This window comes from Ereboglobus luteus, from assembly GCF_003096195.1.
Taxonomy (GTDB): domain Bacteria; phylum Verrucomicrobiota; class Verrucomicrobiia; order Opitutales; family Opitutaceae; genus Ereboglobus; species Ereboglobus luteus.
The window spans coordinates 1,296,887-1,527,572 of sequence record NZ_CP023004.1; the positions used below are offsets into that span (position 1 = coordinate 1,296,887).

The 230,686-nt window shown below is 59.1% G+C and carries 170 protein-coding genes, 1 tRNA gene and 3 pseudogenes (2 of these 174 cut by a window edge); 116 read left to right on the forward strand and 58 right to left on the reverse strand.

Annotated elements, in window-relative coordinates:
- Together scpB and hisA are read right to left on the reverse strand one after the other, a co-directional pair.
- Positions 1-405 carry the 5' end (the start) of an SMC-Scp complex subunit ScpB gene (gene scpB / locus CKA38_RS04670; RefSeq protein ID WP_108824454.1) on the reverse strand. It extends 735 nt beyond the left edge of the window, so 405 of the gene's 1,140 nt are visible here — the first part of the coding sequence; its start codon is at positions 403-405; the stop codon falls past the left edge of the window.
- A gap of 107 nt (positions 406-512) precedes the next feature.
- Positions 513-1,241 carry a 1-(5-phosphoribosyl)-5-[(5-phosphoribosylamino)methylideneamino]imidazole-4-carboxamide isomerase gene (hisA, locus tag CKA38_RS04675; protein ID WP_108826415.1) on the reverse strand — a complete coding sequence of 243 codons (729 nt, stop codon included), beginning with the start codon at positions 1,239-1,241 and terminating at the stop codon, positions 513-515.
- A 161-nt stretch (positions 1,242-1,402) separates the two neighbouring features.
- Between hisA and CKA38_RS04680 the strand changes: the two genes are divergently transcribed.
- Both CKA38_RS04680 and CKA38_RS04685 read left to right on the forward strand, forming a co-directional pair.
- Positions 1,403-2,245, forward strand: a complete 843-nt coding sequence (locus CKA38_RS04680) for a helix-turn-helix domain-containing protein (protein WP_108824455.1) — start codon at positions 1,403-1,405, stop codon at positions 2,243-2,245.
- Positions 2,246-2,406: 161 nt separating this feature from the next.
- A complete protein-coding gene (locus CKA38_RS04685; RefSeq protein ID WP_108826416.1) occupies positions 2,407-3,111 on the forward strand; it encodes a glycosyltransferase family 2 protein in 705 nt (234 codons plus the stop codon).
- 45 nt (positions 3,112-3,156) lie between these two features.
- On the opposite strand, the gene CKA38_RS04690 is transcribed toward CKA38_RS04685, so the two are convergent.
- Positions 3,157-3,624, reverse strand: coding sequence for a GNAT family N-acetyltransferase (locus tag CKA38_RS04690; protein WP_108824456.1), 468 nt, complete (start codon positions 3,622-3,624; stop codon positions 3,157-3,159).
- 1 nt (position 3,625) lies between these two features.
- A complete protein-coding gene (locus CKA38_RS04695) occupies positions 3,626-4,309 on the reverse strand; it encodes a 3'-5' exonuclease (protein WP_236919256.1) in 684 nt (227 codons plus the stop codon).
- A 137-nt stretch (positions 4,310-4,446) separates the two neighbouring features.
- On the opposite strand from CKA38_RS04695, the gene ychF reads away from it, so the two are divergent.
- The 3 genes from ychF (at position 4,447) to CKA38_RS04710 (ending at position 8,095) form a co-directional block, all read left to right on the forward strand.
- Positions 4,447-5,553, forward strand: coding sequence for a redox-regulated ATPase YchF (gene ychF, locus CKA38_RS04700; RefSeq protein ID WP_108824457.1), 1,107 nt, complete (start codon positions 4,447-4,449; stop codon positions 5,551-5,553).
- 146 nt (positions 5,554-5,699) lie between these two features.
- Positions 5,700-6,449 (forward strand): DUF1638 domain-containing protein, encoded by a 750-nt coding sequence (locus CKA38_RS04705; protein WP_161554728.1) that lies wholly within the window; start codon positions 5,700-5,702, stop codon positions 6,447-6,449.
- Entirely contained in the window at positions 6,446-8,095 is a 1,650-nt protein-coding gene (locus tag CKA38_RS04710; protein ID WP_108824459.1) for an ASKHA domain-containing protein, read from the forward strand. Before CKA38_RS04705 ends, CKA38_RS04710 begins: the two co-directional genes overlap by 4 nt.
- Positions 8,096-8,180: 85 nt before the next feature.
- Here CKA38_RS04710 and prfA read toward each other — a convergent pair whose 3' ends face one another.
- Positions 8,181-9,311 carry a peptide chain release factor 1 gene (gene prfA / locus CKA38_RS04715; protein WP_108824460.1) on the reverse strand — a complete coding sequence of 377 codons (1,131 nt, stop codon included), beginning with the start codon at positions 9,309-9,311 and terminating at the stop codon, positions 8,181-8,183.
- Between the two features lie 199 nt (positions 9,312-9,510).
- Between prfA and CKA38_RS15940 the strand changes: the two genes are divergently transcribed.
- The 6 genes and pseudogenes from CKA38_RS15940 (at position 9,511) to CKA38_RS04745 (ending at position 17,765) form a co-directional block, all read left to right on the forward strand.
- Positions 9,511-10,476 (forward strand): radical SAM protein, encoded by a 966-nt coding sequence (locus CKA38_RS15940; protein ID WP_202863960.1) that lies wholly within the window; start codon positions 9,511-9,513, stop codon positions 10,474-10,476.
- A complete protein-coding gene (locus CKA38_RS15945) occupies positions 10,374-10,796 on the forward strand; it encodes an SPASM domain-containing protein (protein ID WP_202863961.1) in 423 nt (140 codons plus the stop codon). Before CKA38_RS15940 ends, CKA38_RS15945 begins: the two co-directional genes overlap by 103 nt.
- A 210-nt stretch (positions 10,797-11,006) precedes the next feature.
- Positions 11,007-14,917: pseudogene (gene metH / locus CKA38_RS04730) on the forward strand (methionine synthase).
- Between the two features lie 107 nt (positions 14,918-15,024).
- A complete protein-coding gene (locus CKA38_RS04735) occupies positions 15,025-15,354 on the forward strand; it encodes a phasin family protein (RefSeq protein WP_108824463.1) in 330 nt (109 codons plus the stop codon).
- Positions 15,355-15,426: 72 nt separating this feature from the next.
- The gene (locus CKA38_RS04740) at positions 15,427-17,091 is read left to right on the forward strand and encodes an ABC1 kinase family protein (protein ID WP_108824464.1); all 1,665 of its coding nucleotides are present in this window, start codon (positions 15,427-15,429) and stop codon (positions 17,089-17,091) included.
- Positions 17,092-17,183: 92 nt separating this feature from the next.
- Positions 17,184-17,765, forward strand: a complete 582-nt coding sequence (locus tag CKA38_RS04745; protein ID WP_108824465.1) for a flavin reductase family protein — start codon at positions 17,184-17,186, stop codon at positions 17,763-17,765.
- A 76-nt stretch (positions 17,766-17,841) separates the two neighbouring features.
- Here the strand turns inward: CKA38_RS04745 and CKA38_RS04750 are convergent, their stop codons facing one another.
- On the reverse strand, positions 17,842-19,017 hold the full coding sequence (locus CKA38_RS04750) for an L-rhamnose/proton symporter RhaT (RefSeq protein ID WP_108824466.1): 1,176 nt from the start codon (positions 19,015-19,017) through the stop codon (positions 17,842-17,844).
- Between the two features lie 324 nt (positions 19,018-19,341).
- Between CKA38_RS04750 and CKA38_RS04755 the strand changes: the two genes are divergently transcribed.
- The 5 genes from CKA38_RS04755 (at position 19,342) to CKA38_RS04775 (ending at position 25,888) form a co-directional block, all read left to right on the forward strand.
- The gene (locus tag CKA38_RS04755; RefSeq protein WP_108824467.1) at positions 19,342-20,859 is read left to right on the forward strand and encodes a putative Na+/H+ antiporter; all 1,518 of its coding nucleotides are present in this window, start codon (positions 19,342-19,344) and stop codon (positions 20,857-20,859) included.
- 120 nt (positions 20,860-20,979) lie between these two features.
- Positions 20,980-21,672 (forward strand): toxin-antitoxin system YwqK family antitoxin, encoded by a 693-nt coding sequence (locus tag CKA38_RS04760; protein WP_152032679.1) that lies wholly within the window; start codon positions 20,980-20,982, stop codon positions 21,670-21,672.
- Positions 21,673-21,801: 129 nt separating this feature from the next.
- Positions 21,802-22,173 carry an FtsB family cell division protein gene (locus tag CKA38_RS04765; RefSeq protein WP_152032680.1) on the forward strand — a complete coding sequence of 124 codons (372 nt, stop codon included), beginning with the start codon at positions 21,802-21,804 and terminating at the stop codon, positions 22,171-22,173.
- 177 nt (positions 22,174-22,350) lie between these two features.
- The gene (locus CKA38_RS04770) at positions 22,351-23,787 is read left to right on the forward strand and encodes a UTP--glucose-1-phosphate uridylyltransferase (protein ID WP_108826418.1); all 1,437 of its coding nucleotides are present in this window, start codon (positions 22,351-22,353) and stop codon (positions 23,785-23,787) included.
- 121 nt (positions 23,788-23,908) lie between these two features.
- Positions 23,909-25,888, forward strand: coding sequence for a phospho-sugar mutase (locus CKA38_RS04775; RefSeq protein ID WP_108824470.1), 1,980 nt, complete (start codon positions 23,909-23,911; stop codon positions 25,886-25,888).
- Between the two features lie 116 nt (positions 25,889-26,004).
- Here CKA38_RS04775 and CKA38_RS04780 read toward each other — a convergent pair whose 3' ends face one another.
- The 3 genes from CKA38_RS04780 to CKA38_RS04790 form a co-directional block, all read right to left on the reverse strand.
- A complete protein-coding gene (locus CKA38_RS04780) occupies positions 26,005-27,510 on the reverse strand; it encodes an RCC1 domain-containing protein (RefSeq protein ID WP_108824471.1) in 1,506 nt (501 codons plus the stop codon).
- A gap of 260 nt (positions 27,511-27,770) precedes the next feature.
- Positions 27,771-30,410 (reverse strand): RCC1 domain-containing protein, encoded by a 2,640-nt coding sequence (locus CKA38_RS04785; RefSeq protein ID WP_108824472.1) that lies wholly within the window; start codon positions 30,408-30,410, stop codon positions 27,771-27,773.
- 159 nt (positions 30,411-30,569) lie between these two features.
- On the reverse strand, positions 30,570-31,574 hold the full coding sequence (locus tag CKA38_RS04790) for a tetratricopeptide repeat protein (protein ID WP_161554729.1): 1,005 nt from the start codon (positions 31,572-31,574) through the stop codon (positions 30,570-30,572).
- A 406-nt stretch (positions 31,575-31,980) separates the two neighbouring features.
- Here CKA38_RS04790 and CKA38_RS04795 point away from each other — a divergent pair, with 406 nt between their 5' ends.
- The 7 genes from CKA38_RS04795 (at position 31,981) to CKA38_RS04825 (ending at position 39,901) form a co-directional block, all read left to right on the forward strand.
- Complete coding sequence (locus CKA38_RS04795) at positions 31,981-32,997, forward strand: ABC transporter ATP-binding protein (protein WP_108824474.1); 1,017 nt, start codon at positions 31,981-31,983, stop codon at positions 32,995-32,997.
- A 62-nt stretch (positions 32,998-33,059) separates the two neighbouring features.
- The gene (locus CKA38_RS04800; RefSeq protein ID WP_108824475.1) at positions 33,060-33,818 is read left to right on the forward strand and encodes an ABC transporter permease; all 759 of its coding nucleotides are present in this window, start codon (positions 33,060-33,062) and stop codon (positions 33,816-33,818) included.
- A 3-nt stretch (positions 33,819-33,821) separates the two neighbouring features.
- Positions 33,822-35,321 (forward strand): GldG family protein, encoded by a 1,500-nt coding sequence (locus tag CKA38_RS04805; RefSeq protein WP_108824476.1) that lies wholly within the window; start codon positions 33,822-33,824, stop codon positions 35,319-35,321.
- A 33-nt stretch (positions 35,322-35,354) separates the two neighbouring features.
- A complete protein-coding gene (locus CKA38_RS04810; RefSeq protein WP_108824477.1) occupies positions 35,355-37,322 on the forward strand; it encodes a DUF4340 domain-containing protein in 1,968 nt (655 codons plus the stop codon).
- Positions 37,323-37,392: 70 nt separating this feature from the next.
- Entirely contained in the window at positions 37,393-38,223 is an 831-nt protein-coding gene (locus CKA38_RS04815) for a hypothetical protein (RefSeq protein WP_236919159.1), read from the forward strand.
- Between the two features lie 39 nt (positions 38,224-38,262).
- The gene (locus tag CKA38_RS04820; RefSeq protein WP_202863962.1) at positions 38,263-38,679 is read left to right on the forward strand and encodes a hypothetical protein; all 417 of its coding nucleotides are present in this window, start codon (positions 38,263-38,265) and stop codon (positions 38,677-38,679) included.
- A 250-nt stretch (positions 38,680-38,929) separates the two neighbouring features.
- Entirely contained in the window at positions 38,930-39,901 is a 972-nt protein-coding gene (locus tag CKA38_RS04825; protein WP_108826420.1) for a metallophosphoesterase, read from the forward strand.
- A gap of 129 nt (positions 39,902-40,030) precedes the next feature.
- On the opposite strand, the gene CKA38_RS04830 is transcribed toward CKA38_RS04825, so the two are convergent.
- Together CKA38_RS04830 and CKA38_RS04835 are read right to left on the reverse strand one after the other, a co-directional pair.
- Entirely contained in the window at positions 40,031-41,485 is a 1,455-nt protein-coding gene (locus CKA38_RS04830; protein ID WP_108824479.1) for a hypothetical protein, read from the reverse strand.
- A gap of 62 nt (positions 41,486-41,547) precedes the next feature.
- A complete protein-coding gene (locus CKA38_RS04835) occupies positions 41,548-42,912 on the reverse strand; it encodes a Gfo/Idh/MocA family protein (protein ID WP_108824480.1) in 1,365 nt (454 codons plus the stop codon).
- A 188-nt stretch (positions 42,913-43,100) separates the two neighbouring features.
- Here CKA38_RS04835 and CKA38_RS04840 point away from each other — a divergent pair, with 188 nt between their 5' ends.
- The 6 genes from CKA38_RS04840 (at position 43,101) to CKA38_RS04865 (ending at position 49,075) form a co-directional block, all read left to right on the forward strand.
- Positions 43,101-43,562 carry a DUF5069 domain-containing protein gene (locus tag CKA38_RS04840; RefSeq protein WP_108824481.1) on the forward strand — a complete coding sequence of 154 codons (462 nt, stop codon included), beginning with the start codon at positions 43,101-43,103 and terminating at the stop codon, positions 43,560-43,562.
- Between the two features lie 214 nt (positions 43,563-43,776).
- A complete protein-coding gene (locus tag CKA38_RS04845; RefSeq protein ID WP_108824482.1) occupies positions 43,777-44,775 on the forward strand; it encodes a DUF362 domain-containing protein in 999 nt (332 codons plus the stop codon).
- 357 nt (positions 44,776-45,132) lie between these two features.
- Positions 45,133-47,232 carry a TonB-dependent receptor family protein gene (locus CKA38_RS04850; protein ID WP_161554731.1) on the forward strand — a complete coding sequence of 700 codons (2,100 nt, stop codon included), beginning with the start codon at positions 45,133-45,135 and terminating at the stop codon, positions 47,230-47,232.
- Positions 47,233-47,278: 46 nt separating this feature from the next.
- On the forward strand, positions 47,279-47,509 hold the full coding sequence (locus CKA38_RS04855; RefSeq protein ID WP_152032681.1) for a DUF3185 family protein: 231 nt from the start codon (positions 47,279-47,281) through the stop codon (positions 47,507-47,509).
- A 142-nt stretch (positions 47,510-47,651) separates the two neighbouring features.
- The gene (locus tag CKA38_RS04860; RefSeq protein ID WP_108824485.1) at positions 47,652-47,879 is read left to right on the forward strand and encodes a hypothetical protein; all 228 of its coding nucleotides are present in this window, start codon (positions 47,652-47,654) and stop codon (positions 47,877-47,879) included.
- Between the two features lie 107 nt (positions 47,880-47,986).
- Positions 47,987-49,075 carry a hypothetical protein gene (locus tag CKA38_RS04865; RefSeq protein ID WP_108824486.1) on the forward strand — a complete coding sequence of 363 codons (1,089 nt, stop codon included), beginning with the start codon at positions 47,987-47,989 and terminating at the stop codon, positions 49,073-49,075.
- A 326-nt stretch (positions 49,076-49,401) separates the two neighbouring features.
- Here the strand turns inward: CKA38_RS04865 and CKA38_RS04870 are convergent, their stop codons facing one another.
- Entirely contained in the window at positions 49,402-49,740 is a 339-nt protein-coding gene (locus CKA38_RS04870) for an ArsR/SmtB family transcription factor (RefSeq protein WP_202863964.1), read from the reverse strand.
- A 67-nt stretch (positions 49,741-49,807) separates the two neighbouring features.
- On the opposite strand from CKA38_RS04870, the gene CKA38_RS04875 reads away from it, so the two are divergent.
- From CKA38_RS04875 to rfaD, 5 genes are all read left to right on the forward strand, one after another.
- Positions 49,808-52,300: an FAD-dependent oxidoreductase gene (locus CKA38_RS04875; RefSeq protein WP_108824487.1), complete on the forward strand. Its 2,493-nt coding sequence runs from the start codon at positions 49,808-49,810 to the stop codon at positions 52,298-52,300.
- A gap of 245 nt (positions 52,301-52,545) precedes the next feature.
- Positions 52,546-53,508 (forward strand): DUF4886 domain-containing protein, encoded by a 963-nt coding sequence (locus CKA38_RS04880; RefSeq protein ID WP_108826422.1) that lies wholly within the window; start codon positions 52,546-52,548, stop codon positions 53,506-53,508.
- Positions 53,509-54,194: 686 nt separating this feature from the next.
- Complete coding sequence (gene purL, locus CKA38_RS04885) at positions 54,195-58,196, forward strand: phosphoribosylformylglycinamidine synthase (RefSeq protein WP_108824488.1); 4,002 nt, start codon at positions 54,195-54,197, stop codon at positions 58,194-58,196.
- Positions 58,197-58,350: 154 nt separating this feature from the next.
- On the forward strand, positions 58,351-60,432 hold the full coding sequence (locus CKA38_RS04890; protein WP_108826423.1) for a carbon starvation CstA family protein: 2,082 nt from the start codon (positions 58,351-58,353) through the stop codon (positions 60,430-60,432).
- A gap of 187 nt (positions 60,433-60,619) precedes the next feature.
- On the forward strand, positions 60,620-61,618 hold the full coding sequence (gene rfaD / locus CKA38_RS04895; RefSeq protein ID WP_108824489.1) for an ADP-glyceromanno-heptose 6-epimerase: 999 nt from the start codon (positions 60,620-60,622) through the stop codon (positions 61,616-61,618).
- A 199-nt stretch (positions 61,619-61,817) separates the two neighbouring features.
- On the opposite strand, the gene CKA38_RS04900 is transcribed toward rfaD, so the two are convergent.
- Together CKA38_RS04900 and CKA38_RS04905 are read right to left on the reverse strand one after the other, a co-directional pair.
- Positions 61,818-62,240, reverse strand: coding sequence for a hypothetical protein (locus tag CKA38_RS04900; RefSeq protein WP_108824490.1), 423 nt, complete (start codon positions 62,238-62,240; stop codon positions 61,818-61,820).
- 309 nt (positions 62,241-62,549) lie between these two features.
- The gene (locus CKA38_RS04905; RefSeq protein ID WP_161554732.1) at positions 62,550-62,888 is read right to left on the reverse strand and encodes an RDD family protein; all 339 of its coding nucleotides are present in this window, start codon (positions 62,886-62,888) and stop codon (positions 62,550-62,552) included.
- Positions 62,889-63,177: 289 nt separating this feature from the next.
- On the opposite strand from CKA38_RS04905, the gene CKA38_RS04910 reads away from it, so the two are divergent.
- Entirely contained in the window at positions 63,178-64,698 is a 1,521-nt protein-coding gene (locus CKA38_RS04910) for an alpha-N-arabinofuranosidase (RefSeq protein ID WP_202863986.1), read from the forward strand.
- A gap of 498 nt (positions 64,699-65,196) precedes the next feature.
- On the opposite strand, the gene CKA38_RS04915 is transcribed toward CKA38_RS04910, so the two are convergent.
- Positions 65,197-67,050: a DNA topoisomerase IV subunit B gene (locus CKA38_RS04915; protein WP_108826424.1), complete on the reverse strand. Its 1,854-nt coding sequence runs from the start codon at positions 67,048-67,050 to the stop codon at positions 65,197-65,199.
- A gap of 239 nt (positions 67,051-67,289) precedes the next feature.
- Between CKA38_RS04915 and CKA38_RS04920 the strand changes: the two genes are divergently transcribed.
- The 11 genes from CKA38_RS04920 to CKA38_RS04970 all read left to right on the forward strand — a co-directional run bounded on the left by CKA38_RS04920 (position 67,290) and on the right by CKA38_RS04970 (position 80,022).
- Positions 67,290-67,661 (forward strand): UPF0758 domain-containing protein, encoded by a 372-nt coding sequence (locus tag CKA38_RS04920; RefSeq protein WP_152032682.1) that lies wholly within the window; start codon positions 67,290-67,292, stop codon positions 67,659-67,661.
- The gene (locus CKA38_RS04925; protein WP_108824494.1) at positions 67,658-68,017 is read left to right on the forward strand and encodes a JAB domain-containing protein; all 360 of its coding nucleotides are present in this window, start codon (positions 67,658-67,660) and stop codon (positions 68,015-68,017) included. Before CKA38_RS04920 ends, CKA38_RS04925 begins: the two co-directional genes overlap by 4 nt.
- 308 nt (positions 68,018-68,325) lie before the next feature.
- Positions 68,326-69,375: a tetratricopeptide repeat protein gene (locus CKA38_RS04930; RefSeq protein ID WP_108824495.1), complete on the forward strand. Its 1,050-nt coding sequence runs from the start codon at positions 68,326-68,328 to the stop codon at positions 69,373-69,375.
- A 320-nt stretch (positions 69,376-69,695) separates the two neighbouring features.
- Positions 69,696-70,457, forward strand: a complete 762-nt coding sequence (locus CKA38_RS04935; protein WP_108824496.1) for a 4Fe-4S binding protein — start codon at positions 69,696-69,698, stop codon at positions 70,455-70,457.
- Positions 70,454-70,705, forward strand: a complete 252-nt coding sequence (locus CKA38_RS04940) for a LamG domain-containing protein (protein ID WP_152032683.1) — start codon at positions 70,454-70,456, stop codon at positions 70,703-70,705. Before CKA38_RS04935 ends, CKA38_RS04940 begins: the two co-directional genes overlap by 4 nt.
- A 117-nt stretch (positions 70,706-70,822) precedes the next feature.
- Positions 70,823-72,250 (forward strand): tRNA uridine-5-carboxymethylaminomethyl(34) synthesis GTPase MnmE, encoded by a 1,428-nt coding sequence (mnmE, locus tag CKA38_RS04945; RefSeq protein WP_108824498.1) that lies wholly within the window; start codon positions 70,823-70,825, stop codon positions 72,248-72,250.
- Between the two features lie 109 nt (positions 72,251-72,359).
- A complete protein-coding gene (locus tag CKA38_RS04950; RefSeq protein ID WP_108824499.1) occupies positions 72,360-74,513 on the forward strand; it encodes a tRNA uridine-5-carboxymethylaminomethyl modification enzyme MnmG/GidA in 2,154 nt (717 codons plus the stop codon).
- A 360-nt stretch (positions 74,514-74,873) separates the two neighbouring features.
- Positions 74,874-77,174, forward strand: coding sequence for a cation:proton antiporter domain-containing protein (locus CKA38_RS04955; RefSeq protein WP_108824500.1), 2,301 nt, complete (start codon positions 74,874-74,876; stop codon positions 77,172-77,174).
- 190 nt (positions 77,175-77,364) lie between these two features.
- Complete coding sequence (gene purE / locus CKA38_RS04960; RefSeq protein WP_108824501.1) at positions 77,365-77,862, forward strand: 5-(carboxyamino)imidazole ribonucleotide mutase; 498 nt, start codon at positions 77,365-77,367, stop codon at positions 77,860-77,862.
- 92 nt (positions 77,863-77,954) lie between these two features.
- Entirely contained in the window at positions 77,955-79,352 is a 1,398-nt protein-coding gene (locus CKA38_RS04965) for an MFS transporter (protein ID WP_108824502.1), read from the forward strand.
- A 1-nt stretch (position 79,353) separates the two neighbouring features.
- Entirely contained in the window at positions 79,354-80,022 is a 669-nt protein-coding gene (locus CKA38_RS04970; protein ID WP_108824503.1) for a ribulose-phosphate 3-epimerase, read from the forward strand.
- Between the two features lie 84 nt (positions 80,023-80,106).
- Here the strand turns inward: CKA38_RS04970 and CKA38_RS04975 are convergent, their stop codons facing one another.
- The 4 genes from CKA38_RS04975 to CKA38_RS04995 all read right to left on the reverse strand — a co-directional run bounded on the left by CKA38_RS04975 (position 80,107) and on the right by CKA38_RS04995 (position 83,816).
- Positions 80,107-80,991: a hypothetical protein gene (locus CKA38_RS04975; RefSeq protein ID WP_108824504.1), complete on the reverse strand. Its 885-nt coding sequence runs from the start codon at positions 80,989-80,991 to the stop codon at positions 80,107-80,109.
- Positions 80,992-81,135: 144 nt separating this feature from the next.
- Positions 81,136-82,260, reverse strand: coding sequence for a DNA polymerase III subunit beta (gene dnaN / locus CKA38_RS04985; RefSeq protein ID WP_108824506.1), 1,125 nt, complete (start codon positions 82,258-82,260; stop codon positions 81,136-81,138).
- Between the two features lie 239 nt (positions 82,261-82,499).
- Positions 82,500-83,420 (reverse strand): CDP-diacylglycerol--serine O-phosphatidyltransferase, encoded by a 921-nt coding sequence (gene pssA / locus CKA38_RS04990; protein WP_108824507.1) that lies wholly within the window; start codon positions 83,418-83,420, stop codon positions 82,500-82,502.
- Between the two features lie 42 nt (positions 83,421-83,462).
- Positions 83,463-83,816 carry a type II toxin-antitoxin system RelE family toxin gene (locus CKA38_RS04995; RefSeq protein ID WP_108824508.1) on the reverse strand — a complete coding sequence of 118 codons (354 nt, stop codon included), beginning with the start codon at positions 83,814-83,816 and terminating at the stop codon, positions 83,463-83,465.
- A 229-nt stretch (positions 83,817-84,045) separates the two neighbouring features.
- Here CKA38_RS04995 and CKA38_RS05000 point away from each other — a divergent pair, with 229 nt between their 5' ends.
- The 5 genes from CKA38_RS05000 (at position 84,046) to CKA38_RS15305 (ending at position 88,259) form a co-directional block, all read left to right on the forward strand.
- A complete protein-coding gene (locus tag CKA38_RS05000) occupies positions 84,046-84,327 on the forward strand; it encodes a hypothetical protein (RefSeq protein ID WP_152032684.1) in 282 nt (93 codons plus the stop codon).
- Positions 84,328-84,385: 58 nt separating this feature from the next.
- Positions 84,386-85,051 carry a ribulose-phosphate 3-epimerase gene (rpe, locus tag CKA38_RS05005; RefSeq protein ID WP_108824510.1) on the forward strand — a complete coding sequence of 222 codons (666 nt, stop codon included), beginning with the start codon at positions 84,386-84,388 and terminating at the stop codon, positions 85,049-85,051.
- Positions 85,052-85,075: 24 nt separating this feature from the next.
- Entirely contained in the window at positions 85,076-86,023 is a 948-nt protein-coding gene (locus tag CKA38_RS05010; protein WP_108824511.1) for a tetratricopeptide repeat protein, read from the forward strand.
- A 317-nt stretch (positions 86,024-86,340) separates the two neighbouring features.
- Positions 86,341-87,681, forward strand: coding sequence for a 3-deoxy-D-manno-octulosonic acid transferase (locus tag CKA38_RS05015; RefSeq protein ID WP_108824512.1), 1,341 nt, complete (start codon positions 86,341-86,343; stop codon positions 87,679-87,681).
- A 17-nt stretch (positions 87,682-87,698) separates the two neighbouring features.
- Complete coding sequence (locus CKA38_RS15305) at positions 87,699-88,259, forward strand: hypothetical protein (RefSeq protein WP_152032685.1); 561 nt, start codon at positions 87,699-87,701, stop codon at positions 88,257-88,259.
- Positions 88,260-88,459: 200 nt separating this feature from the next.
- On the opposite strand, the gene CKA38_RS05020 is transcribed toward CKA38_RS15305, so the two are convergent.
- Positions 88,460-89,500, reverse strand: a complete 1,041-nt coding sequence (locus CKA38_RS05020) for an Mrp/NBP35 family ATP-binding protein (protein WP_108826425.1) — start codon at positions 89,498-89,500, stop codon at positions 88,460-88,462.
- A 117-nt stretch (positions 89,501-89,617) separates the two neighbouring features.
- Between CKA38_RS05020 and CKA38_RS05025 the strand changes: the two genes are divergently transcribed.
- On the forward strand, positions 89,618-90,865 hold the full coding sequence (locus tag CKA38_RS05025; RefSeq protein ID WP_108824513.1) for a PD40 domain-containing protein: 1,248 nt from the start codon (positions 89,618-89,620) through the stop codon (positions 90,863-90,865).
- A gap of 165 nt (positions 90,866-91,030) precedes the next feature.
- On the forward strand, positions 91,031-91,900 hold the full coding sequence (gene prmC / locus CKA38_RS05030) for a peptide chain release factor N(5)-glutamine methyltransferase (RefSeq protein WP_108824514.1): 870 nt from the start codon (positions 91,031-91,033) through the stop codon (positions 91,898-91,900).
- Positions 91,901-91,915: 15 nt separating this feature from the next.
- Here the strand turns inward: prmC and CKA38_RS05035 are convergent, their stop codons facing one another.
- The 4 genes from CKA38_RS05035 to CKA38_RS05050 form a co-directional block, all read right to left on the reverse strand.
- Positions 91,916-94,489 (reverse strand): AsmA-like C-terminal region-containing protein, encoded by a 2,574-nt coding sequence (locus CKA38_RS05035; protein WP_108824515.1) that lies wholly within the window; start codon positions 94,487-94,489, stop codon positions 91,916-91,918.
- A gap of 50 nt (positions 94,490-94,539) precedes the next feature.
- Positions 94,540-94,800 (reverse strand): hypothetical protein, encoded by a 261-nt coding sequence (locus CKA38_RS05040; RefSeq protein ID WP_108824516.1) that lies wholly within the window; start codon positions 94,798-94,800, stop codon positions 94,540-94,542.
- A 213-nt stretch (positions 94,801-95,013) separates the two neighbouring features.
- On the reverse strand, positions 95,014-95,925 hold the full coding sequence (locus CKA38_RS05045; protein WP_108824517.1) for a PocR ligand-binding domain-containing protein: 912 nt from the start codon (positions 95,923-95,925) through the stop codon (positions 95,014-95,016).
- Between the two features lie 220 nt (positions 95,926-96,145).
- The gene (locus CKA38_RS05050) at positions 96,146-96,451 is read right to left on the reverse strand and encodes an RNA recognition motif domain-containing protein (protein WP_108824518.1); all 306 of its coding nucleotides are present in this window, start codon (positions 96,449-96,451) and stop codon (positions 96,146-96,148) included.
- 336 nt (positions 96,452-96,787) lie between these two features.
- Between CKA38_RS05050 and lysS the strand changes: the two genes are divergently transcribed.
- From lysS to CKA38_RS05070, 4 genes are all read left to right on the forward strand, one after another.
- Positions 96,788-98,296, forward strand: a complete 1,509-nt coding sequence (gene lysS / locus CKA38_RS05055) for a lysine--tRNA ligase (protein WP_108824519.1) — start codon at positions 96,788-96,790, stop codon at positions 98,294-98,296.
- 127 nt (positions 98,297-98,423) lie between these two features.
- A complete protein-coding gene (locus tag CKA38_RS05060) occupies positions 98,424-99,656 on the forward strand; it encodes an ABC transporter permease (RefSeq protein ID WP_108824520.1) in 1,233 nt (410 codons plus the stop codon).
- 40 nt (positions 99,657-99,696) lie between these two features.
- On the forward strand, positions 99,697-100,362 hold the full coding sequence (locus CKA38_RS05065; RefSeq protein ID WP_108824521.1) for an ABC transporter ATP-binding protein: 666 nt from the start codon (positions 99,697-99,699) through the stop codon (positions 100,360-100,362).
- Positions 100,363-100,379: 17 nt separating this feature from the next.
- A complete protein-coding gene (locus CKA38_RS05070) occupies positions 100,380-101,387 on the forward strand; it encodes a Gfo/Idh/MocA family protein (protein WP_108824522.1) in 1,008 nt (335 codons plus the stop codon).
- 237 nt (positions 101,388-101,624) lie between these two features.
- Here the strand turns inward: CKA38_RS05070 and CKA38_RS15950 are convergent, their stop codons facing one another.
- A complete protein-coding gene (locus tag CKA38_RS15950; protein ID WP_338031105.1) occupies positions 101,625-103,070 on the reverse strand; it encodes a S41 family peptidase in 1,446 nt (481 codons plus the stop codon).
- Complete coding sequence (locus tag CKA38_RS16295) at positions 102,998-105,016, reverse strand: S41 family peptidase (RefSeq protein ID WP_236919160.1); 2,019 nt, start codon at positions 105,014-105,016, stop codon at positions 102,998-103,000. The genes CKA38_RS15950 and CKA38_RS16295 overlap by 73 nt, the downstream gene beginning before the upstream one ends.
- Positions 105,017-105,327: 311 nt before the next feature.
- On the opposite strand from CKA38_RS16295, the gene CKA38_RS05080 reads away from it, so the two are divergent.
- From CKA38_RS05080 to purD, 3 genes are all read left to right on the forward strand, one after another.
- Positions 105,328-107,907 carry a hypothetical protein gene (locus tag CKA38_RS05080; RefSeq protein WP_236919161.1) on the forward strand — a complete coding sequence of 860 codons (2,580 nt, stop codon included), beginning with the start codon at positions 105,328-105,330 and terminating at the stop codon, positions 107,905-107,907.
- 129 nt (positions 107,908-108,036) lie between these two features.
- Complete coding sequence (locus CKA38_RS05085) at positions 108,037-109,974, forward strand: LOG family protein (protein ID WP_236919162.1); 1,938 nt, start codon at positions 108,037-108,039, stop codon at positions 109,972-109,974.
- Positions 109,975-110,064: 90 nt separating this feature from the next.
- Positions 110,065-111,366: a phosphoribosylamine--glycine ligase gene (gene purD / locus CKA38_RS05090; RefSeq protein WP_236919163.1), complete on the forward strand. Its 1,302-nt coding sequence runs from the start codon at positions 110,065-110,067 to the stop codon at positions 111,364-111,366.
- Between the two features lie 87 nt (positions 111,367-111,453).
- Here the strand turns inward: purD and CKA38_RS05095 are convergent, their stop codons facing one another.
- From CKA38_RS05095 to CKA38_RS05125, 7 genes are all read right to left on the reverse strand, one after another.
- Positions 111,454-111,888 carry a nuclear transport factor 2 family protein gene (locus CKA38_RS05095; protein WP_108824525.1) on the reverse strand — a complete coding sequence of 145 codons (435 nt, stop codon included), beginning with the start codon at positions 111,886-111,888 and terminating at the stop codon, positions 111,454-111,456.
- A 48-nt stretch (positions 111,889-111,936) separates the two neighbouring features.
- A complete protein-coding gene (locus CKA38_RS05100; RefSeq protein WP_108824526.1) occupies positions 111,937-112,917 on the reverse strand; it encodes an NHL repeat-containing protein in 981 nt (326 codons plus the stop codon).
- Positions 112,918-113,098: 181 nt separating this feature from the next.
- Entirely contained in the window at positions 113,099-113,842 is a 744-nt protein-coding gene (locus CKA38_RS05105; RefSeq protein ID WP_108824527.1) for a GDSL-type esterase/lipase family protein, read from the reverse strand.
- A 91-nt stretch (positions 113,843-113,933) separates the two neighbouring features.
- Positions 113,934-115,277: a (Fe-S)-binding protein gene (locus CKA38_RS05110; RefSeq protein WP_108824528.1), complete on the reverse strand. Its 1,344-nt coding sequence runs from the start codon at positions 115,275-115,277 to the stop codon at positions 113,934-113,936.
- A gap of 66 nt (positions 115,278-115,343) precedes the next feature.
- Positions 115,344-116,729: an FAD-binding oxidoreductase gene (locus tag CKA38_RS05115; protein ID WP_108824529.1), complete on the reverse strand. Its 1,386-nt coding sequence runs from the start codon at positions 116,727-116,729 to the stop codon at positions 115,344-115,346.
- Between the two features lie 205 nt (positions 116,730-116,934).
- Positions 116,935-118,749 (reverse strand): PAS domain-containing sensor histidine kinase, encoded by a 1,815-nt coding sequence (locus CKA38_RS05120; protein WP_152032686.1) that lies wholly within the window; start codon positions 118,747-118,749, stop codon positions 116,935-116,937.
- Positions 118,750-118,864: 115 nt separating this feature from the next.
- Positions 118,865-119,269, reverse strand: a complete 405-nt coding sequence (locus CKA38_RS05125; protein WP_202863966.1) for a DUF3788 family protein — start codon at positions 119,267-119,269, stop codon at positions 118,865-118,867.
- A 137-nt stretch (positions 119,270-119,406) separates the two neighbouring features.
- Between CKA38_RS05125 and CKA38_RS05130 the strand changes: the two genes are divergently transcribed.
- Positions 119,407-120,435, forward strand: coding sequence for a haloacid dehalogenase-like hydrolase (locus tag CKA38_RS05130; protein ID WP_108826427.1), 1,029 nt, complete (start codon positions 119,407-119,409; stop codon positions 120,433-120,435).
- Positions 120,436-120,457: 22 nt separating this feature from the next.
- Positions 120,458-121,222, forward strand: a complete 765-nt coding sequence (locus CKA38_RS05135; RefSeq protein ID WP_108824532.1) for an exodeoxyribonuclease III — start codon at positions 120,458-120,460, stop codon at positions 121,220-121,222.
- Between the two features lie 84 nt (positions 121,223-121,306).
- Here CKA38_RS05135 and CKA38_RS05140 read toward each other — a convergent pair whose 3' ends face one another.
- Together CKA38_RS05140 and argB are read right to left on the reverse strand one after the other, a co-directional pair.
- The gene (locus CKA38_RS05140; RefSeq protein ID WP_108824533.1) at positions 121,307-122,512 is read right to left on the reverse strand and encodes an aspartate aminotransferase family protein; all 1,206 of its coding nucleotides are present in this window, start codon (positions 122,510-122,512) and stop codon (positions 121,307-121,309) included.
- Positions 122,513-122,626: 114 nt separating this feature from the next.
- Positions 122,627-123,507 (reverse strand): annotated as a pseudogene (gene argB / locus CKA38_RS16945) (acetylglutamate kinase).
- A gap of 479 nt (positions 123,508-123,986) precedes the next feature.
- On the opposite strand from argB, the gene CKA38_RS05160 reads away from it, so the two are divergent.
- Positions 123,987-124,550: a hypothetical protein gene (locus CKA38_RS05160; RefSeq protein WP_108824536.1), complete on the forward strand. Its 564-nt coding sequence runs from the start codon at positions 123,987-123,989 to the stop codon at positions 124,548-124,550.
- On the opposite strand, the gene CKA38_RS15310 is transcribed toward CKA38_RS05160, so the two are convergent.
- Entirely contained in the window at positions 124,520-124,801 is a 282-nt protein-coding gene (locus CKA38_RS15310) for a hypothetical protein (protein WP_152032687.1), read from the reverse strand. The two genes, CKA38_RS05160 and CKA38_RS15310, sit on opposite strands and share 31 nt — an antisense overlap.
- A gap of 155 nt (positions 124,802-124,956) precedes the next feature.
- Here CKA38_RS15310 and CKA38_RS05165 point away from each other — a divergent pair, with 155 nt between their 5' ends.
- On the forward strand, positions 124,957-125,580 hold the full coding sequence (locus tag CKA38_RS05165) for a hypothetical protein (RefSeq protein ID WP_152032688.1): 624 nt from the start codon (positions 124,957-124,959) through the stop codon (positions 125,578-125,580).
- Between the two features lie 42 nt (positions 125,581-125,622).
- Here CKA38_RS05165 and CKA38_RS05170 read toward each other — a convergent pair whose 3' ends face one another.
- From CKA38_RS05170 to CKA38_RS05185, 4 genes are all read right to left on the reverse strand, one after another.
- Complete coding sequence (locus tag CKA38_RS05170; RefSeq protein ID WP_161554735.1) at positions 125,623-127,353, reverse strand: PAS domain-containing sensor histidine kinase; 1,731 nt, start codon at positions 127,351-127,353, stop codon at positions 125,623-125,625.
- Positions 127,350-127,823 carry a DNA-binding transcriptional response regulator gene (locus CKA38_RS15665; protein WP_161554736.1) on the reverse strand — a complete coding sequence of 158 codons (474 nt, stop codon included), beginning with the start codon at positions 127,821-127,823 and terminating at the stop codon, positions 127,350-127,352. Before CKA38_RS15665 ends, CKA38_RS05170 begins: the two co-directional genes overlap by 4 nt.
- Positions 127,778-129,556 (reverse strand): PAS domain-containing sensor histidine kinase, encoded by a 1,779-nt coding sequence (locus CKA38_RS05180; protein WP_161554737.1) that lies wholly within the window; start codon positions 129,554-129,556, stop codon positions 127,778-127,780. Before CKA38_RS05180 ends, CKA38_RS15665 begins: the two co-directional genes overlap by 46 nt.
- A 243-nt stretch (positions 129,557-129,799) precedes the next feature.
- Positions 129,800-129,874 (reverse strand) — tRNA-Met (locus CKA38_RS05185).
- Positions 129,875-129,956: 82 nt separating this feature from the next.
- Between CKA38_RS05185 and CKA38_RS05190 the strand changes: the two genes are divergently transcribed.
- From CKA38_RS05190 to CKA38_RS05230, 10 genes are all read left to right on the forward strand, one after another.
- Entirely contained in the window at positions 129,957-131,126 is a 1,170-nt protein-coding gene (locus tag CKA38_RS05190; protein WP_108824541.1) for a tyrosine-type recombinase/integrase, read from the forward strand.
- A 91-nt stretch (positions 131,127-131,217) separates the two neighbouring features.
- Complete coding sequence (locus CKA38_RS05195; RefSeq protein ID WP_108824542.1) at positions 131,218-132,285, forward strand: helix-turn-helix domain-containing protein; 1,068 nt, start codon at positions 131,218-131,220, stop codon at positions 132,283-132,285.
- Positions 132,286-132,464: 179 nt separating this feature from the next.
- A complete protein-coding gene (locus tag CKA38_RS15675) occupies positions 132,465-133,343 on the forward strand; it encodes a hypothetical protein (protein WP_108824543.1) in 879 nt (292 codons plus the stop codon).
- The gene (locus tag CKA38_RS05205; RefSeq protein ID WP_108824544.1) at positions 133,327-133,680 is read left to right on the forward strand and encodes a hypothetical protein; all 354 of its coding nucleotides are present in this window, start codon (positions 133,327-133,329) and stop codon (positions 133,678-133,680) included. The genes CKA38_RS15675 and CKA38_RS05205 overlap by 17 nt, the downstream gene beginning before the upstream one ends.
- Positions 133,677-134,792: a MobA/MobL family protein gene (locus tag CKA38_RS05210; protein ID WP_108824545.1), complete on the forward strand. Its 1,116-nt coding sequence runs from the start codon at positions 133,677-133,679 to the stop codon at positions 134,790-134,792. Before CKA38_RS05205 ends, CKA38_RS05210 begins: the two co-directional genes overlap by 4 nt.
- Complete coding sequence (locus tag CKA38_RS15325; protein ID WP_152032691.1) at positions 134,789-135,232, forward strand: helix-turn-helix transcriptional regulator; 444 nt, start codon at positions 134,789-134,791, stop codon at positions 135,230-135,232. Before CKA38_RS05210 ends, CKA38_RS15325 begins: the two co-directional genes overlap by 4 nt.
- A 313-nt stretch (positions 135,233-135,545) precedes the next feature.
- Positions 135,546-137,153, forward strand: coding sequence for a transposase (locus CKA38_RS05215; protein WP_108824546.1), 1,608 nt, complete (start codon positions 135,546-135,548; stop codon positions 137,151-137,153).
- Positions 137,154-137,813: 660 nt separating this feature from the next.
- Positions 137,814-138,968, forward strand: coding sequence for a hypothetical protein (locus CKA38_RS05220; RefSeq protein WP_108824547.1), 1,155 nt, complete (start codon positions 137,814-137,816; stop codon positions 138,966-138,968).
- A 140-nt stretch (positions 138,969-139,108) separates the two neighbouring features.
- Positions 139,109-139,558 carry a hypothetical protein gene (locus tag CKA38_RS05225; protein WP_236919165.1) on the forward strand — a complete coding sequence of 150 codons (450 nt, stop codon included), beginning with the start codon at positions 139,109-139,111 and terminating at the stop codon, positions 139,556-139,558.
- Positions 139,559-139,782: 224 nt separating this feature from the next.
- On the forward strand, positions 139,783-140,712 hold the full coding sequence (locus CKA38_RS05230; RefSeq protein ID WP_108824549.1) for a P-loop NTPase family protein: 930 nt from the start codon (positions 139,783-139,785) through the stop codon (positions 140,710-140,712).
- 45 nt (positions 140,713-140,757) lie between these two features.
- On the opposite strand, the gene CKA38_RS05235 is transcribed toward CKA38_RS05230, so the two are convergent.
- Entirely contained in the window at positions 140,758-141,018 is a 261-nt protein-coding gene (locus tag CKA38_RS05235) for a helix-turn-helix domain-containing protein (protein ID WP_161554740.1), read from the reverse strand.
- 86 nt (positions 141,019-141,104) lie between these two features.
- Here CKA38_RS05235 and CKA38_RS05240 point away from each other — a divergent pair, with 86 nt between their 5' ends.
- The 6 genes and pseudogenes from CKA38_RS05240 to CKA38_RS05275 all read left to right on the forward strand — a co-directional run bounded on the left by CKA38_RS05240 (position 141,105) and on the right by CKA38_RS05275 (position 144,641).
- Entirely contained in the window at positions 141,105-141,389 is a 285-nt protein-coding gene (locus tag CKA38_RS05240) for a hypothetical protein (protein WP_152032692.1), read from the forward strand.
- Positions 141,390-141,512: 123 nt separating this feature from the next.
- Complete coding sequence (locus CKA38_RS05245; RefSeq protein WP_152032693.1) at positions 141,513-142,373, forward strand: immunoglobulin domain-containing protein; 861 nt, start codon at positions 141,513-141,515, stop codon at positions 142,371-142,373.
- Positions 142,374-142,500: 127 nt separating this feature from the next.
- Positions 142,501-142,722 carry a DUF433 domain-containing protein gene (locus CKA38_RS16720; RefSeq protein ID WP_108826428.1) on the forward strand — a complete coding sequence of 74 codons (222 nt, stop codon included), beginning with the start codon at positions 142,501-142,503 and terminating at the stop codon, positions 142,720-142,722.
- Positions 142,723-143,108: 386 nt separating this feature from the next.
- Complete coding sequence (locus CKA38_RS05260; RefSeq protein ID WP_236919167.1) at positions 143,109-143,525, forward strand: helix-turn-helix domain-containing protein; 417 nt, start codon at positions 143,109-143,111, stop codon at positions 143,523-143,525.
- Between the two features lie 232 nt (positions 143,526-143,757).
- Positions 143,758-143,907, forward strand: a pseudogene (locus CKA38_RS05265) (M12 family metallo-peptidase); the annotation flags it as partial.
- Positions 143,908-144,074: 167 nt separating this feature from the next.
- On the forward strand, positions 144,075-144,641 hold the full coding sequence (locus CKA38_RS05275; RefSeq protein ID WP_161554741.1) for an RHS repeat domain-containing protein: 567 nt from the start codon (positions 144,075-144,077) through the stop codon (positions 144,639-144,641).
- Between the two features lie 221 nt (positions 144,642-144,862).
- On the opposite strand, the gene CKA38_RS05280 is transcribed toward CKA38_RS05275, so the two are convergent.
- Positions 144,863-146,149, reverse strand: a complete 1,287-nt coding sequence (locus tag CKA38_RS05280; RefSeq protein ID WP_236919168.1) for a glycoside hydrolase family 28 protein — start codon at positions 146,147-146,149, stop codon at positions 144,863-144,865.
- Positions 146,150-146,315: 166 nt separating this feature from the next.
- On the opposite strand from CKA38_RS05280, the gene CKA38_RS05285 reads away from it, so the two are divergent.
- The 14 genes from CKA38_RS05285 (at position 146,316) to CKA38_RS05350 (ending at position 182,827) form a co-directional block, all read left to right on the forward strand.
- Positions 146,316-147,704 carry a glycoside hydrolase family 88/105 protein gene (locus tag CKA38_RS05285; protein ID WP_161554743.1) on the forward strand — a complete coding sequence of 463 codons (1,389 nt, stop codon included), beginning with the start codon at positions 146,316-146,318 and terminating at the stop codon, positions 147,702-147,704.
- A gap of 58 nt (positions 147,705-147,762) precedes the next feature.
- Entirely contained in the window at positions 147,763-150,708 is a 2,946-nt protein-coding gene (locus CKA38_RS05290) for a glycosyl hydrolase family 95 catalytic domain-containing protein (RefSeq protein ID WP_108824557.1), read from the forward strand.
- A gap of 81 nt (positions 150,709-150,789) precedes the next feature.
- Positions 150,790-152,454: a pectinesterase family protein gene (locus tag CKA38_RS05295; RefSeq protein ID WP_161554744.1), complete on the forward strand. Its 1,665-nt coding sequence runs from the start codon at positions 150,790-150,792 to the stop codon at positions 152,452-152,454.
- A gap of 217 nt (positions 152,455-152,671) precedes the next feature.
- Positions 152,672-156,082: a TonB-dependent receptor gene (locus CKA38_RS05300; RefSeq protein WP_108824559.1), complete on the forward strand. Its 3,411-nt coding sequence runs from the start codon at positions 152,672-152,674 to the stop codon at positions 156,080-156,082.
- Between the two features lie 68 nt (positions 156,083-156,150).
- Positions 156,151-161,322, forward strand: a complete 5,172-nt coding sequence (locus CKA38_RS05305) for an immunoglobulin domain-containing protein (RefSeq protein WP_161554745.1) — start codon at positions 156,151-156,153, stop codon at positions 161,320-161,322.
- On the forward strand, positions 161,232-170,345 hold the full coding sequence (locus CKA38_RS05310; RefSeq protein ID WP_161554746.1) for a pectinesterase family protein: 9,114 nt from the start codon (positions 161,232-161,234) through the stop codon (positions 170,343-170,345). The genes CKA38_RS05305 and CKA38_RS05310 overlap by 91 nt, the downstream gene beginning before the upstream one ends.
- A gap of 134 nt (positions 170,346-170,479) precedes the next feature.
- Positions 170,480-171,883 (forward strand): glycoside hydrolase family 28 protein, encoded by a 1,404-nt coding sequence (locus CKA38_RS05315; RefSeq protein ID WP_108824562.1) that lies wholly within the window; start codon positions 170,480-170,482, stop codon positions 171,881-171,883.
- 30 nt (positions 171,884-171,913) lie between these two features.
- Positions 171,914-174,565 carry a glycoside hydrolase family 3 N-terminal domain-containing protein gene (locus tag CKA38_RS05320; protein WP_108824563.1) on the forward strand — a complete coding sequence of 884 codons (2,652 nt, stop codon included), beginning with the start codon at positions 171,914-171,916 and terminating at the stop codon, positions 174,563-174,565.
- A gap of 4 nt (positions 174,566-174,569) precedes the next feature.
- On the forward strand, positions 174,570-175,838 hold the full coding sequence (gene pelA / locus CKA38_RS05325; RefSeq protein ID WP_161554747.1) for a pectate lyase: 1,269 nt from the start codon (positions 174,570-174,572) through the stop codon (positions 175,836-175,838).
- Between the two features lie 47 nt (positions 175,839-175,885).
- Positions 175,886-177,568, forward strand: a complete 1,683-nt coding sequence (locus tag CKA38_RS05330; RefSeq protein WP_108824565.1) for a sodium:solute symporter — start codon at positions 175,886-175,888, stop codon at positions 177,566-177,568.
- Between the two features lie 35 nt (positions 177,569-177,603).
- Complete coding sequence (locus CKA38_RS05335) at positions 177,604-178,686, forward strand: family 43 glycosylhydrolase (RefSeq protein WP_108824566.1); 1,083 nt, start codon at positions 177,604-177,606, stop codon at positions 178,684-178,686.
- Positions 178,683-180,044 carry an MFS transporter gene (locus tag CKA38_RS05340; RefSeq protein WP_108824567.1) on the forward strand — a complete coding sequence of 454 codons (1,362 nt, stop codon included), beginning with the start codon at positions 178,683-178,685 and terminating at the stop codon, positions 180,042-180,044. Before CKA38_RS05335 ends, CKA38_RS05340 begins: the two co-directional genes overlap by 4 nt.
- A 47-nt stretch (positions 180,045-180,091) precedes the next feature.
- Positions 180,092-181,669 carry a glycoside hydrolase family 43 protein gene (locus CKA38_RS05345; RefSeq protein WP_108824568.1) on the forward strand — a complete coding sequence of 526 codons (1,578 nt, stop codon included), beginning with the start codon at positions 180,092-180,094 and terminating at the stop codon, positions 181,667-181,669.
- Between the two features lie 114 nt (positions 181,670-181,783).
- On the forward strand, positions 181,784-182,827 hold the full coding sequence (locus CKA38_RS05350; protein ID WP_108826431.1) for a LacI family DNA-binding transcriptional regulator: 1,044 nt from the start codon (positions 181,784-181,786) through the stop codon (positions 182,825-182,827).
- A 42-nt stretch (positions 182,828-182,869) separates the two neighbouring features.
- Here CKA38_RS05350 and CKA38_RS05355 read toward each other — a convergent pair whose 3' ends face one another.
- The 6 genes from CKA38_RS05355 to CKA38_RS05380 form a co-directional block, all read right to left on the reverse strand.
- Positions 182,870-184,297: a glycoside hydrolase family 28 protein gene (locus CKA38_RS05355; protein WP_161554748.1), complete on the reverse strand. Its 1,428-nt coding sequence runs from the start codon at positions 184,295-184,297 to the stop codon at positions 182,870-182,872.
- Positions 184,298-184,445: 148 nt separating this feature from the next.
- Positions 184,446-185,777: a xylose isomerase gene (xylA, locus tag CKA38_RS05360; RefSeq protein ID WP_108824570.1), complete on the reverse strand. Its 1,332-nt coding sequence runs from the start codon at positions 185,775-185,777 to the stop codon at positions 184,446-184,448.
- Positions 185,778-185,806: 29 nt separating this feature from the next.
- Positions 185,807-187,339, reverse strand: a complete 1,533-nt coding sequence (xylB, locus tag CKA38_RS05365) for a xylulokinase (RefSeq protein ID WP_108824571.1) — start codon at positions 187,337-187,339, stop codon at positions 185,807-185,809.
- A gap of 398 nt (positions 187,340-187,737) precedes the next feature.
- Positions 187,738-198,264: an autotransporter-associated beta strand repeat-containing protein gene (locus CKA38_RS05370; RefSeq protein ID WP_152032695.1), complete on the reverse strand. Its 10,527-nt coding sequence runs from the start codon at positions 198,262-198,264 to the stop codon at positions 187,738-187,740.
- 35 nt (positions 198,265-198,299) lie between these two features.
- Complete coding sequence (locus CKA38_RS05375) at positions 198,300-199,805, reverse strand: hypothetical protein (protein WP_108824573.1); 1,506 nt, start codon at positions 199,803-199,805, stop codon at positions 198,300-198,302.
- A 35-nt stretch (positions 199,806-199,840) separates the two neighbouring features.
- A complete protein-coding gene (locus CKA38_RS05380) occupies positions 199,841-201,346 on the reverse strand; it encodes an autotransporter-associated beta strand repeat-containing protein (protein ID WP_236919169.1) in 1,506 nt (501 codons plus the stop codon).
- An 816-nt stretch (positions 201,347-202,162) separates the two neighbouring features.
- Between CKA38_RS05380 and CKA38_RS05385 the strand changes: the two genes are divergently transcribed.
- The gene (locus tag CKA38_RS05385; RefSeq protein ID WP_236919170.1) at positions 202,163-202,930 is read left to right on the forward strand and encodes a TlyA family RNA methyltransferase; all 768 of its coding nucleotides are present in this window, start codon (positions 202,163-202,165) and stop codon (positions 202,928-202,930) included.
- Positions 202,931-202,973: 43 nt separating this feature from the next.
- Positions 202,974-203,693, forward strand: coding sequence for a hypothetical protein (locus CKA38_RS05390; RefSeq protein ID WP_108824575.1), 720 nt, complete (start codon positions 202,974-202,976; stop codon positions 203,691-203,693).
- Between the two features lie 57 nt (positions 203,694-203,750).
- Here the strand turns inward: CKA38_RS05390 and CKA38_RS05395 are convergent, their stop codons facing one another.
- The 5 genes from CKA38_RS05395 to pyrH all read right to left on the reverse strand — a co-directional run bounded on the left by CKA38_RS05395 (position 203,751) and on the right by pyrH (position 208,409).
- Complete coding sequence (locus CKA38_RS05395; protein ID WP_108824576.1) at positions 203,751-204,152, reverse strand: acyl-CoA thioesterase; 402 nt, start codon at positions 204,150-204,152, stop codon at positions 203,751-203,753.
- A 28-nt stretch (positions 204,153-204,180) separates the two neighbouring features.
- The gene (locus tag CKA38_RS05400) at positions 204,181-205,431 is read right to left on the reverse strand and encodes a glycosyltransferase family 4 protein (RefSeq protein WP_108824577.1); all 1,251 of its coding nucleotides are present in this window, start codon (positions 205,429-205,431) and stop codon (positions 204,181-204,183) included.
- A gap of 168 nt (positions 205,432-205,599) precedes the next feature.
- Positions 205,600-206,157: a ribosome recycling factor gene (frr, locus tag CKA38_RS05405; protein WP_108824578.1), complete on the reverse strand. Its 558-nt coding sequence runs from the start codon at positions 206,155-206,157 to the stop codon at positions 205,600-205,602.
- A gap of 123 nt (positions 206,158-206,280) precedes the next feature.
- Positions 206,281-207,492 (reverse strand): serine hydrolase domain-containing protein, encoded by a 1,212-nt coding sequence (locus CKA38_RS05410; protein ID WP_108824579.1) that lies wholly within the window; start codon positions 207,490-207,492, stop codon positions 206,281-206,283.
- 173 nt (positions 207,493-207,665) lie between these two features.
- Positions 207,666-208,409 carry a UMP kinase gene (gene pyrH, locus CKA38_RS05415; RefSeq protein WP_108824580.1) on the reverse strand — a complete coding sequence of 248 codons (744 nt, stop codon included), beginning with the start codon at positions 208,407-208,409 and terminating at the stop codon, positions 207,666-207,668.
- 63 nt (positions 208,410-208,472) lie between these two features.
- Here pyrH and CKA38_RS05420 point away from each other — a divergent pair, with 63 nt between their 5' ends.
- The 4 genes from CKA38_RS05420 (at position 208,473) to upp (ending at position 211,259) form a co-directional block, all read left to right on the forward strand.
- Entirely contained in the window at positions 208,473-208,754 is a 282-nt protein-coding gene (locus tag CKA38_RS05420; protein WP_236919172.1) for a hypothetical protein, read from the forward strand.
- Positions 208,738-209,196, forward strand: a complete 459-nt coding sequence (locus tag CKA38_RS05425; RefSeq protein WP_236919173.1) for a nucleotidyltransferase — start codon at positions 208,738-208,740, stop codon at positions 209,194-209,196. The genes CKA38_RS05420 and CKA38_RS05425 overlap by 17 nt, the downstream gene beginning before the upstream one ends.
- Positions 209,197-209,300: 104 nt before the next feature.
- Positions 209,301-210,563, forward strand: a complete 1,263-nt coding sequence (locus CKA38_RS05430; RefSeq protein ID WP_108824582.1) for a S41 family peptidase — start codon at positions 209,301-209,303, stop codon at positions 210,561-210,563.
- Positions 210,564-210,644: 81 nt separating this feature from the next.
- Complete coding sequence (upp, locus tag CKA38_RS05435) at positions 210,645-211,259, forward strand: uracil phosphoribosyltransferase (protein ID WP_108824583.1); 615 nt, start codon at positions 210,645-210,647, stop codon at positions 211,257-211,259.
- 61 nt (positions 211,260-211,320) lie between these two features.
- Here upp and CKA38_RS05440 read toward each other — a convergent pair whose 3' ends face one another.
- Positions 211,321-212,382 carry a DUF481 domain-containing protein gene (locus CKA38_RS05440; RefSeq protein ID WP_108824584.1) on the reverse strand — a complete coding sequence of 354 codons (1,062 nt, stop codon included), beginning with the start codon at positions 212,380-212,382 and terminating at the stop codon, positions 211,321-211,323.
- Positions 212,383-212,503: 121 nt separating this feature from the next.
- Between CKA38_RS05440 and CKA38_RS05445 the strand changes: the two genes are divergently transcribed.
- Positions 212,504-213,439 (forward strand): class I SAM-dependent methyltransferase, encoded by a 936-nt coding sequence (locus CKA38_RS05445; RefSeq protein ID WP_108824585.1) that lies wholly within the window; start codon positions 212,504-212,506, stop codon positions 213,437-213,439.
- 64 nt (positions 213,440-213,503) lie between these two features.
- Here CKA38_RS05445 and CKA38_RS05450 read toward each other — a convergent pair whose 3' ends face one another.
- The gene (locus tag CKA38_RS05450; protein ID WP_161554751.1) at positions 213,504-214,409 is read right to left on the reverse strand and encodes a helix-turn-helix domain-containing protein; all 906 of its coding nucleotides are present in this window, start codon (positions 214,407-214,409) and stop codon (positions 213,504-213,506) included.
- A 417-nt stretch (positions 214,410-214,826) separates the two neighbouring features.
- Between CKA38_RS05450 and CKA38_RS16725 the strand changes: the two genes are divergently transcribed.
- The 15 genes from CKA38_RS16725 (at position 214,827) to CKA38_RS05520 (ending at position 228,161) form a co-directional block, all read left to right on the forward strand.
- Positions 214,827-214,955: a hypothetical protein gene (locus CKA38_RS16725; protein WP_257791570.1), complete on the forward strand. Its 129-nt coding sequence runs from the start codon at positions 214,827-214,829 to the stop codon at positions 214,953-214,955.
- A 38-nt stretch (positions 214,956-214,993) separates the two neighbouring features.
- A complete protein-coding gene (locus CKA38_RS05455; protein ID WP_161554752.1) occupies positions 214,994-216,334 on the forward strand; it encodes an O-antigen ligase family protein in 1,341 nt (446 codons plus the stop codon).
- A gap of 528 nt (positions 216,335-216,862) precedes the next feature.
- On the forward strand, positions 216,863-217,750 hold the full coding sequence (locus CKA38_RS05460) for a fructose bisphosphate aldolase (protein WP_108824588.1): 888 nt from the start codon (positions 216,863-216,865) through the stop codon (positions 217,748-217,750).
- A 297-nt stretch (positions 217,751-218,047) separates the two neighbouring features.
- The gene (locus CKA38_RS15680) at positions 218,048-218,230 is read left to right on the forward strand and encodes a hypothetical protein (RefSeq protein WP_161554753.1); all 183 of its coding nucleotides are present in this window, start codon (positions 218,048-218,050) and stop codon (positions 218,228-218,230) included.
- Positions 218,227-219,879 carry a sulfatase family protein gene (locus CKA38_RS05470; RefSeq protein ID WP_202863967.1) on the forward strand — a complete coding sequence of 551 codons (1,653 nt, stop codon included), beginning with the start codon at positions 218,227-218,229 and terminating at the stop codon, positions 219,877-219,879. The genes CKA38_RS15680 and CKA38_RS05470 overlap by 4 nt, the downstream gene beginning before the upstream one ends.
- A gap of 72 nt (positions 219,880-219,951) precedes the next feature.
- Positions 219,952-220,251, forward strand: a complete 300-nt coding sequence (locus tag CKA38_RS15330) for a hypothetical protein (protein WP_152032696.1) — start codon at positions 219,952-219,954, stop codon at positions 220,249-220,251.
- Between the two features lie 12 nt (positions 220,252-220,263).
- A complete protein-coding gene (locus CKA38_RS05475) occupies positions 220,264-220,566 on the forward strand; it encodes a hypothetical protein (protein WP_108824590.1) in 303 nt (100 codons plus the stop codon).
- 314 nt (positions 220,567-220,880) lie between these two features.
- On the forward strand, positions 220,881-221,078 hold the full coding sequence (locus CKA38_RS15335; protein ID WP_152032697.1) for a hypothetical protein: 198 nt from the start codon (positions 220,881-220,883) through the stop codon (positions 221,076-221,078).
- A 215-nt stretch (positions 221,079-221,293) separates the two neighbouring features.
- Positions 221,294-221,668 (forward strand): ArsR/SmtB family transcription factor, encoded by a 375-nt coding sequence (locus CKA38_RS05485; protein WP_108824592.1) that lies wholly within the window; start codon positions 221,294-221,296, stop codon positions 221,666-221,668.
- A gap of 139 nt (positions 221,669-221,807) precedes the next feature.
- Positions 221,808-223,076 carry a permease gene (locus CKA38_RS05490; protein WP_108824593.1) on the forward strand — a complete coding sequence of 423 codons (1,269 nt, stop codon included), beginning with the start codon at positions 221,808-221,810 and terminating at the stop codon, positions 223,074-223,076.
- Positions 223,077-223,120: 44 nt separating this feature from the next.
- Entirely contained in the window at positions 223,121-223,354 is a 234-nt protein-coding gene (locus CKA38_RS05495; protein ID WP_108826435.1) for a thioredoxin family protein, read from the forward strand.
- A 13-nt stretch (positions 223,355-223,367) separates the two neighbouring features.
- Complete coding sequence (locus tag CKA38_RS05500; protein ID WP_108824594.1) at positions 223,368-223,790, forward strand: thioredoxin family protein; 423 nt, start codon at positions 223,368-223,370, stop codon at positions 223,788-223,790.
- Positions 223,791-223,809: 19 nt separating this feature from the next.
- A complete protein-coding gene (locus CKA38_RS05505; protein WP_108824595.1) occupies positions 223,810-224,508 on the forward strand; it encodes a cytochrome c biogenesis CcdA family protein in 699 nt (232 codons plus the stop codon).
- A 389-nt stretch (positions 224,509-224,897) separates the two neighbouring features.
- Entirely contained in the window at positions 224,898-226,148 is a 1,251-nt protein-coding gene (locus tag CKA38_RS05515; RefSeq protein ID WP_202863968.1) for an FtsW/RodA/SpoVE family cell cycle protein, read from the forward strand.
- 228 nt (positions 226,149-226,376) lie between these two features.
- Positions 226,377-228,161: an Rne/Rng family ribonuclease gene (locus tag CKA38_RS05520; RefSeq protein WP_108824597.1), complete on the forward strand. Its 1,785-nt coding sequence runs from the start codon at positions 226,377-226,379 to the stop codon at positions 228,159-228,161.
- A gap of 153 nt (positions 228,162-228,314) precedes the next feature.
- On the opposite strand, the gene CKA38_RS05525 is transcribed toward CKA38_RS05520, so the two are convergent.
- From CKA38_RS05525 to CKA38_RS05535, 3 genes are all read right to left on the reverse strand, one after another.
- Entirely contained in the window at positions 228,315-229,109 is a 795-nt protein-coding gene (locus CKA38_RS05525; RefSeq protein WP_108824598.1) for a glycerophosphodiester phosphodiesterase, read from the reverse strand.
- Positions 229,110-229,270: 161 nt separating this feature from the next.
- A complete protein-coding gene (locus CKA38_RS05530; RefSeq protein WP_108824599.1) occupies positions 229,271-230,071 on the reverse strand; it encodes a glycerophosphodiester phosphodiesterase in 801 nt (266 codons plus the stop codon).
- Between the two features lie 88 nt (positions 230,072-230,159).
- On the reverse strand, positions 230,160-230,686 hold the 3' portion of the coding sequence (locus CKA38_RS05535; protein ID WP_108824600.1) for an L-ribulose-5-phosphate 4-epimerase. 169 nt of this gene lie beyond the right edge of the window; only the last 527 of its 696 coding nucleotides appear in the window; its start codon lies off the right edge, out of view; it ends in the stop codon at positions 230,160-230,162.

Here is a 230,686-nt window from a genome sequence, read left to right on the forward strand (position 1 = left end):
CTCCGCGGTGTCCTCGGATGAACCGCTCTCCGCAGCCGTTGAGGACGCGGGATCATCGGCGAGCGGTTGCGCGTCGCCATCCTGCGCCGCCTCATCGGTTGTTTGTTCAGACCGCAGCTCGGCAGGTTTCAACGAAGGCGCCTCGGGATCGGGGTCCGGCTCCGGTTCACGCTCGACAGGCGTGTCGGCGGACGCATCGGCATTTTCAACAATATCATCGGCGGACGCGTCCGTTGCGACGGCATCCGACGGCACGGTAAGCGGCGGTGCCTCCTCGTCATTTTCGACAGCGACGGGAGCTTGTTCGTGAAAACGCGCAAAAATGTCCTGCACGTCCTTGATGGAAAGTGCCTGGCTGGAGGAAAACAGGAGTGCGCGAAGCACCTTTTGCAGATTGAAAGCCATTGATAAAAATGAGCCAAAAATGAATGAGCCGCCCCGCCCCGAAGCAATAACGAAAAAAACAGACCGCCCCGACGCCGGCCTCGTTTCAAAACTGAATGAACTTCGGACTACGCTCGCGCGTCCGCAATTGCCTGCGCGAGATCAACGCGTTTTTCGTAAATCGCCTTGCCTATGATCACGCCGTCGAGGTTGGCGTGGCGCTTCGCGAGCGCGCCGAGCGCACCGACATCGCCTTGTTGCGACACGCCGCCGGAGGCGATCACGCCGCATTTCACGGTTTTCAACATCGCCTCCTGCGCGGCGAGATTCGGCCCGGTCAGCATGCCGTCGGTGCCGATGTCCGTGTAGATGAGCGTGGACACGCCGAGTGCGTCCATGCGTTGCGCAAGCGCCAGCGCGCTCGTGCCGGTCGTGGAAACCCAGCCCTTGACCGCGACCATGCCGTCTTTCGCGTCGATGCCGACGGCGACTTTCGGGCCAAACGCGCCAACCAGCTCGCGCACAAACTCCTCGCTTTCCGCCGCGCGCGTGCCAACCACGACACGCGACACGCCGAGTGCCAGCGCGCGCTCCACCGCCCCGCGCGAGCGCATGCCGCCGCCCAGTTGCACCCTCATTCCCGCGGCGACGATTTCGCGCACCACGGCCAGGTTTTGCGACTCCCCGGAAAACGCGCCGTCGAGATCGACCACATGCACCCAGCCCGAACCGGCTGCCTTGAATTGCGCCGCGATCTCGGCGGGGTTTTCCGAGTAGATTGTCTGCTGGTCCGCGCGGCCCTGTGTGAGGCGCACGCAGCGCCCGCCCTTGATGTCGATGGCTGGATAAATTGTCATGGTCGAAAGCGCGTAAAACGCCCCCAAACCCTCCCTGTTGCAAAGATAAACTGCGGGGAAGGTCAAAAAAATGCGCTGCGCGCTCCAGACTCTTGCGAATACGCGCATTATGTTGCACTTCGCACTTCCCTTGGAGTCCGCTTTTCCTTAACTCTCCCAACATGCAAACAATCGGCGAACGACTTGAAGAGGCCCGCAAGCGCAAGGGCGTTTCCATCCGCGAAGCCGCGGAAGCCACGAAGATTCGCGGCGAGTATCTGCACAAATTTGAATCCAACCAATACGACATCCGCCTGCCCGAGATTTATGTGCGCGGCTTTCTTCGATCGTATGCCAATTTCCTGAAACTGCCCGCCGACAAAATCATCGCCGACTACAACGCCCTACATCACGGCGAGGCCAAGTCCAGCCGCTCGATGAGCCGCGAAGTTTACGGGCGCATGGACATCTCGACCAGCAAGGACAAGGAAGCCAAGGATTCGCTTACCGGGGGAACCACACCGCCCATATCAGGCGCCTCCGGAGCCCCCGGCGAACCCGCCGCGGTCACGCGCAATCCGGCCACGTTTGTGCCCCCGCATTCGCCGGGCTCCTCGCTCGACAAAAAACTCCTCATCAAGCTCGGCGCGATCATTGGCGTGATCGCGGGCATAATCATCCTGATTGTTGTTCTTCTCAGCAACGGCGGCTCGTCGTCGTCCGCACCCAAGGAAACATGGGTGCAAGCGCAGGCGGGCGAAGCCACAATCACAATCGCCGCGAAGGACCTCCCGGTTGAGGTGAAAGTCACCGCAAAGGATCCCCAGCCGGACGGAAGCACCATCACCTATTACCTGGGCACGATTCCCGTTGGTGAGACGCGCGCCATTCCGCGCCGCACGGATATCATTATCGAGTGCGCGCATCCGGAAAATCTGGTTTTGACCGTCGGCAACTGGACAGGCCAGCTCACCGATCCCACAACAGGCCGGCTGATGACACGCGGACAAATCAACAAACAATAAGTCCGCCACACTTCGCTTCCGGGGGAACAATCCCCTCATTAAAAAAAACGCGCCGCTCAATCCGGCGCGTTTTTTAATGGCACGACATGTTTTGAAAAAGGAGCATTATTAGTCATGACAAACACGTTCGCATATATTTCATTTGCGTGAAATTTTTAAAAATGACGCGGACACTTTCTGTTATTATTCCTTGCTACAATGAGCGCGCGACCATTCGCACGCTTGTCGACGCCGTGCTCAACTGTGGTGTGAATCCAATCGAGATCGTCGTCGTTGACGACGGCTCGACCGATGGCACCCGCGATGTGCTCGGAAGCGAAATTGCCCCGCTCGTCTCCAAGATTGTTTACCACGAGAAAAATCAGGGCAAGGGCGCCGCGCTGCGCACGGGCTTCAAACACGCCACGGGCGATTACGTGATCGTGCAGGACGCCGACCTCGAATACGATCCGCGCGAACTTCCACTCCTCATGCAACCGCTCATCGACGGCAAGGCTGATGTTGTTTTCGGTTCGCGTTTTATGGGAGGCGCGCCCCACCGTGTGCTTTATTACTGGCACAGCCTCGGCAACCAGTTCCTCACGACACTCTCAAACATGTTCACCAACCTCAACCTCACGGACATGGAGTGCTGCTACAAAATGTTTCGTCGCGAGGTTATCCAGGAAATCGCCCTCGAGGAAAACCGTTTCGGCTTTGAACCCGAAGTCACCGCCAAGATCGCGCGCCGCCAGTTGCGCATTTACGAAGTCGGGGTCTCCTATTCGGGCCGCACTTACGCGGAGGGGAAAAAGATCGGCTGGCGCGACGGCTTTCGCGCCATCTACGCCATCTTAAAATACAACATCTGGCACCGGCGCGGCTGAGCGGCACAGTGTATTCAGTTTTCAAATACAGACCACGCGGTTTGATCAAAGCATGAGGGTGAGAATGTCGCGCTTGTCATCCTTAAAGCCGGCCTTCAGGTAAATTTCCATGGCCCTCTTGTTGTGATGGTTCACCTCGAGCCGGACGGCAACCGCGCCCTCCCGACGCGCCCAATCGCCCACCATGTCCAGCGTTCGCGGCGCCAAACCCCGCCCGCGCGCGGCGGGTGCCAGATAAAGCTCGTCAAGAAGCGCCACGCGCCCGCCAAATTCAAGGCTGTGCCAAAACACAACCACCACATAACCACCGGGCGCGCTCCCGGGTGCGGATGAGTTTTTCAGCAAAAACACGCGCCCAAGCTGCGGCTCGCGTAACAACGCGCGCAACGCCGTCCGCACCGGCCCGGGGCGAAGCTCGATTTGGTCTTCCATGTAAAACGCCTCGATCAGCTCAAACAGCGCGCCCTCGTCGTCGGCGCCGGCCTCGGTCCATTTCCATTCAATCGTATTCATTTTAAAACAATTCCTCCTGCCGCATGGCGTCGCGTTTTTCGGGATTTGCCGTGCTTGTTTGCAAAAGCCACGGCACCGTCATGTTGGCAAACTCCGGCCGCCGTCCGAGCGAAACCAGCAACAACGCCGCCGCGAGCGCGTCGTAGAGCGCGGCATGGTAGCGCCGCCGTCCCTCGGGACAATGCTCCGCCGCCATCAAGTCGAGCTCCGCCTTCAAGCCAAACGCTGCGACGAGTGTTTCCAGTTGGCCGGACTTGAGCTGCGGGAAAACCTCCGCATACAAGCGCCCCGTGTCAATCCACGGCCCCCACTCAGCGGTTGCATGCGAGCCGCCGCGCGCAAAATCGGGCGACTGCCGCGAATAGGGCCACGCGGATTTGATGAGCGAGTTTTCCGCGTGCGCAAAATGCGCCCCGAGCGGCCCCGCCTCGCGCAATCCCGCAAAATACGCGAACTCCCCGTCCGTCGCAAACGGCTCGGAATGCGCGACCAGTCCCGCCGTGAGGCCGTGGATCGCCGCGTCCTCATTGCGCACGCGGCCGGTCGCCCGGCAAAACCGCGTGCGTGTTTTTTCAACACGACCGCCCCGCAGGGTAACCACACCGTATTCAAGAATTCCGGACGCAATACTCCCCTCGAAATCAATGAAGTGAATGGGAATCTCGGTCCAGCGCATGGTGATCACAGACAAAAATGAAAATCCCAGGATAATTCAACAACAGCAATCGAAGCCGCAAACACGCGCCCTGCTTTTAAAAATCATTCATTTGCTTGACCCTTCCCGTCCGTGCGCGAGACGCTTTGCGTTTTTCCTAAAACATCATGCTCAAAGCAGGCATCGTCGGCCTTCCCAACGTAGGCAAATCCACTCTCTTCAACGCCCTCACACGCTCCCGCAAGGCGGAGGCCGCGAACTACCCGTTTTGCACCATCGACCCGAATGTCGGCGTCGTCACCGTGCCCGACGAGCGCGCCTACGTGCTGCAAAGAATCGCCAAGACGCAGGTCGTGATTCCCGCGGCGGTTGAGTTTGTTGACATCGCCGGACTCGTTGCGGGCGCAAGCAAGGGTGAGGGCCTCGGCAACCAGTTTCTTGCCAACATCCGCGAGGTGGACGCCATCGTGGAAGTCGTGCGTTGCTTCGAGGATTCCGACGTCGTGCACACAATGGGCGTGGTCGACCCCGTGCGCGACATCGAGGTGATCAACACCGAGCTCGTGCTCGCCGATCTCGAATCCGTGACGAAGCGCATCGAGAAAACGCAGAAAAAAGCGAAGTCCGGCGACAAGGAGGCCATCACGGAAATGGCGCTTCTCGAAAGACTCGTGCCGCATCTCAACGAGGGCAAAACCGCCAACGTGCTTCCCGGCGCAACCGAGGACGACCGGGCGATGATGAAACTCTTCCAACTGCTCACCGCCAAGCCCGTGCTCTTCGCATGCAACGTCGCAGAGGGCGATCTTGCCACGGCAAATGAAAACCCGTTCGTGCAAAAAGTCGCCGAGTATGTGCGCACGCACCACGACGCGGCCTATGTGCCGATCTCCGCGAAGATTGAGGCCGAGCTCATTGAGTTGCCGCCCGAGGAGGCGAAGGCGTTTTTGAAGGATCTCGGCGTGGACGACTCCGGTGTTTCAATGCTGATCCGCGAATCCTATTCGCTTCTCGGCCTGCAAACCTACTTCACCGCCGGTGAAAAGGAAGTGCGCGCGTGGACGATCAAAAAAGGCTGGAAGGCGCCGCAAGCCGCCGGCGTCATTCATACCGATTTCGAAAAAGGTTTCATCAAGGCCGAGGTTGTCAGCTTCGAGGACCTCTCGAGACTGGGCAGCGTGCTCGCCGCGCGCGAGGCCGGCAAATACCGCCTCGAAGGCAAGGATTACGTCTTTCAGGACGGCGATGTCGCGCTGTTCCGGTTTAATAATTAAGCGGCGCGTTTTTTGCGAGAAGCGGGAAATCCCCGCACATTGCCAATGACTATGACCGCGCCGCGATCGCTTGCGGCGGCGGGGTTTTGTTTGCATGAAACCCTTGCGATGAGGCCGCCGGTCATGGCATGGTCGGGCTTCTTACCATGCCGCAAAACTCGCCGCGCATTGCCGTGATCGCCTGCTCCGTCCTTGAAGACGAGGTGGATCATTTTGCGCGAGGGTTGCCGCATGTGAAGGTGATCGAGTATTTGCCGCAGTTGTTGCACAACGAGCCGGTGCGTTTGCGCGCTGAATTGCAAGCCGCGGTGGAGCGTTGCGAGGCGAACCCGGCGGTGGACGCAATCGTGCTGGCCTACGGTTTGTGCAGTCGCGGCGTGGAAGGGTTGAGGCATGCGCGGTGTCCGCTCGTGATCGCGCGCGCACACGATTGCGTGACGCTTTATCTGGGCTCGAAGGAGCGTTACTCGGAATATCTTAAAAATTACCCGGGCACCTATTGGTATAGCCCCGGCTGGATCAAGGCGCACGCTCCACCCGGCCCGGATCGCGACGCGTATTTGCGGGAGGAATACGCGAAACAGTTCGAGCCGGAGGACGTGGAATATTTGGTCGAGCAGGAACGGCTCTGGACCGCGCATTACGATCGCGCCGCCTACATCGGGCTCGGCGCGGGCGAAAAACCGGAGCAGGTGGAATACACGAAGCAATGCGCCGCGTGCCTTGGCTGGGTGTTCGATCACGTGAGGGGCGACGAGTCGCTGATGCGCGATTTGTTTGCCGGGCCGGACAAGTGGGACGCGGAGCGTTTTCTGATCGTGCCGCCGAATCACGGCATTCAGTTGACCGCCGATGACTCCGTGATCAAAGCCGTGCCGCTGGAGGAGTCGAAATGAGCGCGGCCGATTCATTGCATGTGCGCGCGGCCGATGAGACGCGCGAACTGCCGCTTGCTCCGGCTGATCTTGCCGCCGCGAACACAAGCATGTTGACGGATTTTCTGGCAAAACGCGGACTGGCGTTGAACACGCGTTGCGGCGGGCGCGGATTGTGCAGCGGATGCCTGGTCGAAATCGAGCGCGCCGGAGGGAAACACGAACAGGCGCGCGCGTGCCGGATGCCGCTTGCGGAAGCGGTGGGCGCGGCGGCGGAAAACGCCGTCATCTCGATTCCGTCGAGATCGTTGTTAAAACAGCAGCCGTCGGTCGTGGATGATTTTCGCGTCAACATTCCGATGGCGCGAGATCCGCTGGTCGCGGGTGCGCGTTACGGCGCGGCGGTGGATGTGGGAACGACGACGGTGGCGGTGATCGTGTGCGATTTTGAAAACGGAAAAGTGCTTGCGCGCGCATCGGCATTTAATGCGCAAATCAGGTTCGGCGAGGACGTGCTCACGCGGATTCAACATTGTTGCACGAACGGCGCGCCGGCGGTGCGCGAATTGCAGCATGCGTTGATGGCGGAAACCATTCAGCCGTTGATCGAAAAAGCCTGCGCCAGGGCGGGCATCGCAAAAGGGGATGTGGGCGCGATCGCGATCGCGGGCAACACGACGATGCAACATCTCGCGGCGGACGTCGATCCGGCGCCGTTGGGCGCGCATCCGTTCACGCCGGCGTTTCTGGAGCATCGCGTGTATTCGGCGGAGGCGCTGGGTTTGGCGTGGCGCGGGCTGCCCGTGCATTTACTGCCCGGACTTTCCTCCTACGTTGGCGCGGATTTGACGGCGGGGCTGATCGCGACGGGATTGATTTACGAGGACGGTCCGTCACTGCTCGTCGACGTGGGGACGAATGGTGAAATCATCGCAAAAACGGGCGACCGCATCGTGGGCTGCGCAACGGCGGCGGGGCCGGCGTTCGAGGGCGCGGGATTGTCGTGCGGCATGCGCGCGGCGCGCGGCGCGATCGAACGCGTGCGCATGAGCGTGAATGCCGATGGCGTTTTTGAGATGCGACTCGACGTGATTGGATCCGGTGAAAGCAGCGCTCCCCTGAAGCCAATCGGCATGTGCGGCTCGGCTTACATCGATTTTCTATGGGAAGCGCGGCGCGCGGGGTTGCTCATGCCAAACGGCCGTTTTGCGCCGCGGGAAAAGCTGCCCGCGGGCGTGTGCGTGGAGGTTGATGAGCACGGAAAAAAGTTTCGCATCCACGAACACGGCGCGTCGGGACCACTGTGGATTTCCGAAATGGATGTCGTGAAATTGCTGCAGGCGAAAGCGGCGATTGGCGCGGGCATTTGCACGTTGCTGGACGTGCTCGGTATCAAAGCGCGTGATATAAAACGGCTTTATCTTGCGGGCGGTTTCGGCATGCATCTGTCACTCGAACATGCTATCGGCTGCGGCCTGCTGCCCGGCTTCGCGCCGGAGCAGATCGAGGTGGTCGGCAACACATCACTCGGCGGCGCGTATCTGGCGATAAACGACAAATCGCTGCTTGATGAAATGGAAGCCGCGCGAAAACGCTTCGAGGCCGTCGAGCTAAACCTGCACCCGAATTTCGAGGACGCGTATATTGACAACCTGTCCCTGGAGTAACCTTGCCCCCGCAAAAACACCCTTTCGCCGGGGCCCAAAACCGAGTGCATCCCAATAGGTTACACCGGTCGGCAAATATGCCCGTTCAGTCCTCGTCGTCCGCGCCGCCGCGGGTGGCGCTGGGGCCGGTGTATTCCTTGCCGGTGAGGCGGGCAAACTTCTCCTCGAAATCAACCCGTTGGAGCGCGGTGATGATTTCGTCGATGTCTCCCTCCATGACTTGCGGGAGGCTGTAAAGCGTGAGGCCGATGCGGTGGTCGGTGAGGCGGTTTTGCGGAAAATTGTAGGTGCGGATGCGTTCGCTGCGCCCGCCGGTGCCGATCTGGCTGCGGCGGTGCTCGGCATATTTTTCACGCTCCTCGTCCTCCTTGAGCTTGAGGAGGCGCGAACGGAGGACGGTCATGGCGCGCGCCTTGTTTTTGAGCTGCGAGCGTTCGTCGGCGCATTGCACAATGAGTCCGGTGGGCTTGTGCAGGATTTGCACGGCGGAGTCGGTTGTGTTGACACCCTGCCCGCCGGGACCGCTAGCGCGGCTGACGGTGATTTCGAGCTCCTGCGGGTCGATGTGGATGTCGACCTCCTCGGCCTCGGGAAGGACTGCGACGGTGACGGTGGAGGTGTGGATGCGGCCGTTGGCCTCGGTGACGGGGATGCGTTGCACGCGATGCACACCGCTTTCAAACTTGAGCTGCCGGTAAACATCCTGGCCGGTGATGAGGAAAATGACTTCCTTGTAGCCGCCGCGCTCGGTGCCGCTGCTGCTCATGGGCTGGACTCTCCAACCGCGGTTTTCGGCATAGCGGGTATACATCCGGAAGAGATCGCCGGCGAAAAGGCTGGCCTCGTCTCCGCCGGTGCCGGCGCGGATTTCCATGACGGTGTTGCGCGAATCGCTGGGGTCGGGCGGAATCATGGACTCAAGGACGGTTTCGCGAAGCTGTGTGCGTTTGCGCTCAAGCTCGGGGAGTTCGGCGGCGGCGAGTTCCTTGAGGTCGGGATCGGCGGCGGGGTCCTTGACGAGAGTTTGGGCCTCGGTGATTTCAAGCCCGGTTTTTTCGAAGGCGATGTGGTCGTCGATGAGGGCTTTCAGCTTTTGCTGTTCGCGGGAAACATCGGCGGCCTTGCGGGGATTTTGATAAAAATCGGGCGCGGACATCTGCGCATCGAGTTCATCGAGGCGGAGTTTGAAGGGAGCGATGTCGGGAAGCTGTTCCATGCCGAAAATACCGCACGAAACAGAAACTCCCGCGCAGTGCCAAGTCTGCAATGATCGCGGCCGGCGGGATTTGGCCCTCATCAGTTGTCGCGTCTTAATTTCGCGATTAGTTCTTCACTCCATTTCAATTTGCAGGCACGTTTTTGGCCCGTCACCATAATTGCAAAACAGCCCGGCGTCTCACACAACCCGCTTGCCGATGTCCGCACCGCTCACAAATCCTCTCAAGTCCGCGCGTTTCCCGTTTCACCTCATGACCAAGCCCGTCGGCTCGGTCTGCAATCTCGATTGCACGTATTGTTTCTATCTCGAAAAGGCGCGCCTCTACGAAGGCCAGGGCGGGCATCGCATGAAACGCGAAGTCCTCGCCACCTACATCCGCAGCTACATCGCCGCGCAACCGGGTCGCGAGGTCAGCTTCGCCTGGCAGGGCGGCGAGCCCACGCTTTGCGGTGTCGATTTTTTTCGCGAGGCAATGGAGCTGCAGCAACGCTACGGCGCCGGCCGCAACATCACCAACGCCTTCCAGACCAACGGCACGCTGCTCGACGACGAATGGGGCGAGTTTCTCGCCAAGCACAATTTCCTCGTCGGCATCAGCATCGACGGTCCGCGCCGCGTGCACGACGGCTACCGCGTGGACAAGGGCCAGAATCCCACGTTCGACCGCGTGATGAACGGCATCGACGTCCTCAAGCGTCACAAGGTCGAGTTTAACACCCTCACCACCGTCCATCGCAAAAACTCGCATCTTCCTCTCGATGTTTACCGTTTCCTGCGCGAAATCGGCTCCGGCTACATCCAGTTCATCCCCATCGTTGAGCGCGCCGCCGAGGCCACCGCCGCCGCCGCGTCCGGCCTTTGGCTCGCCCCGCCCCCAACCACCCCGACGCCGACGAGCTCGACTCGGTCGTCACCCAATGGAGCGTGCGCCCCTCCGATTACGGCAATTTTCTCTGCACTGTTTTTGACGAATGGATCAAAACCGATGTCGGCCGCATCTTCGTGCAACAATTCGACTGCGCCCTTGCCAACTGGGCCGGCGAACCCGCCGGTGTCTGCGTGTTTTCGGAAAAATGCGGACGCGCCCTCGCCATTGAGCACAACGGCGACGTTTACACCTGCGACCATTACGTTTATCCGCACTACAAGCTCGGCAATGTGATGACCGACGCGCTCGCCGACATGGTCGACTCGCCCATGCAAACCGCCTTCGGAGATTCAAAGGCCGACTCGCTCCCGCGCTACTGCCGGAAGTGCCCCGTGCATTTCGCCTGCCACGGCGAATGCCCCAAGCACCGCTTTCTCACCACGCCCGATGGCGAGGACGGCCTCGCGTATTTGTGCGGTGGATACAAAAAATTCTACGCGCATATCGACTCGCCCATGCGAACCATGACCGCGCTTTTGCGACAAGGGCGCGCGCCCGCCGAAATCATGCAAATCCCCCGCGCCCAATGGATGCGCGGACCAAAACTGCGATAAATGTTCTTTCGGGTGAAAATCCGGAATTTGATATAAATTGCAGCGTCAGATTGAGTTAACTCACACAACATCAGTGTAAATCGAATTAAGCTGAAGTATGTTGATACAATAAAATCAACATATTTTGATTCAATGATATGTTCATTGCAATTATCCCAACTTTGCCTTTTTGTAAGCGGTTTCACTTTCCTCGCAACAGACACCATCCACATGCCAGCCGCCGTAGCCAAACCCATCAAAGAATCGCGCTCGTTCGCCGGGCTGCGCGAGCTGTTTGCCGCGCGCATCGCAGTGCTCGACGGCGCGATGGGTTCGATGGTGCAAACGCACAAACTCACCGAGGCTGATTTCCGCGGCGGCGAGGGAGGCCGGCTCGCGAGCCACCCGCACGACTTGCGCGGAAACAACGACCTGCTCTGCCTCACGCGCCCCGACCTCATCGAAAAAATCCACGCCGACTACTTCGCGGCGGGCGCGGATTTGGTCGAGACAAACACCTTTAACGCCACCTCGATCTCGCAGGCCGATTATCACACCGAAAGCCTCGTCGCCGAAATCAACACCGCCGCCGCCGCAATCGCCCGCCGCGCCGCGCGCGCGGCCGAGGCCGCGTCACGCGAAAAAGGCGAGTCGCGCCGCCGCTTTGTCGTCGGAGCCATCGGTCCGCTTAACCGCACGCTCTCGATGTCGCCCGACGTGAACCGCCCCGAATACCGCGCCGTCACCTGGGCGCAAGTCGTCGACGCCTACGCCGGGCAGATTCGCGCGCTCATCTCCCCCGCACCCGACACCGACGGCGAGCCCGGCGTGGACGCGCTTCTCATCGAAACCATTTTCGACACGCTCAACGCCAAGGCCGCGCTCTTCGCAGCCGAAAGCGTTTTCGCGGAAACCGGCGTGCGCGTTCCCGTCATGGTCAGCGTCACAATCACCGACGCCTCCGGCCGCACACTTTCCGGCCAGACGGTCGAAGCCTTCTACAACAGTATCCGCCACGCGCGTCCCTTCAGCGTCGGCATCAACTGCGCGCTCGGCGGCGCCGCGATGCGCCCCCACGTCGAGGAACTCGCGCGCATCGCCGAGTGCCCCGTGACGTGCCACCCAAACGCCGGCCTGCCAAACGCCTTCGGCGGCTACGACGAAACCCCCGCCGACATGGCGCGCATACTCGGCGAGTTCGCTCGCAACGGACTCGTCAACATGGTTGGTGGCTGCTGCGGCTCCACACCCGCGCACATCCGCGCCATCGCCGGCGCCGTGAGCAAACTCAAGCCGCGCGCCATCCCAACCCGCCACCACGACCTTCGCCTCAGCGGACTGGAACCGCTCAACATACAATGACAAACGCCGCATCCACCCTCCTCGTCGTCGGCGAACGCACCAACATCACCGGCTCGCCGAAATTCGCCAAGGCGATCCGCAACGCCGACTGGCGCGCCGCGATCGAAATCGCCCGCCAGCAAGTCGAGAACGGCGCCAACATCATCGACATCAACGTGGACGAAGCCCTCATCGACGGCGAGGCCACCATGGTGCATTTCCTCAACCTCATCGCCGCCGAACCCGACATCGCGCGCGTGCCCGTCATGCTCGACTCCTCCAAATGGAGCGTGCTCGAAGCCGGCCTCCAATGCCTTCAGGGCAAAGGCATCGTCAACTCCATCTCGCTCAAGGACGGCGAGGCCGAATTCCTGCGCCGCGCCGAGCTCCTGCGCCGCTACGGAGCCGCCGCCGTCGTCATGGCCTTCGACGAACAAGGCCAGGCCGCCTCACGCGACGACAAAGTGCGCATCTGCACCCGCGCCTACCGCCTCCTCACCGAGCGCGCCGCGTTTCCGCCGGAGGACATTATCTTCGACCCCAACGTCCTCACCGTCGCCACCGGCATCGACGAGCACAACAACTACGCCGTCGATTTCTTCGAGGCCGCGCGCATCATCAAACAAACGCTCCCCGGCGCAAAAGTCTCCGGCGGCATCTCGAACGTCTCCTTCGCCTTCCGCGGCAACAACCCCGTGCGCGAGGCGATCCACACCGTCTTCCTCTACCACGCCATCCGCGCCGGCCTCGACATGGCAATCGTCAACGCCGGCATGCTCGGCAACTACGACGAAATCGACCCCGCTCTCCGCGCCCGCGTCGAGGACGTGATCCTAAACCGCCACCCCGAAGCGACGGACAACCTCATCGCCCTCGCCGAAAAAATCAAAACCACCGCCGCGCCGGTCTCAAATTTGAAATCTGAAATTTCAAATTCCACTGTCGCGCCCGCAACAGTGGAGGAGCGCCTCTCCCGCGCCATCGTCGCCGGGCTCGATGCCAACATCGAAACCGACACCGAACTCGCGCGCCAAAAATTCGCGCGCCCGCTCGACATCATCGAAGGCCCGCTCATGGACGGCATGCGCATCGTCGGCGAACGCTTCGGCGCCGGAAAAATGTTTCTCCCCCAAGTCGTGAAAAGCGCGCGCGTCATGAAACGCGCCGTCGCCTACCTCACGCCCTTCATGGAAGAGGAGAAGCGGCGCCTTGCGGCGCAGGAGTCAGGAGTCAGGAGTCAGGAGTCAGGAGAAAAACAATCAGGCCGCGCTCCCCGCGTCGTCCTTGCCACCGTCAAAGGCGACGTCCACGACATTGGCAAAAACATCGTCGGCGTCGTCCTCGCGTGCAACAACTACGAAGTCCACGACCTCGGCGTGATGGTGCCCTGCGAAAAAATCATCGCCGAGGCCAGGCGCCTCAACGCCGACCTCGTCGGCCTCTCCGGACTCATCACACCCTCGCTCGACGAAATGACCCACGTCGCCGCCGAGATGTCCCGCGCCGGCCTCGACATCCCGCTGCTCATCGGCGGCGCGACCACCAGCGCCGCGCACACCGCCGTCAAAATCGCCCCCGCCTACCCGCCCGGCGTCGTGCACGTCCTCGACGCCTCGCGCGTCGTTAACGTCGCCAGCGCCCTGCTCTCCCCTACGCAAAAACCCGCGTTCCTCGCCGACATCTTTTCGCGCCAGCAAAAACTCCGCGACGACTTCGCTGCGCGCCGCGCGCAAAAACAGCTCCTTCCCATCGCCGCCGCCCGCGCCAACCGCCAGCCCGTCGACTGGAGCGCCACCGACATTCCCCGCCCCGAATTTCTCGGCACGCGCACCCACGCCGACATCCCCGTCGAGGACATCATCCCCTACATCGACTGGTCGCCCTTTTTCAGCGCGTGGGAGCTCACCGGACGCTATCCGCAAATTTTCGACGACCCGAAAATCGGCAACGAAGCCAGAAAACTCCACACCGACGCGCAACAACTCCTCGCCAAAATCGCGCGTGAAAAACTTTTCACCCCCCGCGCCGTCGTCGGTTTCTGGCCATGCAATTCCACCGGCGACGACATCGAGGTTTATGATCATGAAGGTAGGGCGAACCCTCCGGGTGAGCCGAACACACTTTCGAGCAACACAACGGGCACGGCTCAGCAGGAGGTTTCGCCCCACCCCGGAAAAACTCCCCTCGCCCGCCTGCACCATCTGCGCCAGCAAATGGAAAAACCCGCCGGCCAGCACAACCACTGCCTTGCCGACTACATCGCGCCGCGCGAAAGCGACCGCACCGACTACATCGGCGGCTTCGTCGTGACGGCCGGTGACGGCGTCGAAAAACTCGCCGCCGAATACAAGCGCGCCGGCGACGATTACCGCGCCATCATGACGCAGGCGCTTGGCGACCGCATCGCCGAGGCGCTCGCGGAAAAAATGCACAAGCACGCCCGCGACCTCTGCGGCTTCGGTAAAACCGAAAACCTCACGCCCGAGGATTTGATCCGCGAAAAATACCGCGGCATCCGCCCCACGCCCGGTTATCCCGCGTGCCCCGACCACACCGAAAAACAAACCCTCTTCCGCCTCCTCAACGCAACCGAAGCCACCGGCGTTTCCCTCACGGAATCCTGCGCCATGACACCCGGCTCGTCCGTCAGCGGCTGGTATTTCAACCACCCCGACTCAAAATATTTCGGCGTTGGAAAACTGGGCCGCGACCAAGTCGAGGACTACGCCCGCCGCAAAACCATGCCCCAGGCCGAAGCCGAAAAATGGCTCGGCCCCTGGCTGGATTACGAGGTGGGATGATTCCATTGGCACCCGGGCCGATTTACATCGGTTTTAAACCGGCCTACGCCGCCAAATTCAAAAACCTGGTTGCACACTTCACGTAATCGGGCGATAGTGAGGGCACTATGATCGACGTAATCAAACGCACCATGCTCGCCGGTGTCGGCGCAGCCGTCATCACCAAGGAAAAAGCCGAGGCCGCCTTCGCCGAGTGGGTAAAGAAAGGCAAGATCTCCGCCGACGAAGCCAAGGCCATGGCCTCCAAGCTCGCCGACGACGGCAAAGCCGAATACGAACGCAGCTCCGCCGAAGTCAAACAAACCGTGCGCGAACTGCTGGACAAGGCCGGTGTCGGCCAGAAGGACCGCATCGACGCACTCGAGAAACGCCTTCTCGCGCTCGAGATCGAAGTCGCCAACCTCGCCACACACAAGGACGCGCCTCCGCAGGCGTGATTGTGCCCGCACCACAAATCATCAGGCTGACCGGCCCGATCTGATCGATCAGGCCGATTTTTTCATCCCTCCATGAAACCCTTCGGCTGGCTCACCAACGCCGCTCGGATGCGCGAAATCATTGCCGTTCTCTGGCGCAATGGTTTCGACGGCTTTCTGCAAAAAATCCGGCCGCCGTCGGGGCTGCTCCGCCGCCTCACGCCGAAGCCCCGCTCGCGTCACAGCCTTTGGGAACGCATCCGCATCACGCTCGAGGAGCTCGGCCCGACCTTTGTTAAATTCGGCCAAATCCTCAGCATGCGGCCCGATGCGTTTCCCGAGCCGCTGATTGTCGAGCTGCAAAAACTCCAGGCCAGCGTAACACCGCAGCCCTTTTCGGAAATGGAACCCGTGCTTCGCACCGGACTCAACGGCGAGGAGCTTGAGGCTGTTTTTTCCGACTTTGACCGCACTCCCGTCGCCGCGGCCTCCGTCGCGCAAGTTTACCACGCCACGCTCCGCCAAAACGGCCAGCGCGTCGCCGTCAAAATCCAGCGTCCCGGAGTTCAGAAAAAAATCGGCGCCGACTTTGAAATCCTGCGCTGGTTCGCGCACCAGGCGCACCAGCGCATTGAGGCGCTGCAAGCTTACAACCTGCCCGAGATTGTTGACGAACTGGGACGCGGCCTTGAGGAGGAGCTCGATTTCCGTGTCGAGGCGCACAACGTCTCCTATTTTCTAGAACGCAACAAAGACAGCGAGCACGTCACCGCTCCGCGCGCTTATATTGCGTATTCAAGCGCCACGGTTCTCGTCATGGATTTTGCCGAAGGCACCAAAATCCGCGACATCGAACCCGGTTCGCCCCTCGCAAAGGCCGCCGCCAGCAACGGCGCGTCATCCCTTTTCCATCAAATTCTCGTCGACGGTTTTTTCCACGCCGACCCGCACGCGGGCAATGTCCTTGTGCAGCCGGGCGGTCGCATCTGTTTTCTCGACTGGGGGCTCGTCGGGCAGCTCACGCGCCAGATGCGCTACACGCTCGTCGATCTCTTCGAGGCGTTCCTGAGCGGCGACTCCGCGCAAGTCGTGCGCGTGGCGATGGACCTTGAGCGAAGCAGTTCCATTTATCCCAACACCCGCCGCATGGAGCGCGAAATCCTCTACGCCCTCCGCGAGACGTTTGATCCCGCGACCGGCAAGGGTGAAATCGGACGCGCCATGCTGCGCCTCCTCCATATCTTTGGTGAAAACGGAATCGAGATCGCGCAGGATTACGCGCTCGTGGCGAAGGCCGTTTACACAATCGAGGAAACCGGCACGCGGCTCGACCCGGAGTTTTCGCTTAGCGCAAGCTTCATGCCCGCGGTGAAAAAACTCATCGCCCAGCGGCGCAACCCCAAGGCATTGCTGCAAAACTTCCGGCGCACCTTTGCCAGCGGATTCAGCCGCATTCAGGAACTGCCCGCCGAAATGCACCGCGTGTTGCGCCTCCTCGAATCGGGCCGCACCACGATTAATTTTCAACATCGCGGCCTCGAGGACATGGACGACGTGCTCAATTCCGCGAGCAACAAACTCACCATCGGCTTGATCATCGCCGCAATGATCATCGGCTCCTCAATCATCATCGCGACAAAAATACCGCCGCTGGTCGGTGAAAACATGTCGTTGCTCGGCCTCGTCGGCTACCTGCTCTCAGCCATGCTCGGGCTCTGGATCGTTTATAATATTTTGCGGCACGGGCCGCATAAATAGCGGGGTGATCGGCGTCGCGCGCGAATCAAACGCGCGCAACAAAACCGCGACGGTGTTGACATGCCGTTTTGCCGCGGAAAACTGCGCGAATCATGTCTTCCACGATTGAATCTGTTCCGCTCCCCGAATCAATTCGCCTCATCAATCACGGCCCGACTGTGATGGTCACCGCCGCCCACGGCGGGCGCGGCAATGTGATGACCGCCGCATGGACGCTGCCGCTCGATTTTGACCCGCCGAAAGTCCTGGCGATCATCGGCGCGAACAGTTTCACGCGGGAATTGATTAACGCCTCGGGTGAGTTTGCGCTCAACGTCCCGCCGCAAGCGCTCGTGAAAGCGGCGCTTGGAGTCGGCTCCGAGAGCGGACGCGACGTGCCTGACAAATTTGCGCGCCACGGGCTCAAGACATTTGCCGCGCAAAAAATAGCCGCGCCACTGGTCGAGGGCTGCGTGGCCTGGCTCGAATGCCGCGTGATCCGCGACGCAAACACCGCGCAAAACGAGAAAGACTACGATCTTCTCTTCGCGGAAGTGGTGGGCGCGCAAGCCGACACGCGTGTTTTCTCGCAAGGCCACTGGCATTTCGAAACCGCGCCCGACGAATTGCGCACGATTCACCATGCCGGCAGCAGCCAGTTCTACGCGATCGGCGAGGCGGTGAAAACAGCGTAACGCTTTTGCGGGCGAACTTTAAACCTCGGCGCTCTCGTCGAGCGCGCCGAGATTTGTCGAACGGCGCTGCCGTTCATCATGTGTCAAGCCAGGTGCCGAGACCGATGACAACCGTGGAAATAATCAGCGTCGCGATGCCGGCCGTGATCAAGCGGCGGGCCTTGGCGCTCACGCCGCTCCACTCCTTGAAATACACGCCCCAGAGCGTGCTGAAAATGATGATGCTCGCCATGTGGAGCGTCCAGCTCGCGAAACCATATTCGCCCATCTGCGACTCACCCATGTTGTAGAAGAAGAACTGGAAATACCAAGTGGCGCCGGCGAGGGCGGAAAAAAAGAAGTTGCTCGCGCGCGGGATGCGAAGCGCGTCAGCGGAGGGCGCGCGGCCGGCGGCGGGTTGCGCGAGGTTTTGCGGGGCGAGGTTGGCGTGCCCGCTGCGCAGGTGGCTGGCGAGATATTGGTAACCGGTCTTGTTTTTGATGTTGAGATACACGCACCAGATAAAGTTGGTCGTGAACCCGCCGAGGAGAATAACGACGAGGCGCGGAATGCCGGCCCAGAGCTTGTCCGTCCCGCCGGCCTCGATTGCTTGCGCGATGGGATTTCCCGCCGTGATGGCAAAGGCCATGCCCGCGCTCATGACACCGGAGAAGGTCGCGACGAGAATGCCCTTCTTGAAATCAAATTCCGCGATCGCCTTTTTCTTTTCCGCCTCGGGCATCTCGCGCTCCTTGGTGAGCCCGGCTTTCGCGGCAATAAAAATGCCAAGCACGGTCACCGCGATTCCGACCATGGTGACGATGCCGCCTCGGGTCTGGACGATGTCAACAAGGCTCTTGGGAACCGCGGGGCCGAGATCGACAAAAATCTTGAGCAACGGCGGCAGCAGCGTGCCGAAAACCGTGCAATATCCAAGCGCCACACCCATGCCGAGCGACATGCCCAGGTAACGCATCGTCAGCCCGAACGTGAGCCCGCCGCAGCCCCACATCATGCCAAAAACATATGGCCACACGAACGGCGCGATGCCCTCGTTTTGCCAGATCTCTCGGAGAATGCCGAAGGCGTTGTGATCCTTCGTAATCAGCCACGCAAAAAACGCGGGACAGACAATCCACGAGAAAACGCCGCCAACCAACCAGTAAACCTCCCACGCCCACTTTTTAACCCCCTTGTAAGGGACATAAAAGCTGCCTGATGCCAGGCCGCCTAGCCAATGGAAAACAACGCCGAGAATAGGATTGGAGTGCATGGGTTTTTATGAGCTGAAAATGACCGGATGAAACGCGCCGGACACGACGATCCCCAGCGTCGCGCGGCAACCTTCGCAAGCCGGTGGGATTTGTCGGGATGGCATAAACGGGGAAATGAATGGTTAAAAAAGCGAAGCACACATTGCGAGTCTTCACACTGTGTGCAGACCGCATCTGAAGCAAAATAGCCCCGCCTGTAAACAGCTTTGTGAGCCGATCGTTAATCTGGAAGTGCGCCGGGCCACAGTCCGGCGTTTTCGGTTTTTTTGAATAAAAATACGCCTTCGCTTGCCAGCGAGTGCCCGTGCTTTTTTAATGCGAGCATGCAGCTTCCCGCAGTATTGGCCTCGCTGGCGTCCAGCGCCCCGGTCGTGGATTTCCCACGGTCGCTTTCCTCGTATGCGGATTCCGGCGCCGCGGAAAATGTCGGACTGATTGAAGCGCTCGCGGCACGGATACAGGCCGAGCCGTTCAACCTCGTCGCCACAGTCATCTTTTTGCTCGCGATCATCCACACGTTCCTGACGCCGCGATTCCGGCATTGGGCGCACGAGGTCGAGGAAGCGCACCGCAAAAAACTCGAGGCGTGCAAACAACGCCGGGAACACCCCGACACCTTCGACGGATCGCCCCACAAGGAAACCGATTGCAACCCCGACGAGGTTAGTTTCAAGGGGCAGGTGCTGCACTTCTTCGGCGAGGTCGAGGCCGTGTTTGGCATCTGGGCCGCCGTGCTTGTTGCCGCGATGACCATTTCGAAGGGATGGGGCACGGTGGTGCATTACCTCGGGAATCACGTTAATTTCACCGAGCCTGTTTTTGTCGTCGCCATCATGGCGCTGGCATCCACCCGACCAATCCTGCAACTCGCGGAGCGCTTCCTGCGCATGATCGCCGCGCTTGGGAAAAACACCGTGGCGGCGTGGTGGATCACCATCCTCGTCATGGCGCCGTTGCTCGGGTCGCTTATCACGGAACCCGCCGCCATGACAATCGCCGCGCTTCTGCTCGCGCGGCAGTTCTACGCGTTAAAACCGCGGACCGTCTTTGCCTATGCGACGATCGGCCTGCTCTTCGTCAATGTCTCCGTCGGCGGCACGCTCACAAACTTTGCGGCGCCGCCAATCCTCATGGTCGCCGGGCCGTGGGATTGGAGCATCGCGCACATGTTCACGAATTTCGGCTGGCGCGCGATCATCGGCATCGTTGTCGCCACCGGCGTCTATTATGTTGTTTTCAGAAAACAGTTCGCCGCGCTCCAGCGCGCGCGCGACAACACGAGCCAGGCCGCGTCCGCGCCCAAGGAGGAGCGCGTGCCGCTCTGGATCACCCTTGTGCAAATCGGCTTCATGGCGTGGATGGTCGCCGTCGCCCACTACCCGCCGATGATCGTCGGCGGCTTCCTGTTCTTCTTGGCGTTCGCCCAGGCGACCGCGCACCACCAGGGAAAGTTCGACCTGAAATCGCCCATGCTCGTCGGCTTTTTTATCGCCGGCCTCGTCATCCACGGCGGACTGCAAGGCTGGTGGATCGAGCCGGTGATCGCACGCCTCGACGCCGTGCCGCTTTTCTTCAGTGCGATCACACTCGGCGCCTTCAACGACAACGCCTCCATCACCTACCTCGCCACGCTCGTGCCCGACCTTCAGGACAATTTAAAATACGCCATCGTCGCGGGCGCGGTGACGGGCGGCGGCCTCACCGTGATCGCCAACGCGCCCAATCCCGCGGGCCAGTCAATCCTCGCGCGCTTTTTCCCCGACGGCGTTTCGCCGCTCGGCCTGTGCCTCGGCGCGCTCATTCCCACGGCCGTGCTCTCGGCGGCGTTTTTGCTGCTGTGAGTCCGCGCCGCCGTTTTGCCCGCGGGAAAATTCGCCGGAAATTCCACCGCCCCTGTGGTTGACCGTGTTCCACGCGGCGGCATGCTGGCCGGCTTAAATAAATTCAAAAACTCCGCGCTCATGATTACAAAAAAACTCGCCATCGTTTTGCTCGCCATCCTCACACTGGGAACAGGCCACCTGTTCGCACAAAAGAAAAACGGCCCCGTCGTTGAAAAGATGACCGGCAACAACGGCAATTTTATCCGCACCGCCAATTACACTAACAACGTGTTGAACGGACCCTACTCGGAAGTTTTTGAGAAGGGCGGAAAAACCAAAAGCTCCGGCCAATACACGCTCGGCAAAAAGACGGGGCGCTGGGATTACGGCAAAAGCGACGGCGCCAAAACGCTGACCGAGGTTTACAACGCAACCGGCGGCCTCACCCAAAAGATCACCTATTACAGCAACGGTAAACCGAACGCCGAAACCGAATACAAAAACGGCAAACTCCACGGCGTGACCAAAAAATACGACCAGGACGGCTCGTTAAAAAGCGAGACAACCTACGCCAACGGCAAGGAGCACGGAAAACAAACGCAGCACATCACAAGCACTTCGGGAAACTACGTTTGCGTTTCCCATTATCAAAACGGCCGGAAGCACGGCGAATATTCGGAGCAATACCAAAAAACCGGCAACCTCAAGGCCAAGGGCCAATACAAGCAGGATAAAAAGGACGGCGTCTGGATTTACGGCGAAGCCGGCGGAAAAAAGACCCGAGAAGAAACCTACACCGAAGGCAAGCTGGTTGACACCAAGAAGCTCTAAGCGCTCGCGCGGCGCGCAAAGGCGTCGGCGCCGACTTCGCGTTGAGCCGCAATTGTGTGAATAAGTCTTTCCGCAAACAGCTTTACACAAAAACGCGGCGGGTGTTTGCTTTGCGCTCATTCATCAATTGTGAAGTTTCCACGTATCAACGCCTTTTTTCTCGCGATCATAGCGACGGTAATGCTTGTCGCGGCGGGTTATTTTGGCTGGCGGTATGTCGAGCTGCGCCGCCAGAACGCGGAGCTCCAACGCAACAAGGACCGGCTTTCCACGCTCTTTGACGAGCAAAGCGAAAAGCTTCGCGAAAGCCAGCGCATCCTCGATCGCCTAAGCAAGGATCCCGAGTTCGTCGAGATGATCATCCGTCGCCGCCTTGGCTACGCCAAGCCCGGCGAGGTGATTTATAACTTCGAGGAACCCGCGCCCGGAGACCCCCTGCTCGTGCCCGCGCCGGTCGAAAACATTCCCGCCCCGCCGCCACCGCAACAACCGCAGCGTTGAGGACTGGCGCGTTTTTTTAACGCGCGCGTGTTTGCCGGCTGATTTGCGCGAGTGAATTTTTGAGGGAAACCACTGGTGGCCGGTTCGGGCTTCGCGTGCGTCATATAAGCATTGCACCCGCGCATGTGTTTTTTTGAATACACCCTCACGCTAAACATCGGACAACAACGACCGCCAATGGCCACACCAGAAATCATCGAAGCCTTTCAACGCGCCGGGCAAGGACACGTCTTTGCCTTCTACAACGAACTCGCCCCCGCCGAACGCGAACGCCTCCTCGCCGACGCCGCCGAGATCGACCTCGCCGAAATCGCGCGCCTCCACAAGACGCTTGTCGCCGACGGAGCCTCCGCCGCGCTGAACCTCGAAGGCCTCGCCCCCGCGCCCTACGAGCCGCTTCCCGAAAACGGCGGCGACACCGACGCTTGGGCCGCCGCCAAAACCGCCGGCGAGGAGGCGCTCCGCGCCGGACGCGTCGCCGCCTTCGTCGTTGCCGGCGGACAGGGCACGCGCCTCGGCTACAACGGCCCGAAAGGCTCCTTCCCCGTCACCCCGCTCAAAAACAAAACACTCTTCCAAGTCTTCGCCGAAAAAATCCGCGCCGCGGGCCTTCGCTACGGAAAACCCATCCACTGGTTCATCATGACCAGCCACGCGAACCACACCGCCACCGAGGCCTTCTTCAAGCAGCACGACTACTTCGGCCTCGCGCCCGCCCGCGTGCATCTTTTCCGCCAGGGCCGCATGCCCGCGATTTCGCCCGACGGCAAAATCCTCCTCGAAACCAAGTCCGCCATCGCCATGTCCCCCGACGGACACGGCGGCTCGCTCCGCGCCCTCCAGCGCAGCGGCGCGCTCGACATCATGCAGCGCGAAGGCATCGACATTCTCAGCTATTTCCAAGTCGACAATCCGCTCATCCGCATCATCGACCCCGCCTTCATCGGCTGGCACCTCGCCCGCCGCTCCGAAATGTCCTCGAAAATGATTCCCAAGGCCTACGCCGAGGAAAAAGTCGGTCACTTCTGCACGCAAAACGACCGCACCGTCGTCATCGAATACTCCGACCTCCCGATGGAAATGCAGCGCGAAACCGATCCCGCCACCGGCAAGCTCCGCTACATCGCCGGCAGCATCGCCATCCATGTTTTGGACACGCAATTCATCCGCCGCATGGCGGGGGGAGCCGCCGGCGGCCACGAAGTCGCGCTTCCCTTCCACCGCGCCGACAAAAAAATCCCCACGATCGACGCCGACGGCAACCCGGTGAAACCCGACAAGCCCAACGGCATAAAATTCGAAATGTTCGTCTTCGACGCCGTCCCGCACGCCAAGAACGCCGTCATCATCGAAACCCGCCGCGCCGACGATTTCAGCCCGGTGAAAAACGCCGAGGGCCTGGACTCGCCCAAAACCTGCCGCGACGACCAGCTCCGCCAATTCGCCCGTTGGTTAAAGCAAGTCGGCGCGCCCGTTGAAACCGACGCCACCGGCCTGCCCGGCATTACCGTGGAAGTGTCACCACTTTTTGGATACGACGAGGAAACCTTCGCCCAATCCTGGGACCGCTTCCCCTCCAAGCCCGCCATCACCGACGGATTGTATCTCGAGTAATTTTTTAATTAACCACGGAGAGCACGGAGAAACACAGAGAAACCAATTCTGACTCCGTGCCCCTCCGTGCTCTCCGTGGTTAAAACAATTCCGCATTCCGAAATCCGCATTCCGCATTCCCATGAGCACTCTCAAAAAAATCCAAGCCGCCGCCAAGTCCGGCGCGCTCCTCCCCTCCACCGCCACCAATCTCGCCGACTGGCTCGCCGCATCACTCCCCGAATGGGCCGTCGCCAGCATCGGTGAGCTCGTTGAAAAACAAGCCTGGCCCGAACTCAACGACCGCTTTTACCGCTACCTCGAATTCGGCACCGGCGGCATGCGCGGACGCACCATCGGCGCCGTTCCCGCCGCCGCCGAAACCGGCAAGCTCTCGCCGCTCGGCACACCCGAGCACGCCGCCATCGGCAGCAACGTCCTCAACGACTTCACGCTCATCCGCGCCGTCATCGGCCTCTACCGCTACACGGCGAAGTTTCTCGCCACGCAAAACCGCGCCGATTCGCCCAAACTCGTCATCGCGCACGACGTGCGCCACTTCTCGCGCCACTTCTGCGAACTCGCCGCCTCCACTTGGACGCGCCTCGGCGGCACCGCCTGCATCTTCGACGGCCCGCGCTCCACGCCGCAACTCAGCTTCAGCGTCCGCTATCTCAAGGCCCACGCCGGCGTCGTCATCACCGCCAGCCACAACCCCCCGCACGACAACGGCTTCAAGGCCTACTTCGAGGACGGCGCGCAAGTCATCGCCCCGCACGACAAAGGCATCGTCGCCGAAGTCAACGCCGTCCCCCTCTCCGAACTCGGCGCCTACCTCGACAAAGATCTGGCGCGTGTCATCACGCTCACGCCCGCCGCCGATGCCGCCTACCACGCCGTCGCCGCCGAATCCATCATCGACAAAACCGTTTTCAAAAAAGCGAAACTCAAAGTCGCCTTCACCAACATCCACGGCACCGGCGCCATCGCCTCGGTTCCCCTCCTCAAAGCCGCCGGCGCGCTCGTTACCCACGTCCCGCAACAAGCCGCGCAAGACCCGCGCTTCCCCACCGTCAAATCGCCCAACCCCGAAAACGCCGAGGCGCTCTCCATTGCCGTCGCTCTTGCCGAAAAAAACAAACTCGACGTCGTCCTTGCCACCGACCCCGACTGCGACCGCATGGGTGTCGCCGTGCGCAACAAAGCCGGCAAAATGGAACTCCTCACCGGCAACCAAGTCGGCGCGCTCTTTGCCGACTACCGCATCACGAAACTCAAGCAACTCGGCCGCATTCCGAAAAAAGGCGGTAAAAACATCGCCCTCATCAAAACCTTCGTGACGACCCCGCTTCAGGACGCCATTGGCGCGGCCCACGGCGTAAAAGTCATCAACACCCTCACCGGCTTCAAATGGATCGCCGCAAAAATCCGCCGCTACGAGGAACAACTCAAGGCGAGCCTCCTCGCCAAGGAAGGCATCGCGCTCGACTACGACCGCACCCCGCACGCCACCCGCGCCAAACTCCTCCAAAAACACAGCACCTATTTCATCTTCGGAAACGAGGAAAGCTACGGCTATCTCGACGGCGACGACGTGCGCGACAAGGACGGCAACACCGCCTGCCTCATGTTCGCCGAACTCTGCGCCTACGTGAAATCGCGCAAACTCACCGTGCCCGAATACCTTGATGAAATCTACCGCAAGCACGGTTACTTCATGGAAGGCGTGATCAACATCTACTATGAAGGCGCGACCGGCGCGGCGAAAATCAAGCGCATCCTGGAAACCTACCGCGCGCGCCCCCCGAAAAAATTCGGCGACATCGCGGTGAAGAAATTCCAGGACTTCGGACGCGCGAAAATCCTCGACGCCGACGGCGAGCGCATCCCCGCGCAAGACCTCTATTTTGTGACCCTCGCCAACGGCTACACCTTCGCCGCCCGCGGCAGCGGCACCGAGCCAAAAATCAAGTTCTACATCTTCGCCAACGCAAAGAATCAGAAGCCGGCAAAAGGCAAAAAGAAACCCACCCTCGCCGAAACAAAAGCCGCCGTAAAAGCCGAGCTGGAACGCGTAAAAACCCTAATCGAAACCGACGCAAGAAACCGCGCGGAATCGTAAAGCTTTTGTAGGGACGCACCTCGCGTGCACCCTCGTTTACGCAGACGTTGCGACCACGCACGCAAAGAGTTTTCGCATACAAGGGCGCGCTGCAAGGCGCGCCCCTTCATGCGCCTTCAAAATAACGCCTGAAATTTCCTGACGCTGCGAAGCGCGAACATCACGCCAACAGCGCCGAGCCAGAGCAAGCTGGGCGCGCCACCACCACCGCCGCCGGAGCTGTTATTACCATTGTTGCCACCGGTGTTGACAGTGAGCACGGCAACCTTGCTGGTAACGGAACCCAACATATTGCCCACAATAACCGTATAGCTGCCTGCATCCGATTGTTGCACCGTCGAAATCGTATAGGTAGAGTTTGTGGCACCGGGAATATCCACATTGTTTTTCTGCCACTGATAAGTCGGATTCGGACCTGCGGCGACAACTCCAAATGTCACCAATCCGCCGACAGTAACAGGCTGACTGACAGGATGGGTGATGATTATGGGCACAGTGTCACCGGCAATATACACTGGAATGGAATTTTGGTTCAAGAGAGCGCTTGCACCCAATTGGCCGAGTATGTTGCTTCCCATGCCCCAGAGCGAACCGTCACTTTTTAGAAACAGGCTATGATACCATCCAGCGGCCACAGCACTGACATCGGTGGTTACTTTAACGGGTGTGTTATGACTTGTAGTGGTGCCATCACCCAAACGGCCGTCGTCGTTGTTTCCCATCGCCCAAAGTGTGTTATCATTTTTCACAAACAAACTGTGATTCCAGTTAGCAGCAATTACAGGGCTTACATTGGTAGTTATTTGCGTGGCAGTGCTTTGGGTTGCATTAGTGCCATTCCCCAACTGACCAGAAGCGTTCCATCCCATAGTCCAAAGTGTGCCGTCGTTTTTTACGAACAGGCTATGATTCCATCCAGCAGCAATGGCAATGACGTCGGTGGCTATTTGCACGGGGGTAAACGGATCATCAATGGAGGCTAGCCCCAACTGGCCCGCATCATTGCTTCCCATGCCCCAAAGCGTGCCGTTGCTTTTAAGAAATAGGCTGTGATCACGCCCGGCAGCCACGGCGATAACGTCAGTGGCCACTTGCACGGGAGTGCTTTGGGTCGAGACGATTGAGGCATCGCCCAATTGCCCGTATTTGTTGCGCCCCATGGCCCAAAGCGACTTGTCAGCCTTTATGAACAGGCTGTGCTCATACCCAGCAGCCGCGGCAGAAACGCCTTCGGCCACCTTTACAGGAGAGCTTCGGTTCACAGTAGTATCATCCCCCAGCTGGCTGTAATCGTTGAGCCCCATAGCCCAAAGCGTGCCGTCATCTTTTATGAACAAGCTATGCTTACCTCCAGTTGCCACAGTAAGAACACCGACCGCCACTTGATCGGGAGTGGTTCGCTTTGTGGTTGTGCCATCACCCAGCTCGCCACTGTCGTTATTTCCCGTGGCCCAAAGCGTGCCGTCATCAGTTATATACAAACTATGACAATAACCGGCGGCTATTTTGACGACGCTGACGGCGTTTGCTTGCGGAGCGGCGACTGCCAAAAGACAGACCGTAAGGATCAGAGGGCGGAGGATGGAGGACATCGATGTTTTGGTGGATATGGAGAGCTTCATGAGCGGGTGAAAGTATGGGGTGCTTCCGATTGGTGGGAGTGAGTTGATGGGTTGCTAACGAATTTGTCCTCAACAATTGACCGGCAGGGCTTGTTTTTCAAGCAGGTAATAGCTCGAGCGGGGTTCTTCCCCGCGCCGGTTACTCAAAATGATGCCAGCGTGAATTGAGAAGCGGACTTAAATGTTTGCGCAGAAAACGGATGCGGCTTGGGAGCGCGGTCTTTCCCGGGCGATGCAAGCAACACCCCTATATGGTGCGTCTATCTTTTCATCGCGCGGCGCAACACAATCATCACGCCAACAGCGCCGAGCCAGAGCAAGCTGGGCGCGCCACCGCCACCTCCACCACCGGAACTTCCGTCGTTGTTGTTATTTCCACCATTGCCACCGGAGCCGTCGCCGACGGTGAGTGTGGCGGCAAAGCTGGTGGCACTGCCTTTTGGATTGGTGGCGACACAGCGATATTGCATACCGCTTAGTTTGGTGGTGGCCGCGGTGATGACGAGCGTGTCGGTGGCGGCGCCACTGTAGAGAGCGGAGTCCGAAATATCCGCCCAAGACCTGCCGTTGGTCGAGGATTGCCAGCGCAATGACGGCGCAGGATCGCCCGAGGCGGCAACGGTGAATGTGACGTTCCATCCGGGCGAAACGGTTTGCGTGGCGGGCGGCGTTTTGATTGCAGGGCCGTCCCCGACAATATGAAAGGGGATGTTTGAATCCGCGCTCACGCCATCCCCCAACTGCCCGTAGAAATTGTATCCCGTTACCCAAAGCGTGCCGTCGTTTTTCACAAACAGGCTGTGATTGTATCCAGCGGCGATGTCTTTGATGTCGGTGGCGACTTGCACGGGGCGGGATCGGGAGTGAACCACACGCGTTCCATCACCCAACTGCCCGTAAAAATTATTTCCCATAGCCCAAAGCGTGCCGTCGATTTTTACAAACAGGCTGTGATACTTTCCGGCAGCCATGGCACTGACGTTGGCGGCTATTTGAGTGGCGGGCTCGTCGTTCTCAGTGTAATTAATCCAAGCACGACCATTGCCCAATTGGCCGTATTCATTGTGCCCAACAGTCCAAAGTGTGCCGCTGCTTTCTAAAAACATACTATGTAGTGATCCAGCAACCACAGTAGAAAAGGAGACATCAGGGGGACCCACTTGCCCCGAAGTATTTGGAACAATGTTCCATCTGCCCAACTGGTTATAAAAATTATATCCCATGGCCCAAATCGTGCCATCGGTTTTTCTAAACAAGCTGTGAAATTCTCCAGCGGCCACAGTGGAAACATTGCTGCCCACTTGCACGGGTGTGATTCTATCCTCTTGTGTGCCATCCCCCAACTCGCCGTGGCGATTGTTCCCCATGGCCCAAAGCGAACCGTCGTTTTTCACAAACAGGCTGTGATATCCTCCGCCCGCGATGGCGATAACGCCTGTGGCCACTCGCACCGGTGTTTTTCGATCTGTAGTCGTGCCATCTCCTAACTGGCCGTAAATGTTAAGACCCGTAACCCAAAGCGACCCGTCATTTTTCACATACAAACTATGATATTTCCCCGCGGCCGCGGCAACAACCCCAGTGGCTATTCGCACGGGCGTTTTTCGATCCGTGGTCGTGCCATCTCCCAACTGACCATAAACATTGAGCCCCATAGCCCAAAGCGACCCGTTATCCTTCAGAAACAGACTGTGATGATCACCGGCAGTTGCCGCAATGACGTTGGTGGCCACTTGTGCGGGAATGCTCCGGCCTGTGTTGGCACCATCGCCTAATTGGCCCGCGTAGTTATATCCCATGCCCCAAAGTGAACCGTCATTCCTCACAAACAGGCTGTGGCGGCTGCCGGCTGCCACAGCAGTGACTCCAGTTGTCACTTGCACAGGCGTGCCGCGAATTTCGCCGAGGCCATCTATATTCCCCAGACGACCCGAGGTGTTGTCTCCCATGGCCCAGAGAGAGCCGTCGTTTTTCACAAACAGGCTGTGGTTGTATCCGGCGGCCACGGCAACGACACCAGTGGCTATCTGCATATTGGCAATGGAAACATCATCCATTGGTCTGCTGTATAACGAGTTGTCTTTGTAATATCCCATGCCCCAAAGCGAACCGTCGCTTTTCAGATATAGGCCGTGATATTTTCCCACAGCCACGGCAACGACACCAGAGGCCACTTGTTTGGGGGCGAAAGAGAAAGACTCCTCCTCATCCAATCGAATACTAGTGCCGTCAAGCAATTCAAACCAATGCTCGTAGACAACGCTGTATCCCATGGTCCAAAGCGTGCCATCGGTTTTCACAAACAAGGTGTGATATTCCCCGGTGGCCACAGCCACAACGTCCGTGGCCACTTGTGATGGCAATCTATAATCCGAAGTTGGGGCATCCCCCAATTGGCCGTAGTAGTAGTCCCACGTCGAACGACCTCCCATGCCCCAAAGCGTGCCGTCGTTTTTCAGAAACAGACTGTGGTGGTTTCCGGCTGTCACAGAAGAGACATTCGTGTCCACCTGCACGGGTGTTCTTTGTGTCGTGGTCGTGCCGTCGCCCAACTGGCCGGAACTATTACCTCCCATGGCCCAAAGCGTGCCGTCACTCTTCACAAACAAGCTATGCCCATATCCGGCAGCCGCATCAATGACACCGGTGGCTATTTGCACGGGCGTGCTTCGATTTTCTTTCGTGCCATCGCCCAGCTGGCCGTTGTAGTTGTATCCCATTCCCCAAAGCACGCCGTCATCGGTTATATACAGCGTGTGATTGTAGCCAGTGGCGACCTTGATAATTTTGGCGGCGTTCACCTGTGGCGCGGTGGCGGCCAAGGCCAGAAGGCAGAAGCCGGAAGCCAGAACGTGAAGAATGGAGCGCGGGGACATTTTTGTGAATGCGGGGAGTTTCATGCGCGGGCGAGGTATGGGTTTTGCTTTCAACAGCTGGTTCGGCGCCGAACCAGCACGAAATGATTCATGCGCGGGGTGTGTTTTTGCAATCAGGAAATCCTGACGGTAGCCGGTAGCCCGTCCGCGATTGCGCGCGACGGCATTACCGAATGCGCCCCGTCAGCGCGGGTTGTTCTTGAAGAACTCGGCGACGGGCGTGCCTTCGGGAGCCCATTTTTGGGCGTTTTTGAACCATGTGGCGGCTTTTTTTGGTTTGCCGCTTTGGTTGTATGCTTGCGCGAGATTGAAGGCGACTTCGCTCTTTTGAGCCAGATCGGTTTCCGGACACAGTTTCAGGCAGCGGTGATATTGCTCGATGGCCTTGTCGTAGCGTTTTGATTGAAGGAGCAGGTAGGCGTATTCGCGGTTCACAAAAAAATCGTCGGGCAAATCCTTGACCGCGCGAACAAGCACGCGCTCGGCGGCGTCCGCGCGCCGCAGTGCGTTGTAGGAGTAGCTCAATTCGAAAAGCAGTTTACCATTCGTGGGCTCAAGCAAATACGCAGGCTCCAGAAAAGTAAGCGCCTTCTCGTATGCGCCAATGTGGTTGTATGCCCAGCCCCATCGCACTTTGTGATAAATGCTGTCCGAGTCGGTTTTGTAGTATTGCAGCCAGTCGGGAGTGACCGATTTGCCAAGCGCCTTGATATCCTCGGGCGATAAACGCGCCACGAGATAATCACGCTGGATGCGGCTTTTCAACATGGGCTGGGACATCGCGCTGTCGTCATGCGGTTGGATCGCTCCGTTTTTCGTCACGCTGAAACTCCCGCCCATGTGGAAGGTGAAACCCGCCTCCGAATCAATGTAGATGAATCCATACATGAAGGTATTTTCACCCGGTTTGGTTGGCGGCAACGCCACCCAGCGATCCTCATTTTCGGTGACACTGGTTGTGAATTGAAGCCGTTGCTTGAGCGTGTCGAGAACGACAGGGAGTTTGCCATCGCCGTCGGAGTTGATGTTGCTCGCGGCCAGATCGACGACGATGCGCTTGAAGCCAAACTGCCGCAAGTGCACTTCGAGTTCATCGACCAAGGGTTTGTAGGACGTTTCGCCGCTTGTGTGCGCGCGCTTGTCCAATGTCACTCGCACAAAATCGCGCTCGAATGGGAACGCGCGCATGAAATTAAAAAACACATCCTTTGAAACCTTCGGCGGCAGACGCACAGTGCCTGAGTGTTGCGGGACAGACGCGCTCCAATCGTCCCAGCTCCGAAAGTTGAAATGCACGCTTTCTTTTGCATCCACCGTTTTCGAATCGGCAAACGCAACACCGGACAAAAACAAAAAACTCAAAAGCAGGGCGGCGGGGTGTTTCATTTCACAGAATAGCAAGCACAACCCCTTGTTTTTCTCCATCCAATATTTCTGCCGAGTGCCGTCCCTGCGGTTTGGATTTCGCGCATGGTTTTTCACCGTGTTGCGCGGCATATTCAACTCACCTTGTGCATTTTCATGTTTTCCAAGCTTTGCAAGTGGCACGGAAAGCGTGCATTGATGTCTGTCTATCGCATTTGCCATATAACACATGTCCGCCGACGCCACGCAGCCAGATTCCCTTTCACCTGCCATTGAGGTGCAAAACCTCGTCAAATCTTACGCGGGGTTTCTTGCCGTCAACAATGTCAGCTTCACGGTGCGGCGCGGCGAAATCCTCGGGTTTCTCGGGCCCAATGGCGCGGGCAAATCCACCACCATGCGCATCCTCACCGGCTACCTGCCGGCGACTTCCGGCGTGGCGCGGGTTTGCGGCGTTCCGGTCGCCACGCGCCCGGAGGAGGTCAAGCGGCTCATCGGTTACATGCCCGAAAACAATCCGCTGCCCGAGGACATGCGTGTTTCCGAGTATCTTTATTACCGCGGTCGACTCAAGGAGCTCGGCCGGCGCAAACTCTCGTCCCGTATCAACGAGGTCATGGAACTTTGCGACCTCGGGCGCGAACGGCACCGGATTATCGGCAAACTTTCCAAGGGGTTTCGCCAGCGCGTGGGCATTGCCGAGGCGATTCTGGCGGAGCCGCCCGTGATCATCATGGACGAGCCGACCATCGGACTCGATCCGCATCAGATCCAGCTCGTCCGCGATCTCATCGACAGTTTGCGCGGAAACATGTCGGTCATCATTTCGTCGCACATTCTTCCCGAGATCGAAGTCACCTGTGACCGCGTGCTCATCATCAACCAGGGCCGCATCGTCACGATGGGCACGCCCGCCGAGTTGCGACGCGACATCATCGGCCATTCCGTTTACAAACTCGAAATCGCCTGCGACGTCGAACAACTCGGCCCCGCGCTCACGGTTTTCGAACCCAGCATAAAAATCAGCGAAACCTCCGCGCCCGACGCGGACGGCTTCCGCATAATCTACATCACCACCGGTCGCGACGAACCCATTGGAGAATCGCTTCTGCAACTGCTCAGGTCCGACGACCGTTTTCGGTTGCGCGGCCTCTCCCGCGAGAACCCGACGCTTGAGGACGTTTTCCTTGTCGCCACCCGGCGCAGCCGCGACATCATTGACGCGCCGAAAAAACCAAGAAGGTAAGTCCGTTTCCGTTTCACATTTTTCCATTCCGCATTCCGAACTCCACATTCCGCATTTCACACATGCGCCACTTCTTCACCATTCTCAGTCACGAAATCCGCATGCTGTTGGTCAATCCCGGCACCTACATTGCGGCGGTGTTTTTTCTGGGAGTCATGGGTTCCATCTTCATCGACCTGCTCAACCTTTACAGCGCCGTTCCACAAGAGACATCACCGGCGACGGTGTTTTTCCGGCTTTTCTGGGTGCCCGTTCTTTTCATGGTGCCGCTCCTCACGATGAAAAGCATCTCCGAGGAACGGCGGCACGGAACGCTTGAGACGCTGCTCACCTCGCCCGTCTCCACCACCGAGGTCGTGCTCGGCAAATATGGCGCGGCGTATTTTCTCTACATTCTCCTTTGGGGATCGACGGCGGTCTTTTTCTACATCCTGCAAAAATTTGCCGGCGACTCGCGCTTTCTGGACGCGGGCCCGCTCATTGGCGGATACCTTTTCATCGCGGTTTCCGGGCTTTTCTTTGTCGCCATCGGCATCCTTGCCAGCTCGCTTTCGCGCAACCAGGCCGTTTCCGGATTTCTCTGCTTCACGCTCCTCGCGCTCATCCTCGGGCTGAACTTTGTTTCCAACGCCGATATTTTCAGCAATGAAACACTTTCGCCCTTCAAGTCCATCGTGCAGCGCGCGCAGATATTCCAACACCTCGACGATTTCAGCCGCGGCATCATCGACACGCGCCAGCTTCTTTTCTACGTCAGCGGCGCCACGCTCACCCTCATCCTCAGCATCCTCGGCCTTGAGGCTAAAATATTGCATAGCTAACCGATGAAATTCTTTGAAAGTTTTCGCGCCACGCGCTGGTTGCGCAGCACAAACCTGGTTCTTCAGGCGTTGCTGTTCGTGGCGTTTTTCGGCGGGCTGAACTACCTTGCGCTTCAATACTCGTGGCGCTTCGACATCACGCAGCTTCGCAAGCACACGCTTTCCGCCGAGACGCGCGCCTACCTTACGCAACTCGACCAGCCGATTCGCGTTGTTGTCACCCTGCCGAAAAGCGCCTCACCCGACGACCACGAGGCGCCCGCCGATCTCGACCAGATCAACAACGATGTCGCCGGCCTTCTGCGCGAATACACTTACGCCCTCGAAACCAACGCCAAGGTGGATTTCCGCGTCGATTACATCGACGTTTACCAGCGCCCGCGCGAGGCCGAGCAACTCGGGCTCGAACCAAACGCCATTTACTTTTTCTCCGGCCAGCGGCCCAGAAAGGTCGGCGTCGACGCGCTCTATCGTTACAAAAACAACCAGCGCGTCGCCTTTCTCGGCGAGCAGGCGTTCACCGCCGCCATCCTCGGCGTTTCCAATCCCGAGCAGAAAAAAATCTACTTCCTGACCGGCCATGGCGAAATGGACCCCCACAGCGTGGACAACCAGCGCGGCCTTTCAGAGATCCGCAACGCGCTCACCGCGCGCAACTACGCGCTCGACGCGCTCGACCTTTCACGCGCGCGCGCCATCCCCGACGATGCCGCGCTCATTATTTCCGTCGGCGCGCAATATTCATACGAAGCCCGCGAGCAGGAAATGCTCCGCCAATACATGGGCACCCGCGCCGGCCGCCTCATGCTTTTTACCGCGCCTGGCACCGATCCGACCGGCCTTGAGGACTTGCTCCGCGAGTGGGGCATCGTCGCCGACAACAACTGGATCTACGACCGCTCCACCTCCAGCCAGTCCGACATGAGCGGCGACCTCATCCTGACCACCGACACCCAGCATCCGATCACCCAGGCGCTCGCGGACAACAACCTCGCGCTTAAATTCGGCGCAACCCGATCGGTGCGGCCCGCGCCCTCGCGCGCGACCGATCCCAGCCTCTCCATCTCGCCGCTCGTCCTCACCGCGCCCACGGCCTGGGGAGAGGTTTCCTACCGCACCATGCGCCGCGGTTATGCGCCGCGTTATGATGTCGGCGCGGACCTGCCCGGCCCGCTCGCGGTCGTGACCGTTGCCGAACGCGTCACCGCCAAGAGCGATTTGCCATTCAGCATTCCCGTCGGCCGGCTCGCCGTTTTCGGATGCTCCGATTTTATCGCCAACGGCCGCCTTGGCACCCGCGCCAATAGCACCGTCTTTTTCTCAACGCTCAATTGGATCACCGACAGCGACACGCAATTCAACATCCCCGCCCGGCCCATAGAAAGATTCCAGCTCGCCCTCAGCCGGGACCGGCTCTCACGCCTCCGCTACATCCTTCTCTTTGGCGCGCCCGGGGCCTTCGCCATCCTCGGCTTCATCGTTTATTGGGCGCGTCGGCGCTAACGCTGAATGCATAATGAACAATAAATTTTCTCCATGAGAACAAAGATCACCATAGTGCTGCTTTTGCTCAACGCCGCGCTTTTCTATTATATTTTTTATGTGCGCCAGCACGATATCGGCGACCGCGAAAACACCACCATTCTCGGCTCCGAGGCCTCGAACATCCAGGCCATCACGATAGAAGACCCCGACCAGCCCGGTTCCTCCATTCATCTTGTCCGGCAGGGTGACAACTGGACCATTTCCTCCCCCGTCGAATGGCCCGCCAACCCCTTCGCCGTTCGTCCCATCATCGCCGATCTGCAACGTCTTTATTCCATAACCAGCTTCACTGTTCAGGACCTCATCAAAAGCGGCCAAACTCTCGACGAATACGGCCTCGAAAAACCCAGGCGCATCCTCACCTTCACCCCGGCCTCGCTTCCCGGGCTTCCCGTAAATCCCGTCACACTAAAAATCGGCGCGCCCACGCAGGCCGGCAACCGCCTCTACATCCTCTCGCCCGACGGCCAGCGCGTTCACATCGTCATGCGCTCCCTTGCCGAAAGCCTCAACGTCAGGCTCGACACCCTGCGCGCCGACACGCTCTTCACAATCGATGTCTTCGAGGCGCGCTCCCTCAATATCGAGCCCGCCGCCGGCTCGCGCGTCCGCTTCCGTCGCGACAATGAGCGCTGGGCCCTCGAGGCGCCCATTCAGGCCCGCGCCAGCAAGACCGGCACCGAGATCACCATCAACGACCTGCGCGGGCTCCGCGTTGACCGCTTTCTCGACACGGCCGACACCGCCGCGCCCGCCCGCGACAGCCTCGCGCTTCCCGCCCTTCGCGTCACTGTCGAGGGCAACAACCGCTCCGAAACCCTGCTCATTGGCGACCGCCTTGAAAAGGCTCCGGCCGCCGCCTCAGGCGGGGAAAACACGGAACCCGCCGCCGAATACTACGCCCAACTCGACGGACGCAAAGCCTACTTCATCGTTCGCATTCCCGACATCCTCGTCAAAACCCTGCGCGACGCGCAGCAAGACCTTCGCGACCGCCACATCCTCGACTTCAACCGCGCCAACGTCAGCTCCATCACAATCACCGCCGCGCAACAAACCGAGGTTGTCCTCCAGCGGCTTGAGGCCACCGGCAACCCCGAAAGCGCTCCCTGGCAAATCATCCGCCGCACCGATCACGGTCCTCAAATCACGCCGGCGGATCATGACGCCGTTGTCAGGCTCCTCGACTCGCTCGCCAGCCTGAGGGTTCTTCAAGACGGCACCGAGGGAAAAGGTTTTGTTAACGACGCCCCCTCCGACGCCGAGAAGGAAAACTACGGCTTCACCATGCGCCCCGCCCGCGAGGTCACGCTCAACTTTGCCGCCGAACCCGCGCCCGCCGGCGCAACTGCCGCGCCCGTGCCCGCCCTCACCCTCCAGATTGGCTCCGGCGCGAGCACGGTCGCCGAGACGGCCGGCAACACTTACGCCCGCGTCACCAACCAAAACTACATCTACCGCGTTTCACCCGACATCCTCGACGAGCTGCCCGCCAACCCGCTCGCCTATCGCGACCGCGTCATCCGCGAGCTGCCCGCCGGCGCGCAAATCACCGCCCTCAGGCTCACTGATCTCGCCAAGCGCGTCATCGTCATGGACGCCACGTTCCCCCTCGAGCCCGACGCCGTCAGCCACGCCGCCATCGAATCGCTTGCCGCGCAACTCCGCACCCTCCGTGCCAGGCAATTTGTGGCCGATGATTTTGCGAACACCATTTATGTTGCGGGCGAGGAGCGCTCATGGGCCTACCAACTCGAAATGACCATCACCCTGAGCGGCGGCGCGGCGGCGCGCACCGACACGGACAGCCTGTTTATCGCGGCCCGTTCCGGCGGCACGACCCAATACATCGGCTCGCCGCAATACCGTGTGATTTTTGAGGCCGAGCAATCCTTGATCGACGTCCTGCACGCCATCACCTACGGCCCCCGCGACCCCGGCCCGCCGCCGGAATCGTAAGGAAACACCTTGCGTGCGCCTTTGTGTTCGCCCGATTCATGGATCGGGCTCGGTTTGAGTTTATATAATCATGGAACACATTTATATGATTATATGTCGCAATTATGTTCCTATTATCGACATGATTGCCAAAACTCCCGCTGCACGAATTATATTTATATTATTGTTATCCGCCGCATTGTTCGGCTGCTCCTCATACATACCGCCAGGGAAAAGGGCTGACTTCCAGCAATTACAACCGATTCCGGGCTTTCCCGGCTCGGAAACCGCGGCCCGGCCAGCTGCGGAGCAGTTACCCGCGGCACAACCAACAAACCCATTCCCAACCGGCATTATAATGGTCCGCCTGCAAGCGCCGGAATACACAAGTTTTTATATAGACCGCAATGGAGGAAAATATGGCACCGGGAAATATTGTGTCATCCTTGCCAAAGAACTTGGTGAAAACGAGCAATATGAACGCATGGCCAAGCTCCCCGAGGTCGCGGATGTGATTGGGCTGAACCGCATGTTGCTGCCGCAGCGCATAGATGATTTCCGATCCATACGCGAAGCCGCGGCGCAACTTTCGGCGGGGGTGGTGTTTGTATATACAGTTGATACGACCTTTCGCGATGCAAATTCCTCAAAAACACTCACCGCCATTTCCCTCGGCATATCGCCAAGTAAAAAAATAACGGCGCTCACAACCATCTCGGCGCTGCTCATGGACACAAAGACCGGCTATATATATTCGGCCTACGAGACGACGGAGAAAGAGGAAGTTTCCTCGTCGTCATGGAACACCAGGGATAATGCCGACAAGGCGCGCCAGAAAACCGAAACGCGCGCGTTTGCCAAATTGATTGATGATTTCATCGAATCATGGCCGAGACTGTTGGAACGATATCCCGCAAAATAAAGTGGAAGCGCCAGCCCGCGCCGCTTTTATTTTGTAATCATGCCATCGAAACCCATTCCCGAATCAACCGGCGAAATGCTCACCCGCACGCCGCCGCCCCACCTTCCTCCGCCCGCTCCCGCCCCGGCCAGCCGCCAGTCGCATTCCGGCTTGGGTATTGCGTCGTTCGTTCTCTCCATCATCAGCGGCATGGCGTTGTTTTGCGTGGTGCTCGCCGCCGGGGTCATTGAAAGCAGCACGCCCGGAGGCATGGATGAATCATCACCGCAGGCCATGGTTGTGGGCCTGTTTCTTTTTGCGTTCATGGGGCTGGCATTGCTGGCGGCGGGGCTTGGCGTTGGCGGATTGTGCCAGAAAAATCGCCAGAAAATCTTCGCGATTCTCGGTGTGGTTTTTTCCGCCGTCGCGGTTGTGCTTGTGACGGGATTGATGATTTTCGGACTGATGGTTGGATGACCCGGGGCGGATTGTTCCGCCCTGTTTTTTTGATCTTCACAATTTCGCCGGTTTTCCGAATAAACAAAACCGTGCCCAGTCCCCGCAATCCCCGCGCCATGAACATAATGAAAAAACATCGAAAGTCATATTCGCCAAATCCTTCGCGTTTGCCGCCGGCATTGCGCTCGCCCTGCTTTGCGCCGTCGCGCCGCTTCACGCGCAAAAACATGCCGACCCGCAAAAACTCGCGAACCCGGATTCGTTTTCAATGATCCTCCTCGGCGATCCGCAGGGTTATACAAAATACGACATCAACCAGCCCATTTTTGAGCTCTGCACGGCGTGGATCAGCGACAACATCAGCCGCCTCAATATAAAAGCCGTGCTGTGCACCGGCGACCTTGTTGAGCAGAACGAGAACATCATCCTCAACCGGAAAATGCTCAACCAAACCAGCCGCGAAATGTGGCAGTCCGCCTCGCGCTCCCTCGCGCGCCTCGACAACAAGGTTCCCTACATCGTCTCCTGCGGCAACCACGACTACGGCTACAGGGCCTCCGAGAACGGCATGACGCGCTTCCCCGAGTATTTTCCCATCGAGCGCAATTCCACATGGCGCGACACCTGTGTCTCCGCCCTTCCGAATCGCAACGGCATCCCCTCGCTTGAAAACGCGGCCTTTGAGTTTTCCGATGAAAAGTGGGGCAAGCTGCTGGTCATCACCTCCGAGTTTCACCCGCGAAATGAGGTGCTCGACTGGGCGAAAAAACTCGCCTCGTCCAAAAAATACGAAAACCACACGGTCATATTCATAACGCACAGTTTTCTCACCAGCGGAAAAGACTGCCGGCGCATTGAAAAGGAGAAATACAAGCTCCTCGACAACAATGGCGCCGACATTTGGGAAAAACTCATTCGCTCCACGCCCAACATCCGCCTCGTCATTTGCGGCCACACCGCCAATGGCAAGGGCAAGTTCGAGGACAACGTCTCCTATCGCGCCGACGCCAATGACGCCGGAAAAACCGTGCACCAAATGATGTTTAACGTGCAAACCCTCGGCGGCGGCTGGGAGGGCAACGGCGGCGACGGCTGGCTGCGCATTCTCGAGTTTCTCCCCGACGGCAAAACCATCGCCGTGCGCACTTATTCGCCTCTGTTTGGAATCTCGCCGTCCACAAAACACCTCGCCCACCGCACCGAGCCTTTCGACCAGTTTGAAATGACAATCGAGCGCTAATCGGCGCGTGTTCGATGCGTTCAGTCGCTTGGTAGGGCGAAGCCTCCGGGTGAGCCGGGATTTTTTCGGCTCACCCGGAGGGTTCGCCCTACCAAAACAGCCATGTCATCATGGCCGCTGTTTTTCGGCTTACTTCTTTTTCGGTTTTGCGTCGGCAAGCCGTTGGGTCGCGGCTTTCACATCGTCGTTGGCGGCGTTTTTGCGAAGGTAATCCAGCGCCGGGGACTTCGCGCCGACGCGTTCCATCAATGTGATGAGCGTTGTTTGCGCGAGCAGCCGCTCGTGGTCGTCGGCAGCCTCCTTTGAAATCGAGACAAGTGCGTCAACCGCAAGAGAGCTTTTCCAAGCCCCCAGCGTTTTGATGGCGTCGCTTTTCAAATTCTCCGCATGGGCGCGTTTGCACAGCGCGATGGCGTTTTCACTGTCATGCAAGGGGGCGAAGCGCAGCCAGAAGGCTTTTGCGGGCGCGGCGGTTTGCGCGTAGGCGTTTTCCACCGCGGCGAACATCGCCGGCGTGAACACGGCTTGCGATATGCGCATGAGAGAGCGCTGCATCGCGGTGCGCAGCGGTGCGTTCGTTTCGACGGGAAGGCGGCGGGCGATTTCGCAGAAAACATATTCGTCGGCGAGGGATTCGCAGACTTTCAGCATGGCGCGTTTTTCGTCCGCGTTTGCCGAGTCGTAACCGGCGAGAAACTTGCGCCCGAAATGCGACAAATCCATCAGCGCGAGCGCGGATGCCGCCAGCTTTGACACGGACGAATCCTGCGATCCGAGCGCGCCGGCCAGCACATCCGCGCGCGAGGGCAAGGGGGCTTGCGCCAGGTAAATCGCCATCTGCGCCGCCTGTTCCTTGTCGAGCATGGGGGCGAATGACAGGAGGCGCGTGAGCGTTTGCGCGTCCTTCGTTTCTTTTGAAAAGGCGCATCCCAGCGCAAGCGCGAGTTCCGGCGTCGCGGGGTCTAGCGCCCACAAATTCATTTCATTTTTGCCGCGCGCCAGCAGCGCGTAAACCAGCCTCGGCTTTGTCTGGTCATTGAGGTTTTCAAACGCCAGGTAGGCGGGCAGCGGTATTTCCGGGTGGTTGGCCAAGTAATCAATCAGCAGCGCCTGGTCTTGCGCGGATGCCGGCAGCGCGGACGGGATGGAAAGCTGCTTTTCCGCGATGATCGAGGTGCCGCGTTTTGTGTGCGCGAGGGCTTCCGCCAGGCGCGAGCGCACCGATTCGTCCTTTTCGGCGGCGATGATTTTTTCGAACCGCTTCGCGCCGGCTTTTTGCACGCCGACGGCCTGGACTAGTTGCGCGAGCATCATCCGGTAGCGCGGAGTGCCCTTCCCTCCCGCAAGCTCGTCGAGCAGCGCCTTCTCCATGCGCGCGCAAAAATCCTTGTCGTTGTTGTGATAATACACGGCAAAAACCAAATCGTTGATGGCCTTTGTTTCGGTTTCGCCGGAGCCAAAATCGCATTGCTGGAGCTGCCGCACTTGCGCCATGTCGGGGGCGGGATACAGCGGTTGCGACTGCGCATGGCAAACGCATGTGACCGCCAGCAATAGTATCAAGGGTGTGATGATTTTTTTCATAAAATATTATTACATTTAATTGTATTACAATTTCGGGTGCGCGGGATCGGAAGCCGGGCTCCTTAGATCTTCGCCCATTCGCCCCTGTTTTCACGCCACAGGAAACGATTCGCCACCTCGTCGCCGACAAAACTCCGCGTGCGCCAGTCCCATTCGAGGCTGCGTCCGAGCTGGTGCGCGATGTTGCCGATGAGGCACATGTTGCAACTCGACTGGCCGACCTCCGGCGGGCAGATCGTCGGGCGGCCCGTGAGCACCGCGTCGATGAAGTTACGCCGGTGGTCGTTGGACACTTGCACGGGATTGTTTCCGTCGCCGAAACGCACATTGCGAAGCGACGGTTTATTCACCCAAAACCGGCCGCCGCGCGCGCAGGACGCCGTGGCCTCGGTGCCCACGAACGTGACCATGGTCGCCCTGCCGGAATCGCGCTTCACTTCGTCGGGACATCCGTAACGAACCTTCGTGCCGTTGGCGAATGTGTAGGAAATGTGCTTTGTGTCCGCCGGCATTTTCGGGTTCGGGCTTGGGAAAACCTCGACGTATTTCGGCCCCTTGCCATCGAGCCCGAGCCCCCAGAGCGCGATGTCGAAATGGTGCGCGCCCCAGTCGGCCTGCAAACCGTTGCCATACTCAATGTGCCAGCGCCATTCGCCCCAGGGATAACCGTAGGGTTTCGGTGGCGTGCCACCCATCAACGGCGGCAAAAAGCGCGATGTGTAGGGCCGCATGACCGCCGGCCCGACCCACATTTCCCAGTCCATGCCCGCGGGCAGTTTCTCCTCCGGCCAGTTGTAATCCGTCGGATACCAGCGTCCGAAATCGCACCACACCTCCTTGATGTCGCCGAGCATTCCCGTGCGGGCAAGCTGCACCGCCCGGCGGAATCCCGACTCGCTCCGCTGTTGCGAGCCTGTTTGGAAAACAACGCCGTTTGCGCGCACCGCGTCCACGACGCGCTGGCCTTCCTCGATCGTGAAGGTCATCGGCTTTTCGCAATAGATCGCCTTGCCCGCGCGCGCCGCGAGGATCGACATGATCGCGTGCCAGTGGTCGGGTGTCGCGATAATCACCGCGTCGATCGAGGGGTTCGCGAGGAGCGCCCGGAAGTCCTTGTAACCCGCCACGCTGATTTTTTCCCCGTATGTCTGCTCATATTTCGAGGCGATGTTTTTCTTTTCGTAGGCAATGCGCTCGTCGTCGACATCGCAAACGGCGGTGATCCGGCAGCGCTCGTCATTGATAAAGGACCTTATGTGCGAGGACGCCATCCGCCCCAGTCCGATGACGCCCACGTTGACCAGCGAATTGCGCGAGGATGCCCGTGCTAACACGGCCCGCGGGAGCAACAGAGCCCCGCCCGCGGCCACCGCCGCTTGTTTTAGGAAATCACGGCGTGTCGCCAGTGTGTGTCGAGGTGTTTTCATAAGATAATTGGGTTTTGAGTTAAAAATTGCGCGCGCAGTCCGGGCATTTGGGGCAATTCATTGATGGCATTATTTTCATGCATGGAGTCAATTATGAAGACTCGCCGGAGTGAAACGCGTTCGCCTTTCAACGCCGCCCCGCAAAATAAAAGTGGAAGCATTCGCCCCGGGGGCTTTTATTTCGCGCCATGCCATCGAAACCCATTCCCGGATCGACCGGCGAAGTGCTCACCTGCCTGCCTTCGCCCTACATTCCCCATGCCGCAACCGGGCTGCTTTACCTGCCGCGCTTCATCGCCAAGTGCAAATACGTGAAAACCCACGGCGCCCTGCCCGCCAGCTACGCTAAAAACTACAAGCGCGGGCTCGACCGTTTTCTCTGCCTCCATCTCGGCGTGGATCCGTCCGCGGTCGAGGAAATCGTGCACACCTCGACCGACGACGCCGAAATCGACAGCCGCTTGCTCGAACTTTTCCCAAAGGACACACGCACCGCAAAATGGAACCGCGACCTTGTGCAAAAAGGCATGACTGACGCCGGGCGGGATTTTTTGCGCGACGCGCTCACCGCAATGGGCTGCGCCGACCGTGCCGGCGAAATCAAAAGCGTGCCCGACCTGATCGATTTCGACGAAGGCCGGATCGAATAAGCCGCCGTCACTCGCAGGGGTGCTGTTTGCGGCGGGTCATTTGAATTCCGCCGACTCTCCAAAAAATTCGAGCAAGATTGCGACATTCGCAGCAAGATCGCGGGCGAAATAATCACGCGGCGTGATATTATTCGGCGTTCGTGAACATGCAGGCGCGCCAGTGCTCCGCGCGCGCGCGGCAATGTCGCGCCTCAAAATATAAACCGATAATATAATGAAAAAGGATAAATTGATTTTAATGGCTGCCTTGGTTTCCGCTTCGCTTCTTTTCTCCGCCTGCTCCGAAAACTCCGGCACCGGCACGGTTAACAAGACCGCCGCCAAAACCGCCGGGAAAAGCGAGAAGGCGAGGGTTTATTATACATCGGAAATCAGCTCGCAAAGTTTGATAGCGATATACAAGGAGCTCGGCCGCGAGGCCAGGGGCAATGTGGCGGTCAAGCTGAGCATGGGCGAACCCGGGGGAAACAATTACCTCAAGCCCGCGCTTGTCGGGGATTTTGTCCGGCTAGTGAACGGCACGTTTATCGACGCGAACACCGCTTACGGGGGACGCCGCTCCACCACGGAGCAACACTTGCAAACCGCCCGGGATCACGGTTTCGCGGCAATCGCCCCGGTGGATATTCTCGACGCCGAGGGCGAAATCGACCTGCCCGTGGTCGGCGGCAAACACTTGAAGCGCGATGTCGTGGGTTCGCATTTTACGAAATATGATTTTGTCGTGAACCTGTCGCACTTCAAGGGCCACGCGATGGGCGGGTTCGGCGGCGCACTCAAAAACATGTCGATCGGCATTGCTTCCGTGTCGGGCAAGTGCCTCATCCACACGGCGGGCGCGAGCAGCACGAACGCGTTTGAGAAGGTCGAGCAAAACCATTTTCTCGAATCGATGGCCGAGGCGGCCAAGGCCATCGCCGACCATTGCGGCGAAAATATTATTTATATAAGCGTGGTGAACAATCTCTCCGTCGATTGCGACTGTGACGCCAGTCCGGAGGACCCCAAGATGGGCGACATCGGCATCCTCGCCTCGCTCGATCCGGTGGCGCTCGACAAGGCGTGTGTCGACCTCGTGTATGCGTCCAAGGATCACGGGAAAATACACCTGATCGAGCGCATGGAGTCGCGCAACGGCATCCGCATTGTCGAGCACGCCGAGCAGATCGGCATGGGCACGACCAATTACGAACTCGTAAACTTGAACCGGTAAGGATTCGCCGAAACGAATTACGCCTGCGCCCGGGAGCGCGGGCATCTTGCCCGCCGGTTTGAAGGTCTGTGCGGCGCGGCGCGGCGTCTTGCGGGCAGGATGCCCGCGTTCCCGGGTGCAAGGTGCGCCCCTGCAAGATGAAACGCGTTGACAAGCATGCTGAACTCCCGAAACAGGAGCGCGATTTTTTCCTTGGCGCCAATCTATGCCGGCAATCCCGGCCCGGATTTCGCGTCCCATTTGTTTTTATATTAATATTTAATAACATTCTTCATGATTAATTATATTGTGACAACCCGGTGTCGTTCCTTTCAGTGCTCCCGCAGAATTATTATTATATTTTCCGCAATAACATTAATGGCGGGCGCCGGTTTTGCGCAGCAGCGGGCGGATGATATTGTCACATTGCCCGGGGTTTCGGTTGACGCGGCGCGGCTGCCGGTGGCGCAGGCGTTGCGGGAAACGAGACAGGTTCCCGGCGGCGCGGGCGTGGTGGACGCGGCGGCGTTGCGCGGCGGGCGGCTCAATAGCCCCGCCGACCTTTTCTCGCTTCAACCGGGCGTGCTCGTGATGACGGCGTTTGGCGGGATCGATCATCCGCGCCTGAGCATTCGCGGCGCGAGCATCCAGCGTGGCGGCGATCCGAGCGCGGGGCGCGGCATTTTGTTTTTGCAGGACGGGTTTCCGGTGAACTTCAGCGACGGTAGCTACGATTTTGTCGAGTTTCTCGATCCGGCGGGCATTGATCACGCCACGATTTTGCGCGGTGGAAACGCGCTCACGCTCGGCGCGACCGCGCTCGGCGGCGCCGTCGATCTGGTGTCGCCCGCGGGACGCGATGCGTCGGGCGGCTTGGTGCGCAGCGAGGCCGGCGGGCATGGTTATGCGCGCGGGCAGCTCTCGCTTTCTGGCGGCGCAAAGGGGAGGGATTTTCATTTCGACGCCACGGGGTTCGCGCTCGACGGCTGGCGCGAATACAGCAGGCAGGAGGCGTCGCGCGCGCGGCTCAATTTCGGCATCGACCTCGGGCGCGGCTGGAGCAATCGCGTTTTTCTTTCCGCGATGCACAGTCGCGTGGAGGTGACCGGTGTGCAGACGCTCGCGCAGATCGACGCGGGCGACACCGCGGCGCTGCCCATCGCCATCATGGCGCAGATCGGGCGCGATTCGTCGCAATACCGTTTCGGCGACCGCGTCACCGGGCCGCTCGCCGGCGGCACGCTTTCGGCGGGCGCGGGCGTCGCGTATGTGGATTTCACTTTTGCGCAGGGCGGCAATGTCACGCGTTCGCGCAACACCGACGCCAGCCTCGACGCGAAGTGGACGCGGCGCGGCGAGGTTTTCGGCGGGCTCGCAAACACGCTCACACTCGGCGCGCGCGCGCAAATCGGCCGCCGCGACCAGCAGGTGTTTCTCAACGGCAGCGGTGTCGCCCCGAACCTCGGCGGCGTGCGCGGCCTCATGCATTCCGACAACCGACTGACCGCGGAAAACGGCACGCTCTGGATCGACAACCACCTCGGGCTCGGACGCGGTTTCACGCTCGTCGCCACGGCGGCGGTCACACGCGCCAACCGCATCAACGAGGACCGCTTCACGGCGATTCGCGCCGCGCGGCCCGACAGCTCCGGCAGCGTTGGCACGGCGGCGTTTTTGCCGCGCCTCGCGCTGGTTTACGAGCGCAAGGATGTGCAGTTTTTCGCCAACATCACGCGCGGATTCGAGCCGCTCACATGGGACGCGTTGCTGACGACCCGTGGCGGCACGGGCTCGGGCGAGGCGCTCATCAACGGCTCCGATCCTCGCCGCGCCGTCGCCACATCCCACTCGCCGCAACGCGCGATCACGGTCGAGGCGGGCATGCGCGCGCGCACGCGCCGCGTCGCGTGGGAGCTCACGGCGTATCGCTCGTGGATGAGCAAGGAACTGCTCCTGCTCGCGACCGACGCATCCGGCGCGGCGACCCGTTTTGGCAATGCCGACCGCACCATCCACCAGGGCGTGGAGGCCGCCGCGGGCGTTGACCTGTTGCAAACTGCGGCGCATTCGCTCATCGCGCGCGCCAGCTACACATGGAGCGATTTTTATTTCGACGGCGATCCGGTCTGGCGCGACAACGCCCTGCCCGTGATTCCGCCGCACTTCGCGCAATTCGCGCTGCGCTACCATCACGCGCGCGGCTGGTATGGCGGCGCGACGCTCACCTGGCAGCCGCGCGGGGGCTGGGCCGATTACGCGAACACATTGCGCGCCCCCGGTTACGCGACCCTCGACTTGCGCGCGGGCTACGCGCCGTCCAAGGGTCTCGGATTTTTCCTCGATCTGCGCAATGTGCTCGACCGCCGTCACGTCACCGGCATCAACGCCGGCGCGGGCAATCTCGGCGGCATGGACGCCGCGCGCTTTTTCCCCGGCGAACCGCGCACCCTCTACGGCGGGGCGGAATTCCGCTGGTAAAAGCGGCGTTGTGTGCTTTATTGCGGGCACACAACCCGAAGAATCCATGAAATACATCATCGCAATCGTTCTCATCGCAATCGGCGGCTGGCTTATTTACACCGGCTATCAAAAACAGGAATCGCTCAGCGGCTCGTGGAATTCCGTGAGCAGCAAAGTCGCAAGCAGCGTGGACGGCAAAACGCGCGTCACCAATTACACCTGGTATTACATCGGCGGCGGCGCACTGGTCGTCGTGGGACTGGGCTCGTTCGCGCTTGGGCGGAAGAAGGGGTGAAAGCATTTACGTTGTAGTCCAAGCTCCGCCGTTGACATCCAACGCAGGAGCGTAAACATACCTTGCCTGACCCCAAAAGGATCATTTTGATCTAACAACACTGTTCTACAAAAGAGAGAGTATTAATCCGATATATAATCCTATGAAAAAGATAGCATTGATAGAAGTCATGCTAGATGACGATGTTCCCGAGTATATGGACGGCATTTTACGCATTGGTTCTGTTATCTCGAAAAATGAGAATGATGATGAGATTAAAGACCACCAAGAACTTGTTAATAATAATGAGTTTCATTCCAAAGATGAAATCATTCGTTACATAGCAAAGAAACTGAAGGTCGAAGAAACTATTGTTCAAATCATAGAATAAGAAAAAAGACCTCGAACTCGGTGCCAAAGCTGACACGAATGGACGTATGGTCAGCTATTTGACCCCGTAGCCCGCGTGCCCCAGATCCATCTTAAACATTTAACTCTATGAGTGAAGACATTACTGAAAAACCAGCGTCCAAAGTTAGGGTAGAAAAAAAAAGCTCCAAGCCCGCGAAAAAGAGAATTCAGAAGGAATCTTCCGGCAACGCCGCCTATCCACGCCATAGTCTTGCTAAAGTTTTGCGCGTTCCTGAGGCTATGCTTGCTCAAAATGCGGGCAAGAACTGCACCGAGAAGGAAGCAGCTAAATTTGTCGGCGTTGGTTACGGAGGTCCATTCCGACTTGAGATTAGTTCCTGCTTGAAATTTGGCCTACTCGACAGGCCTTCATCGGGCACTCTCGCGATTACCGATTTGGCTCGGCGTGCTCTGCGGCCACAAAACCCCAGCGACGATATAAAAGCTTTACAGGAGGCTGTTTTGAAAGCACCTCAAATATCGGAGGTATACGAGCATTATCGAGGTGAAAATCTCCCAGATAAAAAATTCTTTGAAAACGCGCTTATAGACAAGTTCAAAGTCCCTCTCGATAAAATAGCCGATTTTATCAACATTTTTGAACAATCTCTTGAAAAAGCGAAGCTTATTCAGAAGATTGATGATCGAACTAGGGTAATTGACGTCACCGAATCTATTCCAGGACAGCAAGAAGAGGTGCGTCTCAAAAAAATCGGGAAAGATGTCAAAGTCGCATCCGATGACTCTTGCTTTGTGATGATGCCATTTGCTGATCCAATCGGTTCATATTACGAGAAAATCTACGAACCGGCTATACTCAAGGCAGGATTAAATCCTGTTCGCGCAGATAATGAAATTTTTGGCACTGGGAAGATTATGGATCAAATTTGGAGTGGCATTTATGCCGCCCGCATATTGGTGGCTGAATTGACAAGCAGAAATCCCAACGTTTTCTATGAGCTTGGACTCGCTCACGCACTACGCAAACCCGTTGTTCTTGTATCGGCAACTGAGGCTGATGTGCCTTTTGACCTCAAACACATTCGTGTAATCTATTATGAAATGACCGATCCATTTTGGGGACAAAAATTAATGGATAAAGTGTCGGAAAACATTCTTTCCGCTCTCAAAAATCCAGAGGAGGCAATTCTTCCTAGGGTTCTTGAGAATAAATAACGCTAACAAGATGCGTTCGCTCCCTTTTTTGTCGCCGGAATAAGGAGTCCATTCAAATTAGATTCTCACTTTACAGGGACAATTAAGCCGTGTCCATAATATCGAAGTAGACTCAGGTTGAAGTTCGGTGATTTCTCCCCGTTGCCGAAACGCGACTGGTGCCGCGCAAGAGGACAATCAAGGCGCAGTTGACTTCCGCGCTGAAATTCAGACATGGGCAGGATGCCCATGCTACTCAATCCCACGGGCGAGTCGCCCGTGCCACCCAAACCTGCGGGCAGGATGCCCGCGCTCCCAGGCACAAGCGCGTTCCGGCCCGCCGCGGCTCATCCGTTGAGCGCGCGGGCTTCCTCGGCAAGGTCGCGCTCCATTTTGGCGCAGACGAGGCCGCATAGCTGGTCCACCACTGAATCTGCCAGCTCGTAATTCACAAATACCCCGGCGCGCGATTTTTTGACCAGGCGCGCCCCGTGCAACACCGTCAGGTGCTTCGACACGTTCGCCTGGCTCAGGCCCGTCGCCTCGACGAGCTCGCCCACCGACAGGGATCCCTCCTGCAACGCCTGCAGGAGCCGCAGCCGGGACGGCTCGGACAGGGTCGCAAACAACATCGACGCCCTCTGGAGCTGGGGCTCGGAGAGTTTCTTATTTGACTTTTTTTTCACGGACATGGCTCTTGACGTATTACTGATTAGTTATATGGTTATAAGTGAAATTGTTTTTTAATCAACCATGAACTCCAGTCAAACACAACCATCATCACGTCTCCGCGTTCTCATCGTCGGCGGTGTCGCGGCGGGCGCTTCCGCGGCGGCCCGCGCGCGCCGTCTTTCCGAGGGCGCGCACATTACCATCATCGAGCGCGGTCCCGATGTTTCCTTTGCCAATTGCGGCCTGCCATATCACATCGGCGGCGAAATCGCCGATCGCTCGCGGCTCGCCCTTCACACGCCCGAAAGTCTCGCGGAGCTTCTTAATGTGGAGGTGCGCACTAGGACGGAGGCCGTCGCCATCGACGCCCGGGGCAGGACGCTTGCCTTGCGCAATCTCGATACGGGCGCGGAGGAGACGCTTTCCTATGACAAGCTGGTGCTGGCGCCCGGCGCCGCCCCGTTGCGTCCGCCGCTGCCCGGCATAGATAATCCGGCAATCCATACGCTGCGTTCCTTGCAGGACATGGACCGCATCAAGGCGGCGGCGGCCTCCGCCCGGTCGGTCCTGATTGTGGGGGGCGGTTTTATCGGACTGGAAATGGTGGAGCAGTTGCGTCACCTCGAAAAACAGGTGACGCTCGTCGAGACCAACGATCAGGTGCTCCCCCAGGTCGATGCCGAAATCGCCGGGCCGATCGCCTCCACGCTTCGCACGCATGATGTCGAGCTGGTTCTTGGCGATGCCGCCGAGTCGTTTGCTCCGGGTAAATCACCGGCGGGCGACGCGGTTGTCACGCGGCTGAAATCGGGCCGGGAAATCACGGCGGACATGGTGATCCTTTCCATCGGGGTGAAACCCGAAAACGCCCTTGCCTCCGCGGCCGGTCTCGAGCTCGGGGCGCGCGGGGCGATAAAGGTCAACCAGTGGATGCAAACCAGCGATCCGGACATCTATGCGGCAGGCGACGTGGTCGAGGGCGCAGATCGCATTTTTGGCGGGGCGATGCACCTCGCGCTCGGCGGGCCCGCGAATCGCCAGGGGCGAGTCATTGCCGACCATATTTTCCTCGGGCCTGAGAAGGCGCATCCTTATCCCGGGCACATCGGAACCGCCATTGTGCGCGTTTTTGACATGGCCGCCGGGGTCACTGGTTGGACGGAAAAACGTCTGCGCCAAGCGGGCACGGCCTTTGAGTCCACGATTGTCACGGATCATCAACACGCCGGCTACTATCCCGGCGCCACGCCGCTCACGATCAAGCTCCTCTGGTCGCCAGCGGACGGGCGGCTTCTCGGCGCGCAGGCATTCGGCGCGGATGGCGTGGACAAACGCCTTGATGTTCTCGCCACGGCCCTGGCCGGGCGCATGTCCATCGACGAGCTCGCCCAGCTGGAGCTGGCCTACGCGCCGCCCTTTGGCAGCGCCCGCGATGTTGTGAACACGGCCGCGTTCACCGCGCAAAACCAGCGTGACGGCCTTGTTAAAATTGTCCCGAAAATCACCGCCGACCGGCATTTGATCGACGTGCGGCCGCAAGCCGTCGCATCAATCGATCCGCTGCCCGACTCGACCAACATCCCTTTTTCGGACCTGCGCTCCCGGCTCGGCGAATTGGATGCGGGGAAAAAATACGCCGTCACTTGCAGCTTGGGAAAAACCAGCTACTTCGCCGCACGAATCCTCATGCAGCACGGTTTTGACGTGGTCAGCGTGGCCGGCGGCCTGAAGATGTCCCGGCCCGTCGAATCCGAAAAAACGCAGCCGCAACCCGCAACCGCAGCGCCGGTTTCGAAGGACGGGTCGCTTCCCGAGGATGCGCGGATTGTCGAATCGCTTGATTGCACGGGCATGAGTTGTCCCGGACCGTTGCTGCAACTCAAGTCCCGGATGGAAACGCTCGCCTCCGGCGCGGAGTTGCATGTGACGGCTTCCGATCCGGGATTCGCGCACGATGTCCGCGCGTTTTGCCGTTCCGCCAATCACGAGCTGCTCGGGGTGAGCAGCGGGAAGGGCATCATTTCCGCGCGCATTCGCAAAACCGCCGGCGCCTCCATTTCCGCGCCCGCGACATCCTCGCCACAAGCGACCGCGCGCCGCAAGGGAGCCACGGTCGTTGTGTTTTCCGGGGAAATGGACAAGGTCATGGCCTCGCTGGTCATCGCAAACGGCGCCGCGGCGCTCGGCGGCAAAGTCACGATGTTTTTCACCTTTTGGGGACTGAACGCATTGCGTCGCGAACGCCCCGTGCAAGTCCCGGGGAAAAAGTCGCTGCTCGACCGGATGTTTTCATGGATGCTGCCGAGGGGCCTGTCGCGACTGCCCCTGTCCAAAATGAACTTCGGCGGCGCGGGCCGGGCCATGATGAAACACCAGATGGCCACCAAAAACCTGCCAAATCTCGCCGGTTTGCTGGGCTCGGCCAAAATGTCGGGCGTGCGATTTGTGGCCTGCACCATGTCGATGGAGGCGATGGGAATACAACCCGAGGAGTTGATTGACGGAGTCGAGTTTGGCGGAGTCGCCGACTATCTCGATTCCGCCGAACTCTCCGGCACAAACCTCTTCGCGTAAAAGCACCGTAGGGGCGCACTTGGCGTGCGCCCTGATGCGCGCCCGCTTTGTGCACTAAAAAGATTGAGGTGCCCTGAAAAAACAAACAACAGTCCAAGGTGAAAATCGGCACCCATAGCCTCCAAAATACCATTCCCGTGAAACGTTTCATAAACCCTGTCCATCGAGCCTCATTATTTGTCTTTGCGTTTTTTGTTGCTGGAATTTGTTGTCCCGCACAAACGCGCTCGTCCGCCCGTGCCGCCATGCCGCGCGATGCCGCCAAAGTGCTCACCATCGGAAACAGCTTTGCGAACGACGCCACCTCGTTTCTGCCGCAAATCGTGGAATCCACAGGACGGCAGCTCGTGCTCTTTCGCGCCAACCTAGGCGGTTGTTCGCTTGAGCGCCATGCGCGCCATCTCAAGGCCGCGCTTGCCAATCCCGACGCTCCCGAGGGCAGCCCGTATACCAACAACGCCAAGGTGCTCGGCATTGCCGGCAAGAAAAAAGTCAGCCTTCCCGAGGCGCTTGCCGCCGTGGAATGGGATTTTGTCACGATCCAAGAGTGGAGCCAGCGGAGCTTCAAGCCGGAGTATCAGGAGCCCCACGCGAAGCAGCTCATCGACGCGATTCGCAAGTATGCGCCAAAGGCCGAAATCGTCATTCACCAGACTTGGGCATACCGGGAAGACCACCCCTGGTATCAGAAGGGCGACGGCCTCACCCAGCGGAAAATGTATGACGGCCTGCGCGCCGCCTACAAGGAGCTCTCCGCGCGCTACGGACTGCGCATACTGCCATCCGGCGATGCGATGCAGGCCGCGCGCGCCACGCCGCGCTGGACCTACGAACCCGACAAGAATTTCGACTTCAAAAATCCGCCGGAGGGAAAATTGCCCGAGCAAAAAGGCAGCCTCAACATCGGCTGGCGCTGGCGCGTCAAGAATGGCAAACAAGAGTTCGGCTTGGATGCGATTCACGCCAATACCGCCGGAAAATATCTCACGGGCTGCGTTTTCTTCGAGGGCTTTTTTGGCGTGGATTGCTCGCAAGTGAAGTTTGTGCCCGAGGATTTGCCGGCGGATGCCGCCGAGGATTTGCGCCGCATCGCGCACTCCGTTTCGCTTGGGAAAAAGACGCAGGATTGCCGCCCCTCCAACGACGGAAAGCGCATGCCGCCAAGTTCGAATAAAAATCTGAAAATAGAGACGCCGGCGAAGCGCTAGTTTCGCCGGACACTGCGGGGTTTTATTTTACATAAACATTATTCTGAAAAACATTTCGGAGCCGCAGATGAACCCAGCGCGGCACAGCCGCAGCCGAAGGGAATGGCCGCAAAGAGACGCCCTACGAGTCTGCGAGTGGCCTGACAAGGGACCGGAAATTTTTAGCCACAAAAAGGCACAAAAATAATCCCCACCCTGGTTGAAATTTTACGCGCGCCTATAGGCGCCTCGAAGCGTTGAATAGCCGGACAGAAACTTTGTGCCTTTTTGTGGCTAAATGGATTGTGGTTTGAATGCCTTTTCTCATAGGAGAATCATGCGTTTCAGCGGTGATTCTTTGGGGATTGTTTGCAGATAAACAAATGCACACGGCAAATTAATGACGCGCGCCGCCTTTGCCCAAGCCTTCTGCCTTATCTTGTTTGTATCTGCGTTTATCTGTGTCCATCTGTGGTTGGTTTTTTTCGGAATCACTGCGTTCGGAATTCATCACGATCAAACACTGTTCGGATTTTGAAAAATCCAACAAAACTCATCAGTCATTCTTTTAATGAAATGAAGAAATTGATGGTAAATTCTTCAACAGGTTGAGGAAAACGCCGATCGAATCTTGCGGCATCTATTTTTCCCTATCGACAAAGACCGGTCCTGCGTGTTTTAGGAATCCCTTCCCTTCTTTCCACACCATGCTCATCCATCACGGCTCCTCCGCTCTCTCTGAATTTCGCCTCGCCAAACTCCGGCAGGACCTAGCCGACGCCGGCGTGCCGGTCGCCCGCATCTCCGCGCAATTCATCCACATCGCCGAACTTGCCGACCCCGCCGCAAAATCCCTCTCCGCCGACGAGCAAGCCGTTTTCGAAAAAATCCTCACCTACGGACCCGCGGACTCCGGCAATTCCGCAACCCGCAATTCCCAATCCGCATTCTACATCGTCACACCGCGCCCCGGCACCATTTCGCCGTGGTCCTCCAAGGCCACAGGCATCGCGCACATTTGCGGACTCGCCGCCATCAAGCGCATCGAGCGCGTCATCGCCTACACCTTCGAATTCGCACCCGGCACGCCGGACACATTCCGCATTCCGCAATCCGCGTTCCGCATTTTCTCGGATCGCATGACGCAGGCCGTCTTTGAAAAACTCGGCGACCTCACCGCGCTTTTCTCGCATGAAGCCCCCCGTCCGCTCACGACCATTCCCGTCCTTGCGCAAGGCCGCGCCGCGCTCGTCGAGGCCAACCAAACCCTCGGCCTCGCGCTCGCCGAGGACGAAATCGACTACCTCGTAAACGCCTTCACCGGCCTCAAGCGCGACCCCAACGACATCGAGCTCATGATGTTTGCGCAGGCCAACTCCGAGCACTGCCGCCACAAAATCTTCAACGCCACCTGGGACATCGACGGCCAGCCGCAAGACCGCTCGCTGTTCCAGATGATCAAGAACACCTACCAGCTCCACAGCGACGGCATCCTCTCCGCCTACAAGGACAACTCCGCGGTCATCGAGGGCACCCGCGCCGCCCGTTTCTTCCGCGACCCCGCCACCGGCGAATACATCACGCGCGAGGAGGACATCCACATCATGTGCAAGGCCGAGACGCACAACCATCCCACGGCCATCTCGCCGTTCCCCGGCGCGTCGACCGCCGCCGGCGGCGAAATCCGTGACGAAGGCGCCACGGGCCGCGGCGCCCGCCCCAAGGCCGGACTCACCGGCATCAGCGTATCCAATCTTCAAATACCCGGCGCGCTCCAGCCCTGGGAAAAGGACAACGGCAAACCCGGCCGCATCGTCAGCGCGCTCGACGTCACAATCGACGGCCCGCTCGGCGCCGCCGCCTTCAACAACGAATTCGGCCGCCCAAGCATCAACGGCTACTTCCGCACATTCGAGCAAGCCGTCCCCGCCGCCAAACCCTCCTCTCCTGACTCCTCTCTCCTGACTCCTGACTCCTCCACCGCAGCGGAGCTGCGCGGCTATCACAAACCCATCATGCTCGGCGGCGGCCTCGGCAACATCCGTCCGGCGCACATCAAGAAAGGCGTGATCAACCCCGGCGACCACATCGTCGTCATCGGCGGCCCCGCAATGCTCATCGGTCTCGGCGGCGGCGCGGCCAGCTCGATGGCCGGCGGAAGCGGCAGCGATGATCTCGATTTCGCCAGCGTCCAGCGCGACAACGCCGAAATGCAATGCCGCTGCCAGGAAGTCATCGACCACTGCTGGGCACTCGGCGACGATAACCCGATCGCCTTCATCCACGACGTCGGCGCGGGCGGCGTGAGCAACGCCATCCCCGAGCTCGTCAACGACGGCGGACGCGGCGGACGCGTCAACCTGCGCGCCCTCCCCAACGACGAGCCGGGCATGTCGCCCCTCGAAATCTGGTGCAACGAATCGCAGGAACGCTACGTGCTCGCCATCCCCGCCTCGCGCATCGAAACCTTCAAGGCCCTCTGCGCCCGCGAACGCTGCCCCTACGCCATCGTCGGCGCCGTCACCGAGGAAAAACAACTCGTCATCGAGGATCCGTATTTCAAAAACACACCCATCGACCTGCCCCTCGAAGTCCTCCTCGGCAAACCCCCGCGCATGCACCGCAGCGAAAAAACGCTCATCCGCCCGCAGCGCCCGCTCGACCTCGGCGGCACCACGCTCGCCGAAGCCGCGCGCCGCATCCTCGCGCACCCCGCCGTCGCCGACAAAACCTTCCTCATCACCATCGGCGACCGCAGCGTCACCGGCCTCATCTCGCGCGACCAGTTGGTCGGCCCCTGGCAGGTGCCCGTCGCCGATTGCGGCGTGACCGCCACCGCATTCGACACCTTCGCCGGCGAAGCCATGGCCATGGGCGAGCGCACACCCGTCGCCGTCAACAACGCCCCCGCCTCCGCGCGCCTCGCCGTCGGCGAAGCGCTCACCAACCTCGCCGCCGCCAGCATCCCCGACCTCGGCCGCGTCAACCTCTCCGCAAACTGGATGGCCGCGCCCGCGCATTCCGGCGACGCCGCCGACCTCTACGCCGCCGTGCGCGCCGTCGGCATGGAACTCTGCCCCGCGCTCGGCATCACCATCCCCGTCGGCAAGGACTCCCTGAGCATGGCCACCGCGTGGACGGAAAAAGACGCCGCCACCGGCAAGGAAACACGCAAGAGCGTCATCTCCCCCATCTCGCTCATCGTCTCCGCCTTCGCGCCCGTTGCCGACATCCGCAAAACGCTCACTCCGCAACTCATCACCGACACCGAGGCCGGCGGCGAAACCGTGCTGCTCCTCATCGACCTCGGTCGCGGCAAAAACCGACTCGGCGGCAGCATCCTCGCGCAAACCCTCTCGCAAATGGGCGAGGCCACGCCCGACGTGGACAACCCCGCCGACCTGAAAAACTTCTGGAACGCGATCCAGCAACTCAACGCACAGGACAAAATCCTCGCCTACCACGACCGCAGCGACGGCGGCCTCTTCGCCACCGTCACCGAAATGGCCTTCGCCGGAAACACCGGCGCGGACATAGCGATCCCCGGCGGCGCGACGACGCAACCCGACCTGTTCGCGCAATATTTCTCCGAGGAACTCGGCGCCGTCCTGCAAATCCGCGCCGCCGATTTTGAGGATATTCACGCCATCCTTCTCGAGCACGGCCTCGAAGACTGCGCCCGCACAATCGGACGGCTCAACAACGACAAAACGCTCCGCATCCTCGACGATGTTGGCGGCAAGGAAATCTACGCGGAAAAAATCCACGCCCTCCGCGCCATCTGGAGCGACACCACCCGCCAGATCTCCGCCCTCCGCGACAACCCCGCCTGCGCCGAGTCGGAATACCAACTCAAACTCGACCCCGCCAACCCCGGCATCACACCGAAAGTCACATTTGAATACACGACCGTCCGCGCCACCAAAACCAAACCCCGCATCGCCATCCTCCGCGAGCAAGGTGTGAACGGCCATGTCGAAACCGCCGCCGCCTTCACCCGCGCGGGCTTTTCGGCAATCGACGTCCACATGACCGACATCCTCAGCGGACGCGTCAGCCTGCGCGATTTCCGCGGCCTCGCGGCATGCGGCGGCTTCAGCTTTGGCGACGTGCTCGGCGCCGGCGAAGGCTGGGCCAAGAGCATCCTCTTCAACGCCCGCGCCCGCGATGAGTTCTCCGCCTTCTTCGCGCGCCCCGACACCTTTGCCTTTGGCGTGTGCAACGGCTGCCAGATGATGAGCAACCTCCACAGCATCATCCCCGGCGCGGAAAACTGGCCGCGTTTTGTGAAAAACAAATCCGAAAGCTACGAAGCGCGCCTCGTGTCCCTCCTCATTGAAAAATCCCCGAGCATCCTGCTCGCCGGCATGGAAGGCTCGGTCCTCCCGGTCGCCGTTTCGCACGGCGAAGGCTACGCCGAGTTCCCGAGCGCGGCCGCGGCCGACGCGTTCAGCGCAAGCGGCCTCGTCGCCGCGCGCTATGTGGACAACCACCACCGCGCGACGGAGCAATACCCGCTCAACCCGAACGGCAGCCCGCACGGCATCAACGCGCTCACGACGCGCGACGGCCGCGTCACCATCCTCATGCCGCACCCCGAGCGCGTGCACCGCACCGTGCAAATGAGCTGGCACCCGAAATCCTGGCTCAAGCACGACGACTCCCCCTGGATGCGCCTCTTCCGCAACGCCCGCGCCTGGGTGGATTGATTCGTGATCGCCCGGCTTAAATCGACCTGAACCGATTCAGGTCGATTTGGGCCGAACCGCGACGTGACACGTCTCGCCCGCAAATGCTTCGGTGCGAGACATTATTGTTGACCATCCGGTTTCGATGGCGGTTGTTTTTGCGCTGTTTTTCCCCATGAACAATACACCCGAGCAATCGAAGACAAAGACTGGTCGTCCCCGTTTATCACCGCTGGCAATCCTGGCATGGGCCGTTGTGGCCGTGCTGCTGGGAATCTCGGCAAGCATCATCGCGCTGGCGCGCGGCGAACCGATCAACGCCATTTGGATTGTGATCGCGTCGGTGTGCGTGTTCGCGCTGGCATATCGTTTTCACTCGTCGTGGCTGATGGCAAAGGTGCTGACCCTTGACGACATGCGCGCCACTCCCGCGGTCGCAAAGAGCGACGGGCACGATTTTGTGCGCACGCACAAGTGGGTGGTGTTCGGTCACCACTTCGCGGCGATTGCCGGGCCCGGGCCGCTGGTGGGACCGGTGCTCGCGGCGCAATTCGGTTATTTGCCGGGACTGTTGTGGATATTGGTCGGCGCGACGCTCGGCGGCGCGGTGCACGATTCGCTTATTTTATTTTGCTCGATTCGGCGCGGCGGAAAATCGCTCGGACAAATGGTGCGCGACGAGGTCGGCACGTTCGCGGGCGTGGTGGCGTTGATCAGCACGGTGGCGATTTTGATCATAATCATCGCGGTGCTTTCGCTCGTCGTGGTGAAGGCGCTCGCGGAAAGTCCGTGGGGCTTGTTCACGATTCTGGCGACGATTCCGATCGCGATGGTCATGGGCGTGGGACTGAAATCCGGCAAGGTGCACGTGGGCGCGGTGAGCGTGTTCGGCGTGGTGATGCTGATCCTGTCGGTGTTTGCCGGAAAATGGATTCAAGGCACGGCGCTCGAAGGCTGGCTGACGCTTGGCGGCGTGCCGCTGGCGTGGGGAATCATGGGCTACGGTTTGCTGGCGAGCGTGCTGCCGGTGTGGCTGCTGCTGGCGCCGCGCGATTACCTGAGCACGTTCATGAAAATCGGCGCGGTGGCGATGCTGGGCGTGGCAATTGTGTTTCTCGCGCCAACGCTGCACATGCCCGCGCTGACCAAGTTCACCGACGGCACGGGGCCGGTGTTCGCGGGCAAGGTGTTTCCGTTTTGTTTTATCACGATCGCGTGCGCGGCGATCTCGGGTTTTCACGCGCTGATATCGTCGGGCACGACGCCCAAGCTGCTCGCGCGCGAAAGGGACATCCGCGTGGTGGGCTACGGCGCGATGATCACCGAAATGCTCGTCGGCGTGATGGCGCTGGTCGCGGCATGCGCGATGCAACCGGGCGAATATTTTTCCATTAACATGACCGGCACCGCCGCCGAGGTGACGTCCAAGGTGACCGAGCTCGGCTTCCCCGTGAGCGAGGAGCAGATGGCGAAACTCGCGTCGGATGTCGGCGAAAAAACAATGATCGGACGCGCGGGCGGCGCGCCGACGTTTGCCGTGGGCATGGCGCGGATTTTCTCGAACGTGTTCAAGGATCCCACGGCGATGTCGCTGTGGTATCACTTCGCGATCATGTTCGAGGCGCTGTTTATATTGACGACGATCGACGCGGGCACGCGTGTGGGGCGGTTTCTTGTGCAGGATCTGCTCGGCTCGGTGTGGAAGCCGCTCGGCAACACAAAATCCTCCGCGGCGAACTGGGCCGCGAGCGTGTTGTTCGTGGCGGCTTGGGGATGGTTTTTGTATCAGGGCGTGGTCGATCCGCACGGCGGCATCAACTCGCTCTGGCCGATCTTCGGCGTGGCCAACCAGTTGCTCGCCGTGATCTCGCTTTCGCTTGGCGCGACGGTGCTCATCAAGATGGGGCGCGCGCGTTACGTGTGGGTGGCGTTCCTGCCGCTGGCGTGGTTGTTGTCGGTGACGATGACGGCGGGCTGGCAAAAGATTTTCGCCGCCGATCCGCGCCTGGGCTTCTTGAGCGCGGCGCGCGGGTTGAATGAAAAAATCGCCGCGGGCATCGGTTCGCCCGAGCAAGTCGCGATTTGGAAGCATCTCATTTTTAACAACTACGTGAACACGGGCGTGACGGCGATTTTCATGGTGCTCGTGCTGCTCATCGTCGGCGCCAGCGCGCGCTGCTGGTGGCTCATGCTGGTGAAAGGGCAAAAGCTGCCGCTGCATGAGGACTCGCGAGTCGAAGTGGCGGCGGAAGGCTGAGGCGCTTTCGCCGGAGTGTTTGTTTGCGCATGAGACGCTGATTGCGAAAGAGCATCTCATGCCAAAAGCGAATTGGGCTGGGCGGGCGCTTTGATCACCGGCTTGAAATTCGGCGGGGCAAAGTCTCCGTGCGTGTTTTTCAAAAAAAACGTGCAGCCGGTGCGGCAACCGCTATGTTGCCGGCATCATGGCAAATAGCAACGGACGCATTCTTGTCACCGGCGGCGCCGGATTCATCGGCAGCGCGCTCATCTGGGCGCTCAACAAACGCGGCTTCACCGACATCATCGTCACCGATATTCTCGGGCAGGAGGAGAAGTGGCGGAATCTCGTTCCGTTGAAATTCAGCGACTACATTGAGGCGGATGCATTCAGAAAAAAGATACACGAGACGCCCGCCGTGCTTGGAAAATTCGCCACCGTGTTTCACCTCGGCGCATGCTCGGCCACGACCGAGAAAAACGCCTCCTACCTCGTGGACAACAATTACGAGACGACCAAGGAGCTCGCCGGCTGGGCGCTGGCGCAGCAGGCGCGTTTCATCTACGCGTCGTCCGCGGCCACCTACGGCGACGGCGCGCAGGGCATGGATGACAAAAATGACAACATTTCCGAACTGCGCCCGCTCAACATGTATGGTTATTCGAAACACATGTTCGATCTCTACGCGCAACGGCACGGTCTGCTCGATCGCATCGTGGGCGTGAAGTATTTTAACGTTTTCGGCCCCAACGAAGACCATAAGGGCGAGATGCGCAGCCTCGTGAACAAGGCCTACCAGCAAATCCTCTCGACCGGCCGGGTGCAGCTCTTCAAGAGCCACAAACCCGAATACAAGGACGGCGAGCAGATGCGCGATTTCCTCTATGTGAAAGACGCCGTCGAAATGACGATTCACTTCGCCGAGACTGCGACCACCGGCGGCGGTCTTTACAACCTCGGTTCCGGCGAGGCAAACACATGGCTCACGCTTACGAACGCGATTTTCTCCGCGCTCGGAAAGGATCCAAAGATTGACTTTATCGACATGCCGGAAGTCCTGCGCGGCAAATACCAGTATTACACCTGCGCCGACATTTCGAAACTGCGCGCCAGCGGTTATGAAAAACCGCTCACACCGCTTTCAGAGAGCGTGCGCGACTACGTGCAAAACTATCTGGTAACCGGCAAAAAGCTGGGAGAATAAGAATCCTCGGGGCAAGCAGCGGAGCATTGGGGGACGGGCGTCCTGTCTGTGAATAATCGGAGTCCGTTCGTTTTTTAAACCGGACGACACAGAGGTCGTCCCTCCATCACGAAACATGCTTCGAGGTATTGAACTTGTTTTGAATAAAAAAAGGGGCGTCGTTTGCGACGCCCCTGCTTTTGCGCATGAAACTTACGCCTTAGATAAAGTGGAGGACGATATAGATGATACCGGTGATGATCGCCGCGATGCCGAGCTTGCCTTGGTAAGGAGCGACTTTTGCCAGCATTTCCTGACCTTTGGCCTGGGCCTCAGGGCTCTTGGAAATTGCGTGTTTGGCGACCAAGTTGTATCCCATGATAAAACCAAGACCGATTTCAACGATGGATATGGCAAGGAAAATAACCCACGTTATAATTCCCCAAGTGCCACCGCTAAGCAGACTTAGCGATCGAATTACGCGGTAAAGTGTCCAAATGCCCCAAATGAGGGCGACAACGCCGATCCAGCCCATATAGGGGGCGACTTTGTCAAAGAGTTCCTTGGCGTTTGGCTTTTTGGCCAACACGAGCGAAGGGATTGCCAGCAGACCAAGTATGATAATTACGATTCCGTATAGCATGATTATGTTGTAGTTGTAGTTTACGTTGAGGGTTGTGGAAAACGATTGATGACTTATTGAAACGCAAATGCAGTTTCATCTGCCGGATCACTCGCACTTCTGAGAAGAAGATGGTCAAAAATGTGTTAAACCATTTACACTAAGCCAACCCAAAATTCATGGAAACGGCGGCAATATTTCCACATCCGCCAGTGGCAAATGGAAGGGTTTTTAATAATTTTGGAGATGTTTGTCTCTCGGATATTGACCCAGCGGGCATAAAAAAACCGCCTGTTCCCAGGCGGTTTTGATTCAAAATGCTGTTGTGTGTTATTCGACTGACACGACCTTGGTCTTGGCCCACTCGTCACCGAGGCGCAGGCCGGTTTCCTTGTTCTTGATAAGAACGCAGTAGAGCTCAACCAAGCCGAAGAACGGGATGAGCAACACAACCTGACGGATGGCGCAAGGGCCCCATTGACCGGCCATCGACTGACCGTCTGCCGTAACACACTTGATTTTCATAAGTTTACGGCCCACGCTCTGGCCGCCGAGAAACGGAAGCGCGTCCTTCGTGAAAAAGTAAATCAGACCGACGATCGGTATGCAGATAATAACGCCATCGATAATGTAAGCTATGAGTCGGTTAACAAATGTTGCAGGTTTCATATAGTAGGTGTGGTGGATAAAGTCCGCATATAAATGCAACATGACCCTTTGATGGCAAGGATGTTTATTTGCGTTTAGTAACAATTGCCCGGCAACGCCGCATGCTAACAGTCCCTGAATCGCCTTAAAAAGGCATCACGCACGGAGCCCGCAAAATCAATTTTTACCGTCAACTGTGCGTCTGGTTGCGGATGCGCGCCGCCGCAGGGATAACCTTTGCGAAACGCTTGGCCCAAACTCCTCCTTTCCCATGAAAATACAAACCCGCATCGCACTCGCATGTTTGCTGATGGCATCCGCGCTCGCCGCCCAGACGCCTTCGCAAACCGCCACTGTCATCATTCGTGCCGACCAGCCCGGCCCGGTTATCAACCGCAACATCTACGGTCACTTCGCCGAACACTTGGGACGTTGCATTTACGAGGGCATTTGGGTCGGCGAGGATTCATCCATCCCAAACACGCGCGGTATTCGCAACGACGTCGCCGCCGCGCTGCGCGAACTCAACATCCCGGTGCTGCGCTGGCCGGGCGGATGTTTTGCCGACGAATATCACTGGAAGGACGGCATAGGCCCGCGCGAAAAACGCCCCGCGATGATCAACACGCACTGGGGCGGGGTTGTGGAAAACAACCACTTCGGCACGCACGAATTCATGGACCTGTGCGAGCAAATCGGCGCCGATCCCTATGTGTGCGGCAATGTCGGCAGCGGCACCGTGCAGGAAATGATGGAGTGGGTCGAATACATGACTTCCGACGCCGATTCACCAATGGCAAACCTCCGTCGCGCCAACGGCCGCGACAAACCGTGGCAACTCCCCTACTTCGGCGTGGGCAACGAAAGCTGGGGGTGCGGTGGCAACATGACGCCGGAGTTTTATGCCGACCAATACAAACGCTACAACACATTCGTCAAAAACTACCCCGGCAGTAAAATCTATCGCATCGCCTGCGGCGCGAACGGCGGCGATTTCAACTGGACGGAAGTGCTCATGAAAAACGCAAGCCGCCGCATGAACGGCCTCTCGCTGCACTACTACACGCTCCCCACCGGCAATTGGAAAACGAAAGGCTCCGCCACCGATTTCGACGAGGCCGGCTACATCGCCACGCTCGTTAACACGCTCAAAATGGACAGTCTCATAGCGAAGCACGCCGCGATCATGGACAAATATGATCCGCAAAAACGCATCGGCATGATCATCGACGAATGGGGCATCTGGACGGATGTCGAGCCGGGCACCGAGCCGGGTTTCCTTTACCAGCAAAACTCGATGCGCGATGCGATCATCGCCGCGCTCAACTTCAATATTTTCCACGCCTACGCGGATCGCGTTGCGATGACGAACATCGCTCAAACAATCAACGTGCTCCAGGCCATGATTCTCACGGACAAGGGAAAAATGGTCCTCACGCCGACCTACCACGTCTTCAATATGTATAAAGCGCACCAAGGAGCGACCTCGCTGCCCCTCGCGCTTTCGACTCCGAATTACGAGCACGGAGGCAAAACAATCCCCGCGGTCAGCGCCACCGCCTCGCGCACCAAAGACGGCCAAATCCACATCAGCCTCGTGAACACAAATCCGAGTGCCCCCGCAACCGTGCGCTGTGAAATCGCAGGCCTCGAAAAACAGCCAAAAGTCACATCGGGGCAATTGCTGACCGCGCCTGCCATCAATAGCGTGAACACCTTCGACTTGCCGCGAGTTGTGGAGCCGAAAACGTTTTCCGATGCGAAAATCGCAGACGGAACATTGACAATCACCCTGCCCGCAAAAGCCATCGTGACGCTGGTTTTGGAGTAAAGGCCGGTTTTACCAAGGACAGCTCAATGCCCCGCGACAACAGCTTTGTCGCGGGGTGTTTTTTGTAAAAATCATGTCGAATGCATTTTTTTACAAAAAAGGTATTGACGAAATGTGCACGAGGGCTTTTTTTCCTAATCAAGATTTTTCATTTCTCCCGCATAGCGGGAGTTTTGGGGTAACTAAGAAAGCAAATGGCCGGTCGCTTAGGGGTAGGCGACCGGCCAACTTTTTTTCAAGTTTTGTTTCCCTCGGGAAAAATCCCAAGCGCGCTTCGTGCTCAAAACCAAATGCGCGAAAGTCGTTTACTGGCACTTTATTGCGCTTATTTTTATCCCGCTTGTGAATGGGATTTTTTACCTCTTAGGTGTCGCCAATGGTAGGGCGAACCGTCCCGGTGAGCCGCAACATCCCCGGCCCATCGGGACGGTTCGCCCTACCAAAAGGCGTTTCATAAACCGAAACAGCTCTAAAGGCCAAAATGGCGCACAAACGCTATCACACCTCGATGAGGTCTTTTTCGGTGCGGAGGTTTTTGATGATGAACTCCTGGCGTTCGGGAGTGTTTTTGCCCATGAAAAAGCTCAAAAGCTGATCGCTGTTGTGAACGTGCTCGAGCGTGACTTTTTCGAGGCGGATGTCCTCGCCAATGAAATCCTTAAACTCACCGGCTGAGATTTCACCGAGACCTTTGAAGCGTGTGGTTTCGGCGGACTGGCCGAGTTTTTTCAGGGCGCTTTGTTTTTCGGCTTCGTTGTAACAGTAAATGGTTTCCTTTTTGTTGCGCACGCGGAAGAGCGGGGTTTCAAGGAAGAAGACGTGGCCGTTGGTGATCAACTCCGGGAAAAATTGGAGGAAAAAGCTGAGGATGAGCAGGCGGATGTGCATGCCGTCCACGTCGGCATCGGTCGCGACGATGATTTTGTTGTAGCGAAGGTTGTCGATGCCGTCCTCGACGTTGAGGGCGCTTTGGAGGAGGTGAAACTCCTCGTTTTCGTAGATAATCTTTTTGGTGAGGCCGTAGGTGTTGAGGGGTTTGCCGCGGAGGGCGAAGACGGCCTGCGTCTGCACGTTGCGGCAGGAGGTGAGGGAGCCGGCGGCGGAATCGCCCTCGACGATAAAGAGGGAGCTGTCCTCGGCGCGCTTGTCCTTGCTGTCGAGGTGCACGCGGCAGTCGCGGAGTTTTTTGTTGTGAAGGGAGGCTTTTTTGGCGCGTTCGCGGGCGATGTTGCGGATGCCGGCGAGTTCCTTGCGCTCGCGTTCGCTGTCCTCGATTTTGCGCTTGATGGCGTCGGCCGCCTCGGGGTTGCGGTGCAGGTAGTTGTCGAGGTGTTGCTGGAGAAAACTGGTGACAAAATTCCGGATCGTGGGGGCGTTTTTCTCGGGGGAGGTGGTGACCGAGCCGAGCTTAGTCTTGGTTTGCGACTCGAAGATGGGTTCCATCACGCGAACAGAAACGGCGGCGACGATGGACTGGCGGATGTCGGCGGCCTCGTAGTCCTTCTTGAAGAAGTTGCGGACAGTGGTGACGACGCCCTCCTTGAAGGCGGTGAGGTGCGTGCCGCCCATGGTGGTTTGCTGGCCGTTGACGAAGGAGTAATATTCCTCGCCGTAGTGGGCACCGTGGGTCATGGCGATTTCGATGTCCTCGCCTTCGAGGTGAATCATGGGGTAAAGCGGCTCGCCGGTGAGCTTTTTGGCAAGCAAGTCCTTGAGGCCGTTTTCGGAGCGGAAATTTTTACCGTTAAAACTGAGGGTGAGGCCACGGTTGAGGTAGGCGTAGTTCCAGAGCATTTCCTCTATGAACTCGGAGCGGAAGCGGAAGTCCTTGCCGAAAAGAGCCTCGTCGGGCGTGAACTCGACAAGCGTGCCGTTGCGTTCGCCGGGCGGGGTGTTGACGATCTTGCCGTCCTTTTTGAGTTTGCCCTGGTAGAATTCGACGAGGCGCGACTTGCCGTCGCGGATGGCCTGGGCGCGGTATTCGAGGGAGAGGGCGTTGACGGCTTTTTGGCCAACACCATTGAGGCCGATGGCCTTCTTGAAGGTTTCGGAGTCGTATTTCGCGCCGGTGTTGATGATGGAGACGCACTCGACGAGTTTGCCGAGGGGAATGCCGCGTCCGTAATCGCGCACGTAGATGGAGCGGTCGGCGAGGTGAATTTCGACGCGCTTGCCGAAGCCCATCGTGAATTCGTCGATGGCGTTGTCGATGGTTTCCTTGATGAGCACGTAGATGCCGTCGTCGGGATGGGAGCCGTTGCCGAGGCGCCCGATATACATGCCGGGGCGCAGGCGGATGTGCTCGAGGGCGGAGAGTGTCTTGATGGATTTTTCGTCGTAAGTGGCGGACATGTGCGAAAGAAGTAAAGTGTGAGTGGTGAAGTGTGAAAAATAGCGCGTTTGGCGTCGGGCGGGTTGCCGTCCGGACGGAAAAACGAAAACAAATAATCGTTCGGCTGAGAGCCCGCGGGGCAAGATGTTTTGCACAAATCCACCAGAATTGCCTTTGCGAACCGCGGCGGCGCGCCGCTTGTTTTCGGTTGCCACGACGCAGGTTGGGCGTGATTTGTTCTGCGAACCCCGTTTTACCCTTGGACAATGCAAAACCAGCCATGAATGCGCCGAGCCGTTTGAAGGAATTGGCAGCGACTGAGCGGCCGCAGGAGCGGTTGCAACGGCTGGGAGCGGGGGCGTTATGCGATGTGGAGTTGCTGGCGATGTTGTTGCGGAGCGGAACGCGCGGGCATGATGTGCCGACACTCGCCGGGGCGTTGTTGCGCGAGGCGGGATCGCTGGGAGCGTTGATTGGCTGGAAAGAAAACGATTTTCGGAAACTGAAGGGAATCGGGCGCGTGAAGGCGTTGCAGTTGCTGACGGTGATGGAAGTGGCGCGACGGGTGCTAGTGCAGCAGAACAGCACGGCTCCGGTGTTTAGCGGGGACAGGAAGTGGCGGCGTATATGAGGCCGTTTTGCGCGGGAGCGGAGGTGGAGAAGTTTTGGGTTTTGTGCCTGAACCGAAAAAACCGGCTGCTGAAACTGGTGGAGCTTTCATCGGGGACGGCGACGCAGGCGCTGGCGGGAACGCGCGAGATTTTTCGCGAGGCGCTGCGCGAGGGCGCGGTGGGGATTATTTGCGCGCACAACCATCCCAGTGGCGACCCGATGCCGAGCGCGCAGGACATCCAGACGACGCGGCGGATTCGCGAGGGGGCGAAGGTGGTCGGCATTGATTTAATCGACCACGTGATCGTGGGCGAGGCGGCAAACGACCCCGCCGGCGCGGGATGGTATTCGTTCAAGATGGCGGGGCTGCTGTGACTGCGTGAAAGCTCGTTGCAATCAATGCTGCAATTGGCGCCGGTCCGCGGCGCATCCCGCCCTGTTGCGTCCGGTCATGGTTATAGTGTGTGATTAAAAGTGTGACTGTGATGAAGGAAGGGCGGTTTCGCCGTTCCGCGCGTCAGCGAGATTCCGCCAACCGCCGCGCTTTGCTGTTTTTCTGGCCACTCTTTTAATCACGCCCCATCACATTCATTCGCACTTCGCATGCTTGCGCGGGTCTCAAGCTTTCCCAACTCTTCAAGCCGGTTTCGGTTCTCAACTTTTTTCCAACAGTTTTTCAACGAATGACTTTGCCGCGTTTTTTTTCCACATTCGCACTCACCTTTTTGCTCGCGGGTGTTTTTTCGGGATGCGTCACCCGCGCCGAGCTGCCGCCCGCGATTGCCGCGCCCAAGGAAGCGGATGCGCCACCGCCCGCGCAATTTGTTCCCGTGCCGGTCAAACCCAAGCAACACCCGCAACTCGACACCGAAAAAGCCGATCGTGAATTGCGCGAAATCGTAGCCGCGCAAAATACCATTTTCGCCGAGGCCGAGGCGGCGGGCGCCAGTTTTGACCGCGACAGCTTTCGCTCAAAACTGCAGCAGCTCACTCATCGTTACGACCAGTTGCTCCGCCTGAATCCCAATTACGTGCCGGGCTGCGTCGCCTACGGGCTCCTTCTGGACAAAATCGGCATGAGCCGCGAAGGAGCCGCGTTCATGTATAAGGCCAACGAACTCGACGACAAAATCCCCGTCGTGAAAAACCAGCTCGGCAATTTCTGCGCCGAGGAGGGCCGCCCGCTCGAAGCCTACATATTCTACAACGCCGCCATCGCGCTCAACGCCCAAGAGCCGCTTTATTATTATCAACTCGGCACGCTGCTCGCCGAGGCGCGCGATATTTTTCTGAAGGAGCAACCCGAAATGTGGTCGCGCTCGACAATCGACCGGTCCATGCAAGCCGCCTTCCTGCAAGCCACCGAGCTCGCCCCCGGCGACTGGCGCTACGCCTACCGTTACGGCCTTTCGTTTTACGACCTCCAAACCGGCGAGTGGGAGGCCGCGTTGCAATTCTGGGAAGTCTTCGAAACAAAACTCAAGCCCGGCATCGAGCAACAAGTCTGCCGCATCCACCAGGCAAAAGTCCTCGGCCAGCTCCGCCGCCTCAAGGACGCGCAAACCAAACTCGACACCGTGACCGCCAATGAGCTTTTAACGCAAAAAATGTCAGCCGTGCTGGAAATCGACGCCTTGCGCAAAAAAGGTGTCGCCGACCAAAGCGAACCAGCAAAGGAAGAGCCTAAAAAAGACGAAGTGCAAACTGACGCGTCCGCCAATGCGAAAGAGTAACGTTCCCGAAGTAAAACACGGATAACCAAAACCGTGGGGCGCTCCTGGCGCGCGCCCTTTTCGCGCTTCTGGTTCTCGGCTCGCCCAGCGTGCGCCACCTGCCGGGGAAAATTTAAAATTACCGGCGATTGGTATTATATATGATGCGCGTGCCGCCGATTTTTCGGACATGGGGGCGCGCACCAAGCGCGTTTCCATCACGCACAAGGCCGGACAATCACACCATATATTTTCCCGACTTAATAATATCTAAAGGTTCGGTTGTGTAATCTTCATGCGCATTCAACGCGACTCATGTGAAACCTATACGAATATATGATATGAAAAATCTTTCCTTCCGCTTTAATATTCAGATTTTAAGGACAATTTCGCAGGTCTTGTTTTTTGCGCTGTCATTGCTCCTTGTTGGAAGCAACCGAACAGTCGGAACCGTTTTGTTTGCCTTGGTTTTTTTCATCGGGGTATTTTTCTGCGGTTGGGTCTGCCCGTTTGGTTCGCTTCAGGAGTGGATTGGAAAACTCGGGGACATGTTGAAAATAAAAAAACGCCGCTTGCCGCAAAAGTTTCAGCGAATTTTTCAGATCACGCGTTATGTGATTTTTGCACTTTTTATATATAAAATATTTTATGCCCCACTAAGGGCTCGCGCGACATTCGGGGAAATACTTACGGAGGGATTTTCCAACGTCACGGTGGCGGCTCTTGTCATCCTAATGGTGATTCTGGTGCTCTCGCTGTTTATTCATCGCCCGTTTTGCAATTATTTTTGTGAAAAAGGCGCCTCTTACGGACTTTTTAGTGTTCTCCGAATTTTTTCACTGAAAAAAGATGCGTCCAAATGCGTCAACTGCCGCAAGTGCGACAAAAATTGCCCCATGAATGTGGAGATATCCCGGACGAATTTCGTTAGGCATCCGAATTGTATCAATTGTTTCCAATGCATGGGCAATTGTTCCCGAAAAGCTATAAGCTACGGAATTTTTAAACTTTCAAAAAGTAATACAACCTCTCAAACAAAAATATATAAATGCGCCTGCGCTGGAAGGCGAAGCTTCGCGATGCCGCCCTCCGGCACATCATGATCTTTTGCGCGAGGCCGCCGGTGTTGCCGGTCAAAACCGGCGAAGAGTCTGAATTGCTCGCAACGATCACACCGGAGTGGAATTCCGTGCATCTGATTATTCGCGGCAACACGCTTGTTCACATGGTCAATGGACGCGTGATGAGCATCACCATTGATGATGACGCCGACGGCCGCATAGACATGCGAGTGCACACAGGCCCGCCTATGAAGGTCGAATACTGGAGCATCCGGTTGAAACGGTGGTGATTTCAGGCGCGGGGGCGCCGCCCGGGCCGCTCAATCCATTTTCGGCGCGGGTGTGGAAATAATTTGAAGTCATTTCGGATTTCACTCTTGGCCGCGCAGTGTCCACATTGCACGGATATGATTTCCAACCGCGACACCATTGCCGCACTCGCCACGCCGCTCGGCACATCGGCAATCGCCATCGTGCGCGCGAGCGGGCCGGATTGTGCCGCCATCGCCCGCGACGCGCTCGAACTCCCCCACCCTCCCCTGCCCCGCGTCGCCACCCATGCGGATTATCGCGACCGTTCCGGCGCGTTGCTGGATGATGTCGTCGCCATCTATTACGCCGCGCCCAACTCTTATACAGGCGATGATATTCTCGAAATCTCCTGTCACGGAAACCCCTTCATCGCCCAAAAAATCTTAGAAGATCTTCTCGCTCGCGGTTGTCGCCCCGCTGAGGCGGGCGAGTTCACGCGCCGCGCTTTCGCCAATGGTCGCATCGATTTGAGCCAGGCCGAGGCAGTCATGGACCTTATTCACGCTCGCAGCGAAAGAGCATTAACAGCTGCCAACCAACAACTTCGTGGTTCACTTGAACGCCATCTCGACACGCTCACCGAGAACCTCCTCTCCGCCCTCGCCCGCATCGAGGCGTATATCGACTTTCCCGACGAAGACCTTCCGGCGGAAGATCGCGCGATTGTCAGGCGTGGCATTGAGGAGCTCTCGAAAGGCACGGCGCGCCTCCTCGCCACGCAACACTACGGCGAACTTTTGCGCGAAGGCATCCGCACAGTCATCATTGGCGAACCCAACGCCGGCAAAAGCTCCCTGCTCAATCGACTCGTCGGCCAGGAACGCGCACTTGTAAGTGCCGAACCCGGAACGACTCGCGATTTTATCGAAGAACGCCTTCACATCGGCCCGCACTGCCTGCGACTCATTGACACCGCCGGCTTGAACCCCTCCCCTGCCCCGCTCGAAAAACTCGGCATGCAAAAAACACTCGAACGCGCAGCCGAGGCGGATTTGTTCCTGCTCGTGCTCGATGCCACCCGCCCGCATCCAAACTTGCCGCCGGAAATTCTGGAAAAACTATCACAGGAAAACGCCCTGATTGTCTTGAACAAGATTGACCTCGTGCCCGTTGCCGGGGCGGCAACGGGAAATTCCAAATCTCTAAATTCCAAATCCCAAACAAATCTCAAATTCCAAATTTCAAATTCCAAAAACAATAACATAACTCATTTTTGTGAAACAAGTTGCGTGACAGGAGAAGGATTGGATGCGCTTGAAAAAGCCATTATTGATCGCGCCGAGACGTTTCGCCGTGACCAAGGCGATGAGATTATCGCGATCAACGCCCGTCATGCCGACGCCCTTTCGCGCGCCCAAACCAGCCTTGTCTCCGCCCTCGCCCACCTCGATGCCAACGGACCCGTCGAGTTGCTCGCCGCCGATCTTCGCGCCGCGCTTGATGCCTATGGTGAAATCGGAGGCCGCATTGACAACGAGCGCATGCTCGACCACCTCTTCGCAACTTTCTGCATAGGAAAATAAAACCGTAGGGGCGCACCTTGCGTGCGCCCTGCTTCGCAAACGACACTCAAATTCTCACCCATAAATTCAACCAAAAAGGGCGCACGCAAGGTGCGCCCCTACCCTTCCATTGATCTACAATCCATCCAATCCATTTGATGTCATCGTCTGCGGGGCCGGTCATGCCGGCTGCGAAGCGGCGCTGGCCGCCGCCCGCATGGGGGCGCGCACCCTGCTTGTCACCGGCAATCTCGACACTGTTGCCCAGATGTCGTGCAACCCCGCCATCGGCGGACAAGCCAAGGGGCAAATCGTGCGCGAAATCGACGCGCTCGGCGGCGAAATGGCTGTCAATACCGATGTTACGGGAATTCAATTTCGCCTGCTCAATGAATCGAAAGGCCCGGCGGTTCAATCTCCCCGCGCCCAATGCGACAAAAAAGCCTACCAGTTTCGCATGAAGCAAACGCTGGAACTCCAGCCCAATCTGCAACTCTTCCAAGCCACTGTCACCGCCCTCACCTATGCCCTGCCCTCCCGCGACCGCGTCACCGGCGTGCAGACCAATCTCGATATCGAGTTTCTCGGCCATACGGTGATCGTCACCACCGGCACGTTTCTGCGCGGACTCATGCATATCGGCTCAAACAAAAACGAAGGCGGTCGGCTCGGCGATTTCAGCGCCCTCACCCTTTCCGCCAGCCTGCTTGAAGGCGGCATCGAGCTTGATCGCTTCAAAACCGGCACACCCTGCCGCGTGCTCGGGCGAAGCCTGGATTTCAGCAAGATGCAGCCGCAATACGGTGACGCCTCCCCGACCCTTTTCGGATTTTACGACACACGTGACCCTGAGGACTTGTTCCACGTGGAACAAGGGAATGCGGAATGCGGAATGCGGAGTGCGGAATGCTTGACTTCGCCATTTCACGGTGAATTAGGCAGGGCGAACCCTCCGGGTGAGCCGATAACTGACGGCTCACCCGGAGGGTTCGCCCTACCCAGTGAAAACGAGGGCGCGCGCGGAGCGCCGTTCCACGTGGAACAGCAGAAACTTTGGCCATTCAAGCGTCCCGGCTGGAAACCCGGCGGTGAGCAGCTTGCGTGCTGGATGACTTACACGAATGAGCGCACAGCCTCGGTTGTGCGCGCCAATTTGCATCGCTCGGCCATGTATTCCGGGCAAATCGAGGGAATCGGACCGCGTTACTGTCCGAGTTTTGAGGATAAGATCGTTAAGTTCGCCGAAAAGCCGCGACATCTGCTTTTTCTCGAACCCGAGGGCCGCACGACCGACGAGTATTACATTAACGGGCTTTCCACGTCGCTGCCGTTCGATGTGCAGCTCGAAATGGTGCATAGCGTGCCGGGACTCGAAAACGCCGTCATCCTTCGTCCGGCCTATGCGGTCGAATACGATTACGCGCCGCCAACCCAGCTTTATCCGTCGCTTGAATCGAAGAAGGTCGAAAATCTTTTCTTTGCGGGCCAGATCAACGGCACTTCGGGTTACGAGGAGGCGGCAGGGCAGGGGCTTGTCGCCGGAGTGAACGCCGTGCGCAAACTCCGCCAGCAAATCCCGCTCGTGATCAGCCGTCACGAGGCCTACATCGGAGTGCTCATCGATGACCTCGTGACCAAGGGCACGAACGAACCTTACCGCATGTTCACGAGTCGCGCCGAGCATCGCCTGCTCTTTAACCACGGCAGTGCCGAGTTGCGACTTATTCATCACGCCCGCGAACACGGCTTGCTCAGCGCCAGCCGGATTGCGCGCATCGACGAGAAATGCCGCCTGGTCAAACATTGGATCGAGCAGTTGGAAAAAACACGTCCACCCGCGGGCAGCGGGGTGGGGCAGGGGACTTGGGGCGATATTATCCGGCGAGGCGGAACGGGTAGGGCGAAGCCTCCGGCTGAGCCGCAATCCGATGCGGACAAGTTAAATGGCGATTTGAAAAACGGCTCAGCCGGAGGCTTCGCCCTACCATCGGAATTGCTTGAACAATCCCAACCCATTCGTGATGAAGTTTTGTATCGCATTGCGTATCAAGGATATTTGTCACGCGAGCAACGCCAGATCGAAAAATACGCACACATTGAAAAGATCAAGATTCCGCCCGAAATGGACTTCTTGAAAGTGCGCGGCTTGCGCAAGGAATGTGCCCAGAAACTCCAGCAATTCAAGCCCTACACCTTGGGCCAGGCGAGCCGGATCAGCGGCATCACACCGGCCGATATCAATATTTTGATGGCGCTGATTGAGTCCGGGCGGCTGGAGGCGTGAGTGTGAATGGGGACTACAACCAGCCGCATTAACGGTTTACCGGTTAACTCCCTCATCCTTTTCATTTGATAGTCAACTGTCCGACGGGGTGTAACGTGCCGTCAGGATCCGCATACTCCAAATGATAAACGCCTGATGATAGCTTCGGAAGGCGCAGTTGATAGCCACTTCCGTCGTTTGGCGCTGGCAATTTTGCACGGTCTTTTCGCAGAGAGTGGTTGTTTTCAGACACCGCTTGCGACGCCCCGCGCACACAACACAGCTGACAGAAGGTCGACTTGGCAGTCCGCGCTACGTCGCTACGGTGCTTGACGATTTCGGCGGGGTGGGGTCGAGTCGTTGCTACTCAATCTAACCATCATGGACCAAGGGATTTTTTTAATACAGGACCTCGCCTTGGTGCTCGTTGTCGCCGCAATCGCCGGGTGGGTTTGCCAGCGCATCGGGTTGTCCGTCGTTGTCGGCTACCTGATGGCGGGCATGCTCATTTCGCTGCATCCGTTCACCGAGCCGATGCTGCGGGACCCGGCTCGTATTGAACGGCTTGCGCAAATGGGCCTGGTTTATTTGATGTTCGGGATCGGGTTGCGATTGAGTTTGCGACGATTGCGACGGCTCGGGCTTTCGGTGATGCTGGCGGTGTTTGTCAGTGCGAGCACAATTTATTACATCACGCGCATGGTGGCGACGGGGGTGTTTGCCATGCCGCCGATGCAGGGGCTTTTTCTTGCGGGCATGCTGATGGTGTCGTCATCGGCAATCATCAGCAAGGTGCTCGAGGAAACGGGCGGCGCCCACGAACGCGCGGGACAAACGGCGATGGGCGTGGTGGTGCTTGAGGACGTCGTCGCGGTGATTCTCGTGGCGATGCTCAACTCGGTCGCGAAATTCGGCGGCACGCAGGAGGCGCACATCGGCAGCACGCTGGGCACGTTTGCGATGTTTGTCCTGATGGCGAGCGTGGCGGGGTTGCTTTTTGTGCCGTGGCTGTTGCGCAAGCTAAGCATTTCGGCGAGCGGCGAATTGCAGACCGTGGCGGTGGCCGGCATTTTGCTCGGGCTGGCGCTGGTGGCAAACGAGGCGGGATATTCGCTCGCACTGGGCGCGTTTTTGCTCGGCATGATCGTGGCGGAAACACCGCAGCGCATTCAGGTGGAGCGCACGTTCGAGGGAATGACTGATGTGTTTTCGTCGGTGTTTTTTGTGGCGATCGGACTGCAAATCGAACCGGGACTGTTAATTTCCTCGTGGAAAATGATCGTGGCGGTCGCGGCGCTTACGATTGTGGTGCGCACGTTTGCGGTTTCGTTCGGACTGTCGTTGATCGGCACGCCGATGCGCAATGCGCTCCGGGCCGGCTTGATGGTGACGCCCATCGGCGAGTTTTCCTTCATAATTGCGCAAGTCGGTGTCACGGCAATGCTTGTGCCAAAGGAATTTTATCCAATCGCCGTGGGTGTTTCGCTGCTGACGACCGTGTGCGCGCCTTCGCTGACTCGCAATGCCGGAAAAATCAGCAAGTGGATTGTCGACCGCCTGCCCGGGTGGATGCGCACGTGGCACTCGTATTACAACACGCAGCTCGACCGCATGAAAATGCGTCGCAAGAAAAACGTGCTCTGGCAGTTGAGCCGCAAGCGCATCATTCAGGTCGCCGTGGAGGTGCTCATGGTCACGGGCGTGATGGTTTTTTCGCGTCCGCTGCTCGGGTTGCTGACGGACTGGCTCGGCGAAGACTGGCTGTTTCCAAACGGGCCGTTCGTGCTGTTCTGGCTGCTCATGATGGTCGTGGTGCTGGCGCCACTCGTGGCGTTGTGGCGAAATCTTTCCGCGTTGAGCCTGCTTTACGCGCAAGTGCTCGTGCCGCGGCGCACAACCGGATCGCATCGTTTGCGGCCCGTGATGGAGGCAATGTTCAAGATTCTCGCGGCCACGATCATGTTTGTGTGGTTTATCACACTGTTGCCGTCGATACCCGGCACGCGCTGGTTCCTGCTCACGAGCGTGCTCGCGGCGGCCGTGCTGCTGTTCATGCTTCGTCGCAGGTTGATTTACTGGCACAGCGAAATGGAGTCCGAACTGCACTCGATGCTCAACCATCCCGCGCAGCTGGGTGTGGAAACCGCGGCGCCCTGGCTTGCCATGCGCGACGATTGGGGCATCCGCGCGACGAGCTGCACGTTGCCGGATCTTGTTGATTGCCAAGGAAAACGAATCAACGAATTGGATTTGCGCGCACGCTATGGCTGCGTGATCACCGGCATTGAGCGCCAGGGTGTGATGATTCCCCACCCGAGCCCCGATGAGGTGCTTTATCCGCGCGACAAGGTTTTGTTGATTGGCACCGAGGAACAAGTGAGCGAAGGCAAAAAAATGCTCACCGCCGTTTCCGGCCGCGCCTACACGGCTGAATTTGACGATGTGCGCATAGACACATTGCTGGTGCCGCCGGCCAGTCGCGCGGCGGGAAAGGACTTGCGTTCGCTCGCGCTTGCGCAGACGCACCGCGTGCAAATCCTGGGCATACGCCGTGAGAACCGCCGCATACTCAATCCCGACGGGAACGAAGTGCTCATGGCCGGGGACGAACTGCTCGTGATAAGCACGCCCGACGAGTTGCGCGCGTTCAACGTCTGGCTTGCCGAGCCGGGCGAAGGGTAGGGTGTTCCGAGCAAAGCGACCGTTTGACACCGTTCCGTTGAGCCGCAATCGCCACCGCCCACTTCCCGCTATTTCGGCGCGCCCGGCGAGCGCTTCCCACCAGCGAAAACCAATCGCGTGTTGCTATTTTTCCGCGGGACGCTACGCATTTTCGGCTTCACCCACGTTTTAGCCTGAGATTTTTCCCAAAATGAAATCCGAATCCGCCGCTCCTCTTGTCGCAATTATCATGGGTAGCCAGTCCGACTGGCCCGTGCTCGAAAATGCCGCCAAGACCCTCGCCGATTTCGGCGTCGCCCACGAAGCGCGGGTCATCAGCGCGCACCGCACGCCGCACGCCGCATTCGAGTATGCGACATCGGCGCAAAAACGCGGCTTGAAATGCATCATCGCCGGCGCGGGCATGGCGGCGCATCTCGCGGGTGTCATGGCCGGTCTCACGCAACTTCCCGTGCTCGGCGTGCCGATGGAGTCGCCGCAGTTGAAGGGCATCGACTCTCTTCTTTCCACCGTGCAAATGCCGGGCGGCGTGCCCGTGGCGACATTCGCGATCGGCAAGGCCGGCGCGGTAAACGCGGCGCTGTTTGCCGTGTCGATGCTCGCGCTGAACGATGAGAGCCTTTCAAAGTCGCTCAGCGATTTCCGCGCCGCGCAGACGAAAAAAGTGCTGGATATCAAACTCGACTAAACGCCTTTCCCCGCCGTTGTCCTGAAACGTGCACCTCCGCGCCGCCTGCCGCCGGCGCGATCCCATTTAATTAATCCCCAAACAAAAAACACATGACCCCCGAACAGGCCAAGCGATTCAAATACTGGCAGACACGCACGATCATCGGCACGATGGTCGGTTACGCGCTCTATTATTTCGTGAGGAAAAACTTCAGCCTCGCGATGCCGGGACTGGAGGCGGACATGGGCATCACAAAAGTGCAGCTGGGATTTTTCCTGACATTGCACGGCGTCATTTACGGATGCTCGCGCTTCGTCAACGGCTTCATCGCCGACCGTGTGAGCGGGCGCAAGTTCATGACGCTCGGGCTCGTGCTTTGCTCGCTGGCCAATTACGCGTTCGGATTCAGCGACACGTTCGCGCGGTTGACGACCGGCATGTCGAGCGGCGCGCAATTTCTTGCCGCCACCGTCGTGTTCATGGGCGTCATTTGGGTGATAAACGGCTTTGTCCAGGGCATGGGCGTCCCTCCCGTCAACCGCCTGCTGACCCACTGGATTCCGGCCAGGGAGCTGGCCACAAAAATGTCCGTCTGGAACACGTCGCACTCAATCGGCGCCGGGCTCGTGGTCATTCTTTGCGGTTACCTGATGACGCATTTCGGTGTCGGCGCGTGGCGGCTGTGCTTCTTTGTCCCGGCAACGATTTCGCTTTGCGGCGCCGTCTGGCTGTGGTTCACGTTGCGCGACACGCCCTCCTCGCTGGGGCTTCCCGAGCTGACGAACACCACCACCGCGGGAAAAGTCGAAAAAACGGACACCAAATCGCCCGCATACAGGGCCTTCGTCCGCAAGCAGGTTTTCGGCAACCGCATCATCTGGACGATCGCGTTCGTCAACTTCCTCGTTTACATCGTCCGCTTCACCATTCTCGACTGGGGTCCGACGCTCCTCAAGGAAACCAAGGGCGTATCGCTCGCCTCGGCGGGCTGGATGGTCGCCCTCTTTGAAATCGCGGGCATCGTGGGAATGCTCGTCGCCGGCTGGGCAACGGACCGGTTCCTGAAAAGCCGCGCCCATCGCACCTGCGTGTTTTGCATGATCGGCGCCGCCGTCTCGATGCTCCTGTTCTGGAAAATCCCGGCGGACGCGCATCCCATCGCCACCTTTGTCGCGCTCTGCATGGCGGGCTTCTTCATCTACGGTCCGCAAGCCCTGCTCGGCATCGCCACCTCCAACCACGCGACCAAAAAAGCCTCCGCCACCGGCAACGGCCTTGTGGGACTCTTCGGCTACGCCAGCACGGTGATCTCGGGATTGGGCATCGGCTACATGGCTAAAAATTACGGCTGGGATCACACGTTTGTGGCGCTGCTCGGCGTCGCCGTCGTCACAATCCTCGTTCTGCTGACCATCTGGAACATCAAGGCCGACAGCTATGAGGAGGCCGAAAAACTTGAAGCCGAAATCGCCGCCAAATACAAAGACGGAAATCCCTTAACGAACTAAAATGGAACGAAAAATCTCCGTGTCATTAATGTGCGCCGACCTGTTGAACCTGGAGTCGGAAATCAAGCTGTTGGAAAAATCCGGCGTGGATTACCTCCACATGGACATTACCGACGGGCATCTGGTCCCGAACCTGACATTCGGCCCCGATTTCGTGACGGCGATGCACCGCGTCAGCAACACGCCGACCGACACCCACCTCATGGTGAAGGACCCCGCGCTAATCCTCTCCAAGCTAAAAATCCGCAAAGGCGACATCCTCTCCGTGCATGTGGAGCTCGACTGCAATTTCGCGGCCATGAGCAAAACCGTGCGCGACGCCGGCGGAAAATTCGGCCTCGCAATCAATCCCGAAACTCCGATCGAGGCGCTCGAACCCTGGCTCGCCATCACCGATGTCGTCATCCTGATGCTTGTGCGTCCGGGCTTTGCCGGCGGCAAACTGATCGACGGCATCCTGGACAAAGTGCCCCAAACGCGCGCCTATCTCGATGCGCGCGGCCACGCGAACACACTCATCAGCGTCGATGGAAGCGTGAGCACCGAACGCGCGCGCCTGATGGCCGGCATGGGCGCGAACATATTCGTCGGCGGCACCACGGCGGTGTATCGCCCCGGCCAGCCACTCGAGCAATCCATGCGGGAATTTCGCGCGGCGATATCCGAATAGGCGCAACGCAGCGCGGGCATTACAGACTTGGCAGTCCGCGCTACGATGGGCTTTGCCCTGCCAAAATCAAACTGCCGACCACGCTCACGAATACCGCATGCTTTTGCCGAGGTAGTTGAGCGTCCAGAGTTCCTTCCACGTGCGGTAGCGGCCGGCGTTGGTGATGCGGCCTTGCTCCTCGCGTTGAAGCGGTGTTGTCAGGAAACCCATCTCGACATTGAGGCGCTCGATCATGCGTTGGTGCGCGTTGGTTTCCTCCAGCGGATCGCTGGTGTGCGGCACCAAGGTCTCGTCATTCTTTTCGAGGCGGTTTTTGTGACGCTTGAGCAACGATGTCAGCGAGCGAATCCATGGTCTGCGCTCAACAAACCAGTTTTCCGGATAAAACCCGGCGTAGGGCATGAAGGTGTTGTCGGTCACGTAACGGCATCCGTCGGCGGTCAGCGTTGAGAGTCCGATGATCGTCGCCATTCCATTGGTTTTTGTTTGCGGCAGAAAGGTGATTTGAAGGCGCGTCGCGGTCGAGGCGTCCTGGTATACGGAAATGCGCACATACACGCTGCCCATGACTCGCGCGCGCATTGAGCACAGGTGGACAAAACCGTTGGCGCGAATCTCCTCCCGCATTTTGAGGAATCGTTTTTGTGTGGGCCATTCCTCACCGGATTCGTTGGGTTCGTAATTCGGGAAAAGCGGCAGTTCGCTGTAACTGTATGCCTTGATCGCCATCCAGTTGTAGAGCGTTTCGCCGAGGAACCAGATCAGCGCGAACATGATCACCAGCATCCAATACGGATGATCGAGCATCAGCAATCCCTTCAGCACATACGCGCCGCCGGTGGAAAAAATCCCCCAGCGCAGCCAGCGGTTTACCAGCGCGATGATCGGCGACGCCTCGGTCCGGTTGATTTGAATCAACACAAGCGAAACGACCATCGCGAAGACAATGATGTATGCGGCGTTTTCCATCGTGGAAATTCTCGGCTCTCAACTTCGGATTTTCGATTGCGCGCATCCGCGCGACCGCAATTTCAAAATCGGAGCACCAGCTCCTCAATTCAAAATCGAGTTCCGCGCGAAACGAGATTCTGCCATCGAAAATCCAAAACTTCCTCAGCTCATGCGCACAGGCATGATCACGCAAATGAAGCTGTCGAGCGTCTTGAACACGCCGGGGCTCACTTCGTCTTTCACCTCGAAGAAAACCTCGTCCTTTTCAAGCGCCTTGAGCGGGTCGAGTATGAAGTTCGGGTTGAAGGCAACTTGGAGCTCGGGGCCGCTGTAAGCAATTGCCATGTGCTCGTGGGCCTCGCCGAAATCGGGGCTTTGCGCCATGACTTCGAGCTGGTTGGTGCTGAGCTTGATTTTGACCGAGTTCGATTTGTCGCTGCACACGAGTGCGGCGCGGTGCACGCACTGGTGGAAGAGCTCGCGCTCCAGCTTGATGCGCTGGTGCGTTTCCTTGGGAATAACCTGGTTGTAATTCGGGTAGTTGCCCTCGACGACTTTCGAGTAAAGGTAGATGTTGTCGAGCAGGCCGCTGGTGTCCTTTTCGACGTTGATTTGGAAGGAGGCGCGGCGCTCGTTGAACGAAACCTTCACCTTTTCGCCCTTGTCCAGCATGCGAAGAAGCTCGGCGACGGTTTTCGCGGGAACGGTGATGTTGCCGGCGGCGTCCTCGGGGATTTCCATTTCCTTGCTCATGAGAGCGAGGCGGCGGCCATCGGTCGCGACAACGGAAAACTTGCCATCCTTGAAGTTGAAATAAACGCCGTTGAGGATGTAGCGCGTTTCGTCGGTGGATTGCGCGTAGGCGACGTTTTTGAGCATTCCAATGAGCTCGGCCTGATCGAGCACGAAGGATCTTTCGTTGCTGAACTCGGGCAGCGGGGGAAATTCCTCCTTGCCGATGCCCATGATGCGAAAGTTGGAGCCGCCGGAGGTGAGCTTGACCTGATGGCTCGGCGAGGCGTCGACGGAAACATCGATGTTGGGCAGTTCGCGAACGATTGTGGCGAGGCGCTTCACGGGAAGCGTGACAGTGCCGGGTTGCGAAACCTCCGCCTTGATTTTGCAGCGGATGCCGAGGTCGAGGTTGGTGGTGGTGAGCGAGATGGAGTCCTTTTCAGCCTCGATCAGCACATTGCTCAATATGGGCATTGTGGCCTTTGAGCCTACGACATTAAGGACTTGTGCGAGTCCGTTGCTGAAGTGATCGCGGTTGATCTTGAATTTCATATGATGTGGGATGGTGACGAAACAGGAGCGACTTTGAAAGGATTAACAAATGGTAAATACTTACTAAATCAATAAAGAATGATATCCGTATTATTATGGTGTGTGAAAAACAGGCACAAGCTGGTTTTTCCCCAGTGAAAACACCCCCAAAAAGGCCTGTGAACAAATGTTGAAAGGCGGGTTAATAAGCGGGTGGTTGTTCACAAAAGGAAGTTGTTGGAAAGTTGCGGGCAGGTTGCTCACACAGTTGTTCGCTTGTTGGAATCGGCTGCCGCGGGGGCGGTTTTGTGGCCGAATATCTTTCGTTTTATGTGCCGCAGGATGCCGAAGAGCAGAAACGCCACGCACAGGCCGAGAAACGCAAACTCGCGGTAGTAAATAACAAACCCAACCACAATGAGCAGGATGATGAAGTAACGCACGCGTATGCGCGTTTGCATGCCAAGGTTTTTGCCGCTCGGAAAACGAATCGTGCTCATCATCAAAAACGCGACCAAAAGCATCAGGACGGGCAGCCCGAGCGAGATGACCTTGAGCGATTTTTCGGATTCCGTCAGGCGCATGAGGCAGAGAAGCGTGGCGGCCACGGTCGCGGCGGCGGTCGGCACCGGCAGGCCGATAAAATCCTTGTTGGAATCCTTGGCTCCCCGGTGGAGCAGGGGATTGGTGATGACGTTGAAGCGGGCCAGGCGCATTGCGGCGCAAAGCAGGTAAATGAAACCGACAGCCCAGCCGATGCTGCGAAACCAGGGAATGCCTTGCGTGGGCGAAAGGATGAAAAAGAAAACCATCATCGCCGGCGCGATGCCGAACGAAACCACGTCGGCGAGCGAGTCGAACTCGGCGCCAAAAAGCGATTCGCGACCGCCCATGCGCGCGAGCCGTCCATCGAGCGAATCAAACACCGCCGCGCCCAGAATCAGAAAAACGGCAAACCTGTAATAATCGTAGGACGAGTAGCCATTGTAGAGCCCATCGGCGCCGTATTCGGCGAAACGCGCGAAGATGCAGCTGATGAGCGACGAGAATCCGCAAAAAAGATTCCCCGCCGTCATAAGGTTGGGCAGAAGGTAAATCCGGCTGGCCTGCGTGACATTGTAAGGGTCTCGCGGATCGGCATCAACGGGCGACTGCGGGTTTGTCGGTGAATCTTGCGACATGGGAAGGGAAGGTGGAAAAGGCGTCGGAACGTCGCGACTGCTTTATTTTTTCGTAAGCGTTTCGAGATATTTCCAGAACTTGGAGTGCTGTTCAACGAGTTGCGACTCGGAAACGGGAAGTTTGTTGCGCAAAAGAAAATCCTCCAGCGAGTTTTTGTGGAGGATGTAAATGGTGTGGAGCGTGCTGCCGCGCACCTCGAAATAAAAACGGAACTCGGCGGCGCGCAACCGGTAGAGCGTGTTTGTGCCGCGGGTGAAGCGGCTGAGCGGTTCGCGCGGATTGGCGATGTCGGACGGCTTGAGATTGCTGATGGGCAGGATCACTTCCAGCTGTTGGAGTTTGTCGAGCTTGTTGAGCTCGGCCATCGCTTGTTCTGAAAAGGTGACTTGATACATTGGCGTTGAGTGTGAAGCGCGTGTGGAAAAGTGCGCCTACTCTCGGGGGTGCTTTCACGCATTGCAAAGATTTTCCGCCGCGCCCGCGCCGCCGGTTTTCGGGGCATAACGCCGCCGTGGCGTCTCCGCGGCCAAAACGAAACCGCGCCGATTTCTTCGATTGAAGCGGCGCCGTTTCGCGTTTTTCCTTTTCGCAAAACAAAGTCCGCACACACAAACAACCATCCGCATGTCCGCAACCATTCCTCTCCTATTGATCGCCAGCATTTGTTTCGCCGTGATTTCGATCGTGATCTTCTTTGTCCACCAAAACACGCGCAAACGCCAGGTCGCGGCCGCGCGCGCGAACACCCGCAACGATGCCGCGCCCGTTGTGCTCGATCTCGGCGGACGCCTTCCGGCAAAACGCCGCCGCCCCTGCGGACGCCATGGCGAGGGAGGCGGCAACTGCGACGATTGCGAGCACAAGCACGAGCACGGCGAACACGAACACAACCATTGCCAAAAATAACTCCTCCCACATCTTTCAGTCCTTCAGCCTTTCAGTTTTTCAGCCCTTCCCTCCACTCATGCACAAACCGATCCTCGCCCCGTCGATCCTTGCGGCGGACCACGCAAACCTCGCGGCGGGAACCGCCGTGGTCGAAAACCTCGTCCGTCCGCAAGAGCTCGCGTGGGTTCACCTCGACATCATGGACGGGCATTTCGTGCCGAACTTTTCCTTCGGCCCGCAAACCGTGGCGGCGCTTCGCCCAAACTCGCGCCTCTTCTTCGACACGCACCTGATGCTCGACGAGCCGCACCGCTACATCGAGCCATTCGCCAAGGCCGGCGCCGACCTCATCAGCATCCACATCGAACCGCAATACGACCACGCCGGCACGCTTGCGCGCATCCGCGAACTCGGCTGCCAGTGTGGAATCGTTCTCAACCCCGGCACGCCCGCGACCGCCATCGAGCCGCTGCTTACGCAAGTCGACCTCGTGCTTGCGATGACCGTGCAGCCCGGTTTCGGCGGGCAAAGCTTCCGGCGCGACGTGCTTCCGAAAATCACGCAAATCGACACCTGGCGCCGCGAACGCGGCTTGGGTTTCCGCCTCGAAGTGGACGGCGGCATCGACCTCAACACCGTCGTCGAGTGCCGCGCCGCGGGCGCCGACACTTTTGTCGCAGGCACCTCGTTCTTCAACGCCGCCGACCGCGCCGCCTTCGCCGAAAAAATCTCGGCACTTTAACACCCGCCTCCTTTCTCAAGCACAATGAATCTCCGCATGCCCGCCGCAAAACTCGCCTGCATCGCCCTTGCCGCTTTCGCGATGCAGCTCGCCTCGCCCGCCCAGTCCGCCCTTGAAAAACGGAACGAGGCCGGTCTCGCCCAAGCGGAGCAACAACTCAAAAACGCGCAAACCGACGAGGCCAGGCTCGCCGCGCTCAATGAAAAATCGCTCGCGCTGGCCAAGCTCGGGCGTTCCGCCGAGGCGCTTGATGTCATCCGGCAGGCCGAGGCGCTCGCGCCGGACGACCTGGGCGCGCAGGTGAACAAGGCGATCATTCTCGATTCAAACGAAGAGCATCAGGCCGCGCGCGCATTATACGACAGCCTTCTCGGAAAATTCCAGGAATGGCGCGGCGAGCGCGCGAAGAGCATCAGGAAGGGTGAAAAACCCGCCAAGTCGGACGGGGATGCCGGCATGCGCGCCATCAGCACGGATGCGCCGATGCACTCGGCGCTCAACTACGCGCTTCTCGGAAACTACAACAAGGCGCTCGCGCAACTCACCCGCGATTTTGAGATCCAGCCCCGCATTTCCATGCTGAGCAAGGACGGCGACTACGCCACGCTCTGGCGCCTCTGGCTCACCGCCAAAAGCCGTTCGGTCGACGGACTCCGCCCCGACACCGCGATCACGACCCTGATCCAAACGGCAAACGTCTCCACTCCGTATCACGAGGAAATGCTGCGCCTCTGGTGGGGCAAGGGCCACTGGCAGAGAATCCTGGCCGCCATCAACGGCATGAAAATCAGCGACGAGGAAAAGGAAACCTTCCTCACCGAGGCGCATTTTTTTGCCGCGGGATATTACCGCTACATGAAGCGCGACACCGAAACCGCGCTTGAGCTGCTCGATGCCGAAAACGCGCGCCCGTTCAACGGCTGCATCGAACGCCTCTTCATTCGCAAGGAAATCGGCGAGCTGAAAAAATAACAGGTGCCGCGGCGGATTGCGCACTACGCAAACGGAGTGTGATTAAAAGTGTGCCTGAAATGAAGGTGGGGCGGTTGGCAGACTGTCGCTAACCGCTCGAAACGCCGTTACCGAGCGCAAGCGACATCTGCCAACCGCCGCGTTGTGGGTTTCTCTCAATCGACGCCCACGATTTTCGGCGCGCTCGGCGAGCACGCCCCACCCATGACGTCGTGTTTCCGGTCACACTTTTAATCACACTCCGCGCAAACCCGCCCGCGCACTTTGTCTTGCATCATGTGCGCGGGAAAAGAGTCTTGGCGCTGTCAAAACCACCGATGATCTGGGTTTACCGCATACTGTTTTTTCCCGCGCTGCTCTTCATGCTGCCATATTACCTGCTGAGGATGTGGCGGCGCGGCGGTTACAAAAGCGGTTTCTCGCAACGGTTCGGCACGGTGAATCTGCCGCCCAAAAACCCCGCCAAAAAACGCGTGTGGTTGCAGGCGGTGAGCGTCGGCGAAATGCAGGCGATCTCGCCCTTGCTTCAGGCGTTGAAAGCGCGCGGCGACGTGGAGGTTTACCTGACAACCACAACGAGCACGGGCCACAAAATCGCGCTCGACCGCTACGGCGAAAAATCCGGCCTCACAATCGGCACCGGCTATTTTCCGCTCGACTGGTGGGCGTTTTCCGCGCGCGCATGGCGGCGCGTGCGCCCCGACTTGGTGATCCTGATGGAGGGCGAGCGCTGGCCCGAGCACATCGCGCAGGCGCGGCGGCGCGGCGTGCCCGTGCTGGCAGTGAACGCGCGCCTTTCGGACCGCAGCTACTCGCGAATGAAAGCATGGCGCGCGGTGGCGATGCCCCTTATGCAGCGCGGCATCACGCGCGTGCTGGCGTGCTCGGAAATCGACGCGGAGCGCTTCCGCGAACTCGGTTTCACGGCGGAGCAAGTCACGGTGACGGGCAACATTAAATGGGATGTGACCATTCCGCTGATGAGCGCGGAGGAACGCGTGTCGCTGCGCGCGGAGATTGGCCTCGGCGCGAACGCAAACGAACTGATCCTGCTCGGCTCGTCAACATGGCCGGGCGAGGAGGATGCGTTGCTGGAGGCGCTGCGCGCGATTCGCGCGGCGGGCATCGCGGCGCGATTACTGCTCGTGCCGCGCCACATGGAACGTCGCGGCGAAGTCGAGGCGCTGCTGCAAAAACAGACAACACCAGCAGGGGAAGACACCGCGCCAACCTGGCATTTTCGCTCGCGTGGCGCCGCGCCGGGCGTGGTTGACATTGCGGTGGGCGACACCACGGGCGAGTTGAGAAAATTCACGCAACTGGCCGACCTGGTTTTTGTGGGCAAAAGCCTTCCCCCGCACACGGAAGGCCAGACGCCCGTCGAGGCGGCGGCGCTTGGCCGCGCAATCCTGTTCGGCCCGGGCATGGGCAACTTCCGTGAAATCGCGCGGCGGCTGACCGATGCCGGCGCGGCAAAGGTTGTGCATAATCGCGAGGAACTTTGCGCCACGGCGGCGCGCATACTTGGCGACGCCGATGCGCGCGCAAAAATGATGACCGCCTCAACCGAATGCTACCGCGGCAACCAGGGTGCCGTCGCGCGCACGCTCGAAATCATCGAAAAGACACTGGGAATGCCGAACCGAGGTTCGGCATGATCGCCTAAATAACAAAAATGAAAAGCATCACTATATTATTATTAATTATTAGCTTTCCATTAACAGTGTTGTGTGAAAATGCAGATCCACGCGTAACGCTCACCATGAATATTGTGGATGGTTATGCTCGTGGTGTTTTAGTAAACCAAACACAAAATATTATTAAGTATCACCCTGATGTATCAAAAAAAGCAATATATAATGTCCCAGCTTGCTTCTCAGTCTTCTATAAATTGAAAAATTCTGACGAAGAATTTGGGCCATATAAAGTAAAACCAACTGGATTTGAAATGCGAAAGAGAGGGCCTGATGGTAAATTCAGTCTTAATTATTCTAATATCGATTCGAATTCTCAAGTTGTGTATTCTGGGAAGGCAAAACTTTTTTTAGAATATTTATCAAGATGGAAAATAGTCGATTTGGAGAATGTAAATGTTGTTCGAATTGAATGTGGTGTTGATATTCGACTTGAATCGCCAACGAGTGCAACAGATTACACGATTAAACAAACTACACCATGGTATACAGTGAAAAAAAATGCAGAAAACGTTTTTGAATTCGATACGCCTATAGAATAAAAGGAATAAAGCAAAACTGGGGCAATCCAAGACTTGTTAATTTTTTCATAATGAGAAGGCAAAAGGAGCCGGACCGGGCTGAGTATTTTTGATTTTGAGGGGTGCCTTGAAATAAAAAGACACAGGCTTTTTTGCACATGCCACGAGCAACGCGCATTTATCCATCAAGGGGCCTCGGTCGCGTGGTGGCTACATTCACCTCAACCCAGCAACGCCGTGCCGATTTTTCGGAATGTCATCGCGGCCTCGCTTTGCGGCGCGCTCACCACGATTGGCGCGCCCGAGTCGCCGCCCTCGCGGATTTCCGGTTGTATCGGCACCTGCCCGAGCAGTGGCGCGCCGAGTGACTCCGCCGTTTTTGCGCCGCCGCCGCTGCCGAATAACTCGTGCCTCAATCCCGCCGGATCGGTGAACCAGCTCATGTTTTCCGCGACTCCGAGCACGGGCACGTTCACTTTTTGAAACATCAGGCCGCCACGGCGCGCCACTTGGGTCGCGGCGAGTTGCGGCGTGGTCACGATGACCGCGCCGTCGAGCGGCAGCGTTTGCACGAGGGAGAGTTGCGCGTCGCCCGTGCCCGGCGGCAGGTCGACCAGGAGCACGTCGAGCTCGCCCCATTTCACGTTTTGCACGAATTGCTGCACGGCCTTCATGATCATCGGGCCGCGCCAGACAACGGGCGTGTTTTCGTCCACCAGAAAACCCATGCTCATCACCTTCACGCCGTGGTTTTCCAAGGGAATAATGAAGTTGTCGTCCTCGACATACGGGCGTCCCGAAATCCCCATCATCAGCGGCACGGACGGACCGTAAATGTCGCAATCCATCAGTCCCACGCGTCCCGGGCGACCGCGCTCGGCGAGCAGTTGCGCAATCGCGCACGCGAGGTTCACCGAGAAAGTCGACTTGCCCACGCCGCCTTTTCCGGAGGCGATGGCGATGGAGCGGCTGATGCCCGCCGGGGCCGCGCTGGCGGCGGCTTGCGCGGGGGCGTTTGCGGGCGGCGCGATTTCAACCTCGATGAGCGTGTCGTTCACGCCCGGCTGCGCGCGCAGGCATTTGTCCACCTCGGTCTTGATAAACTGCGCCACTTTTGGGTCGGAGGTGGTCAGCGCGAGCGACACCTTTGCGACTCCATCCGCAAAACCGGCGCCGCGCACCAGTCCGAACGAAACGATGTCGCGGCTGAAACCGGGATATTTCACTTGTTTGAGAACTTCTTTGATTGAGTCGGAGGTCACGTTGGGAAATGTGAATAATTTTTTGGCGATTTCGACTGTTTTGACATTGTTAATGACGCCCAGCCAGTAAATAGAAATGGGCTGCAACAACGCCTCCCGAGGCAACACACTTTTTTCATGAAACATAACTTCGCACTTTCCCTTCTCATCCTCGCAACCGCCGCGACATCCGCCTTCGCGCAAAAACCCGGCGGCCAGCCCGTCACTGTTTACGATCTCGACTCGCTCCAAAAAAACACAGTGCCCATCGTGATCGCGGGCGACACGCAACTCGCCGCCTACGCGCACAAGGCCTTCGAGTCGCACGGCCGCTACTCGCGCGTCACCAGCGGCGGCGATTTCACGCTCACTTTCTCGCCCGTCTCGGCCACGCAGGTTCGCGTCGATATTGCCAAAAAAGGCTCGCCCACCATCACCACTGTCACCGCCGGTGGCGCGGATGCGCGTGACGCCCTCTACCGCGCCGCCGACGCCGCCGTGAAAAACACCAGCGGCACCAGCGGCTACTTCACCTCCCGGCTCGCCTTCGTCAGCAACAACACCGGCAAGGACGAAATCTACGTCAGCGACCTTTTTCTCAACGAAGCGCGCGCCGTCACCAACCAGCGCGCCAGCATCCTCATGCCTCGCTGGTCGCCCGACGGCTCCCGCATTCTCTACACGAGCCTTTTCAGGAGCAACTCGCCCGATCTCTTCCAACTCGATTTGCGCTCCGGCCGCTGGACCACCTACGCCGATTACAAGGGCACCAACATGGGCGCCCGTTACAGCCCCGACGGCTCGCGCGTTGTCTTCGTGATCGGCCACACCAACGACACTCACGGCCTCTACATCGGCACGCCGGACGGCCGCGCCAAACCCAGGTCCATCCTGAATTCGCCCGACGCCAAATCCTCGCCCTGCTTCTCGCCCGACGGCCAGCGCATCGTGTTTGCGATGGCCTACGGTTCCAGCCCGCAGCTCTACATTATGCCCGCCGGCGGTGGCACGCCCGAGCGCATCAAGACCGGCGCGAGCTACAGCGCCGAGCCCGATTGGAGCCAGGCAAACCCGAACCTTATCGTGTTCACCGCCAGGCGGAACGGCGCCTTCTGCATCGGCGTGTATGATCTTTCGACAAAAAAGACGCGCTTCATCACGCCGAAAACATCCACCGGCGCGGTGATCAGGGGCGATTTCCTCGAACCCTCGTGGCTGCCCGACGGGCGTCACGTCGTCTGCACCTCGCGCCCCTCGGGCGACCAGCGCTACCTCTACATCCTCGACACCGTGGAAAGCCCAGATGGCGAGGAAAAGGCGCACAACCGCGCCACAAAAATCAGCGCCCTGCGCGCCGAGCACGCCAGCGTGCTGCCGCAGCCGTAAGCGCGGCAGCCGGCCTTTTGGCTTTTTGGCAGGGCGGTTGGCGTTCGAAAAACCCGGCGCGTCCGCCGCAGACACAGCTTTCATTTAAGCTGCCTTAAATCGCACCGGCCGTCTCCGTGCTCCGTTGACTACGGAGCGCACATTCACCCATGCTGCGCGCGTTCCATGCTCTCAGTTCTCGAAATCATCAAAAAGACGACCGATTTTTTTGCCACCAAGGGAATCGAGTCCGCGCGCCTCGACGCGGAATTGTTGATCGGGCACTCGCTTGGATTGAAGCGCATGCAGCTTTATTTGCAATTTGAGCGGCTGCTGACCGAGGCGGAGCTGGAAAAAATGCGCGCGCTTGTGCGGCGGCGCGCGGCGCGCGAGCCATTGCAATACATCACGGGCGAAGTGGAGTGGGGCGGCGTCAAGCTCAAGGTGGACAGGCGCGCGCTGATCCCGCGTCCCGAGACGGAATTGCTGTTCGAGATCGCGCTCGAGGTTGCGGGTGCTGCGCGCCCAGAAACCGCGGCGACGGCGGAAAACATCCTCGACTTGGGAACGGGAACGGGCGCGCTCGCGCTCGCGCTGGCAAAGGCGCGCCCCGATGCGCGCGTGCTTGCCGCGGATGCGAGTGATGACGCGCTTGCGCTCGCCCGTGAAAACGCCGCCGCGCTCAGTCTGGACGCGCGTGTTTCATTTTTAAAATCGGACTGGTTTGGCGCGGTTCCCGCCGGCGAGAAGTTTGATTTGATTGTTTCCAATCCGCCTTATTTGACGCGGGAGGAAATCGCCGAAACGGAGCCCGAGGTGAGGCAGTTCGAGCCGCACTCCGCGCTCGTGGCGGCGGACGACGGATGCGCGGATTTGCTGAAAATCATTTCGGGCGCGCCGGCGTTTCTCAAGCCCGGCGGCGTGCTTGCGCTCGAAACGGGAATCGCCCAGCACGCCGCGCTTCTCGCCGCGTGCGCGGATGCGGGTTTTGCGCGAAGCGAATCGCGCCAGGACTTGACGAAACGCGACCGGTTTGTGATCGCGTGGCGGGGGTAGGGGGCTTTTGGGGCGTTATTCCTTGGCTGCCGGAGGCGCGGATGTTTCGGCGGGCGTTTCCGTTGACAAAGGTTGGGGCTCGGGCGTGGCGGGCGGCTTTTCTTGATTGTCGGCATCCTTTGATTTTTTTGCGTGCTCCTGCTCGAGCGATTCGGTGTCGCCGCTCTTGCCGATGAGCGTGCGCAGGAGGCTTGTCGGGCCGTAGCTGAAACGCCACTTTGGCGCGTCGAGCGAGCCGGTCAGCCGCAGCTCGGTCAGGTGCGTGACCGGCACGAGCAGAAAACCGAGCCCCTTGCCGATGATGCCCCTGCTCTCGGAAAGCGGATAAACCTTGGCGGTGAGGTTGGCGAAGCGGGTGTCGAGCGTGTATTCGCCACTCAGTTTCACATGCGCCTTTTGTCCCGTGAGCACGGCCTCGGGAATGAAGACGCGTCGTCCGTCGAGGGTGAAATTGAACTGGCCGTCCGTGAGGTTTAGCGACGTGAAATTGAGCACCTTGACATCGCGCAACGCCTGCGAGAGCTCGCCGAAAATGTTGATGTTAACGAGCTCGGCGCCGGAAACCTCCGCGCTTCCGTTACCCTTGAAACTGAGGTCGTTGTTCAAAAAGCCGTCGGCGGAAAAACGAAGGTCCAACTGGGCGCTCGCGGGCTGGTTGTAGTGTTCGTCCGGCGGCGCGGCCACGCCGCGTTTGCGGGCTGATATTTCCTCAACCATTTGGAACGCCTGTCCAAAACTCGCGCCGTTGAGATTCATGTCGAAGCCGAGCCGCCGCGCGTTGTCCGCGCCGGAGATCTGCGCCTTGATGTTGAGGTGCCCGCCGGCGAATTGCGTGCGCAGCCGTTCGATGGTAAAGGCGTCGTCGCGAACGCGCAGACTTGCGGAGAGACTTGTCAGCGGGATGTGCTCGTAGCTGAACGCGCCGTCGCCCTCCACTTCCACGTCGATCAGCGTGTGCTCGCCGCGCGGCGCGGCCGGGCCGTCGATGCGTCCGGCCGCGCGCAGTCGTGTCGGCGGTTTGGCGAAGCGCACCGGCGAAAGGCTGTCCGCCAGTGTGGGCGAAATTGCCGGCGCCACGGCGACGGGGTCGATGTTTTCACCCTTGAAGTCGAATACGGTCAGCAGCGCAAGGTCGTCCGGCGCGGTGTCCTGATGGGTGAACGTGCCGCGCGCGTAACCGCTGCCGCGCCTCGCGAAAAGATCGAGCGCGTCGTAATAATCGGGTCTCACGAAAAGTGTGAGCAGCACGTGGTCGAACGCGACTTTTTCGTAAGTGAAGCTGGCGGCGTCCGCGAAGACAAACACGCGCACTAAGTTTGTGTTTTTCCAGTTTCCGCGCACATCCACATCGCCGTAGGGCGGCGGGTCGTTGAAGGTGAAATCGTTCCAGAACCGCGGCCACCATTTTCCAAACCAGCCGTTGATCGCGGGCGGGCGCAGCCTGCCGGTCAGCAGAAAGCGGAAGTCGAGCGTCTTGAAATTCGTTTCAAAGCTGCCGCGCGCAAAACTCTCCCCGACTGATGCCGACGCCGGCGAAAAGACGATCTCACTTTTTGCGTGATCATACGCAAACGTGCCGCGCGCGCGGTCCACCGCCACGTTGTCGGCGTTGATCGGCCCGATGTCGAGCGTGCCGCGCGCGCCCGCGAAACGCCATCCCGCGTCAAGCCGCGCCGTGGCGTCGATTTCAATCGGGCGCGCGGGTTTCAGGATTTCGCCAAGGTCGTAATTCACCTCGCGGGAGATCGCGTCGATATGCAGCGGCGTCGCGCGGGTGCTGATGCGCGCGTCCGCTTTTTTCTCCGCAAAATCAACCTGCGTTTCAAGCGCGACCGGCTCCCCCAGCACCCGTGTCGTGACGCCTGCCCGCAGCGTTTGCGGAAAACGCCCGGTCACGCGCGCCGTGATTGAGTGCGCGGTGACGCCGCGAGCCTCGAGCGAATCCGCCGCGCAGGACAGCGACAGGTTTACGGAAGGCGTGACGCCCGATGCCATGGCTTCCCGGCTGCCGGGGGAAAAAATATCCGCCATCGGCATGGTGAGCCGCAGGCGCGCGTTGCGCGCGCGCATGGTGTTTTCGATGTCCGCGCTTGCGGTTGAAAGTTGAACGCTGAAATCGCGCGCCCGCGGATTCGAAACCAGGCTTCCCACGTCCACGGTTGTGCGCGCGAGCAGCGGGCCGAGCGCGATTTTTGAGGCGGAAAAAATCGAGGCGTCCGCGTCCGCCCGCCTGATGTCCCCTGGATACAGGCCTCCGCATATGAGCTCGACGCGGGCGGAGGCAATTTCCTCCGCGTCGGGGGTGAATGTTATGTCGAGCACCGGGTTGTCGAGCGCGTCGAGCCACGGTGTCCATGCGTTGAGTTTGCGCACGGTTTTGAGATAGGAGGCGATTGCATCCGAGAGCGCTTCCGCGCTGTTGCGCCTTTTGGCGCGCGCTTTTGGAATCACCAGCTCGCCGCGGCAAATCACAGCCAGGTTGCCGACGCGCGCCGACAGGCTCTTGATGGAAAGCACGGACGACTTGAGCTCCACCTCCGCGTTTATCCCGTCGACCGCGGCCGCGTTGGTGCCGTCGTTCGAGAACATCGCGGGCACGCGAAGGCTCGCGCCGTCGATGCGGGGCGAGATGTTGTGCGTCAGCAGCGTGTAGGGGTTATTTCGAACCGCACCGCGTTTGCCGTGAGCACCGGGTCGGGATGCAGGTTGGAAAACAGCCTCAGGTCGCGCACCACCACGTGTCCCGACGGATCGCAATGGATCGCGCCGAACGTGAAGCGCAGCCCGTGCTCCGCCAGCCGCTGCTCGGCCTTGCGCAGCACCGCGTGGGGAATCGTGATTTCATCGACGGTCGCGATGCGCGCCTGCACAAGAAGCAGCGCCGCCAGCGCCAGCCACAACGCCCAAAGCGCAATCGTGCCAACCCAACGGAGGCATCCGCGGCAAATTCGCCCGGCAAAATGTGGAGGTTTCGATTTCAGAAAAAAAGACGCGTTGGAGTGGGTTGAAAAAACAACGCATTGGACAATGCGAACCCTCGCGGGATCAAGGTCAAGTTGCGGGGGCCGGCCGGCCTGTCATCCTGGTTTTTCATGGGACGCCCCGCGCTTTTTTCAACGCGCCGGAATCATCGGATGCAGCTGGTTGCGATAGTTTGTGGGCGAGCAGCCCTCGAGTTTGCGAAACACGCGGTTGAATTGCGAAAGCGACTGGAACCCCGCCTCGAACGCCGCCTCGCTCACGCGCTTGTGCGGGTTGAGCAGCAGGTTTTTCACCTTTTCCACGCGCACGCGCGCCAGGTAGTCGGTGAACGTCATGCCCGTGGACTTCTTGAACATCTTGCAAAAATAAAACGCGCTTGTGTTCACCGAATGGGCCACTTGCGCGAGCGTGAGGTCGTCGTCCTGGTGCTCATGGATGAAGTTGCGCGCCCTTGTGATGACGGGTGACTCGGCGTGCTCCTCCTGCACCATGAGCCGGTTGCTGATCGCGGCGAGATGCTGCGCAAAAACCGCGAGCAGCCTCAGGATTGCGTCGTATTGTTTTTTTGGGACCACGCGGCTTTGATGATAGGCGGCGGCGACGGGTTTTATGTCGATTTCAACTCCCCATTTTGCGAGTTGCCGCGCGACCCGGTCGAATTGCCCCGGCAGCGGTTTTTGGAAAAACACCTGCCCGGTTTGCAAAAAAGCCAGCACGTTTTCACCCACGCGGATCGGCACCGCCGAGTCATAAAGTCCGGCGAAACATTTTAATGTGGCCGGTTCGCGCTGCGCCTGCTGCTCGACCTCGCGCTGCAGTTGCAGGCACGCCGAGCATGAGTGGTTCGACTTGGCCATGAGCGCGCAAAACGGGTTTTGCCTCGGATCGTTTGCGTGGTGCAAGTCAAACGACTCGACCGGCCGCAGGCTCAACGGCAGCCCTGTCGCGTCGCGAAACGCTTGCGCGAAGTCCCGATAGATTTGCGACTGCTTGAACTGCGTCACAAGCATCCGGCTGCGCTTGGGATTGTCAGCGGCGTCCATGTGGGAAAGAGTTTGTTGTGCGAATGAATGACTGCGCATAAAGTGCCAACAATCTCCCGCTGAAAAGCAAAATATGCGCCATGCCTCCTTGGGCACGACAAATCATTTGCCGCATTTTTTGTCGTGCCGGCCCAAACGGACGCAAAAAAAGGGCGCGCATTGAGCGCGCCCTTTTTCAACCGATTTAACCGATAGACACTATCAAAAAGCTGGATTGCGCTTAGCGCTGCCAGGATCGCTCGCTGCCGCCGCCGGCAAAAATGCGCTGGCGCACCTCCTTCGGGCGCGCCTCGCTGACGGAGAGCGCCCGCCCGCCCAATTCGTGGCCGTTAAAACGCTCGATCGCGGTGCGCGCGTCCTCGGGCGAGGACATGTTGACAAACGCGAATCCGCGCGAGCGTCCGGTGATCTTGTCGCATATCAGATCGACAGCCGATACTGCGCCGACCTGTGAAAACAGGTCTTGCACTTCGTGCGCCATGGTGGCGAACGGAAGATTTCCTACATAGAGTTTTGTGGTGGTCATGGGTTTTTTTAGAATATGCCGCCGCCCGACCTCACGCCACTCCGCCCGCCGTGTTGCGAAACACCATCAAGGTTTTAGGCCCGTTTGGTGATCCGGAGCGCGCAATATCAAACACCAGCGGGAAAAAAATTGTTTCATCACACGCAATATCAAGTGCATTAGGCAAAGCGCGCGGATTTGATAAAAATGAAACAAATATTTCATACTATTTTGACAAACCGCGCCCGGCCAACGGTTCCCGGTTCCGTGCCGCGACCGAATCATTCCGGCCATCCGCCGCGATCAATTTCCCATTGCCCAAGCGCGCCACGGACGTCACCGTTTGCGTTTTCATCAATGAGCGACATCCCGACAGACATTTCCCACGACCAGGTTGCCGTGCGCCGGCAAAAACTCGCCGACTTGCGCGCGGCGGGTTTCGATCCGTTTCGCGCCAATTGCGAACAGACGCATTTTTCCGACGACGCCAAAAAATGCTACGTCGAGGGCGAGGACAACGCCGTGCGGCTTTCCGTCGCGGGCCGGCTCGTCACTTTTCGCATTCAGGGCGGCAGCGGGTTCGTCAAGATCCTCGACCAGCAGGGGCAAATTCAGCTTTATGTGAAGCGCGACGTGCTCGGCGTGGACGCCTACGCCGCGTTCAAGAAACTCGACTTCGGCGATTTCATCGGCGTCACGGGCACGCTCTTCAAGACGAAGGCCGGCGAGATCACCGTGCGCGTCGAGAGCTACACGCTCGTGTCGAAGGCGCTGCGCCCGTTGCCCGAAAAATGGCACGGCCTCACAAACGACGAGCAGGTTTACCGCCAGCGTTACCTCGATTTGATCGTCAACGCCGAGTCGCGCAAACGCCTCATGCAGCGCTCGCGCATCATCTCGTATGTCCGCCGTTTTCTTGAGGACCGCAAATTCATCGAGGTCGAGACGCCGATCCTGCAGGGCGTGGCGGGCGGCGCGGCGGCGCGTCCGTTCGAGACGCACCTCAACGCGCTCAACATCGACTTCGTGCTGCGCATCTCGCTGGAGCTTTATTTGAAGCGCATGCTCGTCGGCGGCTACGACCGCGTGTTCGAGCTCGGGCGCAACTTCCGCAACGAGGGCATGGACCGCAAGCACAACCCCGAGTTCACCATGCTCGAAGTCTACCAGGCCTACAGCGACTACCGCGGCATGATGACGCTCGTGCGCGATTTGTTCCAGGGGCTTTGCCGCGACGTGATCGGCTCGGACACGATCAAGTTCACCGACAAGGACGGCAACACGCACGACATCAACTTCGCCGGCGAGTGGCGCGAGGTGCGCTACAAGGACCTCATCACGCAATTCACCGGCGACGCGAACTGGTTCGGTCGCTCGAAGGACGAAAAAATCGCCTACTGCAAAAGCATCGACCTCTTCGTTGACCCGACGTGGGAGGACTTCGAAGTCACCAACGAAATTTTCTCCAAGAAAATCGAGCACACGCTCATCCAGCCGACCTTCGTCACGCACCTGCCGAAGGAGCTTTGCCCGCTCGCAAAAATAAACCTCGAGGACCCGAGCGTGATCGACGTGTTCGAGCTGACCATCGGCGGCATGGAAGTCGCGCCCGCTTACAGCGAGCAAAACGACCCCGACGTGCAGCGCGCGATGTTCGAGGCGCAGGCCGGCGGCGAGCAGCAAAAAGTGGACAACGATTTTCTCCTCGCGCTCGAGCACGGCATGCCGCCCGCCGGCGGCATGGGCATCGGCATCGACCGCCTCTGCATCCTGCTGTCCGCCGCCGACAGCATCCGCGATGTGATTCTTTTCCCACAGTTGCGCCCGAGCGCGGCAACGGCAACTGATTCGGCGCCCGCCGCCTAATGAATAATGGAAAATGTATAATGAAAAATGCACAAGCCGAGCACGCGATTGCACACATGAGTCCGTTCCCATTATACATTCTTCATTATCCATTTTTCATTAGCGGCGGCAACGCCGCCGCGTGACCATGCCCTGGTATCTCTACCTCGCCTTCAAGCAGCTTTTCCCGTCGGGGAGGTGGATGACGTTTTTCACGTGCATCTCGACACTGGGCGTGTTTCTCGGTGTGTGGATGCTCATTATCATCATCGGCGTGATGAGCGGTTTCGGCTTCAAATACGGCCGGATGATCATTGACACGGGCGGCGAAATTCAGGTGCGCGGCGCGTTCATCGAGAATCCGGAGCGGATTCAGGAAATCATCAACAAAGTGCCCGGCGTTGTCGCGAGCACGCCGACCGCCGAGGGCATCGTGATGATCGAGCACCAGGGCAGGCCGGGTTATCCGGGCATCGTCGGCGTGGCCCCGGAAAGTGTTGAGAAAGTGATTCCCATTTCAAAATACCTGCGCGAAGGCTCCATGGCGGATCTCGACGACGACGCGGTGGTTTTGAGCGCGGGGCTTGCCGCCTCGATCAGCGCGCGCGTCGGCTCGAAAGTCACCGTGGTAAGCCCGCTCACGCTCGAACGCCTGAGCCAGGACGCCTACATGATGCCAACCGAGCTGACGGTCGCGGGCGTTTACGAATTCGGGCACCAGCAACTCGACAAGTCGGTCGCCATCGTGACGCTCCGCCGCATGCAGGATCTCTACGGGCTCGGCGAGGGCGCATACGGCGTCAACGTGCGCATCGCGCCCGATGCCGATGTCGATGCTATCGCGGGTGAAATCAACGCCTCCTTGCCGCCGGGCAGCCGGATGCGCGCGCGCACATGGATGCAGTCGGGCGAGGCGTTTCTCTTCGCGCTCAAGATCGAGCGCCTCATGATCATCCTGATCGTGTCGATGGTGGTTTTTGTCGTGGCGTTCCTGGTGACGGCGATGCTGCTTGTCGCCGTGGCGCACAAGACGCGCGAAATCGGGCTCTACGGCGCGCTCGGCGCGTCGCCGTGGCAGTCGGCCATGTGCTTTTGTTTTCAGGGCGTGATTGTCGGCGTGATCGGCACCGCGCTCGGAGTGTCGATCGGCCTGCTCACGCTTGCCAACATCGACCCGATCGCGCGGCTCATCGCGCGGCTTACCGGCAACTGGGATTTGCTCGTGGAGATTTATGAATTCACCAAGGTGCCCGCGCACATCACCGGCGCGGACATTGCGATCATCTGCGCCTTCGCCATCGGCATGTCCACGCTCGCCGGCCTTGTCGCCGCGTGGCGCGCCGCAAAACTCAAACCCGTGGAGGCGATGCGCAGTGAGTAAAATTTTCAAAAACACGCAACAAGGTGACGCAGGCCCGCGCATGAGCGCTCCCGTTTTAAGCGCCCGCGCCTTGCGCAAAACCTACAGGAGCGGCAATCGCGAGCTGGAGGTTTTTCACGATGTCGATTTCCATATCAACGCCGGCGAGAGCGTGAGCATTCGCGGCGAATCAGGCTCGGGGAAATCCACACTGCTCAACCTCCTCGCCGCGCTCGACAACGCCGATGCCGGCACGCTCTCGTGGGATGGTTTTCCAAAAATTGACAACGCCGCGCGCGGCCGGTTTCTCGGTATCATCTTCCAGGCGTTTTACCTGATTCCCGAGCTCAACGCGCTTGAAAACATCCTCATGGCCCGGCGAATCGCGGGCAATGCTGACAACGCCGCGCGTTCACGCGCCGCCGAACTGCTCGCGCGCGTGGGATTGAAGGATCGCGGGCACCATTTGCCCTCGCAACTCTCCGGCGGCGAGCGCCAGCGTGTCGCCGTCGCCCGCGCGCTCATGAACTCGCCGCGCCTCGTCCTTGCCGACGAGCCGACCGGCAACCTCGACGAAAAAACCGCCGACAGCGTCATGGACCTCCTGCTCGGCATCTGCGCCGAGACAAACACCGCGCTCGTGCTCGTCACACACAACCCGCTTTACGCGCAACGCACCGCGCGCGAATACTTTTTGCACGAAGGAACCTTGCGCTCCGTGCGCTAAAACCACGACAAAATCTCATGCTGAAATTCTTCAAAAAAGACGAAAAAATCCGCTGCGGTGTCGTTGGCACCGGCTCGCTCGGCCAGCACCATGCGCGCATTTACGCGGGCATGAAAGGGGTCGATTTTGCCGGCATCTACGAGGCCAACCCCGAGCGCGCGAAGGAAATCTCGGCGCTGCACAATTGCCGCGCGTTTTCATCGCTCGACGAACTCGCCGACGCGTGCGACGCGGTTTCGGTTGTCGTGCCGACCGACAAGCACGCGCAAGTCGCCCTCCCGCTCCTCGCCAAGGGCTGCCACCTGCTCATCGAAAAACCGCTTTGCGCCTCGCTCGAGGAAGCCTCTCAAGTGCTCGCCGCCGCGCAGTCCAACAACTGCCTCGTGCAAGTCGGCCATGTCGAGCACTTCAACCCCGTGATGAGTTTTCTCGAAAAGGAAATCAACCGCCCCGGCTACATCACGACCGAGCGCCTCGGCACCTACCAGACGCGCGGCACAGAGGTGGGCGTCGTGCTCGACCTCATGATTCACGACATCGGCATCGTGCTTGCGCTCGTGAAATCGCCCATCCTGAAAATCGACGCAATGGGCATCAACATCCTCTCCAAAACCGAGGACATTGCCAACGCGCGCATCGAATTTGAAAACGGCTGCGTGGCCAACCTCAGCGCCAGCCGCCTGAGCCTGAAGCGCAACCGCGAAATCCGCGTCTTCCAGGAAAACGCCTACCTCTCGCTCGACTTCATGAACCAGAAGGGTCACCTCGTGAAGAAAAGCGACATCATCGCCTACGGCCTGAAAATGAAAGTCGGCCTGGCGAAGGCGGGCGACGTCAGCTCGATTCCGGTGATCGACATTCCCATCGAAAAAGGCGAGCCGCTCGCGCTCGAATTAAGTTCGTTTGTGAGCAGCGTGCGCGAGGCGAAGCAACCCAAGGTCGGCGCCGCGCTCGGCAAAACCGCGCTCGAAGTCGCCATCACCATCACCGAACAAATCCGCGCCAAGGCGGAGAAGATGAAGTAAAGACGGGTCGCGCGAAAGTGCGCCTTTATACCATTTACGAGCTAGTTTTGGTCTTTAATTGGTAGGGCGTGCTCGCTGAGCGCGCCGAGAATTACGAGAGACAACCCCGGCGGTTGGCAGATGCCGCTTGCGCTCGGTAACGGCGTTTCGAGCGATAGCGGCAATCTTCCAACCGGCCTACCTTTGATGACGCCTAAGGAGTAAACCTTAGGCGTAAATGGGATTACTTCGCCGGTTTCACGGGCCAGGGCGGGGAGGGGGGAGCTTGGGGTTGTTGGTTTTTAGCTCGGCGAGGATTTCCTCGATGGCGCGGTCGAGTTGCTGGTCCTCGCCTTTCATTTCGCGCGCGGGGTCGTTGTCCACCACGATGTCGGGATCGACTCCGTAGCCTTCAATGGGCCACTCCTTGCCGTCCTTTGAGTAGGATGCGTATTGCGGGATGTTCAGGGTGCCGCCATCCATGAAGGGCAGGCTGCTCGTAATGCCCACAATGCCGCCCCAACTGCGCTTGCCGATGAGTTTGCCGAGGCCCATCTCGCGGAAGCGATAGGGGAAGATGTCGCCGTCGGAGGCGGAGTATTCGTCCATGAGCGTGACTTTGGGGCCGAGGTGCATGCCGGCGGGGTTGGTCGCGGGGGTGCCGTTGCGGGCGAGGTTGATCATGACTAGTTCGCGCCGGAGGCGCTCTATTATCATGGGCGAGACGTTGCCGCCGCCGTTGCCGCGCACGTCGATGATGAGAGCCTCCTTTTGGAGCTGCGGGTAGAAGCGGCGCACGAATTCGTTGAGGCCCTCGGGGCCCATGTCGGGGATGTGCAGGTAGCCGACGCGGTCGCCGGTTTTTTTCGCAACGTAGTCGATGTTGTTGAGAACCCAGTTGGTGTAGTAGAGCGGGGCTTCGTCGGCGATGGGAACGATGACGACGTCGCGCGCGTCGTCCGCCGCGGCGTCGGGCTTGGAGGCGAGGCGGAGGGTGACTTGGCTGCCGGCGGTGCCGACGAGCGCGGCGTAGGGGTTGGGCATGTCGCGTGTGGGTTTGCCGTCGATGGCGAGGAGGTAGTCGCCTTCGCGGGCGTTGACGCCGAGTTCGGTGAGCGGGGAGCGCGTGGATTTTTCCCAGTTTTCGCCGCGGAGGATTTTTGTGATTTGATAATAGCCGGTGGCGGTGTCGCGGGTGAGCCGGGCGCCGAGGAGTCCGGTTTGGATGCGATGAGCAATGGCGCGCCTGCCGCCGCCGACGTAGGCGTGGCCGGCGTGGAGCTCGGAGATCATTTCGCCGATGAGGTAGGTGAGGTCGTTGCGCGTGGCGACGTGCGGGAGGAGTTTTGCATATTTGTCACGCTGGGCGGGCCAGTCAACGCCGTGCATGTTGGGTGCATAGAAACAGTCGCGCATTTGGCGCCAACTTTCATTGAAGATTTGCGCCCACTCGGCCCGGCGGTCGATGCGGAGCTGGAGGTTGGAGAGGTCGAGTTTGTCCTTGATGCTGATTTTATCTTTCGGGAGGTCGACGAGGGCGTAGGTGCTTTTGTCGCGGACGAGCATTTTTTTGCCGTCGGCGGTGATTTCGCAGGCGTCGTAGTTGCCGAGTATGGTTTCCTTGCGCTCTTTCAGATTGTAGGCGGCGATGACGGTGCGTGTTTTTTGCGTGGCGCCGAATCCTTCCCCGCCGCCGTCGCCCATGACGGGGCCGCCGGGGCGGCGTTGGTAGAAGACGCGGTCGCCGACCATGCGGAGGTTGGCGTAGTTCGAGGATTCGACGGGGAGCGCGACGATGCGCGAGGCGAGACCGTCGGGATCGAGTTTGGAGGGGGCGGGGCGGATTTTGTGGCACGGGCGACCCGCCCGTGTGGTTTGGGTGGTGCGGACGACTTGTCCGTGCTTGGGGTTGCGGCGTCGGATGGCATGGCCGTGTCGGCCGTGTTTTTCGATCCCACGGGCGAGTCGCCCGTGCCACTCAATCCGACTTCGTCGCTCCGGGGGGCGAGGGGGGACTTGGTTTCCTTGGAGAGGGCGATCATGTAGATGCGCTCCATGTTTTTGTAGGCGTGGTTCCACTCGGTGTCGGAATAAACGGGGTTAAAGTTGCGCGCGCTGGCGAAGAGGAGCCATTGGCCGTCGTCGCTGAAGGCGGGGGAGTTGGCGGCATACCAGCCGTCGGTGGCGTCGGTCGTGGAGCCGTCGGCTGTGTTGAAAATCTTGATGCGCGAGAGCGCGCCGCGCGTCTGGTGCGTCCACGCGATGAGGGCGGAGTCGGGCGACCAGGCGTATTGGCGAATGACGTAGTCGGGGTTGTGCGCGACGAGGGTGATGGTTTTTGTTTCGATATCGATGGTGCGGAGGCGTTGCTCGCGGTCGGTCCAGAGGAGTTTTTTCGAGTCGGGCGACCAGCGGGGCAGGGCGTAGTAGGTGGTGGCGCCGGTGGTGAGTTGCACGGGCTCGCCGGAGCCGTCCTGCGGGCGGATGTAGAGTTCGAATTCACCGGTGGCGTCGGAGAGGTAGGCGATGTGTTTGCCGTCGGGCGACCACGAGGCGTCGCGTTCGTGGGCGGCGGGGGTTTGCGTGAGGTTGCGCACGGGACCGTCCTTGAGCGGCGCGGTGAAAACGTCGCCGTGCGCGGTCACGACGACGCGCTTGCCGTCGGGCGAGGGGCGGACGGAGGAGGGTTTGACTTTTGCGAGCACGGGGCGCGCGGAGGCGAGGTCTTCGCGGATGCTGATGTCGACGGGCGCGGATTTTTCCGTGGCGAGGTTGAGGCGCCAGATTTGCCCGGCGTGCTCATAGACGAGGGATTTTTTTCCGATGGAGGGGAACTTGACGTCGTAGTCGGTGTAATCGGTGAGCTGGCGCGTTTGCTTTTTGGCGGGGTCGTAAACGAAGAGATTGGCGCGGCCGGTGCGCTCGGAGACGAAGTAGATGCGGTTGTTCGGCGCCCACATGGGGAAGAGGTCTTGCGCGGGGTTGTTGGTGATGTTTTCGAGCGCGCCGGTTTTGAGGTCGTAGATCCAGATGTCGTCGGCCATGCCGCCGCGGTAATTTTTCCATGTGCGGAATTCGCGGAAGACGCGGTTGTAGGCGATCTTGGTGTCGTCGGGCGAATAGGTGACGAAGCCGCCGCGCGGCACGGGGAGTTGCACGGGCAGGTTGCCGTCGAGGTTGACGCTCATGAGGTGGCCGATGAACGGGTCCCAACTGCGCCAGCGCGAGCGGTAGGTGATTTCGTCGGCGGTGTTGCGCCAGGTCATGACGATGTTGTCCGGGCCCATGCGGTCGGCGAGATCGTCGCGGCCGAGCGTGGCGGAGTAGGTGAGGCGTTTGGGCGCGCCGCCGTTTGCGGGCATGACGTAGACCTCGGTGTTGCCGTCGTATTGCGCGGTGAAGGCGAGCTGTTTTCCGTCCGCCGAGTAGCGCGGGAAGATTGCGTAGCCCGGCCCGCTGGTGAGGCGTCGCGCGACACCGCCCTTGACGCCCACGGTGTAGAGCTGGCCGGCGTAGGAGAAGGTGATGTCGGTGTCGTTCGTGGCGGGAAAGCGGAGCAGGCGCGTGTCGTTTGCGGGAGTTTGCGCGGAGGCGGCGCAATTGAGATAAAAACAACCGAGGGTAAAAATAAAAACGAAGAGGCGTTTCATAAAAAGATGAGATTTTTAACGGCCGGTGATTTCAATAGTAAACGCAGAAGTGCATGGCATATCATTTGGTTTTGGAATGAAGATTTACACTAGAACGAAAAATCCATCCAGGTAAGCGCGCACGTAAAATGCATTGCCAATTATGAGGTTGCCGCCATTTTCTGCGACAGCTCTGAAACCCTCCCATTATTATGCCTTTTCTCCGCTCCAATTTTATTTCAATCAAAACGGGTTTACTTCGAAAATCGGCCACCATATCAATGCTTGTGGCGGTGGCCGGTCTTTTGGCGGCTCAGGCATCAGCGCAATCTTTGCAAATAACCCAGCAGCCTGTCAGCATCACTCGAACCGAGGGTCATGGTGTTTCGCGCATACATATTCTGTTCTCCGAGTCAAAAGACCCTAGCGCGGTCTTTTTTTCTGTCACGGCGGCGGGCAGCGGCTCACTGACATATCAATGGCAGAAGGACGGGGTTGACATCGCATTTCCGGACAACGGGCAAATAATCGTGGGCTTCCCGCGTGTATCGGGCGCGGACACAGAGCTTCTGAATATCAGCGACTGCATGATGTCTGACGCGGGCGTGTATCGCGTGAAAATCCGCGACTCGGCGGGCGGGGAAATTATCAGTGAATCCGGCACGCTGACGGTCACGCCGCATCCGCCGCCGTCATTTGTTTTTCATCCCAAGGATGTGACTGTTACCGAGGGAACGGTGTCGAATTCATCCCTGAGCGCCACGATTGCGGTGGGTTCCATTCTCGCGGGCAGTAATGAGGGGCCCCTCACATGCGTATGGCAGAAAGACGGCGCGGATGTGTCAATCGAGTGCGGGGTTGATCAATATGGAAAAGCGTTTCTCGAAACATATAATTTCATGGTGGCCGATTCCGGAACCTATCGTGTGGCGGTGACCAATCGCTGGGGGCGCACCAGCCATAGCAATCCGGCGACTCTCACCATTCTGCCGCCGGCGGAAGCCCCTGTTATTACCAAGCAACCGACGGTGTCGCGTAATGACGATGACGGTTATGTTAATGGAAAACCCATCGTGGTTGATTACACCAAGGGCGGCAGCATCGGATTATACGTTCTCACAAGCGGGGTGGCGTCCCGTTTTCAATGGCAAAAAGACGGTGTCGATATGGAGTATTCGGAAAAATATCGCAGTGATGATTATACAAATCCCCAAAAAGACTCCACCAAACTCCGCTCCCTATGCATACGGGATCTCCGCCCTGCTGATTCGGGAAAATACCGTGTGGTGGTTTGGAATTCCACTGGCACCACGGTCAGCCAAGAGGCCACGCTCAATATCACATACCCAACTCCCGCGCCGATAACCACGCACGCCGTGTCCGCGGGCCGTTCTGTTGCGCTCACGGCCGATATTAGCGGCAATCCGCCGCCCGCCGTGCAATGGGAAGTGTCCACCGATGGCGGAAACACATGGAGCAGGCTTGCCAACAATGCGACCTACACCGGCGTCAACACGGGGACATTGGGCATCAACGCCGCCACCGGCAACATGAGCGGCAACCAGTATCGCTGCGCGCTTGCAAGCGGGGGAATGTTGCCGGGTGGCTCCGCCATCACGCTGGACGTTGCCCCGCTCGTATTTCCCAACCCCGCCTCGCTTGTTTGCGTCAGCGGCACGCTCTATGTGACCGACGATTCGCTGCACACCGTGCAGGCCGTTAACCTCGCCACAACCGAAGCTCGCATCCTTGCCGGCTCTCCCGGACAAACGGGGGCGACGGACGCCACGGGAACCGCCGCGAGATTCAACCAACCCAAGGGCATATCGGCGGATGCCGCGGCTAGGCTCTTTCTGGCTGACACCGGCAACGCGCTCATACGCACCATCTCGCCCGACGGGGTTGTGGCGACACTGGCGGGTTCGCCCAGTCAACGCGGACATGCCGACGGCGCGGGCGGCAACGCTACGTTTTCCGCGCCGACGGCCATATTTTTGGACATGTCTGACTCGGGAGACTTCATTCTCGTTGCCGATGCGACGTCACACACCGTTCGCAGTGTTTGTGGCAGCGGCACAACGACAACTCGGGCGGGAGTCGGCGGCGTATCCGGACACAAGGACGGTGCTGCCAAGGACGCCTACCTGAACCGCCCCTCTGGGATCGCAAAAAGATCGGGTTGGTCATCCGCTTATGCCGCCACCCCTTTGCCCGCGTCCATTCAGGCTGCCATTTCAAATACCGCGTCAGACCCTGTGACTGCCGCCAGCGTCACTGTAACCATGCCGAACAACGATTACCTCTATTGGAGCACCTATGTGGCCGATAGTTACAATCACGTCATTAGGGAACTCGGTTCGCCGCAAAAGTATATGGTCCCTCCCATCAGCACGCTCGCCGGCCTGCCCGGAGTGAGCGGATATGAGGACGGCGTGGGCGACGAGGCCCGTTTCAACAATCCCGGAGGCATGGCGATTGATTCAAGCGGCAACATCTATGTGGCCGACACCGGCAACTCCACCATACGCTTTGTCACTCCCGAGGGCCAAGTCCTCACCCTTGCCGGATTGCCCGGCATCACCGGCCTCAAGGATGGCGTTGGCGAGGAGGCATGGTTTAATCATCCCTCGGACGTTGCGCTCGGCGGAAGCAAACTTTACATCGCCGATACTGGAAATGCGGCTATTCGCGAACTCGATTTGTATACCGGGCAGGTTGTCACGCTCAACATCACGGCAGCCCCGGCTTCATCCGGCACAGTGCCCAATCCGCCAATCACGCCCGGCGGCGGCACAAACCCAGGCGAGTCGAGCGGCGGCGGAGGAGGAGGCATGGTGTCGTATTGGCTCATGGCTTCCGTGGCGGCATTGCTTGGCATCCGGCGCGTGTTGTCACCAAGGCGCAAGGCATAAGGCGAAGCCTGCTTTGGAAATATTAAGCGATGCACATCAGTGCATGGTGTGTCCGATCGGGCGCGCGCGTCCTTTTCCAAAAGAACAAGGCTTTCAATCAATGCCGATATCGTTCAATCATTTTGTCACATGGCTATGAACAACGACCAATTCTGGACCAGCCTCGACGGACAGGTCCTCACCGTCCGGCCCAATCTCTCCGAGCACACCGTTTCGCTCACCATCGCCTTCTGGCCGCGCAACCCCGCCGAGTTCGACTTCATGAAGGAGCACCTCGACGACCTGCACTTCACCGAGCGCAGCACGCTCGCGCGCATCGGCCTCGAAATCATGCGCGCCACGCCGCTCACCGTCGACGGCAACCGCCTCGTGTTCGACGCCGAGACGTTTCTCTTCGACCACTCGTTTCCCAACGCGCCCTATTGGAAAAAACTCTTCCGCTCCGGCATGCCCATCGGCCGCCTCTTCTACGCGCCCGAGTCGCAAAAGCTTTCCTCCACGGAAATCTGGGACGCCATTTCCGCCAACGCCATCAAGCTCCCCAATACCATTAGCATCGACCGCAACGGCAGCGTGTTTCTCACATCGCACCCCGTGCGCTACACGCTCAACCCGAGGCTCCAGCGCGCCGATTTCGAGGCGCTCGTCTCCGGCAACGCCGGCCGCGCCTACCTCGACAAGGTGCAGGTGCGCCATGAGACGCCCATCCTCACCGTCGAGCCGCGCTCGGGCATCCTCACCAGTTGCTCCATGTATTTGAAAGAGCACTACGTGCTGCTCAACCGCGGCGTCGGCAACTTCGGCATTCACACTTCCGCCGTGCTCCTCGACCCGATAAAAACCTTCGGCACGAACATCATGCTCGAAATCTACAACCCCGGCGACCAGCCCGTTGTAAATCCCGTCGTGTCAGTCGAAGTTTTCCGCGCCCCGACACCCGCCGACACCGACACAAAAACCCTCGCCAAAAAACGCGCGCGCCTCCTCTCCACCGCGACCGACATCTACGGTGCGCTCGACGAAACCCCGCCCAAGGACAACGGCTCTGTCGAACCGCCGAAACCGCGCACCCGCGTCACCTTCAAGGGGCAAAACGCCACGCAGGATAACACCAGCGTGTTCATCAACGCAGGCCAGTTCACCGACGCCGCCACGCTCAGGGACAAGATCAACGCCGCCGGTGCCTGTGGCTACCGCACGCTCATTCAGGCGCTCGACGCCGCGCCGGAGGACGCCGACACGCTCCTCGTGGACACCTTCCCTAACCTTCCCGAGCACATCGAGCTCCTCGCGCGCCTGCCCAACCTCAAGCTCCGCCGCATCATCTTCCGCAAGCCCTCGCGCACGCACGGTTTCTTCCTCTCCTACAACGCGCACGGCCGCCTCGAAAACTACCACGACATCGGCATCGACGTTTACTGGCACAACTCCCAACTCAACGACCTCTACCTCCACACCTACAAAAAAAACCACGGCTTCTTCATTCGCGAGGAGCTCGGCCGCAAGTTCCAGGAATCCACCATCCTTGCCATGTATGGCAGCGCCGTCGGGCTCGACCAAACCGACACCGACCGCATCTCCTCGCTCATGGACAAGCTGACCGGTTTCATCGGCACCAACGTCGGCGTCCTCACCGGCGGCGGCGGCGGCGTCATGCGACTCGCCACCGAGCAGGCCCGCATGAAGGGCGCGCTCACCGGCGCATGCTTCCTGGAACTCGAGGCGCAACCGCCCGAGATCGGAGTGGACTTCTTCAACACCTTCCAAGAAACCTCGCGCCATTACCGCCAAAAATGGTTCGAAGTCGCGGACTTTTGCATCTTCAACGTCGGCGGCGTCGGCACGCTCGAGGAAATCGGCATCGAAATGTGCAACCTCAAGCTCGGCATCCGGCCGCGCATCCCGTATATATTCTACAATGCGCAATTCTGGACGAGCCTGCGCGACCAGGTGGAGGAAATGGTCTCCAGCAAACGCGCACCCGCGTGGATGCTCGACTACATCCTCTTCAGCAACGACCCCGACGAGGTTGTGGATTTCTATAAAAAGACGCTGCGGGTGTTGTGACACCGCGCCGCGTTTTTCCTTCGACTTAAATCGACTTGAATCGATTTAAGTCGATTAAGGTCCAATCCCCTAATCCTTTAGAATTTTCCCATGTCACAAACCCTTCCGAAATCCATCCTTGTCGTCGGCTCCGGCGGACGCGAACACGCCATCATCAAATCGCTCCTCGCGTCGCCCGCAAAACCGCGCGTCGTTTGCGCGCCGGGCAACGCCGGTATCGCCGATGAAATCCACTGCTTCCCCGAGGTTGCCGCCGATAACATCGTCGGCTTGGTCGAACTCGCGCAGCGCGAGCAAATCGACTTCGTGGTCGTTGGTCCCGAGGTGCCGCTTTCGCTTGGATTGGTCGACGCACTTGCCGCCGCGAACATCCCCGCCTACGGCCCGAAGGCCGACGGCGCGCGTCTCGAAGCCTCGAAAATTTACACCAAGGAAATCCTGCTCAAATACAAAATCCCCACCGCCGAGGCCGCGACCTTCGACAACGCACCCGCTGCCGTCGAATATCTTCGCACGCACCCCGCGCCTATCGTGATCAAGGCCGACGGACTCGCCGCGGGCAAAGGTGTCGTTGTCGCGCAAACCACTGCCGAAGCCGAGGCCGCCGTCCACGACCTTCTCGCGCTCAACGCCGCGACAGCTTCCGACCAATCCAAAATCCTCATCGAAGCCTGCCTCACTGGAGAGGAAACTTCCATCCTCGTGATCGTTTCCGGGCGCGATTATTACATCCTCCCGACCTCGCAGGATCACAAGCGCATCGGCGACGGCGACACCGGCCCGAACACCGGCGGCATGGGCACGTATTCGCCCGCCGAGGTGGTCACGTCGGAATTGCTTGCGCGCATTGACCGCGAAATCGTGAGCCCCTCGGTCAACGCGATTGCCGACGAGGGCATTGATTTTCGCGGCACGCTTTTCATCGGCATCATGCTCACGCCGACCGGCCCGCAAGTGCTCGAATACAACACCCGCTTCGGCGATCCCGAAACGCAAGTTGTGCTTCCGCGCCTCGACACCGACTTGCTCGCGCTCCTTTGGGCCGCCGCCAAGGGCAACCTCGCAGAGGTCGCGCGCGACGTGCGCGTGCGCCCCGAAGCCGCGATCTGCGTGGTTGTCGCATCGAAGGGTTATCCGGGTAAATTTCCAAAAGGCATCCCCATCACCCTTCCCGCCGCATTGCCGCCTCAAACGACAATCATCCACGCCGGCACCGCGCGCGACAAAGACAACCGGCTCGTCACCGCCGGCGGCCGCGTGCTCGGCGTGACCTCACTCGCCCCCACGCTCGCCGAGGCCGCGAGTCGCGCCTACGCCGCGTGCGACGAAATCGAGTGCGAGACAAAATACTGCCGCCGCGACATCGGCGCGAAGCAGTTGAACCGGAAATAATGATGCCGGTCTGACTGCCGACCGGCACTGTTGAACGCAAAAAAAGCACAGGCGTTTCTGCCTGTGCTTTTTGTTTATGTCAGCAGGTCACTTTCTAAATGCTTGGCGGCCGAGCAGCTTCCATTCGCCTTTTTGTTTTTGCCAGACGAGCATGATGCCGATCTTCACGTTGCCGGGCTTGCCGCTGTCATTGGTCTTGGCCGTGAAGGTGTGGCAGACGATCGCGGTGTCGCCGGTTACCTTGATTTTCTGGTCGGTAATATCAATCGTCACGAACACCGAGCGTCCGCTGACAATCGTGTCGACGAACTCGGTCTTGGTTTCGAGGCGTCCGCTGGAATGGCCGTAGAGGAGGTTGTCGGCGGCGATGGCGTTCAGGTCGGCGGCCTTGGCCGAGAGCATGGCGGCGCGCAGTTTTTCGGCGGCGACGGCGACATCGCGCTCGTCGTTCGACGATTGCGCATTGCACGAGGACATCAGCGCGAGAACGGGAAAAAGGCAGAGGATGAGGAATTTTTTCATGGGTGGAGGGATTGCGGTTGTTTGTGTTTGTTCGCGGTCTGTAAGAAATCACAGCGGCTCCATCACGCCGTTGCGTTCGTCGTGGAGGCGCGAGGTGTCGAGGCCGTCGAGCACGAGCACTCCTTGGAGCGACGAGATCATGTCCGCCTTGCTCCACTGCCAGACGATCTTGCCGTCCTTGTCGAATTCGAGGAGTTGCACGCCGGACTTGCCGTGGTCGGGGCCGTGTCCCTGCCAGTTGGCGAGCACGGTGTGACCGTTCGGGAGGAGTTGGAATGTGGCTGCGAAATGCGGGTTCACGTTGTCGGGCACCTGGCCTTTGGCGCCCCATTTGCGGAGCACGTTGCCGTCCGCGTCGAGCTCGGCCATGAACGCGCCGTATCCGGCGGAGGCGATGATGCGGTTGTCCGGCAGGCGCATCGCCTTCCACATGTTTTTGAAACCTTCGACGGGATAAGTTTTCAGGTAACGTCCGTCGGTGGAGGCCTCGCGGATTTCGTTGCCGCAGGCCATGAGGTAGGTGCCTTGCGCGGTCTGGCGCATGAGGCGCACGTAGTTGCCCGGATAAACCGTGGTGGTCCGGATTCTGTCGGTGGCGTCGAGCACGATCACGCTCACGCCCTTGCCACCCCTGAGATCGACACCCGTCACAATCGTGTTGCCGTCGGGCTGGCGGCGCACCGAGGTCACGCCGGAGAGGGCGTCGTATTTTTTGAGCTGTTTGCCGTCGGCGAGATTGTATTCGGCGTAGCCGTTGTCATAACCGACAAGCAGTCGTCCGCCGCCGATGAGCTGCAAATCGCGCGCCTTGGGGAGTCCGGTTTTGACGAGCCAGTTTTTCGACGGATTGCGCTCGTTGATGTAGAAAAGCGTGTCCCTGCCCTCGTCGATGACAACAAGCTCGTGTTGAATGCCCTTGCCTGTTTGCGCTCCGGCGGGGCTTTTTTTGTCCGAGCAGGCTGCAAGCGCGAACAAGGAGAGCAGCGCGAGGAGAATTTGCGGAAGGATGAGTGGTTTGATCGTGCGCATGGGTGTGATGGGTTGCGGATTTGGGCGGTTAAAAAAATGTGCCTTTCTTGAACCACATCGCGACGCGGACAGCCATCCTTTTTTGCTGATGGCGCCGGATGCGCCGGACGATAAAAAGGGCGCCGGTGTTTGCCGGCGCCCGAAGATTAACGGGAGGAAAAATCTGGTTTGGCGATTTGGATTATTTTCCCGGATAGATTTTTTTGATTTCGGGAATGACCGCGTCGGCCCAAAGGTGGTAGCTATCGGGCGTGAGGTGGAGGAGGTCGGGCATCACGCTTTTTTCCAGGACGCCGCTGTCTGTGAGGAACACCTTGTTGATGTCGGCGTAGTAAACCTTTTTGCTGTCGGCGAATTTCTGGATGAGTTTGTTCGCGGCCTCGTTGTTCAGCCGTTTCTCGTCGTTGGCCTTGGCGCTGCGCGGGAAGATGGCGAGCACGAGAATCTTGGCGTCGGGTTTGCGCTTTTGGATTTCGTCGATGCAGGCTTTCACGCCGGCGGCGATGTCGGCGGGCTTGTCCATGCGGTGCCCGGTGTTGTTGGTGCCGATCATCATGACGACGAGTTTCGGATTCGATTCGCCATCAAGAAGACCCCACTGCAGGCGCCAGAGGAGGTTTTCCGTGCGGTCGCCGCCGATGCCGAAGGGTTTCGCGTCAAGAGGGGCGAGTTTTTCGTTCCAAACTTTCAGCCCCTTGTTTTCCCATTGGTGCGTGATTGAGTCGCCGATGAACATGATGTCGAAACCGCCCGCCTGGGCGCGATCAACGAGCTTGGCGTGGCGTTCCCACCAGCCGACGGAAACCATGCCGGTTCGCGAGCTGATCTGCGGCTCGGGCTTGGTGGCGCCGCCGTATTTCTTTTGGGCGAAGGCGGGAACCAGCAGGACAAATGCAAGGGCAATATAAGCGATATGTTTTTTCATGACTGATTGTGTTTGGGTATTGGAAAAGCGACAACATTGACATTCCCGCAACACCAATGCGATCCCAAATCAATCATGCGCGCGCATGGGTTCATTTGCGCTCGGCGGCGTAGGCGCGGGCGAGGAGGACGACCGGGTGCGCGACCTCGGTGATGGTGTCTTTTTCGGCGCGCAGTCCGTTTTGGATTTGCAGGTGGCAGCCGGGATTTGCCGTGGTGATGATCCCCGCGTGCGCGCGGCGGAGGTTGGCCATTTTGCGATCCTGGAGGCGTCCGGCGGTGACGGGTTGCGTGATGTTGTAAATGCCCGCCGAGCCGCAGCACCAAGTCGCCTCCGGGCATTCGTGCAACTCCACACCGGGAATCGCGCGCAACACCGCGCGCGGCTGCGCGCTGACTTTCTGCCCGTGGCAAAGATGGCAGGATTCGTGATACGTCACGGTTTGCGTGACCGCGCGCGCCTCGGGTTTGCGAAAATCGATCTCGACGAGATACTCGGAAATATCGCGCAGCTTGCGCGACCACTCCACGGCGCGCGCCGCGTAAGCCGGATCGTCGCGCAACAAATGATCGTAGTGCCGCAGGTGCGAGCCGCAGCCGCCGGCGTTGCTGATGATCGCGTCGAAGCTTTCCGGCGGAATCATGTCGATGAGGCGGCGCGCGAGCGTGCGCGCGGATTCAAGGTCGCCGTTGTGCGCGTGCAGCGAGCCGCAGCACGGCTGCACGGGCGGCGTGTGAACCTCGCAGTTGTTGGCGAGAAGCACATCGACCGTGGCGCGGTTGATCTCGGGAAACGCGAGGTCCTGCACGCAGCCGGTGAGCACGGCGACGCGGCGAAACGGAACGGCGGTTTGCGAAGGTGGCACAGACAAGAATGTCCGTGCTACCTTTTTGGACGGCGTTTCGACCGGCTTGATCAACTGATGCGAAAATTTCGCGCCGACGCGCGGTGCCTGCGGTTCGAGTTCGCGGAGGCGGCGCGGCAGCAAATACGTAAGCCGCAGCGCGCGCGTGAGCGCCTGCATGCCCGTCACTCGCCAGAGCCACAAGCCGCGTCCGGCGAGGCGCAGCAAACGCGGGCGCGTAAAAAGCACCTTCACAACCGACCAGCGCCAGAAGTCGCGCTGCGTCGATTTGATCACATGCCGGCGCTCGACCTCGGCGCGCGCGGTCTCGAAAAGTTCGGCGTAGTTGACGCCCGCCGGGCACGCGCTGGTGCATGCGAGGCAGCCGAGGCAGTAATACATTTCGTCACCAAACGCGCGCGTGACTTCGAGTTCGCCGTCGGCGATGGCGCGCATGAGCGAGATGCGTCCGCGCGGCCCGTGGCGCTCCTCTTTCGTCTCCGCGTAAGTCGGGCAGACGGGCAGGCACATGCCGCAATGCATGCATTGCTGGAGCACGGAGTAGTCGAGCGACTTGAGGAGATTTTGCATGAAATGCGGAATGCGGAGTTCGGAATGCGGAATGAATAAGACAGATCGGATGGAGCGGGCTGATTTTTAGTCGAAAATCTTTCCGGGGTTGAGCAGGCCGTCGGGATCGAGCGCGCGCTTGATGTTTTTCAACAGCGTGTAGCTGGCGTCGCCGAGTTGCGCGGGGAGGAATTTCTTTTTCGCAAGGCCCACGCCGTGCTCGCCGGTGATCGTGCCGCCGACGCGCAGGGCCTCGTCGAAGATCTCCCGCATTGCCGCCTCGACACGGTGCATCTCGTCGGTGTTGCGCTCGTCAGTGAGAATCGTCGGGTGCAGGTTGCCGTCGCCGAAATGGCCGAAGGTCGCGATGTCGAGCGCATGGCGCGTGGCGACGCCCTCGACAAAACGCACCATGTGCGCGAGTTCGCTGCGCGGCACGGTGGCGTCCTCAAGGATCGTGGTCGGCCTTAGGCGCGCGAGCGCGCTGAACGCGCTGCGGCGCGCGGTGGCGAGCTGCGCGGCCTCGGCGGAATCGCGCGCGCGGCGCACGCTTGTCGCGCCGTGCTTGCGGGCGATTTCCTCGATTTGCGCGGCTTCGTCGGCAACGGCCGCGGCGTGGCCGTCGGACTCGATGAGGAGCACCGCCTCGGCGTCGAGCGGAAGCCCGGCGTGCGCGAAATCCTCGACGCAGCGGATTGTTTTCCGGTCGAGAAACTCAAGCGTGCAGGGAATGATTTTCGACGCGATGATGTCGGACACGGTCGCCGCCGCCGCGTCCATTTGCGCGTAGGTGGCGAGAAGCGTCTGGCGCGCGGCGGGCTTTGGAAGGAGCTTTAGCAGCACCTTTGTGATGATGCCGAGCGTGCCCTCGCTGCCGATGAACAGGTCGCGGAGATTGTAACCGGCGACATCCTTCACGCACTTGTTGCCGAGCCAGCACACGGAGCCGTCGGCGAGCACGACCTCCATGCCCATGACGTAGTTGCGCGTGACGCCGTATTTGAGACCTCGCAGGCCGCCTGCGTTTTCGGCGACGTTGCCGCCGATGGTCGAGACGCGCATCGAGCCGGGATCGGGCGGGTAAAACAGGCCGGCCTTGTCGGCCGCGTCGTAGATTTCCTGCGTCACCGCGCCGGCCTCGGCGAGAAGCGTGAGGTTGGCCGTGTCCAATTCCAGGACACGGTTCATTTTTGTGAGGCAAACAACGAGCGCGCCCTCGACCGGCACGCTGCCGCCGGAAAGCCCCGTGCCGCTGCCGCGCGTGACGACGGGAACGGGTGGGGTTTGCGAACGCGCGAGCTTGAGGATTTCGGAAATCTGTTGCGCGTCGGAGGGAAACACGATCGCGCGCGGGAGCCGCTTGATCGCCGCGGTGCCGTCGAAACTGTAAGGGATGATATCCTCGGATTCGGTGAGGATGTTTTTCGCGCCGACGATTTCGGCGAGGGAGGACTCGAGCGTCGGGGTGTTCATTGTGGCTGTTTATTGTGGGGGCGCACGCAAGGTGCGCCCCCACGGGATGAAATTGTAATTGCCGAATTCATTGTGTTTTTCCGCGTGCTTCGCACGCGCCAGGTTTTGAGGATGTTGGTGTGTAGCGCCTTGAGGGCCTTTGTGTCCAAACAGTTTTTCCGAAAAAAACAACGGCCGCGCTTGATTCGCGGCGGCGGGGCGGGCGTTACATGACCGCTTTTCCGCAAATAATATCAAACGAGAAGGTCGAGCCTTTGTCCTTTTCGCTCGCCACCGAAATGCTGCCGCCCATCAGGCGCACAAGGTCATACGAGATCACCAGGCCGAGCCCGATGCCTTCGTAGTGGCGCGACGCCGACGAATCCAGTTGCACAAAGGGTTTGAAGAGGCGCGATTGATCCTCGGGCGCGATGCCGATGCCCGTGTCGCTGACGGTAAATTGCAGGCGGATTTTTTCCTCCTGCGCCTGGTCGTTTTCAGCGGGCGCTCCTTCGGCGGGGGTTTTGAACGGCGGCGTTGTCAGCATGCGCATGCGCACTTTCACGCCGACCTCGCCTTTTTGTGTGAACTTGACCGCGTTGCCAACCAGGTTGGCCAGCACCTGCTGCAATCGCGTCGAGTCGGTCATGATGTGCGCGGGGACGTCCGGCGACACGTCCTGCCAGACGCGCAGGCGCTTGCCTTCCATTCTGGGCATCATGCCGTCGAGCACGTTTCTCACCACGACGCGCACGTCGACGGGCTCGTTTTTTATTCTCATGACGCCGCGTTCGACGCGTGTGAAATCGAGGATGTTTTCCGCGAGCCTGCCGAGCATTTCGCTGCTGGCGCGGATCGACCGCACATAGTCGCTCTGCTCGTCCGTCAGGGCGGTGTCCTTGAGCAATTCGGAGTAGCCCATGATGCTGTTGAGCGGCGTGCGCACTTCGTGCCCCATTGTCGCCAGGAAGATGCCCTTCGCCTTGTCCGCCGCCTCGGCCTGCTCCTTGGCTTCGCGCAGTTCGTTGGCCTGGCGCACAAACTCGCTCATGTCCGACACCACCGTGATGTATGCGATGATTTTTCCCGCGCGGTCATGCACGGGCGTGGAGGTCATGCGCGCCAGGTATTTCCTCCCGTGTTTGTCCTCGCACTCCAAAACCTCGAACCACGATTTTCCCTTGGCTGACATCTCCGTCATCCGGTCCAGTTTCTCTCGGTCGAGATCTTCCGCGCTGTTCATCCAGTGTTGGCCAACCATTTGTTCGCGGGTGAACTTGCTCATGGCGCACAGGCTGTCGTTCACGTAGCGGATGATGCCGTTTTCGTCTATGATCACCATGCCGGCGGCGCTTTGGTCCACCGCGGCGCGCAGTTGCTCGATGAAGCGGGCCTGCTTCGAATAATGTTTCACCAAAAGATACACCGATATGGGCACGCCGAGCAGCAGCCATGCGTAAAGGGCGTGCGTGAGCGCCGCTCCGGCCAGGCCGCCGCACCAGCGCCTCCGGTCCCTGTCGAAGCGCACGAAGTTGCGCGCGCTGCCGTCCTCGATTCGCGAATAGGCCGTGATCCAGCGGCCGTGTTCGTCGGACAGCGATTTGTTAATGGTCACGACACCGTCGCGCAGTGTCCTTGGCGCGTCATTCGCGGCTGATTTTCCCGGCAAAACATCCCCGGGTCGCGACCCCGCCGGGGAGTCATCCTCCATCGAATCCGCCAGGCATACCGCGTCCCCGGTTTCCGGGTTTATGCGAAAGACATATATGTTTCCGCGGCCCGGATACACGCCGCGCATTTCGCGCAGCCTGGTTTTCACGTGCTTGTAGTCATCGCGCGACTCGTCGGCGCGCGTGCCGGTCAGCCTTGACACTTCCGGAATCGCCATGACGAGCGCCGCGCCGCGCGCGGCGTGTTCAAGTTCCTGAACCTTTCCGCTTCGCTTGCCGTAATACCCGTGCGCCCCCGCCGCCACGCCAATGACGGCCACGGCGAGCCAGGCAATTGTCACGCGGGTTTTTATCAATCGGGAGAGCGACACGATAACAAATATTTAACAAAAATCGCCGGTTCCTGAACACAAAAACCCCGGCGGGTGCTAAAGGTTGAATTATTTACAAATTATTAAAATTCGCGCCACCGGCGAACGGCTTTGCTCACTTCAAAGACTTCTTGTATTCCGCGAGCGTCAGCACGTCGCGCACTTGTGATTTTTTGCGCACGTCCAGCCCCAGCGACACCAGCTTGCCGACGGCCTGCGCGCGGGCGAAAGTCGACTTGATGTTCGCGTCAATATCCAGTTCGGCCACGCCGGTGCGCGTTTTTTCCGTGAAGTGAAAACCGATTTTGAAAAGTCCGTCCCACACCGAAAGCCAGAACACTGTTTTCTTTTTGTGCGTCACCTTGCAGAGCCACGCCTTGCCGTCGTTATAGTATCGCCACGACATCTCCAGCCCCGCGCCACTCGCGCCCGCAGCCAGTGCCTCATACGCCGCATGGGAGCGGCCGAGTGTTTTTTTCAAAACCACCGTGTCCGGGGGCAGGTTGGGGTCGTTTAACAAGGGTCTTTCCATGGCGGCGCATGATCACGCTTTTCATAAAAACACTTGCAAGCACAAAGCCGCCGGCCGCGGCGGCGCGCTTTGCCTTTTACTCGCGCCGCAAAATACCCCACGCTTGGCGCATCTTACATCGACCAATGGCCACCACACTCTTCACCCAGAACACCATCGCCTGCGTTTGGGATTTCGACAAAACGCTCATCCCCGAATACATGCAGTCGCCGCTCTTTCGCCGTTACGAAGTCGATGAGGCGAACTTCTGGAGGGAAACCAACCACCTCGTCGAGCAATACCGCAAGCGCGGCTACCGCCTCTCCAGCGAAATCGCCTACCTCAACCACCTCCTCACCTACGTGCTCGCGGGCCGCATGCCGAAACTCAACAACAAGGTTTTTCGCGAGTGCGGCGCGGAAATAAAATTCTACCCCGGCATTCCCGAATTTTTCCAACGCTCGAAAAGTTACGTCACCGAGCACGAGACTTACCGCAAACACGAAATCAATCTCGAGCACTACATCGTCAGCACCGGCATCGCCGAGATGATACGCGGCAGCGCCATCGCCCCTTACATCGACGACATTTGGGCCTGCGAATTCATCGAGAATCCGCTCCAGCCCGGTTTCATTGGACAAGAGGAATTCGACATCACGGCCGACGCCGAGATCGCGCAAATCGGCACCATCATCGACAATACGACAAAGACCCGCGCACTCTTCGAGATCAACAAGGGCAGCAACAAAAACCCCGCCATCGACGTCAACGCCAACATCGCCCTTGAGGATCGCCGCATTCCCTTCCAAAACATGATCTACATTGCCGACGGCCCGAGCGACATCCCGAGCTTTTCCGTCGTCAAGAAAAACGGCGGCATGGCCTACGGTGTGTATCATCCCGGGCGCCCCGAGGAATTCCGGCAAAACGACGCCCTGCGCCAGGCGGGCCGCATCGATCACTACGGCCCCGCCGACTACACCGAGACGAGCAGCACCGCGCAATGGCTCAAGCTCCACATCCAGGCGATTTGCGACCGCATCGTGGCCGACCGCGAGGCCGCCGTCGCGAAACGCGTTTCGCGCCCGCCTCGCCACCTCAGCAGCCAGACTCCCGAGGAGGAGGCCGCCGCGCGCGCCGCCAAGGAGCCCAAGCAGGGGACATTTTTGGAATAAACACTTCCCGCATCCATCGCTTATGAAACTCATTTCCTGGAACGTGAACGGCATTCGCGCCGCGTTGAAAAAAGGCTTCCTCGACTACATGCAGGGCTGCGACGCCGATGCGATTTGTCTTCAAGAAACCAAGGCCCACGCCGGCGACGTCCAGCACGTCACATGGACCGCCGGCTACGAACCTTACTGGCACAGCGCGCTCAAAAAGGGATACAGCGGCACGGTTATCTTTACCCGCGTGAAACCCAAGTCGGTCACCTTCGGAATCGACGAGCCCGAGCACGACAACGAGGGCCGCGTGATCACGATGGAGTTCCCGAAATTCTGGCTCGTAAACGTCTACCAACCCAACTCGCAGCGCGGGCTCGCCCGTCTCGATTACCGCACCAAGGCATGGGACCCCGCGTTTCTCGACTACATTAAAAAATTGGAGAAGGCGGGCAAGCCGGTCGTCTTTTGCGGCGACCTCAATGTCGCGCACGAGGAGATCGACCTTGCCAACCCGAAAAGCAACCGTCGCAACGCCGGCTTCACCGACGAGGAGCGCGCCAATTTTTCCACCCTGATCGGTAGTGGATTTGTGGATACATTCCGCGAATTTGAAAAAGGCCCCGGCCACTACACATGGTGGAGCAACATGATGAACTGCCGCGCGCGAAACATCGGGTGGCGCGTCGATTATTTTGTGGTGAGCGAGAAGTTGCGCCCCGCGTTAAAACGCGCCTGGATCAGCCCCGAGGTCATGGGCAGCGACCACTGCCCGATCGGGCTGGAGCTGAAAGTGTGAGCAGGGTAGGGCGAACCGTCCCCGGTGAGCCGTGCTTGTGTTTGGACCGTTTCGGCTCACCGGGGACGGTTCGCCCTACCTGATTCATTCCACCGCGCTGCGGAAGATTTCCACCGATTTCGCCAGTTCCTCCTCGCTCACATTGAGCGGCGGGAGAAAGCGAACGGTATTGTTACCGGCACCGACAACAAGCAGGCCGAGCTCGCGCAGCTTCGCGATCACGGGCGCGGAATCGGATGCCATTTGCACGCCGACCAAGTAGCCCTGGCCGCGCACTTCGGAGATTTTTTGCGGAAAATCGGCGGCGAGTTTTTTCAGCGAGGCAATCCATGGCGCGGATTGCAGCGTGACTTTTTCGAGCAGGTTTTCCTTTTCGATGACGTCGAGCACGGCAAGCCCGGCGGCGCAGGCGAGCGGCGTGCCGCCGAAGGTCGAGCCGTGGCTGCCGGCGTGGAAAAGCTCCGCGTGCGGTTCGGCTACCCACATCGCGCCCATGGGCATGCCGCCGCCGAGTCCCTTGGCCATGCCAATCGCGTCGGGGCGGATTCCGGCGTGCTCGTAGGCGTAAAACTTACCGGTGCGCCCGAGACCGCATTGCACCTCGTCGAGCATGAGGAGGAGGTTGTGCTTGTCGCAGAGCTCGCGCAGGCCGCGCAAAAACTCCGGCGCGCAGGCGTGCACGCCGCTTTCGCCCTGAATGGTTTCGATGAAAATGGCGGCGGTGTTTTCGTCAACGAGGTCGGCGAAACTTTGCAGGTTGTTGAGCTCGGCAAAAACAAAACCGGGCACAAGCGGCGCGAAGCCTTTTTGAATTTTTTGCTGCGGCGTGGCGCTCATGCCACCGAAGGTGCGCCCGTGAAAGGCGTTTTTTGCGCAGATGATTTTGTGGCACTTGCCCTCGGCGCCGCCGGCTTTTTTCGCGCCGTGAAGCCGCGAGAGCTTGATGAGCGCCTCGTTGGCCTCGGTGCCGCTGTTGCAGAAAAAGACGCGACCGGGCCCGGCGTAGCCGGCGAGGCGGCGGGCGAGCTCGCCTTGGTTTGCGTTGCGGAAAAGGTTGCTCGTGTGGATGAGCTCCGCGGCCTGGCGTTGCACCGCGGCGACCCAGTGGGGATGGCAATGGCCGAGCGCGTTCACGGCGATGCCCGTGGTGAAGTCGAGGTAGGCGCGACCCTCGTCGTCCCAAACTTGCGCGCCGCGTCCGCGTGCGAGCGTAATTGGCGCTCGTCCGTAGTTTTTCAAAACATAGGTGTCGTAGAGATCGGCGGTGGTGCGGACGTTGCTGGTGCTCATGATAAATGTGGAATGCGGATTTCGGAATGCGGAATGAAAAAGACTTCGGCAAGCGGTATCATGGGCAAAGGCTTGATAATTCCGCATTCCGAAATCCGCATTCCACATTCAAAATCATCCATGGATGATTTCGGTGCCGATGCCTTTGTCGGTGAAGATTTCGAGCAGGAGGCTGTGCGGGAGGCGGCCGTCGATGAAGTGGACGCGTTGCACGCCTTCCTGAAGCGCGCGAATGGCGCTGTTCACTTTCGGGCGCATGCCCTTGTCGATGACACCCTTCTTTTTGAGGTCGTCGACCTGTGAAATTTTCAGCGTGGAGATCAGCGAGTCGGGATCGGATGGATTCGAGAGGAGCCCGGGGACGTCGCTCATGTAGACAAGGCGGCGTGCGCGCAGCGCGCTGGCGACACGGCCGGCGGCGAGATCGGCGTTCACATTGTAGGGCTTGCCATCGAGGCCCTCGGCGACGGGCGAGATGATCGGCGTGAAACCATCGGCGATTTCCTTTTGATAATCTTGATCTTCACCTCGGTGACATCGCCGACGTAGCCGAGGTCGATGGGATTGCCGTCGTCGTCGGTGGTGATTTTTGCGCATTCGAACACACTGTCGCCGGCGAGGCCCTTGGGTTTTCCCTTGGCGGCGGAGACGGCGGCGCAGACGTCCCTGTTCACAACTTCATCGAGCGTTTTTTTGACGATGGCCATGGTCGCCTCGTCGGTGACGCGCATGCCCTGCACAAAATTGGTCTTCAACCCGGACTCGGCCATGGCCTTTGTGATCGCCTTGCCGCCGCCGTGGACAACGACGACATTGATGCCGACCGCGGCGAGAAACGCGATGTCGTAGGCGACTCGGTTGCGTGTTACCGGATCGGGGTCGTCCATGAAACTGCCCCCGTATTTCACGACAAACGTGGAACCGTGGAAATCCTGAATGTAGGGAAGTGCTTCAAGGAGCACCCTGGCCTTGGCGGTGACTTCGGTGACGTTCATGTCGGTTTAGCACATGCCGCGCGCGGCCGTGTATGGATGATGCGAAATGATGATGAGGGTGCTCACGGTTTTATTGTGACTTGATTGCTTAGCGCACACCGTGCGGGTTTTTCGATAAAATAATTTCACGTGCGGCATTTTGCCGCCGGAAAATCCGGACCCCAGCTCGGCAGGTTTGATCGTATTCGGGAGCGTTTCCATTCCGATGACGGGGTAAAGGCACTTGTCAAAGGATGCCGCGGCGCAATCTTTCGTGGCATGAAAACCACCGTTTTCAAAAACGCACGCTCGGTTCCGACGCCCGCCGCTCCATAGAGAGCGGCAATCCCTTCCCGGCCCTCATGCCTAAAGGTAGACTGCTCCAAAATCTGGAGTTTGAAAAATCAACAAACATCGCCCCATGTCATCTTCAAAATTTTCCATTCAAGCCAGAGGTGTATCCGCTTTACTTAAAGCTGCTTTGAGTTTATAAAAATGAAATGAAAAAAATATATACAATAATTCTATTGTTTATTATTTCCTCGATTTGCAATGCTGCGACGCAAGAGCTGATAATGTCGATGGATGACAGATACACTGTTCAAGATACGGAAGATTGGGCCGTGACGGTTGGACGATATTTATCCTTGAGATACGCCGATGTTAAAGTGCTTCCAAAGCAAACGAAGAAGAGCTTCAACCTTATGCTATATTTCAAATGCGACACGAAGGATTTGGCGCAATTCGACACGCCCAAAAAAATGAAAAAGGCTGTAGTCTCCTCATCAAAGAAGTATTTGGGCGGAATTGTGGAAAAGGAAATTAAGGTGGAGGAAATAAAAAATAAAGGCTGGTATGGATTCAAAACCCAGTTTACGGATGCGTCGTTGGTTGATAAAAAAACAATTCCTGATGATGAATATCTCTACATGATCAGAGGAATGATTCGACTCTCTGAAAAATCCGCCCTCGGGTTTAGTTTAATGACCAATGCCCCTGATTCGACAGAAACTGCCGAGGTGATGAAATATATCTACTCCTTTGCCAAAGAGCGGAAAGAATAAGCAACGGAATTTTGAATAGGTCGGGGTGTTGTTTTTTGATTTTTTAGCGCGCTCACGGTTTTATTGAGACGTGATTGCTTGGAGCGCACTGCGCGGGTTTTTCGATAAAATAATTTCACGTGCGGCATTTTGCCGCCGGAAAATCCGGACCCTAGCTCGGCAGGTTTGATCGTATTCGGGAGCGTTTCCATTCCGATGACGGGGTAAAGGCGCTTGTCAAAGGATGGTCGCGGCGCAATCTTTCGCGGCATGAAAACCACCGTTTCCAAAAACGCACGCTCGGTTCCGACGCCCGCTGCTCCATAGGGATGGCAATCCCTTCCCGGCTCTCATGCCTAAAGGTAGACTGCTCCAAAATCTGGAGTTTGAAAAATCAACAAACATCGACTCCCCATAAATCCTATTCATGAAATACTTTGTCGCATTTTATCTTATTGCCTTTGGCGGATGCCTAACAATGAACGCCGTGAGTTTGGCGCCTCCTAAAAAGAGTTACACTAGTAAAAACGAGCATTTTGTTTTAAGGGTAATGCCAGGTGTGGAAAATCTGCCTGGAAGGGAAACTGCCATTGCGCTTGTATTCCAATTCAATGACAAAACTTGGGGTTTCGATAAAAAGAAACAATATCATTTGATAAATAAAGTGGCTCCCTCTTTCGCGCGCATAAGTGATTCAGGTGAAGTTGTCACATTCGATGACTATGCCAAGTTGGGCGGGGAGAACAGCGTTGTGCTATATGCACCCGATGGTAAGCTTAAGGCGCAATACAGCCTAAAGGAGTTGATGCCGTCTTATGCGATTGAAAAATTAAAAACGGAATCAGTTAAAGAAATGACAGATGCATTCGGATTATTTTGGTATAAAGATTCTTATTTCTATGATTCAAAAATAATTATATATACAAATGTTGGTGGTGTGATCTCAATTTCAAATAGTGGCTCTGTAGAATATACTGATAGTAAAAACAACAAATCCATAAAAATGCAGTCGGCGGGGAAATTGAAGCCTCCGCCGTCTGCGGCTAACTAATGGTTCGTGGCTTTGCGCCATGCTTTTTCACGAAGCGCGCGTTTAGCAGCGCTCGCACTGTATTGAAAAAACAAATACAGTGCCGCCCGTGGTGTCGCTGTTTTCGGCGATGATTTCGCCATTCATCAGTTGTATGAGATGCCGGGAGATCGTCATCGCCAGCGAGGATACTTTCGCGGACGGGGAAGGGGAGGGCGCCTCTCCAGTCGGAATGCCCCGGATGGAAAAGCGCAATGTCACCATGCCGCCGTTGTTGTCCGTGACGGACGCGCCCAGTTCGATTTTCCCGGCGGACATGGCCCTGGCCGCATTGAGCGTGTAGTTGGCCAATATCTGGCGCAGGCGCATCGAATCCACCATGATTTCGACCGGCGCCGGGGCATTCACATGCGTCGTGTATTCCAATGGTTTTCCCGCCGTGGTTTCCTTGGCGGAGTTGATCGCGTCCCCGATTAGCGGACGCAGATTGCAGCAGTCAAGATGGAGCAGGACGCTGCCGGACTCGATTCGTGAAAGATCGAGAATGTCGGCGCTCAGGCGGGAGAGCGTCTCGCCGTTTTTGCGAATCTCCTCCACGCATTCGCGCGGCTGGCCGCCCAGTTCGGTGTCCATCAACAGGCTCGAAAATCCAAGGATGCCGTTGAGCGGCGTGCGCACTTCGTGGCTCATCATAGCCAGGAACGCGCCCTTGGCGCGACTGGCGTTTTCCGCGCTGTGCCTGGCTTGCTGGAGCTGTTGGTTGCGCCGGGTGCGCTCGGTCAGGTCGGTGATGATAAAAATGTAGCTGAACACATCACCCCTTCCGCGTTTCCGGCGCACCGCGGTGGAAACCACGTTCGCGGGGTAGGGCTCGCCGTTTTTACGGCGCAGCATCACTTCCGAATCCGGCGGGAATCCCTTGTTCCAGGAATCCACCCAGAGTTTTTCGGACACGTCCTCGGCGGCCAGGTCGGGCGCCCGCATCGCGAGCAGTTCCTCGCACGAGTAGCCGGTTTGCCGCGAGAGGCCGCCGTTTGCGTATATCACGCCCGCGTCGAGGCCCGCGATCATGATCGCGTTTTCGCACTGGTCCGCGGCCATGCGCAATCCCTCGATCATGCGCTCCCTGCCCGTGCTGCGGCGCGCGATGCCGTAGGCGGCGAATGGCACTCCCATGATTATGAGGCAGACCAGCAGCCCCTGGATGCCGTCGGCCGCGCATTCGGAGAACCATGCTGCTCCATCGAGGTTATAGCGCACTATGTCCGCCGCCGGTTGTGCGCGCAAGGAGGTGACGGATGGCGCCACAAACGCATGGGCCTCGACTACAAACCCGCCAGCCGGCCCGAGGATGTGCAAATGGACGACCGGCTCGTTTTTGTTCACAAGCCTTTGGATCAACTCCGGTTTCACAAACACGGTGCATCCCTCGCCCAAGGGCGGGGTTTCCGGCGTGTCCGGCGGGCTTGAATGCACGAGGCATGTGGCCTCGCCCGTTCGCACATCACAGCGCAAAAGCTCCATTGTTTTCACGGAGGGGTCGGCGTCGCGCACATTGTCCATGCGCTTTTTCAATTCCGCGTGGACTTTTGCGCGCAGGGCGGGCGAATCGTTGGTCAGGTCCGCCAGGTCCTCGTCCGAGAATGAAAGCGCCAGCATCGTCAGCCCGGCTGCCGCGTTTTGCCTGTGGAAAGCGCTCCGGTGCATGCAGCGCGTGATGCCAACGCAAACACCCAGCGTCACGATGAGGGCAAATACAATCACCGCCTTTTGCCTGCCCGACAATGCCCTCATGCGCGCCTCCCTTCCAATGCCGGCCGCGCCACTTTTGCGAGCGTGCGGAACAGTTCGTCGTAGTGGACCGGTTTTGAGAGCAGCGCGCAAAACGCGCCGTCCATGCGGAGCCTCGCCATGGCATCCGCGCCCGTGTCCACCAGGCCAATTATGGGAATGGCGCGCGGCGTGATTTTTTCCACAAACCCGCGCCATGCGCCGCCATCGCGCGCCGCGCCGCAATCAACCACAACCGCGTCCCAGGTGTCGCAATCCAGCCCGTCAAAATCATCGGGCGAAATCGCGGCGGTCGACGCGCCGCGCGCGGAAATCTCGCGCCTCAACTCGGAGGCGAGTCCCGGGCAATCCGAAACGACAAGGATCCGCGTGCGCTCGAGCTCCGGCATGGTTTCCGGCGGCGCCGCGTCGGGGGGCAGTTCGCAGGTTACGGAAAAATAAAAAACGGAGCCCTTCCCCGGTTCGCTTTCCACGCAAATATCCCCCCGAGCATGTGGATGAGATGGCGGGAAATCGCCAGCCCGAGGCCCGCGCCGCCGTAGCGGCGCACATTTGTCGAATCGGCCTGCCAGAAGGGAAGGAAAAGTTTTTCCTGATTCTCGTGCGCGATGCCGATGCCCGTGTCGCGCACCGAAAACAGCAGCGACATGCGGTTCCTGTTCGCGGGGTCATTGCCGGCCGCATTGCCCGAGGAAATCACCTTCAGCCGTATTTCCACTTCGCCGTTTTTGGTGAACTTGATCGCGTTGCCGGACAGGTTGAGCAGCACTTGGCGCAATCGCGTTCCGTCAATGATGATCGCGCGCGGCACATCGCGCATGACATTGCGGAGCAGCACTATGTTTTTCTGCGCCGCCTGGGGCGCCACGATGTCGAGCGTTTCTTCAATCAACACGCGGGGCTCCGCAAGCACGGGCGATATTTTCACCTGTCCCGCCGTGATGTGCGAAAAATCGAGAATGTCGTCCGTGAGCCGCACAAGCGTGCCGGTGCTTTTTTGGATGATCTCGGCGTATCCCGCCTGCTCGTTGTTGAGCGGCATGGTTCGCAGCGAATCCGAAAGCGCGACCAGGTTGCGGAGCGGCACGCCCACTTCCTCGCTCATCGCATGCAAAAAAACGCTTTTGGCGCGGTCCATTTGCTCGGCTTGCTCCTTTTCCAGAAGCAGCGCGGCGTCCCGTTTTTTTTGCCCGGTGATGTCGACGATAACGAGGATCATCGTGTCCACGCTGCCGGACTCGTTGCGCACCGGCGTCAATGTGGTGCGCACGGGATATGTCCGCCCGTCCTTTCTGCGAAACTCCCATTCGACCTCCACCGGCGCGCCCGTCCTCAATATTTCCAACCGCCGCTCGATCTCCTCCGGGTCGGGCTCCACGCAGCGCAAGGTGCGCCATTTCAAATCCATTAGCTCATTTTTTTCATACCCGATTTGCGCGCAAAAGGCGGGGTTCACATAATTGATCACGCTGTCGAAACTGGAAATGACGATCGCGGTTTTTGTTTGCTCGATTGCCTCGCCGAATTCGCGCAACCGGACACTCTGCCGGCTGCGATAACGCCCCAGCGTGTAAGCGGCGAAGGGCAGGCCGAGCACCACCCACACGGCGAACATGCGCCAGAGCACATTTTCGGAAATATGCCTTATCCAGTAGCTTGCGTCCACGTCGTAACGCAGCACATTCATCAACGGCTCCCCGTTGACAGGCTCCTGCGGCTCGCCGGCGCGCGCATACGCGCTCACCCAGCGCTTGCCCAGCCAGTCGCGATGAAACAAACGCACGGCGGTTTTCGCGCCGCCCGCCAGTTCGAGCACGGGGCGCGCATCCGGCGTTCCGTCAAGCGAATCGCCCGCGCGCGGCATTCGCGCCGCCTCTTCGCCGGGCCCGGCGGCCGCGAGGCAAACAATGCGCCCGCTTCGCCTGTCGAGCCGGATAAGCTCCATGAAAGAAATCGCCGGATGGCTGTCCAGAAGCTCAACCTGCCGCTCGCTGATTTGTTCGTGCAGCTTTGAGTCAACATCGCCGGGCAGCCCCGTAAGTTGCGAAACCTCGTCAATGGGAAACGCGAGCGCATAATGCAGCACGCCGGCCTCCAGCTTCCCTCGCTGGTTTTTATACATGCGGAAGCACTCCAAGCCTCCGCTAAGGAGTCCAATGGCAAAAATCGCAATGCAGACAATGATTGTTGTCCTTTTTGAAAGCATGCCGGTTTTGTGGAAAAATTTCGGGCAAAGCGTGGCACAATCAAAAGCCATCATTCAACGGCAAGGACATCATCGCCCGATATTGCATGTATTTTTTACAATATGCGCAGGATGAAAACTCCGCGCTAAAAACTCCCGCGCCATGTTTCCGATTTGCTGAAAAACACGCGCTGACAGTGCGCCACGGAAGCCGGATCGATTTCCCCGCGCAGCGCCGGAAGTGGTTTTTCGCGGCTGAAAAAATGGTGCCAGAGGGCAGGATTGAACTGCCGACCAAGGGCTTATGAGTCCCCTGCTCTACCACTGAGCTACTCTGGCAAGTGTTTGTTTTATTGTTCTTTACGTAAGTCGTTTTGCATTTTCTTGCGTTTTTCTACACTGCTGTTCTACACATTATTTTATGCGGAAGGAAAAACCGACGGAAAAAAAGGCCAAACGCTGGGAAAGAACAAACGTGGCGAACTTGTTGAAGCTTGCCCCGGGCGGCGGCTATTACGCGCGCGTAATCGTGAACGGAAAACAAAAGTGGCGGTCGCTCAAGACTAAAATTTTCAGCGTCGCAAAGTTGCGACTCGCCGATTTCGAGCGCGAGGAACGCGCCAAAGCAAAACGGGGCGCGGATGCCGGCGCCAAAATTGATGGCTACAAATGCGGAGATTTGCTGGCACTCTTTTTGACCGAGGTCTCCGTTTCAACCGAAACCCGGGATGCGTCCAAGGCGCGCATCAAAACCTCGGCCAAGGCACTGCTGAAAACTTGGCCGGACTTTGCGGACACGGATGTGCGCCAGATCACCTCAGCCCGGTGCCGGGAATGGGCTCAACTCGCCCAGACCAAGGGCACGCGCTTCGTCCCGCCCGGCGCGAAAAGAAAGCCAGCCAACAAAAGCATGTCGCCCTCCGCATTCAATAAAACGCTGTCCGTGCTGCGCGGTGTGTTCGCATTGGCGATCAAGCACGGACTCATTTACGTTGATCCCAGCGAAGACCTCACGCGAATGACCCCGGCAAGAAAAATCCTCGCGCTGCCGGCCACCGTGCAGTTCAACAAGCTCGTCGAGGTGATCGCGACCTCCGGGGCGTGCCAGGCGCGCGACTGCGCGGACTTGGTGATGCTGCTCGCGCACTCCGGCATGCGCCTCGGCGAGGCCGCGCTGTTGACGTGGGGAAGCGTGGATTTCGATCGCGAAACCGTCCGCGTAACGGGGACGGAAACGAAAGAGTTGAAAACATTAAGTAGTGAACGCGACATACCTCTCTTCCCAGGCCTCAAGGCACACCTCCTCGCGATGCATGCCAAGGCAAAATCTACCGCTGCGGATCGCAAGGTGTTGAAGGTCTTTGAGGCTCAAAAAGCACTCACTCGCGCCTGTGAGTTGGTCGGTGTGAAGCGCATGACCCACCATGACCTCCGTCACCTCTTTGCCACGCGCTGCATCGAAAGCGGAGTGGATATCCCAACTGTGAGCCGCTGGCTCGGTCATGCCGACGGCGGTGCCCTCGCGATGAAAACCTACGGTCACTTGCGCCAGGAGCACTCGAAGGCGCAGGCGGCGCGAGTGGTGTGGTGAGAAGGTGGGAGTGCCCGGCGGGGGCCGCCGGATGGAAAATTTTTCCAGACACAAGTTTTGCATTTTTTGCAAAATATTGAAACATAGCTCCATGTCTAAGAAGCTGACTGATGGAGAGAGAGAGGCGCGTAAGCAATATGGCCAGAGATTACTTCTTGAGCTAAAGCGCCGCAACTTATCACAGGCGGAATTTTGTCAAATGATGGTGCAGAAAGGATGGATAATGTCGCCGCAAAAACTCTCCAAGATAATAAAGGGAAAGCGTTCTATGCCATATTATATGGCACAGTCCATCGCTCGGTTTTGGCCGGAGAGCGCCCATTGGAATTCCATGCCAGCGGAACATCTCTATACCCGACAGTTTAGTGTTTTGGGGCACGAGCTAAACCTACCATCAAACGCTGAAATGAAATTTAGGGAATGTATCATGACGCAGTTGAAGGAATTTGTGGCGACAGGAAGCTTAATTGGGCGGGCCCGAGATTTCAAACACCCGTGTCCTCGCCTTATTCGGCAGTGTCCCACGAAAGAAGACGGGACGACGAACGATAATACGTGGATAGGCCGGGTGACTCAACAAATTCGGAAATCGTGGGGATTAGGAGATGTTGCGCCCATCGCATCAATTGAACATACTCTCGAGGAAAACGGAATTATGATATTCCGTTTTTCTGAAGAGATCATGAGCCACGCCCGGCTGGGCGCAGTGTCACTGGAGATATCAAATTATGCCATTTTGGCCATCTCGACACGTTACGGTGATAATGGAAAAAGCCGCGCCGAACGTAGATTTGAAGTATGTCGGGCACTGATGGTCGGGCTTGCGGGAAAAGTCGGGGCGCATGAACGATGCCTAACGCAAAACCGAAACTATGCTGTGATGCTTGCGGCCGCGTTTCTGCTTCCAACCCAAAGCATACATCGAACACTAAAGAATACACATGGTAAGTTGTGGTATCATAATCATGTTACGGGGCAGGCGGTTTTAGCCATGGAGTCCAGATACGGGCTTCCGCGGCAGTTTGTCATCAACCGGCTGGTAGCCGCGGAAGTAATAGATCGAAAACGCGCCCACTATCTCGAAAAAGAGATTCAGGGGAAGGAGGAAATTAAAGACGGAGAAAGTTCATGTTGGCGTGCGATTGCAACATTCCCGTAGATATTTTTGGGAGGTATTCTTTACGATAAAAGAATGCTGTAAGGGTTGGACTTGGCGATTGTTGCCTCGCAGTAATCTAATCTGTAGTCAGGTCGATTATTTCCGCATGGAAAATCCAAAAGATTCGACACTTTCTGGGAAATTATTTGTTGCACCCTTTTCCCCATAGTAAGGGGGGTATGAAAAATATATCCGGATTCGCGCACCTCACGCGCCTCACCATAAACGAGATCGCCACCACTTACAGGGTTCCGCTCTCCGCCGTGCAACTGTGGGTCAGCACTGGCCTGCTTCCCAGCACGCGCCAATCAGATGCGCCGCAAAGCGCATACTTAATCGCCCGCCTCGACGTCGAGTTGTTTTTGAGCTCGGAGAAGGCGGGTCGCCACCAACGCAAGCCGGTCTTGGTCGGCATCGCTGACTTGGCGGTTCTGCCTGAATTCCAGCTCCGCGCCTGCACCTCTCAAGAGAAGGTCGCGGAATACGCCGCCGCTTTCAAAAACGGTGCCGTGTTTCCGCCCATCACCGCCGCCAAGCTCGGGAGTTACAATCCTGTCCTTGATGGATTCCACCGCATTGCGGCTCAGAAACGGCTCATTGAACAGGGCTTTCGACCCATCTTGAAGGAAGATCAGCATCACCAATTTGACACAATCTGGGTTAATTTCGTCGAAAATATTACGGTCGCGGAGGCGCTTCACGTTTGTGCGACTGCGAACCTGAAAAATGGATTTCACCTAAGCCTTCGTGATAAAATGAAGGCAGCGCGAGTCTTAGTGTCACTGCCAGAAAACCAAAAGCTAAGCTCTCGACAGATGGGGGCCATCACCGGCGTTTCGCACAAACAAATCCAAATCCTCCGCCGGGAATACCTCGGCATCGCGCCGCCGCCAAAGCCCATCGCGCCTGCTACGCAGGCGGACAGCCTCCGCGACATTGCGACAGGCCACCTCCAAACGGCGGTGCGGGCCTGGGAAAAGCTCGAGCCAGACACTGGCAATAAACTCCGCGCGATCTTTAGCGAGGTGAAAGGAGGCTCCCATGAGCAAGGCAAATAAGACATCCCTGGGGAGTGAAATCGCGGCCCTGAAGGCCATCCGCCGCAAGAGGGACGAAAGCAAAAAAATTTGGAAAAGTTTCGAAGCTGAGTCTCACCGCCTAGCCGGCGAACTTGATCGCAAGAAATGGTTCATAGCTGGCCGCGAACTCCTCGCCGAAGCCGAGGACGATGACGACTTCAAGAAGCAGATGCTGGAGATTTTAAACCAGCGTTTACGTTTTGCGAAGCAGCGAAAGCTTTTTGGGTTTTTGCCGCTTCAGGAGCGCCAGCCTAAGACCGGCGAATCAGGGAAACTGCCCAATATAGCATCCGGCGGCGAGGAGGGCCAAAAATGAAAACCATCATCTACCATTTTGCCCTCACCGTCGTCAGCCGAAAAACCGGCGCCAACGTATGCCGCAAGGCCGCCTACAATGCCGGCTGCCGGATCACCGATCACAGCACCGGGATCGCCCACAACCCGCGCAAAAAGGGCGGCGTTGTTAACACCACGCTCATCGCGCCCAAGGGTCATTCTCAGTCTCTTGACCGTGAGGAGGTCTGGAACGAGATCGAGCGCATGGAGCGTCGCAAAAAATCGCGCCTCGCTCGCGAGTTTCAAATAACCCTGCCATATGGGTTGAGCGACGCAGACAACTGGGCGATTCTGACTGAATTCGCCCAGTTTCTCGCGGACCGCTTCAAAACGGTTATCGACGTGGCGCTGCACCGCCACTCCCGCAAGGGCGGCGACAAACGCAATATACACGGGCATGTCCTGATGCCAACTCGTCGCCACGACGGAGAAAAATTCACCACGAAAATCCGCCGCCTAGACAACTACTATCACTCGCCTCGCATTGTTTTTGCCTTGCGCAAAAAAATGGCCGAGCTCACCAATCGCACTCTGGAAAAGTCCGGCTTGGAGGAGCGGGTTGACCACCGCTCCTTTGAGACTCGAGGCCTCAAGAAAAAAGCTCAAAAGCGGCTCAGTCTTAGGCAATACGCCATGAAGCAGCGTTTGGAAGCGGACTATTGCGAAAGCGAAAGGGAATATGAGGACGCGTTGAAAAAATACCGCCAGTTGCTCGATAGGGAGTGCATGGCATTATCTGAAAAGCTAACTCAAGCAAAATTCGAAATGGACACCATCATCGACCTTTGGAAGCGCGGAATTGCGCAGCCACCGCCAATGTCACTTGTGGCTGCTCGCGCAAATGGAACCCTTCAACTGGATGCGCAAACGCGAGCTCAGTTTCAGGATTTTATTTCGTGGCATCGGTCCCTGCCACCGGAGATGAGAGATCCGCTTTCAGACGAAATTGATAAGGTAATTACGGTGACGCTGAAAATGGTTGATTTCCTAAACCGGGATCGGATTTTAGCGAAACTCGAAAAGGATGCGCAACAATCTCTCGCTCCGATGGAAAAACAGGACGATCTCCAATCGCCAGGAGGTCTGTCATGATGCGCGCGGAAGTTGTCCCCAAAAAAGTGGGGGAGAATTCCACGCATCATCTGGACAACACGCATGCGGACGTGTCAAAGGTTGCCGCCATGTCAGGTGCCTTCCCATGCCATGGTATGGCCGTTCAGCCTGACAACCGTCCGTGTTGTTACTGCTGCCGAAATACGAACGCCTGCTTTGCTCCAAGCAAGCCGGCGGTCAAGGCATCAAGCGGCACGGACAACGAGCCACCTCGGCAAGATAGCCTGCTTGTTGATGTGGAGGAGGCATGCCGCCTGCTGGGCGGCATTGGCCGCACCTCTCTTTGGCGATTGGAAAAACGAGGTCTGATCAACCAAGTCAAAATTGAGATGAAGCGAGCTCTCTATTCGCGCAAACAGCTCGAGAAATATGTGAGCGGTCAGGTCGCTGTGGCGGCAAAACGTAGCTGGCGGCCGTGATGCGGCGTGCTTGGAGCATAACGCTCATACTCAAAGGGCGTTTCAATTCGGAAACCGCGGCCTTCTTCGTTGCGGTTTCCGCTTTTTTGCAGAGCGGGTGTCTCCATACTGGTGCATTTATCGAGGTCGCAGTGCAAAGGGCCTGCATGCCGAAGGCATTCTCATCATGAAATCACACGCGGAAACCATTACCGGAAAACTGGAAAAATTTTCCACGCTTCATACGCTTGGCAACTCGCATGAGGACGCATTAACCTAAAAAGGAAAATGAAAAAGAGAGTAAAATGGGGATAAACGTGGTAAGGACAGGGAGATGGAAGCCCCGACACGCCCAATTTCCGCTCACCCTGCGGGTGAGTCGCCAAACAGTCCTGCAAACGGGGCCTACCCGCCGGGCAACTGGCCGGTGGACACGCCCGGCGGACGTTTTTACGCGGAATGGGACGACCATGCGCCAGTTACCCGGGAGGGACAATTGATTTTCTTCTTCCAGTTTTTGCAAACCGGCGGGCGCTGGGAGGAGTTTTTGCGAGATTGCCCGCTGCATTACACGGGCAACCGGGGCAGCGGAGCGCCCAGGGTGATGGGCACGGTGCTGCTCAGTGTGTTGTGCGGCCACTGGCGTTACGCGCACATCAACGCGGTGCGCGGCGACGGGGTGAACCCCGGGCTTTTGGGCGTGGAGGGCACGGTGAGCGAGGACGCGGTGCGCCTGGCGATGCGCCGCATTGACGAAAAAGCCGGCCTCGAGTGGCTCTCGGCGCAAATCCTCGGAAGCATCGCGCCGGCGTTGATGCTGCCATGGGTTCTGGACATCGACGTGACGGTCAAGCCGCTCTACGGGCATCAGGAGGGGGCGGCGATAGGCTACAATCCGCAAAACCCCGGACGGCCCAGCCACGTTTACCACAGCTATTTTGTGTCGGGGCTGCGCATCAGCCTGGGAGTGGAAGTGCGACCCGGCAACGAGCACGCCGCGGCCAGGGGCCTGCCCGGACTCTGGCGGATGCTCGAAAAGCTCCCCCGCCACCAATGGCCCCTGTTCGTGCGCGGGGACTGCGGCTATGGAAACGAAACGGTGATGCTCGAGCACGAGGAGCGCGGCCTGCCGTATCTGTTCAAGCTGCGCCACACCGCCAAGGTCAAGGAACTGGTCAAGCACATGATGCGCCAGGGAGCGCTCTGGCAGGATTGCGGCGATGGCTGGAGCGCGATGGAAACGACCCTGCGACTGGGCGGCTGGACCCGCGCGCGCCGCGTGGTTCTGGTGAGGGAAACCCCCGCGCGCGCGCCGCTCAAGCAACCCGGCAAACCCAGGCGCGGCAAGGACCGCCAGGGCAACCTGCCGCACGCCACAGGCGATGGCTGGGACGCGCAACCCACGCCCTGGTGCGGCAAAATCTCGGTGCTTTGCACCAGCCTTGACGGGCGGGACTTCCCCGCGCAAGCCATGCCCCGGCACTACCGCGAGCGCGCCGACGCGGAGAACAACTTTGACGAGCTCAAAAACCAATGGGGGTGGAACGGCTATGCGAGCAGACACTTGGGCGGGAGCCGCCTGATGGCCAACCTCGTGGCGCTGTTTTACAACTGGTGGACGCTGTATTTGCGCTTCTACGACGAGGAGCGCCACCGCGAGGCAATCCGCGCGCGCCCGATGCTCATGGCCGCGGTGGGACGGCAAACCCAAAGCGGCGGCCAGCGCACCGTCAAAGTAAGCCTCGTGCATGAGAAAGGCGCGTTGATCGCGCAAGCCGTCAGCCGTATCAGCAACGAGTTAACGCGCATCAGCGCCATCACGGAGCGATGGAGCGCGCATCAACGCTGGACGCTGCTGCTGACGCGGTTATTGCGGCGATTGCTTGGCGGCAAGTGGCTGCCAGACCTGCCGCCGGACGCGCAATTGCTGCTCAGCGGGTAGCAAAACGCCCGCCCCGCCATCCCGACACCTCCGACACGACCACGCGCTGCCGTGTCGCTCCTTCAACGCGCCCATTTTCCTTTTTAGGATTAAAAACGGTCACTGGGGGGCGGGTTCTCACACCGATTCCTCGAGTCCGATTGTCGGTCTTGTTGCTGTTGTTACCACAACTCGAACATGAGCCACATGCCCACAAAACCGACCAACGAAGTTTTTGGTAACGCGGGAGCGGACAATCCCCGGCAAGACGGTCTGCTTGTTGGTATGGATGAGGACTGCCGCCAGCGTGGATGCGTCCTTGGCTCGGCCAGATTGCGAAAAGTAACAGCGGTTGGTCCAATCGTTTTTACTGGGATTACCCTTCCCCCTATTGTGCACATGTATGTTGCGTAATGGTGAGGTTTACAAAATGTGCGCTAAATTCGCGCTCCACCCTTTTGTCAAATATTCCGCAGCGACGCGGCAATGACATCATTCAGCAGTGGTAAATGAACATGTCCTCTTGGAGATGTTTTTTGCGTTGATGCGACATGTCGCAAGCCGCGGCCCTTCGGCCTCCGGCTTGCGCGGGTGTGTTGGGCTGATCGCCCCTTGCATGGCTCTTTTATAATCGTCCGCAGTCCGCGGCGGTGGGGCTCGTGCGGGGGCTTTCTCAAACACATGAATATACAACATAACGTCCCCCTGAAGTTCGTCACAGAAACAGGGGAAATCAAACTGGCGCCTGAAGGATTTCTGCGCCTTTTTCGCGCGGCCCAAACCGCGCAAACATCAACCGGCGGCGAGCGCCGCGCCGCTCTCACGAAGGCCGCCATGTTCGACGGATTCACTCCGACAGCCGCCCAAGTCAAAACGCTCGAACGCATCGTCTCTCCGGACCCCGGGACGAAACGCTCCGACCGCGACGCGGCATTGGAGTTGCGCTTCGACACACTCACCATCAGCGCGGATGGCACCGCGTTTACCCGGCTCTACGGCATCGCGATAGACTTCACTCCCGACGAGGGCTGGGCCTACACCGGCTGCGTCGTGCCATACAAATCAATCGACGCCATGATCGTCGCGATGAGGGAGGACCTCAAGTCTCCCCCGGATGAATCCACGACCGAGGATCGCTGGATACTCGTGCGCCGTCACGAGGTGCTCAACCTCATCGCATCCTCGCTCTTCACCACGATGACACGCGAGGAGTTTGCCAGCGAGGTTCGCACTTTCCTTGAGGGCAAATCGCTCACGGGGGACGGTGGCGTCACCCACGCGCTCGTCGAAATCCGTCCCGATGAACATGGCGCCTTGCGACGGCCCGAGCACAAGCATGGCAGTCTTGACCAAGCGTTCCTTGAGTCATTTCGAGAGTTCTTCGACGCGCTGCCGGACCAGCCCGACATCGAATGGCAGGTTGACGCCTACTTCCACGCCAGAACCAGGCTCGAGCGCGAAATCTCCCACGAGGTGTGGCTGCGCCTGCCGGCGATTTTGAGGGCCATCTGGAAGGCGGACAAAATCGAGGACGCCTTCCAGTGGGTCGAGGCGGACGCTGACGCGACGGAAACCACCGGGCTGACGAAAGCCGAAAGTGTCATCGTCAACAACCTCCTGGACAAAATCGTCGAGATGGAATCGCCGCCGTCGCAGGGCGTGAATCCCTTTTATTCCTTCGTCACCGACAGGTTTGGAGCTTTCACCTCGGGGACATGGCCGGAGGCGGATGAGTTCGGAAAACTGCCGGCGGTGAAACGGCGCATTGCGAAGGAAAAAATCATCGAGACGTTCGGATGGGTGGAGCTTTTGCCGCTTCCGGACGATTGCATCTGAGCTGATGTGGCAACACGGGAGCCGCGGTCCTTCGGGCCGCGGCTCCCGCATGTTTTGCCCCGCGGGCGTCCTTGCGCGCGGCTTTTTGTATTCATCCGAAATTTCGGCTGAAGGGTTCGCGGGCGAAGACACCCGAAACAATGACAAGCACCAAACCATGTATCATAAAATTGATACAATCCTCCGGGCGCACTGTGCCCGTTCCCATCGCGCTCCTGCGCGGTCTCCGAAGCATCCATATCTATGGAAAACACGAAACCGAGGCCGATGACGCCAACGCCGCCGAGGAGGGCTTCCGCCAACTCGACAACGACATCGACATCACCGACGCCCAAGCGCGCACGATCACCGCCTTGACGACGATGAACAGGGGCACCCGCACCAACGACTACGAGACGCTTCTCGAAGCCGGAGTCCCCGAGGCTGTCCTCGATGTCAGCGGCAGAACAATCATCCATGACGGAAAACACATCATCGTTTTCACGCCAAAAAATGGATGGAGGGTGAAAGGCTCCAAGGCGGACTACGCGCCAACCTTGGCGCACCTGCTCGCCTCGATTCACGGCGAAACGCCACCGTTGTTTGAGTAGGCGCGCAGACTGACAAACCGCCCGCCGACCGGCTTTGAGGAAACAATTCCGCGAGCCGCGAGGCGGGCGGTTTTTGACCGGGGTTTATGCGAAGTCGGTCGTGAAAACGTTGTCACATCAATCCATCAAAAGTAAGCTATCAATAGTAGTATCTTCTTGCCATCGGAACCTGTGATGAAACACTCACGCATGTCTCGCCCCGCACAATTCCAACCACAACCATCATGACCCAGCACTCCATCTCGCCGGCGGACACATCCGCCACGCCGGACAACAAAAAACACGTTCCCACGCGCCGCGAGCGACTGTATGCGCATATCGGAAAACTCCTCGGAATCACCCCGCGACAGTTGATCACCCGCTCGCAACTGAACGCGGAAGTCGCCAGGGCGCTCCGCGATTTCAAAATTGTCCCTCAGGACAGCGCCGCCGGCGACGCGTCCGTCGGCGCTTGCAAAAACCAAACGAAAAACACCGCCATCTTTTTCATCCAGAGCAAGGGCGCCCTCGGCAAAACTTTTTGCTGCGCGCATCTCTACGAATACCTGAAAAACCTCGGTCACAAATTTCTCCTGCACAACGCCGATTCAATCAGCGGGGAACTCGTAAAAATTTTCCCCGAGACAATCCCCAACCGCCTCAAGATAGATCGCTTTGAAAACCAGGACTTGCTTTTCGATTCCCTGCGCGAAGGAAAAAATATCATCGCCGACTTCGAGGGTGGCTTCGCTGTAATAGACGCAATCCTGGATGTGTTTATCGGCAAATTTGACTTCGAGGCATTCTGCAACGAAACCGGCACCAAACTCATTTTGATCGTCCCCGTCGATGGCGGCCACGCCAACACCAAATGCTGGCTCGATCTCAAAAACGCATTTCCCTGGGCCACATTCTATCAAATCAGAAGAGCGGACGATGATTCGCCGCGCGCGAAATACCCCGAACACCCGCCCGGACGGACCCTCTTCATACCTCACTTGAGCGGAGGCGATCCCGTGAAGCTCGCCTTTTACAGGGAGGGACTGACAGCCAACATGCTCGCCAATCGCCTCGACATGATCGACGCGATCAACGCCAAGGTTTTCAGGGATATGCTCTACCGGGAGTTTGCGAAACTTCTGAATCACATCCCGTCGCCGGGCACGCGCCGGTGATTTGCCCTGGACGCAACCGCGGGCGTGCCGCGCCGCCGGCTGCGATCAAAGCTTCAGCTTTTTGAGCAGTGTTGACGGAGGCTTGCCCAGCGCCCGGCACACATCGGCGAGCAGGGCGACAGTGATGGTGCGCTGCCCGCGCTCGATGAAACCGATGTAGGAGCGGTGGATGCCGGCCTCGTGCGCGAAATCGTCCTGGTTGAGGCCGATTTTCTTGCGCTCGGCGGCAATCAGCCGTCCGAGCTTCTCGGAGAGCTCCTTCTTGTGTTTGCGCCTCTCGGCGCGGCGTTTTTCACCGGACTTCATGCGGGCACACTGGCAAAAATGGCATAAGGAGTCACCCATGAATAATAGGACATCAATAGTAGTTTATCCTTGCCATGCAATTTCCCGTGAAAACACTCGCCACGCACGATTCGGAAACGCGCACCTGGCCCGCGCCAAAACAGCGCTCATTTAAATCATTTATGACACCACCGCCAAACGAGCCGTCAAACCGACACCCCTTTGAAGATTTTTTCAACGAGCCGGAGAATCAAAGCGCTTTCCTCAAGTTCCGGATAAGGCTGCATGCATTCATCGGCAGACTCCTTCGCATACCGCCGCCACGGTTTATCACCCGCGCACAACTCGACGCGGAAATCGATAAAATCAACAGGGATTTTAAAATATTATAATGCATTCGATTCGTCGGATTCTTGTTTTTCCAAGGCACCGGCGAGCGCGTAAAAGCGCAACCACCGCAATCTCCCCCTCCACTCCACCGCAACACCAACATCACCGATTTTATCAAAATCAACATGACACAACGCGCACGCAAAGACAGGCGTCCCAAGGCCGGCCGCCGGATAATCCTAAGCCGGAAAACATTCGATAAAATCGCAGCCCAAGCGGACTCCGTCGAAGACTTCGCTAAAAAAATTCTCGCCGCCGGAAACGAAAACCCGGCTTGCGAAATTCCCCACGGCATCCCCGCCGGCTCGGCGGACATTTCCGCTGACCGGGCCATAAATAAATCGATCGGCAAAATCCTCGCGCGACCGAAGAGGAGCCGCGCAAAGAATCCGCACACAGCAAGGGTTCGTGAACTGCTCGCCGCCACGCTGCGCGACGAAATCGTCCAGTCAGTTCCAGTCCTCGTCCAAACCTACCTCATTGGGGCGATGAAAATTTACCAGGCCGAGCACAATAAATGGGCCAGAAATGGCACCTGCACCGTCACCAACGACGTTGGCTCGAAGACAAGCAACGCCGCCACCGTCACGGTAAACGCAGCCGGCAAGCCGCCCGTCATCAACAGCCAGCTGCAAAGCATCACGGTTGCCCAAGGCAACACGTTCACGCTCGCGGTCACGGCCTCGGGAACGGGCCTCAGCTATCAGTGGAAAAAGAACGGCGCCAACATCGCCGGCGCCACATCGAGGACATACTCGAAGGTGGCCGCAACCACTGACAACGGCAACTACACCGTCACGGTTAGCAACGCCTACGGCTCAACCCCTAGCAGCGCAGTTACCGTGACCGTCACCACAAGTGGCGGCAACACCGGCGGCAATAATAACAGCTCGTCCGGTGGCGGCGGCGGTGGCGGAGCCCCCTCGTTCCTCTACGTCGCCGGCCTTGCGATCGCCGGACTGCTCAAGCGGCTCGCGAAGCGCTAACCAAGCATCACACCAACGATTCAAAGCCTCCAAGGGTAAGGCCTTGGGGTCTCTTTATACACATGAAAACATTCATACAACTCACACCACTTGACAGCAACAACCAAATGCCGCATCATCCGCTATGATGACACTTAATTGGGACAATTGCCCTGCCGTCTCACGCTCCTCCGATGTGATGAGCGGAGCGGTCGTTTTCGCTGGCACTCGAGTCCCCGTGTCCGCCCTTTTCGAAAACATCGAGGGAGGAGCCACTATAGACGACTTTCTATCGTGGTTTGAAGGTGTCACAAAAGAACAAGTGAACGAGGTGCTTGAGTTCGCAACCAGCAGCCTCGCACCCGCATAAAAATCCTTTTCGATCAAGGGACACCCCTGCCCCTTAAAAAATATCTCGCGGCGCACACTGTCTCAACAGCCTATCAGCGCGGTTGGCACGAAAAGAAAAACGGAGATCTCATCGCCACAGCCGAAGAAGCAGGCTTCGATTGCATTATTACGACCGACAAAAATTTGAGGTATCAACAAAACCTCACGAACCGAAAAATCGCGATCATCGTGCTGCCCCTAACAAGATGGGACATAATCGAAAAACACGTATCAATCGTCGAACAAACCGCTGAACAAGCTGTTCCCGGCGCGTTTCTCGAAATTTCGTTTCCCTAACCGCTTGGCATTCATCCCCCGGCTGCTCTCGCGCGCCGAATGCGACAAAAGCCGATGGAAATCCGAGTTATGAAAACAAGCGCCAAAAAGTCATTCGAAAGCCTCCCCAAAACCTACAATGAATTGGTAGGCATTCACATGCCCCGCCCCATTCACGACGAGGCGGATTACAACAACACCGTTGAAATGGTGGACATGCTCGCAGGCCACGACCTTACGCCCGATCAAGAGGACTATCTTGCAATCCTCGCCGGGCTAATCGAAACCCACGAAAAAGAGCATGTAAAAGAAAGTCTTCCAAAAAATAAAAACGTGCTGGGTTACCTGATGCAGGAACACGGGATAACCGGAGACGGACTCGCTCGCATACTGGGCATCGACCGTTCAACGGCCTATCGTTTAGTCAAAGGCGAACGAAACCTTACCGTCCCCCTCATCAAAACACTCGCAAAGTATTTTAACATTTCAACAGAAGCTTTCATGTAATCAACAAAGCTCAACACTGCCAAATCGTCGCAAGCAGCCTCCAAGGTTCACCCTTTGGAGGCTTTTTGTTTACAAATTCAAAGCCAATGCAAACCCAAGAAATCACCATCACCGAAGCCGACATCCCCAAAGGATGCAACACCGTCATAATGGTTAACATCCTCGCCAAACGCCACCCTGAAACCATTGCAGCTCGCATGGTGGGGGAAAAGGTTATCCATTCAGGGCAGCCAGCGTGCACACAAACGCCAATTACAACACGCTCGCCCACGAGCTTGGCCACAACTTTGGCGGCCTCCACGACCGCAACACGGAAAACCTCCCGAACTCCGCTGAATACAACTACGGGTCCACCTGGCCGGCTCACCAAAGCCTGCGATAGCCGAGGTTTAGCGCCCACGGGCGCTCGTAGTCTTTTGCGCGACCGTATTCATAATCAAAATACAACTGACTGCCGCTGTTGATGCGATAACCGGCACCGGCCGCGGCATGTTGACCTCGATAGAAAACAAAGCAGGATCAACAGTGATCTCGAAATACGATTACACCATGAACAACCGCGGTCAGCGCACACAAGTCAGCCAGCGCGGATCAGCATTTAACGCATTCTCCGGCTACGACTGGCTCTATAATAGCAGGGGTGAGGTCGTTGCCGCCAACCATGCCTCGGACAAGGCTAAAAACCGCGCATTCAGCTACGATCCCATCGGTAACCGCCTCTGGTCAACCGAGGGCAACCCAGCAACCGCCACGCTGCCTGAATCTCCCGATCCCCTGGCCGCGACAATCGCCGAATACACTTCGAATAATCTTAATCAGTATGTATCTGTGCCATCTGTGGATAAGACTCCCTCATACGACGCCGACGGCAACATGACCGACACCGGCTCCGGCACCGCCTACGCATGGGATGCCGAGAACCGCCTTATCCGTGTCACCAAGGCCGACGGCACCGAAGTCCGCCATGTCTATGATGGAGAAAGCCGCCGCATCAAGCGCGAGGTCTATAAAAACGGCAGCCTGCAAACCGCCACCCGTTACCTCTACGACGGCTGGAACGTAATTGCTGAGCTGACGCAGAGCATGCGAGCGAATGGCTGGCAAGGTGCGCCCTAGGAAAACTGGCGCGCACGAGGCGAAGGATGCTCAGCGGGCGCAACATCGCCTCGATTTATGAAATATTCCCTCCGGCGGAGGCGCGCAAGCTGGCGTTAAAACGGTAGACCCACCACGCGCCAAAACACGAGAGCTGGCTTAAGATAGTCGCGTGTCTTCCGCGGCAATGCTTGGGATAAAAATTACCGCGCGGTTTGAGCGCTATTTACTCAAACAGGCCTCTACAACTTTAACATTTCCATGCAATTGGTAATGACTTCAACGCCCGCTTTGTGCGTGCGGAGGGAGGGTGGTTTTTCGCAAAGTATTTTAACATCATCGAACACGATTTTTTCCGCGTTAAAAACCAGCGCGCCTTTTTGAGCGACAAAACCAGCCTTGCGTATCGTGACGCCCGTAATCGGCAGTTCGGGCAGGCCCCATATTATTATTGAATTTTGCGAGTCGGACACGGTCAGGTTTTCAATGAGAATGTTTCTCCACCGCGGCTTGATTTCAGCCGGAGCGCCGGTGCCCGGGTCAAGCGAGGGATCCTTCGGCTCCTTGGGATAATAACTCGATATAAAGAGCGGATAACGGGCGCCAGTGACAGTAAGGTTGCGATAGGTGAGGTCCTCAACAAGGCCGCCCTTGTCACGATGGGCCTTCATGCGGATTGCCGCGGTCGTGCGCTCGAAGGAGCAATTTTCCACAAGCACGTTACGGATGCCTCCGCTTGTGTGGCTGCCGATCGACACGCCGTGACCCTCGCCAAATTTGCAGTCCCGGATTTCAAAATTTTCACACATGGGTTTTGCCCAGTCCTTCGCCGAGTGCGTCAGGATGACGATGTTATCGTCCCCCGTGCTGATATCGCAGTTGGTGATAAGATAGTTTTTTCCAGAAATGTTAATGCCGTCGGTGTTGGTGGAGTTTCCCGGCGCGCGCAGCGTGAGTCCGCGCATCGTCACGTCCTTGCACAGGCGCAGTGCGTAGTGTGTGTTTGGCGGGTCGATGGTCGTGATGTTTTCCAGCAACACGCGCTCGCATCGCTCGAACGTCACCAGTTGCGGCCGGCGCAACGCGAGTTTCTTCGCGCGTGCCAGCGGCCACCACGCCGCACCCTGTCCGTCAATGAAGCCTGCACCGGAGATTTTGATGTCGGTGCAATTTTTGGCGGAAATAAAACTGAGGCATCTTCCGTTTTCCGAGGGAAAATTTGCGTCGAGGGGAAGCATTCGCAGCGTTGCGCCCTTTTCAAGACGAAGTTCGACATGGCTCGCGAGCCGAATGGGGCCGCATAAAAAAACACCCTTGGGGACGACAACCCGCCCGCCCGTTTTTGCGACGGTGTCGATGGCTTTTTGAACCGCTCCGGCGTTGTCGGTCGCGCCGTCGGCGCGCGCGTCGAAGCTCATGATTGAAACCGTGTGTTCCGGGATAACGGGTTCCCCCGGGGCTGCCGCCGCCAGGGTGGTGTGGTTCGCAATGATGAGGCCCCAAAGAGGAAGCATAAGGCGGTATTTCATAAGCACCTCCCAAGGTGGCCGCCCGTGCGCGGGTGGCAAACTGTTCATGATGCGCATTGTCGCGTTTTGCCGGCAGTGCGACGATGCGCATTCCTTGGGGCTTAACACTTACGTCCTCTTGTCTCAGAGGTTTTGTAATCAGGTCTTCTCGCATTTAGCCTCCATCATGGGAAACACAACACCCCTTCGTCGTCATGCCGGCCATGCCGTTGTTTTCGCGGCACTATTTTCCCTTGGCGGGATAGTGGCCGCCCCGGTGTTGACCGCCGCGTCTGTCGCGCCCGAATATCCGATCCCGTATGTGGTGCCGGAAGCGTCGGAGGTCGAGGCGTCCGTCGCCCGCATACACGGTTATGTGGTCGCGCATTCGAGCTTCAGGGTGATTGATAAAAACACGGGGTTGGAAATCAAGGCGCCGGATTTTGAAAAGTTCGCACCTGACGCGGTGATCGACCCAAGCCTCGGGGCGTTCAACCGGTGGGATTATCCGATCGGCGTCATCCTGACATCCTTCGACCATCTCGCGACCGTGACGGGCAAAGACGCTTACCGCGAGCATGGCCGGCGTTTCTTCGAATATACGTTTACATGGATGCCCTGGTTTCGGGCGATGCAGGAGAAAACTGGAAAGAGAAACGATTACACGCGCATGGTGCGCATGGCGGCGCTGGACCATTGCGGCGCGATCACCGCCTCGCTCATTCGCGCCCACATGCGGCAGCCCGATCCTCGTTTTCGCGCGTGGATCAATGTGGTGGACGATTATATTTCGCACAAACAATTCCGGTTCGAGGACGGCACGCTGGCACGCCAGAGACCGCAGGCCCGCTCGCTCTGGACGGATGACATGTATATGGGGGTCTCCTTTCTTGTGCAAATGGGGCGGCTTACCGGCGATGCGAAATACTGGCACGATGCCGTGCGCCAGGTGGTGCAACTTTCCGCGCGCCTTTTTGACCGCAACCAGGAGCTCTATGACCACGGTTGGAGCGAAAACATGGCCGGTTATGATCCGCGTTTTTACTGGGGTCGCGCCAATGGCTGGGCGGTTCTTGCGATGGCGGAATTGCTCTCCGGGGTGCCGGAGGATTTTCCCGGACGCGCCAAGGTGCTCGATCTTTTTCAACGCACCTGCCGTCGCTTGGTGGAGTTACAGGACGGCGGCGGGCTTTGGCACAACTTGCTCGATCGCGGCGAAACCTATCTCGAAACGTCCGCCAGCGCCATGTTCACCTTTGCGCTCGCGCGGGGGGTGAACGAGGGCTGGCTGAGTCCGCTGTATGCGCCGACGGCGATCACGGGATGGAACGGCGTCGCCGCGCGCATACTTGAGGACGGGCGCGTTTCGGGCATCTGTGAAGGAACCACATATGCCCATGATTCAACTTACTATTTTTACCGCGGCGCGGGTTCCGACACGACGTTCATCGGCACGGTGGTTTACGCGGGCGCCGAGATTATCCAGTTGCTCAACAATCCAAGGGTTCAAATCACGCGCCCAAAACCAAACGCGGTGAACAGCGCGATGCAGGTTCGCGCAATGGCGGCGGATTAACGCGCGAAGCACCTGCCCGAAATTTTTTAAACCCTCCCGCTGATCTCATTTCCGGATTATGAAAAAAATATCAACCCTGCTCACGGCCAGCCTTGTTCTTGTTGCTTCTGCTTTCGCAACCACGACCCCCACCGGGGGATTTATATTTGGCGAAAACTCGCCGATTTACGAGGTGAACGCCGGCGACCTCGGCGTGGGCGACAACCTCACTTTCGAATTGTGGTTGAGGCCCGACGCGGACTGCCCCCCGGGCGCGGTGATCGTTGACCGGTTCGGACCGGGCGAGCGGCGCGGGGTGAGGCTAAAAAACGGGGATGGCGGCTCGCTGCACTTTGAAACATCGGCGCCCGCGCGAACACACTCCGTGACCGGATTGCCGGCGGACCGGTTCTCGCATGTCGTGGCGTCGTTTGATTCGCGCGGCAAAACCGTGCGGCTGTTTGTGGACGGAAAATGCGTTTCCGAGTTCACCGGCGATCCGCGCAAAAAAATCGACGGATTCAACAGCGACGCGCCCATTCGCCTTGGGGCGGACCTGGACGGGGCCAATCGCTTCTCCGGCGAGATCGCGTGGTTCGCCGTGTATAAACGCACGCTCGCATTCGACGAAGTCGCGCGCCTGTTCGCGGAGGGCGGGAACCGGACGGACAATGCGCCCGGCTGCGTCGGCGCGTGGAAACTCGCCCCCGGCGCGGCGCGTGCAATCAAACCTTTCTCCGGAAAAATCGCGCTCACCGTGCCTGTGGCGGTCAACCCCGTTTCGCGCGGCCCGGCGGGCGATTATGTGATGTGGTATGCGCGCCCGGCGCGCGAGTGGCTGGAGTCGCTCGCATTCGGAAACGGGCGGCTCGGCGGCACGGTTTACGGCGGCGTGGAGCGCGATCGCATCCAGCTCAACGACGACACGATCTGGCAGGGCGCGCCTTACGATCCGGCAAATCCCAGCGCGCCGGACGCGATCCAAAAGGCGCGCGGCCTGGTCTTCGACGGAAAGATCAAGGAGGCCGAGGACTTGATCACAAAGAACGCGCTCGCCATCCCGCCGCGCCAGGTTTCCTACCAGACGCTCGGCAGCGTGGTGCTCGACTTTCCCGACAGCGCCGCGCCTGCCGAAAATTATTGCCGCTCGCTCGATCTGGACACCGCGATCGCCACGACGACCTACGTGCGCGACGGCGTCACTTACACGCGCGAGGTTTTTTCGAGCGCGCCGGACCAGGTGGTCGTGATTCGCCTGACCGCCGACAAGCCCGGCCGCGTCAGATTCAAGGCAAGCTGGGCCACGCCGTTTCGCGACGCAAAAGTTTCCGCGCGGGAAAACCGCCTCACGCTTTCCGGCAAGGGCGGCGACCATTACGGCACGCCGGGAGCGATCCGCTTCATGTCGGTTGCGGACGTGCAAAACGAGGGCGGCTCCGTCGCGGCGCGCGGCGATTCGATCGAAGTCTCGAAAGCCGATGCGGTGACGATTCGCGTTTCGTGCGGCACAAACTTCATCAACCACGCAGACGTAAGCGGCGACCCGCGTGCGCGCGCCGGACGCGATATGGACGGCGCGCTTTCGCGCGACTACGCGGAGCTGCGCGCGCGTCATGTCGAGTCGCACCAGGCGCTGTTTCGCCGCGTCGCGCTCGATCTCGACGCAACCGCCGACTCCGCGCTGCCGACCGACGAGCGCGTGAAAAAATTCACCGGCGCGAACGATCCGGCGCTCGCCGCGCTCTATTTTCAATTTGGCCGCTACCTGCTCATCTCCAGTTCGCGCCCCGGCTCGCAGCCGGCGAATTTGCAGGGCATCTGGAACAACGCGCTCACCGCCGCGTGGGGCGGCAAATACACGGTCAACATTAACACCGAGATGAACTACTGGCCCGCCGAGACGACCAATCTCGGCGAGTGCGCCGAGCCGCTTTTTCAATTGATCCGCGACATTTCCACGACGGGCGCGCGCACCGCGAGTGTCATGTATCGCGCGCGCGGTTGGGTGTGCCACCACAACACCGACATCTGGCGCGCCACCGCTCCGGTCGATTCCGCCGCCACGGGACTCTGGCCTGTCGGCGGCGCGTGGTTGAGCACGCACCTGTGGGAGCACTACCTTTTCACGGGCGACAAAAAATTTCTCGCCGGCGCGTATCCGATCCTCAAGGGCGCGGCGGAGTTTTTTCTTGATACGCTCGTCGAGCACCCGAAATACAAATGGCTCGTCACCTGCCCGTCGCATTCGCCGGAGCACGGCGGCCTGGTCGCCGGGCCGACGATGGATCTGGGCATTGTGCGCGACGTGTTCAACCAGATGATCCTCGCCGGCGAGACGCTTGGTCTGGATGAGGATTTGCGCAAGGCCGCGAGGGACGCGCGCGACCGGCTCGCGCCCTACCAAATCGGCAAGCACGGCCAGTTGCAGGAATGGCTCGAGGACATCGACCGCGAGAAGGACAGCCACCGGCACTCGTCGCATCTTTATCCGCTTTTCCCGGGTGCGCAGATCACGCGCGACGGCGACCCGAAATTGTTCGCCGCCGCGAAAAAATCGCTCGAAGGTCGCGGCGGCCTCACGACCGGCTGGGGGCTCGCGTGGAAAATCAACCTCTGGGCTCGCGCGGGCGACGGCGACCGCGCGCACGACCTGCTCGTGCTGTTGCTCACGCCCCCGAAGGGCGGCTCACAGGGCGGAGGCGCGTTCCCGAATCTTTTCGACGCGCACCCGCCGTTCCAGATCGACGGCAATTTCGGCGGCACGTCGGGCATCGCGGAAATGCTGCTGCAATCGCACGCCGGCGTGATCGACCTTCTGCCCGCGCTTCCGTCCGCATGGCCCGATGGCTCCGTGCGCGGCCTGCGCGCACGCGGCGGTTTCGAGGTCGATATCGAATGGCGCGACGGAAAACTCAAGCGAGCCGCCGTGCGCTCGCTGCTCGGCAATCCGCTCCGCGTCCGATATTCGGATACGACGCGCGAAATCAACCCGGGGCCGGGGGAAGTCTTTGAGTGGAGGAATTGATCCCTCTTATGCGACGATGCGCATGACGACTGGCTTTTCTTTTTTCCCCGGCTGCATTGACTCTTTTTCGCAATGCCTCACATGCGCCCTGCCTTTTTGCTCCGTTCCCTTGTCATCGTCGCGGCGTCCCTCGCCTGCGCGGTTTTGTTTGCCGGCAAAGTCGCGAATAATCCAAAAATCCGGATCGTCCTTGTCGGCGATTCCACCGTCACCGACAACGCGGGCTGGGGCGCGGGTTTCGCGCAGTTTCTCACGGAGGACGCGGTGTGCGTCAATACGGCCCGGGGCGGACGCAGCTCGATGAGTTTCATCAAGGAGGGCCGCTGGGAAAACGCCCTCGCGCTCAAGGCCGATTATTACCTGGTCCAATTCGGGCACAACGACGAGCCCGGCAAGCCGGGGCGCTCGACCACGATGGAGGAATACCGCGCCTACATGAACCAATACGTTGACGAGGCGCGCGCCGCCGGCGCCACGCCCGTGCTCGTGACTTCACTCGTGCGCCGCCAGTTCGGCAAAAAGGATCCGCACAAAATCAACTCGTCCCTCAATGTGCGCGCGGAAGTCGTGCGCGACATCGCCCGCCAAAAAAACGTGCCGCTCGTCGAGCTCCACGACCTGAGCAAGGCGCTCTGCGAGAAACTCGGCAGGGAGGGGTGCCTCGTGTTTTCGCCGAAAAAGGAAAACGGCGCCTACGACGGCACGCATCTCAACGCCGAGGGTTACATCCCGTTCGGGCGAATCGTCGCAAACGAGCTCAAGCGAGTCGTGCCCGCGCTTGCGCCGTTCATCCGCGACGAGCCCAAAAACGCAAAACCGGTCGCCCGCGAATCGCGTTACGACGCCGTGGTCGCGTTTGACGGCTCGGGCACGCACACCACGATCCAGGCCGCGATCGCCGCGGCGCCATCCGGCGCAAGCAAACCGCATGTGATTCTGGTCAAGCCGGCCGTTTACCAGGGCCAGGTCATCATCCCGAGGGACAAACCGTTCATTCACCTGATCGGCGAGCCGGGGGAGACGAAGGCCACGGTGATCACCTACGGCCTGAATGTCTACGAGCCCAAGACCGATGAAAAAATCCCCCACAAGGGCACGGGTGTTGTTGTCCTCGCAGACGATTTTCGGGCGGAAAACATCACCTTCGAAAACACCGCCGGAGATCGCGGGCAGGCGCTTGCGCTGCGCGTCGATGGCGACCGCGCCGTTTTTGAAAACTGCCGCATGCTTGGCTGGCAGGACACGCTCATGGCCAACAAGGGGCGTCAGTATTACAAAAATTGTCATGTCGAGGGACGCGTCGATTTTATTTACGGCGGGGCGACGGCCGTCTTCGACGGATGCGTGATCCATAGCAAAAACGGCGGCTACGTCACCGCCGCCAGCACGCCGAGGGAGGCCCGTTTCGGATATGTTTTTCTGCGCTGCAAACTCACCGGCGACCCGGCGCCTTGGGATGCGGGCAAACCGCCGCCCAAAAAACCTCCGCAGGCATTTTTGGGCCGCCCGTGGCGTCCCCACGCACACGTCGCCTTCATTGAATGCGAGCTGGGCGGCCATATAAAACCCGAGGGCTGGAACAACTGGCGCAAGGAGGAAAACGAAAAAACGGCACGCTATTTTGAGTATAAAAACACAGGCCCCGGGGCCGATCCCGCCGCGCGCGCGGCATGGTCGCGACAACTGACCGACGGCGAGGCAAAATTATATACAGTCGAAAATATTTTCGGCGATTGGCGACCGTAGCGCAGACTGCCAAGTCTGCCTTCCGCGGGTTGTTTTTTTTCAGAGGGCAGACTTGGCAGTCTGCGCTACTCAGTCTCTTTATGCGACAATGCGCACATTGAAACCGTTGCGAATCGAAACTTTTTTTCATCCATTCTGCGCACTCCCTCAAAAGAAGTTCGCCAATTCCGCATCCCCGCCAACCCGCTTTTGCAATTTTTAACCCGAACCCGCACTCATGAAACAACTCCGTTTCGCTTTTGTCGCCCTGATTGTCTCCCTGAATTTACTCACGCCCGCAAGCGTCATGGCGCAGTCCGGAGCCACCGGTTCCGTGACCGGTCATGTCTCCAACGCCGCCACGCAAAAATACCTCGCCGGCGCGGAAGTCATCGACAGCGCCACCAGGCGCAGCGTTTACACAGATGGCGAGGGCGCATACAGCCTGGTTTTGCCCGAGGGCGACCGGGTGTTGATTGTGAATTACGGCGGACTCGACAGCCAAACCACCACGGTGACGGTGGTCGCCGGAGAAATTGCCACCAAGGATTTTGCGCTGACCAGCGCCGACTACGATGCGGATATCATTAAACTGGAAAAATTTGTGGTCTCGGGAGAGCGCGAAGGACGCATGGCCGCGGTCGCGCAGCAAAAGGCATCCGACCATATCGTCAGCGTGATCGCGACCGATGAGTTTTCCGGTGTGACAAGCGGCAACATCGGCGACTTCCTGCGCAATGTTTCGGGCATCAGCATCGGTTACTCGGGCGACGACCCGCGCGACATCAGCATGCGCGGCATGGACTCCGCCGCCACGGCCGTGACGCTGAACGGCCTGAGCATGGCGAACGCCGCCAGCGGCGGCACCACGCGCGCGTTTCAAACCGACCAGGTTTCGCTTCAGGACATTGAGTTTATAGAAGTGTTCAAGACGCCGACCGCCGCGCTGCCCGCCGATGCCGGCGGCGGCATGGTCAATATGAAAAGCAAAAGCGCCTTTATGCTCAAGCACCGGCGCATTAATTTTCAGGCCAGCGCAAACATAAATACAAACGAGAACGACTATCCGCGCGCCGCCACCTCCTATGGCGATGTATATAGCATCCGCCCCGCCGTGAATTTTGGCTACTCCAATTCTTTTTTAAGAAACCGCCTCGGAGTGTCTTTCTCCGCCAACATGAACGATGTCTATCGTCGCAATTACAATGTGTCCAACGATTACAGGGCCGCGTTTCAGACATCTCAGGCGATGGGGAATGACCACCCGGTTGGCAATGACGTTAATAACGGCATTTATTCGAACGGCATGAGCTACAGCACGGGCAATAGTTATATACGGCGCATGTCGGCGTCCCTGAATATAGACTATCGCCTGACCAGGAACTGGACAATCACCGCCCGGAGCCAGGTCAACTCGAGCCTCATCAAGGAAGGCACGCAGGGGCTGAATGTCAGGGCCGCCGGTTACGCCGGCATGGATGGCGCGCATGTGGGCGGGCCGGCAAGCGGTCTGGAGGCGGGATGGAATCCTTACAAAACGGTTTCGATAACGGGCGGGAATGATATTCGCGCGAATACCATAGAGGATGCGGCGGCCAGCAAGAGCACGTCGCATGCCTACACCGGCGTGGAGGCGTTGCACAAAAAGGGAAACACCACCACGTTTTCCCTGAGCACCGAATATAAACAACCCGGCGGATGGACAATCACGGCGGATGCCGGCGTGTCGCAATCGACCAACCGTTATGGCACGCCAAGCGACATGCTTGTGAACAGTTTCACCGCATATCTCAGGGGCATTGACTTCCAGTTGGACAACACGCCGGGCGGCAACTATCCGACGCTCACCCAGCTCAATGGCCTGGATATATATGACCTGTCTAACTATGTGAGCAAGATCAGCGAACGCGTGGACACGCACGGTTCATATGCCGTGGGGGGAACGGATCGCATCATTCCCGATGGAAACGGTGACATGGTCGTGATTCCGGGCGTGAGCATTCCGGGAAAAACATACCCAAAGGTGCGCATGCCCAACACGCAGAAGTATCCCATACAGGTGAGCAACGGCCGCTGGGACAACGGCAAGGACAAATTCACCACACTGAAAACCGACGCGAAGCGGCCGTTTTTTGCATTTGGAAAAATACCGATGTATGCGCAGCTCGGAGGCCTTTTCCGCGAGCAGAAGCGCACGACGGCCAGCAATGGAAAATCGCGCTGGTATTTCAACGGCACCACGGATGAGGCGGTGGATTTGCTGACCGCCATAAAGTCCAAGGACCTGACCGAGCATGTGGGGGATTATCCGCTGGTTCCCTATGTCAGCCTCCCGGCGCTCAATGACTATTTCAAGGCGCACCCCGAGAAATTCACCGAGGACGTGGTGTGGCGCACCGAGCAGGAAGTCGGCAGGGATAAATACGTGCGCGAGCGGGTTTATGCCGGATACGCGATGCTCAATATGAAATTCGGACGATTCACGGCGCTCCTCGGCGCGCGTTATGAAGGCGCCAACAATTACGGCCACGCGCCAATCTCGGACAACGACGCCACGGCGACGCGCGCCATGGAAATGATGATGGATTATGTGCGCGGTTATGGTTACGCCGACATCACGTCCGCCTATAATGACACGGGCGTCAATCCAATCACCGGCATCACGGGCCGCGACATGGTCAACAATTACGAGGTGACCCAGGCGCAGGCGCTGGAGCTCGCCTGCACCCGCTATACCATGGCCACGGTGGACAAGTCGTATGATGATATTTACCCGAATATACAGCTTAAATATGACCTGACCCCAAACATCACGCTGAGGGCCAGTTATAACAAATCCATCACCCGCCAGAAATTTGACCATCTTCTGCCCGGCTATACTCTCACAGTCAATAGCAGCAACGAATATGAGATAACGATGAACAACCCGGACCTTAAGCCGATTTATTATGATAATTATGATTTCGGCGTGGAGTTCTACACCAAGGGCGGAGGGATGCTGAGTCTCGGGTATTTCTACAAGGATGTCACAAATTACACGGCAAAAAGGACCGACGTTCTGTCGGCCGACGTGGATTACGGTTACGATTTCAGCGCCTATATTGACGGGTCCAGCAACATAACGCATTATGAGAATATCGGTGGCGCAAAACAGTGGGGCATCGAGGTGCAGCTCACACAGCGACTCAGCATCCTGAGCCGCTCGCTCAAGGATTTCACGTTTCGCGGCAGCTATACCTACCTCGACGGCAAGGCGACGAGCGCGTTCGGTTCCGAGACAAGCGCAGCGGATCGAAATTTACTGCCGACATGGATGCCGGTTGGAAAGCTCGTGCCGAAAATGTTCATGCTCAGCCTGAGCTATAATAAATACCCCCTCAACATTACCGTGAAATACAACTGGCGCTCCCGTTATTACAACGGCACGATTCGACAGCGCGGCTCGCAGCACACGCTTACCTACAATGACCCCTTGGGCCGGCTGGACGTGGATCTTTCGTATAAGCTGACAAGAAAATTTGAACTTTTCTTGAATGCCCAAAACGTGACGGGCAATCCGGAAAAAACGTATTATTACGACAAAAACTATATGCAAAGCTACCGGTTATACGGCGCGACCATATATTTTGGCATCAAGGGCAACCTCTGAACACGGCCCTGAATTCTACAATTTAATATCAATCAAAGCACAGCGAATCCATGGAGGCGCAACCACACATGAAAACCCCGACAAACAAAACATTCACAACCGGCATCCGTCTTTTTGCCGCGGCCATGCTTATCGCCGTCTCCGGACTGAATGCAGCCGATCCGGAGCCGTCGATTTTTGTCACCCTGACAAACGACGTGGGCACCACCATTGACAACAGTCCGGTCCCGGTCGGCCAGGCGGCCATTGGCAACGGCTGGGATTACAGCGCCGCCGCCCCGGTGTCGGGCACGATTTGGAACAAGATCGCCAAGCCGGCGACGACGCCAACGGCGGGCGGGCCTTACACGGAGACCGCCCCTTTTGTCATTAATACGCTCAATGATTTCCAAATGTATGATTCGGAAGGGAGCATTACTTCCGTCCGTCTCAAGGGCGTCGTTTTAGGCACTATTACAAGCGGACGATCCGATCCGCGTCTTTACAATGTTGGAGGTGCGACAGCCAAGGAACTCTTAAACGACACCTGGGGCATGTATACCGGCGACACTGAAGCGTATATGCTATTCACATTTACCGGGCTTGCCGCCAATACGGATTATATTTTATATCTATACAGCAATGTTGCGGATGCCAATCAAGGCGGCAAATGGATATTGCACCCGGATAATTTTCCGGCCGTGACAACATCCACGTTTTATTATCCCACGCTTCCAGAGCGCCAAACCAATTATGTGGATTTGTCGGGCCACACCGGGGTTGTCACCCTGTTCACAACTGGCACCGACGGGAAAAACAGGCTCACCCCCGATGCGACAATCAACACGGCGGCAGCGAGTGGTGACAATACGCTTTGGGGCACCCTGCACGCCAAATCGACCAGTGCCGGTAAAATCTCATTCCGCACGGCCACCAGCGCGCTTGGCGGACGCCGTTGGTATACGGGCTTTCAGCTGACGCCCTATCCGGAGCCGACAATTATAGAGCAGCCCGAATCGGAGGTCGTTGGTGTATTGGATGAAATTACGGAGATCACAGCCATCGTCCGGGATATGCCCTATATTAATGACATTGACCAAAATCCGCTCACTTGCGCGTGGCAGCTTTCGAAAGATGACGGGGCCACGTGGACGGACATTCCCAATCCCGATCCATCGGGCGCCTATGTCGTGAGCACCATCACCGAGTCGGGTGATGTCGGTTGCGTTCTTCAGATTGCCAGCACCAAGGATTCCGACGCCGGCATATACCGCCTGAGTGTCACCAACGTCGCCGGGAAGACCATTTATTCGAACAACGCCGCCTTGAGTGTGATCGACGAGCCCGCTCCCTTTAACTTTACGCAACAACCCTCGCCGCTGGTTGCCGTCGCGGGCAATAATGTCAGGCTGTCCGCCGCGGTCACGGGCACGCCGCCATTTCAATTTGTTTGGCAAAAAAGCGATACCGCCGATTTTACCACCTTCCAAAACGTTCAAACCAGCGTCCGCGGTCCGGCCACGGACAATGCGCTCGATTTTCCCTCCATTCAAAAAAGCGCCACGGGGCACTATCGCGTAATGGTGACCGATGTGCGCCGGCGCGCATCTTCCGCCATCCATAGTGATGTGGTTTATGTGTATGTTGAGTATGCGGCGCCGGTGATCACGCCGCCTGGCCCGCAGACCGTTGTTCCGGGGAACACGATCAGCCTGTATGGCGGCGCCACGACAGATCCGGGTGCGCCCATTCATGCCTATCAGTGGCAGGTTTCGCATGACGGCGGCGTCACGTGGACCAATATCACCGATGACGGCACGTATTTCGGGGCAAACACCAGCGTGCTGACCATTGCCAACGCCGGCGAGGCGCAGGCGGGGTTGTATCGTCTTGCCGCCGACAATTCGATCACGACGCCCCATGGTCCCGAGGGCGGAATTACCAATGGCGACGCCATTTCGCTACGCGTCGGCCCGGCGCTTGTGCCGCATCCCTCCTCAGTCGCCGCCGACAGGGCGGGCAATCTTTACGTGACCGATGACACCACGAACACGCTTTACCGCTTCACGCTTGCGAGCGGCACCGCGGTGCTTTTCGCGGGGCAATCCGGCGTCGCCGGCAGCGCCGACGGTTTTTATGACCAAGCCACATTTAACGGCCCCGGCGGCGCTGTCGCGGGCGCGGCCAACACGGTTTTTCTCGCCGACACGCTCAACCACACGATCCGCTACGCGCAGTCCAACGGCGACGTGCGAACCATCGCCGGCTCGCCCTCCTCCAGCGACAATGTCGACGCCACGGGCGCGGCGGCGGCGTTCACCGCGCCGGTGAGCGTTTCCTATGACGCGGCCGGCAATCTTTATGTCGCCGACAAGGTCGCGCACACCATCCGCCGCATCACGCCGGTTAATTACGACGTCACCACGCTTGCCGGCTCGGCTGGCAATCCGGGCGCCGACGATGGCGCGACCACCGACAACAGCTTGAACACCATTGCGCGCTTCACTTCGCCCGGCGCCGTCGCCGTGTCGCCCGTCAACCTGGGTTTTAGCGGCACCACCAAGACAATTACAATCGAGACACCGACAACAAACGCCACCACGCTTTACGTGGCCGACACGGGCAACAATACCATCCGAAAAATTGCGCTTGGCTGGTATCTCGACCGCGACCCGATTACCAATGTCCAGACGCGCACGCGCATTTCGAAAAGTGATGTCACCACAATTGCGGGCCTTTACGGCGTCAGTGGCGCGGACAACGGATCGGGGGCCGATGCGCGTTTTAATCAGCCGTCGGGAATTGCCGTGGATCGCCTTGGCGCGATTTATGTGGCCGACACGGGCAATCACGTCATTCGCAAAATTTCATTTGTCGCCAGCAACACGGTTTCGGTTTTGACGATTGCCGGCACTCCCGGTGTCGCCGGTTATCAGGACGGCCCCTCGGACGAACCTCACGGCGGCATCAATCTCTTCAACAGGCCGACCAGCGTGAGCGTTGACGACGATTTGAATGTCTATGTCGCAGACACCGGCAACGCCGCCGTGCGCATGATTTCGGGAGTTGACGGCAGCGTGAGCACGCTCGTCTTCGCGCAAGGCCCCACGCCGGAGCCGTCCGGCACAAGCGGCAGCGGCACGAACGGTAATACCGATCCCATCGACATGCCTCCCGCCGGACACGGCGATGGCGGCGGCGCTCCCTCGCTCTGGTATCTTCTCGGCCTCGCGCTGCTCGGCCTCGGACGTGTGCGCACTGGAAGCCTGCGCAAGCATTTTATGAAATTCACCTCGATCTTTTGCATAATTGGCGTCGCCGCCGCGCTCGCGTTCGCGCCTTCCGCACAGGCTGAGGACGCGCCCGCAGTGTTCCTGAAACTCACCCGCCAAAACGAGTCCGCCGGCGCCGCGCCCACTGCCGCCACCACCGAGGCTATTGCCGCGCCCGGCAGCGGTTGGGGCTACAGCGCCGCCGCGCCTTATCCGGGGACGACATGGAATTTCATCAAACGCCCCGCCGACGCTGACTCCAGAGACTTCACCACGGCCATCGGCGTTTACACGCTCAACACCGTGAACAACCTCGCGCTCACCGCTCCCGATGGCACCGCCTCCGGCGTGAGCGTCACCGCCAAGCTCGATGTCACGGAGGCGCAAGGCCAGCGCGCCGAACCCGGCTACGGCTCGGTTACTGCTGACACCGTGCTCGGCCCTGTGGCATTGATGAACAACAACGGCAATTGGCGCATTTATTACGGCAGCAATAATACGATTTGGGAATTCACCGGCCTGCCCGCCGACGCCCACTATCTCGCCTATTGCTACGCCGCCACGCACACCGCGGGGCAGGGTGCGCGCTTCATTCTTCCGGCTGATTACAATCCCGTGACGACTGGCTCGGTCTGGCTCGAAACCCATGGTGGCGACGGCACCAACGCCAATGTGTTCGCGCGCGTTGACGACATCATCTCTCCGCGTGATCCCGCGCCCCTTGCCGTGAGTTCGAACACTGCTCCGAACATCAATACCGTTTGGGGCTTTTTCCACGCCAAGGTTGACGCCGCCGGCAAACTCGTCCTGCAAACCGCCAAGAACGCGCAAAACGGCCAATACCCGACCGGCTTCCAACTCATCCCCTATCCGAAAGCCACAATCACCACCGATCTCCCGGCGACGACTGTCGCCACGCTCAATAACTCCGTGAGCTTCACCATCGTCGCCACCGGCTTTGACACGGATGACGTGCTCACCTACCAATGGCGCAAGGACGGCGTGGACATCCCCGGCGCGACCGGCGCGACCCACACCATCACCAGCGCGCAGACATCCGACGAGGGCGACTACGATGTCGTCGTCACCAACTACGGCGGCGACACCGCCAGCACCGCGACCGCGCTCACCGTGACGACATCGGCCATCGCGCCCAGCATCACCGTGCAGCCCCTTCCGCAAACCGCGCTGACCAACGGCAGCGTCAGCTTCACCGTCGCGGCCAACGGCACCAGCCCGCTCACCTACATCTGGCAAAAAAGTGTCACCGGTGCCGCGGGCGCATTCGTTGACATCGCGGGCGCACCCAACGCCGCCACGCTCACCCTTGCGGACATCACCACGGCCGATGCCGGCCACTATCGCGTGACAATCACCAACGGCACGGCGCCCGACGCCGTCAGCACCGCCGTGCCACTCGTCGTCGCCCCGGTTGTCACCACGCAACCCGTCGGACAAATCACCACCGTCGGCGCCGTCACCTCGCTCTCCGCCGTGTTCGACGTTGGCGCGGGCGCGCCCGAGGCCACGACCTACGCATGGACGTTCAACGACGCTGCGCTCGCCGACGGCAACGGCGTCACCGGCGCGGCCACCGACACGCTGCAATTCGCCGCTTTCGCCGCCACCAATTCCGGCTATTACGCGCTCACCGCGACCAACTCCGCGGGATCCAAGACGACCAGCACCGTTTACATCGGCACGGCCAGTTCGCAGGCCGTCACCTTCGCGCCCGCCGACCAATCGACCGGCATCAGCATCGACCAGCAACTGCGCATCGTCTTCCCCTCCGCCCCAAGATTGGTCGCGGCGGCAAACTCACCCTCCACGACGCCTCGGACAATTCCGTCGTCGCCACAATCGACGTCTCGCAATTCGAGACCTACACCGCATGGGACGTGGTTATCCCCACCGGCGCCAGGCGCACGGTGCAGGGCAAGGAATATTTTTATCAACCGATCGCGATCTTCGGCAACGAAGCCTGGATAACCCTCGGCCCCGGGCAGCGCCTCGCCTACGGCAAAACCTACTACGTCAACATCGAGTCCGCCGTCCTCCTCGATTCCGACGGCGCCAGCCTCCCCGCCATCACCGACGCGACCACATGGCGCTTCTCCACAAAAACCGCCGGCCCCGCGACCCCCACCGCCACCACCGGCCCGACCACCATCACCGTCGGTCACGACGGCGCCGGTGACTTCGCCACGCTCCAGGCCGCCTCCGATTGGATTCCGCAAAACAACACCCTCCCGCGCACCATCGTCATCAAACCCGGCACATACCGGGACAACACGACTTTTTCGCAAAACCGCAATTTCGTGACTGTTCACGGAGACGGCGCGCAGCGCGCCGACGTGGTCTTGTATTATGAATACCCCTACTACACCACCGACCGCGGCGCGGCCGTGCTCAACATTGAATGCAACGACATCAATGTCATCAACCTGACCATCGACAACCGCGTCTATTTCCCGCATCCCGCCACCAACGCGCCGGCATGGATTGGAACCGTCAACACCGTTTACACCAGCGGCTCCCGCGTCGTCTTCGACAACGTTCTCATGAAAGGCGGCCAGGACACGCTCTACACAGACAAGGGCATAGCCACCTTCCACAACAGCGAAATATGGGGCAGCGTTGACTTCATCTATGGCGGTGCGCTCGCGATTTTCGACCAGTGCGACATCGTCCAGATCCGCAGCACCGGCGGCCCCATTGGCGCGCCCAGCACGCCTCTCGCCCAGCCCCACGGCATCGTTTTCCTCAACTGCAATTTTCCAAAGGCGCTCATGAGCAACGGCTATCCGTATGATGTCGGCGCGGCCAACACCACGTTCATGCGTCCTTGGCGGCAGGACGGCCACACCGCCTCGATCAACGGCATGCTCAGCGACATCTTCACCGCCAAGGGCTGGGGCGAATGGGACGGACGCGAAGCCACCTGCCGCGCCGTCGAATTAGGTTCCACGCTCGCCGGCGGCGGTTCCGTCACCACCGAGCAACGCCACACCTCCGGCGCCTATTGGGTGAACACCATCGATCCCGATTACACCGGCGCGACCGATGAATACGTTGGCAATCCCAACCTCCTTCTCCCCGACGGCCCGGCCAACCGCACCGCCATCACCGTGACCGCTGCCGACTACACACTCGAAGCCATTTTAGGAAATTCCTACTACTCGCTCGCCGGCTGGCTGCCCACCGCGAAGCCGAAAATCCTCGCGCAACCCGTCGCCCAAAGTGTGGACGAAACCGACCCCGTGACGCTTAGCGTCTCCGCATGGAGCCCCCGCTTTCAAACCTACCAATGGTATAAGGATTCCGCCCCCATCTCCGGCGCGACCGGCGACACCTACGCCCTGACCTCCGCGACGGAACTCGACAGCGGCAGCTACTACGTCGTCGTCACCAGCAACCAAGGCTCCACCACCAGCGACACCGTCACGGTCACCGTGAACAGCAACACGCCGACCGGCATTCCCGTCATCGCCACGCAACCCGAGTCACAGACCTTCGTCATGGGCGACACCGTCACCTTCAGCGTTGCCGCGACCGGCGGCGGTCTCAGCTACCAATGGTACAAGGACGGCATTGCGATTCCCGGCGAAACCGGCGCCTCGCTCACACTCAACGGCGTGAACCTTTCCGACGCCGGCGAATACCATGTCGTCATTTCAAACACATTTGGCGACACCCCCAGCTCCACCATCACGCTCACCTACGACACCACCGCGCCCAAGCCCGCCGTCTTCGTGAAACTCCACCGCGACCAGGACAGCGCCGGCGCCGCGCCCGTCGCTGCCGAAAAACTCACCGTCGCCGTGCAAGGTTCCGGCTGGGATTACACCGCAGCCGCGCCCTATGCCGGCACGACCTGGAACAAGATCCGCCGGCCCCACGGCACCGACCTGATCAGCTCCGGCACCGCCGGCGGCACTTACCCGGGCGTCATCGGCACGGTCGCCACGCTCAACACCGCCGACAACATCAAGCTCTTCTCCCCCGACGGCACGGATTCGGGCGTCAAGTTCACAGCGCAAGTGCACATCAACGCGCTTGACGGAGTCCGCCAGGAACCCAACGCCGGCTACATCGGCGGCTACACCGAAACGCTCATGCCCGCCGCCGTTGTCAACGACCTCTGGCGCCTCATCATCGGCGACAACACCTTCACGTTCACCTTCAGCGACCTGCCCCCGAGCAGCCGCTACCTCGTTTACGTTTACGGCGCGCTCAACAACGGCAACGCCCGCTTCGACCTCGCCCCTGACAACGTCGCCGACACGAACGCCAAGTGGGTCGGCATCTACGCGACCAACAACAATGCGAGCACGCACGTCTTTGCCAAGGACCTCGAGGACAACATCGCGCCCGTCGCTCCCGCCCCGCCGGAGGACACCACCACGGATATCGACAAACCCTGGGGCGTTCTTCCCGCGCTCACCGACGCCGCGGGCCAACTCGTCATTTCCGCCACCAAGTTCAACGGCAGCACCTACGTCGCCGGCTTCCAGCTCATTCCCTATCCAGTGGCAACCATCACCACTCAACCCGCCGCCACGGAGCTCGTCGATCTCGACGACAACATCACGCTGACAGTCGTTGCCGCCGGCTTCGATTCAAGCGACACGCTCTCCTATCAATGGCGCAAGGATGGCGCGGACATCGACACGCTCGCCAATGCCACCGCCGCCACTGCATCGCTCACCATCACCGGCGCGCAATCCGCCGACGCCGGCAGCTACGATGTCGTCATCACCAACCTCGGCGGCGCCGTCACCAGCACCGCCTGCGCGCTCGCCGTGAACGACGGCAGCGCCACCGAGATCCCCGCGATCACCGCGCAACCCGTCTCGCTCGTCACCGATGCGGGTGACGCTGTCACACTCTCGGTCGACGCGACAGGCGGCGGCCTGAGCTACCAATGGTATAAGGACGGCGTGCTCATCCCCGGCGCGACCGGAGCCACGCTCGACATTGCCAACCCGCAAGCCTCCGACACCGGCAGCTACCATGTCGTCATCACCAATTCCTTTGGCGACACAACCAGCACGACGGTCACGTTGACCGTCGAAAGCACTGCCGCCGCGCCTGCCGTGTTTATTAAATTGCACAGGGACCAAGCCTCGTCGGCTGGCGTCCAGTCCGCCGCCGAGATGCTCACCGTCGCCGTGCAAGGCTCCGGTTGGGACTACAGCGGAGCCGCGCCTTATGCCGGCACGACATGGAACAAGATTCGCAGGCCGAACAGCGCCGACATGATCAACTCCGGCACCGCCGGCGGCACCTATCCCGGAGTCATCGGCGCGGTGGAGACTCTCAACACTGCCAACAACATCTCGCTCTACGCTCCCGATGGCACGGCCTCCGCCGTCACGCTCACGACCAAAATTACCATCAACGCCCTCAATGCTGACCGCCAGGAGCCCAACGCCGGTTACATCGGCGGCTACACCGAAACGCTCATGCCCGCCGCCGTCGTCAATGATCTCTGGCGCCTCATCGTCGGTGACAACACCTTTACGTTTACCTTTAACAACCTGCCCGCCGGTGGCCGTTATCTTGCCTACGTTTACGGTGCGCTCAACAACGGCAACGCCCGCTTTGACCTCGCCCCCGCCAATGTCGCCAGCACGAATGCCAGGTGGGTCGGGATCTACGCGACCAACAGCAATGCGAGCACGCACGTCTTCGCCAAGGACATCGAAAACAACGTCGCGCCTGTCGCGCCCGCTCCGCCCGAAGATTCCACCACGACCATCGACAAACCTTGGGGCGTTCTTCCCGCGATCATCGACGCCGGTGGCCAGCTCGTCATCTCCGCCACGAAATTCAACGGCAGCACCTACGTCGCCGGCTTCCAACTCATCCCCTATCCGAAGGCGACCATAATCACGCAACCCGCCACGACCGAGGTCGCCGTTGCTGGAAACACCGCCACGCTGACCGTCGTCGCCGCCGGTTTTGATTCGAACGACACCGTCACCTACCAGTGGCGCAAGGACGGCGCGCCCATCAACACCGCCGACAACGCCACCGCCAACACCGCCTCGCTCGTCATCACCGACGCGCAGGATGCCGATGCCGGCAGCTACGATGTCGTCGTCACCAACTACGGCGGCAGCACCACCAGCACCGCCTGCGCGCTCAGCATAAGCGGCAGCAGCGCGGAGTCCGCGCCCGCCATCACGGCGCAACCCGTTTCCCAAATCACCGACGCGGGCGATTCCGTGACGCTCTCCGTTGACGCCACCGGCGGCGCTCTCGCCTATCAATGGTATAAGGACGGCGTCGCCATTCCCGGCGCAAACGGCGCGACACTCACGATTGACAACCCGCAATCCTCCGACGCGGGCAGCTACCACGTCGTCATCACGAACAACCTCGGCGAGGCCACCAGCGATTCCGTCACGCTCACTGTCGAAGGCGCAACCGCCGCGCCTGCGTTGTTTGTGAAACTCACCCGCCAGTCAGCCGCGGCCTCCGCCGCTCCCACCGCCGCCGCCACGTTCACCCTCGCCGCTCCCGGCAGCGGTTGGAACTACAGCGCCGCCGCGCCGTATCCCGGCACGACATGGAACACCATTCAGCGCCCGGCCGACGCCGACTCCACAAATCTCTCCACGGTTATTGGCACCTATGTCCTCAACACCGGCAGCAACATTGCCCTCACTGCGGCAGACGGCACGGCGTCGGGCGTAAGCCTGACCGCTTCGCTGGACGTCACATCAGCCAGCAACGCCCGCGCGGAACCGGGTTACAGCTCGCCCACTGTGGACAGTGTGCTCGGCCCCGAGGCATTGATGAACGGCAACGGCATCTGGCGCATCTATTACGGCTCGAACAATACGATTTGGGAGTTCGCCGGCCTGCCCGCCGGCACGCACTACCTCGCGTATGGTTACGGTTCCACCAACAGCGCCGGGCAAGGCGCCCGCTTCCTGCTCGCCACAAGTAACACCACGGCCGGTGCCGCGACATGGTTTGAAACCGCCGGCGCCGCTTCCGCCAGCGTCTTTGTTGACACGGACAGTGTCATCTCCCCCCGTGCTCCAGTAATGCCGGAGGTATTGTCCAGCGCCGCCTCCAACACGGAAACCACATGGGGCGTCCTGCATGGAAAAGTTGACGCCGCCGGGAAGTTCACCGTGCAGACGACAAAAAATGCGAACAACGGCCAATACATCGCCGGCTTCCAGCTCATCCCTTATCCGAAAACCGTGATCGACGTTGACGCGCCCTCGACTCTCTCCGTTCCCGCCGGAGGCACCGCCACGATTCCCGTCACCGCGCTCGGCTTTGACGCGAACGACAGCGTCACCTACCAGTGGCGCAAGGACGGTGTGGCCATCAACACCGCCGACAACGCCACCGCCAACACCGCCACACTCGTCATCGCCGACGCGCAACTTGCCGACGAAGCCGACTACGACCTCGTCATCACCAACTACGGCGGCAGCATCATCAGCGGCGTTTGCGAACTCACCGTGCTCCCCGGTGTCGGCGCGCCCACCATCTACACGCAACCCGTCTCCCAAACCGCGGTCACCAACGCCACCGCCAACTTCAGCGCGGCGGTCGGCGGTCTCGCGCCGCTCACCTACGTCTGGCAAAAGAGCAGCACCGGCGTCGATGCTGACTTTGTTGACATACCCGGCGCAACCAACTCAGCGCTTGTCCTCGCCGGAGTTACCACTGCCGACGCCGGATACTACCGGATCAAGATCACCAACGACGAAGGCAGCGCCACCAGCGACACCGTCACGCTCATCATCGCCCCTGTCATCACCACGCAGCCGGAAACTGCCGTCGTCACCATCGGCTCGCCGGCCTCGGTGAGTGTCGTCGCCGACACCGGCATTGCCGCCGCGCCTTTCGCGCCGACTTATCAGTGGCGGCTCGACGGCGTCGATATCCCCGGCGCCACAAGCGCGACTTACAGCATTGCCTCCTTCAACAGCGCTACCGACGAAGGCTCCTACACCGTGGTCGTCACCAACGCCGCAGGCTCCGTCACCAGCGACGCTGCTGTGCTCTGCGATCCCGTGCTGCCGGTCTTCACCACGCAGCCCGCCGCCGCGCAAACCGTCGTCACCGGCATGAACGTCACCTTTGTCTCATCGGCGACCGGCATCCCCGCACCCGCATACCAGTGGAACTACAACGGCGCGCCGATCACCAGCGCGACGAATGCCACCTACACAATCACCGGCGCGGCGCTTGCCGACACCGGCACCTACACCGTCGTCGCCACCAACATGGCCGGCTCCACGCCCAGCGATCCGTCCATTCTCACCGTGCGCGATGCCGCTGGTCCCGCCGCTGTCAGTGACGGTTTTGGCAGCGAAGCCACCGGCGGCGCGGGCGGCGCGGTTTACGTTGTCACCAACGCAACCGACCTTCTTGCGAAGGCCGCCCTTGACGAGCCCGCCATCATTACTGTCTCCGGCACGATAAGCCTGCTCGGTGTCTCCAACAAACGCGCCCCGGTGAAATCCAACAAAACCATCCAGGGCGCAGACGCCAACGCGACCATCATCGGTGAAATCCAAATTTCCTATGTTGATAATGTCATCGTGCGCGGCCTCACCATTACCAACCCCGGCGAGACCATCGACACCGATCCGGGCTCCCCGACCTACGGAAAGTACATCGACAGCGGCGACGGCATCAACGTTTGGGGATCAACCAATGTGTTCATCACGCATTGCACGCTCTTCAACTGTGGCGATGGCTGCATAGACATCACCCGCGCCGAAGTGGACAACGTCACTGTTTCCTGGTGCAAGTTCTACTATACAGACGCTCTGGCCCACCGGTTCACCATGATTCTCGGCAACATCGAGACCGACAACCCCGATTACATCGGCCCCGTCCACACCACGCTGCACCATAACTGGTGGGCCGAATTCTGCCACGAACGCATGCCCGCCTCCACGGGCGGACGGGTGCACATGTATGACAATTATTTCAGTTGCGCGGGAAACTTCTACGCCAGCAACGCGCGCAACAACACGCAGCTCTTCGTCGAGCACAGCTATTACGGCACCGGTGTAAACAGCCCCGTCGGCAAGAGCGCCGGCACCTCCGCGCTCATCCGCACCATCGACAACATCTACAACGGCACCACCGGCACGATTGACCCCGGTACCGACACCGTCTTCACGCCGCCGTATTCCTACCATCTCAATGCCGCGGGCGATCTTCCCGTGCTCATCCCGCAATACGGAGGCAACACCGACGGCGCGTTTTCGATCACGCCGGCGGTTGCCGCGCCGCTGAGTGTTGTTGCCTCGTCAACGATACCGTTCCACGGCGACACCGTTACACTCGTTCCCTCGCTCGGCGGCGCGGGCACCGCTTATCAATGGCGCCTGAATAATTTTGATATTCCGGGCGCGACCTCCGAAACACTCACGCTTGCCAACATACAATCCGCGCAACTCGGCGCCTACACAGTTGTCGTGACAACCGCGGCGGACAAACACACCGTCAGCGCTCCCGTCACGATCACCTTTGGCGACGCGCCGAGTTTCTCCGGGTTAAACGGTGGAGCGATTACCGCCATCTCCGGCAAAGCCGTGACCCTGAATCCCTCGGTTAATGGCGCGGGCCTCGTTTATCAATGGCAGCGCTTTGTTGATGGCGGCTGGATCGATCTCGCCGACAACGCCACCTACTCGGGCGCGAACACCGGATCGCTGACCATCGGAAACATTGGCGATGCGCAGGCCGGGGATTACCGACTCGTCGTTTCCAACCCGAGTGGAAGCGCCACCGGCAACCCCTACACCGTGAGCGTCGCGCCGGTGCTCTTCCCTTACCCGACAGGCGTGGCCGTCGATTCCTACGGCGATCTCTACATAGCCGATTCCGCATTGAACGTCGTCCGCAAGGTCGCCGCGAGCGGAAGCACCGCCGTGCTTTACGCCGGCATACCCAACACTGCCGGATACAAGGACGGTGCGTTCGGCGTCTCGATGTTCAACGCGCCCGCCGCGCTTGCCATCGACGCCTCGGGCAATCTCTACGTGGCCGACACGGGCAACGCCGTTGTTCGCCGCGTCAACCGCGACGGCTCGCTCGAAACCCTCGCCGGTGATCCTTCGGGCCGCGGCAATCGCGACGGCATCGGCACCGCGGTCTTGTTCAGCTCGCCCAACGGCCTCTCGTTTGATCGCACCACCGGCGTCACCTACTTGGCCGACACGAACAACCACACCATTCGCCGGCTCACGCCGATCAATCCCTCCAGCGGGGTTTATGTCGGCAACACCGTTGCCACCATAGGCGGCATCCCCGGCTCGAGTGGCGACAACGACGCCTGGCTGGTGGACTCTGGAACCGCGATGATCCTGTCCGGCACCGGACGATACAACCACCCCGCTGCCGTGGCCTTCTCCGGCTCGTTCCTCTACATCGCCGACGCGGGCAACAACACCATCCGCAAGCTCACGGTTGCTTCCGGCACAAACTTCGGCGTCGTGCAAACGATCGCCGGCACGCCCGGCGTGAACGGCTCCGACGACGGTCCGGGACTCACCGCCCTGTTCGATCAACCGAAATCCATTGTTGTCGATGCCTCGGGCGCAAACATCTACGTGGCGGACACGGGCAACCACACCATCCGCAAAGTCACGCCCGCCGGTGATGTCATCACCCTCGCCGGACTCGCCACCGTGAGCGGCCAATCCGACGGTGAAGGCATGAACGCCCTCTTCAACCAGCCCACCGCGCTTGCCCTCGATTCCTCCGGACGCACGCTCTACGTCGCCGACACCGGCAACGCCGCCGTGCGCAAGATCGCCATCAGCGGCACCTCGGCGACCGTGACCACGCTCGCCGTGACACTCGTGAGCGACACCATGCCGCCGAGCGGCACCACTCCGCCTTTCAATCCATCCAGCGACGGCAAGGGTGATGGCGGTGGTGGCGCGCCCTCGCATTGGTTCTTCGGCGCGCTCGTTGCGCTGGCGCTTCTGCGCCTCGTGCGACGTGGCAGAAAGGCATAATCTGCAAATGCGAAATCTTCGATTTCGGAATGCGGATTTCGAATGCGGAATCTCATGCGTCCCACGCGCCCTCTTCCCAAACTACAGCCCACTATAATCACAACCGTCCTTGCCGGTGACCGTCACCTTGGATCATGAAAAATCTTCTTCCCAACTTCAATCCGCTCCGTGGATTTGTCACATGCGTGTTGTGCGTTTCGGCGTTCGCGGCGACCGCGTCATCAGCCACATATAATGTCCGCAATTACGGCGCTGTCGGCGATGGCAAGACGCTCGACACCGTTGCGTTTGCGAGGGCCGTTGACGCGGCTTTCGTGGCTGGCGGCGGCACGGTTGTTGTTCCGCCGGGGCGTTATCACACCGGCAGCATTCGCTTGAAAAGTCACATCACGCTCAACATCGAAGCCGGTGCGGTGATTCTCGGCAGCGGAAATCCGGACGATTATCCGCTCACGGAAAACGTGTGGAGCGCGGACCCGAAACACGCGACCCTGGCCTCCTTGATTTATGCCGAGGACTCGGAAAATATCACCATCACCGGTCGCGGCACAATCGACGGACAGGGGCAACCGTGGTGGGAGCGCGTCAGGCTTGCAAACCCGGCCAAATACAAACTCCCGCCGCTCACCGATCGGCAGCGCGCCGAGGTTGCCAAGATTTCGCACGGACGCCCGCGCCTGATTCGCATGGTGCGCTGCCGCGACATTCTCATTGAAAACGTGAACCTGCAAAACTCCGCCGCGTGGACGCTCAACCCGCAGTTGTGCGACTACGTGCGCGTCGAGGGCATCTCCATCACCAACCCGCCGAAAATGCCCAACAAGGCGCACAACTCCGACGGCATCAACCCCGAATCCTGCTCCAACGTTCGCATCGCCAACTGCCGCATCGACACCGGTGACGATTGCATAACGCTCAAGTCCGGCACGGATGAGGCGGGCCGCCGCGTCGGCAAGCCCACCGAGAACGTCACCATCACAAACTGCGTCATGTATCACGGCCATGGTGGCGTGGTGGTCGGTAGCGAAATGTCCGGCGGTGTGCGCAATGTCACTGTCACCAACTGCGTTTTTCAGAACACCAACATCGGCATCCGCCTCAAATCTCAGCGCGGGCGCGGCGGTGTGGTGGAGGGGCTCGCCGTCAGCAATATCGTCATGCACGACGTGCCCTCGCCGTTCACGATAACAACCTTCTACACAGGCAAGGACACGGCCGACGAGGAGCGCGCTGTTGACGAGGGCACGCCGCGTTATCGCAATTTCATATTCAGCAATATCAGCGCGCGCGGTGCAAAAACCGCGGGCACGATTACCGGGCTGCGCGAGATGCCGATTGAGGATATCGTCTTCAGCAATGTGCGCATTCAGGCCGTAAAGGGTTTCTCCTGCACGAACACGCGCGACATCACTTTCCGTGACACAGTCATCGACACGGAGTCCGGCCCCGCGCTCACGCTGCGCAACTCGTCCGAAATCGACACCGCCGGCCTGCGCACCCGAAAGCCGAGCGACGGCACGCCGCTTGTGGCCCAATAAACAGTCTTTGCCTTCAATCATCCAAAAAGCATGTCCCACAAATTCACCAAAATCGCCGTTCTGCTGGTTTGTATTTCGGCTCTTCAGTCCTTCAGCATTTCAGCCTTTTCCTCCACGCCCGCGTTTCGAAATCCCGACCTGCCGCTCGAACAACGCCTCGATGACCTTGTCTCGCAACTCACGATTGATGAAAAAATCGGACAGCTCATGATGGCCACGCCCGCCATTCCACGCCTGGGCATTCCGGCTTACGATTGGTGGAACGAGGCGCTGCACGGCGTCGCGCGCAATGGAGTCGCGACCGTTTATCCGCAGGCCATCGGGCTCGCTGCCACATGGAATCCCGAGCTGCACCAGCGCGTCGCCGATAGCATCGCCACCGAGGCGCGCGCGAAAAATAACGAGCTCCTTCGCACGTCCAAAACAGGCAACACGAAACGCTACCAAGGGCTCACCATTTGGTCGCCCAACATAAATATCTTCCGCGATCCACGATGGGGCAGGGGACAGGAAACCTACGGCGAGGATCCGCTTCTCACTTCCGAGCTAGGCGTTGCGTTTGTGCGCGGACTTCAGGGTGACGATCCGCGTTATCTCAAGACCGTCGCCACGATAAAACACTACGCCGTGCACAGCGGCCCCGAACCGCTTCGCCATCGTTTCAACGCGATCTCATCCGAGCGCGATTTGTGGGAAACATATCTGCCCGCGTTCGAGGCCGGAATCGTCGAGGGCCGCGCGGGATCCCTCATGAGCGCCTACAACGCCATCAACGGCATTCCCGCGCCGGCGCACCGCGAACTCCTCACCGACATTCTGCGCGACAAATGGGGTTTCGAAGGCGCGGTCGTCAGTGACGTTGGCGGCATTGCCGACATCTGGCGTCCGAAGGCGCACCTCTATTCCAAGGATGCCGCCGAGGCCAGCGCCGCCGCTATCAAGGCCGGCAACGAACTCGCCAGTGATAAAACCTATGAGGCGCTTCCCGACGCGCTCAAACGCGGGCTCATCACCGAGACCGAAATCGACACCGCGCTGCGCCGCCTGCTCAAACTCCTGTTCAGGCTCGGCCATTTCGATCCGCCCGACCGCGTGCCCTATCGAGGCATTCCAATTTCTGAAAACGACTCGCCCGCGCACGACGCGCTCGCGCTCGAGGCAGCGCGCCAAAGTCTCGTGCTTCTTAAAAATGACGGCGCGCTTCCGCTCGATGCCAAAAAACTCGCGGGCAAAACCGTCGCGATCCTCGGCCCCGCCGGGTTCGAGGAATCCACGATTATCGGCAACTACGCCGGCACCCCGTCGCGCAAGGTCACGCTGGCCGATGGCATTCGCGCCAAGCTTGAATCAAAAGGCGTGCGCGTGCTCGCCGAGCCCGCCGTGCCGCTTGTGAAAGGTTTTCGTGTCACTGGTGACGCAATTCCTGACGGCGTGCTTTTCACCGACGCCACGCGCGCCACGCCGGGACTCAAGGCGGAGGTATTTTCCAACGAAAAACAGGACTCAAAAAAACCAAACCTCGTCGGAAACCTCGTCGCCACGCAAATGCAGACACAAATCGACCTGCAATGGGATGAAACGCAACCCGCGGGCGAGATTCCCATCACGCACGCCTCCATCCGCTGGACGGGTGTCATGGTGCCGAAAATCACCGGCGAATACACGCTTGGAGTCGTTTCCGAGGGCGCGATGCGTCTCTACATCAACGACAAGCGTGTCATCGATTTCTGGCGGCGCGACGCCGAGCGTCCGCTCAGCACCACCATTACGCTCAACGCCGGACAGACCTATGACATCCGCATCGAATACGTGCAGCTAACCCGCAAAGGCCGCGTTCAGCTCGGCTGGATTGCGCCTGGCAACAACGACGCGCACGACCGCGCCATGGCCGCCGCGCGCGCCGCCGACCACATCATCCTCACGCTCGGCATCACGCCCGATCTTGAGGGCGAGTCGATGACAGTCACGGCCGAGGGATTCACCGGCGGGGACCGGCTCACTCTCCAGCTTCCCGAAACGCAGCGCGTGCTGCTCGACCAAATCGCCGCGTTGAAAAAGCCCGTTATACTTGTTCTTACCGGTGGCGCGGCGATCGCGTTCGATGATGCAAAAGCAAACGCCGCCCTCTTCGCGTGGTATTACGGACAGCGCGGTGCCGACGCCGTCGCCGAGGCCCTTCTGGGCGAGACGAATCCCGCGGGCCGCCTGCCGGTCACGTTCTACAAAAACGACGGCGACCTGCCGCCCTTCGAGGATTATTCGATGGCGAACCGCACCTACCGCTACTTTACCGGCAAGCCCCTTTACGCGTTCGGACACGGCCTGAGTTACACGACATTTGAATATCAAAACCTCGCGCTCCAAACAAACGCCACCGGCGGTGTCACCGCGAAAGTCACAATCAAAAACACCGGCGCGCGCGACGGTGACGAAGTCGTGCAAATCTACGCCACCGCGAAAAACGCTCCCGTGCCCATGCCGCTCCGCCAGCTCGCCGGATTCAAGCGCGTCACGCTCAAGGCCGACGAAACCGCGACGGTTGAAATCGAAATTCCCTTCGCGCGCCTGCGCCGTTGGGACGAGGCGAACAAACGCTACACGGTAGATGCCTGCGACTGGCTTTTCGCCGCCGGTCCCGCATCCGATAACCCCGCGCTCACCGCGAATTACAAAACGCGTTAAAACCATGGCCAGCCCCCTCCCGCTCCTTTTTGCATCCGCGTTCGTTTTGGCGAACGTGACGCTTGCCGGTGCGCTCACGCCCATGCGCGTTGCCGCGCTTTCGGACGAGGAGCGTCTCGCTTGGGAGGATTATGTCTCGCGCTCGCGCGCTGCCGCGCGCGCCGATCAAGCCGCGGTTGAAGCCGAGCTCGCCGCGCAAACACCACGCGCCGCCACCACGCGCGCGCCCGACGGTCCTGACTTCAAAATGCCCTCGCCCTTCGGTGACGCGTGGCACGGCACCGCCACCGCGCAAAAGCTCGCCGACATCGTCCTCTCGTATCAAACGCCCTCGGGCGGCTGGTCGAAGCACACCGATTATTCGCAAGGCACGCGCAAACCCGGCATGCTTTGGTCGTCGCAATACGCGCCGGGGAAGTCACCGCATTATCTCGCCACATTCGACAACGGCTCCACCACCGGGCAGATGCGATTTCTCGCCGCGGCTGCGCATGCGACTAGGCGAGACGATTGCAAGGGCGCCTTCATCAGGGGCCTCCGCTTCATCCTCGACTCGCAGTATCCCGCCGGCGGCTGGCCGCAAGTTTACCCGATTGAGGGCGGCTATCACGACAACATCACCTACAACGACGACGTCATGACGAGCATCCTCGAATTGCTCCGCGATATTGCGAACGGCGACGAGCGCTACGCCTTTGTTGACGCCGCGCTGCGCGAAAAGTCCGCCGTCGCGCTCGCCGCCGGCCTGCGTTGCGTGGTGGCGACGCAGTATGTGAATTCCTCCGGACGCAAGACCGTTTGGTGCGCGCAGCACGACCCGCTCACTCTCCTGCCCGCCGCCGCCCGCAAAATGGAGCCAGCCATGCTCAGCGGACACGAAAGCGCGAACCTGTTGAAATTTCTGATGACGCTTAAAAATCCGCCTCCGGAAATTGTCGCCTCAATCGAAGCCGGGCTCGCGTGGCTGGACGAGGTTAGAGTCACCGGCATCACCCGCGTGCGCCGCGATGGCAAAACTCTCTACGTGCCCGATCCCGAATCGACGGAGGTGTATTGGGCGCGCTTTTATGATCCGCTGGACAACCGCCCAGTGTTTCCCGGGCGCGACGGTGTCATCTACGGCAGCTTTACCGAGATGGCCGCCGCCGGCCACGGTCACGGCTACTCCTACTACAGCACACTGCCGGGAAGTGTTTTTAACACTGCGCAAAAGAAATGGCGTAAGCAACTCGCCGCCGGAGCTGGGCGGGGCAAGTCGAAATCCCACCGCTAGTCTTTTCCCTTCACCACGCACTTTTAGCCAACCCTCATCCCGCACTCATGACACCGCTCGACTGGATTATTATCGCCGTCTATTTTTGCATCATCGCAGGCATCGTCTGGTGGTCCTCGCGGAAACAGAAGACCGCGGCCGACTATTTCCTTGCCGGACGCCACATCGGCTGGTTCGTCGTGGGCTGTTCGCTTTTCGCGTCGAACATCGGCTCCGAGCATATCGTCGGGCTTGCGGGCTCGGGCGCGAGCAACGGTATGGCTCAGGCGCACTGGGAGTTGCATGCGTGGATTATGATCGTGTTCGCGTGGGTGTTCGTGCCGTTCTACTACCGCGCGGGTGTGTTCACCATGCCGGAGTTTTTGGAAAAGCGCTTCAACGCCAAGACCCGCTGGGTGCTCTCCATCGTCAGTCTCGTGGCATATGTTTTCACCAAGGTCGCGGTGACGGTTTACGCCGGCGCACTCGTTTTTCAGACGTTGCTGCCCGACACGTTCGGCTCGCCCGAAAACGCTTTCTGGGTTGGCGCGTTTGTGACGGTTGTTCTCACTGGCGTTTATACCGTGCTCGGCGGTTTGCGCGCGGTCGTTTACACGGAGGTTGCGCAAACCTTCATCCTGCTTGCCGGCTCATTTATCATTTCGTGGGTGGGGCTGCGCGCACTCGGCGGCTGGGACGAGCTCATTGCCACCATCAAACCGCAGGCTGACAAATTCGCGCTCTGGCGCCCGAATTCCGACCCGAATTTTCCGTGGCTGGGCGTCATGATCGCCTCGCCTGTCATCGGAATCTGGTATTGGTGCACCGACCAATACATCGTGCAGCGCGCGCTCGCTGCGAAAAGTCTGCGCGACGCGCGACGCGGCGCGATCTGGGGCGGTTTTCTCAAGCTCTGGCCCGTGTTCATTTTCCTCATTCCGGGCATGATCGGCTACGCGCTGCACCAAAAGGGCATGCTTCAAATTCCACTCAAGCCCGACGGCTCGGGCGAGATTCTTGGCGATGCCGTGTTCGCGACAATGGTGCAGGCACTGCTTCCCGTCGGGGTGCGCGGCATGGTTGTGGCGGGACTTATTTCGGCGCTCATGTCGTCGCTGGCGTCGCTATTTAACTCGTGTGCCACGCTCTTCACGGTGGATATCTATAATAAACTTTTCCCGAACGCGAGCGATGGCAAGCAAGTGCGCGTGGGGCGTTTCGCGACGGTTGTCGTCGTTATGTGCGGCATCATTTGGATTCCGATCATGAAGAAGATTTCCGAGGGTAACACGGGTCTTTACGACTACCTGCAAAACGTGCAAAGTTTCCTCGCGCCGCCGATCACCGCAGTGTTTTTGCTGGGACTGTTCTCCAAGCGTATCAATGCGCGCGGTGCGTTTGCCGGGCTGGTCGTCGGCTTCGTTCTCGGCATGCTCAAACTCACCGTGCAGACGCTCGCGCAGAGCGGCGTGCTCGGCGACAGTGGCGTGCTTTTCACGATCGGCTCCTTCAACGGTTACTATTTCTCGGGCCTGCTTTTCCTGTTCAGCGTGGTGTTTGTCGTCCTCGTGTCGCTCCTCACGCCGCCGCAGCCCGAGGCGCAGATAGCCGGGCTCACTTATGATTCGCGCACGCCCGAGCAGCGCGCCGAAAACCGTGCCAGTTGGAACTGGGTCGATGTCGCCGGATCTGTCGTCGTCATCGGGCTGGTGCTTGGCGTCTACCTATACTTCACATGGTGGCTGAGATAAGCCCGTAATCCGAAAACCCGGCAATCTTTCAAACAATGAAACGCGTATTTATCATGGTGTTCCTCAAGCTGGTGTTGGTCTGCGCCGTTTGCGCCGCGCCCGTTGCGCCGGACATCGACGCGCTGCCACTCGGCCCCAAGAGCGGCGACCGGCGCGGCGTATTTGATTTTCCGCACACCGGCGAGCCGCCCATGCCCGTCGTCAAACCGCTCTTCGACACGCGCATTCGCGACACCAGCGTCTGCGCCGGGCCGGACGGCGCGTATTACCTGACCGGCACCACGGGCGAAAACATTTGGGAGTCCAACGAGGGCATCCACCTTTGGAAATCGACCGACTTGAAAAATTGGGAGCTCATCGGGCTTGTCTGGAGCATCGAGCGCGACGGCACGTGGCAGAAGCAATGGACGGAGAAAAATGGCAGGCGCCGCCGCGCCGTGTGGGCGCCCGAGGTGCACTACATCAAGGGCAATTTTTATCTCGCCTATTGTGTCACCGGTCTCGGCACCGGCGTCCTCAAAAGCACGACAGGCAAGCCCGAGGGCCCCTATCGCAGCATCAACACACCTGACGCTCCGCTCACGCGCGGCATCGACGCATCGCTCTTCGAGGACGACGATGGCAGCGTGTATTTTATTTACGGCAGCGGTTATCTTGCGCGTTTGAACGACGATCTCACGGGGCTCGCCGAAAAGCCCGTCCGCCTGCGTTGCGACCCCGCCGACAATGACATCGAGCGCCACCACCCGAACCGCCCGTGCCTTGAAAGCGAACGCGACCACATCGGCTACGAGGGCGCGGCGATTTTCAAGCGCGACGGCCGCTACTACCTTTCCGGCGCGGAGCGTTACTACGAGCGCTACCATTGCATGGTCGCCGAATCGAAAAACATTCGCGGACCCTACGGCGCGCGTTATGTCGGCGCGCCCTATGCGGGGCACAACAATTTCTTCCGCGACCACGACGGCAACTGGTGGGCGACGATTTTCGGCAACGACAAACAGGCGCCCTTCCGCGAGCGGCCCGGCATCCTGCGCGTTGAGTTTGACGCCGCCGGGCGCGTCCGCCCCCTGGTCGGCGACGCCGCCCCCTACAAACCACCTTCCAAACGAAAATGACCACTCCGACAAACTCCTCCCAACAACCCGCGCGCGCCGGCGGAAACTTCCGCTGGGTCATCTGCACGCTGCTGTTTTTTTCCGTCGCGCTCAATTACATCGACCGAAACATAATCGGCATCCTCAAGCCGCACCTGAGCGAAAAGCTCGGCTGGGATGAAAACGACTACGGCACGATCGCCGCAGGGTTTAGCTTCGCCTACGCGTTCGGCTACCTGATCGGCGGGCGGCTCATCCAGCGCTTTGGCGTGCGTTACGGCCTGCCCGGCTTTGTGTTTTTCTGGAGCCTCGCCGCGATGGCGCACGGCCTTTGCGGATTCATTCCCGCGGAGAGCGTTTTTCGCCTCGGCACCTTCGCGCTTCCCGCGACGGCGCTCGGCTTTCTGTGCGCGCGCATCGCGCTCGGCCTCACCGAGGGCGGCAACTTTCCCGGAGCGATCAAGGCGGTCGCCGAGTGGTTTCCGCAAAAGGAGCGCGCGCTCGCCACGGGGCTTTTTAACGCGGGCACAAATGTCGGCGCGGTGATCTGCCCGGTCGGCGTGCCGTGGCTGCTAAAGCACGTCGGCTGGGAATCGACCTTCTTCATCACGGGCGGGCTCGGCTTTGTGTGGCTCTTCGCGTGGTGGTTTCTCTACGAGTCGCCCGAGCGCAGCAAGCGCGTCTCGAAGAGCGAACTCGCCTACATCCAGGGCGGAAAAACAATCACCGCCGAGGCGGCCGCCGCCGAAAAAAAGGAAACGATGCCCTGGGGCCGGCTGCTCAGCTACCGCGCCGTGTGGGCCTACATCATCGCCGGAATTCTCGCCGGTCCGGTGTGGGGGTTTTATCAATTCTTCCTCCCCGATTTTCTCTACAAGCGCTACAATCTCGACCTCCAGCAAACCGGCATCTGGACGGGTGTGTTTTACGCGCTCGCGGCCGTCGGCGGCGTGTTCTTCGGATGGCTCGCGGGCAAGCTCTTCGACCGGGGCTGGACGATCAACGCCACGCGCAAGGTCGCGCTTCTTATCTGCGCGGTGTCGGTCGTTCCCGTTTTCTTCGCGCCCTACGTGCCCTCGATCTGGCTGACGGTGTTCATCGTCGGCGTCGCGGGTTCCGCGCACCAGGGCTGGTCGGCGAATTTGTTTAGTTTTGTTTCCGACACCATGCCGAAAAAGGCGATCAGCTCGGTGGTAGGCCTCGGCGGTTTTGTGACGTATTTCACGGGCGGCGTCGTGTCGAAGGCGACCGGCTGGATCCTCCAGGAAACGGGCAGCTACGTGTATGTCTTCGCGTGGGCCTCGCTCATGTATGTGCTCTCGCTCGTCGCCATCCAGCTCCTCGTCCCCCGCATCCCGCAAACACCGGAGGAGGCCTGACCCAAGCCAAGTGTCCCTTTCATTCAATCCAAAATCGAAAATCCATCATGTCTCCCTGGCTTCCCGACCTCAACAACGGCGAATACAAAAACCCGGTCATCTACGCCGACTATTCCGACCCCGACGCCATACGCGTTGGCGACGACTACTGGATGATCGCGTCGAGTTTCTGCCACGTGCCCGGCCTGCCGATTTTGCATTCGCGCGATCTCGTCAACTGGACAATCGTCAACCACGCGCTCCCCGCGCTCGTGCCGCACGATTATTTTTCCGCCGTCCGCCACGGACAGGGCGCGTGGGCCTCCGCGATTCGTCACCACGCGGGCAAGTTTTGGATTTATTATCCCGATCCCGATTTCGGCATCTACGTGATCACCGCGACCGATCCGCGCGGCAAATGGAGCGAGCCCGTTTGCGTGAAATCCGGCAAGGGCTTCATTGACCCGTGCCCGCTTTGGGATGACGACGGCTCGGTGTGGCTTGTGCACGGCTGGGCCAAAAGCCGCTCGGGCATCTGCAACATTCTCACGCTGCACCGCCTCTCCCCGGATGGCGAGCGCGTCGAGGGCCAGGGCGAGGTTGTCATCGACGGAAACGCCATTTCCGGCTGGCACACGATCGAGGGTCCGAAGTTCTACAAACGCAACGGCTGGTATTACATCTTCGCGCCCGCGGGCGGCGTGGCGACGGGTTACCAGGCCGTGTTTCGCTCGCGCAAAATCACCGGCCCCTATGAAAACCGCATCGTGCTCGAGCAAGGCTCCACGCCCGTCAACGGCCCGCACCAGGGCGCGTGGGTCGGGACTCCGTCGGGCGAGCACTGGTTCCTGCACTTCCAGGAACTCCCCGCGACGGGCCGCGTCGTGCACCTGCAACCCATGCGCTGGGAAAACGACTGGCCGGTGATGGGCACCTCCGTAGCCGGCAACAACGGCATGGTCGGGCACCCCGTGCCCATATACCGCAAACCCGACTCGCCGAGACAGCCGGTCGCCGCCCCCGCGACATCGGATGATTTTTCCTCGCCCGAGCCCGGCCGCCAGTGGCAATGGCAGGCCAATCCCCGCCCGGAATGGGCGTGCGTCGACACCGCTGCAAAAGCGCTTCGCCTCGCCTGCATGCCAATGCACGAAACCGGATCGCATTGGATGACGCCGCACCTGCTCATGCAGAAATTTCCCTGCACCGATTTTCGCGTCGATGTGACGCTGGACGCGCTCCCCGCGCAAGCGCGCGAGGGCGACCACGGCGGCCTGATGGTGTTTGGTTACAACTATGCCTGGATCGGCCTCGCAAACAACGGCGGCCACGGCGCGCGCCTCGTCCACGCGACCTGCCACAACGCGCAGGATGGAAACAAGGAGCAAATCATCGCGTCGATCGACGCGCCCGCGGTGGACAAACTTCATCTGCGAGTGGAGGTGACCAACGGCCGCGAGTGCCGCTTCAGCTACAGCGAGGACGGCCGCGCCTATGTGCAAATGGGCGAAGTCTTCCATGCCACATCGAGCAAATGGGTCGGCGCCAAGGTCGGACTTTTTGCCGCCTGCAAACCCGAAACCCAAAGCGACGCCCAAATGACATTCCGCCAATTTGTCGTCTCGCCGCTCGTCCCCGCCGCCTGATTTTCACACGTGAAGCCGCCCGCCGGCAAAAAAGCAAAAACGCGGGCGCATGCGGGCTCGCCTTTGTCGCGTCCATCGTTTGGGATGTCGCCGAGACAAACCAAACCCAATCCAATGTCCCCGAAAGTTACTCTACAAGACGTGGCGGACAAGGCGGGCGTGCACCGCGCGACCGCCGCGCGCGCGATACGCAACGAGACCAAGATCTCCAAGGAGGTGCGGGAACGCGTGCAAAAACTGGCGAACGAAATGGGCTACCGCGTAAACCCGCTGGTCGCCGCCCTCATGCAATCGCGGCGCAACACGCGCGTGTCCAGGCACACCGTGATCGCCTACGTGACCAATTACCCGACCCGGTATGGCTGGCGCCCGCCCCACATCGACCGGCCGGATTATTTTCCCGGCGCCCAGGCCCGCGCGCAGGAGCTCGGCTACAAGCTCGAGCACTTCTGGCTCGGCGAACCCGGCATGACACCCGAGCGTTTTTCAAACGTGCTCACCACGCGCGGCATCCACGGGCTGCTCATGGGCCGCCTCCCGCCCAAGATCGAGGAGGCGCGCTTGCTGTGGGAGCGTTTTTCGAGCGTCGCTCTTGGCCGCACTTTGCGCACGCCGCGCCTGCACTACGTCACCGAGGACCACTACGCCGGCGCCGCGCTTGCGGTTCGCCAAATGATCGAAAAGGGATTCCGGCGCATCGGCTTTGTCTCGACGGGACGCGACGACAGCCCGGGCGTCCTCAATCGCTGGCTGGGCGGTTTTCTGCGCGAACAGTTGAAGCTCGACGCCAAAAACCGGATCACGCCGTTCTTTTTCATCCCCGAGCCGGACACCGAAAAAAATCCGCGGCAATTCGGACGCTGGTATGACAAATGGAAACCCGACGCACTGCTTGTCACCGAGGCGCCGCCGTTTTTTGAGTGGCTCAAAACCCTGAAAATCCGCCCGAGAGAAATCCCCATGGCAACGTTGGTCAACGAGCGCCTCGATGAAAAATGGACGGGGATCTATTGCGATCACACGCTCCTGGGCTCGCTTGCCGTGGAAACGCTCGTCGGCCTCATGGTGCGCGGCGAAACAGGCATACCGGAGCATCCGCACGAGGTGCTGCTGAGCGGCAAATGGATGGAAGGCGTCACGCTCGGACGAAAAAAATAAGGACGGCGCGCGCCGGATCATTTGTCGCGTCCGGCGGCCGCCTCATCGAACCGGCTCCCCGTCCACCGTCGCATTCTTGACGTTGGTGAGATCGTATTTTTCGCCCTTTTGCACGGCCAGCCGCACGTTTTTGAAAACAAGATTTTCGGCGTGCTTGACGATCACGCCCGCGGTGGAGCGCACGTCCATGTTTTCAAATGTGATGTCGCGAATCGCGCCCGGATGCGACTCCAGCCCGGTGATGCGAATCGCCACGGGCGCGCCGTCGGCGGTGATGTTCCTGAGGTGGATGTTTCTGAAAACCGGCGGATTGACCTTAATGTCCATGTTCCTGTCGGCGCTGTAATCCATGTTCAAAATCGCGACCTCGCGCTTCATGTTTTTCACGCGGAGATTTTCGGCCCAGACGTTTTCCACGACGCCTCCGCGGTCGATGCGCGACTTGATGCGCACGGCGCGGTCGGTGCCATCGAACTGGCAGTCGTGCATATAGACATTGCGGACGCCGCCCGACATTTCGCTGCCGATCACCAAACCGCCGTGCCCGCGCTTGCTGGAGCAGTGGCGCATGACGACGTTTTCAGTGGGACGGTTCACGCGCCAGCCGTCCTCGTTGTATCCGGATTTTAAAACGACGCAGTCGTCGCCCGTGTCGAAAACGCAATGCTCGATGAGCATGTTGCGGCACGAGTCGGGGTCGATGCCGTCGTTGTTCGGCCCGTCGGTGAGCACGTTCACGCGGCGGATGATGATGTTTTCGCAGTAGACGGGATGGATGGTCCAATTCGGGCCGCTGCCGATGGTGAAGCCCTCCATGAGGATGTTTTTGCAATTGTAGAAAGTGACAAAACTCGGACGAATCGCCGCCTCAATCGTGCCATAGACGCGCTTTTCGGGCGGAACGCCTCGCGCCTGAAGCTGGAAGATTTCGCGCGTTTCCTTTCTCTTCCAATCCCACCAGGCGCGAGCATTGCCGTTGAGCTTGCCCGGACCGGTGATCGCGATGTTCTCGCAATCCTTCGCGTAAACGAGCGGCGAATAATTATGAAGCTCAATGCCGCCGACGCGCACGGGCACGACCGGCAGGTAGTCCTCCTTGCGGTCGCTGAAAACGAGCTCCGCGCCCTCGGCGAGATGCAGCTCGATATTGCTGCGCAAATGGATCGGGCCGACCTGCCACTTCCCGACGGGCACGAGCACGCGCCCCCCGCCCTCCCCGGCGCACGCGCGGATGGCGGCGGCAAACGCGGCGGTGTTTTTTGTGATGTCGCCGGTGTTGTCGGACGCGACGGCGCCGTGCCTGCGGACATCAACCGTGCGCTTTGGAAAAACCGGGCGCACCAGTTGCGGCATGTCGAACGGAGCCTTTATTGGCTCGATGGGCTCAATGGCGCCGGCGCCCAAGGGCGGGCAAGGCAGGGCAAGGAAGCTGCCCAGAAAAATTGCGGTAACAAACGGGGAGCGGATCATGCCGGCAACGATTGGTTCGCCCCGGCCCAATTGGCAAACGCGGAGAAATGCGCATCGTCGCACTAGTTTGGTGAAATGAAAAACCACCGACGATGCTGGCGAGATTGCGTATCTTGCGTTTGCGACGTTTGCCGGCATGGCCACCCAATCACGCACCGTTGGTCACGTATTGCATGATCAGGTTTTCCAAATATTCCTGCCTGCCGGAGCGCGGCTTCGGCTCGCCGAGCTTGGTGAGCACGAGTTTTTCCAATTCAACGAAACCGATTTTGCGTTTCTCGATGTCCTTGCCGTAACCGCTGTCGTAACTCGCGTAGCGGTCGGCGACAAACTGGCAGAGTTTTCCGTCGGCGAGGATTTTTCGGGCGATCTTAAAGGCGAGCGCGTAGGCGTCCATGCCGCCGATGTGCGCGTAAAAAAGATCCTTGATGTCGATGGAGGGGCGGCGGAGTTTCGCGTCGAAGTTGAGGCCGCCCTTGCCGAGGCCGCCGGCGCGCAGGATCGAGATCATGGCGAGCGTGAGGCCGTGGACATCGGTCGAGAACTGGTCGGTGTCCCAGCCGAGGAGCGTGTCGCCGGTGTTCGCGTCGATCGAGCCGAGCATGCCGGCGGAGGCGGCGACTTCGATTTCGTGCTCGAAGGTGTGGCCGGCGAGCGTGGCGTGGTTGGTCTCGATGTTGAACTTGAAATATTTGTCGAGTTTGTAGGTGCGCAGGAAAGCGATGCCGCTGGCGACGTCGAAATCGTATTGATGCTTGGTCGGCTCCTTGGGCTTGGGCTCGATGAGGAACTGGCCCGTGAAGCCGATCTGTTTCGCGTAATCGACCGCCATGTGCATGAACGCGGCGAGGTGGTCCTGCTCGCGCTTGAGGTTGGTGTTGAGGAGCGTTTCGTAGCCCTCGCGCCCGCCCCAGAAGACGTAGTTTTCGCCGCCGAGCGCGAGCGTGGTGTCCATGGCTTTTTTCACCTGCGCGGCGGCGTAGGCGAAGACGTGCGCGTCGGGATTCGTGGCGCCGCCGCACATGTAGCGCGGGTTGCCGAAGAGGTTGGCCGTGCCCCAGAGCAGGCGGATGCCGGTGGCTTTCTGGAGCTGCGCGGCGTGCGCGACGAGTGCGTCGAGGTTCTTGTTGGTCTGCGCGAGCGTGGAGCCCTCGGGCGCGATGTCGCGGTCGTGATAACACCAGAACGGCGCGCGGATTTTTTGGAAAAACTCAAACGCGGCGTCCATGCGCATTTTGGCGACGGACACGGGGTCCTTGCCTTTTTCCCAGGGGCGGTTGATTGAGCCGGCGCCGAACATATCCACGCCCGCGCCGCGAAACGCGTGCCAGTAGGCAATGGAAAAACGCAAGTGCTCCGACATGCTGCGCCCGTCAATGATCTCTTCGGGATTGTAGTGTTTGAATGCGAGCGGATTTTCTCCGCGGGGGCCTTCGTAGGCGATGGTGCCGATTTTTGGGAAGTATGATTTTGTTTTCATGGTGCGATTGGAAAAATGAGGGTGTGATATCAACGGCGCATGCGCGCGGCCTTGGTGAATATCGGGCGCAATGTGACACTGAGAGTGTCCTGCAAATGTTGCAGTTCGCGGTAGCGAGCGTGGACGGCCTTGTCGGGATAACAGCGCGTGTTTTCGTTGATGGCGACCGCGTTGCGTGTGAAATCGGCGATCTTTGCGTTGCGTCTGCCCTCGCGACGGGCAACGCACCAGGCTGCCTGAAGCGCTCCGCCAAGCGCGGCGCCTTCATCCTCGAGCATTCCGACGACAGGCACGCCAAAGATATCGGCCATGATTTGTCGCCACACCGCGGTTTTCGCGCCGCCGCCGGTTACCCGGATTTCCTTCGGTTTTATCCCGAGCGCGACGAGGCGGCGCAGCCCGTGGTTCATGCCAAGTGTCACGCCCTCCATTGCGGCACGCGCGATGTGCGCGGGGGTGAAGGTTTTTGCATTGAGGCCGAAGAGCACGCCCGTGCCGTCGGGGATGTTTGGCGTGCGCTCGCCCGCGAGATATGGCAGAAGGGCGAGCCCTCCGGCTGCGGGAGGAATCGTCCGGACTGCCTCGTCGAGCGAGGCGTGGGTAAAACCAAAATGCGCTCGCAACTGTTCGGTGACGGTAGTCACGTTCATCGTGCAAAGGAGCGGCAGCCATGCGCCGGTCGAGGAGCAGAAGGCGGCGATTTCACCGCCGGGGTCGACAACGGGTTTTGCGGCGGTTGCGTAAACCGTGCCGCTCGTGCCGAAACTCGCCGTCACAATGCCGGGGACGACGTTGCCCGTGCCTATGGCCCCCATCATATTATCGCCGCCGCCCGCGCTTACGACGACCCGCCCGTCATCGCGAAAGCCGTATTTTTTTGCGAGCTCGGGGCGGAGTGCGCCCGCGGCTTCGTGAGATTCGGAGAGCGGCGGAAGAAAATCTACGAGGTTTTTGTCAACGGCCCCCAGCGCTTCGCCCGACCATTCGCGCCGGCGCACATCCATGAGGGCGGTTCCCGATGCGTCCCCATGCTCCATGAAATAATTTCCCGTGAGGTAAAAGTTCAAGTAATCGTGGGGCAGCAGAACGTGCCGCAGCCGTTTATAGTTCATCGGCTCATGCCGTTTGAGCCAAAGGATTTTGGGTGCGGTGTAGCCTGGTAGAAATGGAAGTCCCGTCTTGCGAATGACGGATTTGAGTCCGCCGAGTTTTTTGGTGAGCAGTGCGCATTCGGCGGTGGTGCTGGTATCGCACCAGAGTTTTGCCGGACGGATGACCGCGCCTCCGGCGTCCAGCGGGACAAATCCATGTTGTTGACCCGAAACTCCGATTCCGCGCACGCGCGTGCGGCGTTCCAGGCCAATTTTTTTTGCAACCAGGCTGATTACGAAGTCGAGGGCCGCCGTCCAATCCGACGGATGCTGCTCCATGTGCCCGGCTGGCAGCCCCGCGATGAGCGAGTGCGGGGCGCGCGCCTCGGCGATCACTTTGTTCGCCTCGAGGTCAAACGCGACGGCTTTGGAGCTTTGGGTTCCGGAATCAATGCCGATGTAAATGGACATGGGAGAATGGGTGAGCGGAGGTTAGGGTGGAGTTGCAGGCGTGGGCAATATTCTGAATGTGCGACAATGCGCATACCGTGCATTATTCATCCCGCCTATGAAACGGAAGTCACAGCGAAAAAGTTCTACACAGTGTTCTACACATTCGCCGAAAAAAACTGAACCGAGCGAAACAGGCCGAATGGGTTTCTCCTATGAAAACGGCATTTTGAAACAGGCCGAAACACCCCGGAAAACTGCCGTCGAGGCTTATGAGTCCCCTGCTCTACCACTGAGCTACTCTGGCAAAAAAACGGGACTGCTTACCGAACCCAAAAACGGCGGAGTCTCAAGACAAAACTTCAGCGCCGCCAAATAGCGCGTGTGATTGGAGTGCGATGTCAGTCGACCTAGCCGGCTCACCAAAGCCTGCGATAGCCGAGGTTTAGCGCCCACGGACGCTCGTAGTCTTTTGCGCGACCGTATTCATAATCAAAATACAACTGACTGCCGCTGTTGATGCGATAACCGACACCGGCGCCGGCTTCCATGCGCCAGCCGTCGAAATTCACCGTCAGGTCGCGGCCATGGGCGTGAATTTCGCCATCATTGGTGTCGGTTTTCACCACGCCGAATTTGCCGTAGAAAGACCACCTCGTGTCCTTGAGCTGGCGGCCAAAGCGCACCATGCCGCGATATTGCGCGGAGGTCGCGTCGTCCACTTTCACGTCGATGGCCGCGTTTGAGGGCGTGGTGCGATAGCTCGCGCCTTCCAATCTCGCCACGGCCGCTTGCACGCTGGGTTCCATCCACCAGCCGCCGGCGTGTTCAATGCGACGACCGATTTCCAGCGACCCGCCCCAAGCATTGCTGTTGTAGCGCCCGTGCACCGGCCGGCCTGAAATGGTGCTCACGTCAAAGCGGTGCTTGTAGCGATCCGCCTTGAGAACGAGGTCGGCATACCAGCCGTTGTTTTTGATCATCGTTCCGTAAAGTCCGAAGGAGGCATTGGTGGTTTTGCCATCACTGTTCCGACCAAAGTCACGGGTGATGCGGCCCATGTCCACAAAGGCTCCGAAAAGATTCACACCCGTCCCGGTGCCAAAGGCTTTGTCGCCGCCGGCGGTCACGCCGTAGGAGTGTTGCTTGACTCTGCGTCCGGAGAGGGGGTTGGTCGCGTTCAATTGGTGACCGCGTGCGCGCGTCCAGATGGAACCGGCTGCCGCGGCAATGCCTTCGCCGCGAATATCGCCCATGCGCAGATACAGGGCGTCGAGCGAGTAGTGCCAATCCTTGCCGATCAACGACGCCGTGTCGATGATCGCGTCCGCGGCCTGCGAGAGGCCGGTGCTGTAAAGATACCATGTGCCGGGATCGAGCGAGAGGGTGCTTTCGGATGAGGCGCCGTTGGCAAACTTGAACTCCGTCAGGCCGAATTCCAATTTCCCCGACTCCAGTTGGTAGAACGCCGTGCCCGCTGTATCGGTGATGAGCGGGATCGCCGTTTCGTCATTGCTTGGCAGGTTTCCAAGCGCGGTGATGCGCACGGTGAAAACACCCGCGCTGCCGCCGGTCACAGTCAGATGGTTGGCAACCTCGCCGGATTGCTTGAGGCCGGAAATGCCCGTGAAATCGACATTGAAGCCAAGCGTGCCGCTCGCACCGGCAAGGCCGGCGACCGTGGCGCGATGGAACGCGGGCGCATTGTGGACAAAACCAAGCGTTGCCTCGGCGAGCGTGACATGGCCGAGGCGCGCGCCGTCGAGAGCGATGAGGATTGTCGAGTCCGCGCCGGCGAGCACGCTGGCGGAGTCGAGGCCGAGCGCATGCGTGGCGCTGAGCCAAACCGTCGCGCCTTCGAGAAGGCTGTTAGCGATGACGTTGTCGTGCTCGATTGAAAGCGCACTGTTCGCAATCCGCATCGTGCCGGAACCGCTGACATTATTGGCGAGCGTGCCGCTCACATTGTGATAGCCGAGAGCCGCATCGGCGCTCACTTCGATCGGCGCCCCGGCGAGCGCCGCAAGATTCATGAGAACCAGGCCGCCACCGTCCACAAACCCGGAGCCGGTGAAGTCAGGATTTGCATTCGGGATTGTGACGGTGCCTGTGCTGGCTTTCACAAAATCCCCCGCTCCGAGCAGGGAGAGGTTGAACGGTTGCGCGGTTGACGACTGCACATCGAGCACGAGCGCGCCGCCAACAAAGACCGAGCCGGCATCGCCGAGAGCGGAGGCGTGGTTGAGCGTGGCGGTGGCGCTCGCGGCGATGCTGGTGGTGATGGCGAGCGCGGTGTTTGCATCGGTGACGAGCAGGTTGCCGCCGTCGAGATTCAGTGCGCCGGTGCCGCTCATGGCACCCGTGCTCGCGCCGCCATTCGCCACGGTGAGCGTGCCGCCGTTGAAGAGCAGCGCGCCGGCGTTGTAGATCGCGCCGACGGTCTGCGCGGTGTGATTCAGGTCGGCGGAGGCGGTTGAGGAAATGGACAGCATGCTGGTGTTGCCGAGCGCGCCGCTGTTGCCCGCGACGAGTGTGCCGCCGGTCACAAGAGTCGTGCCGGAGTAGGTGTTGCCGCCGTTGTTGAGCGTGATGGCACCGGTCGCGCTGATTTGCAGGTTACCGGAGCCGCTGACGAGCGCGTGCAATTCGTCGGCGCCGAGAGGCGTGTTTTTTTCGCCATCGAGAACCGCCGTCTTGTCCGCGAGCAATTCGAGATGCGTGAGAGTGTAGGAGAGTTGCAGGCCGTCATTGTCAGCCGTGACCGCAAAGTCATAGGTGCCGCTCGCGACGGTGCCGCCGGATTGCGCGATGTCGCGTTGTGACGCGCCGGTAAGCTCGTTGCCATTCTTGTCAACAAGGTTGCTGCCGCTGACGATCGTCTTGCTGCCTTGGGCGAGCGTGGTGCTTGTGACGAGCTGGATATCGAGACCTTCGTCTTGTTGCAACAGTGTCAGCGCATCGACATCCATGCCGGATGTGTCGACCATGACGACGGAGTCGCCGACGGCCAGCGTGCCGGTGTTGACGATGCCGGCGGCGGTGCCGCTCGCGTCCATCGTAAAGGCGATTGTGCCGCTGGAGAGTTCAAGGTTGCCGATGTTTTGCGCGCCGCCGCCGACATCGGTGCGGTTGTTTTTATCGACAACCAACGTGGCGTTTGTGAGCGCGAGCGTGTTTTCGGCGGTCAAATCGAGGCGGTTGTTTTGCAGCACCACGCGTCCGGCGAAGTTTGTGCCGGTCGTGCTGCCAAAGGCGATGGTGCCCGAGTTGTTGACAAGCAGCGCGCCACCGCCGGTGAGCTGGTGGTCGAACTTGTAATCGCCGCCCATGCCGACAAGCGCGAGGCTGCCGCCGGCGGCGATGTTGACTTGCGCCGCGCCACTCACGCCGAGGTTTTCGGGCGCGGTCATCGTGCCGCTGCCGGTCACATTCCACGTGCCGGTGTAGGCGGCGTTCGCGCCGGCGATATTCACGCCGTCGGCGGCGATGACAGTCGCGCCGGCACCGGTGAGGGCGTTTGCGAATGTGCCGCTTGCGCCGAGGCGCAAGGATGCGGAGTTGCCAACAGTGCCGGTGCCGAGTGCGCCGAGATGAGCGAGGTTGAGCCCGCCCGCATTGATGAATGTGTTTCCGGTGTAGGCGTTGCTGTGGCTGATGGTCACCGTGCCGGCGTCTTCCTTCACGAGTGTTCCCGCGCCTGTGATGAAGTTGGAAAGGTGGAGGGTGAACGGCGAAGTGCCGCCGAGGACCAATGTGCCGGTGTTGGCAACCCCGCCGGCGCCAAGGCTGTTTTCGCCAACGGATTTGAAGGCGCCGCCGGCGGCGATTTGCCATGTGCCGCTGAAGGAGGCGTTGTTGCCATTGAGGATGATGTTCGCGGCATTCGTCGCGGAAACCAGACCCGTGCCGCTGATGCTGTTGGCGTTTGCGCCGGTGGCGGCATCGAAGACGAGTTGCCCGTCGGCGGTGATCGCACCAGTGCCGAGTCCCTGGGCGTGGGTCAGAACAACTGCGGCTGTGTTGTTGATCGAAGTGTTTGCGGCAAACGCGGTGTTCGCGCCGTTCACGGTGAGCGTGTTGCCTTGCACGACGAGCGCCCCCGCGCCGGTCAACGCGCCGTTGCTCACGCTGTTGGTGGCGAGGCCGGCGGCGTCAGTTCCGCTGATGATGAGTGTGCCGCTGTTGAAGTTAAGCGCGCTGTTTGCGCTGCCGCTGAACGCACCGACCGCCTGGGTGTTGCCGTTGAGGTCAACGCCGGTGTTGGCGGCGATGTCGAGGCGCGCGGTGTTGCCAAAGGCGTTGTCGGTATGGAGTGCCACGGTGCCGCTTGTGACAGAGGTCGTGCCGGTGTAGCTGCTCTCCGCGCTGCCGATGTAATACACGCCGGTGCCGCCCATGACAAATCCGCCTTCGCCGGTGAGCTTGGCGTTGAGCGTGCTGGTGGCGTCCTGCGTGCCGATGTTGTTGAGGGTGACGCTGGTGCCGCTGTTGGCCGACAACTCGCGCAGCATGTAGGCGAGATAGATGCCTTTGTTGTTGCCGTCATCCACCACCTCCGCGCCGTAGTCGTAAATGGCGGTGCCGCTCACGCCGCCGTTTTCGTGGATTTGTTTCAGCGTGGCATCCGTGATGAGCGCGCCGTCGAAATCGTGGAGATCGAGCTGGGCGCCAACGTCGTTGACGTTGCCGGTGACATTGACGATTTGCTCAAAAAGCGTGCCGCTATCCTGATAGAAAAAGTCGGTGCCGTCGGGCGTGGTGCCGCTGACTTTGTGCCAGTTGTCCAGCGCAAGTTTTCCACTCGTGGCATCGGTCAGGTCGCCGACCGTCAGTTTGCCCTTGGGGGTTGTGGCGTGGTCCATTTCAACCTTCAGAGTGCCGCCCTCGAAAGCCAGCCCGCCGAGATAATAACTGCCGCTGCCGAGCAGGGTGGCGGCGTTTGCGCCGAGAACGAGCGTGGCGTCGCGCATGACGCCGGTGCCCGAGGCCGGGCTTGCTCCAACACCGGCGCTGATGCCGTCGAGTTGGAAAAAGCCGTGCCGCATGTCCACGGTTCCGGAGAAGCGGCCCGAGGGACTGAAGGCTGAGGAGCTGAAGGAAAAGACCGTGCCGGATGTATCCACTTTCAGGATACCGGATCCGGTGAGCGCGTTTGCGTAGCTCCATGCGGAGGAGGAGGCGATGGAGAGCTCGCCGTCGATATGCGTCGCGCCGGAGCCGAGATTTTGCTGTTCGGCGACCCGGGCGGTGCCGGTGATGTTCCATGCGGCGATATTGTTGGCGCCGGTGATGGCGACATTGCCGCTTACTTGCGCGGTGCCGCTGCCGTTGATTGTGTTGGCGAAGGAGCCTGTCAGCGCGAGATCGAGCACGCTGGCCGCGTTTATCGTGCTGCCGCCGGCGGCGTTTTCCGAGGCGAGGCGCAACGTGCCGCCGGTGACGAGCGTGGTGCCGGTGTAGGTGTTGCTCGCGCTGAGCGTGAGGGTGTCGCCGGTGGTTTTTTCGAGGACCGTGTTCGCACCGGCGAGCAGGCCGTCGTAAGAGCCGCTTTGGATGACGAGCGTGCCACCGCCAAACAGGATTGTGCCGCTGCCGGTGAGTTTTTGCACGGTTTGCGCGAAGGAGTTGGTGTCGAAAACGGCGTCGTTCACAAGGTGCGTGCTGGATGCGACGACGTTGGCCGCGCCGGCCTTCAATGTGCCGCCGCCCGTCGTGGTGGTGCCGGTGTGGGTTGCGGCTGTGTTAAGCGTGATGGTGTTGATGGCGTTTATCAGCAGATTGCCGCTGCCGCTAATGAGCGCGTGGAGTTCATCGCCGCCCGCCGGGGTCGCAATGTCGCCGGTGAGCGTGAGCGTTTTGCCCGCCTGAAGCTGAAGTTCCTTGAGTTGATACGCGACACCAAGCGTGCCACCGGCGGCGGTAAGGGTGTTGCTGTAAACACCGAGCGCCTCGGTGCCGGTGCCAATGGCGAGTGTCGAACTGGCGCCGATTCGGGTGCCGTCGGCGAGGACGAGGTGGAGATTTGAAACATCACCATCCCAGTTTTGCGCAATGACGTAGGCGCGTCCGCCGCCTTCGTCCTGCTGCAGTAAGGGCATTGCCTGCGCGACGGATTGGTCGAAGAGGATATTGCTGCTGCCGGTAATGGCAAAATCCGCAACACGCGCGGTGCCAGTGAAAGCGGCGGTGCCGCCGTTCATCACAAAACTGTTCGCTGTTTGCACGCCGGGCGTCACGTCGAGCAAGCCGCCGGTTAACGCGAGCGTCGCGGTGTTGAGCACGGAGCTGGAGTTTGCGTTCCAGACAAAATGGCCGGAGGCCGCTTCCGCCTTGCCGGTAAATCCGGTGCCCGCGCCCGCGCCGAAACCTTGGGTGCCGCCGCTGGCAAAGGTAACCGTGCCGCTGCCGGTGAGCGCATTGTTAAGGGTAAAGTTGTTTGCGCCCTCAACGAGAAGCGCGCCCTCGAGGACAACATTGCCGGTGCCGAGGTGAATGGTGTCGCTAATCGCAACACGGCTGCTCTCCCGCGCATGCCATGCGCCCGCGAACGATGAGTTGGTGCCGGAGAGCGCAATGCTGGCGCTGGTGACAAGCACGGTGCCGCTGCCGGTGATGTTATTGGCGACGGTGCCAGTGAAGGAGTCGAAGTTCAGCGTGGCGGGGGCGGCGACATTCGCGACGGCTTCGCCAAGGGAGCCGGCGTTCGTGGCGCGAAGAGTGCCGGCGTTTATGCGGGCGGTGCCGGTGAAGCTGTTGCTTGCGCTCAACGTCAGGGTGCCGGCGCTGATTTTGGTCAGGACGCCGGTGCCGCTGATTTCACCGGAGAGCGTGCCGGTGTGGGCGGCATCGACAACCAGTGGCGCGTTTGAAAGCGTGATGCCATTATCGAGAGTTATAGGAGCGGAGAGGCTGAGGGTTGCGCTGGACAGGACTTCAACCGAGCTCGTGCCGAGGGATCGATCATTGGTGGCGACGAGAACACCGCCGGCGAGTTCCGTCGTGCCGGAGTAGGCGTTGCCCGCGTTGAGGACGAGCGTGCCGGAGTTAATGCCCAGCCCGAAAACATGATCCACGCCGAGCACGCTGTTTATTTCCAGCAGGCCGCCTCCGCTTTTGGTGAGCTTTGCGCTTGTGGCGCTGTCAGCCAGCGCGACTTCCAGTGTGTTATTCGCATCAATCACAAGCGTGGCACCATTGTTCACAGTGATGGTGCTGTCGGCGCCCAAGGCACTTTTTACGCTGTTTAGGGTGGAGTCGTATGCCAGCGCAAGTGTGTTGCTGCCGACGACAGTGAAGTCGCCGCCGATCACAATGCGATTACTAAGCGTGCGGTTCTGCCCGTATGCCTCGATTGAACCTCCGTTGATGGTGAAGGCGCCGGTGCCGATCGCCCCCGAATTAACGTGGCCGTCGAGCAAAGTTTCACCGGCGTTGATGCGCAGCAGGCCGTCCACGAGCACCATGCCGGCCTTGAAGCTGTTGAGGCCGTTGGAGAGGGTGAGCATGCCGCTGCCGGTCTTGGTCACCTTGCGGCCCGTGCCAAAGTCATCGAATATGGTTCCGGCGAGCTCGATGTCGGCGCCGCTCACATTGTCGATCTGCAGGTTCACGCGCAGGTCGATGGGCGCGGATATATAAGCGTCGGAGTTGTTGCGCATCAGGATGAGCGCGGTGACGTTGGGGTCGTTTTTGATATCGCCGGGAAAGTCGAAGATAATTGCGGGGCTTCCGTTGCTGGTGATGTTGAAGCGCTGGTTTCGGGCGCCGCTAAAAATCAACGAGCCGAGCGTCTTGTTTTCGTTGAGCAGGATGTTTGAGCCGGTGACCGAGATTGCGGCCTTGTCATCAAAAGTCGCGCTGGCGCCGACGCCATTTGGCGACTGGAAACTGCTCCAGTTGGGCTCGGCGGTCCAGTCGGAGCTGCTCGCGCCGGTCCAGTTGAAGGATTGGGCGTAGGGAACCAGTTCCTTGGTGCCGCCCGTTTTGTCCAGCAGGATCGCGCCGGGGGCGTAGCCTTGGAACCAGACATTGGGAACGTATTCCATGGCGCCGGTGTAATTGCCTATGATGATTTGGGTGTTGCCGCCGCCAACCGATTGCACGCCGTCCCAGTTGAGCACTTGCAGTATGTGGTTGGTGTTCCATATGCCGAGGTCGGCCACGGTGAATGTTTTCGGCAGGCTGTTGACGCCGATATCGAGCAGGGACGCGCCGGTCAGGGAAAGATTGCCGCCGAGCGTCTGGCTCAGGCCGTTTAATAATAAACTGCCGCCGGCCATGTTCAGGTTGCTCACATTATTGAGGAGATTGGTCGTGGCCAGGGACAGCGCGCCGCCGCGGATGGTGATCGGCGCGATGATGCTCGTGTTCAAGGTGGAGACCGTGCCCTCGCCCTCTTTGAACAACGCGCCGCCGTCGCCGATTGAAATATTTCCGTTGCCGGTGGCGCTTATCGTTTGGTTGGAATTGAGGTGAAGATTGCCGCCTCCCACGATTTGGAGCATGCCTCCGTTGCTGACGGTGAGGTTGCCGTTCAAGTAAACATTACCCGTCGTGCCGCTTTCGCTCCACGTTTCGATGCGGGCGACGGCGGTCGAGCCGTTGATACTGAGAACGCCGGTGCCGAAGTAGCTGTCCTGCGTGGCATTGGCGGCGCCTTGAAGCACCATGTCGCGACCCTCGAGAAGAACGGTGGACACGGTGCCGGCCGAAACAGTCAGGTTTCGGAATGTCGATTTCGGGGCGAGCAATTGCAGCTCGCCCGCGCCCTGCTTGGTGATCGAGGCGCTGGAACCGACGAGGTTGTGGGATGTGCCGAAGGTGACGGTCATGTTGCCGGCCACGTCCCAGTATTTGTTGCCGGATGTAACGGTGCTGTTTCCCGAACCGCTGAAGAGCATGTTTTGGGCGCCGCCCGCGGCGGTGAAATAGGTGGTGTAGGAGCTGTTGTTAAAATAAACCAGATTGCCTATGTTTCGATCCGCCCCGTGGGCTTGGAGGGTTATATGATAACCGGAGAGGGTCAGCGTGCCGGTGCCAAGAGCCGCGTCATTGGCAATCGACAGTGTGGTTTGATAGGATGCGCTGCTGCCATAATTGCTGTTTATCGTAAGACCCCCGGTAAAACTGTTGCTGCCGGACAAGCGCAGAAATGCAGGAGAACTGGTATATTGCGTAAGATAAAATGTTCCACTGCCAGAATCCGGATTGGTAATGGAGTTTTTAAACTCCACCATCGCGCCCATAAGATAAAAGTTATTCTGCCCCGACCTTAGTTTGAGGTCCTCAATGGAATCAAAGGTCAGTGAGCCGGCCTGCAGGCTCGATGGTGCGTAGTAGCCCAGATAAACATTGCCGTTTGCGCCAAGACTCAAGGGATTGTGGATTACGTGGTGCTGGGTCGTGTTTTCCAAATAAGTCGCGCCATTGCTGAATGTATAAGTGCCGGTTCCCAGGGGGCCGGAAACCACAAGGCCGTCCGCCACCTGGCTGCTGGCGCCGATTTTTATGCCTCCGTTGTTCAACGTGACGCCGCCGGAGAAGGTGTTTTGTCCGCGCATTATCAATTGATAATAGTTGCTTGCAAAGGATGCGCTCTGGACGTGCAAACCCGCCGATCCGGTAAGAATGTAATCGCTGTCAAAAATCAGCCCGCTGGAATTATAAGTATAGATACTCTTGGTTCCTCCGGTGATCAGCCCGGTGTTGTTTTTGAAGGTAATCATCGACCCCTGGGAGGAGAGTCCGCCGTCGAGTTTCAACGCATTTGTCAGAACGCGATTGCCATTTGCATATATCGTGGCCGTGCCTGTGACCGTATAGGTTCCGCTGCCCAGGGCGTTATCATTGTTTATATAGAGCATGCCGCCTTGCTGCTCAATGCCGCCGCTGAAGTTGTTATTGCCTGAAAGTGTCAGGCGGTAGTCCTGATTGTATGAATTTCCAAGAGCCGCGGGATCAACCGTGAAACGAATGCCCTCCGTTCCCGATATGGCGCCCGACAATGTCAAGTTCTTGCCCTTGGCGCGATGATCCACCAATAAAGAGTCTTCCAGTATCAGATTGGCGCTTATGGTGGGCGAGGACACGCCCGACATATAGATCACCGCATGGCTGCCGCTGTTCGAAAGCGTGAGACTGTCGGCGGTGGAGGTGGGGGCGATGGTGAAGCTCGCGTCGCTTGTTGCCTCAAAAAATATTTTCCCCAAGGTGCGGCTGCCGTTGAGCTTGATCGTCTTGCCGTTCAGCCGGTCGTCCGCATCGCGGAAGATGGCGATGGCGCCGGCGCCATTGGGCGCCGCGTTTCCATACCAGTTTGCGCCCGCGTCCCAGTTGGTGTTGGAAAGGCCGCCGCCCGACCACTCGTAACCTTTTTCACCAGCGGTTACCAACTCGTATTTTCCATTGTTGTATACAATACCCGCGCCGCGCGTGTAGCCGGTGAACGCGATATTAGCCAGGCGGACGTCGCCGGCGGAGAAGGGATTCGCGACAAACCACACATGTTCGCCTCCAAGCGTCTGATCGGCGACCGTGTTCCATTCGCCGCTGTCATTCTGGATATTGAGCAGGGGAATCACGCCGCTTGTGCTCCACGAGCCCAGTCTGTTGAACGACAATTCGCCGGCGTCGCCCAGCTCCATGGTGGAATCCCCGTATATGTATAGATTTCCAAAGGTGTTTTTGACCCCGGCGGAATTTATGATGCCAGTCGAATGGAGATGCAGGTTTGCCGTTCCGGCAGCTTGATGATCCCTCGTGAATTGAAGGCGGCCCGAGTTAATATAAAACTCCGACGCCCCCAGCTGGCTGATGGATGAATCTATGGTCGTTGTCGTGAGCGATATGCTTCGCGTGAACCGTCCCAGCCCCGTGAGCGCCGTGGTGCCCGATTGCGCCATCACCCTGGTGCTTCCCGACATGGTGACATTTGGCTTCTGGCTCACGACGACACTTCCGACAACCAAGTTCTTGCCCACTGTTATGTTGCCCCCGACGTGGTGTTTGCCCCAATCAAATTCACGCTCGATAAAATCAAATCACTATTGCTTGTCGTGAAATTACCGTTGCTGAAAAGTTTCAGCGTCGAATTATCCAGAAAATAAACCGGCGCCGTGTAGACTGTGAAGGTGCCGTTGGTCGCGGTCACTGTGATGCCATTGCGAAACTCAACCGTGTTGCCCGCGGATTTGGGGGTGACCTGAATATTGCCCCCGGCCAGCGTAATGTCGCCAATGCCCAGGTAATTTTTGCCGGCGGCCAGTTCGCCAAACACCAGGGAACCGTCGGCGGTCGAGGAATTGGCATACACTTGCATCGTGCTGCCCCGTTGAGTGTAGCCTCCGCTGAAATTACTGTCCGCGGCATATGCGTAAAGACGGTCCCAGCTGCCCGCGAACGTCAGCCCGCCCGTGCCCTGAAAGTTTCTGCCTTCATGAATATAGAGATATGAGTAATTGCCCCAGGCCAGAGTGCTGGCGCCGCCCCATTTTCCTGTGATGGTAATATCAGAGTTCAGCCAGATTGTGTCGTTGGCCGCGTTTCCAGTGGCGTATAATCTTGTATAATAACCGCTGGGATTGCTGATGACAAAGTTCGCGTTTATATTGATCTTGTTATAAATATCGGCGCCCCACAGCACGCCGCCGTTTATAGTGAGCTCGCCCTTGCCTAGCGAGCTGTTGCTTCCGCTGGAAACAATGCGCAACATGCCGTCGGGGTTCAATGTGACGCCTCCGCTGAAGGTGTTGTTGATATTGCTCAAATACCATGCGCCGCCGTTGATGGTGATGGAGCTGGAGCCATTGACGCCGTCTGAGATCAGACCGCTCAAATCGCGGTAATAACCACCTGATGGCAGGCTGGTGTCGGTGCGGTCCAGCAATAAATTACTATCCAATCGAATGGCGGAACTTATGCGCCCGATGCCGGAGCCGCCATCATACAACGACTTTTTTATCTGCGCCGCAACGCCCAATGTCCCGCTGTTCATGATCAATGTGCCGCTGCTGATCATGGCGGCATTATATGAAGAGGTGGTTCTGGCGAACAAGAGGGTGCCGATCGTCAACGTGCCGGGAAGCGCCAGGTTTGGATTATAAGAGGTGTATTTATTGCCGAACACCATGGTGGAACCGGCGCCAAAGGTCGGAATGCGGTTGATATCCCAATTGCCCGGCGCATTCCACATGTTGGTGCCAATGACACCGGAGCTATAGGAGGCCGCCCCCGTCCATTCATAGGTGTCGGGTGCCGCGGGCGTGCCCGCGGTCGGGATTAGTTCATATTTGCCGGCGTTATCAACAACCTGCACGCCCATGGTCCAGTTGTAGCCGTCGAATCTGATATTGCCGCGCCAGAACGCGGATGAAATGTCATCCGCAAAAAGGAGGTGATTCGAGCCCTCCAGCCAGTTTTGTATATACACCAATCCGGAGCCGCCCGTGCTGCCGGTGCCAAAATCGAGCGTGTTTGCGCTGTTGGCCATGAAGTCGATGATTCGCGTGCCAGTGCTGGTCCAGCTCAGCCCCCGGAAAACGTGGCGGAAAATCCATTGGCCCGCAGTGCGGTCGCGGCATCCATATGCAATGCCGTGCCCGCCTGAATCTGGTCGTTCGCACCCAGCGCCAAAACACCACGCTCCATGCGAATCTGAGACGCGCCGATATTCTTGGCGGAAGCGCCCAGGGCGATGGTGCCCGTGTTGTTTAAAATCATATGGTTCAAACCCGCTCCCATGCCCGTGCCGCCAATGGTAATCAGTCCCGTGGTTGTAAAATATAGGTCGGGCGAGTTGACAAAGTTCGCATCATCAAAAGTCGTGTCGCCCCGGAAAATAAATTTATTGCCGAGGTTGTTGGCTCCATAGCCCAGCACCGCGCCATCAAGCACAATGAAACCGTTGGTCACGTCCAGAATCGCGCCGTAATCCAGCGTAATGCCGCCTCGCATGTTCACAGTGCGCCCGGCGCCGGGATTCAGACTGAGCGTGAAGCCTTCGCCGTTGACCGCAACGGCGCCCGTGCCGATGTAGTTGTGCCCGGAATCGAGGGCGCCAAGTGTGATGTTGGTCGTTCCGTTGCCGATGGTGGCCTGCCTGAGCCATTGCACATAACCGCCGCTGAACGTATTGTTGCCGTTGAGAAAACTCACCTCGGACAAACTGCCGCCGCTCACTTGAAGGCCGCCGGTGCCGGCAAGCACGAAGTCCCGTCCGAAAACAACCTTGGTTAAGTCACTGATGTTCAGCTGGCGAATGCCGTTGTCGAGCTGCACGATGCCGTTGTAGTCGAACGTGATGGATTTTTGCGTGAGTGTGACGCCATTGGCGATGGTCAAGTCGTTGTTCCAATAGATCTGGTTTGAGAGCACAAGGGACGGCGTGAGCAATTCGATCGTCATCAAGTTTGACGGCGTGACGCCATTTCCGATTTCGAGCGCGCCGGAGCCGAGCGCGGTGTTGCCGCCAATGCGCAAGGTGCCATCATGCAATTGCACTCCGCCGCCAAACGTATTGGCACCGTAAAGCTCCAATTTGCCCGCGCCGGTCTTTCTAATGCCGCCCGTGGTGCCGGCAATAGTGGAGCGGACTTGAACCTCGGCGCTGCCGATCACCGTGTTGATCAGCAAATTATGGCTCGCGATGTCGATCGTTTTGCCCGCGTTGAATATCATCCTGCTTTGATAGCTATCCAGTTTCGCGGAGGCATCGAGGAACACATTGGCGTTCACTGTCAGGAATGCGTTGCCGGACAAATTGATGGCGGCATCAGTCCCGCCAAGACGGATACCCCGTCCCATCCCGCCGCCGTCGGTCAATGTCAGGGTTTGGTTCCAACTGGTAAGCACATCGAGCTTGTTGAGATTAAAGAGGCCATCAACTGTAATAGTGCGCGCACCATTTTCCGCAATATTGTCATTGTTAAATGTTGATATATCGTGATTTGAGCCAAACCCGGGCGCAGTGGCTGACGACCAGTTGGTTGCTTCGCTCCACAACGAGCCTGTGCCCACAAAAGTGCCGGACACTTGTTGCGCGGAAAGCTGCGCACTGAGCAAGAAACCAAGTCCGCAAATTAGCATATAAATGGAATGCAACCATTTACATCTGAATTTAGTTGTGGGATTTTTAACTTGAGAAATCATTAATTTGTGGATGATTTTTGTTATAAATAATTACATAAGTAATTTATATTAAATAGAATGTGATGTAATTGGGGCGAATTATCGCTGATCCGCCCGTGGCAACAAATTGAGAGTTTTTCGTTGTCCAAATCATGCTGTTCCAACAATTAATTTGTGTAATTGTTATGATAACATTTACTAATTTTCGTAATGCTATTAATCGTGTGTTTTCCTAAGTTGTGATACATTTTATCTTATTAATAATAAAATAATTACAGAACAACAAATTGAAGATTGATTGTATCTGTAAATTTAATTTTTTGGATAGAGCAATATGCAAATCATTAATAAAATCAAATATTATCATGCAAATTCCTTAAAATTTCTGCTTTTCATCGAAAAACAAAGGCCCTGAAAAACTGCCATGAAATTTCTTTTTATCATGGCCTTCAACATATTGTGCCATTTCGATCGCACCCCAAACTCGCTACTGAAGTTGGGTGAAATTTCCGGATGAACCAGTTTTTGATTGTCGTATCACACGAGGACACGACTGAAGGCATCGCCCTGTGTATTTGCGTTGGGGATGTCCAGAACCACCGCGCTCCAGTTCGTCAGATTTGCCCGCATTCGAGAATACTTTATGCCGGACGGCCCCGGCGTTTCCGGTGGAAAAGTGTTGCGGCGCTCGGTTTTGCATCTCGAATCGGTTCATCCACAATGAAACAGCGCCTCGATGAAATCCTCGTTGCCCGTGGCCTTGCCGAAACCCGTTCGCAAGCCAAGGCGCTCATCATGAGCGGTCGCGTGCTGCGCGGCACGGAGCGCCTCGACAAGGCGGGCAAGGAATATCCCGGCGACATCGAACTCATCGTCGAGCAGCCGCCGCGCTTTGTGAGCCGCGGCGGAGAAAAACTGGCCGGGTTCTTGGAAAAATTCTCCATCGACCTGAATGGCGCGCATGTGCTGGACGTGGGTGCCTCGACAGGCGGCTTCACGGACTGCGCGCTTCAAGCTGGCGCGGCGGACGCGGTGTGCGTGGACGTGGGGCGCGCGCAACTGCACGCGAAGCTGCGCGCCGACCCGCGCGTCACGAATTTCGAAAAGGTGAACGCGCGCCACCTTGCGCCGGGGGATTTGCCGCGCGCGGATTTCGACGCGGTGGTGATGGATTTGTCATTTATCTCGCTCAAGGCCGTGCTGCCCGCCGTGTGGCCGTTCGTGCGCGTGGATGGCGGAATCCTGATCGCACTAGTGAAACCCCAGTTCGAGGCGGGCAAGGCCGAGGTGGACAAGGGCCGCGGCGTGATTCGCGACCCCGAGTTGCAGAACGCAATCCTGGCGGACATCACAGAATTCGCACTGCGTGAATTACCCGGCCCGGCACTGATCGGCAGCATGGACTCGCCCATCACGGGCGCTGACGGAAACCGTGAGTTTCTGCTGGGCCTGCGGAAGGGGTGTTTGCCGTTGCCGACTGGAGATTAACGGTATTTGTAAAAGTGGTTCCCCCGTCCCCTTTGGATTTCCCATGAAAAGAAAACTACTAATTTTATTATTGGGTGTTTTTATTATAGTTATAATTAAACTCTTATTCTTTGGAGGGAAGTTTCCCAATGCTGGCGTAAGCGGTTCGCCGGGGGATGAAGAATCCAAACTCTCATCGGGCGATGCTCAAAATGAAAAATTCGACGGGCTGCCAAGAAAAGAAAAAATACATTACAAAATACCGGAGTATATCATAGAGAAATTTCAGTTGAAGGAGTCGGATATTCCCGGCATGGAGCAATTGTTTATGAAACTCAAGTTTGAGGCCCTTAATGCAGTAGCTCAATATGCCACATGTGAGTATTCCTCAAATGATACTGTTGGATTGGCAATTGGAATGCCACAGGATGCAATTGATTCGGTATATGAAAGGACGTTTCAGTCGATTAAAAATTACATTGGGGAATCCCATTGCAATAAAACAATGACCGATGAATTGGAGACTGCAATTGCTGATGAGCTACTATATTATGCGCGGTGCAAAGGGACCTTCATAATTAACATACAAGGCGAGTCTATTAATAATATAAAAACAATCACAATGAGCCGATCTTTATTGAGATCGAATGGACGTGTGGTAAGGGACGCAATCGCCTTTACGCAGGATGCCGGCAACCAATTTATGGATACATTTGGATCTGTTGCCAACTGCGCGTTGGAAAACTGGCAAAAAACCAAAGAAAATTCCAAGGGGCCGAACTAATTTTTTTCATATTCGAGTTACATTGGCAGGTGCGTCCCCTCGGGATGGATCAGGCTATTATTTAAAAACCTCATTCATCTTCTCCGCCACGTAGGGGGGCGGGCGGACGGGGCGGCCTTCGTGGTCGATGAAGGCGTGCATGGTCGTGCCGGTGACGAGGAGGGTGTCGCCACGATGGACTTCGTATTGCACCTTTATCCGCAGGACGGGTTTTTCGGCCAGCTTGGCGGTGACGACGAGGTCGTCGTCGTAGAGCGCGGGCCGGTGGTATTTGAGCGACACTTCGAGGACGGGCAGGTGGTAGCCGTCGGCCTCGATTTTTTTGTAGGGCAGGCCCACGTCCTTGAACATTTGCGTGCGCGCGACTTCGAACCAGGCCAGATAATTGCCGTGGTAAACGACGCCCATTTGATCGGTTTCCGCATAGCGGACGTTTATTGGCACCTTTGCTTGAATCATAAGGAAAGGCGCGAGTATGGCACAAAAATCAGGCCTTATCCAATGCGAGAAATGGCGCGAAGAGTTTTTTTGCGGAATCGGTCCAATTATTGTTCCGGGCGTGGCGGCGTCCGGCCTCGCCCATTCGCCGACGGAGCGGTTCGTCGGCGAGGAGTTTTTCAAAGGCGGCGGTGAGCGCGGGCGCCGGAGCGTCGAGGTTGGGCTCGGGATCAACGAGGAGGCCGGTTTCGCCGTCGATGACAGCCTCCTGCACGCCGCCGACTTTGTGGGCGACGACGGGCAGGCCGTGCGCCGAGGCCTCGAGGTAGACGAGGCCGAAGCCCTCGACGCTTTGGCGGTAGTTGATGCTGGTCATCGCAAAAATATCGGCGCGTGAATAAATGTCGCCCAGTTTGTTGTCGGGAAGTCCGCCGAGGAAGCGCACGGTGAGGCCGAGGCCGGCGGCGGTTTCGGCTTCGCGCACGAGGATTTTTTCGTAGGACGAGCCGTTTATCTTTCCAACAATCCAGTATTCGGTGGTCTCGCGCCGGGCGAGGGGAAGGTTTTTGAGGGCGCGGAGGGTGCGGACCTGGCCTTTGCGCGGGTGGATGCGGCCGACGGTGAGCACGACGTTTTTTCCGGGCGCGGCGACGGGAAGCTCGTCTTGGTCCAGGGAGGTGGTGGCCAGCTTGTCGATATTGGCGAGCAGGTCGCTGCGGATGGCGCCGGGGGTGATGATGGTTTTGCCTTTTGCCTCGGGGAAGCGGTTGCAGAGGAGGTCGCGGGTGAATTCGGTGAGCGTGCTGATGCGCGTGGCGCGTCGGATGAGGCGGCGCATGAGCATGCGGTGCGCGGGGTTGGCGTGCATGCGCAGGATTTCCGAGCCGTGAAAGGTGAGGATGAGCTCCTTGGGGCGCATGCTTTTGTTGAATTGCAAAACCATCAGCGCGAGCATGGGGCCCGGTTCGGGGATATAAACGGTGGCGTTGCGCAATTCGCGCCGGCGTTTGGCGATGACCACCATTGATTTTGCAAGGCAGGTGAGGTTGAGCGTGCCTTTGATGGGAAGGCGGTGCACATCAAACGGCCACTGCTTTTCGTCCGTCGGCGCGGCGGCTTGCGCCCAAACCTCGACTTTGCGCCCGAGGGCGGCGATGGCGCGCGCGATTTCCTCGGAAAACGTGGCGATGCCCCCGTGCTTGGGATAAAATTCGTGCGTGATCAGGTAGATCGGCCGCGATTGTTTCCCGGCGTGCGTCGAGTCCGATGGCGCGGTTTGCTGAGAGACTGCGGGCGTCATGTGGAGAGAGATGAATAAACGTGCGACCTTGCGGCGTCACAAACGAGTTTGTGCAAAAATTGCATGTGCCAATTGGAAGCGGGAAGGAAGAATGGAAACCAAAAGGATTCCAGTTTTATAACTGGAAAGGCTCCTGATTAACGATTTTTTTCCAATTGGCAGACCGTCTTACAGGGTCGTGAGTTCCTTTTCCTTTTTGGCAAGGTGCTCGCCGATTTCCTTAATGGTTTGGTCGGTGGCGGCCTGAACTTCTTTTTCGCAGCGCTTCAATTCGTCCTCGGAAATATCGCCGTCTTTCTCGGCTTTTTTGAGCGCGTCCATCGCATCCCGGCGAACACTGCGCACTTGCACGCGTCCATCCTCGGCCATGCCGTGGGCGCGCTTGACCATTTCCTGGCGGCGTTCGCGGCTGAGTTCGGGAAGCGGCACGCGGACGTTGGCGCCGTCAACGAGCGGGTTGAACCCGAGGTTGGCGATCTGGATGCCCTTGACGATGGATTGCGTGATGCCCTTGTCCCAGGGCTGGATCAAAATCATGCGCGCGTCGGGCGTGGAAATCGCGGCGCATTCCTTGAGGCGCATCGTCGAGCCGTAGGCTTCGACCATCACGGCTTCGACCATGGTGGGCGAGGCTTTGCCGGTGTGGATTTGGCTGAATTCATGCAGGGTGTGCTCGAGGGCTTTTTTCATTTTAACCTGCATATCGGTGAGGATCGGTTGGGACATGATGATGGATGATTATTAAATGCTGCTCAACGCGGGGAGCAATGGTGATGGCTTGGATTGTTGATTTTCTAGGTTGTCACAGAAGGGCGGCGGGGATGCAAAGAATTTTTAATTCCGGAAACATCACTGCGCGGAGTGGGTTTTGAGGGCGAGTTTTTCAAGCGCGGGCCTCAGTTTTTTGCCATCGGGGGTTCCCCACTTGGAGATTCTTTGGACCATGAAAACAGTCACGAGTTTTTCCTTGGGCCAGACGGCGAAGTTGGTGCCGTGGGCGCCGCTGTGCCCGAACCGGCCGCCTTCGCCAAGGCTGAGAGTGAGGCCGCTGCTTTTGGTCGCGGCCTGGCGGCGGGTCATTTCGTTGATGGAGGCTTCGCTGATGAGGCGCTTGCCGTTGAACACGCCCTTGTTGAGCAGGAGCTGGCCGAAACGTGCGACATCGTGCGCGGTGGAAAACAGGCCGCCGCCGGGCGTGGGATGGCGGCGAACGCGGTCGTCGAGCGGATACTGGCGGTTGCCGATTTTTCCCGCAGTGAGCGTTTTTTTGGAGGGGTTGCCGCGGTAGCTGGTGGCGAGGCGTTCGAGCTGGGCCTTGGTTGGCCAGAAGGTGGTGTCGGTCATGCCGAGCGGATCTAGGAGGCGCTTCTGCAGAAAGGTTTCGTAGGGGATTCCGCTGGCGACTTCGACGACGCGCCCGAGGACTCCAATGCCGATGCTGGAGTAGCTGTAACTGGTGCCCGGCTCGAAGAGAAGGTTGAGGCGGGCGTAGGTGGGCACGGCTTTCGCAAGCGGGCGGGTGTCGATGTAAGGCGTTTCATCCGGGTCAACCCTCGGCAGGCCTGAGGTGTGGCAGAGGAGGTGGCGGAGGGTGATCGGGGTTTTGCGAAGGGTGTTTTTGGGCGCGGTTTGCCGCGGGGCGTTGTCGGCAACCCTCACGCCCTCCTCGTTGACCGTGGTGGCGCTTTTTTTTGGGACGATTTTTTGGGGCGCGTCAAATTCGGGAATGTATTTTGAGACCGGGTCGTCGAGGGAAACCTTGCCCTCGTCAACAAGCATCATGATGCATGCGCCGGTCATGGGCTTGGTCATGGAGGCGATCCAGAAAAGGGTGTCGTTGCGCATGGGTTTGGCGCTGGCGATGTCGGCAAATCCGACGGCCTCGCAGTCGAGCGTTTTTGTGTCGTCGGCGACGAGAAAGACAACGCCCGCCGTGGCGCCATCCTCAACAAACCGGCGGGCGGTGTCGGCGATTGGCCCGGCAAAAAGCCCCGCTGCGGAAGCGAGGAAAACGAGAAGGATGGCGAGGGGCGGAAGCGCGGCGGGGCAGGGGAGGGGGATGAGAAGGGGGGAGGTTTTGTTTTCATTGGGGAAGCAAGGGCGGGGCTATGTTGGCAAATGCGGAATTCGGAATGCGGATTGCGGAATGACCGGACGCAAGCGTGTCACGAACATGGCTTGTCGTTTTTTCGGTTTGTAATTCCGCATTCCGCAATCCGAGTTTCGCATTTGAATCAGCCATGAACAAGCGTGCCAACCTTTTCGCCGCGAACGGCGCGGAGGATGGCGTGCTCGGCTTTCAAGTCGAACACGAGGATGGGCACGTTGTTGTCGAGGCAGAGTGAAAACGCGGTCGAGTCCATGACGTTGAGGCGCTGCTTGAGCGCGTCGATGTAGGAGAGCTCTTCGTATTTGACGGCGTCGGGGTATTTTTTCGGGTCCTTGTCGTAGATGCCGTCAACCTTGGTGGCCTTCATGATGATGTCGGCGTGCATTTCGGAGGCGCGAAGCGCGGCGGTGGTGTCGGTCGAGAAATAAGGGTTGCCGGTGCCGGCGGCGAAGATGACGACGCGGCCTTTTTCGAGGTGGCGGATGGCGCGGCGCATGATGAACGGCTCGGCGATTTGGTCCATGGGGATCGCGCTTTGCACGCGCGTGTTGACGCCGGCCTTTTCGAGGCTGTCCATGAGCGCGAGCGAGTTGATGACGGTGGCGAGCATGCCCATGTAATCGCCCGTGGTGCGGTCAACGCCGCGTTTTTCGCCCTGAAGGCCGCGGAAAATATTGCCTCCGCCGATGACGAGGCAGATTTGCACGCCAAGGTCGTAGATTTCCTTAACTTGTTCGCAGACCTTGTCGAGAATGGCGCGGTCAAACGGATCTCCGGTTTTGCCGCTGCGGAGAACTTCTCCGCTCAATTTGAGGACAATGCGTTTATATTTTACTGATGGATCAATAGGGCGAGGGACGTCGTGCATATTGAGTTAGTAGCAAACGGCTTGTTCCGCAACGGGTCAAGCCAGCGCATTGGTTGACGGACAATGTTTTTAAAACAGGAGGGCCGCGCGGGGTCTTTCATCATTGCCTCGGGCATCGGACTCCGGAAACTTTGGCGAATGAATGAACGGCTGAAGAGAGAGCGAATCTTCGATGAGGCTCGCAAGGCGGGAGTTGATCTGGATTTGCTCGACACCAATCTTCGCCTGAGCGTTTCCGAACGCGTGCGCCGGCATAACGAGGCTTTGCGCTTGGCGGCGAAACTGGAACGCGCCATGAAGGCACGTCATGGAAGACCTAAGCATCCTCTTGAAGCGTCTCAATGATGAGGGTGTCGACTTTGTCATCATAGGCGGGTTTGCCGCTGTGGCTTACGGGGCTTCAACGCTTACGCGAGATATTGGTCTTTGTGCCGCGCTTACACGGGAAAACGTGGAAAGAATTCGCGCAGCCCTGTCCGGATGGAACCCAAGGCACCGCATGACGCCGGCCCGGCTTTCGTTTCTCACGCATCCAAGTGCCGGCGAGGATGTGAAAAACCTTTATTTGGAAACTGACAAAGGCGTGGTGGATATTCTTTCGTCGGTGATAGACGTGGGTGATTTTGAGCGACTCAGCCGGGCGGCGGAGGTGGTGGAAATCGACGGCTGCGAATACCGCATCATGGGACTTGCCGATTTGATTGCCTCAAAAGAGGCGCTCGGGCGCGACAAAGACTTGCTCGCCTCCAGGGAGTTGCGGGTCATTGAGGAAAAACGAAAGCCTTGAGCAAAAGCTTTCGTCCCGGCGTCCTTTCTCAAGCGGCGTGTTGCTTTTGCGGCGGGGATTTCCAGTCTGCTCGCAACGTGCTGGTTTTAAGGACAACGGACTGGTTGAAAACACGCGCTGCGAAAGGCCGGTGCGCGCGGCTGTTTCTTGCGGTGGCATTCGCGCTGCTGTTTTCCGGCTGCGCGAGCACGCCGGACCGCGCGTGGTTCATGCCGCGCGTCACTCCGCGCGCATCGGACAAAACACCGCGCGCCGATTACAACCGCATCGTTTTCGACCATGCGTGCAAATTGACGGGGATTTATTTTTACGACGAAACTTTCGGCGGACGCAACTGGCCCGCGCTTCAGGCGAAATACCGGCCGAAAGCCGGTGCCGCCAAAAACAACGAGGAGCTTTACAGCGCGCTCAACGAAATGCTCAAGGAGCTCGGCTCCAGCCACGCGACCGCCATCGCGCCTGAAATCGTGCGCGTGCAAAAGAAAATGCGCACCGACGCGGTTTCGCTCCTCGGATACATTTCGGTGCGGCTGCCCGGTCTCGACACACCCGTCGTGTATGAAGTCACGCCCGACAGTCCGGCGTCCGAGGCCGGCGTGAAACGCGGCTGGCTGCAAGTCGGCGTGCTGCTGCGCGACAACGCCGACGTGCCGGCGCATGAGGGCGAGGTGGTGCGCCAGCAATTTCTCGACGAGAACAACACGCTGCGCACGGTGACTTTTACGCTGCGCGCGGTGCGCGGACTGGGCTCGCGCAACTTCGCCGAGATGCGGCCCGACGGCGTGTTGTGGTTGCGCTTCGACCGCTTCAGCGGGGACTCCGCCGCCTGGGTGCGCGAGCAATTAAAAACGCACGCGGATTCCGCGCGCGGCGTGGTGCTCGATTTGCGGCTAAACGGCGGCGGCGAGGTGGGCGCGTGCCGCCGTGTGCTGGGGGAGTTTTTCACGAAGCCGGTCAAGGCGGGCGTGTTTCTGGACAGGCGCAGCAAAGCTTCCGCCGTCGAGGCCAGTGTCAGCCGCCGGGGCGCGCATTACACGGGGCCGCTTGCGGTGCTCGTGGCGCGGATGAGCGGAAGCGGCGCGGAGGTGTTTTCGGCGGCGATTCAGGACAACAAGCGCGGCGTGATTGTCGGCAGCACATCGACGGGGCGCACGGCGGGCGCGGTTTTGATGAGCGTCGATTTTTCTCTGCCCGGCGGCGGCAAGCTGCAACTGCCCTTGAGCAATTACAAAACCGCCGCGGGCGCGTTGCTTGAGGGACGCGGAGTGCTCGCCGACATCAACGCGCCGCTGCCAACCGTGGAGAGCCTGCGCGCCGGCGAGGACCCGGCGCTGGAATGCGCGGTGCGGACGATTTTGGGAAAATAGAGAAAATCTTCACGAACCTTTCAGATAAAACGCGCCGCTTTTGTTTTCCTTTTTTCACGCCGGTGGTTTTCCATTCACGCCATGCCGCACCTCATCAAACACCCTCTGGCGTTGCATGTGATTACCCGTCTTCGAGAAAAGACAACCAAGCCGGCTGAGTTTCGTTCGCTCTGCCATCATCTGTCGATGTTGCTCGCGCTCGAGGCGACGCGCGACCTTGCCATGCGCGAGGTGGCCGTCAACACGCCGCTTGAGGCGTGCATCGGGCACGAGCTGGCGCGGCCGCTCGTGGTCGTGCCGATTTTGCGCGCGGGGCTTGGCATGGTGGAGCCAATCGTGGCGATGTTTCCCGATGTGAGTGTCGGCTACATCGGGCTGGAGCGCGATCACGAGACGGCCATGGCGCGAAACTACTACTGCAAGATGCCGCCGCTGGCGGGCACGCGCGTGATGGTTGTTGACCCGATGCTGGCGACGGGCGGCTCGGCCGTGCAGGCAATCGACGTGGTGAAACAAAAAGGCGGCGGGGAAATATGCATGCTCAACGTGGTTGCCGCGCCCGAGGGCGTGAAGGCAATCGAGGATGCGCATCCCGATGTGCCGATTTACACCTGCGCGCTTGATCGCGCGCTCAATGACAAAAAATACATCCTGCCGGGGCTGGGGGATTTTGGCGACCGGCTTTACGGGACGTAAGGGCCGTAAAGCGGAAACACTCCGGGACCGCCGGGCCGGGGCGCGGCGGTCCCCGGATTTCTTATTTCCACGTCAGGAGCAGACGCGCGAAATACGTGGTGTCGAGGCGTTCGACCCCGGGGTTCGGATGGCTGTTGTAATCGTTGGAAATACCGACGCGGAATTTCCAGCGCGGGCTGGCCATGGGGAGCTCGATGAATGACTCGTGGTAAATGCGATACACGCCGAAATCATCGAAGGTGGGCGTGTAGGAAATGCGGTTTGTCATCGACCAGGTTTTCATCGTGAGCTGGTTGATCAGGCCAAGGTCGAGGCCGAGTTCGCTCAGGTTGGAAATTGGTGTCAGGCCGGGGCCGGGGGCGTCGTATTTCTCGTAGCGGTGCGAAAGACCGGCGCGGAACGTGAGCGTGTCGATTTTGTTTTTGATGATGTCGTAGCCCATGCTGGCCGCCGCGGTGTTGTAGAGTTTGATTTCCTTCACGCGGTCAAACCCGGCCTCATCGCGCGCATACCAGGAGAAGCGTCCCGAAAAGTTGTTCTGGTAATCGGCGCCGATACGGAAGAGATCGGCTGATTTTTCGTGATCGCTGACCTGGCGGTCGTAGCTGGTGTAGAGCTGGAGAATGTCGAAACTCGACTTGAGCGTGGCGCGGAATGAAAAGCTCGTGCCGATTTGCTCCTTCGTGCCGGTTTTGCCCGTCACATCCATGCCGGCCTCGAAGCTCCAGTGGCGTTCGTTTCTGGCGACTTCGGGGTCCTTGGCGTCGACGGCCCAGGATTCCTTGACTTGGGCGAGGTTTGCCGTGATCGGACTGCCCGCGCCGGTGCGCACGACTGCGCCCGCGGGCGAGCCGCTGATGGAGCCGGTGATCACCCTGCCGTCGGCGAGGCGCACATTGATCGGCGCGTCGGTGGTGACCGAGATGATCTCGCTTTGCTTGACCTTAATGTCGCCTGCGAAGTCGGTGTTGATAACCACGGTCGCCGAATCGACCTGAGTGACCCTGCCCGTCAGCCGGGAGCCGTTTTTGGTTTCGATAACATCTGCGAACAACGAGCCCGTTGCCAGCAGCGCCGCGGAGAGAAGGGCGGCCGCTTTCTTGAAGATTTGAATGTGTGTCATGTGTGGATGCAAAAAACTCACGAAATGCCCGGCGGTGATTTTGGCAAACGCATTTGTGCAAAAATACAGTCTAGCACTCGACATCGCCGGCTGATCGCGTTTCGCTCGCGGAATCATTCCAATGTCCGCGTCCAAACAGCAAAATCCCGCCGCGCCTCAATCCGCGCGATCCGCGCTCGTCGTCGCCGACGGCTGGCGCGACTACCAGCTGCTCGATTGCGGCGCGGGCATGAAGCAGGAGCGCTGGGGCGAATACACGCTCGTGCGTCCCGATCCGCAGATCATCTGGCCGCGGCGCGACGGCGGCGGGGCCGGCCCCGCGGACTGGAAAAACTGGGACGGCTATTATCACCGCCACGCCACGGGCGGCGGGCGCTGGGAGTTTCGCAAGCCGCTCCCCGAATATTGGAAAATTGGATACGGGCAGCTTGTCTTCAAAATACGGCCGACCTCGTTCAAGCACACGGGGCTGTTTCCCGAGCAGGCGGTGAATTGGGACTGGTTTTCAAAAAAAATCCGCGACGCAAAAGCCGCCGGGCGCGAAGTGTCCGTGCTGAATTTCTTTGGTTACACGGGCGCGGCCACTTGCGCGGCGGCGGCGGCGGGCGCGAGTGTCTGCCATGTCGACGCCGCCGAGGGCATGGTGAAGTGGTGCCGCGAAAACGCCGCGCTCTCCGGCCTCGAAAACGCGCCCATCCGCTACATCACCGACGACTGCATGAAATTCGTGCGCCGCGAGATCAAGCGCGGACGCCGTTACGATGCGATCATCATGGACCCGCCCACCTACGGACGCGGCAGCGGCGGCGAGATGTGGAAGCTCGAGGATCACTTGTGGGAGCTGCTGAGGGAATGTCGCGAAGTGCTGAGCGATCAGCCGCTGTTTTTCCTGATCAACGCCTACACCGCGCGCCTTTCGCCAACCGTGGTTGTCAACTTGCTCGGCGAATTGATGCACGCCGCCCGCGGCACAATCACCGGCGGCGAAGTCGGCCTGCCCATCCAGCGCGATGGCAAGGTGCTGCCGTGCGGAATCTACGGGCGATGGGAAGAGTGATGTTCACGATGTCGGTGCCGGGCGCTCGCTCGCGGGATTGCGCTGCGCTTGGACAATTGCGAAATCACCGCTGCTGGCGATAGTCACTTGGTGTTGATCCGGTTTCGCGGCGAAAGATTTTTGCGAAGTGGCTTGGGTTTGCGTAGCCAATATCGAGAGCGATTTCCACGACGTTTTTTTTGGTTTCACGCAGCAGCTTGCGCGCCATTTTCATTCTCAGGTCGAGATGATATTTTGTCGGTGTCGCGCCCGTGGCCCTTTTGAAAAGGCGGTGAAAGTGGAATTTGCTCAACCCCGCCATTTCGGAAAGTTTCGCGAGATCAAACTCGTCCGCGGCGTTTTGTCTCATCCATTCCGTGATCTGCCGCAGCTTGAATCCGGGAAGCGAGGGGCTGCTCACGCTCGATTGTTGCGTCAGCGCGGAGTATTTGCGGACGAGGTGGATGGCGATCGCCTGGCTGACTCCCGAGATGAGAAGTCTGCTCGCCTTGCGGCGCATGAGCTCGTCGTAAAGCTGCTCCATGAGCGCGTTCAACTGGCGGTCCTCGCCGCCGGATACATCGCGTGGCCGGGCGTGGGTTGCGTCGATGCCATAGACTTCCTCATACGCCTTTTTCATCAACGGAAGGCCGAGCAGCACGTGCATCATCACAAACGGCTCCGAAGTCAGCGACCTCCAGCGGCAATCATAGGGGGCGCCGCCCGTCGTCAGAAAAAACGATCCCTTTTTCACGGTGCTCTTGATCCATTGGCCGCCGTTTTCGCGATCCCAAATATCCACATTCCCGGAAGTCACCCAGACCAGATACGGTTCGTTCACCGAGGGGATGCTCAGCGCCTCGCCGGAAGGCGGGGATTGGACGAGCGCGGCCTTGATATCCCGCCATGCGCCGCCTTTGCCAACAGTCAAAAATTTCCCATGAATGTAGGCGGAAATACCTTCGGCGGAGGTTGATTCTGGGACTGGCATGGCGACAAAAACTAGCCATGCAAAACTGTCGGCGCAATTGCAATCAAAACGGGGGATCGCCAGCGACGCAGGCGGAATGCTCGGGTGCGCGGCGCGCGGGGCGTAAGCGCCGACTTGTTTGAGGGCGCCAAAGGCGCCGCACTCGTCAGCCCAAGGTCGAGCTGCGAGACCTTGGGACTTTGAAATAGAATATGCGCGCCCTGAAGGGGCGCCACATGCTGAACATGCGATCAACAACCCGGGGTTGCGCGCCACGCGCTCACCCTGGGCTAAGTTGTGTGACGCCTTTGGCATCGGGCCGCCGTGCATTGTCGCATGCGTGATTTCGTGACATCACTCTGAATCACACCCGGGCCATCCTTTTTGTGGTGCGAACACTTGCACGTTGTGCGCGAGGTGTTCAGCATCCGGCACTTCGTGAAACTTTCCGGCAAAGACTTGGTTATTGTGCTCATCGCGCTTGTCGTGGCGGTGTGGGCGGGGCTGCGCATCGCGAGCGAAACAATGACACTGCCAATCATGCTCGGGGGATTCTCCTTTGCGTGATTGTCGCGCATGTGTCGCCGGTCCGGTTTAATCCGCTTGTGCTCGGCTTGCTCATGGCGGGATACGTGCTGGGCAATCGCGGGTTTGCGCAGCTTTCGATTTCCGGGAGCCTGCCGTTGTTTCCGGCGGAGTTGGGGATTGCCGCGACATTGACAGTGCTGCTCTGGCGTTGCGCGCGGGAAAAAAAACTGCCGTGGCGGAATGATTTTCTGAACTGGGCGCTGATTTTCTGGATCGCGGTGAGCACGGTGCGCCTGCCGCTGGATGCGCGCACATACGGGGCGATGGCGTTGCGCGATTATGCGATGGTGTATTACGCGCTGTTTTTCTTTGTGGCGCAGGAGGCGTTTGCCTCGGACGCGGGCTGGCGCTGGGCGAGGCGCTGCTTGCTGGCGGGCACGGCGATGCTGCCGTTGCTTTACGGGGCGTTTTCGTTGTGGCCGGATTTTTTCCTGGGCACGCTGACAGTGCGCGGTCTGCCGTTGATTTATTTCAAGGGCGATCTGGCGGGCACGTTCATGAGCATCGGCGCGCTGGTGTGGTTTATTGTGTTCGAGCGGGGCAAGTCGCCCTGGCGCTGGCTGGCGGTGGCGATTTCGCTGGGGTTGGTCGCGGCGATGCTGGCGACCGAAAACCGCGCGGCGATGCTGGCGCTCGCCGCGGGCGTGGCCGTGATGTTGATCGGCGGCCGGTGGCGGTTCGCGGCGGCGCTTGTGGCGTCGGGCGCGGTGGCGGTGGTCGCGATTTTGTTCTGGGCGCAAACCACGGGGCGGCCATGGGAGAAGACGCCGTTGCACGGCGTTTCGCAACGCGTGGTGTCGATTGTGGATTTTCAGGGCGCGCGGGATTATTCGTCGGCGGAGGGCGCGGAGTCGAAGGGCGACAACAACCGGTTTCGCGCGATCTGGTGGGAGACGGTTGTTGACGAAACGGTGGCGGCCAATCCGTGGACGGGGCTGGGTTACGGTCACGATTTGGCGGAGGGTTTCCTGCGGGCGTATTACGCGGATTCGAGCGACCAGTTCACGACGCGCAGTCCGCACAACCTGCTGCTGAGTATTTTTGCGCGGACCGGCGTGGCGGGGCTGGCGGCATTTTTGATTTTGTGCACGGCGATGCTTTTTCGCACATGGAAAGTGTCGCGCGAGGATTCGCGCCGGAGCCGAGAGCTGCTGATCGACACGGGCGAATGGACGGGGCCGCAGTGGAAATCCGGCGCGTGGTGCTGCGTGTGGGCGATTTTCACGAGCGCGTGTTTCGGCGTTGTGCTCGAGGGCCCGATGGGCGCGGTGGTCTTCTGGATTCTGCTCGGCGCGGCGGCGGCGAGAAGCAACGGCGCGGCACCGAAGCAGGAAGAGGCAAAAGAAAGCGCAAAATAGGAATTATATTTTATGCAAAACCGAAACCCCGACGAACGTGAGTGATCAATATTCCCCCTCCGCCGTCAAACCCCTCGCTCGCTGCACGTGCCGCGCAAAAACACGACGAGCGGATGAAGGAAAAAAGAGGAAGGAAAAAAGGGTCAGGTCGTGTTTTGTAACTTTTATGATTGCTTGAGAAAGGCGTTTTGGGGGCGTTGCCGAACGCCACGCACATAGAGAATCCAGCATGCCGGAGCATTGTGCTAGGTGAGCCGTCAGGGTAATTATCGTAACGCCCTATTTGAGAGAGCGCTGTGCGGCGTGGGTGTTAACAGACGCCCTGCTCGCGGCGGCTTCATGGCATGGATGGAATTTACGTGCCTATAATTTAACATTTTTGATCAAAAATTGGTAAATCCCGGATTGATGCCTTCCGAATTCCCCAAAGGTGGAGACAATACCGTCTCCGGCCGCTTGAAACATTTCGCATCATGATTATACTTTGAAGTGAAATCGTTTTAACAATCACCATCAAAGGCACTGAATATGAACAACGAACAACTCCTGCGAATGCAAAACGGCAAGGGCTTCATCGCGGCCCTGGACCAAAGCGGCGGCAGCACTCCCAAGGCACTGCTCCAATATGGCGTTCCCGAAAGCGCCTATTCCAATGACGAGGAGATGTTCACCCTCGTCCACGAAATGCGCACGCGCATCATGACCAGCCCCGCCTTTACCGGCGAGCGCATCCTCGCCGTGATCCTCTTTGAGCAAACCATGGACCGCTTGGTCGAGGGCATGCCGACCGCGGATTACCTGTGGGAGAAAAAACGAATCGTTCCCTTTCTCAAGATCGACAAGGGCCTGGCCGGGCTAAACAACGGCGTGCAGCTCATGAAACCCATGCCGGAGCTTGACAAGTTGCTTAAGCGCGCCGTTGAGAAACGCATCTTCGGCACCAAGATGCGCTCCGTCATCAAGGAGGCCAATCCGGCCGGCATCGCCGGGCTGGTCGCCCAGCAATTTGAAGTCGCCGGGCAAATCGCCGCGCATGGACTCGTCCCCATCATCGAACCCGAGGTGGATATCCACAGCCCCGACAAGCCCGCTTGCGAAAGGCTTCTCAAAGAAAACGTCGTCAAGCAACTCAACGCGCTTCCCGCCGGCACCAAGGTCATGTTTAAGTTTACCATCCCCAGTGAGGACAACTTCTTCGCCGACCTGATGAAGGACCCGCATGTCGTCCGCATTGTCGCCCTCTCCGGTGGTTACAGCCAAAAGGAGGCAAACGAAAAGCTGCGACTCAACAAGGGGCTTATCGCCAGCTTCTCCCGCGCCCTTGCGGAGGGACTCGGCGCCCGGCAAAGCGACGAGGAATTCAACAAGACTCTCGCCGCCTCGGTCGAATCCATCTACGAAGCCTCGATCACCTGAAGGGTTTCAAAGGCGTCTTTTTTCCAAGCTCCGCCTCTCCCTGCCGCACCTGTCACGGAGAGGCAAAATGCTTAAAAAACGCGACAACGACCGGGAGTGCAGACATATGTTTTGCCACTCCCGAGGTTGCGCTTGTCAATGACTGCGGACGGGGCAATCTCTCAGTGCATGGCCTCTGCCGCCGTCAAAACCCCGCCCGCTGCGCGCCGCGCAAAACCGCGACGCGTGGAAAGTTTGTTGTTTTCCGAAGGGAAGGGCAAAAAATCCTCAAAGTTGCATGCGGGAAGAATGGATATAATGACAAAACACAACCTGCCCACTTCAATGACCCTTGCCGGCAAGCACTCCAGAAAACCACGCGACGTTTATTATACGGCGGAGGGCGGCAAGGAAATCGCGAGGGTGGTCGCCGCCGCAATAGCCGAGGCGCTGCGGGATCTGCCATCGAAAACACGCAAGCAAACTCCAAACGAACCATGAAAACACACGGGCAAAACATGCATGCGAACGTAAAATTGAAAAAATCCGCCCTTTGGGCCTCGGCGGCGTTCTTGACTACCCTGCCCACGCCGGGCATCGCGAGCACGCCCCGGCAGCAGCCCAACATACTTTGCATTGTATGCGAGGACATCGGCCCGTATCTGGGTTGCTATGGGGATACCGTTGCAGTCACGCCAAATCTCGACAGATTCGCAACGCAGGCGCGGCGTTATACGCGCATGTTTTCCTCGGTTGGGGTGAGCGCCCCTTCAAGGGCGTCGCTGATAACCGGACTTTATCCCACCTCATTCGGCGCAAACAATATGAGGACCTCGTCGGCCAGCCCGGATAACGACGCTCGCGTGAAACCTTACGAAGCCGTCCCGGTCGCCGGGGTTAAATGCTACACGGAGTTTCTCCGCGCCGCCGGATATTATTGCACAAATAACAGCAAAACCGATTACCAGTTCAACGCCCCCATAACTGCCTGGGACCAAAGCAGCGGCAAAGCTCACTGGAAAAACCGTCCCGAAGGAATGCCGTTTTTCGCAATATTCAACATCGCAGTCACCCATGAGTCGCAGATATGGAAGCGGGCAAAGGAGCCGCTTGTGGTCAATCCGGACGACATCACCCCGCCACCCTATCATCCCAACAATAAAATATCTCGCCGCGATTGGGCCGTTGTTTACGGCAATATCGCCGCGATGGACCGCATGGTCCAAAAATATATAGACGAAGTCCGGGAAGCGGGTCTTCTCGATAACACTATTATCATCTGGTATTCCGATCACGGCGGGCCGATGCCGCGTCAAAAGCGCGCGTTGCGCGACAGCGGCACGCTGGCCCCGTTCATGATAAGGTTCCCCGACGGGCGTTTTGCCGGGACTGTTGACAATGATCTTCGCGCATTCGTGGACATTCCGGCCACCATCCTGTCGCTCGCTGGCATCAAGCCGCCCGAGTATATGCACGGGAAGGCCTTTTTGGGCAAATACAAGGAGGCGGCGCGCGATTATATTTACGGAGCCCGGGACCGTTTTGATGCGAAAACGGACTGCCAGACCGCCGTTCGAGACCGCCGCTTCAGACTGCTGCATAATTATATGCCGGAACAGTCCGAATTTCTCGACATCAATTATCATCGCAATATTCCCACCCTGCGAAACATGATGGAATTATACAACGAAGGAAAATTGGAAAAACTCCCTTCGCTGTGGTTCACGAAGCCGCGCCCAACCGAGGAATTCTACGACATTGAGCAGGATCCGCACGAGATGAATAATGTCATAGACGATCCCCGGTATGCGAAAGACGTCGCACGGCTGCGTAAAAAACTGGCGGAAATGGATGCCGCGTATAATCCTTTCGCGGGCAAGCCGGAATCAGCACTCCGTGAACACCTCTGGCCCGGCGGCGAGCAACCCAGGGTTGCCGACCCAGTTTTTACCCGCGCGAAACGCAAGCTCACCATAGAGTGCCCCACGCCGGGGGCATCCATCGCCTACCAAATAAATGGCGAGGGACTGGCGAGGGGGCATTGGAAACTTTACACTGGACCCTTGACGATAAAAAACGGTGACAAAGTGACGGCAGTATGCACCCGCATAGGGTATAAACCCACGGGGGAGATTGCGTATAACTATTAACACGAGTTCATCAGTTGGGCCATGCCGTGAATAAATTGCCCTCAATCGGTGGGACTGTCTCGGCGATTACCAATGTTTGAGCGACTTCATTCAAGCAGAGCGGAAATCGATACTGATATCTGGCAAAAATTTTTATTTCCACCCACATCAACCCTCCGGACTCAAAACGGTCATGTGTTTCAGGGCCGTTACAAGGCGATATTGCTGGAGAATGCGACGGCATTGAGCCGCGTGGTTGATTTCATACACTTGAACCCAGTGCGCGCGGGTGCGGTGCCGCCCGGACTGGTGGAGCAATACCAGCGAAGCAGTTTGCCGGAGTTCATTAAAAAGAAAAAGGCCCGCGGGATTGACCGCCGCCGACTGGCTTGAGGCGAGGGGCGGATGGTCCGACGACGCCAAGGGCATGAAAAATACCTGCAATATCTGAAGGATATAGGAAACGATGAGCAGGCGCAGAAGCAAATGGGGTTGGTGAAACTTTCACGGGGCTGGGCATTGGGCACGCATGGTTGGAAACAAGCGCTGGCCCGCGAATATGCGCATAAAACCTATGCGGAAGGCATGAACAAAGAAGAGGCGGGGGAAATACAGGAATTGCATTGGGAGGGGCAATTGGAAGCGGCACTGAAAGCGGCGGGACGGAAGCCCGGCGACCTGAAAACCACACCGAGGCTGCGGGGGTGAAAAATGAAGATCGCGGCGCAACTGAGAAAAGAGGGCGGGGCGCCGGTTGGATGGATCGCTGAAGAATTGCACCTTGGCACAGCGGGCACAGTGCGCAACTATCTTGCCAAGCACAGAGTCTCCAAAAAAACACGCGCATGACAATTAACAACACGGCAACCATTTCGCTGCGAGCGATTGCAGTTTTATTGTGCATTGCGATATCGTTTGTCTCTGGATGCGGAGGAAGCCCGGACGAGGAACAGCGAGCCGGGACGGCGGCTTCACAGGCGACATTGAGGAACCTGAAAAGAGAGCTCCAGAATACCAGAGACATGCTGAATGCCTACGACCAGGGGTTGAAAAAACTCAGGGCCAACGCACCTTACTGCGGAGGCCGGCAAATGACGGCGGAGTATGCGCCGGAAACGCTCGAAAAAATCGAATCGCTAAAGTCGAAGGCAAAAGACTTGGAGCTTCAAATACAGGCCATCGAGGCATCGCCACTCGAACAGGATCAGGGGCAACTGTAGGATGATTATAAGTCAAACTGGGATGGATTTTTCCAAGCCGGAGTTTTTGATTTATTCCGTCGCTTTTTGAGGCCGAAAAGGGCCGAAAAAGGGTCAGATGCACGCAAAAATCCGAGACGTGTGTTGTTGATTCTCTCATGTCTTTTTTGAATTCCGTGAGAAATGACTAAAAATATATGTCTTGCTATTTCGCAAAACGGCGAAATGGTCGCGGCATGCTTTTAACCAAATCAGCGCGTTCCAAAAGGGCCCGTTCACCCTCTTTCGAGCATGAGGCGGCGGTTTTTAAGGCGCTCGGACATCCCGCGCGCCTGCAAATTGTCGCCAGGCTCGCCGGGGGCGAGCAGTGCGTTTGCGACCTCGTTGATCTCACCGGACTCGGCTGGTCAACCGTCTCGCGCCACCTCTCCGTGCTTCGGGACACCGGGGTCATCGAGGCCGAAAAACGCGGCATGCAGGTATTCTACCGCCTCCGGCTTCCGTGTGTCGCACGCTTCATCTCGTGCCTGCAATCGGCATCCGACGGGCAGGATGTGCGCTTCACTGTCAAAGCCGGGGTCGGCGCCAAAACAGCCTGCTGCGCAAGCTGATTTTTTCCCGCCTAAATAACAACGCGCAAAACCGTCGCCGATTATTTCGCAATTTTACGAACTACCCGTCGTCCTCCATCTGCCCCGCCATCCGCATTCGCACAATGAACAAACTCAAGGAAACAAAACATTTCTCCTGATGGCGGGCGTTTTTGCCGCGTTCTATTTCCTGCCGTCCGGCTGGCCGCGTTTTGACTCGGCGATTCGAGAGGCGCTCGAACTCGCCAAATGGTATGCGCGCGATCACGTCATCCTGTGCCTGCTGCCGGCGTTCTGGATTGCGGGCGCGATCGGCGCGTTTGTCTCGCAGCAATCCGTCATGCGTTACCTCGGCCCGAAGGCCCCGAAGGCGCTCAGTTATGGCGTGGCGTCCGTTTCCGGCACCATTCTTGCGGTGTGCTCGTGCACGGTGCTGCCGCTGTTTTCCGGCATCTACCGCATGGGCGCGGGACTCGGGCCGGCGTCGGCGTTCCTCTACTCGGGCCCCGCGATCAACGCCCTCGCGATTATCATGACCGCAAAGGTGCTCGGCTTTCAAATCGGCATCGCGCGCGCAGTGGGTGCGGTGGTGTTTTCCATCGTCATCGGCATTTTAATGCACCTGCTTTTTCGAAAAGAGGAGCAGGCCAAGGCCGCCAAAATCGCCGCGCTACCCGAGGTGCCGGCGACGCGTCCGCTTTGGAAAACCGCCGCGTTTTTCGCAACGATGGTCGGCATTCTTGTGTTCGCCAACTGGTCGCGCCCGCCCGGGGGTGAAAGCGGTTTTTTTGCCGTCGTCTTTTCCATAAAATGGCCGCTCACCGCGCTGCTCGCCGCCGTGCTCGGCGTGATGCTCTGGCGCTGGTTCAAGCTCTCCGGGGCCAAGCTCGCCGTGACTGGAATCGTCACCGCGGCGTCGGCGCTGCTGCTGCCCGCGCATCCCGAGGCGTGCGTGCTCGCCGCCATCGCCGGACTCGTCTGGGCGACCGCGGGGCGCGACGGCGAGGCGGGCGAGTGGTTCGACCAGTCGTGGACGTTTGCGAAGCAGATTTTTCCGCTCCTTATCGGCGGCGTGCTCGTCGCCGGATTGCTCCTCGGACGGCCCGGGCACGAGGGGCTGATTCCCTCGGAATGGATCACGCAATCGGTCGGGGGAAATTCGTTTTTCGCCAACGCGTTTGCCGGCATCGCGGGCGCGTTCATGTATTTCGCCACGCTCACGGAGGTGCCGATTTTGCAGGGTCTCATCGGCAACGGCATGGGCGAAGGCCCCGCGCTCACGCTGCTGCTCGCCGGCCCCGCGTTGAGCCTGCCAAGCATGATCGTCATCAACTCCGTGCTCGGCCTGAAAAAAACCGCCGCCTACATCGGCCTCGTCATCGTGCTCTCGACACTCGCCGGCTGGGGCTACGGCGCGATCTTCGGCTGATGAATTTATTTTCCACCACCACACAACCAACCAACACACACATCATGAAAAAAATCCAAATCCTCGGCATGGGATGCGCCAAGTGCAACAAGCTCGCGGAGGTTGCCGAAACCGCCGCCAAAAACCTTGGCCTCCAATACGAAATGACAAAAGTCAAGGACCTGAACGAAATCGCCGCGCTCGGCGTCATGTTCACGCCCGCGCTCGTCGTGGACGGCGTCGTGAAAGTTTCCGGCAAAGTCCCCTCAGACGAGGAGATGAAACAACTGCTCGCCTGATTTTTCGCGCATTATGAAAAACCGCCTTCTCATCGCGCTCTGCGCCGCCGCGCTCGCGTTTGTTTTCACTCCGGCGTCGCGCGCCGACGACACCAGGCCCGGCGCGCCCAAACCCGCCTTGCCCAAGCTCGTCGATCTCGGCGCGGACAAATGCATTCCCTGCAAACAAATGAAGCCCATCCTCGATGAGTTCATGCGCGACTACGCCGACCAGTTTGAGACGGTGTTCATAGACGTTTGGAAAAAACCGGACGAGGGCCGGGCTCACAAAATCCGCCTGATTCCGACGCAGATTTTCTACGACGTCAGCGGCAAGGAACTCGCGCGCCATGAGGGATTCATTTCCAAAAAAGACATTTTGGCCAAATGGGCGGAACTGGGAATCACGGTGAGGGAACCGGCACCGAAGCCGGTGCCCGCGCCCGCGACGGAATGATCCCGAACTGTCCGCGACAATGGACACCCTTTTCGAAACCCTGACCTCCGCGATGGGCGGCGCGCCGCTCGTCGCGCTCGCTGCCGCGTTTGCGTGGGGCGTGTTGAGCATCATCCTCAGCCCGTGCCACCTCGCGAGCATCCCGCTCATCGTCGGCTTCCTTCAGGGAGGCAAACGTGTTTCGGCCGGGCGCGCCGCCGGGCTGTCCACGCTGTTTGCGTTTGGCATACTCTGCTCCATCGCACTTATCGGAATCCTGACGGCCGCTGCCGGTCGCATGCTCGGCGATCTCGGCGTGTGGGGAAACTACATCGTCGCGGCCGTGTTTTTCATATTCGGACTGCACCTGCTCGGAGTCATCCCGCTGCCGGCCGCGTTGCAAGCCGCGCCCAACAATCCGCGACGCGGCCCGCTCGGCGCGTTTTTGTTCGGCTTCATATTCGGCGTCGCGCTCGGTCCGTGCACGTTTGGTTTCATGGCGCCGGTGCTCGGCGTCACGTTTGGCATGGCGGCGACGGCCCCGGTTTTTGCCTACGGCGTGCTGCTGCTTTTCGGGCTTGGCCACTGCGCCGTCATCGCGCTGGCGGGCACGTCGAGCGCGTGGGTGCAAAAACTCCTCTCGTGGCAAAACGACGCTCCCGGCGGACGCTGGCTGCGCCGCGCCTGCGGCGTCCTCGTGATTCTCGGCGGCGTCTATCTCATTCTGACGGCGCGATAAACCGCCCCTCCCTCAACCCAGCCGCATACGCGGTGAATACGAGCTTGATCTCATCGCGCACGCGCCGGAACTCGGCGAGGATTTCATCCTCTGTGTCGACCGTGTGCGCCGGGTCGTCGAAGCCCCAATGATGGTTGAAAAAAGGGGCAGGTTATATTTTGTCGTTTTTGGTGGCTTGAGAACGCCAATCTGATGGTGATGCCGAATGTCACACACATTGAGAATCCGACATCTTTCCGGCGTCCGAATTCGAAAAAAATAACCGTCGCGGTTCGCTTTTTGCTCTTTCGCGCATTGGTGCGATGTGGTTTTTTGTGCCCTTTCATTCCTTATCTCACGTTTTTCATTCCGCACTCCGCATTCCGAGTTCCGCATTCCATCCCGTCCGCATGGTAGCCAAGACACGCATTTCGTTGCTCGACTGGTTCAGCGCCTTCAAGATCAAGACGCAGGCGCGGTTCGACGTGTTCACGCCCGCGGCGATGCTGGTGCTTGGCGTGGCGGGGGTGATGTTTATTTACAGCGCGCAGCTCGAGCGGCACGGCACGGCGTGGAAGGCGCAGTGCATTTTTTGGGTTCTGGGCATCGCCGTCTATGTGGTGGTGTCGCTCATCGATTACCGAATCTGGCTCAGTTATGTGCACTGGATTTACATCGCCGCGCTTGTGCCGTTGGTGCTGGTGCTCGTGCCCGGCATCGGCGATTCGCAGTTTGGGGCGCAGCGCTGGATTAATTTTGGCTTTTTTAAATTCCAGCCTTCCGAGACGGCCAAAATTGCCGTTCTCCTTATGTCGGCGGGCATTCTCGCGCGTTCGAAAATAGGCAATGTGTTCGATTCGCTCGGAGTGCTTGGCAAATTGGCACTTGCGGCGGGCGTGCCCATCTTCTTGATCTTTCTGCAGCCTGATATCAAATCGGCCATTGTCCTTCCTCCCGTGATTTTCGCCATGCTTTACGTCTCCCGCCTTTCGCTCCGCTTTTTCGCGGTGGTGCTGGGCGCGTTTGTGCTTCTTGTGGGCGTGGTCGCATGGGACACCGCATGTTATGTGAATTTCATGCAGGAAAACGGCTACTCGTATCAAAACAGCGAACAGCGCGATCTTTACAACAAGCGCTCTCCGTTGCCTTTCCGCGGGTATCAGCGCAACCGCATCCTTGCCTTCGCCGCGCCCAACATCATCGACCAGGCGGGCACCGGCGATTCTTACAACCTCAACCAATCTCTCATCTCAATCGGCACGGGCGGGCTCACCGGCAAGGGCTGGCGCCAAGGCACGCAGGCCAAGCTCGGTTACCTGCCCACCGCCGTTTCGCATAACGATTTTATTGTCTCGGTCATCGCCGAGGAAACAGGATTTTTGGGAAGTCTTACGGTTATTAGTCTGTTCGGATTGATCCTGTTCAACAGCATACGCATCGCGGGTCTCGCAAGGGACCGCTTCGGAACCCTGATCGCCATCGGCGTGACGATGTTCTTCACGGTGCATGTGTTTGTGAACATTGCCATGTCCATCGGACTGGTGCCCATCACGGGCATACCGCTTCCCTTCATTAGCTACGGAGGCTCCTTTTTGCTTTGTTGCTGCTTGCTGCAAGGACTGGTCCAGAGCGTCTATCGTTTTAGGAGGGATTTTTCATGAAATCTGAAAAATCCAGCCTCGCGATACTGACCGCCCTGCCGGGATTTCCTGCGCCGCAACCACCGCGTATTGGGGCCGCCGACACCACCACCACACACAACAAAAGAAAAAGCCTGAAAGCCCGAAAAGCTGAAAGCCTGAAACAAGCAGGCGCGCGCTCCCAACGCCGCCCGATTTTTTCAGCCTTCAGCCTTCAGAACTTCAGTCCTTTTCGCCCATACATACGCCATGAGCGACCAATCACAAACTCCCTCGCCGGGAAACTCCGGCGACTCCAACGCGCCGCGCCAGCAAACCCCGGCCGCCGCACTCCAGAAATACGACGAGGAGCTCGTCAACCCGCCTCCGCAAACGCAAGTTGACCCCGTCAGCCCCGCCGAACTCAAGGCCGGGGCGAAGGAACGAGCCAAGGATCGCCCGATCCTCCAGAAAATCCTCTCCGTGTTCCGAAAGGAAAAAACCACCTTCCGCGAGCTCATCATCAACTCCGAGCCGCTCGAAAAACGTGTCGCCCTGCTCGTTGACGGCACGCTCGAAAAATTCGAGATCGAGCGCGACTCCGACAACCGCATGGTCGGCGGCATCTACAAGGGCCGAATCAAAAACCTCGACCCCGGTCTCAAGGCCGCCTTCGTGGACATAGGCTATTCCAAAAACGCCTTCCTCCATTACTGGGACATGCTTCCCGCCGCCGCCGACTCCTCCGTCGAGGTTGTCCGCGTCAACAAGCGCAAAAACGCGCCCCAGCGCCCCGCCGAGCCCACCATAAAGGACATTCCCAACCTTTACCCGCCCGGCAGCGAAATCGTCATCCAGGTCACCAAGGGCCCCATCGGCACCAAGGGCCCGCGCACCACGACCAACCTCGCCATTCCCGGCCGCTATCTTGTGCTCATGCCCTATTCCGACCAGTGCGGCATCTCGCGCAAAATCGAGGACAACAAGGAGCGCCAGCGCCTCAAGCGCATGATCAACGAGCTCACCATCCCCGAGGGCATGAGCGTGATCGTGCGCACCGCCGGCGAGGGCAAAAAGACGCGCTACTTCGTTCGCGACCTCCATATCCTCCTCAAAACCTGGTCGCAGATTCAAGCCAGGATGCAGTCGGAAAAATCCCCGTCCTGCCTCTACCAGGAACCCGATCTCGTCGAGCGCACCGTGCGTGACTTTCTCACCGAGGAGGTGGACCGCGTGCTCGTCGACAGTTCCGAGGATCACTCGCGCATCCAGACACTCGTCGCGCAAATCAGCAAGCGCTCCCGCTCGAAAATCGCGCTCTACAAGGACAACATCCCGATCTTCGAGCGCTTCAACATCGAGCGCCAGATTGAGCAAACCTTCCAGCGCCGCGTGCCGCTTCCCAGCGGCGGTGAAATCATCATCGACGAAACCGAGGCGCTCATCGCCATCGACGTTAACACCGGCTCGCACAAAAACCGAGGCGGCGACGAGAAGAACACCATCTACGCCGTGAACCTCGAAGCCGCGCAGGAGATCGCGCGCCAGATCCGGCTCCGCAATCTTGGCGGCCTCATCATCATGGACTTCATCGACATGAAGGAGCGCCGCCATCGCAACGCGGTTTACGAAAAAATGGTGCAGGCCATGTCGGAGGACAAGGCGAAGAACCACATCCTCCCCATCTCGCAACTCGGCATCATGCAAATGACGCGCCAGCGCCAGCAGGAATCCCTTTCGAGCAACCTTTACACCGACTGTCCGTATTGTCGCGGTCGCGGCATTGTGAAGAGCGCGACGACGATGTCGGTCGAGCTCCAGCGCAAGCTCAGCTCGATTGTCCGCCGCCTGCAAAACCGCAACGACGGCAAGGAGTATTCGCTGCGCGTGCTCGTGCACCCGAGCATCCTCGAACGCCTCCGCAGCGAGGACGCCGAGCTGCTCGTGCGCATGGAACGCCTCTACGGCGTGAAGCTCGCCTTCCGCGCCGACCTCAACTACCACGTTGAAAACTTCAAAATCATCAACGCGGTCACAAACGAAGAGTATCGTTAAAGTGGAGGCGGCATCCCGCCGCTCGTGAAAAACTCACCGCAAAAAAACGCGAACCGCATCAACCGGTTCGCGTTTTTTGTTGGGTCGCGACTTGTGTTTGCCGCGCAGATCACCAGCGGGTGCGGTGCGAAATAAGCGAGTGACGCGTCGCGGTCATGGCTTTGTTTTGAACTGCGCCACCGCGTCGAGATAGGCTTTCACCTTGTTGGAATAGTCCGACGAAACGTAGGTGACTCCGTGGCGGATCGCCCAGTCCACCACCTCGTGGTCATTGGCCTGCCAGATGGTGGTTTCGATGCCGAGCTTGTTGGCTTCGCTGATCAGTTCCGGGCGGTTCATCATCACGTTCAGGGGATAGGAAATGCCCGTGTAGCCAAGCTGCTTCGCTTCCGCGGGGCCCATCGCCTTCAGGCTGCTGCTGAGGTAGATCACCGGCATGCCGGGCTGGAGCCGGACCACTTCGCTGCACATGTGTTTGCTGAAGGAGGTGATTTCCACCAGCGGGATGACGTCCATTTCGCGGGCGAGCTTCAACACCGCCTCCACAACCTGCGTTTCGCGCTTCGGCGTCGGATGGGTTTTGATTTCGATTATCATTTTGGTCGCGGGGCCTTTTTTACCCTGCTCGAAGATTTCGCGCAGCGTCGGCACTTGGTCTCCATTGGGCAGCCTGGCGGCGCGAATCTCCGCGAACTTGTTTTTTTGCGCGTGCAGATCGGTGCCGTTAATCTTGGGGCCGTGGCACACGACGAGCTGGTCGTCAGCGGTCATGTTGACGTCGAGTTCGGCCGCGTGAGTTCCCAGTTTTTGGGCGTTGGCCAAACTCGAGACGGTGTTTTCCCACGAGCCTTCGGTGGTGTAAAATCCACGATGGGCGATGATCTTGGGTTGCGCCGCGAGGTTCAGCATGCCGGCGGTAAACGCGCACAATAAAAGCAGTTTTTTCATATCGGTTGGAGGTTGGTTTTTGGGTGAGTTTGCGAAGGCGTCAGTATTCCAATTTCCCCGGCGGAGGCGAGGTGAAATTGGGGGGGTAACCATGACGGCGGAGCGACATGTGCCGATGTGTGCCGACATGTGTCGGCGCGAGGGGAAAGCGGGCGATTTTTTTACTCTTTGAACCGCGCCACCGCTTCGAGGTAGGCCTTGGCTTTGTCGGGGCTGTCCGTTGAAACGTAGGTGACGCCGTGGCGAATGGCCCAGTCGATTAGTTCGCGATCATTGACCATCCAGAGCGTGGTTTCGATGCCGAGTTCGTTGGCCTCGCGGACGATTTCGGGGCGGTTCATCATCACGTTGAGTTGATAGGAAAGTCCTTTGTAACCCAACGCCTTTGCCTCCGCGGGGCTCATGGCTTTCATGTTGCTGCTGACGTAGACAACCGTCGCGCCGGGTTGGAGCCGCACCACTTCGTCGCAGACGTGTTTGCTGAACGAGATGAATTCGATCTGCGGCACGAGCTCCATTTCGCGAGCGAGCGCCAGGATCGCCTCCACGACTTGCGTTTCGCGCTTCGGCGTCGAGTGGATTTTTATCTCAAGTATCAGTTTGGTTGCGGCGCACTTTTTCCCTTGCTCGAAGAATTCGCGCAGCGTCGGTATTTGAAGTCCGTTGGGAAGTTTGGCGGCGCGTATGTCTGCGAATTTGCTTTTTTGCGCATGGAGCTTGGTGCCGTGAATTTTGGGACCGTGGCATATTATGAGCTGGTCGTCCGCCGTCAGGTTGACGTCGAACTCGACTCCGTAAACTCCCAGCTTTTGGGCGTTGGCGAGGCTGGAGATGGTGTTTTCCCACGAGCCTTCAGTGGCGTAAAATCCCCTGTGCGCAACGATCTTGGGTTGCGCCGCGAGGTTCACCGCGCCCGCGGCGGTCAGCATGCATAATGATAAAAGTGAAAGCAGTTTTTTCATGTTGGATTGGAGGGTTGGAGGCGTTGGAAGGATAAAGCGGGGTGGGGCGGGGGAGTGCGGCGTGCGCGGTCGCTGAGGCGGCGGGAAATCACGGTTTCTTTTTCTGGCCGTAATAGGCGCCGGCCCCGTGTTTGCGGTTGTAGTGTTTTTCGACGAGCAGGTTGTTCATCGGCATTTCCGCGTTGAGCTGGCGGGTGATGAGTCCCATGCGGGCGATTTCCTCCAGCACGACGCTGTTGTGAACGGCTTCCGCCGCCGTCCGCCCCCAGGTGAAGGGGCCGTGATTGGAGACGAGCACGCCCGGTGTGTGCAGGGGGTTGCGCTTTTCAAAGCATTCGATGATCACGGCGCCGGTGTTTTTTTCGTAATCGGTTTCGACTTCGGGCGCGAGCATCGGGCGCGTGCAGGGCACCGGGCCGTGGAAATAATCGGCGTGCGTCGTGCCCATGACAGGCAGCGCCATGTTGGCCTGCGCCCAAGCGGTGGCGTGGCGGGAGTGCGTGTGGACGATTCCGCCTATTTCGGGGAACGCCTTGTATAACTCGATGTGCGTGGGTGTGTCCGAGGAGGGGTTGAGCGCGCCTTCCACGGTTTTGCCTTCAAGGTTCACCACCA

What these genes read in the sequence shown, in the direction of transcription:
- CKA38_RS15325 (WP_152032691.1), top strand. Translation starts at nt 134,789, where the DNA reads ATGATGCGCGCGGAAGTTGTCCCCAAAAAAGTGGGGGAGAATTCCACG.
- CKA38_RS05210 (WP_108824545.1), top strand. Translation starts at nt 133,677, where the DNA reads ATGAAAACCATCATCTACCATTTTGCCCTCACCGTCGTCAGCCGAAAA.
- CKA38_RS15330 (WP_152032696.1), top strand. Translation starts at nt 219,952, where the DNA reads ATGTTTGAGCGACTTCATTCAAGCAGAGCGGAAATCGATACTGATATC.
- dnaN (WP_108824506.1), bottom strand. Translation starts at nt 82,260, where the DNA reads ATGAAATTCAAGATCAACCGCGATCACTTCAGCAACGGACTCGCACAA.
- CKA38_RS05315 (WP_108824562.1), top strand. Translation starts at nt 170,480, where the DNA reads ATGAAAAATCTTCTTCCCAACTTCAATCCGCTCCGTGGATTTGTCACA.
- CKA38_RS04825 (WP_108826420.1), top strand. Translation starts at nt 38,930, where the DNA reads ATGATCCTCCTCGGCGATCCGCAGGGTTATACAAAATACGACATCAAC.
- CKA38_RS04940 (WP_152032683.1), top strand. Translation starts at nt 70,454, where the DNA reads ATGATCTTTTGCGCGAGGCCGCCGGTGTTGCCGGTCAAAACCGGCGAA.
- CKA38_RS04710 (WP_108824459.1), top strand. Translation starts at nt 6,446, where the DNA reads ATGAGCGCGGCCGATTCATTGCATGTGCGCGCGGCCGATGAGACGCGC.
- CKA38_RS04810 (WP_108824477.1), top strand. Translation starts at nt 35,355, where the DNA reads ATGAGAACAAAGATCACCATAGTGCTGCTTTTGCTCAACGCCGCGCTT.
- CKA38_RS04855 (WP_152032681.1), top strand. Translation starts at nt 47,279, where the DNA reads ATGAAATACATCATCGCAATCGTTCTCATCGCAATCGGCGGCTGGCTT.
- CKA38_RS05225 (WP_236919165.1), top strand. Translation starts at nt 139,109, where the DNA reads ATGACAAGCACCAAACCATGTATCATAAAATTGATACAATCCTCCGGG.
- CKA38_RS15335 (WP_152032697.1), top strand. Translation starts at nt 220,881, where the DNA reads ATGCTGAATGCCTACGACCAGGGGTTGAAAAAACTCAGGGCCAACGCA.
- CKA38_RS05010 (WP_108824511.1), top strand. Translation starts at nt 85,076, where the DNA reads ATGAATCTCCGCATGCCCGCCGCAAAACTCGCCTGCATCGCCCTTGCC.
- CKA38_RS05505 (WP_108824595.1), top strand. Translation starts at nt 223,810, where the DNA reads ATGGACACCCTTTTCGAAACCCTGACCTCCGCGATGGGCGGCGCGCCG.
- CKA38_RS05355 (WP_161554748.1), bottom strand. Translation starts at nt 184,297, where the DNA reads ATGATCCGCTCCCCGTTTGTTACCGCAATTTTTCTGGGCAGCTTCCTT.
- CKA38_RS04745 (WP_108824465.1), top strand. Translation starts at nt 17,184, where the DNA reads ATGTCTTCCACGATTGAATCTGTTCCGCTCCCCGAATCAATTCGCCTC.
- CKA38_RS05205 (WP_108824544.1), top strand. Translation starts at nt 133,327, where the DNA reads ATGAGCAAGGCAAATAAGACATCCCTGGGGAGTGAAATCGCGGCCCTG.
- xylB (WP_108824571.1), bottom strand. Translation starts at nt 187,339, where the DNA reads ATGTCCATTTACATCGGCATTGATTCCGGAACCCAAAGCTCCAAAGCC.
- CKA38_RS04890 (WP_108826423.1), top strand. Translation starts at nt 58,351, where the DNA reads ATGAACAATACACCCGAGCAATCGAAGACAAAGACTGGTCGTCCCCGT.
- hisA (WP_108826415.1), bottom strand. Translation starts at nt 1,241, where the DNA reads ATGACAATTTATCCAGCCATCGACATCAAGGGCGGGCGCTGCGTGCGC.
- CKA38_RS05390 (WP_108824575.1), top strand. Translation starts at nt 202,974, where the DNA reads ATGAAAAGAAAACTACTAATTTTATTATTGGGTGTTTTTATTATAGTT.
- CKA38_RS05110 (WP_108824528.1), bottom strand. Translation starts at nt 115,277, where the DNA reads ATGCAAAATCTCCTCAAGTCGCTCGACTACTCCGTGCTCCAGCAATGC.
- CKA38_RS04775 (WP_108824470.1), top strand. Translation starts at nt 23,909, where the DNA reads ATGAGCACTCTCAAAAAAATCCAAGCCGCCGCCAAGTCCGGCGCGCTC.
- CKA38_RS04840 (WP_108824481.1), top strand. Translation starts at nt 43,101, where the DNA reads ATGCCATCGAAACCCATTCCCGGATCGACCGGCGAAGTGCTCACCTGC.
- CKA38_RS05490 (WP_108824593.1), top strand. Translation starts at nt 221,808, where the DNA reads ATGGCGGGCGTTTTTGCCGCGTTCTATTTCCTGCCGTCCGGCTGGCCG.
- CKA38_RS04930 (WP_108824495.1), top strand. Translation starts at nt 68,326, where the DNA reads ATGACTTTGCCGCGTTTTTTTTCCACATTCGCACTCACCTTTTTGCTC.
- CKA38_RS05115 (WP_108824529.1), bottom strand. Translation starts at nt 116,729, where the DNA reads ATGAACACCCCGACGCTCGAGTCCTCCCTCGCCGAAATCGTCGGCGCG.
- CKA38_RS05085 (WP_236919162.1), top strand. Translation starts at nt 108,037, where the DNA reads ATGGCTATGAACAACGACCAATTCTGGACCAGCCTCGACGGACAGGTC.
- CKA38_RS15675 (WP_108824543.1), top strand. Translation starts at nt 132,465, where the DNA reads ATGAAAAATATATCCGGATTCGCGCACCTCACGCGCCTCACCATAAAC.
- CKA38_RS04705 (WP_161554728.1), top strand. Translation starts at nt 5,700, where the DNA reads ATGCCGCAAAACTCGCCGCGCATTGCCGTGATCGCCTGCTCCGTCCTT.
- CKA38_RS05105 (WP_108824527.1), bottom strand. Translation starts at nt 113,842, where the DNA reads ATGAAAAAACATATCGCTTATATTGCCCTTGCATTTGTCCTGCTGGTT.
- CKA38_RS04830 (WP_108824479.1), bottom strand. Translation starts at nt 41,485, where the DNA reads ATGAAAAAAATCATCACACCCTTGATACTATTGCTGGCGGTCACATGC.
- CKA38_RS04995 (WP_108824508.1), bottom strand. Translation starts at nt 83,816, where the DNA reads ATGTATCAAGTCACCTTTTCAGAACAAGCGATGGCCGAGCTCAACAAG.
- CKA38_RS05485 (WP_108824592.1), top strand. Translation starts at nt 221,294, where the DNA reads ATGCTTTTAACCAAATCAGCGCGTTCCAAAAGGGCCCGTTCACCCTCT.
- CKA38_RS05180 (WP_161554737.1), bottom strand. Translation starts at nt 129,556, where the DNA reads ATGCTTTCAAAAAGGACAACAATCATTGTCTGCATTGCGATTTTTGCC.
- CKA38_RS05100 (WP_108824526.1), bottom strand. Translation starts at nt 112,917, where the DNA reads ATGCGCACGATCAAACCACTCATCCTTCCGCAAATTCTCCTCGCGCTG.
- CKA38_RS04680 (WP_108824455.1), top strand. Translation starts at nt 1,403, where the DNA reads ATGCAAACAATCGGCGAACGACTTGAAGAGGCCCGCAAGCGCAAGGGC.
- pssA (WP_108824507.1), bottom strand. Translation starts at nt 83,420, where the DNA reads ATGTCGCAAGATTCACCGACAAACCCGCAGTCGCCCGTTGATGCCGAT.
- CKA38_RS04975 (WP_108824504.1), bottom strand. Translation starts at nt 80,991, where the DNA reads ATGGAAAACGCCGCATACATCATTGTCTTCGCGATGGTCGTTTCGCTT.
- CKA38_RS05515 (WP_202863968.1), top strand. Translation starts at nt 224,898, where the DNA reads ATGGTAGCCAAGACACGCATTTCGTTGCTCGACTGGTTCAGCGCCTTC.
- CKA38_RS04915 (WP_108826424.1), bottom strand. Translation starts at nt 67,050, where the DNA reads ATGTCCGCCACTTACGACGAAAAATCCATCAAGACACTCTCCGCCCTC.
- purD (WP_236919163.1), top strand. Translation starts at nt 110,065, where the DNA reads ATGTCACAAACCCTTCCGAAATCCATCCTTGTCGTCGGCTCCGGCGGA.
- CKA38_RS05520 (WP_108824597.1), top strand. Translation starts at nt 226,377, where the DNA reads ATGAGCGACCAATCACAAACTCCCTCGCCGGGAAACTCCGGCGACTCC.
- CKA38_RS04850 (WP_161554731.1), top strand. Translation starts at nt 45,133, where the DNA reads ATGGCGGGCGCCGGTTTTGCGCAGCAGCGGGCGGATGATATTGTCACA.
- CKA38_RS05445 (WP_108824585.1), top strand. Translation starts at nt 212,504, where the DNA reads ATGTCCGCGTCCAAACAGCAAAATCCCGCCGCGCCTCAATCCGCGCGA.
- CKA38_RS15310 (WP_152032687.1), bottom strand. Translation starts at nt 124,801, where the DNA reads ATGCCGCGAAAGATTGCGCCGCGACCATCCTTTGACAAGCGCCTTTAC.
- CKA38_RS16295 (WP_236919160.1), bottom strand. Translation starts at nt 105,016, where the DNA reads ATGAAACGCCTCTTCGTTTTTATTTTTACCCTCGGTTGTTTTTATCTC.
- CKA38_RS04955 (WP_108824500.1), top strand. Translation starts at nt 74,874, where the DNA reads ATGGACCAAGGGATTTTTTTAATACAGGACCTCGCCTTGGTGCTCGTT.
- CKA38_RS05320 (WP_108824563.1), top strand. Translation starts at nt 171,914, where the DNA reads ATGTCCCACAAATTCACCAAAATCGCCGTTCTGCTGGTTTGTATTTCG.
- CKA38_RS04805 (WP_108824476.1), top strand. Translation starts at nt 33,822, where the DNA reads ATGAAATTCTTTGAAAGTTTTCGCGCCACGCGCTGGTTGCGCAGCACA.
- CKA38_RS05420 (WP_236919172.1), top strand. Translation starts at nt 208,473, where the DNA reads ATGTTTTTAAAACAGGAGGGCCGCGCGGGGTCTTTCATCATTGCCTCG.
- CKA38_RS05035 (WP_108824515.1), bottom strand. Translation starts at nt 94,489, where the DNA reads ATGTTCTCGAACGACGGCACCAACGCGGCCGCGGTCGACGGGATAAAC.
- CKA38_RS05045 (WP_108824517.1), bottom strand. Translation starts at nt 95,925, where the DNA reads ATGGACGCCGCTGACAATCCCAAGCGCAGCCGGATGCTTGTGACGCAG.
- CKA38_RS05170 (WP_161554735.1), bottom strand. Translation starts at nt 127,353, where the DNA reads ATGAGGGCATTGTCGGGCAGGCAAAAGGCGGTGATTGTATTTGCCCTC.
- CKA38_RS04690 (WP_108824456.1), bottom strand. Translation starts at nt 3,624, where the DNA reads ATGAATACGATTGAATGGAAATGGACCGAGGCCGGCGCCGACGACGAG.
- CKA38_RS05130 (WP_108826427.1), top strand. Translation starts at nt 119,407, where the DNA reads ATGGCCACCACACTCTTCACCCAGAACACCATCGCCTGCGTTTGGGAT.
- CKA38_RS05195 (WP_108824542.1), top strand. Translation starts at nt 131,218, where the DNA reads ATGTCTAAGAAGCTGACTGATGGAGAGAGAGAGGCGCGTAAGCAATAT.
- CKA38_RS05340 (WP_108824567.1), top strand. Translation starts at nt 178,683, where the DNA reads ATGACCACTCCGACAAACTCCTCCCAACAACCCGCGCGCGCCGGCGGA.
- CKA38_RS05475 (WP_108824590.1), top strand. Translation starts at nt 220,264, where the DNA reads ATGGTCCGACGACGCCAAGGGCATGAAAAATACCTGCAATATCTGAAG.
- CKA38_RS05280 (WP_236919168.1), bottom strand. Translation starts at nt 146,149, where the DNA reads ATGAAATACCGCCTTATGCTTCCTCTTTGGGGCCTCATCATTGCGAAC.
- CKA38_RS05305 (WP_161554745.1), top strand. Translation starts at nt 156,151, where the DNA reads ATGAAAACCCCGACAAACAAAACATTCACAACCGGCATCCGTCTTTTT.
- CKA38_RS04935 (WP_108824496.1), top strand. Translation starts at nt 69,696, where the DNA reads ATGAAAAATCTTTCCTTCCGCTTTAATATTCAGATTTTAAGGACAATT.
- CKA38_RS04820 (WP_202863962.1), top strand. Translation starts at nt 38,263, where the DNA reads ATGCCATCGAAACCCATTCCCGAATCAACCGGCGAAATGCTCACCCGC.
- CKA38_RS05285 (WP_161554743.1), top strand. Translation starts at nt 146,316, where the DNA reads ATGGGAAACACAACACCCCTTCGTCGTCATGCCGGCCATGCCGTTGTT.
- CKA38_RS05215 (WP_108824546.1), top strand. Translation starts at nt 135,546, where the DNA reads ATGGAAGCCCCGACACGCCCAATTTCCGCTCACCCTGCGGGTGAGTCG.
- CKA38_RS04760 (WP_152032679.1), top strand. Translation starts at nt 20,980, where the DNA reads ATGATTACAAAAAAACTCGCCATCGTTTTGCTCGCCATCCTCACACTG.
- CKA38_RS04905 (WP_161554732.1), bottom strand. Translation starts at nt 62,888, where the DNA reads ATGAAACCTGCAACATTTGTTAACCGACTCATAGCTTACATTATCGAT.
- CKA38_RS04875 (WP_108824487.1), top strand. Translation starts at nt 49,808, where the DNA reads ATGAACTCCAGTCAAACACAACCATCATCACGTCTCCGCGTTCTCATC.
- CKA38_RS05230 (WP_108824549.1), top strand. Translation starts at nt 139,783, where the DNA reads ATGACCCAGCACTCCATCTCGCCGGCGGACACATCCGCCACGCCGGAC.
- CKA38_RS04770 (WP_108826418.1), top strand. Translation starts at nt 22,351, where the DNA reads ATGGCCACACCAGAAATCATCGAAGCCTTTCAACGCGCCGGGCAAGGA.
- mnmE (WP_108824498.1), top strand. Translation starts at nt 70,823, where the DNA reads ATGATTTCCAACCGCGACACCATTGCCGCACTCGCCACGCCGCTCGGC.
- CKA38_RS15305 (WP_152032685.1), top strand. Translation starts at nt 87,699, where the DNA reads ATGAAAAGCATCACTATATTATTATTAATTATTAGCTTTCCATTAACA.
- CKA38_RS05385 (WP_236919170.1), top strand. Translation starts at nt 202,163, where the DNA reads ATGAAACAGCGCCTCGATGAAATCCTCGTTGCCCGTGGCCTTGCCGAA.
- CKA38_RS05330 (WP_108824565.1), top strand. Translation starts at nt 175,886, where the DNA reads ATGACACCGCTCGACTGGATTATTATCGCCGTCTATTTTTGCATCATC.
- CKA38_RS04735 (WP_108824463.1), top strand. Translation starts at nt 15,025, where the DNA reads ATGATCGACGTAATCAAACGCACCATGCTCGCCGGTGTCGGCGCAGCC.
- purL (WP_108824488.1), top strand. Translation starts at nt 54,195, where the DNA reads ATGCTCATCCATCACGGCTCCTCCGCTCTCTCTGAATTTCGCCTCGCC.
- CKA38_RS05500 (WP_108824594.1), top strand. Translation starts at nt 223,368, where the DNA reads ATGAAAAACCGCCTTCTCATCGCGCTCTGCGCCGCCGCGCTCGCGTTT.
- CKA38_RS04860 (WP_108824485.1), top strand. Translation starts at nt 47,652, where the DNA reads ATGAAAAAGATAGCATTGATAGAAGTCATGCTAGATGACGATGTTCCC.
- prfA (WP_108824460.1), bottom strand. Translation starts at nt 9,311, where the DNA reads ATGGAACAGCTTCCCGACATCGCTCCCTTCAAACTCCGCCTCGATGAA.
- CKA38_RS05470 (WP_202863967.1), top strand. Translation starts at nt 218,227, where the DNA reads ATGAAAACACACGGGCAAAACATGCATGCGAACGTAAAATTGAAAAAA.
- CKA38_RS05000 (WP_152032684.1), top strand. Translation starts at nt 84,046, where the DNA reads ATGTCCGCAACCATTCCTCTCCTATTGATCGCCAGCATTTGTTTCGCC.
- CKA38_RS05335 (WP_108824566.1), top strand. Translation starts at nt 177,604, where the DNA reads ATGAAACGCGTATTTATCATGGTGTTCCTCAAGCTGGTGTTGGTCTGC.
- frr (WP_108824578.1), bottom strand. Translation starts at nt 206,157, where the DNA reads ATGTCCCAACCGATCCTCACCGATATGCAGGTTAAAATGAAAAAAGCC.
- CKA38_RS05135 (WP_108824532.1), top strand. Translation starts at nt 120,458, where the DNA reads ATGAAACTCATTTCCTGGAACGTGAACGGCATTCGCGCCGCGTTGAAA.
- CKA38_RS04835 (WP_108824480.1), bottom strand. Translation starts at nt 42,912, where the DNA reads ATGAAAACACCTCGACACACACTGGCGACACGCCGTGATTTCCTAAAA.
- CKA38_RS05530 (WP_108824599.1), bottom strand. Translation starts at nt 230,071, where the DNA reads ATGAAAAAACTGCTTTCACTTTTATCATTATGCATGCTGACCGCCGCG.
- pelA (WP_161554747.1), top strand. Translation starts at nt 174,570, where the DNA reads ATGGCCAGCCCCCTCCCGCTCCTTTTTGCATCCGCGTTCGTTTTGGCG.
- CKA38_RS04755 (WP_108824467.1), top strand. Translation starts at nt 19,342, where the DNA reads ATGCAGCTTCCCGCAGTATTGGCCTCGCTGGCGTCCAGCGCCCCGGTC.
- CKA38_RS04815 (WP_236919159.1), top strand. Translation starts at nt 37,393, where the DNA reads ATGGAACACATTTATATGATTATATGTCGCAATTATGTTCCTATTATC.
- CKA38_RS05345 (WP_108824568.1), top strand. Translation starts at nt 180,092, where the DNA reads ATGTCTCCCTGGCTTCCCGACCTCAACAACGGCGAATACAAAAACCCG.
- CKA38_RS05290 (WP_108824557.1), top strand. Translation starts at nt 147,763, where the DNA reads ATGAAAAAAATATCAACCCTGCTCACGGCCAGCCTTGTTCTTGTTGCT.
- CKA38_RS05440 (WP_108824584.1), bottom strand. Translation starts at nt 212,382, where the DNA reads ATGACACACATTCAAATCTTCAAGAAAGCGGCCGCCCTTCTCTCCGCG.
- rpe (WP_108824510.1), top strand. Translation starts at nt 84,386, where the DNA reads ATGCACAAACCGATCCTCGCCCCGTCGATCCTTGCGGCGGACCACGCA.
- CKA38_RS16720 (WP_108826428.1), top strand. Translation starts at nt 142,501, where the DNA reads ATGACACTTAATTGGGACAATTGCCCTGCCGTCTCACGCTCCTCCGAT.
- CKA38_RS15940 (WP_202863960.1), top strand. Translation starts at nt 9,511, where the DNA reads ATGTCCGCACCGCTCACAAATCCTCTCAAGTCCGCGCGTTTCCCGTTT.
- CKA38_RS05450 (WP_161554751.1), bottom strand. Translation starts at nt 214,409, where the DNA reads ATGCCAGTCCCAGAATCAACCTCCGCCGAAGGTATTTCCGCCTACATT.
- CKA38_RS05140 (WP_108824533.1), bottom strand. Translation starts at nt 122,512, where the DNA reads ATGAGCACCAGCAACGTCCGCACCACCGCCGATCTCTACGACACCTAT.
- CKA38_RS05300 (WP_108824559.1), top strand. Translation starts at nt 152,672, where the DNA reads ATGAAACAACTCCGTTTCGCTTTTGTCGCCCTGATTGTCTCCCTGAAT.
- CKA38_RS05525 (WP_108824598.1), bottom strand. Translation starts at nt 229,109, where the DNA reads ATGAAAAAACTGCTTTTATTGTGCGCGTTTACCGCCGGCATGCTGAAC.
- CKA38_RS05060 (WP_108824520.1), top strand. Translation starts at nt 98,424, where the DNA reads ATGCCCTGGTATCTCTACCTCGCCTTCAAGCAGCTTTTCCCGTCGGGG.
- CKA38_RS05015 (WP_108824512.1), top strand. Translation starts at nt 86,341, where the DNA reads ATGATCTGGGTTTACCGCATACTGTTTTTTCCCGCGCTGCTCTTCATG.
- CKA38_RS05460 (WP_108824588.1), top strand. Translation starts at nt 216,863, where the DNA reads ATGAACAACGAACAACTCCTGCGAATGCAAAACGGCAAGGGCTTCATC.
- CKA38_RS05070 (WP_108824522.1), top strand. Translation starts at nt 100,380, where the DNA reads ATGCTGAAATTCTTCAAAAAAGACGAAAAAATCCGCTGCGGTGTCGTT.
- lysS (WP_108824519.1), top strand. Translation starts at nt 96,788, where the DNA reads ATGAGCGACATCCCGACAGACATTTCCCACGACCAGGTTGCCGTGCGC.
- CKA38_RS04795 (WP_108824474.1), top strand. Translation starts at nt 31,981, where the DNA reads ATGTCCGCCGACGCCACGCAGCCAGATTCCCTTTCACCTGCCATTGAG.
- CKA38_RS05025 (WP_108824513.1), top strand. Translation starts at nt 89,618, where the DNA reads ATGAAACATAACTTCGCACTTTCCCTTCTCATCCTCGCAACCGCCGCG.
- CKA38_RS04685 (WP_108826416.1), top strand. Translation starts at nt 2,407, where the DNA reads ATGACGCGGACACTTTCTGTTATTATTCCTTGCTACAATGAGCGCGCG.
- CKA38_RS05395 (WP_108824576.1), bottom strand. Translation starts at nt 204,152, where the DNA reads ATGATTCAAGCAAAGGTGCCAATAAACGTCCGCTATGCGGAAACCGAT.
- CKA38_RS05375 (WP_108824573.1), bottom strand. Translation starts at nt 199,805, where the DNA reads ATGGCCAACAGCGCAAACACGCTCGATTTTGGCACCGGCAGCACGGGC.
- CKA38_RS05165 (WP_152032688.1), top strand. Translation starts at nt 124,957, where the DNA reads ATGAAATACTTTGTCGCATTTTATCTTATTGCCTTTGGCGGATGCCTA.
- CKA38_RS05190 (WP_108824541.1), top strand. Translation starts at nt 129,957, where the DNA reads ATGCGGAAGGAAAAACCGACGGAAAAAAAGGCCAAACGCTGGGAAAGA.
- pyrH (WP_108824580.1), bottom strand. Translation starts at nt 208,409, where the DNA reads ATGCACGACGTCCCTCGCCCTATTGATCCATCAGTAAAATATAAACGC.
- CKA38_RS04880 (WP_108826422.1), top strand. Translation starts at nt 52,546, where the DNA reads ATGCCGCGCGATGCCGCCAAAGTGCTCACCATCGGAAACAGCTTTGCG.
- CKA38_RS05065 (WP_108824521.1), top strand. Translation starts at nt 99,697, where the DNA reads ATGAGCGCTCCCGTTTTAAGCGCCCGCGCCTTGCGCAAAACCTACAGG.
- CKA38_RS04845 (WP_108824482.1), top strand. Translation starts at nt 43,777, where the DNA reads ATGAAAAAGGATAAATTGATTTTAATGGCTGCCTTGGTTTCCGCTTCG.
- CKA38_RS15950 (WP_338031105.1), bottom strand. Translation starts at nt 103,070, where the DNA reads ATGGGCGACGGCGGCGGGGAAGGATTCGGCGCCACGCAAAAAACACGC.
- CKA38_RS05220 (WP_108824547.1), top strand. Translation starts at nt 137,814, where the DNA reads ATGAATATACAACATAACGTCCCCCTGAAGTTCGTCACAGAAACAGGG.
- CKA38_RS04925 (WP_108824494.1), top strand. Translation starts at nt 67,658, where the DNA reads ATGAGGCCGTTTTGCGCGGGAGCGGAGGTGGAGAAGTTTTGGGTTTTG.
- CKA38_RS05295 (WP_161554744.1), top strand. Translation starts at nt 150,790, where the DNA reads ATGCGCCCTGCCTTTTTGCTCCGTTCCCTTGTCATCGTCGCGGCGTCC.
- CKA38_RS05275 (WP_161554741.1), top strand. Translation starts at nt 144,075, where the DNA reads ATGAACAACCGCGGTCAGCGCACACAAGTCAGCCAGCGCGGATCAGCA.
- CKA38_RS15680 (WP_161554753.1), top strand. Translation starts at nt 218,048, where the DNA reads ATGACAAAACACAACCTGCCCACTTCAATGACCCTTGCCGGCAAGCAC.
- CKA38_RS04910 (WP_202863986.1), top strand. Translation starts at nt 63,178, where the DNA reads ATGGCATCCGCGCTCGCCGCCCAGACGCCTTCGCAAACCGCCACTGTC.
- CKA38_RS05260 (WP_236919167.1), top strand. Translation starts at nt 143,109, where the DNA reads ATGAAAACAAGCGCCAAAAAGTCATTCGAAAGCCTCCCCAAAACCTAC.
- rfaD (WP_108824489.1), top strand. Translation starts at nt 60,620, where the DNA reads ATGGCAAATAGCAACGGACGCATTCTTGTCACCGGCGGCGCCGGATTC.
- CKA38_RS05245 (WP_152032693.1), top strand. Translation starts at nt 141,513, where the DNA reads ATGACACAACGCGCACGCAAAGACAGGCGTCCCAAGGCCGGCCGCCGG.
- ychF (WP_108824457.1), top strand. Translation starts at nt 4,447, where the DNA reads ATGCTCAAAGCAGGCATCGTCGGCCTTCCCAACGTAGGCAAATCCACT.
- xylA (WP_108824570.1), bottom strand. Translation starts at nt 185,777, where the DNA reads ATGAAAACAAAATCATACTTCCCAAAAATCGGCACCATCGCCTACGAA.
- CKA38_RS04785 (WP_108824472.1), bottom strand. Translation starts at nt 30,410, where the DNA reads ATGAAACTCCCCGCATTCACAAAAATGTCCCCGCGCTCCATTCTTCAC.
- CKA38_RS05400 (WP_108824577.1), bottom strand. Translation starts at nt 205,431, where the DNA reads ATGACGCCCGCAGTCTCTCAGCAAACCGCGCCATCGGACTCGACGCAC.
- CKA38_RS04965 (WP_108824502.1), top strand. Translation starts at nt 77,955, where the DNA reads ATGACCCCCGAACAGGCCAAGCGATTCAAATACTGGCAGACACGCACG.
- CKA38_RS04790 (WP_161554729.1), bottom strand. Translation starts at nt 31,574, where the DNA reads ATGCGCGCGTTCCCATTCGAGCGCGATTTTGTGCGAGTGACATTGGAC.
- CKA38_RS05235 (WP_161554740.1), bottom strand. Translation starts at nt 141,018, where the DNA reads ATGAAGTCCGGTGAAAAACGCCGCGCCGAGAGGCGCAAACACAAGAAG.
- CKA38_RS05350 (WP_108826431.1), top strand. Translation starts at nt 181,784, where the DNA reads ATGTCCCCGAAAGTTACTCTACAAGACGTGGCGGACAAGGCGGGCGTG.
- CKA38_RS04800 (WP_108824475.1), top strand. Translation starts at nt 33,060, where the DNA reads ATGCGCCACTTCTTCACCATTCTCAGTCACGAAATCCGCATGCTGTTG.
- CKA38_RS04970 (WP_108824503.1), top strand. Translation starts at nt 79,354, where the DNA reads ATGGAACGAAAAATCTCCGTGTCATTAATGTGCGCCGACCTGTTGAAC.
- CKA38_RS04750 (WP_108824466.1), bottom strand. Translation starts at nt 19,017, where the DNA reads ATGCACTCCAATCCTATTCTCGGCGTTGTTTTCCATTGGCTAGGCGGC.
- CKA38_RS04740 (WP_108824464.1), top strand. Translation starts at nt 15,427, where the DNA reads ATGAAACCCTTCGGCTGGCTCACCAACGCCGCTCGGATGCGCGAAATC.
- CKA38_RS04780 (WP_108824471.1), bottom strand. Translation starts at nt 27,510, where the DNA reads ATGAAGCTCTCCATATCCACCAAAACATCGATGTCCTCCATCCTCCGC.
- CKA38_RS05495 (WP_108826435.1), top strand. Translation starts at nt 223,121, where the DNA reads ATGAAAAAAATCCAAATCCTCGGCATGGGATGCGCCAAGTGCAACAAG.
- CKA38_RS04865 (WP_108824486.1), top strand. Translation starts at nt 47,987, where the DNA reads ATGAGTGAAGACATTACTGAAAAACCAGCGTCCAAAGTTAGGGTAGAA.
- purE (WP_108824501.1), top strand. Translation starts at nt 77,365, where the DNA reads ATGAAATCCGAATCCGCCGCTCCTCTTGTCGCAATTATCATGGGTAGC.
- CKA38_RS05160 (WP_108824536.1), top strand. Translation starts at nt 123,987, where the DNA reads ATGAAAAAAATATATACAATAATTCTATTGTTTATTATTTCCTCGATT.
- CKA38_RS05050 (WP_108824518.1), bottom strand. Translation starts at nt 96,451, where the DNA reads ATGACCACCACAAAACTCTATGTAGGAAATCTTCCGTTCGCCACCATG.
- prmC (WP_108824514.1), top strand. Translation starts at nt 91,031, where the DNA reads ATGCTCTCAGTTCTCGAAATCATCAAAAAGACGACCGATTTTTTTGCC.
- upp (WP_108824583.1), top strand. Translation starts at nt 210,645, where the DNA reads ATGCCGCACCTCATCAAACACCCTCTGGCGTTGCATGTGATTACCCGT.
- CKA38_RS04900 (WP_108824490.1), bottom strand. Translation starts at nt 62,240, where the DNA reads ATGCTATACGGAATCGTAATTATCATACTTGGTCTGCTGGCAATCCCT.
- CKA38_RS05095 (WP_108824525.1), bottom strand. Translation starts at nt 111,888, where the DNA reads ATGAAAAAATTCCTCATCCTCTGCCTTTTTCCCGTTCTCGCGCTGATG.